The organism is Pontibacter sp. LHS2 (assembly GCF_058932845.1).
The window spans coordinates 461,374-692,059 of record NZ_JBZYWG010000003.1 but is presented as its reverse complement, the minus strand read 5'-3'; the positions used below and the strand labels follow the sequence as shown (position 1 = coordinate 692,059).

Sequence of the window (230,686 nt, the reverse complement as noted above, 5' to 3'; positions counted from 1 at the left end):
AATTGACTTTAAGCGTACTAAGCACGGTGTGCCAGCTACGGTTAAAACAATCGAGTACGACCCAAACAGAACCGCTCGTATCGCATTACTATTTTATGCGGACGGTGAGAAGAGCTATATCATTGCTCCGTCTGGAATACAGGTTGGTACAGAGATAATCTCTGGACCAGGTAATGCTCCAGAAGTAGGCAACTGCCTTCCTTTATCTGATATTCCTCTAGGTACAATTATTCACAACATCGAATTGCAGCCGGGCCAAGGTGCAACACTTGCCAGAAGCGCAGGTTCTTATGCTCAGCTGGTTGCAAGAGAAGGTCGCTATGCAACTATCAAGTTGCCGTCTGGTGAACTTCGCATGGTGCTTGTAAACTGCTATGCAACTGTAGGAACAGTTTCTAACTCTGACCATATGAACGTGAAGATCGGTAAAGCTGGTCGTAACAGATGGTTAGGTAAGCGTCCAAGAGTACGTGGTGTTGCTATGAACCCTGTCGATCACCCTATGGGTGGTGGTGAAGGTAAGTCCTCAGGCGGTCACCCACGTTCACGCAAAGGCTTGCTAGCTAAAGGTCTTAAGACACGCAGCAAGAAAAAGCATTCAGAGAAACTTATAGTTAATAGAGGAAAGAAATAGTAAATGGCTAGATCATTAAAAAAAGGGCCTTATATTGACTATAGGCTCGAGAAGAAAGTAGACGTGATGAACGAGTCTGGTAAAAAGACTGTTATCAAGACTTGGTCACGTAGATCAATGATTTCTCCGGATTTCGTAGGTCACACATTCGCAGTACATAACGGAAATAAATTTATTCCAGTTTATGTAACCGAGAACATGGTAGGTCACAAACTTGGTGAGTTTGCCCCAACCAGAAACTTTAGAGGTCATATTGCTAAAAAAGATAAAGGCAAGCGATAAAATGGAAGCAGTAGCAAGACTTAAAAACGTACCTACTTCTCCTCGCAAAATGCGATTAGTAGCAGGTCTGGTGCGCGGCAAAAGCGTAAATAAAGCACTCGGCTTATTGAAATTCGAAGCTAACTCAGGTGCCGAAAGAATTGAAAAGCTTTTATTATCAGCTCTTTCTAACTGGCAGCAAAAGAATGAAGATGCTCGCATAGAAGATGCCAATCTTTATATCAAAGAGATCTTTGTTGATGAAGGTAAAATGCTGAAGCGTCTGCGTCCTGCTCCACAGGGTCGCGGTTACAGAATCAGAAAAAGATCTAATCATGTAACTCTTGTGATTGACAGCATGACTGAAGAGCAACTAGAGAAACAGCAATCAAAGAAATCTAAAAAAGCCAATAAGTAAGAACATGGGACAGAAAGTAAATCCGATCGGTTTTCGCCTAGGAGTTATCAAAGGTTGGGATTCTAACTGGTATGGTGGCAAAGATTTCGCTGAGAAACTGGTTGAAGACGAGAAAATCAGAAAATATATTTTAGCGCGTATTCCTAAAGGTGGTATTTCTAAAATTATTATTGAAAGAACCCTTAAGCGCATCACTATCACTATCAACACAGCCAGACCTGGTGTAGTAATCGGTAAAGGCGGTCAGGAAGTAGATAAGATCAAGGAAGAGCTTAAGAAGCTTACTAACAAAGATGTTCAGATCAACATTTTTGAGATTAAGCGTCCAGAGCTTGATGCAAAGCTGGTAGGTGAGTCTATCGCGCAGCAGTTGCAGGCCCGTATCTCTTTCCGTCGTGCTATGAAGCAAGCTATTGCTTCTGCGCTACGTGTTGGTGCTGAAGGTATCAAAGTTCAGGTTTCAGGTCGTCTAGGCGGTGCTGAAATGGCAAGAACGGAGCACTACAAAGAAGGCAGAACTCCTCTGCATACTCTTCGTGCTGATATCGATTATGCATTGTCTGAAGCTCAGACTGTATATGGAAAGCTTGGTATCAAAGTATGGATCTTCAAAGGTGAGGTTTACGGTAAAAAAGACCTTACTCCGAATGCAGACATGGATACCAAAGGTGGATCAGGTGCACAGGGTGGCGAAAGAAGAGGTCGCGGTGATCGTAAGAAAACTGACGGTGCTCCTAAGCGTAAGCGTCGCCAATAATTGATTGATAACATTATTAAGTTTTAGAAAATGTTACAGCCGAAAAGGACTAAATATAGAAAAATGCAAAAAGGCCGTGTGAAAGGTCTGGCTCATAGAGGCAGTACTATTTCATTTGGTTCTTTTGCGATCAAATCACTGGAGGCTTCATGGATTACAAGCCGTCAGATTGAAGCAGCTCGTATCGCTATGACTAGAGCGATGAAACGTGAAGGTCAAGTATGGATTCGCATTTTCCCTGACAAACCAGTTACGAAGAAGCCTGCAGAGGTTCGTATGGGTAAGGGTAAAGGTTCTCCTGAATATTGGGTAGCCGTAGTTAAACCAGGTACCATCATGTTCGAATCAGACGGTGTACCAATGGAAGTGGCGAAAGAGTCACTGAGATTAGCTGCCCAGAAGTTGCCAGTTAAAACAAAGTTTGTAGTACGTAGAGATTACGTTGAGAAATAGTATATGAAAAATTCAGAGATTAAAGCTTTGTCTTTAGAAGAGCTGAAAGAGAAGCTTAATACGGAGCAAACAACAATGCAGAACCTTCGTTTTGCACATGCTATTTCTCCGTTGGAAAATCCGATGAAAATCCGTGAGACGAAGAAAGCAATTGCTCGTCTGAATACTGAGATCCGTCGCCGTGAAATTGAAGCTAACTCTTAATACTTAATAGAAATCATGGAAGAGAGAAATCTTAGAAAAGAAAGAAGTGGTAAGGTTGTTAGCAACAAGATGGACAAGTCTATCACTGTGTTAGTGGAAAGCAGAATGAAGCACCCGATGTATGGTAAATTCGTTAGCAAGTCCACCAAATTCATGGCTCATGACGAGAACAACGAATGTAACATCGGTGATACCGTGCGCATTCAGGAGACACGTCCTCTAAGCAAGAATAAAAACTGGCGTTTAGTAGAAATTATAGAAAGGGCGAAATAACATGATACAGCAGGAATCAAGATTGAACGTAGCCGACAACAGTGGAGCTAAAGAAGTTCTTTGCATCCGCGTTCTAGGTGGTACAGGCAAGAAATATGCTTCTATCGGTGATAGAATCGTTGTAACTGTGAAATCAGCCCTTTCTTCTGGAAACGTAAAAAAGGGAACTGTTTCTAAAGCAGTTATTGTAAGAACAAAGAAAGAGATCAGAAGAAAAGACGGTTCTTATATTCGTTTCGACGATAACGCCGCTGTACTTCTGAATGCTAACAACGAGCCACGTGGTACACGTATCTTCGGACCGGTTGCACGTGAGTTGCGTGAAAAGCAATTCATGAAAATTGTTTCGTTGGCACCTGAAGTTCTTTAATCATTAATTCAGACATCAAGATGAATAAGAAAAAACTTCACGTAAAGACTGGCGATACAGTTAAGGTGATTGCCGGTGACGACCGCGGAAAAACAGGCCGCATTACAGCTGTTAATATTGAGAAGCAAAGAGTAACTGTAGAGGGTATTAACATGGTGACTAAGCATTCAAAGCCTAGCGCTAAAAACCCTCAAGGTGGTATCTCTAAAATGGAAGCTCCTATTCATGCTAGCAACGTAGCGATCGTTGATCCTAATTCAGGGGAAACCATCAAAGTTGGTAGAAGAAAAAACAGCGAAGGTAAAACAGAGCGTTATTCTAAAAAATCAGGAGAAGTAATCTAATATGGCAACTGCAAGATTTAAAGAAAAATATCAGAAGGAGGTAATACCTGCCCTGAAAGAGAAGTTCCAGTACAAGAACGTAATGCAGGTGCCTAAGATCACTAAGATCTCTATCAATAAAGGTATCGGTGCAGCTGTTGCAGATAAGAAACTGGTTGATATCGGTGTAGAAGAGCTTACGACTATTTCTGGTCAGAAAGCTGTTGCAACGATTGCTAAGAAGTCAGTTTCTAACTTCAAGCTTCGTGAAGGCATGCCTATTGGTGCTCGTGTTACACTCAGAGGTGAGCGTATGTACGAGTTCATGGACCGTCTTTTAACTATTGCGCTTCCACGTGTACGTGACTTTAGAGGCGTGAACGATAAAGGCTTTGATGGCCGCGGTAACTACACACTAGGTGTGAAAGAGCAGATCATCTTCCCTGAAATCAGCATTGACAAAGTTAAAGCCATTAGTGGTATGGATATTACCTTCGTAACTACTGCTCAAACTGATGAGGAGAGCTACGAATTGCTTAAAGCGTTTGGTATGCCTTTCACTAATATTAAGAAATAAGAAAAATGGCTAAAGAAGCAGTAAAAGCAAGAGAGCTTAAAAGACAGAAGTTAGTAGCAAAGTACGCTGCGAAGCGTGCTGAACTGAAAGCTAAAGGAGATTACGAAGGACTTGATAAGCTTCCTAAGAATTCATCTCCAGTAAGGTTACATAACCGTTGCAAGCTGTCTGGAAGACCACGTGGTTACATGAGAAAATTCGGTATCTCACGTGTAGTATTCAGAGAACTGGCTGTTATGGGTAAAATTCCTGGTGTAACAAAATCGAGCTGGTAATTTTTTCTTAACATATTAAGAAAGACGAAAAGATATTCTTATCTTTGCCGCTCGCTTAGAAAAAGCGTTCAAGATTTAAGTGATTCATAATGAACTCAGATCCAATAGCAGATTATTTAACTAGAGTGCGTAATGCCATCAAGGCGAACCACAGAGTAGTTGAAATACCATCTAGCAATATCAAAAAAGAGATTACAAAAGTACTGTACGAAAAAGGCTATATTCAAAGCTACAAATTTGATGATGCTTCAGTACAAGGTACAATTAAGATCGCTCTGAAATATAACCCAACCACTAAGCAATCTGCTATTGTGAAACTTGAGAGGGTTAGTAAGCCAGGGCTTCGTAAGTATGCCGGAAATGACAACCTACCCCGCGTTTTGAATGGCCTGGGTGTAGCTATACTGTCAACTTCCAAAGGTGTAATGACTGAAAAGGAAGCTAAATCACTGAATGTTGGTGGTGAAGTATTGTGTTACGTTTACTAATAGGAGGATAGACAATGTCACGTATAGGAAAATTGCCAATCACTCTGCCAAATAACGTTGAAATTGCCGTTGCAAAGGATAACGTTGTTACTGTAAAAGGTCCTAAGGGTACGCTAACTACTCCGGTAGATAAAGACATGATTGTAAAGCAGGAGGAAAACCAGATTGTGGTTGAACGTCCTACTGAGCAAAAGCGTCACAAAGCGATGCATGGTCTTTACCGCTCACTGATTAATAACATGGTTATTGGAGTAAGTGAAGGTTATAAGGAGCAGTTAGAACTTGTAGGTGTAGGTTACAAAGCTACTGTGCAGGGTAACATACTTGAGCTAGCTCTTGGATACTCACATAATATATTCATGACCATGCCTGAAGAAGTAACAGCAACAGCTGTTACTGAAAAAGGTAAAGCACCAGTAATCACGCTTGAAAGCAATGACAAGCAATTAATTGGTCAGGTAGCTGCTAAAATCAGATCACTGCGCAAAGTAGAGCCTTACAAAGGTAAAGGTATCCGTTTTGTAGGTGAAGTTGTAAGAAGAAAAGCTGGTAAGACAGCGTCTAAATAATCATCATCATGTCTGTTAATAAAGTATCAAGAAGACTTAGAATTAAAAGAAGTATCAGAAACAAGATTTCTGGTACTTCTGCCAGACCAAGATTATCTGTTTTTAGAAGCAATAAAGCTATCTATGCGCAGTTGATCGATGACACTACAGGAAAAACTTTGGCAGCTGCCTCTTCTGTGAAGCTTGATGGTGTATCAAATGCTAATATTTCAGTGTCTAACCAAGTTGGCAAAGAAATAGGAGCTAAAGCTATCGAGATGGGTATCTCACAGGTTGTGTTTGACCGTTCTGGATACCTTTACCATGGTAACGTAAAATCATTGGCTGAAGGCGCTCGCGAGGCAGGCCTTAAATTCTAAGAATTATGTTGAAAAATAATATTCGTAGTGTAAAGGCTAGCGAGATCGAACTTAAAGAAAAAGTAGTTGCGATCAATCGTGTAGCCAAAGTTGTAAAAGGTGGTAGAAGATTTAGCTTCGCTGCCATCGTCGTAGTAGGTGATGGTAATGGTGTAGTTGGATACGGCCTTGGTAAAGCAAATGAAGTAACTGATGCTATTGCTAAAGGTATCGATGATGCTAAAAAGAACCTGGTGAAGGTTCCACTTTATCATCACACTGTTCCTCATGCAATGGAAGGAAAGTACTCAGGCGGTTTTGTGCTTGTTAAACCTGCAGCTCCTGGTACAGGTGTAATTGCTGGTGGTGCGATGCGTGCAGTGCTTGAAAGTGCTGGCATTAAAGACGTACTTTGTAAGTCTAAAGGTTCTTCTAACCCGCATAACGTGGTTAAAGCAACATTCGACGCACTTTCAAAAATGCGTGATCCTTTGGCCGTAGCACAGCAGCGTGGTGTTAATTTGCAGAAAGTATTTAACGGTTAATTGAGATGGCTAAAGTAACAATCACACAGGTTAAAAGCATTATTGACAGACCGAAAAACCAGAAGCTTACAATTCAAGCTTTAGGTCTTGGTAAGATCAATAAATCAGTAACTGTTGAAAAAACACCTCAGATTGCTGGTATGATTAACAAGGTTCACAATTTAGTAGAAGTAAAGGACATTTAATATGTATTTGAATTCATTAAAACCTGCAGAAGGGTCTACTAAGACTAGAAAGAGAATAGGCAGAGGAACTGGCTCAGGTAGAGGTGGAACTTCTACAAGAGGTCACAAAGGTGCTAAGTCTCGTTCAGGTTACTCTCAGAAGTCTGGTTTCGAAGGTGGCCAGATGCCACTTCAGAGACGTGTTCCTAAGTTTGGTTTCAAAAACTTCAACAGAGTAGAGTATAAAGGAATAAATTTAGATGTTCTGGAGTCATTGGCTGCAGAAACTAATGAAAAAGTGTTTAACTTTGATTTCTTCAAGGCACACGGTTTAGTGTCCAAGAATGACAAAGTTAAGATCTTAGGTAGAGGAGAGATTACTAAAGCTGTAGAAATACATGCTCATGCTTTTTCTCAGACTGCCATTTCATCCATCGAAAAAGCAGGCGGTAAAACAGTAGCCCTTTAATTTTTATGAAGAAGTTTATAACAACAATCAAGAACATTTTTGCTATTGATGATCTAAGGGTACGAATACTCAATACCTTAGGTTTTATAGCTATTTTTAGATTAGGTTCTTATGTTGTTCTTCCTGGTATAGATCCTAACCAGCTCAAGGCCAACACGGATGGAATATTCGGTTTGTTGGATACGTTCTTAGGTGGAGCATTTAGCAATGCATCCATCTTTGCGTTGGGTATCATGCCATATATTTCAGCTTCTATCGTATTACAGCTACTTACAATAGCCGTCCCATATTTCCAGAAAATGCAGAAGGAGGGTGAATCTGGTAGAAAGAAAATCAACCAAATCACCCGAGTTCTTACCATCATTATTACGCTTGCCCAAGCCGTTGGCTTTGTAGCTACAATCAATAGTGAAGCAATTGTAATAAATACTACCCTCTTTACAATCAGTTCAATGATTGTATTGACATCAGGTACCATATTCTGTATGTGGCTTGGTGAAAGAATAACAGATAAAGGTATTGGCAATGGTATATCGATGTTGATTATGATCGGTATTATCTCCCGATTCCCGGGTGCAATTGTTGCAGAGGCTTTATCAAAAGAACTGAACGGTGCTTTACTGTTTATCTTTGAACTAATAGTACTGTTCTTTGTAGTAATGTCTGTTGTAATGCTTACCCAGGCTGTCAGAAGAATCCCAGTGCAGTATGCTAAACAAGTAGGTGGTAGTTCACTCTATAGTGGCCAGCGCCAATTTATACCTCTCAAGGTAAATGCTGCTGGTGTAATGCCAATTATTTTTGCTCAATCACTTATGTTCCTGCCTTCTATGATTGCTTCAATCTGGGCAGATTCTAATGAGACAGCTGGTTACATTGGTGCTACATTTTCTGACTTCACATCCTGGCAGTATAATGTAGTATTCGGATTAATGATCCTGATATTTACTTACTTCTATACGGCTATTACAGTTAACCCGAATCAGATAGCGGATGATCTGAAACGCAGTGGTGGTTTTGTGCCGGGTGTTAAACCTGGACGTTCAACATCAGAATACATTGATAATATTCTGACTAAGATTACTCTACCTGGAGCTATTTATTTGGCACTTGTAGCAATCTTCCCTGCTATTGCTATGTTGTTTGGAGTTACAAGAGAGTTTGCTCAATTCTATGGCGGTACTTCTCTTATCATTATGGTTGGTGTTGTGCTTGATACATTGCAGCAGATAGAAAGTTATTTACTAATGCGTCATTATGATGGCATGATGAAATCTGGTAAGCTGAGAGGCAGAACAGAGAATATTGCCATGGTATCCTAATAAATGGTTTTTTACAAGACTGAAGAAGAGATAGAGCTAATTCGCCAGAGTGCTTTAATATTAAGTAAAGCACATGGCGAAATAGCTCTTCTTATAAATGAAGGGGTATCCACCCTTACCTTAGATAAAAGAGCTGAAGAGTTTATTAAAGATCATGGCGCTGTCCCATCTTTTAAAAACTATAATGGGTTTCCTTTTAGCCTCTGTATCTCGGTAAACTCAACTGTAGTTCACGGGATGCCGAGCAATTACGTTTTGAACGATGGAGACGTGATTTCTGTTGACTGTGGAGTCTATCATAACGGGTTTCATAGTGATTGTGCCTACACCCATGGTGTAGGAAACATATCAGACGAAATTGCCCATTTATTAGAGGTTACTAAAGAGTCCTTGTTTAAGGGTATTCAACATGCGGTTGTTGGGAATAGACTTGGAGATATTAGTCATGCTATTCAGACACATGCAGAAGCCTCTAAGTATGGTGTAGTTCGTGAGCTTGTTGGACATGGAATTGGTCGTAACCTACACGAGGCTCCTGAAGTCCCTAATTACGGTAAACGTGGTCAAGGACTAAAGCTTCAGAACGGCCTTGTATTAGCAATAGAGCCGATGGTTAACCTAGGCACAAGGTACATAATCCAAGAAGAGGACGGCTGGACGATTCGTACAAGAGACAATAAACCATCCGCTCATTTTGAGCATACAGTGGTAATAAGAAAAGATAAAGCAGAAGTATTAACAACTTTTGATTATATAGATAAAGCTAAACAACAATAAATGGCGAAGCAGTCCTCTATCGAGCAAGACGGTACTATCATAGAAGCATTATCAAATGCAATGTTCCGGGTAGAGTTGGAAAATGGTCATCAGGTGATCGCTCATATCTCAGGTAAAATGAGAATGAACTACATTAAGATTCTACCAGGTGACCGAGTTAAATTGGAGATGTCTCCTTATGATTTAACTAAAGGAAGAATTGTTTATCGATATAAATAACTACAATGAAAGTCAAAGCATCAGTAAAAAAGAGAAGTGCTGAATGTAAAGTGATCCGCCGAAAGGGGAAGCTTTATGTGATCAACAAAAAAAATCCAAGATATAAACAAAGACAAGGATAATTATTAATTATGGCAAGAATAGCAGGAGTTGATATTCCGGACAACAAAAGAGGGGAGATCTCTTTGACGTACATTTATGGTATTGGTCGTAATCTCTCTGTACAAATCCTAAACAAAGCCGGGGTGGATCTTGACAAAAAGGTGAAAGACTGGACCGAAGATGAAGCTAATGAGATCAGAAATGTGATCGCAGCTGAGATCAAGACAGAAGGTGTGTTGAGATCAGAAGTGCAATTACATATCAAGCGTCTTCTTGATATTGGCTGCTACCGTGGTTTGAGACACCGTAAGGGTCTACCTGTACGAGGTCAGCGCACGAAGAATAACTCGCGCACAAGAAAAGGTAAGCGTAAGACAGTAGCAAACAAGAAGAAAGCTTCTAAATAATTTTTGATCATGGCTCAGAAAAGAAAAGACAAAGCTAAGAAGCGTGTTGTAGTTGTTGAATCAACAGGCCAGGTACACATCAAAGCTTCTTTCAACAATATCATTATCTCAGTAACCAATAACGCAGGACAAGTTATCTCTTGGGCTTCTGCTGGTAAAATGGGTTTTAAAGGTTCTAAAAAGAACACTCCTTACGCTGCACAAATGGCTGCTGCAGATTGCGCAAAGGTTGCTTATGACCTTGGCATGCGTAAAGCTGAAGTATTTGTAAAAGGCCCTGGTGCAGGTAGAGAGTCCGCCATCCGTACTGTACAGAACACTGGCATCGAAGTAACAACGATTAAAGATGTTACGCCACTTCCTCACAACGGATGTCGTCCTCCTAAACGCAGAAGAGTTTAATTAGTTAATTAGATTAAATACAATGGCAAGATATACTGGTCCTAAAAGTAAAATCTCTAGAAAATTCAACGAGGAGATTTTTGGCCCAAGCAAAGCACTAAAAAAGAAAAGCTATCCTCCAGGACAGCACGGCCGTGGTCGTCGTAAGAAGCAGTCTGAATATGCAGTTCAGCTAGCGGAGAAACAGAAAGCAAAATATATCTATGGTATGCTGGAGAAGCAGTTTGCTAACCTGTTTGAAAAGGCTGCTCGTAAAGGCGGTATCACAGGTGAAAACTTGTTGATCCTTCTTGAGTCTAGACTTGACAACACAGTTTACAGACTTGGTGTAGCTCCAACAAGAAGAGCTGCTCGTCAGTTGGTTCTGCACAAGCATATCACTGTTAACGGCGAAATCGTTAACATTCCATCATATAGCTTAAAAGTTGGTGATACGGTAGCCGTTAGAGAGAAGTCTAAGTCTCTTGAGGCAATTACAACTAGCTTGACTGTACGTAATGCACGTGCTTTCAGCTGGTTAGAGTGGGATGCAGCTGAGATGGTTGGTAAATTTGTGTCTGCGCCACAGCGTGACCAGATCCCTGAGAAAATTCAGGAGCAGCTGATCGTCGAGCTTTACTCTAAGTAAGCCGCTTAATCAATTTTTAACCTTTAACACTGCAAGTATGTCAATATTAGCATTTCAAATGCCAGAGAAAGTTGTAATGGAAAAAGCCGACGACTTTCATGGATTATTTGAATTCAAGCCGCTTGAAAAAGGTTACGGAGTAACCATCGGTAATGCTTTGCGAAGAATTTTGCTTTCTTCTTTGGAAGGTTATGCAATAACTAGCGTTCGCATACCTGGTGTACTGCACGAGTTCTCGTCTGTTGAAGGCGTTGTAGAAGATGTTTCTGATATTATCCTGAACCTTAAAATGGTTCGCTTTAAGAAAATAAGCGAAGTCATTGATGACAAGATCACAGTATCTATCTCAGGTCAGGATAAGTTTGAAGCTGGTGATATCAGCAAATTCTCAACTAGCTTCGAGGTGTTAAACCCTGAGTTAGTGATTTGCAACCTGGATAAGAACATGACTTTGGAAGTTGAGCTTACTGTTCAGAAAGGTCGTGGTTACGTACCTGCTGAAGAGAATAAGCCTGCTGATCAGGTTTTCGGTCTGATTCCAATTGATGCTATCTTCACGCCTATCAAGAATGTTAAGTTCAGTGTAGAAAATACACGTGTTGAGCAGAAGACTGACTATGAAAAGCTAGTGCTTGACATACAGACTGATGGTTCTATTCATCCAGAAGATGCTCTTAAAGGTGCTGCCAATATTTTGATCCAGCACTTCATGCTCTTCTCTGACAACACCATGACTTTCGAAACAGCTAAGCCTGAAGAGGAGGAAGCTGTAGATGAAGAACTGCTGCACATGCGCAAAGTACTGAAGACTTCACTTCAGGATATGGATCTTTCAGTTAGAGCTTACAACTGTCTTAAGGCTGCCGACATCAAAACGCTTGGTGACCTTGTACAGCTTGACATCTCTGACATGATGAAGTTCCGTAACTTCGGTAAGAAGTCTTTGACAGAGCTTGAGAATCTGGTGCAAGAGAAAGGCCTGACTTTTGGCATGGACCTTTCTAAGTATAAATTAGAAGAAGATTAATAATCCTACGGCATAATTCCCGATCCCCGGGTGGGTCGATCGACGGTATGCACGTGCACAATTCAAAATAATGAGACACGGTAAAAAAATCAATCACTTAGGAAGAACCGCTTCGCACCGTAAGGCAATGTTGTCTAACATGGCAGCTTCGCTTATCCTGCACAAGCGTCTTTCTACTACAGTAGCCAAAGCAAAAGCATTACGTAAGTATGTGGAGCCTCTACTGACAAAGTCTAAAAACGACACAACTCACTCTAGAAGAACTGTATTTGCTTACCTGCAAGACAAAGAGTCTGTGAAAGAGTTGTTCGACGAAGTATCTGTTAAGATCGCTAACAGACCGGGTGGTTACACTCGTATCCTTAAAACTGGTTACAGACTAGGTGACAACGCAGAAATGTGTGTGATCGAGCTTGTTGACTACAACGAGGATATGTTGTCTACAACTGGTACTGCCGGTGGTGCTAAGAAAACTCGTCGTCGTTCTTCTTCTAAGAAAAAAGGTGCTGAGTCTACAGAGGCTTCAGCTCCAGCTACTCCAGAAGCAGAGGGCGCTAAAGATGAAACAAAAGATGCTGAATAAGCTTCATTTGTGAAATATTACAAAGGGACATGACGGAAGTCGTGTCCCTTTTTTATTTTTGTATTAAATTATTAAAATGAAGAAACACACAACTTCCGAAGCTATTCTTTTATTACAAGATGGTACCGTTTTCACAGGCAAAAGCCTGGGCCGCATCGGTACAACAGGTGGTGAGCTATGCTTTAATACAGGCATGACTGGCTATCAGGAAATCTTCACGGATCCTTCTTATTATGGTCAGTTAGTTGTCACTACTTTTTCGCATATTGGCAACTATGGTGTACAGTCTGAGGAGGTTGAATCGGATAAAGTGCAGATCAATGGCTTAGTTTGTAAAGAGTTCTCGCACTTCTTTTCCCGTAAGCGTGCTGAGAGTTCTCTGCAGGATTATTTTGAAAAAGCAGGTATCGTTGGTATCTGTGAAATTGATACGCGTGCTCTAGTGCGTCACATTCGTGACAAAGGGGCTATGAACGGTATCATATCATCTGAGACATCTGATGTGATAGAGCTTAAGAAACGTTTAGCCGAAGTTCCTTCTATGGCAGGACTTGAGCTATCGTCGCATGTTAGCACGCCACAGGTATACGACATGAAACCTGAAGTAGTAAAGTATAGAGTTGCTGTACTGGACCTTGGTGTGAAGCGTAACAGCCTTAATAATCTGGTGGCGCGTGGCTGTGAGGTGAAGGTATTCCCTTACGATACGCCATTTGAGGAAATGGAAAAGTGGAATCCAGACGGTTACTTCATTTCAAATGGCCCTGGAGACCCGGCTGCTACAACCATTGCGATCAATAGCGTAAAGCAAATACTGGACAAGAACAGACCAATGTTTGGTATCTGCATGGGACACCAGATGCTGGCACAGGCAAATGGAATTGCTACCTACAAGATGCACAACGGCCATAGAGGACTGAATCACCCAGTTAAGAACCTGCTTACTGGATTGAGCGAGATCACGTCTCAGAACCACGGCTTTGTTGTGGATTCGGAGCAACTGAAGAACCACCCGGACGTAGAAGTGACGCATATCAACCTGAACGATAATACCGTGGAAGGTATACGCATGAAGTCTAAGCCAGCATTCTCGGTACAGTATCACCCGGAGTCCTCACCAGGGCCGCATGATTCTGTTTACCTATTCGATGACTTTATTACGCTGCTAGAGCAAAACAAGTAAAACTATATAAAAAACAAACCGATGAGCTTAATTACAGATATTAAAGCCCGCCAGATCTTTGACTCAAGAGGCAACCCAACAGTAGAAGTAGATGTGTTCACAGAGAGCGGCGTGTTAGGTCGTGCTGCTGTTCCTTCTGGCGCTTCTACAGGTGTGCACGAGGCGGTAGAACTTCGTGACGGTGACAAAGGCAAGTACATGGGCAAAGGTGTGCTGCAGGCCGTTCAAAATGTAAACGAGAAAATAGCTGAAGAGCTTGTCGGATTTCCGGTGTTCGAGCAGAATCTGCTTGACAAGATCATGATCGAGCTGGATGGTTCTGAGAACAAAGCCAATCTGGGAGCCAATGCAATACTTGGCGTATCGCTTGCCATTGCCCGTGCTGCTGCGCAGGAACTAGGTATGCCATTGTATCGCTACGTAGGTGGTGTTAATGCCAATACCCTGCCTGTACCGATGATGAACATCCTGAACGGTGGCAGTCATGCTGACAATGCGATCGATTTCCAGGAGTTCATGATCATGCCGGTTGGTGCTCCTTCTTTCTCTGAGGCGCTTCGTATGGGTTCTGAAGTGTTCCATCACCTGAAGAACGTGCTGAAGAAAAAAGGCCTTTCGACAAACGTAGGTGACGAAGGCGGATTTGCACCGAATATCGCTTCCAATGTAGAGGCAATCGAAGTAGTGCTTCAAGCAATCGAGGCAGCTGGTTACAAGCCAGGCGATGATATGATGATTGCCATGGATGCTGCCAGTTCTGAGTTCTATGATAAGTCTACTGGTCTCTATACCTTCAAGAAGTCTACAGGCGATAAGCTGACTTCTTCTGAAATGGTAAGCTACTGGAAAGAATGGACAGAGAAGTATCCGATCGCTTCTATTGAAGACGGTATGGATGAAGACGACTGGAAAGGCTGGAAAGAGCTGACTGAATCCATCGGCAACAAGGTACAGTTGGTAGGCGACGATTTGTTTGTGACAAACGTAAAGCGTCTGCAGCAAGGTATAGACCAGGGTGTGGCTAACTCTATCCTGATCAAAGTGAACCAGATCGGAACACTGACGGAGACAATCAACGCCATTAACCTGGGCCTGCGCCACGGGTATAAGAGTGTTATGTCACACCGTTCAGGCGAAACAGAAGACAACACGATCGCTGACCTGGCTGTGGCATTGAACACTGGTCAGATCAAGACAGGTTCGGCTTCCCGCTCTGACCGTATGGCCAAGTATAACCAGTTGCTTCGCATTGAGGAAGAGCTTGGTGAAGTGGCTTACTATCCTGGTAAGAAGTTCTAAGTAACCTCTGAAAAATATTTTAGGCATAAGGCTGTGGGTTTATGACTCACAGCCTTATTTTTGTGTAAAGCCCTCAGAATAATATCTATAGTTTTCTATATATGCTCAATCGTATACCTAAGTTTGTTCGCAGTTTCTATTTCATAACAGGTATGCTGTTTTTGGTTTGGATGTTATTTTTTGATTCAAATGACTTTATCACGCAGTACCGCATGAGCAGGGAACTGCGCGATAAAGAACTGGATAAAGAATATTACCTGGAGAAAATGGCGGAGGTACAGCAAGATCGTGAGGAGTTGATGGGGAATCCGGAGCTGCTTGAGAAATTTGCCAGGGAGAAGTATCTGATGAAGCGTCCGGGCGAGGATGTGTTTATCGTTGTGCCGAAGAAAGAGAAATAAGGTATAGGTCCGAAAATGGATGTGCAGAAAGCTGTTTTAACGAACAGCTTTCTGCATTTATAGCCCTCCATGTCATTAGAGTCTGCTGGCTGGTAAGCAAAGACGTTACACAGGACCCATGTCCTGTTTCGTTGGCTATGATAAAGGTGTAAGCCGGGGCTCGTAGGTATAAAGCATGCCCACCCCCACACGGCCCCTTATTTTTTCGTAACTTTGCATAAAGCGCTGCCAAGAGTAGGGCGGCCTCACCAACATATAAAAACATGGCAAAAGTTGCGATAAACCTTTCTACGGGAGCCCTTCAGCAGGAAGAGGTGATCGTAGGTATAGATCTGGGGACTACCAACAGCCTGGTAGCCTACATACATCCTGAAACCAAAAAGCCGGTAGCAATAAACGACCTGGGTCGCGGTACCATTGTGCCTTCTGTGGTTCACTTCACTAAAAACGGTGAAACGATTGTGGGCAACGAGGCGAAAGAGTACCTGACCACTGATCCGGCCAACACCATTTACTCAGTAAAGCGATTGTTAGGCAAGTCTTACAAGGACTTGGGCGAGCACAAAGACTACTTCGGGTACAAGATCATTGACGATGACAGCGAGGGACTGGTGAAAATCAGGGTAGGAGATAGATTCTACTCGCCTATTGAGTTGTCGGCAGAAATACTTAAAGAGCTGCGCGAGCGTGCCGAACATGCTTTAAAAACGCCTGTGAACAGAGCAGTGATCACAGTGCCAGCTTACTTCAACGACTCCCAGCGTCAGGCTACACGTGATGCGGGCAAACTGGCAGGGCTGGAAGTGCTGCGCATCGTGAACGAGCCGACGGCAGCTTCGCTTGCCTACGGTATAGGTATAGATCCTTCAGAAGAAAAAACAATAGCGGTATACGACCTGGGCGGGGGTACTTTCGATATCTCTATTCTGAGTATCCACCAGGGTATATTTGAAGTGCTTTCCACACATGGCGACACCTACCTGGGTGGCGATGACCTGGATCGTGCCATCATCAACTACTGGATTCAGGAAAACCAATTGGTAGCAGATACGCTGAACGAGGACAAAAACCTGCAGCAGGAGCTACGCCTGAAAGCTGAGGAGGCCAAAAAGGCACTGAGCCAGCAGCAGATCTATACCAGCAAGGTAAATGGTACGATAGAGTGCGGCATTACCCGACACAAGTTTGAAGAGTTGATTGCCCCAATCGTGGCCAAGACCATTGATAGCTGCCGACAGGCTATGGCTGATGCCAAGCTAAAGCCGGAGCAAATTGATGCCGTGATCATGGTGGGTGGCTCTACCCGGGTGCCATTAGTGTATGAGGCCGTTTCTGAGTTTTTCGGAAAGCCTGCGAATAACACACTCAATCCGGATGAAGTAGTTGCCTTGGGCGCTGCCATTCAGGCTGATATCCTATCGGGTAACCGCAAAGACATTTTGCTGTTGGACGTTACGCCGCTCACGCTAGGTATAGAGACCATGGGCGGATTGATGGACTCGATCATCCCGCGCAATTCCAAGATCCCGACTAAAGCCGGACGCCAGTACACGACTTCTATCGATGGACAGGTGAACATGAAAATCTCGGTTTACCAGGGGGAACGTGACCTGGTGAAGGAAAACCGCAAGCTGGCTGAGTTCGACCTGAAAGGTATACCGGCCATGCCAGCAGGTTTCCCGAAAGTAGATGTAAACTTTATTCTGAACGCCGATGGCATCCTGAAAGTGGAAGCGATTGAGTTGCGTTCAGGTGTGCGCCAGGAGGTGGAAGTGAAGCCACAGTACGGCCTGACAGATTCTCAGGTAGAGCAGATGCTGATGGACTCTATCACGCATGCACGGGAGGATGTATCGGCGCGTATGGTGATCGAAGCCCGCACCACGGCTGAGCAGATGCTGTATCAGGTGGAGCGCTTCCTGGAGAAGAACAGCCAGCACCTGACTGAAGAAGAAATCAAGCTGACGCAGGAAAACTTGCAAAAGCTGCGCGACGTGCTGCCAAGCGGCGACAAAGATCAGATATTGAAAGCAGTGGATACGCTAGAAGAGCAAACAAGCCCGTTTGCCGAGCGTGTGATGCAAATCTCCATTAAGCAGGCCATGGCAGGCAAAAAAATAGAATAGGCTATACCTGTTACCTATACCTGAAAAAGAGAAGAGCTGACCGTAATGGCCAGCTCTTCTCTTTTTATGATCTGCTAAGCGAAAGCAACGAATCGAGTAAGGTATAGTTCAGGTATAGCAGCGTGATGGCAACGATCGCCCCAACCATGACACTGGCATACGGTTCGTCCTGTTCGCGCACGCCTTTGACGCCCCAGTATATGTAGGCGATCAGGGCAAACAGTCCATATAATAACAGGAGTACAGGTATAGCAATTAGTACTGACTCTGGCACGAGCCGCCAAAAGTAGTTGAATCCGAGCCAGGCTACATTCAGAATCCAGGACAACACCAGCATCAGAATGCTGCGCCGTGTGGAGCCCAAGCCTAATAGTCGAAACAGGGCTATACCTTTGTCCGTCGCCATGGCTTAGAATTTTACGCCGAACTTCTTGCCTACTTCTGCCAGGTCCTTTTCAACAGGAGGGAGGAGCGGTATGCCCTTCTGTAGACGTCTGGCTGTCATGATGCGCTCCGGGTCGCCCGGTATAAGCACGGCTTTCTCGCCACGTTTGACATGGGCATTACGGAAAGCATTGATCCAGTTGTCCATGTGGTACTTAAACTCGTCAGCAGGTCGGAAGGCGTCGATGCGCATGGCGCCGAAGAAGTGTCCTATACCTTGGCCAACCGGGTCGGCAGGAGGAGCCAGGAAACTTACAAAAGGCGGTACCCACGGGCCATAATTGGCACCCGACAGCACACCCGAGAAAATATCGACAATAGAGCCGAGCGCATAGCCTTTGTGACTACCACGGTTTTTGGTACTACCTAATGGTAACAGTGCACCGCCAGCCTGTACTTCAAAAGGGTTGGTAGAGCCCAATCCAGTGGCCGTCTGTACCCAACCGCTTGGCGTTTGTTTTTGCTTGCGCTGCAGGATCTCCAGCTTGCCATTGGCGGCAGTAGTGGTGGCCAGGTCGGCTACAAAAGGAGGCTGCTCGTTGGCTGGCACAGCTACTGCAATCGGGTTGGTGCCCAGCATGCGTTGTGTCGAGTGCGTAGGGGCCACCAGCGGACTGGCGTTTGTCATGGCCATACCTATCATATCGCGCTGCAGGGCCTGCATAGCATGATAGCCCGCTATACCGAAGTGGTTTGAATTGCGCACCGATACCCAACCTGAACCTACATTCTCTGCCTTCTTCATGGCAATTTCCATAGCACGTGGCGCTACCACCAGGCCAAGTCCGGCGTCGCCGTCCACTGTTGCGGTGCTGGGCGTTTCGTGCACAATAGAAATCGCAGGTTTTGGGTTGATGCGGCCGGCTTCCCAAAGGCGGATATAGCCGCTCAGTCGGGCCACGCCGTGGGAGTCTACGCCGCGCAGGTCAGCCTCTAATAATACCTGAGTGGCTAACTGGGCATCTTCGAGGGAGCAGCCTATGTTCAGGAATATCTCGCGCGTGAAGTCAAAGAGGTGTCGGTATGGGTACATAACAAACGGATTAGGGTCGCAAATTAAAAAATAATCGAGCCAATGCCTCGCAATTCCTATAGCGATTGTTCTTCACGGAAATTATACCTCTGTACATCACTTATATACCCTTTTTTCTATACTTTCGGGGTCTATTGGAAAAGTGGAATAGATTTTGACATGGCCAAAGCAGGCTAAAACAATACGACTATGAAAAGAGCTCTACTTCTGATCTGGATAATCACAGCAGCTGCGGCGGTACAGGCGCAAAGCCGGCTTGTGTTTAATGAAACGATACCTGTTTCCTTTCTGATCAAGCAGGAAGTGTCTGGCAACAGCAGCCAGACAAACAGTAATAAGATTATACAACTACTGACTGAAGGCGGTGCAACAGGCAATAAAAGCGGCGGACGACCAAGTCGCAAGCCAGAGTTTGTAGTCCGTCTGGAACAGCAGGCCCGCATTGCCAAAGCCGGTGATCAATTGCAGGTTAAGGTGCAGCTGCAGCAAGTAGGCGTGAGTGGCGATGTGCATTACCGCGGCTTTGATCTGGGCAGTGTGCTTTTGCCGGAGCAAGTCAAGATGACGGTCCGTTTGCTAAACAGCCAACAGAAAGAAGTAAAGCGCTACAGCTTGCCTGCTCTTAGTTTAAAGCCGAATGGCATCGTGGCGCTGGAAACAATGGTACCTGATACTGCCAACAGCCAGGGCTATACCTTAAAAGTAGAAGGTTTGGAGCTTGCGTATACCCAGGCTGATGTCAGCGAGGTAGAGGAAAGAATAAGCCTGATTCAAGACTATTATGCAGCCGATGCCACCCTGAACAAGATGCTGCAGGATGTGGTGCTGATCAAGCACGATGATGTGGACCGGATCAGGCAGCAGGATCAGCGCCTGCGCGATATGGAAGAAATGCTGCAAAAGTTGCAGGGCAAACGCTTCTCTGACAAGTTAAGCCTGAACCAATACGACCCGCAGCGCTATACCGCCAAGTCGAACCAACTGGACCAATTGCTGAAAGAGCGTCGTAAGGCGGTGAACTATACCTTGGCTACGCTCGACCAGCAGTTTTATAACAGAGGTATCAGCCTGATGGCTCGTAATAACCTGGCGGCTGCCAGCACTTACTTTGTCAAGTCGTTGGAGGTGAACCCACGCTTTGCACCTGCACACCTGCAACTGGCTCGTCTGGACTTTATGAGTGGCAACGTGCACGAAGCGGCCGGCCGTACTCGTGACATTCTCACTCAAATGCGTGTGGACCCTGAAACCCAGCAGATGGCTTTGGGTTTAGCGCACGATATCTACAGTTCCTTTATGGCAGAGGGGCATGCTCACAACGGCCGCGGCGACTACCGAAGTGCTGTAGCTGCCTACGCTGATGCACGTGATCTATGCAGTACCCTGGGAGGCTTGCGTTGCAACATGCCTGCCCTGAATGATGGCGAAGGCCGTGCCGTTTATGGCTATTACCGCAGCATGGTAGAAGAGGGTAAGCGCTTTTTGAGCAGAGGCGATCTGGCGCAGGCCGATCAGATGGCGGACGAAGCCTATACCTTCCAGCGCCAGTACGACTACCTGCTGCATGACGCAACGGAGGCCGCCGAATTGCAGGGGCAAGTGAAGTACCAGTATTATGTGCAGCACATCGACAAAGGACGGCAGGCGATGAAGTCAAAAGACCATCGCTTTGCACTGGAACAGTTTGAGTCGGCCTTGGCGCTGGAGCAGAGCTATACCTTCCAGCCTGTGCGTGAACTCAATAATTTGCTGCAGCAGGCGGCCAAGCCAGTATTGTTGAGCCAGCTCTCAGAGGGGTATGCACTGGCGATGAACAACCGATTGGCTGATGCAAGAGCGACAGCCAGCGCGGCTGAGACCATGCGCAGCCGCTATGCCCTGGAGCGTGACAGCGAGGTGCAGTCCAAGTACATTGAACTACGCGACCGTATCTTTACACAGGAGTGTCTGAACGTGCAGGCTGACTATGACCGCCACTACCAGAATGCGAAGGCACTGGTGAGTGAAAAGAAATTCATCGCCGCCGACCAGGCCTACCAGGCTGCTCTAAAGGCAGCAGGTGCGAAAGCAACTTGCACCATCGCTACCTTTACCGCAGAGGACGGGCGTGCCACTATTGCCGGTGCTGTTGCCTACCAGCGCATGCTCGAAGAGGCAAACCGCATGGTAGCAACAGGACGCTATACGGATGCTTTACAGCGATACAATGATGCAGAACAGCACTACCTGAGCAAGTCAATCGCGCGATTTGGGCTGGATCATATTTCGCTGTACAATTTTGCCCGTGAGCAAAGCAAGCTGGCCTTCACCGCAACTGTGGTAGACCATTTTACGAGCATCCGGCAAGAGAAAGCAGCGCTGCAGCTACTCACCAGCTTACTCAATAGCGGCTATGCTAAGGGTAAGACCAAGAAAACACAGCAGCAGCTAGGTATACAGTTAGCTATAAAAGACGTAACCAGCGGCCAAACCGAAACGGCCAAAGTAATGGCAGCCACTTATACCCAAGGTGATAAGAAGCTGAAGCATCTGGGCAAAGCCTACGAAAAGGAGCGCAAGAAACTGGCGAAAGGATAAGTACAGGTATACCTTAAAACAAAACGAGCCTGCTTTGATTAGCAGGCTCGTTTTGTTTTAAGGTATAGGTATGTTTCGACTACATCGATTCGAGTGCCTGTGCCAGGACACCTTCTTTCAATGCATAAGCTGACACCCGTATCTCTTTCAAGCTGTAGGTTTCGAGTACGAAATCGACCAATATACTGGCCAGCACGATCATGTCGACCCGCATTTCCAGCATGCCAGGTATAGCCAGTCGTTCGTCGTGTGTTTTGTGCAGCAGTTCCTGGTGTATTTTGTAGTAGTCCGAGATCTGCAAGGTAGAAGTAGCAGGTTGCGAAAGCTGTCGGGTATTATCACCACGGCTGAGGGCATCAATATCACAAAGGGTGTCAAAGGTACCAGAAGCACCTACCAGTCGAGCGGGTTTATACTTGTTTACGGCGTCTGTAAGCGGTTGCAATCGCTCTGCCAAAAAGCTTTTTTCGGCAGCTACCTGTTCGGTAGGTATAGGGTCGGAGGTGAGGAACCTGTCCATTAGGCGCTGGGCACCCACTTCAAAGCTTTGCTTCCAGAAGATCTCCTGATTGTTGCAGAGGATAAATTCCACGCTACCCCCGCCAATGTCCATGATCAGGGAGGTCTGCTCATCCAACACGCCGGCTGAACGCACACCGTAGTAGATTAATTCTGCTTCACGGGCACCGTCGATTATCTCTACTGCTATGTCTGTCTGTTTGTAAATGTCCTTGATAAAGTCTTCGCCATTACTGGCGTTGCGCACCATACTGGTCGCCATGGCTCGTACCGTTTCCACTCCGTACTCGTCGATCTGCTTCCGGAAATCCTTCAGTGTTTTCAGCGCCCGTTCATAAGCCTCTGGCGCAATAGTCCCCTTGCTGATGCCACCCTGGCCCAACCGTACCGGCAATTTAGTTTTCACAAAATCCGTGCGGTTACCGGTGGCATCTACCTCAGTGATGAGGAGGTGAAACGTGTTGGTGCCCATATCGATGAGTGCGAGGCGTTTAGTCATAGGGGAGGGGTTAATTTCTTATTAAACATTATCAAAAGAAGCGAAAATTGCCCCAATCGAGAACAAGAGAATATAAAAAGCCACTATTGCAGATATAAGAGCAAATAGCATGAAGAACAGGTATACGAAAACTTTCTGTATTGCCGGGTAGTTGATATAACTCAAATTATAAAAGGGAGTTTTAGTAGCATAGATGTGCGACCAAATAAAAACAGCAAATGCACCCACAAAAGCCCCTAGAAGACTGGACAGCATGCCGATTGATAATCCGCCACTTAGTAGAATCATGTTATTTCTTGAATGATAATTGCTGAAGAGGGGGACATCAACCTTTGAGCTTGTAAGATATACCTAGCAGAAGGTTAGTTGATCTTGTTTTGATAGTTCCGCCATTGTTAACGGGTACATCGCTAATATTAATAAGACCCAAGTTGTGGCGCAGCTCCAGTGTCAGCTTTGCTCTTTCAGTAATTGGCATCCCGGCACCAAGACCAGCGGAGATGCCCATGTCAAGTCTCTTAAAGTTCTCAGTATTATCCATGGTTGAGCCACTCTGCAGCTCAGAGCTCTCAATTACATCCTTCTGCTTGAGCAAAAAGCCCAAGTAGGGGCCAGCGTTTACAAAGAAAAAGGGCTTACTTCCTAAAGTGGCTCTGGCCATCAAAGGTAGTATGAGATAATCGTAATTTGAGCGCCCGGGTATTAACTCAGATTGATTACCCGATTCATCCATGTGTTGAACTTGGTACGTTAGTCCCTTTCTCTCAAAAGCAATACCTGACCGCAAGGACAAGAAATCAGTAAAACTGTACACAAGTGAGATACCAGTTGAGAAGTTATCGGCTGGTTTTAAATACCTGCTTTTCTCAACGAAATCATTTCCCCAGAGTTTGCTACGGTTTGGGCCACCTTCTATACCTATAGTTATACTGCCGTCTTGCGCTATGGCTGTTGTGGCACTCAAGGTGAATAAAGCCCAGAATAGGATTGTGATCTTGCTCATGAAGTTCTTTTAGAAGAGAATTCTTCTAATTAAGTTATTTGTAATTTCTCTGTTATGGAAATATAACCTTTACCTACTACCTCTCCGAGCTAAACCTGAAGAAAGTCCCCAATGGCAGCTTCCGCTCTCCACGGTCGTGCAGATATATCTCACCTAGTTCTTCATTCTTTATTTGCTCCCCGAATGTCAAACGCATCAGGTTATCCAGAATCAAAGCTGAGAAGCCCAAGGAGTAGAGGTTGATCACCAGGAAAAAGTCGGTTTTGTCGAGCATCTGGTGGCAGAGTTTGATGAGCTCGTTCAACTCGTTTTCCAGCTGCCACTTCTCACCGTTCGGGCCACGGCCATAAGCGGGCGGGTCCAGAATAATGCCGTTGTAGGTGTTGCCACGCTTCACCTCACGTCGGGCGTACTTCATGGCGTCTTCCACGATCCAGCGCACATTGTCGAGGCCACTGGCCTCCATGTTGTCGCGGGCCCAGAAGTTAACCTGCTTTACTGAGTCAAGGTGCGTTACGTCGGCACCAGCGGCTTTAGCGGCCAGAGTAGCAGCACCGGTATAAGCGAACATGTTGAGCACCTTCGGCGTTTTAGTCTTCAGCGAGCGGGTTTTGTTATAAATGAATTTCCAGTTGCTGTCCTGCTCAGGAAACAGGCCTACGTGCTTAAACGAAGACAAACCCAGACGGAAACGTAGTTTCAGGTCGCTGTACTTATAGTCGATGTACCACTGCTCGGGCATTCCTTTTTGAAGTTTCCACTGGCCTTTCTCCTGGCTGCCTTTGTCGCGGGTGAACACGGCATTGGCCATGCGCTGCCACTCTGATTCGGGTAGATGCTTGTCCCAGATGGCCTGTGGCTCGGGGCGGGCCACGTAGTACTGGCCAAAGCGCTCCAGTTTTTCGAAATTACCCGAGTCAACGAGTTCGTAGTCAGCCCAGTTTTCTGTTGTTAAAAAGGAATACATATATTTGCTGTTTATATCCGGCTTGTGTAATAGCGGCAAATTACGAATTATATGCCGTGCCTGAAAATTGCACGTATCAGCTGATTTAAATGTTTCTAAAGTATGCCACTAAGCTTTTATAAATACCAGGGTACAGGCAACGACTTTGTCATGATCGACAACCGGAAGTTGACCTTCCCGGCAGAGGACGAGCAGATGATCAAACACCTGTGCGACCGCCGGACCGGCATCGGTGCCGATGGCCTGATCCTGTTGCAGGACCACGACGATTACGATTTCGAGATGGTATACTTTAACGCAGACGGCCGCTTGGGCTCCATGTGCGGAAACGGGGCCCGCTGTACAGTGCGTTTCGCCAAACAACTCGGCGTAATCGAAGATGTGGCTTACTTTCTGGCGGCCGATGGTGAGCACCAGGCCAACATCGAACGTGAGGAAATACAGCTGAAGATGAGTGATGTGACCGGCGTGGAAAGAATAGGAGAGGACTTCTACCTCAATACCGGTTCACCACACTATGTACGCTTCGTGGACAATGTGCGGGACCTGGATGTATACGCTGAAGGCCGTGCCGTGCGGTACAATGATCGCTTTGAAGCAGTGGGCACCAATGTGAATTTTGTGGAGCGTCTGTCCGAAGACACGATACATGTGCGTACCTATGAGCGCGGCGTAGAAGACGAAACCCTGTCATGCGGAACCGGTGTGACAGCCTGTGCCTTGGTGGCAGGTATGCGCGGCATGGAAAGTCCGGTACGCGTGAAAACTCCGGGAGGAACACTACAGGTGAGCTTCGAGCAGCAAGGCCTTGGTTTCCGCTACATATACCTGACAGGGCCAGCCAAATTAGTCTTCACAGGTACGGTACCTGTTCCAGAGAAGGTATAGCGCATGTTCCTGAGAGGCGAATATACCTACCTGCGGGCCCTCGAACCCACTGATCTGGACTTTCTGTATACCTTAGAGAATGACACGTCGGTATGGCATGTAGGCAACACGCTCACGCCCTACTCAAAATTTGTGCTGGAGCAATACCTCGAGAACGCCGCTCTCGACATCTATACCATCAAGCAACTCCGACTAGTCATCTGCAATCACGAGCACGAAGCAATAGGCGCTATCGATCTCTTTGACTTCGACCCGCTTCACCGCCGCGCAGGTATAGGCGTCGTCGTATCAGCCCCATACCGCGGCAAAGGCCATGCCGCCGAAGCATTACATCTATTACTCGGCTACTGCCAACATACCTTGCAGCTGCATCAGGTATACTGCAGTGTTACGGCCACCAACCACACCAGTATCAAGCTTTTCAAAAATGCCGGCTTTGAGGAGGTAGGTATACGCCGGGAATGGCTGCGCAAGTCTGATGGCAGTTGGGATGATGTGGTGGAAATGCAGCGGGTGTTTGTCTGAATCAGGGTTTTCAGGATTTAAGGATTGACAGGGTTTTCATGCACGATTGTCATCCCCCTGCCCCCTTCAAAGGGGGACTCTACCTTCTGAACCGGGTCAAACCACCCCTAACCCCTCCTTATCCAAGGCGGGGAACCTGTTTTGCCATTTTACAGGTATAAATCCTATAGTTACTATTACAAACCACTAGCACGCATTGAAGAAGTGACTTGCACATTGGCAATGAAACAAATCACCTCAGCCAAGTGCACCTAAATGACGCTCCACTGTTTGAGCGTTCAGCGAGTTTGGAGCGTCTTGACTTTTTTGCCTACTTTTTTTGTCAAGAAAAAAAGTAGGTGCCCGCCGCACAGGCGAAGCTATAAAACAATACACGTTGCTATACCCGCAACAACTATCGCTTAACTAGCAAAGCATTACTCCACTCCCTGTCACATTGCCACAACCTTTCCCTTTCTGACACAGGAATTTACATGGCCCAGGCTTTGTTGGAAGAGAAAGTAAAGCCTATCGGCAAATATGGCAGATTGTCTATACAGCTGTCATTCTGGTATTGTTTTGGTGTAGAACTTTAGATATATCAGAAAAACAGCTATTTTTGACGATATTGCAAACGCAGGATTTCATTTAAGAACAACAATACAGATGTTTGATTTTTTCGGTAAAACCGTTGCGAAACTATTCGGAACCAAGTCCGACAGAGATATAAAGGAGGTACTACCTTACGTATCCAAAATAAACGAAGAATACGCAAAGCTTTCTGGCCTGACTGATGACCAGCTTCGTCAGAAAACAGTAGAGATAAAAGGCATCATCGATGAGCACCTGAAGCCTACTGACGAAAAGATCGCCGCTCTTCACAAGCGTGTGGCCGACGAGCCGGAGCTGAACATTGTGCAGAAAGAGAATATCTTCTCGGAAATTGACGAGCTGGAAAAGGAGCGCAACAAAGAACTGGAGGTAGTGCTGATGCAAGTGCTCCCGGTTGGTTTTGCCATTGTAAAAGAAACAGCCCGCCGCTGGAAAGAGAACGGTCAGCTGGTAGTGACTGCCAACGACATGGACCGTGAGATTTCCACACGCAAACCAAACGTGCAGATAGACGGTGACAAAGCCATTTGGGCAAACAAGTGGATGGCTGCCGGAAATGAGATCACATGGGAAATGCTGCACTACGATGTGCAGCTGATCGGTGGTATCGTGCTACACCAGGGTAAGATCGCGGAGATGGCCACAGGTGAGGGTAAAACATTGGTAGCGACGCTGCCTGCCTTCCTGAACGCCCTTTCGAAGCGCGGCGTACACGTAGTAACCGTGAACGATTACCTCGCCCGCCGTGACTCGGAGTGGATGGCACCGTTGTTTGAGTTCCATGGCATTACCATCGACTGCATCGACAAGCACCAGCCTAACTCAGAGGCCCGCCGCAACGCCTACCGCGCCGATATTACTTACGGTACTAACAACGAATTCGGCTTCGACTACCTGCGCGACAACATGTCACGTGAGACCAAAGATCTAGTACAGCGCAAGCACCACTACGCCATGGTCGATGAAGTTGACTCCGTGTTGATTGACGACGCCCGTACACCACTGATCATCTCAGGTCCGGTGCCGCGTGGCGACGAGCACGAGTTCTACCAACTGAAGCCACGCATTGCCACGCTGGTAGAAGCACAGCGCAAAGTAGTGATGAACTACCTGACTGAAGCCAAGCGTCTGATCAAAGAAGGAAATACACAGGAAGGCGGTCTATCACTGTTCAGAGCCTATCGTGGTCTGCCAAAGAGCAAGCCATTGATCAAGTTCCTGAGTGAAACAGGTAACCGTGCCATCATGCAGAAGGTGGAGAACTACTACCTGCAGGACAACTCCCGCATGATGCCGGAAGCTGATGAGCCGCTTTACTTCACCATCGACGAGAAGCATAACCAGATCGAGTTGACTGAAAAAGGCCTTGACCTGATCACAGGACAGGGTGAAGATCCGCAACTGTTTATCTTGCCAGATATTGGTACGGAGATTGCCAACATCGAAAATAACAAATCTCTTAGCGAAGAAGAGGTACTGCACGCCAAAGAGCAATTGATCGCTGACTTCCAGGAGAAGACCAAGCGTGTGCATACCATCAACCAGTTGCTTAAGGCCTATACCTTGTTTGAGAAGGACACGGAATATATCGTGACGCCAGACAATAAGGTAAAGATCGTAGATGAGCAGACAGGTCGTGTAATGGAAGGTCGTCGCTATTCTGACGGTTTGCACCAGGCCATCGAGGCGAAAGAGAACGTGAAAGTGGAGGATGCCACGCAGACTTACGCCACCGTTACGCTGCAGAACTACTTCCGTATGTACCACAAGCTGTCAGGTATGACGGGTACAGCCGAAACAGAAGCGGGTGAATTCTGGGACATCTACAAACTGGATGTGGTCGTGATTCCTACGAACCGTCCAATCTCCAGACAGGACGAACACGACAAAGTATACAAGACCACGCGTGAGAAATACAACGCTGTAGCCGATGAGATCGTGCAGCTGACAGAGAAAGGCCGTCCGGTGCTGGTAGGTACTACTTCAGTAGAGATCTCGGAGCTCCTGAGCCGTATGCTCACGCTGCGCAAGATCAAGCACCAGGTACTGAACGCCAAGATGCACCAGAAAGAAGCCGAAATTGTGGCGGAAGCTGGTAAACCAGGTACAGTGACCATCGCTACGAACATGGCCGGTCGTGGTACCGACATTAAGCTGACACCGGAGTCTAAGGCTTCAGGTGGTTTGGCCATCATCGGTACAGAGCGCCACGAGTCCCGTCGCGTTGACCGCCAGTTGCGTGGTCGTGCCGGTCGTCAGGGTGACCCGGGTTCTTCGCAGTTCTTTGTATCGCTTGAGGATAACCTAATGCGTCTGTTCGGCTCGGATCGTATCGCCCGTCTGATGGACCGCATGGGTCTGGAAGAAGGCGAAGTGATTCAGCACTCGATGATCACCAACTCAATTGAGCGTGCGCAGAAGAAAGTAGAGGAAAACAACTTCGGACAGCGTAAGCGCCTACTCGAGTACGATGACGTGATGAACGCCCAGCGTGAAGTAGTGTACAAGCGCCGCCGCAACGCCCTGTACGGTGAGCGTCTGGAGCTCGATATCTGGAACATGATCTATGATATCAGCGAAGACATGGTGGTGAATTATAAGAATACCGGAGACTATGACAACTTCCAGTTGAACATCATCCGTGTATTCGGTATCAACACTTCGATCTCAGAAGATGAGTTCAAGTCAGTGCAGGCGAATCAGCTGGCTGAGCGTCTGTATAACGAAGCGCTGAATCATTACCTGACCAAGAATAAGCAAATTGCGGAGCAGGCATTCCCAATCATCGAGAACATCCACCTGAACCGTGGACCGATGATCGAGAACGTAGCTGTGCCATTCACAGACGGCAAGCGCCAATTGGCCGCCGTGGCGAACCTGACCAAGACGTATGAATCACATGCTATGGAGCTGATCCGTGCCATGGAGAAAATCATCACGCTGGGTACGATCGACCAGGCATGGACTGACCACCTGCGCCAAATGGACGACCTGAAGCAAGTGGTACAGAATGCCGTGTACGAGCAGAAAGACCCGCTCTTGATTTACAAGTTTGAGTCATTTGAACTGTTCAAGCGTATGATTGGCAAGGTGAACGAAGAAACAGTATCCTTCCTGTTCCATGCCTTTATACCGGTACAGGCGCCAGAAGACGTGCAACCACCACGTCCGCCACAAATGCCAAAACCGCCGGTACTGCACGAGCAAAAAGAGGAAGTGCACTCGTCGCTTGAGCATAACAGCAGTCCAATGCATGCGCCGGAGCCAGAAAAGGTGATGCCTGCTCACTCCCAGAAAGTAGCCGGTCGCAATGATCGCGTGAGCGTGCAGTACAACGATGGCCGAGTGCTCAAAGACGTGAAGTTCAAAACGGTAGAGGAGGACTTGCTCCACAACCGCTGCGTACTGATTGAAGATTAGTACAAGATAGCCGCCTTCTGAAAAGTATGGCGGCTATACTATTTATATGATTATCTAAAAGCAAAGGATATAAAAGCGGGTATAAGGCCCAGTCTTTATATCCTTTGTCTTTTGTCAAAAACATCTTTTGCCAAAAAATATGTCAGGAGAAGAACTTGCTACTTATATAGACCACACGATCCTGCGTCCTGATGCAACAGCAGACCAGGTGATGCAATTGTGTGATGAAGCCCGCAATTACGGTTTCGCGGCGGTATGTGTGCCGCCTTGCTATGTACACGCCGCCACCGAGCGACTGGGGCCGGGGGCAAGGGTGAAGGTGGCCACGGTGGTTGGCTTCCCGCTCGGTTACCAGCACCCTAAGGTAAAGTTTCTCGAAACCCACCAGGCAATAGCCGACGGAGCTAATGAGATTGATGTTGTGATGAACGTGTCATTTTTCAAGTCTGGCAGGTATAGCGAGATACAAAACGAGCTGAGCGATCTGGCGAACTTCTGTCACTTGAAAGAAGCGGAACTAAAAGTGATCATTGAGACGGCATTTCTGTCGCCGGATGAAATCACAAAGGCATGCGAGATCTGCGCTGCTGCTGGCGTTGACTTTGTGAAGACATCGACAGGCTTTGCATCGGGAGGCGCCCGGGTAGAGGATGTGCAGCTGATGCGCCGCGTATTGCCAAGTCATATCAAAATAAAAGCATCAGGCGGCATTAAAACATACGCCGATGCCATCGCGTTAATTGAGGCGGGAGCCGACCGGTTGGGTTGCTCTGCCAGTATCCAAATTGTAAAGCATGAACAGAGCGCTTAGTTTTCTTTTTATAATTGCCCTGCTGGTGTCATCGGCCTGCAAACCTTCAGCAGAGGCTCGCACGAGTTCACCTGACAGGACCACCCCCAGTGCCCGTGTAGTAGATGATATCAGCGTGTACCGCCCTACCTATCCGGCAGTAGAGGCAAGTACCACAGTAGCCAGGGTAGAACCGACGAACCATGCAAATGCCAAAGTGGCTGTGCTGATGGACTCTGTGGCCAGCGTCAATAAGAACATACGCTATGCTCAGGGTTACCGCATACTGGCGTATAATGGATCGGAGCGTCAGATCGTAATGGATCTGCGCAAAGCCATCATTGCCCGGGTACCGGATGAAAAAGATTATTTGACTTATCAGCAGCCTAACTTCAGACTTAAGATAGGGGACTATTTTACGCGTATAGAGGCGCAGCAGGTGCTCAACCAGATCAGTGATCTCATACCTAATGCGCATATAGTGCAGGAGCAGATCAATATTCCGAAAAACTAAGGTATAGCGACCCGCTACAGGTATACAGCGTTGCAGTTGCTCAGGCGGCTGCAACGTTTTTCTTTTTATATTTGACAGAAGATAACAGGGCCGACAGTGGCCTATTGCATCCTTGCTTTCATGAACAAATTAGCGCAGAAAATAAAAGAGCTGGCCTCAGCCTATACCCAGGACACAACAGGTATACGTCGGCACATCCACGCCAACCCGGAGCTTTCCTTTGAAGAACACAACACAGCCGCTTATGTGGAGCAAGTGCTGCAGAGCTACGGGCTGGAGACGGTGCGAATGGCCAACACTGGGGTAGTGGCCTTGATCAAGGGACGCAACCCAGAGAGCAAAACCATCGCTTTACGTGCTGACTTGGATGCACTACCGATCACAGAGCAAAATGCTGTAGACTACAAGTCGAAGAACGAAGGTGTGATGCATGCCTGCGGACACGATGTGCACACGGCTTCTTTGTTGGGTGCGGCCCGTATCCTGCAGGAGGTGCGTGAAGAGTTTGAAGGAACGGTAAAACTCGTGTTCCAACCGGGAGAAGAGAAGTTTCCGGGTGGGGCCTCTGTTATGATCAAAGAGGGCGTACTGCAGCAACCGGCACCTACTGGTATAATCGGGCAGCACGTATTCCCGATGCTGCCGGCCGGCAAAGTTGGCTTCCGGTCAGGTATGTACATGGCCAGCGCCGACGAGATCTATATTACGGTAAAAGGCAAAGGGGGGCACGCAGCCCTGCCGGAACTTAATATAGACCCTGTGCTGATCACGTCGCACCTGATTGTAGCACTACAGCAGATTGTGAGCCGGCATGCCAGTCCGAAAGTGCCGACGGTACTATCTTTTGGAAAAGTGGAAGCCTTGGGCGCTACTAATGTGATTCCGAATGAGGTGAAGGTGGAAGGCACTTTCCGGACCATGGATGAGGTATGGCGCAAAGAGGCGCACCGCCGTATACGCAAACTGGCTGAGGGCCTGTGCGAAAGTATGGGCGGCAGCTGCGACATCGACATTAAGTTTGGCTACCCTTTTCTGAAAAATGACCCTGACCTGACAGGCCGTGCCCGTGAGTCGGCTGCGCTATACCTGGGAGCGGAAAACGTAGTGGACCTGGATCTGTGGATGGGCGCCGAGGACTTTGCTTATTACTCCCAGGAAGTAGCTGCTTGCTTTTACCGCTTAGGTACCCGCAACGAGGAACGAGGTATAACCTCAGGTGTTCACACGCCAACGTTTGACATTGACGAAGCAGCACTGGAAACGGGCAGCGGCCTGATGGCCTGGATTGCCGTGCAGGAGTTGAGCGCTGAAATTGTATAAATTAAGAATGATGAAAAAGCTATACCTTCTATTGCTGGTAGCCACGTGGCCAGTGCTTGCCCAGGCGCAAAGCAAAGTGAAAGCCCCTGCCGCCATCTGGCCTGAACTGCAACTAAGCTACGGGCTGGGGGAAAGCGGCCTGCTGTTTCTGCAGAACCAGTATCGCATCAACACCGATGAACGCTACAATGGGGTGGGCAGCTTTGAGCGCATCGAGTTCACGCTAGGCTACGAGCATGCCTTCACTGACTACTGGCGGGCAGGCGCCATGTTCCGCTACGCGAAAGAAGACATGCCCTCCAGTAACTTTACATCAGCTTTTTTACGGCATACTGGCAGCATCAAAGGTTTGTACTTCAACAAACAGCTCATGCTCGATTACGTTAATCAGGAGCGCCGTGACCCTTTCGTGCGATTCAGGCTGATGGCAGAGCTAGGCAAGCGCCTTCCGCTTGGGGAGCGGTTTATCACACCTTCCCTCTCCTACGAGATGTTTGTTATAAAAGAATTCGGTGAAGAAACCAATGAATTGCTGGTACGCACCATCGATCGCACCCGTCTAAGATTGGATGCCACTTACGAGTTCAGTGACCGATTTCGCATAACGCCCTACTTCCTGCGACAGACCGATTACTACTTCGTGGAAGTAAGCCCAAAATATGATGAAGACGGGATACTGGTCGAGCCAGGCTATACCACCAAACGTAACCGCATTTCGCCTGTTTTTGGCCTTGAACTGAAGTATACCTTTAATAGAGCGACTTCCACAGGCAGTTATACCTACTAGATTCCTGAAAAATTGACAGAATTGTCAGGTATAAACTGGATTACGAAATGACATTATTTCATGATCAGATAAAATAATACGACTGGCAAAATTTTAGCTATAGCCTGTATGTAAGTTAAATCAAGAACTTAAAAACAGGAGGTAGTTATGGTACTTAGAAAATACAACGGCATGCAAGATGACATGCCGCAGACTTTCAGTTCAATGCTAGACAGATTCTTCAACGAGTCTGTAAACTCAAGAGGCTTCACCGGTTTTACGCCACATGTAGACGCCTGCGAAACCGAGAGCGGTTACGAAATTGAAGTAGCCCTGCCTGGTATTCGCAAAGAGGACATTGCCATCGATTTCCAGGAGGGCAAGCTGACCATTTCAGGTGAGCGCCGCTTCGAGAAGAAAGAGGAGGGACGTCGTTACCAGATGCTCGAAACACAATACGGTACCTTCTCCCGCTCTTTCTACCTGCCAGACAATGTGAACCCGGACAAGATCTCAGCACAGTTGCAGGACGGTGTGCTAGTGGTGAACGTGCCGAAAGACGAGCACAAAACGATGAAGCGCCAGATCACCATCTCAGGCAGTGACGAAACGAAACAACCCACAAAACAAAAGCGGGTAGCCGCCTCTGAGAATGGCAACGATAAATAACTAGAAAACCCCAAAAAAAGAGGCCATCTAAACTGGCCTCTTTTTTGTTATAGAAATGTTAAAGAACGCTATTTGACTTGACCTTGTATACTGCCGTATAGTATATTAGCGTTATAGCTTTGTTATATATACAATTCTTAATATAAGATATTCACCAATAAGAAGGAGTTCAATACATGAAGACGAAACAGTTTATTGTTGGCCTCACACTTTCGGCGCTAATGGGCGGCGGCGTGGCAGTAGGCAGCTATAAGTTGCTGGAGAATGATAGTCCGCAGGGAGTAGAGACTCAACAGCAGTACCCGACCGTACGTTACACGAGCGACATGCGCAGTACTGATGTGATCGTGCCGGAAGGGCTTAATTTTATTAAAGCAGCTCAGGTATCCACACCGGGTGTAGTGCACGTGATGACGGAGTACAGTGTGCGTTCTGCACAGCGCAGCAACACACCCATGGACCCGTTCCTGCGTGAGTTCTTTGGGGACGGCTTTGGAGAGCGCGTGCCGCGTGGTCCGCAGATGGGCTCTGGCTCTGGCGTGATCATCGCCTCTAATGGTTACATCGTGACCAACAACCACGTGATCGACCGTGCCGACAAAATCGAAGTAACTCTTGACGATAAGCGCAAGTTTGAAGCGACACTGGTAGGCACTGACCCGACTACGGACCTTGCCTTGCTAAAAATCAATGCCGATAAACTACCGACCATCCGTTACGGTAACTCTGATGACCTTCAGGTAGGTGAGTGGGTATTGGCCGTGGGTAATCCCATGAACCTGACCTCCACTGTGACAGCTGGTATTGTGAGTGCCAAAGGTCGTAACATCAACATTCTGCGTACGAGCCAGAGCCGTGACCTGAGCATTGAGTCGTTTATCCAAACGGATGCAGCTGTGAACCCGGGTAACAGCGGTGGTGCCCTGGTAAACCTGAATGGTGACCTGGTAGGTATCAACACAGCGATCGCTTCGCAGACAGGTTCTTTTGCCGGCTATTCATTTGCCGTGCCTTCTGCTATTGTGAGCAAGGTGGTAGACGATTTGCTGAAGTATGGAGAAGTACAGCGTGCCCTTTTGGGTGCCCGTATCCAGGAGATTGATGCAGCGCTGGCTAAAGAGAAAAACCTGAACACGCTGAATGGTGTGTACCTGGCTGAAGTAGAAGAAGGTGGTGCAAAAGAGGCCGGCCTTCGTAACGGCGACGTGATCACAGCGATCAATGACGTGAAAGTGGCACGCTCTTCCCAGTTGCTGGAGCAGGTGGCCCGTTATCGCCCTGGCGATAAAGTGAAAGTAGAATACCTTCGTGATGGCAAGACCCGCAATGCGAATGTTACTCTCAAGAACCTGAATAACAGTACGGAGATATCGAAGCGTAGCAATGCCAACTCCGTGACCTTTGACGGTGCTTCCTTTGAGGCAGTGAGCAAGCAGGAAATGAACAAGCTAGGTATAGACGGCGGTGCTAAGATCTCGAATGTAGCCAAGAGCAAGTTCCGTGACACTGGTATGAAAGATGGTTTTATCATCACCCGTATTGATAAGTATGCGGTAAACGTGCCAGCTGATGTAGAGCGTCACCTGAAAAACTTTGACACCGGCATCGTTTACATAGAAGGTGTATACCCTGACGGATTAAAGGCCTACTACCCAATCGGGAAACGTTAAGGCTTAACGATATAATAGAAAGCTCCTGCCGCACGGCAGGAGCTTTTTTTGTTTTCTTAGCCCAGAAAAAAGGCCTATCTTCATGCTGCAGTGTATCCTGCGCTCAGGTATACTGTCCGAATGATGTTAAAACACCTATAACCCGAAAATACGCAGTAAAATTATGAAACAAGCCATAGATGAAATGCCAATGACAAAAGCCATTGCCGATGTATTGCAACAGCTAGGTATAAAAGAACTGAACCCCGCCTATAGCACAGGACTGAACTGGGGTGGCGAAAACAACAAAACCACTCGCGAGATTTTCTCACCAGCCGATGGCAGTCTGATCGCCAGCGTAAACATGGCCACTGCCGAGGACTACGAGCAAGTAGTGAAGACTGCTCAGGAAGCGTTTAAGGTATGGCGTACCATACCATCACCGAAGCGTGGTGAGGTCGTGCGCCAGATCGGTAATAAGCTGCGTGAGCACAAGGAAGCGCTCGGCAAACTGGTGAGCTACGAAATGGGTAAAATCTTACAGGAAGGCCTTGGCGAAGTGCAGGAAATGATCGACATCTGCGACTTTGCAGTAGGCTTATCACGTCAGCTGCATGGCTATACCATGCACTCAGAGCGTCCGCAGCACCGCATGTACGAGCAGTACCATCCGCTGGGCATTGTGGGCGTTATCTCCGCCTTCAACTTCCCGGTAGCGGTTTGGAGCTGGAACGCCATGCTCGCAGCCGTTTGCGGTGACGTGACCATCTGGAAGCCATCTGAAAAAACACCGCTCACGGCCATCGCCTGTCAGCACATCATCCGCGATGTACTGGCTGATAACGAACTGCCGGAGGGAATCTTCAACGTGATCATCGGTGATGCGGAGATTGGCAGCCTGATGGCGCATGACACCCGCGTGCCGCTTGTGTCGGCTACAGGCTCTACCCGCATGGGTAAGAAAGTAGGTGAAGCAGTTGGTGCTCGACTGGGCAAGTCCCTCTTAGAGCTGGGTGGTAACAATGCTATCATCATGACAGAGAATGCCGATATCGAGATGGCGCTTCGTGCCGTGGTGTTCGGCGCTGTGGGTACCTGCGGACAGCGCTGTACATCTACCCGTCGTTTGATCATCCACGAAAATATATTTGATCAGGTTCGCGACCGCTTGCTCAAGATCTATCCGAACCTGCCGATCGGTCATCCGCTGAGCGATACCACACTGGTAGGTCCGCTGATCGACAAAGACGCGGTGAAGGCTTTCCAGAATGCATTGGAAGAAGTGCAGAAAGAAGGTGGCAAGCTATTGATCGGTGGCGAAGTGCTGGAAGGCGACCAGTACACGACAGGTACTTATGTGACGCCAGCCATTGTAGAGGCCGAGAACCACTACCATATGGTGCAGGAAGAGACCTTTGCCCCGATCCTATACCTGATCCGCTACAGTGGCAGCGTAGAGAATGCCATCGACATCCAGAACGGTGTGAAACAGGGTCTTTCTTCTTCTATTTTCTCGACTAACATGCTGGAGACAGAGGCTTTCCTGAGCCATTGGGGCTCTGATTGCGGTATAGCCAACGTGAACATTGGTACGTCCGGTGCTGAGATCGGTGGCGCCTTTGGTGGTGAGAAAGACACCGGAGGTGGCCGTGAGTCCGGATCAGATGCCTGGAGAATCTACATGCGTCGTCAAACCAACACGATCAACTACAGCCGCGAACTGCCACTGGCGCAAGGTATCAAGTTTGATATAATGGATTAAACCCCTGACCTCACAGCGTCTTTCAGACCTGTGAGCGTCTTGTTAGCTACGAAGCGAAGTATACCGCTACTTTGCAACGAGTATAGGATAAATATAATTTGAATTTCAAGCCTACGAGAGATCGTAATGGTTGAAATCTCCCAAAAAGCTCACAGGTCAGAAAGACACTGTGAGGTCAGTAAATTCAAAAGCCAGCTCCCTCGGGAGCTGGCTTTTTTTGTGGCTATACCTGACAAATAAGTCAAGCCGTGTAATGTGGAGGTGAGCAACGGATAATTTTTAAAAATATTTTGCAACTTGATGCAACCCAACGGATTTACTTGTGTCTTTAGTGCAGATAGAATGAAGGGAGGCAAAGAAACAAGATGAAATAAGAGAATTAATCGACTAATAAGGCAAAAAGAACGATAAACAAGGCGATTTTGGAAAAAGGCACTTTTCAGGATGTTAACGCACAGGTAGTGCAGCGCTGCAGGGAAGGGGATAACCGTGCCCAGTACGAGCTATACAAACTGTACTCCAAGGCCATGTTTAACGTGAGCATGCGCATTACCAATGACTATGCCGAGTCGGAGGACGTGCTTCAGGAAGCCTTCATTAGTGCCTTTAAGAACCTGCATTCTTACAAAGCAGAAGCTTCATTCGGGAGCTGGCTCAAACGGATAGTAATCAATGCATCAGTCAACGCGGTGCGCAAGCGCCGTTCAGAACTGGTGCCGCTCGAAGACCGCATCGCCGGAGACATACCTGACGAGGAGTATCAAGACGATACCGAGTGGCAGGTAGAACAGGTGCGCCGGGCCATTCAGCGTCTGCCAGACGGCTACAGAGTGGTGCTGAGCTTATACCTGTTAGAAGGTTACGACCACAGTGAGATTGGCGAAATATTGGGTGTAAGCGAATCTACATCGAAATCGCAGTACAGCCGGGCCCGCAAGAAGCTGTTGGAGATTATGAAAGACACACATTCCATGGCCTAGCCGTGGGTAATGATAAAGAGGAGAAAGATGAAAAATAGATTAAAGGAATTTGTGAATGAAAACCGGGAGGAATTCGATGTATTCGAACCCAGACCGGAGCTGTGGCAGGAAATCTGTACCGATCTGAACACACAGAAGGCACAGGATAAGAAGACTCGCAAAGAAGCGAAGGTGATCAGTATCAACTTCGGGGAGCGACTCAACTTCAGCGCCGACTTCATGTTCATGCGGGTTGCTGCTACCATTGTGCTCTTGCTCGCCTGTGGCATCACCCTCTGGACGGTGAAGCAGAATACGCCAGCGACCACTAACACTATAGCTGCTACCAGTACAACAGGGGAGCAGCCCTCAGTGTACCAAATGGCGCCAGAACTTGCTGAAGTAGAAGTGTACTACACCAGCCAGATCAACAGCAAACGTGAAGAACTGAGCGAATACGACCTAAAAGTGCTCGGTCTGGATGAGACACGCGAGATTGATCGCGAACTGGCTCGCCTTGACAGCAGCTATACCCGACTCAAGAATCAATTATATACCACGCCGAACACCGACCAGGTGATGGCGGCCATGATCCAGAACCTGCAGATCCGGATCGAAGTGCTGAACCGTCAACTGGAAGTGCTCAAAAAAATAGAAGCGATAAAAGAACAAGATACTACTGAACCACAGAACAATGGAACGACAACTATTTAAATCATTGCGCTACCACCTAGCCACGCTTTTGGTGATACTACCTGCCCTGGCCATGGCACAGCCTTATGCGCCAGAGCCTTGCCCAAGCCAAACGCCACCTGCGCCACCAGCCCTTGCTGCGCAGCAGACACTGCCACCCACTCCTCCTTTGCCTCCACAGCCACCTGTCATAGTAATGCCGCACCAGCAGGATTGGCAGGAAGCAGAAGCGTATACCTACAGCTCAGAGAAGCGAAAAACATTCGATAAGACTTACAAAGTGAGTAAGTCGGATGTGCTGAACATCGACAATAAGTTCGGTAACGTGCACGTGAGCACCTGGAATCGCAATGAGATACAGGTTAAGGTTGACATTATAAGCCGTGCCAACTCAGAGCAAACCGCGCAGGAGATGCTCAACAAAATCAACGTGACAGATACCCGTAGCGGCAGTACAATCGCTGTTAAAACCGAAATGGGGTCTATCAACTCTAAGAGCGGACATCAAAGCTTCGAGATTAATTATACTATCAACATGCCCGAAGATAACCAGCTGGTGGTGAAGAATAGCTTCGGCAATGTATACCTGCCCGACATGAAAGGAAAAGTGGACCTGACTGTACGTTACGGTGCTTTTAAAGTGGGCAATCTGTCGAATACATCTAATTCCATCAAAGCCTCATTTTGCAATAGCTCGCCAAATACGATTGGCTACCTGAACAAAGGAAATGTGGACCTGGCTTATTCCACGGTAAATTTAACCAATACCAACGGTGTGAATGGTTCCTCTAAGTTCAGTGACCTGAAGATAGGAAATCTGTCGGAGGCCTTGAACATGGACCTGAAGTACGGTACATTTAGAGTGGACAAAGTGAATAAAAACTTCAAAACCATTTCAGTGAGTGGAGGTTTTACCCCAATCCAGCTGCATTTTGAAGATGATTCGGCTTTCGACTTTAACGTAAACGTGCAGTTTGCCGAATTTAAAGTAGACCGCAACTTAGTGAAGTTTACTACACTGGAAAAAGGCCATACCTCAGCAGAGTATAAGGGCAAATACGGCAACTCAACTTCCAAAGGCTCAATCAACATCACGTCCAAGTATAACGACGTGAAGTTTACAAAATAACTCCTTGGTTTGAAACATGTTATCCCGGATCGGGTTGAATAATAGAGTTTGTTTAAGGTAAGAGAAGCCGGCCTGTTTACAGGTCGGCTTCTTTATTGTTTAAAGATAGAAGCAAGGGCCTGAAGCGCAATGCTGGCCAGAATGTTTTATATTTGAGTATGACAAACGACAAAGAGCTTCTCAATTCATCGAAAGCCCCGGAGCCGGTGGGATTATACCCGCATGCCCGTCGCGTGGGCAATCTTTTGTTCCTGTCCGGCGTTGGGCCAAGAGAACGTGGCACCAAAAAAATCCCGGGGGTGGAGCTGGACGAGGCAGGTAACATCACCGCTTACGACATTGAGGCGCAGTGTCACTCAGTCTTCCAAAATGTGCGCTACATCCTGGAGGACGCCGGTTCGAGCTGGGCAAACCTCGTGGACGTGACGGTCTTCCTGACAAACATGAAAGACGACTTTGCCACTTACAACCGCATCTACGCCGAGTATTTCAAGGACAACCAGCCTTGCCGCACTACAGTGGAAATAAACAAACTGCCAACGCCCATCGCTATCGAGCTGAAGTGCATCGCCACGATCGACTAAGCTACACCTGCAAACAGAACACTATACGTGAACAACAGAGAAAACGAATTTAAGCAGCGGGCTGCGGCCTATGCTGAGCAAGAACATAGAGCAGCCGGCAAATCACGGTCAGTATCCTGGTTAAGAGTGGTGGTATTTGTGGCAGGCGCTATTGCGGCCTGGCTCTTTTTCAGAGATGGCAATACCAGCGCTGGAGTGCTCAGCATTGTTGGGTTTTACATCCTCTTCATACTGGTGATGCGCTGGCACAGCCGGCTCGATTACAGGTACAAGCAACTGCAATTGCTTCACAAACTCAACTTGCAGGAGATCGACCGGCTGCACGGCAGGCTTCATGACTTTGATGGAGGGATCGCTTTCAAAAACGACCAGCATCCTTATACCTCCGATCTGGATATTTTCGGTCCGGACTCACTCTTCCAACTGATAAACCGCTCTGTAACTACGATTGGAAAACTTCGGCTGGCGCAATGGTTTCGACAGGCGTCACCCGCTGCGGAGGTGTCGCGCAGGCAGGAGGCAGTGGCTGAACTGGCCCAGCCTGAGCAGCAGGAATGGCTGCAGCAGGCTATTGTAAATCCAATGCACTATAAGCACACCGAGTCAAATACTCAGGAGTTCTTTGATTGGCTAAGAGCGCAAGACCTGTATAAGGCGCATCCATGGCTGAAGGCGCTTGTATTCGTGCTGCCAGTACTCACTTTAGCGTCAATTGCAGCTTGGTTCTATGGCTACTCCGGGTACATCGCGGTGGGCTTTCTGGCCATCCAGTATCTGTTGGGGCTTAAGTTCCAGAAGGCACGCGACGATTACTACGATAAGAGCATCGGCATGTACGAGGCAATGCAAAGCTATACCGATCAGCTACGGCACATAGAGCCTCATACTTTTCAGGCTCCGCTTCTGGAAGAGATCAGGACACGGCTTTACAAAGACAATACACCAGCTTCCACCGCCATCGGAAAGGTAGCCACCATCATTGATTACTTCTCGTGGCGACTGAGCACGCTGATGAGCTTTTTCCTGAACACCATTCTGATGTGGGATTTTGTGTGGATCTATCGGATTGAGTCCTGGAAAGCAGATCATCTGGACCAGGTTGAAAATTCACTTGATTTGTTGGCGGAATTTGAAGCCCTGTCCAGTATGGCAGCCTTTCAGTATGCCCAGCCACATTTTGCTATACCTAAGCTGAGCGCTATACCTTTCGAGTTTGATGCCGAGCAGTTAGCGCACCCGCTTATCTTCTCAGTGGAACGCATTTCGAACGACTTCCAGATGCAGGGAGCAGGCAAGACCATTGTGGTAACGGGCTCCAATATGTCGGGGAAAACGACTTTTCTGCGTACGGTAGGCATCAACATGGTGCTCGCCTTTATGGGAGCACCTGTATGTGCACGCCGTCTGACAGTGGCTCCTGCACAGGTATACACCGCCATGCGCACCGCCGATAACCTGGCTGAGAATACTTCTTCATTCTACGCTGAGCTAAAGCGCCTGCGCATCCTGCTGAACATGACAGAAAGGGAGGAGCCGGTTTTCTACCTGCTCGACGAGATACTCAAAGGCACAAATTCCCGCGACCGTCATGCGGGTGCTATGGCCCTGATCCGCCAGCTGCACCGGCGCACTGCCTCCGGCCTGATTTCCACACACGATCTGGAGCTGGGCGCTATGGAACAGGAATTGCCGGGCAGTGTTGAAAACTTCAGTTTCAATAGTACCATTGAAGGTGACAAGATACTGTTCGACTATACCTTGCACCGGGGTATTTGCCGCAGTTTCAATGCCAGTAAGCTCATGCAGCTGATGGGAATTGAGATGGAGCGCACGGATGCGGCGGGGTAGAAGCGTGTACCCAAGGCCTGATTTTACGTTAGCATATCAACACACATTAACCATCAGTAAATAGACCTATGAGAGTAGTAGCCGACATACCTAACCCGCACGTGAAAATCACGCTGCACTCCTACAACGGTAAATATATTCTGAAGCTAGAGAAAGCCAACCTGGAGCAGATTTATAAGATAGAGGAAACCGAAGTAGCAGGAGATGAAGGAGCAAAAGCTTTACTGGATGAGGAGTTCATCGAAGCCGTTGTTAATCGTTTCCAGGACATGCGTGATGCCTTTGTAAGCACAGTGAGGAGGAACGATTAAAGTATAATTAGTTGGAATAGCCTAATTCAGAAGTAAAATGATGAAGCCTACATATAAATTCTAGTGATTTGTAGGTATAGATAAATAAAAAAGGCTCTGATTTCTCAGAGCCTTTTTTATTATAGTTTCTAACGTGGATTAGCCGATAGCTACACGCTTGAACTCCGTTACAGTCAAACCTTTGCTCGTTTTCTCAAGCAGCTGAGAGATTGTAAGCGAAGAGTCTTTCACGAACTCCTGGTTCAACAGTGTGCTCTCTTTGTAGAACTTGTTCAGTTTACCTTGAGCGATTTTCTCCAGCATTTGCTCTGGCTTGCCTTCAGCACGTGCCTGCTCTTTGCCGATCTCGATTTCACGCTCGATCGTAGCAGCATCAACACCGTCTTTGTCAAGAGCGATTGGCTTCATCGCAGCGATTTGCATCGCGATGTCCTTACCAACTTCAGTTACATCAGTACCGCTGGTGTTGTTCATGCCTACCAGTACACCCAGTTTACCGTTAGAGTGGTTGTAGGCGATTACTTTCTCAGCAGTTACAGACTCGTAAGATACCACGTCGATTTTCTCACCGATTTTACCCATCAGGTCAGTGATGTGGTCCTGCAGTGAACGACCGTCAGCCTGAGTTGCTGCCAACAGTTCTTCTTTAGAAGAAGCGTTTGTAGAAACAGCAGTATCCAGGATGGTTTTCGCCAGGTTCTTGAAATCTTCAACTTTAGATACTGGCTCAGTTTCGCAAGCTACAGCTACTACTTTACCATTAGAACCGTCTTCGCTAACCTGCGTCAGTACCAGACCTTCAGAAGTAACGTTGTCAGCACGCTTGCTGGCAATCTTCTGGCCTTGCTTACGCAGAATATCTTTAGCAGCTTCGAAGTCACCGTTGGCTTCTGTAAGTGCTTTTTTGCAATCCATCATACCTGCACCAGTTTCCTGGCGAAGTCTGTTAACGTCTTGTGCTGTAATAGCCATGATTTTATAATTAAGAATTATGAATTAATAATTAAGAATTATCTACTGCGAGGTTTTCCGGAGGAAGAATTAGAGCAGGGTCATTGCGCTCCCAATCTTTAATTCCTTGTCAGAATTTCCTTTTCTCCTTCCTGATTCCCCTAAAACAAACTGAACATTGAAGCTTGAAGGCCCAATGTTCAGTTTGTTTACTATGCTATATGCATTCGAGATTATTGCTCGTCAGCTTCCTGCTTGGCTTTGATGCCTTCTTCTTCAGAACGCTTACGCTCAGTCTCTTCTTTGTCCACTTTACGCTCAGACAGACCTTCTTCGATTGCCTTACCCATGATAGAAACGATCAGGGCAATAGACTTAGAAGCGTCATCGTTTGCAGGGATTGGGAAGTCAACCAGCTCAGGGTTTGAGTTCGTATCGCAAACTGCGAATACTGGAAGGTTCAACTTCTGTGCTTCTTTTACTGCGATGTGCTCACGCTTTACATCCACGATGAACAGAGCAGCTGGAAGTCTAGACAGATCAGCGATACCACCTAGTACACGGTCCAGTTTCTCACGCTCACGAGAAAGCATCAGACGCTCACGCTTTGCGATAGCTGCATAAGCTGTGTTGTCTTTCACCATCTTGTCGATAGTAGACATTTTCTTAAGTGACTTACGCACAGTAGCGAAGTTGGTAAGCATACCACCTAACCAACGGTCAGTCACATAAGGCATTTTAAGACGACGAGCTTCTTCAGCTACGATGTCTTGTGCCTGCTTCTTGGTAGCTACGAAAAGGATTTTGCGACCAGACTTGGCGATGTTCTTGATAGCTGAAGTAGCTTCCTCAAGGGCAACCAAAGTTTTGTTCAGGTCAATGATGTGGATACCGTTCTTCTCCATGAAGATGTACGGAGCCATTTTCGGATCCCACTTGCGGGTAAGGTGACCGAAGTGAACACCTGCCTCAAGTAATTCTTTATAATTAGTACTTGCCATGTTGTTGATACACCTTTAATATTAACGTTTACTGAACTGGAATGAACGACGCGCTTTGCGCTTACCGAACTTCTTACGCTCCACCATACGAGGATCTCTGGTTACGAATCCTTCTTTGCGGAGTGCAGATTTAGTCTCGGCGTTTTCTACTACCAGTGCTTTCGCGATAGCAAGTCTAAGTGCTTCAGCCTGGCCGCTTACACCACCACCTTTTAGATTAGCAGTAACATCGTACTTGCCAATAAGCTCTAAGGTTTGAAACGGCTGATTCACAATAGTTTGCAGTACTTCGTTAGGGAAGTACGCCTTGATATCTTTACCGTTAATAGTGATATTCCCTTGCCCGGCCGTCATGTAGATACGAGCCACCGAGGTTTTTCTTCTACCAGATGTATTGATAACTTCCATTAATAATTAGATGTTGAGGGTTAATTCTTTAGGCTGCTGCGCCGCAAACGGGTGCTCGCTTCCTGTAAAAACATGAAGATTTCTGAAAAGCTCGCGACCTAGTGGGCCTTTAGGCAACATGCCACGAACCGCGCGCTCTACTAGCAGCGTTGATGACTTAGCCTTTAGCTCACGTGGAGAAGTCTTGCGCTGACCGCCTGGGTAACCAGTATGCGACAGGTAATACTTCTGATCCCACTTGCGACCTGTGAAACGAACATTATCAGAGTTGATAACGATCACGTTGTCACCGCAGTCAGCGTTTGGCGTGTACGAAGGCTTGTTCTTGCCTTTCAGGATCTTGGCGATTTCAGACGCCACGCGACCCAAGCTTCCTTGCCCTGCATCAATAATCACCCAGCCTTTGTTGGCTGTCTTCTTATTGACAGTAAGGGTCTTATAACTTAAATGATCCATTTTTGGTGGTTGTAAGCGATTTATTTAACAATTAATTTTTTCTCGAGGGTTCTTGAAAAATGGTCACAAAGATAGGAACTCTTTATTTGATATGCAATACTTGCTTTAGAAATATACTGGAACACAGGGGAATAGTGAAAAATAAAGCAGCGGCACAAAAACGCGCCGCTGCCTGTATGCTAATCTACTATCTATTCTTATTCGATCTATACCTATCCGTTATCGGGGCGCAAGCGTAGTGCCGATTTTAACCTCGCCGGTCTTTTTGTTTCCTTGCACCAGCACAATGTTATCAGCGTCTATCAGGCTCTGCAAAGAGGTGGTGTTGTAAATGGCATTTGCATGTGAACCCTTCCTTTTTGAAGTTAGCTCAATCTTTATGCCGGTTATTTTACCGCCCTGATGCTTTTGATCAAAGCGCAGGTCAAAACCGTTGTCCTTAAATGCCTGTTGTGCTACTTCCAACTCTCGCTTGGTAATCTCTTCCGGCCACAAGGAATACACTATGTAATCCTCATTTTCTACTAAGCGAGCTCCGCCAGCTTTAGGTATAGCAGGGCCTTCATATTTGCCCGGAGGCGGTGGGGGAGGCAGCTGCTCTCCCGTAGGAGCTGGTGGCACAGGTGGTATGGCTTCTTTGCCGGGCGCAGGAGGCGCAGGTGGTGTTCCCGGAGCTGGTGGAACTGGTGGCGCTGGCAGTGCATCAGGGGCAGCTGGTGCAGGCGGCGGTGGAGGTGGTAGTTCTGGTAGCACGTACTTACGCTCTAATTCAGCCAGGCTTGCCGCGTCTGATGCAAAGTATACCTCAGTGCCACCGCCTTTTAATGCGATCACAATGGCATCCCTGCCGTCAATTTTTTTACTCTGCACACTCTTTATCGCACGGTTCTGCTTTAGCTGGTTTATAAGCTTTTCGATGTCATTTTTTGGGGTGCCTTGCTCCGGATTGTCCCTTTTGGCAACGGGCGGTGCACTGGGCACTTCACCATACTTGAGCTCGGCCGAAGCCATACTTTGCTTGTCACCGAAGGTATAAACCTCCTCATCACCGGACTTAAGGGCCACGACAATTCTCCCGTTGGATCTCCAGGAGATTCGGGTTACCACGGGGTTTCGCGCATAAAAGGCAGCATATTCGTCAGTCGGGCCAGCGGGGGACTGCGTTGTTTTTTCCGGAAATATAGTTTCCGTCACAGTGGAAATATCGTCTGTTGAGGCGCTCCGGAAGGCAACCAGCAGCACTGATACAAGGGGCAGCACAACCAGCAGTCTGAGCCGGTTTGCCCTGCTTGTGGGCATTTTATTCATCATGGCAATTCGTCGTTTAAGTGATGGGAAATTAAACTGATTGGCAATCTGAGGTTGTGTGGCGCCTACAACTTTCAGTAAGAGGTATTGGTACTCTTTTTTATCAACTCCAGCACCTACAACATGCTGGTCAGCTATAAACTCTAAGTTTTCTTTCATGGCCTTTTTCATGAGCCACACACCCGGGTTGAACCAGTAAAACACGGTGCTCAACTCGGCCAGCAGCACATCCAGGGTATGCCAGCCGCTTACATGGATCTGCTCATGCCTGAGTATAGACTCCAGCTCAGGCGACTGGTGCTGGGCCGGGTTCAGGTAGATGGTTCTCCAAAAAGAGAAGGCCTCGCTTATACCTGCCACCTTGCGGAAATCCACCCCTTGGAAGGAGGCAGGCACCGAGGCGCGATGTATTCTGTAAAGCGAAGCAAATTGCAGGACTAGCCTGAGCAGCATAAGCCCGCAACCCAGCCAGAACAGCACAACCGGTATAAGCCAGTAGTCGAATGCGGTCTGTTCAGGTATAGCCGTTGATGACCAGGCAGGTATAACGACGGCATAGCTTTGCACCACGGCCAGTTCTTCGTGCCGGCTAAATAGCTCAGAGAGGTCTATCAGCGGGTATACCGCTGAGAACACAATGCCGAACACCAGGAACAACCGGTTGAGGTGGTAGAAGGTAAGCTTGCGCAGCACCAGGTGGTAAGCCAGGTAGAACAGCGCCAGGGCTACGTTCGCTTTCAGCAGGTATAGGAGCAGAGCTGGCATATCATTCTGATTTTTTGTTTTCGATCATATGAATAATCTCCTTCAGCTCCTCCGCGCTGATCTGCTTCTCTTTCGCAAAAAAAGCGACCAGTTCTTTGTAGGAATTTTTGAAGTAGTCACCCACAAAGCCTTTCATAAAGCGCTTCTTGTAGTCTTCTTCTTTGATGCTCGGGGTGTAGCGGTAGGTATTGCCAAACTTTTCGCTTTGTAGAAAGCCTTTCTTCTCCAGATTCTTCACCGTAGATGCCAAGGTGGTGTAAGGTGGTTTCGGCTCTTCCAGCTTTTCCAGAAACTCCTTTATAAAGCCACCATCCAGCGACCAGATGGCCTGCATGGCTTCCTCTTCTTGTTGTGTCAGCTTTTCCATAGTTCTACGATGTTTTCGTATAGTTACGAAAGTTTCGTAGAAAGGTCAAGTGTTTGTTCTATAATTCTTTGGATATTTTTCTGAATGTTCCAGATTCCTGCTAATGCTGCCAGTAGAAGCGGTTTTGGGAATAATACGGAAACATCTAATTTTAAGAGGCGTCTTAATTTGTAGCGGTCTACCTGTTGCAGGTATAGCCATCCACTAATCTAAATTGACTGACATGAAAGCCATACTTGTGAAGCAGCCCGGCGGACCAGAGCAACTGGTGCTGGGAGAATACGAACAGCCACTGCCTAAACCTAACGAACTGCTGGTGCGCGTGCAAGCCACTGCGCTCAACCGTGCCGACACCTTGCAGCGACAGGGTAAGTACCCGCCCCCAAAGGGAGAAAGTCCGTTGCTGGGCCTCGAAATAGCCGGAGAGGTGGTGGAGGCAGGTATAAACTGTACCCGTTTCAAGAAAGGAGATAAAATCATGGGCTTGTTGCCAGGAGGGGGGTATGCTGAATATGCCGTAATACACGAAGAGATGGCCATGGCTATACCTGAAAAGCTGAGCATGGAAGAAGCCGCCGCTATACCTGAGGTTTTCCTCACAGCCTGGCAGGCGATTTCCTGGCTCGGAAAACTGCAGGCAGGTGAGCGTGTGTTGATACACGCAGGAGCCAGTGGGGTAGGTACCGCAGGTATACAGTTGGCCCGCGCCCTCCAGGCTCAGGTGCTGGTGACTGCTTCTGAAAAGAAAATAAAAGCCTGTCTGGACTTAGGCGCTCACAAAGCGATCGATTACAAGGAGGTGCCCTTTGAGGACGAAGTGCTGGCCTATACCAATTCCGAAGGAGTGGACGTGATCGTGGACTTTATTGCCGGCCCCTACTTCAAACAGAACATCGAGTGTCTGCGCCTGGATGGGAGAATGGTCTTACTGGCAAGCCTGGGCGGCGGTAAAGTAGAGGAGTTTGACTTGCGGCAGATTCTGATGAAACGTCTACAGGTAATCGGTTCTACCTTGCGGTCCCGCACGCGTGACTACCAGATCCGTCTCACAAAGGATATGGCAGATTTCGCTATGCCTCTTTTCCAAAATGGCACCATCAAGCCAGTTATTGACTCTGTATTTGACTGGTCTGATGTAGCCGAGGCGCACCGTTACATGGAGGCCAACAAAAACATCGGGAAAATTGTGTTGCGGGTAAGTTAAGGCTATACCTGGGGAAGAAATGAAAAAGGGGACTGATATCACATCAGGCCCCTTTGTTTTATACTCTAGTTGTACTGCCGAAGTTGCTTAATCAGTACAGCCATGTCCTTCGGATACGGCGCCTCTATTTTGATCGGCTCCTCGTTCATCAGTTTAAAGCCAATGGTATGTGAATGCAGCGCAAAACGCTTGATAAGCGGCTGCTCTTCAGTTTGCTGCTTCAGGTTGAATTTGCGCTTCAGGCTGCTCAGGTACAGCGGCTCCCCACCATACAGCTCGTCACTCACGATAGGAGCTCCCAAAAAAGCCAGGTGCACCCGTATCTGGTGCAGGCGACCCGTTACCGGCATGCACTCCAGCAAGGTATGGCGACTGTAACTTTCCAGCGTCGTGAAGTACGTTTCGGCTGGCTTGCCCTGTGGCGTAAGTTTGGCAACGCCTTTAGCGCCAGCCAATATAGAGCGGTTCACTAGTTGGTCTTCGAACTTGTGCACGCCCCAGGCCACGGCATGGTATACCTTGTAAACCTCGCGGTGCTCAAACTGCATGGACATATGGCGGTAAGCCTCCGGGTTTTTGGCAAACACCAGGCAGCCCGATGTGTCTTTGTCGAGACGGTGGCAGGCTTGCAGGTCTGGGTTATGCTGCTTGGCGAGTTTAAGGAGGTTGGTTGTATTGGGTGTGCGGTCTTCGAGCGTAGAAAGATATGGTGGCTTGTTCACCACCAGGAAGTCCTCGTTCTCAAATATGATCAGGTCTTTAAAAACCGGGTATTTCATGCTAAACTGTATCATTAACAAGTGCGGCTATACCTTAGCCACACAGCCTGCAAAGATACGAATTTTTGATGTGGTGATTTTTAATTGTTAAACGGTTGATTGCCATTTGTCAAAAGGCCTGAATGGTAATGGCTGAATAGTTAAACTATTGAGCCTAGGTATCTGGGAACTCTGGGAAATACGACTCTTGAATCAATCACCATAATATTGAGTTAGCTGAAGAGGGTATACCTGATTTACTTCAAAACGATCATTCACCACTAATTTCCTTTCGCCTTAAGCAGCTTGAATCGCAGGGTGGTTCCCTTGCCAAGTTCGCTCTTCACAGCGATAAAGGAACGGTGTGCTTCGATGATGTGCTTGGAGATAGCGAGGCCGAGTCCAGAGCCACCACTGTCTCGGGAACGGCTTTTGTCAATGCGGTAGAAACGCTCGAATATGCGGTTGATGTGCTCCTGGGCTATACCTGTGCCATCGTCTTTTACTGTGATCGTATAGCGTTTGCGACCTTCTGTAAACGAAACCCAAATGTTGCCGCCTGTACGGCCATACTTAATGGCATTGTCCACGAGGTTGATAAACACCTGCCGTATCCTATTCGGGTCGGCGTGAAGCAATACTTTCTGGCCAGGCGCCAGATCCAACAAGTGGAGTTTGATCTGGCGGCTGTCGGCCTTCTGTTCCAACTGCTCAAAGACTTCCTGCACTAATTGTGCTGCGTCAAAGTCCAGCTTTTCCATCTTCACGACACCCTTCTCAAACTGTGAGATACTGATCAGGTCCTGCACCAGGGTGTCGAGGCCGTCAAGGCTGTTCGCAGCTTTCTGCAGAAACTTGTCGCGCACATTGGGGTCGTCCATCGCGCCGTCGAGCAGGGTATGGATAAAGCCCTGTGCGGCGAAAATGGGCGTTTTGAGTTCGTGTGACACATCAGCCAGAAACTCCCGGCGCATAACCTGCAAGTGCTTGAGCTCGTCGATCTCCTGCTGTTTGCGTTCCGCGATCTGGTAGATGTCGTCTTTTATCTTTCTGAGTGGGTCTGCTGTAAAGAGAGAGCGGCCTTCCACTTTGCGATACTCCTGCTTCTTGATTTTTTCAAAGCTAGAGTATACATTCTTGATCTCGCGGAACACAAGAGCTTCGTACGAGAAATATATCAGCAGAAAGCAGCAAACAAATACGATGACAAGTGCCGCTATAAATCCTCTGGAAGAAAAGTAGGTAGCTAAAGCCAAAAAGGCAGTGAGCACAAGGGCCACTGCCAGGGATACTATAAGGGCAAGCGTACGGGAGTTTAAGTTCATGTATTAGTCGGTGTTAAACTTATAGCCTACACCTTTGATTGTTCTGATTTGATCTTCACCTATTTTCTCACGCACTTTACGGATGTGTACGTCCACTGTTCGGGCGATCACATATACATCGTTGCCCCAAACATTGTTGAGCAGTTCTTCGCGGGTAAATACTTTGTTAGGAGTAGCCGCCAGAAAGGCCAGTAGTTCAAATTCTTTCTTGGGTAATGTGATTTTGGTAGTGCCTTTGTACACGGCAAAGCTGGTGCGGTCTATACGCAGTCCACCGATCTCGATCACCTGCTCCTGTTCTTCCTGCTGTGCATCACGACGGGCGTAAGCGGCCAGGCGACTAAGCAATGCCCGTGGCTTAATCGGTTTTGTGATGAAGTCGTCTGCGCCGGCGTCAAATGCGGCTACTTCAGAGAACTCCTCTGAACGGGCAGTCAGAAAGATGATGTGCGTATGGCGGAAGTCCTGCTCTTCGCGTAGTTGACGACAAGCGGCTATACCGTCCAATATTGGCATCATTACGTCCATCAGGATCACATTGGGCTTGAAAGTTTGAGCTACCTCGATTGCTTTCTTGCCGTTCTCGGCCTGGGCTACATCATAGCCTTCACGGGCCAGATTATACTGCAGCAGTTCTACGATATCCGGATCATCGTCAACTACCAGTATTTTGTAATGGGCTTGAGTTGGTGTCTGCACGTCTTTATGATTAGAGTTTCCCGCCTACTAAACAGGCAGGTGTAACTATTGTTAAAAACCATTCGGTGGCTTTCATTTCAAGACAAAGATATTATTTCACAAGGTATAGAAGTGCGGATAATCAAATCATAATATTTTGTTAACATTCGCGTATCATTAAAAGAGAAAGCCAGCCTGTACAGGCTGGCTTTCTCTTTTAATTCTGAGCCACTAGGGCAGGTCTATGCTTCAGGTTCTTATGTTCGTATAGATCTACTTTCACAGCTCCTACAAACATTTCTGCTGATATCAACACGGGTATTTTGTTTCTGTCATCGGAGAGGTACACGGTAATAGCGTCTTCTCCCTTAAACAGTTTGTTTTTAGGCATGCGTGGCACCAGCTTGATGGCTTTAAAAGAGCCCGCTTTGGTGCTCACCGTCTCGCGGCCCTGATAAGTTACGACCATGTCAAACGACTCTTCATCGAAAAATCCTTTAATGGCAAACTTGTCTCCAGGCTTGAAACGATCATAATTGAGGGTGCGCAGGTAGTAAAATCCACTCACAATATCCTGAGCACCGGAAGGTATCTTATGGGTGCTTTGTTTCTTATCCTTGTTCTTTTTCTTCATCTCTACCTGTGCAACATTGGCAAAGTGGTTAAAGTCCACGGTTTCACGCTTACGGTAGCTGCCTTCCTCTATGTTGCGGAAAGAGCGATGCGGCAAAATAGCAGCTGTGTCGATATAAGACTGCCAAGTATCACGTATTCTGATGAAGAGGTCAAAAGAGCTGGTGGTTTTGCCATACACGGTCGCTTTGTACGCTGGTCTGTCATTGATGCGGTGCAGATTGGGCGCAATATCAATCACGGCTTCGGCCGCCGTTATAGGGCCGTAGTGTACTTTGTATTTGAGCAGTTCGCCTGTGCTAAAGCTTTCGTTAGGCACAGTGCGCAATGACTCTTTGGCGGCAAATCCAGAGAGTACCACGAGCAGTAAGATTATAACTGGTAATATCCTTTTCATACGCTATAGGGTAAGGCATGTGTCGTTTTACAGGTTGTATTCAACTATTATACCAAAACAGGCCTTTGCACTAAGGTAACATCTTATATTCACACTACCAACAACATAAAACGCAAAAAGGTGCTATGTAGCATAGCACCTTTTTGATTATTTAGTTACTGGGAACAGTGTTCATTCCGCACCACTCGGATCTTCCAACGCAGCGGCCACTTTCTCAGGCTCGCCTTTCACGATTGCTCTGATCTTAGTCTCGATCTCTTCCTGTAGCTCTGGGTTGTCAAGCAGGATCTGCTTCACGCCATCGCGGCCCTGACCCAGCTTGTCGCCGTTGTAAGAGAACCACGAACCTGACTTCTGCACGACACCAAGCTCAACGCCCAGGTCAAGGATCTCACCTACTTTGGAGATACCTTCGCCATACATGATGTCGAACTCTACTACTTTGAATGGAGGCGCTACTTTATTCTTCACCACCTTCACACGTGTGCGGTTACCAGTAATGTTGTCAGCAGACTCTTTGATCTGGCCAACACGACGGATATCCAGACGCACAGAGGCGTAGAACTTAAGGGCATTACCACCCGTAGTGGTTTCTGGGTTACCGAACATCACACCGATCTTCTCACGAAGCTGGTTGATGAAGATACAGCAGCAACCGGTTTTGTTGATCGTACCGGTTAGCTTACGCAGTGCCTGCGACATCAAACGAGCCTGAAGACCCATTTTGCTGTCACCCATGTCGCCTTCCAGTTCACCTTTCGGTACCAGGGCGGCTACGGAGTCAATTACGATAATATCGATCGCGCCGGAGCGGATCAGGTGATCAGCGATCTCCAAGGCCTGCTCACCGTTGTCAGGCTGAGAGATCAGCAGGTTTTCAGTGTCTATGCCAAGTTTTTCGGCGTATATCTTGTCGAATGCGTGCTCTGCGTCAATAAAGGCAGCCAGACCACCGGCGCGCTGCGCCTCTGCGATAGCATGCATGGTAAGCGTGGTTTTACCAGACGATTCAGGACCGTAGATCTCGATGACACGGCCGCGCGGTAAACCGCCAATTCCTAAAGCAATGTCAAGTCCTAGCGAGCCGGTTGAGATAGCCGGAATGTCTTCCACTTTGTTATCGCTTAGCTTCATTACGGTGCCTTTACCGTAAGTCTTGTCAAGCTTGTCTATCGTCAGCTGCAGGGCTTTTAGTTTTTCGTTGCTTACGCTCATGTGTGTTTAATTAAATAGCTTTATATTGATGTGAAATTACGACGTTCAAAATCAATTTGCAAAAAAAGTAACAGGTATTTTGCTAATTATTTTAGTTGATTATGGCCGTCTTGTTACAACATAAACGGTCAGGCTTTTGTGCCATATTACTCCCTTTTTTATGAGATATTTTAGGCTTTTATTATGTCTGTTTGCTGTGCTTTACAGCCCTTTAGCCTATAGCCAGCTTAACAACGATGCCCTTAAACTGACCATACCTGTAAAACCTGAAAATGCTAACCAGATTAGAATTGGGTTGCATGCTTTTGGCTTTTCTAAAAACAATGAGTACTTCAATAAGATAGCCGATGGCTATACCTTGTTTGGCTACCATCTTATGCCACGGGTGAGTTATTATCCGTCCGCTTCGGTCCGTATTGATGCCGGCGCTTTTCTATGGAAGGACTTTGGCAGCTCCGGTTATCAGGACTTTCAGCCTACCTTCACTGTCAAATGGCAGCAGGAAAACTGGGCCTTTGTGTTCGGTACGTTAGAGGGCAATGTCAGTCACAATTATGTAGAGCCACTCTATGATTTTGAACGTGTGATCAACGACCGGCTGGAAAATGGACTGCAGTTTTTGCTAAATACGCATCGCGTGAAACTGGATGCCTGGGTGGACTGGAGCAAGATGATCTACCGGGCAGATCCGGTGCGGGAAGAAGTGGCTGGGGGTATCAGCTCTGCCGTACGCCTGCTCAACAGACCCGGCAGGGTGGAGGGCGATACGTTGCGACTGGCTATACCTATCCAGTTTACGGCGCAGCACAAAGGCGGACAGATCGACAACTCACCGTTGCCGCTGCTAACCGTCGTGAATGCCGCAGTAGGTGTAGAGTTGGAGCGTCAACTACCGCATCGAATATTTCACCGTGTGTATACCAAAAACTATCTGCTTGGCTTTAATGACTATTCTAACACGTTTCAGTTACCTTTCACCAAAGGCGCTGCCATCTATCTCAACGCAGGTATAGATACAAAGTATCAGGACGTCATGCTTAGCTATTGGCAAGGTGATGGGTATATCACGGAGCTAGGAGGGAAACTGTTTCAGTCGGCTTCCACGACTTACAAAGACCCTGATTATGTGCAGGAAGATCGTCAACTGCTGATACTCCGCTTGATGAAGGATATTGAAGTAATGGAGGATCTATACCTGACGCTCCGACTGGAGCCGGTGCTTGACCTGGACAACCCGAAGCTGGAGTTTTCAAATGCCCTATACCTGACATTCGACACTGATTTTTTTGTGGCTAAGCCCCGTAAGTAGCGCTGATTACATCGCTTCCTGGGAGTCACGCTCCTGCAGTTGCGTGGCCTGCTCGTAATCGTCACGGGTCATGCCGTAGTAGCTGAGGTCCAGCAATTCTTCGGAGTCAGCGCCTCTGAAGTCGCTGCGCAGGACACCTTCCTTCATCATTCCGCAGCTTTCGGCAATCTGTGCGCATACATTATTATACTGTGTACACCGCAGGTATACCTTGTTCAGCTTTATCTCCTCAAAGGCGAAGTGCAGAACGGCCCTGAATGCCTCCTGCCCCAACTCTAGCATATCCGGCCAGTTTGTGAAATATAAAGCGGCCTCTGCCTTCGGCACGGACCTGTCTATGTTCTTAAGGGTGATATCGCCAATGTAGGCCTTACTTTCCCGCAACCATACACCGAAGTCAAACTGTTTGCGATTGTCCCAGTCGGTGCGTAGCTGGGCCAGCTGAATACGGGCGTCCTCCAGGGCACGCACACGGGCTACCCTGCCAGTGAAGGCCGGACTGAGTGCTGCGGTGTCTTCCTGAATGAGGCGCATAAACTCCTGCTCATCGCCTTCGGCATAAGGTCTAAGCACCAGGTGATCTGTCTCTAGTTGTTCATCAAAAGCATCTGGAAGGATATTGTATAAAAAGTTCATAGGTATAGTTTTGTTTTAATGGAATAGATGCGGCATTGGTTCTCCTGCTTTGTCTGTCATACGCTATTCAGCTGAAAATGTGAGTATAATCTTCATTGCGCTGCCGAGTCTTAACCGATCAGTGGTGATGACCGTTACAAGCTTATACAAAGTATGTGCACATAATTAAATCATTATCTATGAAAAACAGATTAGAAGGCAAAGTCGCTATTGTAACAGGCGGCAGTACAGGTATAGGAGAGGCAATTTGCAAGAAATTTGCGCAGGAAGGGGCTCGCATTGTAGTGGCGGGCTTCCCGGAAGATCCCGTGGAAAATGTCGTAAAGGAAATTACAAAGGAGGGCGGAGAAGCAATTGCCTATACAGGCGATATCTCGACCGCAGCCAATGCGAAAGAGTGCGTTGAGCTAGCCAAGAAAGAGTATGGGCAGCTCGACATCCTGGTCAACAATGCAGGTGTGTTTCCGGAGGTGAATCTGCTGCAGGACTACTCTGAGGAAGCACTGGACTACATGATCAAAAATAATATCAAGTCGGCGTTTGCCATGAGCAAGGCCGCTCTGCCAGAACTGCACAAGACGAAAGGTAACATTGTGTCGGCGGGATCAGAGGCCGGTGTGATAGGTATAGCACAGAACACGCCTTACGGTGGCACCAAAGGTTTTATTCATGCCTTTATGAAAGGACTGGCTGTAGAGCAAGCGCAGTTCGGTGTGCGGGTCAACATTGTGGGGCCGGGACCAATCGATACAGCCTGGACCCATAAGAGTACCGGCCCCATGGATGGCAAAATGGTGAAGACCATGAAGGCGGCGACGCCCATGGGACGACGAGGCAGCCCGGAAGAGGTGGCCAACGTTTACTGCTTCCTGGCCTCAGACGAAGCTTCGTATGTAACGGGGGCGCTCTACATGGTGGATGGCGGCATCACGGTTGCAAAAGGGCCAGTAGGAGAGGAGGCGGATTCCAGTATGAAAAAAGAGCCGAAAGGCGAGCTTGACCTGGAACACTCTAAGGAGGGGCATACCTCTATCCGGAATAAATAGACTCTCCCAGGTATAAACAAGAAGCGCCCGCAGGTATAAGACTGCGGGCGCTTCTTGTTTATCAGGTATAGCCGTTGACTATTGATTCAGCAGGAAAGGGTACTTGAAGTGCTTCGGGCTATTGAGTTGCTGCTGGCGCATCATCACCTGCAGGGTATGAGCCGTTTCGTTGAAATACTCCAGTCTGCGGATCAGCATTTCTTTCTGCAGTACCACGCCACCAGCCGTTTTCATGTAAGCTCGCTTCTCTTCCATGACACGCTGCAGGGTGTCCATCACTGCGTTCTCGTTCTGCTCAAACCAACGGGTGAAGTCCTCCAGACGAGCAACACCTGCTGTTTCTGACTTGAATTCGAGGCCATGCAAGTGTAGAATATCAGCCAGCAGGTCTACCTCCAATGGAATAGATACATTATAAGGCATGGAGCGAACCTCCAGTTTGCTGTTCAGGGCTCCAATGATTGTGGCCAGGTTTTCTTTAAAGCGAACGTATAGCGCTGCCGCTTCCATAAGTTTCAGGGTAATGTGTCAAAAATCAGTACAGGCGCAAAATTACACCAATAAGCTTAGATTGCTAAATTGTTTGGTGAATTGTTGATTGCTGGTTGTTAATTGTTAGTTGGATAAGCTGTTCGATAGCTAATTTGTTGAAGCTCCTGTGTGTCTGAAAAATGAACAGGGCATTTCTCTGGTTTTAGCCTCAGCTAGCTGAAGCTATACCTGAGTACTTGTCAACAATAACCAGTTACAACAGCTCCTTGATCAGTTGCTCTACCGTGATGCCCTCAGCCTCTGCCTTGAAGTTGCGCACAATACGGTGACGCAGAATGGGTAGTGCAACAGCTTGAACATCTTCTATATCAGGAGAGTATTTGCCATTGAGCAAGGCGTTGCATTTCGCCCCGATAATCAAGTGCTGTGAGGCTCTCGGTCCTGCACCCCACTCCAGGTATTGGCTGGCCTTTTCAGATCCCATCGCTGTATGAGGGCGGGTTTTGTGTACCAGCTTCACGGCATACTCTACCACATTGTCCACCACTGGTACGCGGCGCACCAACTGTTGGAACGCCATGATGTCATCGGCATGCAGGATCTTGTCGAGTGCTACACGAGCGGCGCCGGTTGTATTCTTCACGATCTGCAGCTCCGACTCGTAGCTCGGGTAACCCAGGGTGATATTGAACATGAAGCGGTCAAGCTGTGCTTCTGGCAGGGGATAGGTACCTTCCTGCTCAATTGGATTTTGGGTGGCCAGCACAAAGAAAGGGCGCGGCAGCTCGTAGCGCTTACCGGCTACGGTCACAGCATACTCCTGCATAGCCTCCAACAAAGCTGCCTGGGTTTTGGGAGGCGTGCGGTTTATCTCGTCGGCCAGAATGATGTTGGCGAAGATAGGTCCCGTTACGAAATTAAAGTTACGGTCTTTGTCCAGCGTCTCGGCTCCTACAATATCACTCGGCATCAGGTCGGGCGTGAACTGCACCCGGCTGAAGGACATGTCGAGCGATGAGGCGATGGTTTGGATGAGAAGTGTTTTGGCTAGGCCGGGAACACCTACTAAGAGGCAGTGCCCCTGACAAAAAACGGCGGTGAGCACCAGGCGCACGACCTCCTCCTGTCCTACAATAACTTTTGATATTTCGGAAGTGAGGTCCTGGTAGGCACGGTACAGCGCGTCGGCTGCTTCTTTGTCAGAGGTATACTGCTTCATGTATAGGGCTATTGCGTTAGTTCAAGCACTTTGCATTGTTCGTAATCCGGATCGATCTCAATGAATACGGTGTCAATGTTTTTTCGGAACCACTCATCCACCGCTTTGTCTCTTTTCTGGGCCAAAGCAGCGGCGGCTATTTTCTGATAGTCATCGCGCAGGTTGGCCATGTGAGGAGACGATTTGTAACGAAGCTGGATGATACGGGCTGCTTCTCTACCGTCAGGAGTGGTAAACGTCACCGGCTTAGAAACGTCACCAACTTTCATAGTGTCGATCACGAAGAATATGCTCGGTTCCACTTCATCCATCGGGATGTAAGAGCTTCCTGTCATACGGCTCATCAGGGTACCACCGTTGTCCTTGGTATTCTTGTCGTCCGAAAAATCTTTGGCAGCCTTTGCAAAACTGATGCTGTCGTTCACGATCAGAGTACGTACGCTGTCCAGGGCGGCAATGGCGTCCTGCACATCTACGCGGGCAGTCGCAGGCTTGATGAGGATGTGACGGGAGTTAAACTCCTGACCCTTGCGCTCGATCAATTGGATCAGGTGAAAACCGAACATCGACTCCACTACATTAGACATCTGGCCTGGCTCCAGGCGCATCGCTGCAGCTTCATACTCTGGTACGAGTTCTTTTTTCTTGAAGAAACCAAGCTCTCCGCCTGCTGCAGCTGAACCCGGGTCTTCAGAGAATTCACGGGCAAGTGTTGCAAAATCTTCACCGGCCACAATACGTGCGCGCAGTGCTTCCAGTTTCTGACGGGCAGCCTGCTTCTGCTGGCGGCTTACCTCTGCATATTTCACGATGTGGCTCAACTGTACTTCGCTGGAGAAGTAAGGCAAGCTGTCTGCAGGAATCTGGTTAAAGTAGCGGCGCACTTCTTTTGGAGTGACAGTCACTTTCTCAGTGATCTCACGCTGCATCTTTTCGGATACCATCTGGTTGCGTACAGAGCGGCGCAGTTCGTCGCGCAGTTGCTTCACGCTCTTGTTGTAGTACTGCTCCAGACGCTCCGTGCCACCTACTTGCGAGGCCAGGTAATCAATTCTGCGGTTCAGTTCACCAGTTACAGCAGCTTCTTCCACTACGACAGAGTCAATCTCAGCACGGGCTAGCAAGAGCTTTTCCTGTACCATAGACTTGAGTATCTCACACTTCAATGGCTCTGTTTGCGCGCTGGGCTGCTGCTTGTTCTGTGCCAGGTACTGCAGGTAGCTGAACTCGAGCTCCGAGCGCAGGATCACGTGGTTGTCTACCTTGGCTATGATGCCGTCCAGTTTCTTCTGGGTAGGTGCTTGTGCCGTCGCTGTGAAGGCCGTGATCAGGCAAAGCAGTAGCAGGGCCAGGGTTTTCGTTTTAGGGATTGTGTTATGCATGTTGGCTTCTATCGGTTCTCTCGTTGCGGACCCGCTTTATTTTCTGATGATTTTATCGACCTCTGTCTGGTTAACGCTAACCGGGTTCTTTTCTTGCAGTTGCTTTACCCACTGTTCGTCGAGGTAGTTCTGGTAGTCGGCTGTTACCTGACCTCTTACCTCAGCGAGTTGCTTTGGCGCAGGGGCCAGCACATCGTGCACGATCACCAGGTACTGGCGGCCGTTCAGCTCGGTGTTGTAAGTGCCTTTTTCCCATGTCACAGCGTCAACGGCTTTGTTCTCTCCTTTCTGGAATCGCTTCTCTGTGATCTGCACGCCCAGCGGATTGCCGGCATTTAGGTTTTCAGCCAGCACGCTCAGCTCAGGAGAGTAAAGTGTGAACGATACGCGTCTGTTACGACGGCGACCGGTTTCAGTATTGTCAGCGGCGGCCTGCTTGGTTTTGCCCAGCGCTTTGATACTAAGCTGATCTGCTGCCACACCACGGGCTGTCAGGTATGCTGCTACTGCCTGAGCACGCTCTGCAGAAAGGTCGCGTTTACCGGTTGCCTCACGAGCATCAGCGTGACCATTCACTTCCAGCTTCAGATTCGGGTTATTGCTCAAGCGGTCTGCCAGTTCATTTAGGCGGGCTATATTTGCCTGGTCCGGCGTAGCACTGTTGGTTTCAAAGGAAACATCGGCTGGTTTGCCATTGCGTACCTCATAGCGGCGTACGCTCAGCTGCTGCTGTGCCTTTGTGAGTAGCTCCGCATTGGCAGCGCTGATCACAGTCGCTTGCGCGCGTTCTTTCCACTGGTACTTATCGCGGTTCTGATCAAAGTAGGCTTTCAAACCAACACTATCCTCCACTGCTTTTGACCAAACCTTCTCGTCCATCAACTGGAACAACAGGATGCCGTCGTGGTACTCGCGCACCAGCATGCGATAGTCCGGGTATTTATTTTCCAGGTTAGCACGCTCATAGGCCAGCAGGCTCTTCTGTACAAAGTTGTCGTACATTGAGCTCATGTGGTGCTGCGGAGTGCCAGCCATACGTGGGCGCTGCTCAGCCTTCACATAGGTATAGAAGTCAGCCACGGTATAAGGCTTGCCCTGTATCGTGAACAGTGTGCTTTTTAAGGTTTTGTCAGCGGCATCATACTCCCACTTGCCTTGCATCAGGGCATCGGTCGCTTTGTTCAGGGCAGTAGCTTTTACAGTAGCGTCTTCCGTGAAGTTGTTTTCCGTCTTGATGCGCTTTAGGAAAGCTGCTTTGTTTAATTCAGAACGGGAGTCTTTGGCGATCTTGTTGCGCAGGTTCTGCTCCATTTCTTCAAACGAAGGAAGCGATTGCTTGCCAATCAGCTTGATGATGTGCCAGCCGTAAGGTGTCAGCACAGGAGAGGCTACTTCGCCTTCTTTCTTCAGACCAAAGGCCACTTCCTCGAAAGAAGGAATCATGCGGCCTGTGCCGAACCATGGCAGCTCGCCACCGTTAGCGGCAGAATTGGCATCCTCTGAAAACTCAGCGGCCAGGCGGTCCCAGTTCTCGTTGCGCTGTACACGCTTGTAAATGGCGTCAATGCGCTGCTTGGCTGCCAGCGAGTCTGCCTTCGGCATGCCCGGCGTGGCACGCACCATGATGTGGGCTACCTTCACTTCGCCCTGTGCAGTGCGCTTGTCGTGTACTTTGATCAGGTGATAACCGAAACGGGAACGAACCGGCATCGAGATCTGGCCAACCGGTGTTTTGTAGGCAGCGTCCTCGAAGCGGTAAACCATCTGCATGGCTGTAAAATAACCCAGGTTGCCGCCGTTTTCGGTAGCTGATGGGTCCTGTGAAAATTCACGGGCCAACTTTTCGAAAGCCTCACCAGCCTCTAGTCGCTTACGCAACTCCAGCGCCTGGTTGTAGGCAGCAAGTGTATCCTGTGGGCTAGGGTCGTTAGGAAGCCCCAGCAGGATGTGCGACGCGTTTACCTCCTGTTTCAGGCGCTCATAAGCCTCCTGCACCAGCTGGTCGGTTACACTTTTTTCAGTGAGGTAAGGTTGGGCTAATTGCTCTTTATAGCCCTCCAACTCACGCTTAAAAGCAGCGGTGGTATCCAGCCCACGGCTTTCACCTTCCATTACTTTAAGCTTGAAACGGGTATAAAGGTCGAGGTATTCGCTTACACTCTGGCGAGTATAGGCGTCTTCATTGCCCCCGTTGTTCTTCTCATACACATACTTAAATTCCGATGTGTAAACAGGTTGGGAGCCAATGGTCGCAATGATAGGTTCCTGCTTGTCATTCTTCTTGGTTGCGGTACAGCCAGCCATTAGCAGGGCCGCTGCCGCAACAAGTAGTTGATTGCTGCGCATAAATAGATGATAAACTAACGCTTGGTTTTGTCCTGACGAGGTCAGATCATGCAATTTTAGTTAATTTTTCTGACAGATTAGTCAAAAAGTACCACTATAATCCTATTGCATGCGATTTCGTTCCGGATAACGGACAAGGGACGCTAAAAGTGTGCAGCTCAGCCCTATTTAATTTTTTTGTAGAGCAAGCAGGTGTTCTGTCTCGCATTCGACTCGAACTCCACACGATCCATGATGCGGTTAACGAGTGCGATGCCGACGCCCCCTTTCTTACCGACACGGATGTGCTCCTCAATATTAGGCTCTTTGTACTCAGAGCGGCGGAAAGCCACCCCATTGTCGATGATCTCGAACTTGAGCATGCCTGCCTTCTCCGCGATGGAGAGGGAAATGTTTTTGGACGGGTCCTCCTGATTGGCATGGATGATGAGGTTGGCGCATATCTCATCCACAGCCAATACGATCTGGTTCATCAGTATATCCGTCAGTTTATAGCCTGCCAGATACTCCGTGACGAAGTCCCGTATTTGCTTAAGATTTTTTTTAGTACAGCTAACTGTAATCTTATTATTCATCAGCAATGGTCATGGCTTCTTCGTAATCCGAAACGATGGTCATGAGCAGGTCAAGGCCCAGAATTTCGAATACGTTGCGCACTTTGTCCTGCATGTTGTAAAATATGAGTTTGATCTGTGCATCTTCAAAACGCTGCAGGTGCGAAATGAATACCCCGAGGCCTGCAGACGAGATATAGTTCAGGTCTTTGCAGTCTACCAGGATCTTGCTGTATGTCATGATCTCGGGGTCTGAAAGCGCTTCATCGAGCATTACTGATGAGCTTGCGTCCAGTTCACCATCCAGGGTGATGATGATTGTCGTGTCTTTGATTTGGTTAGTAATTTTCATCGGCATCCTTTACGTATAACTATTCACTAGGTTGAGTCGGCTTAAACTTGATGACAAGCAAGGTCTGGTCATCGTATAGATTTTCTGTTGGACCGGTAAAATCCTCCAGGTCGTTAATAATAGCGCATTTGATATCCTCGGCCTCCAGATGGTAGGTTTGGGTGAGCATGTAGCGCAACCTGTCCTCTCCGTACTCATCGTTGGTGGGGCTGCGGGCCTCCACTATGCCATCCGTGTAAATAACCATCACGTCAGTAGGGTTGTAGTCGTAGTACATCTCCCGCACATGGTTGTTGTAACTCTTATCACGAATGATGCCAAGTCCCAGTCCATCCGTCTGAAAATAGAAGGTATCATCCATCATGGAGTTGTAATACAGGGTATGGCAGTGTCCCGCTCTGGCAAACATAAAGCCCTTCATGCGATAATCAATGATATATAGCGCAGAAGTAATAAAAGAAGTTTTCTCGAGGCAGCGGCTCAGGGCATTATTTGCCTGTTTCATAAATTCGCTCGGGGGCATATCCTGCTGCATCAAGCCATGGAAAATCCCTTTCATCTGCGCCATATGGAAAGCCGCCGAAATACCTTTGCCTGACACGTCGCCTATAATAATGGCAATACGGGACTCGCTCAGCTGGAGGAAATCATAAAAGTCGCCGCCAACTTCTTTGGCAGCCTTGGAGTGCGTCGCTATTTCAAACCAGCTATCGCTCGGAAAGTTTTTAGGTATGAGGCTTTCCTGTACTACCGAAGCAATCTTGAGCTCCTCTTTATATCGTTCGTTTTGCAACGACTCGCTTACAAGGCGCAGGTTCTCGATGGTGAGGATGGTCTGGTTGGTAAAGGTACGCAGTACGTTTACCGTTTCCCTGTCAAAACCCTGCTCAATGTCCTTCAGCAGGTATAGCACCCCAAAGAGGTGCTTCTTGGACTTGATGGGCAGAATAATCAATGACTTCCAGGGCAGCGTGAGGTCCCGGAAGCCGGGGTTACGGTCTAGGTTGTTGTTAATATAGTCAATGTGCTGGATGTTGTAGGCCAGCAACAAGTGGCGTATCCGCTTGATCTGCTCTTCCTCTATGGTGAGCTGATGGCACAGCTCTACTTCATCTCTCTTTTCACCCTTAAATATCTCGAGCCAGGCGGCGCTGGCATCGGCTGCCTTCACGGTGCTTTCGAAAAGCATATCGTATACCTGCTTCTCACTTTGTCCCTGTTGTATGGACTGGCTCAGGCGCTGAAAGTTGAGCAGGTCTTCACTTTTCTGCTCAAACACGCTGGAGGTGGGCAGGCTGAACAGCGCTACCAGAAAAGCAGCCAAGGTATACAGCGCTACAAAGAACATCGTCAACAGCAGGAAACCTACATCAGAGTAGTCGATCACCAGCAGCGGGCTGTCAGCAAAGTCGTAAAAGAAATCAGCAAAAATATAGCAGGCCAGCAGAATGGCTGCCAGCAAAATAAGAGAGCGGCCTTTTTTGTTGAAAGTCAGGTAGGCGACCCACTTCAGGTTGGTGCTCAGAAACAAGGTATAAAGCCCGATAAGCGCCAGCAAAGGCATGAAGATCAGACTGCTGTAATTAAAGTTGAGTAGCGTGAGTAGCAGTGTGGCAAAGAGCAGGATCTCATACCAGTCCCAGGCGATCTGGATGAACTTGTTCTTATGGTAGAGTATCAGCTGGCGCCACACATAAAAGGCCTTCGCCAGAAACAGCACCAGCAAGCCAAAGTTAACCTGGTAGACCATGTGCAGCAGCAGCGGCGACTGTACGTTAGAATAGTTGGTCACCACACGATATACCATATACAGCGCAATGCTGAGGTAGGCGGCTATACCTCCTTTGGCAAATATGTCCCAAAGGTAGCCAATGAAGTCGATCCCTTTTAGATTTTCAGCGCTCATGCGCTGGTAGCCAAAAACGGATACGATGAATACGACAATCAGAAAGTTGTTGACAAAAGGCAAATCCAGTCCATTGGTATCTGCCTGCCGCATGCTCTCTGCCGCCAACAGCACATTGGCCAGCAGGAGTGACCAGCTGACAAGTGCCGAAGTAATAAATAGAGATTTTGCGTTGGTTCTATAAAGCATAAAACGGAAAACCGTGCTTAGATTTATTGGCGACAGAAAATGGCTTGCCCGAGACTTTATCAGTTTGTAAGGTAAGAAAAATTTTTGCTCTTTGGCCAAGTTGTCTGGGTGAGTTTTTTTAAGAACAACTTGCATAACGTAAAAAAGAAGAAGTAGGTTAGCAAAAGGCCAACCTACTTCTTTCAGAGCAGTAATATGAAATTGTTAGCGGCTATAGTTTGGTGCCTCACGCATAATGTGTACATCGTGCGGATGGCTCTCACGCAGGCCAGCCCCTGTTATTTTTACCATCTTGGCTTCCTGTAGGTCAGGTATAGAAGGTGTGCCGCAGTAGCCCATACCTGCGCGGATGCCGCCTACCAACTGATAGATTACTTCCGATACCATGCCTTTGTAAGCCACACGGCCCACTATACCTTCCGGTACTAGTTTCTTGCTATCTTTTTCGTTGCCCTGGAAGTAGCGATCCTTAGAACCTTCTTCCATCGCCTCGATAGAGCCCATGCCACGGTACGTCTTGAACTTGCGGCCCTCATAGATGATCATCTCACCCGGCGCCTCTTCTGTACCAGCCAGCAGGGAACCAATCATGACTGTGCTTGCACCTCCAGCCAAAGCTTTCACCACGTCACCTGAGAACTTGATACCACCATCGGCAATAACAGGTACGCCAGTGCCTTGCAGGCCGCGAGCCGCTTCCATGACAGCCGTTAGCTGCGGTACACCTATACCTGCGATCACGCGAGTGGTGCAGATACTGCCCGGACCTACGCCTACTTTCACAGCATCGGCACCCGCATCAGCCAGGGCTTTAGCGCCATCAGCAGTAGCTACGTTACCAGCTATTACATCTAGTTTAGGGAAGTTTTCTTTGATCTTGCGTACCACATCAAGCACGCCTTTGGAGTGACCGTGAGCAGTGTCCACGCTTATTACGTCTACACCCGCTTCTACCAGTGCCTTAATGCGATCCATCACGTCTGGTGTCACGCCTACAGCGGCACCTACACGCAGACGGCCGAACTCATCTTTGCAGGCGAACGGGCGGTCTTTTTTCTTAAGGATGTCTTTGTAAGTGATCAGACCCACGAGGTTGCCCTCGTCATCCACGACAGGCAATTTCTCAATCTTATACTGCTGCAGGATGTCTTCGGCTTTTGCCAGGTCAGTTCCTTTGGCAGCCGTAATTAGGTTTTCGGTTGTCATCACGGCTCTCACAGCCTGAGTAAGGTCCTTCTCGAAACGCAGGTCGCGGTTGGTCAGGATACCGGTGAGCTTGCCGTGGCCATTGGTGATCGGTATACCGCCAATTTTATTTTCTGACATGATGCGCACCGCATCGCCTAGCGTAGCATCTTCCTCTAGTGTGATCGGGTCGAGGATCATACCGCTTTCAGAACGTTTCACTTTGCGAACCTGCTCAGCCTGCGCCTTGATCGACATGTTCTTATGGATAATGCCGATGCCTCCTTCCTGTGCCATGGCGATCGCGAGTTCAGCCTCGGTTACGGTGTCCATAGCGGCGGAAAGCAGCGGTATGTTGATGCGAATATTGCGTGTAAGCTGTGTGGAAGTGTCAGTGTTGTGGGGGAGCACCTCGGAGTAGGCCGGGAGCAGAAGCACGTCATCGTAGGTGAGTGCTTCGAAAACTATCTTGGATTGATCGGAGATCATGGCAAATAAATTAAGGGTCCTTATTTGCCGCGTAAAATTACATAAATTAATCCGGATAATATAGCAAGGGGAGTGAGAAAATTATTCTGACCTGTTCGCAGGCAGGCTACCAGGAGGTTCTTATGATAAAGGTAGGCTCAGGATTAAAGGATAAGAAATAATGCATGGAGCGAACTTTTACCAAAGACTGGGCAAGGTGCTGTATACCTAGTATGTCCGCATACTTGGGTCGACCTGCGTTGCCCAGGCATGGATGCCGCCTTTGAGGTTAAGGAGGTTGTCATAGCCAAGGCGCTGCATGAGGTAATGAATGGCCTGTGCGCTTCGGAAGCCATGGTGGCAAACCATAACGACAGGGATATCCCGCCGGATACGGTTCACTTGCTTCGGTAATTCGCCCAAAGGTATAAGCTCGCCTCCGAGGTTGCAGATTTCAAACTCCTCTGGTTCACGCACATCTACGATCTGTAGGTCGGCGCTGCGTCCAAGTCTCTCTTTCAGTTCCTGCGCTGTGATCTCATCCATCATAATAGAGCTGCTGTCTGTGCTATACCTTAAGCTTTGGCGTTTTGATTTCGTTTTACAAACTTAGCAACAAATTAGCCTAAAGCATGGGCTTGCACAGGTATAGATGACAGATTTTTACACTAACATAATAGAGGCTTTGCAGGCCATGAGCCTGGTTGAAGTAATAGGCGTGATCACAGGTATAGCCGGGGTATGGCTGGCGGCCCGTCAGCATATCTGGACCTGGCCTATCAGCGTTGTCAGCGTGACGGCTTACGTATTTGTGTTTTACGATGCCCGCCTCTATGCCGATATGGGACTGAACGCCTTTTATATCATCACGAGTTTCTACGGTTGGTATGAATGGCTCTATGGTGGCAAGGGGCATACTGAGCGAAAAGTTACCAACGTAGGGCAGCGGGAATTATGGGTGCTGATTGCGCTGGTGGTGGCCTTTACAGGGGGGCTGGGTTATTTCCTGGACAATTACACTGATGCGGATCTTTCCTATACCGACTCGGCCACCACAGCTGTGAGTTTGATGGCCTACTGGATGATGGCTAAAAAGCGCCTCGAAAACTGGCTGGTATGGCTGGCAGTGGACATAGTGTATGTGGGAGTCTATACCTATAAGGAGCTATACCTGACAGCTTTCCTGTATTTTGTCTTCCTGATTCTGGCCACTATAGGGTATCTGGACTGGAAGCGCGACATGGAAAAGAAGACTATAGCCCATGTTACAAAATGATTATTAGAAATGTCCTGTTTTATGTTTCTATCTTATGCAGTCATGGCATGGTATGTGCCGTACATGAGTGTAACTGAGGCAATCGTTGAATTTTAGTGCGCCAAAGTATGCGAGTACCTATGTTCCACGCTACAATGACACTATGTATGAAGAACCACAAGATTGAATTGCCGGATGAGCTTAAATACGAGAACCGTATGAAGTGGGGGTATGAGTCTCCTGACGAAAGCCCCAAGCGCCTGCTGCTCTGTCAGCATGGTGATAGGCACCCAAAAGAAGTGGAGGTCTATAATTTTTATGATTATAGCTTCACTGAGAATTAGAGAAAATTTTCTTGACAAAAGTATTAAAAAGGGGCTGCATTTTAAATAATGCAGCCCCTTTTGTTGTTTCTTTCAGTCTATTTTAATGATTCATTCATTAAGATTCAGGAACATTCTTAATGCTGATTTTACATACTACCTGTTTCACTTTTCCAAAGTGGGTAGCTGTGGCTGCCCAGAGTTAATGATGACACTTAAATGTGAGTATATATCTCTATAAATTGATAATAACTATATAGTATACACTAAATATTTATATGGCGTATTGTTACGTTTTTTTCTATGCTTTATTACTCACACATCAATTATATCTGTTTACCCATCGCTAAGCTTCTTAAACTTTAAATTAGAAAAATCCATCTATTTTTTTAAGTATTCATAGTATATTAGTTTAAAGTTAAAGTTTATAACGGATATATTCAATGTATGTATATGCTATATAATAGACTGTCTCCCAGCTTCTTTGCTTGTTCGTAAGCCATTGGTGATCGCACCCATCTCACCAAAATCTGATTCCAGAGTTAAGATCATGCGTCATTAAAACTATCCAACTATGCAAAACGCATACTTTCAATTGCCTTGTCTCTCACGGCCTGGCCCTTAGTAATCTATTTATTTTTCTAAGTAGCCACTCTGCTACATAAGCCTCTGCTGTATTCAGAGGCTTTTTCCCGATGAGCGCACAATCACCGGATAGGCACTGCTTTGCCATTTCTTAAGCTTTCAATTACAAGTCAAAATACATTCTAACAACCAAAAATTTTACACTTATGGAAAATTTCAACAATTACACGGGTAGAGCAACGGATGTTCGCTCGAAGAACAAGCTACTAGGGCTATGGCGGTATGTTATGGTGCTCGTTACAATGTTCTTGTCAGTAAGTATTTACTCTTATGCTAATGGAAGTACCGAGCCAGAATGTAAAGCTCCTTGCGAAGGCTTAAGAACCCAAACAATGGGTGGTTGGGGAGCAACTCCAAAGGGAAATAATCCAGCGCAGGATCTTAAAACTTATTTTAGCGAAATAGGCTCTATAGTTGTAGGCTGTGGTAACAAAACAATAACATTAAACTCAGCAGAAGCTGTAAATAGATTTCTTCCTTCAGGCAGCACACCTATAGTATTAGATAAAAGCTATACTAATCCTACCAACGCAAGTGAGAAAAAAAATGGGTGTCTTGTATATGAAAACGTTTTAGCAGGGCAGGCTGTGGCATTAACGATATCTATTGCAATGGAAGATGCAATGTATGAGACAGCTAACCTCGCTAATGCTTATGTTAATGTGAGTTTGTTTGGCGATAACTTGTTAACAGTTGCAGAGGTACTCGCTATAGCAAATGATGTGCTAGGAGGTTGTTCAACAGACTATACACCATCTGAAATTAATGAAGTTCTCTCGCGAATTAATGAAAGCTATGTAGATGGGAATCGTAAAGGTGATATATTGCTGTGTCCATCTGATAATGTACCAATAGTTAGTTTAGATGCAGATCCGGAGTGCGATCAGGACACCAAAATTACTGCTTCAGTGACCGAAGGGGGGAGCGCTCCATTTAGCTATACCTGGTATGATGTTAATGGTAATGTGATAGATGTGCCCACTGACCAAGATTACATCGAAGTATCAGTGGCAGGCACTTATAAAGTGGTTGTGACGGATAAATATGGCTGCAAAGGGGAGAACGAAATTACCGTTGAAGTATGGGAAAACCCTACCGTCAGTTTAGAAGCAGATCCAGAGTGCGATGGCCCTACTACATTAACTGCTACTCCATCAGGCGGTAGTGGAGCGTATAGCTATACCTGGTATGATCCTGCAAACAATGTGATAACCGACGAAAATGATGATCCTTTAAACTCTGACAATATCGAAGTAACGATAGCGGGGACCTATAGAGTGGTGGTAAGGGATGTAAATGGCTGTGAGGGCGAGGAAGAAATTGAGGTTAAAATCTTTGTTAGTCCAGTCCTAGTGGTTGATGATCCTGGAGCTGCTTGTGGTCCTAATGTTTCGATAGATCTTAGAGATGCGATTATCAGTCCAGAAGATCGCACAGGTTTAATTGTTACTTTCTGGGCTTCTGCACCTGGAGTAGGAGATGGAAACGAAGAAGGAGAAGGGATAAATCCTCTCGTTATGATAAGTGGGACATATTGGATTAAAATTTATGATCCTGAAACTAAATGCTATGATGTAGAATCGGTTATGGTTTCAATCGCTCCAACTTGTGGTGTTGCTCAAGGTTGTACCCTTGGCTACTGGAAAAATCATACGGATAGATGGTGTAGTGAATATACTACACAAACTCTATTTAGAGATGTATTTGATGTGCCTGAAGATTCCGAATTGCCTGATAACCTAACTCTGTTACAAGCACTGAATCTTGGAGGTGGAGGAGAGTTTAACCTTGCCCGCCAAGGAGTAGCTGCTCTATTGAATGCATGCAGTTCAGCTGTAAATTACCAAGATGAAAATGATGATGTTTTAACTGATGATGATGTTATTGCACGGGTAAATGCAGCTTTTACCAATGCCACTGAAGGAGAAGAAGCTGATAGGTTAGATGACCTGAACAACGCAGGCTGTCCACTCGGAGGCTCACGGGCGACAAACCTTGAAACAATAACAACCAATACCCTCCAAGGCCTCGATCTTGCAGAGCGTAACCAACTCCGCGCTTACCCAACTCCGTTCTTTGACAAAGCGGTGATCGAGTTCACAGTGGCCCGCGACGAGAACTTCAGCATGCGACTCTATGACATGCGCGGTGCGCTGGTAAGAGAGCTCAAGTCTGGTGAGGCGAAAGCTGGTATGGTGAACACCGTGGTAGTGGATGGTAGCGGACTGCCAGAAGGTCTGTACATCGCCCGTATGGTGAGTGACTCTGGTTCAAAAACGGTTAAACTACTTAAGAAAGAATAACAGTAGGAGGCTGTTAAATAAGGCTGCCGCCGGTGGGATCAATCCTGCTGGCGGCAGTTTTTTTATGGCAGGCCCTGTGATGGCGACTTTCAGCATAATTGCCCTACCTTTGCGGTATGCTGAAAGTCGCCATCACAGGGCCTGAGTCTACGGGTAAATCTACGCTGTCGCAGCAGTTGGCCGCGCATTATAACACCGTGTGGGTGCCAGAGTATGCGCGCACTTACATCGAAGACCTGGACAGACCTTATACCTTGCAAGACCTCGAGGAAATTGCAAAAGGCCAGTTGGCTTTGGAGGCGCAGGTGCAGGCACAAGCCAATTGCATCCTCTTCGCAGATACCGACCTATTGGTGATCAAAATATGGAGCGAGCATGCCTTTGGGCAGTGCCCTAATTGGGTGCTGCAAAAACTAAGGGAGCAGGATTATAACCTTTACCTCCTGATGGGCGTTGATTTGCCGTGGGAGCCTGATCCGCAGCGGGAGCATCCGCACTTGCGCCAATATTTTTATGAGTGGTACAAACGGGAACTGGAAGCGCTGCAGGTACCCTTTCTGGAGATAAGCGGACAGCACGAAGACCGCTTCGAGAAGGCGATCGAGTACATCGATGCCGTGCTCCGGTAACATACCTAAAACAATACCTTGCCATGCTATACTATTTGCAGAATTATAATTTTAAAGTGGGTGTCGAAAGCAAAGGCGCCGAGTTGCAGCATTTCATCAAGTTGGATGAGCAGCTGGAACTTATCTGGCAGGCCGATCCGGCGATCTGGGGCAGTCATGCTCCCAACTTATTCCCAATTGTGGGAGAGCTGCCTGAAGGTACCTATACCTACGAAGACGAGATTTTCGCACTGAAGCGCCATGGTTTTGCACGGCACAAAGAGTTCAAACTGATAGAGCAGGAGGAAGATAAGTTGGTTTTTGAACTTGATGACGACGAAGAGACTTATCAGGTATACCCCTGCAAGTTCAGGCTCCTGATCGCTTATAAGCTAGAGAATAACAAGTTGTCGGTAACCTACCAGGTGCTCAACCGTGACAGCAAAGGCATGTATTTTTCCATTGGCGGTCATCCGGGTTTCAATGTGCCGCTTTATGGTGGAGAACGCTACGAAGACTACTTTATAGAATTTGAGAAAGAGGAAACGTTGCATCGTTACCTGCTGACAGATGATGGCCTGCAGAGTGGCGACACAGAAAAAGTACTGGAGCATGATCGGGTACTGCCTCTGAAGCACAGCTATTTTGACAAAGATGCCCTGGTGTTCAAGAACCTGAATTCTGATAAGCTTTCATTGGGAAGCCGCACCAACCAGCGGCGTATCGAGATGACGTTCGAAGGTTTTCCATACCTGGGCATTTGGGCAAAGCCAGGGCCATCGCCGTATGTGTGCATCGAGCCCTGGTGCGGTATAGCGGGACGAGATGGGGAATCTGGTGAAATCGAAAAAAAGGAGGGCATCAATCTGCTTAGTCCCAAGCATGTGTTTGAGCGCACCTTTACTCTGGAAGTCTTATAATCAAATTGAAAGAGCTTCAATCAAAAAGTCCCTTGCCAAATTAGTTGAGCAGGGGACTTTTTGTTTTCATTGCAGGGAAGGTTCCGGAAACTTGGGAACCTTGATGCGTCTCAGGTCATATTGCGGTTCATAATCATTGATGGGCAATGATATGCCGGGTGGCAGGTCCAGATCTGGCAGATCGTCGCCTAGTGGCTCGCCTCCATCGTCATCATTATCAGTAGAGGAAGACCCTCTGAATTTTTTGCGTGGAGCGAAAGCGTAATATGCCAGTATCGTTAGCAGTGCTAAAGTATACAGTAAGCTGATCATCATCACATTTCTTCTTAAACTCTAAAATTGGTTCAGCCGGCCTATTTTCCTGGCAATTCCTACTTGGTATGAGCGGGTGCTTGAAAATGTGCCTTGTATTGTTTTCAACGTAGTTTACCCGCATGTGGTTATCGGCTTTTGTTAAAATAAAATTGTACTTAACTACTTGATACAGTGGGTTAGCCATAAATTGCCCTGGTCCGTTTTGTTTTCACAGAAAATCAGCCATACCTTTACAGCAGTTTAGGGGTGCCTTATAACAACGGGCTGAGATCATACCCATTGAACCTGATCCGGGTAATGCCGGCGAAGGGAAAAACGCGGGGAAACAATGTAGCAGGCTGCCGGCCCCAGGCAGGTCTGTATGTTTCAACTTATTCTTTTTTTACACACTAATGAAAAAATTACTGATTGTGATGGCAGTTGTACTGTTGCCATTGCAGCTGCTTGCTCAGTTCCAACTGAGTGGCTACGTAACTGATGCTGCCAAAAACGAGGCGCTGGCGGGAGCCACCGTCGTACTGGCTGGCAGCAACCAAGTCACCGTATCTGGCCAGGATGGCCGTTTCCAATTCCAAAATCTGCCGGAAGGCGAGTATACCCTGCAGGTTTCTTATCTGGGCTACAACAAAGCCAGCAGACAAATCAGGCTGATTGTTGACACAAGCGTGAACATGGCGCTACAACCAGCCAGTGTGAGCACAGGCGAGGTGCTTGTGTCGTCCACCCGGGCCAATGAGCGTACCGGCACCACTTTTACCAACGTGACGCGCGAAGAGATAGCCGAGCGCAACTTCGGGCAGGACCTCCCATACCTGCTGGAGCAAACGCCCTCTGTGGTCGTGAACTCTGATGCAGGCGCAGGTGTAGGCTATACCGGCATCCGCATCCGTGGCTCCGATATCACGCGCATCAACGTGACTGTGAACGGTATACCTATCAACGACTCTGAAAGCCACGGTACCTTCTTTGTGAACATGCCCGATTTTGCCTCCTCAGTGGAAGACATGCAGGTGCAGCGCGGTGTGGGCACGTCCACTAACGGCGCGGGCGCCTTTGGAGCGAGCATCAACATCCAGACCCAGAAAGTGCGTCGCGAGGCCTACGCCGAAACTGACAACAGCTACGGCTCCTTTAATACCTGGAAGAACAATGTGCGCTTCGGAACAGGCCTGATCAACGGTAAATTCGCCTTCGACGGTCGACTTTCGCGCATCAAGTCGGACGGCTACATCGACCGTGCCTTTTCTGATCTGAAATCCATGTACTTCTCAGGTGGCTACTATGGCGATAAGACGACAGTGAAGTTTGTGACCTTCTCGGGTCAGGAGCAGACCTACCAGGCCTGGTATGGCACACCAGAGGCGCTGGTGTATGGCAATGCAGCCGACCTGCAGGCCTATATCGACCGCAATGGCATCACGGGCAGCGATCTGGAAAACCTGCGCACTGCTGGCCGCCGGTATAACTACTATACCTACGACAACGAAACCGACAACTACCAGCAGGACCACTACCAACTGCACCTGTCGCATGACTTCTCGCCGGAGTTGACTTTTTCCGGAGCCCTGCACTATACCTATGGACGTGGCTATTACGAGCAATTCCGAAACAACGACCGACTTTCCAATTATGGCTTGCCCAATGTACAGATCGGTGATCAGACCATTAGCCGTACTGACCTGATTCGCCGTCGCTGGCTCGACAACCACTTCTTTGGTGCCACTTATGCGTTCCAGTATGATCCGTCCTCCAGGTTGAGCGCTACACTAGGCGGTGCCATCAACAGATACGATGGCGACCACTTTGGGGAAGTGATCTGGGCTCGTTTTGCCTCGACATCCAACATCCGTGACCGCTACTACGACAACAATGCCGTTAAGGATGATTTCAACATCTTCGGAAAACTCACTTATAGCCTAACGGATCAGCTGAGTCTGTTTGGTGACATGCAGGTGCGCACCATCCGATATACCTTCGAGGGCATCGATAATAATTTTGAGAACCTTGAGCAGGAGGTGGATTATACCTTTTACAACCCGAAAGCAGGTATAAGCTATGAACTAAAGCCCGGACATCAGCTGTATGCTTCTTATGCCATCGGCAACCGGGAGCCGGTTCGCAAAGACTTCACGGAGTCTACCGCCGACAGCCGTCCGAAGCACGAGACATTGCGCAACCTGGAAGCAGGCTACCGTGGTCAGCTTGGCTTGGGCGAACTGGCAGGGCGTACACTCAGCGCCAATGTGGAGGCAAACTACTTCTTGATGGATTATAAAAACCAGCTGGTGCTTACCGGTGAGATCAACGATGTGGGAGCCTATACCCGTACGAACATTGACCGCAGCTACCGCCAAGGTATAGAGTTGGCCGGAGCATTACGTTTGAGTGGTTTTGCAAGCCTGAGCAGCAACCTGAGCTACAGCCAGAACAAGCTGCGCGACTTTGAAGAGTATATTGATGATTATGATGATGGTGGCCAGGTGATGAACACTTATCGTGATGCCACTATTGCCTTCTCTCCGGATTTTGTATCGGCTACGCAGCTGGAAGTGGAAGTGCTAAAAGGATTGAAAACTGCCTTCATCTACAAAACAGTAAGCAAGCAGTATCTGGACAACACCCAGAATGAAGATCGTATTATACCTGCCTACCAGGTAGGTGACCTGCGCCTGCGTTACACGACTGGTTTTACAGGTGTGCTGAAAGGCCTGGAGCTTGGTCTGCTGGTGAACAACATCTTCAACGAACGCTATGCCGCCAATGGCTATACCTACAGCTACAAAGCAGGAGGGGAGCTGACAACCGAGAACTTCTACTACCCGCAGGCCACTCGAAACTTCCTGGCTTCTGTTGGCTTAAGATTTTAACATAGATTGAGATTTTTTTGGAAAGGCCCCGCCAATTGGTGGGGCTTTTTTTATGATGAGGGCATGCATCAACCCATTTAACCATCTAACTATTCAGCCAGTTAGCAATTTAACCATTCAGCAAACCCTGATTCAGAAAACTTGTTATATTTGCGTATTACCCTTTCCTTAAAACAACGAAATAAGCTATGGCCTACGAATCATCAGGAGCCCCTGACTACTATAACATTGACGATTTACTGACCGAGGAGCATCTCCTCATCCGCCAAACCCTGCGCGACTTTGTGAAGAAAGAAATTTCTCCGAACATCGAACAGTGGGCGCAGGACGCGCACTTCCCATCTAAGATCGTGAAGAAGTTTGGTGACGTGGGTGCTTTTGGCCCGACTATACCTACGGAGTACGGCGGCGGTGGACTGGATTACATCAGCTACGGTATCATCATGCAGGAGATCGAGCGTGGCGACTCCGGTATGCGCTCTACCGCTTCGGTGCAGGGTTCGCTGGTAATGTACCCGATCTATGCCTATGGCTCGGAAGAGCAGCGCAAAAAGTACCTGCCTAAACTGGCAAGTGGCGAATGGCTGGGCTGCTTCGGCCTGACCGAGCCTGACCACGGTTCCAACCCAGGCGGTATGACCACCAACATCAAAGACATGGGCGACCATTACCTGCTGAACGGTGCCAAGATGTGGATATCCAACTCACCGGAGAGCCAGGTAGCAGTGGTTTGGGCAAAAAACGAAGAAGGCCGCATTAAGGGCCTGATCGTGGAGCGCGGTATGGAAGGCTTCTCTACACCAGAGATTCACAACAAGTGGAGCCTGCGTGCCAGCTGCACCGGCGAACTGGTGTTTGACAACGTGAAAGTGCCGAAAGAGAACCTCTTGCCAAATGTGGAAGGCCTGCGTGGTCCGTTGGGCTGCCTGGATTCTGCCCGTTACGGCATCGCTTGGGGTGCGATTGGTGTGGCGATCGACTGTTATGAGTCAGCCCGCAAGTATGCCATGGAGCGTATCCAGTTCGACAAACCAATCGGTGCTTTCCAGCTTATACAGAAGAAACTAGCCGAGATGCTGACGGAAATCACGAAGGCGCAGCTACTGGCCTGGAGACTCGGTACTTTGAAGAACGAAGGAAAAGCGACCACACAGCAGATATCTATGGCGAAGCGCAACAACGTGGACATGGCCTTGCACATCGCCCGCGAGGCGCGCCAGATCCACGGTGGTATGGGCATTACGGGCGAGTACCCGATCATGCGCCACATGATGAACCTGGAGTCGGTAATCACTTATGAAGGTACGCATGACATTCACTTGCTTATCACTGGGGCCGATATTACGGGTATACCGGCATTTAAGTAAGCCTGTTCTTCGTCTTCAAAACGAAGAAGATTACTAGCAAAAGTAAAGGCAGCTGCGAAAGTGGCTGCCTTTACTTTTGCTAATATGGTTAGATATTTGATGATATACTATAAAATAATTAGCAAAAATCATTAAATTCGTAGGCAGAAATGGAGCGAAAGCACTGCTTAAACTGTTACCTTTAGGTATAGCAAAAAGCGCTAAATTAGATAGCATTTTTTATGAGAGAAGATTACCTGACCGGGGAAAGCGACTACATGTCACCGGTTGAAAAAGACATAGACAAGGCACTTCGTCCGCTGAGCTTTGCTGACTTTACAGGGCAGGCCAAGGTGGTGGAGAACCTCAAAATATTTGTGCTGGCGGCCAAGCGCCGTGGCGAGGCTTTGGACCATGTACTTTTGCACGGACCTCCCGGCCTGGGTAAAACTACCCTTTCGCACATCATCGCCTCTGAACTGGATGCAGGTATAAAAATGACCTCCGGCCCGGTACTGGATAAGCCGAGCGATCTGGCTGGTTTGCTGACCAACCTCGATGCCAACGATGTATTGTTTATCGACGAGATACACCGCCTTAACCCGATTGTGGAGGAGTATCTGTACTCAGCGATGGAGGACTACAAGATCGACATCATGCTCGACTCTGGTCCGAACGCCCGCTCTGTACAAATCAGTCTGAACCCTTTTACGCTGATAGGCGCCACGACCCGTTCCGGTTTGCTTACTTCACCGCTACGAGCACGTTTTAGTATCAACTCCCGCCTGGAGTATTATGATGCGGAACTGCTGACCTCCATTGTGAAGCGTTCTTCAGCACTGCTTGGAGCGCCTATTCATGAAGATGCGGCTTTTGAAATTGCTCGTCGTAGCCGTGGTACACCACGTATCGCCAACAACCTGTTGCGCCGTACCCGCGACTTCGCCCAGGTGAAAGGCGATGGTACGATCACGGTAGAGATAGCGAAGTTTGCCTTGAATGCCCTCGACGTGGACCACAACGGTCTGGATGATATGGACAAACGTATTTTAACGACCATCATCGAGAAGTTCAAAGGAGGTCCGGTAGGACTGTCGACCATCGCGACGGCTTGCGGCGAGGAGTCCGAAACGATTGAAGAGGTTTACGAGCCGTTCCTGATCCAGGAGGGCTACATCAAGCGTACTTCACGTGGTCGCGAGGCTACAGAAGCCGCATACCGCCACTTAGGCAAAGTACCGCCAACTCAGGTAGTAGCTGGTGGCCTGTTTGATCAATCTGAATAAAAACTGTTTGTGATATATGGAAAAGAGCAGGCCTTAGGCCTGCTCTTTTGTTTTCACTACACCTTGCCTTATTCAGTTTTCTTGATTTCTGCTATCAATGCTACCTCCAGCACAGACTCTGGGTCAAAAAGCCTGGTAATCTCTACCATAGTAGAAGCAGGGGTATGGGTACCGTAAAATTTCTTTCGAATGTCTCGATTCTTGATAACGGCATCAATGTCTTTCGTGTAAACGTTCTCTTTCACTACATGTGTGAAGTCTAAATCGTACTTCTTCAGTGTAAGCTGTAGTACTTTATACACATGTTCCATTGCTTTGTCCATGTTGCCGTTGCCTACCGTGCCAGAGATAAAGAGGAGGTTTCCGCTCCGGTATGCTTGGGCGTAGTTCCATGCCTGCTCACCCTCTGGGTTCATGTGCAGGATTTTCCCGTTTTCCCGAAACTGCCCCTGCGTTTGCGCATGACAAATAGCGCCGAAGCACAATGCTAAGATTAGTAGATTAAGCTTTTTCATAATTTTATGATAGTGGGTTAATTGATGATTAGGTGTCCAAGCCTTTAAAGTTGCAGGTACACGTTCATCTGTATGTCCAACGGCATGCCAGGTTTAATAAAAGGCCTATGGAAGGATTTGGAAGGTTTTTATAAGAGGGGTAGGTGTAAAACCGTATGAAAATGGACAGTGGGATGTCCAGGAGTGCACAGCAGGAGAGGGTCTGGGGAACGATTTATAGTAATGTCACAGGCATTCTTCGCTATCAATCGGATTTATTTCTCCTTAAATTTGTTCTCCTCCAGGTATAGCTATACCTGAGCGACAAGCATATTTTGAATAAAGCACAATACACATACCTTATCAAGCAAAAAGCGCAGGAACTGGGCTTCATGTACTGCGGTGTTTCCAAAGCCGATTTTCTGGAAGAGGAGGCCCCTCGGCTAGAGAACTGGCTGAAACGGAACATGCACGGGCAGATGCACTACATGGAGAACCACTTCGATAAGCGACTGGACCCGCGCTTGTTGGTAGAGGGAGCCAAATCAGTGGTGTCGCTGCTGCTCAACTACTATCCCGAGCAAGAGAACCAGCAATCAGGGGAGGACACCTATAAGGTGTCGAAGTATGCTTATGGCACGGATTACCACTTTGTGATCAAAGACAAGCTGAAGACGCTGCTTAATTACATTAACGAGGAAGTAGGAGAGGTAGGCGGTCGCTGCTTCGTGGACTCGGCTCCGGTGCTCGACAAGGCCTGGGCAAAGAAAAGCGGACTGGGTTGGGTAGGCAAAAACTCAAACCTGATCACACCGCAGGTGGGTAGTTTCTATTTCATTGCCGAGCTGATCATCGATCTGGAGCTTGAATATGACGGGCCCATCAAAGACTACTGCGGCTCTTGCACCCGCTGTTTGGACGCCTGTCCGACCGATGCGATCGTAGCGCCTTATGTGGTAGACGGCAGCAAATGCATCTCTTACTTTACCATTGAGCTGAAAGACCAGTTGCCGCAGGAGATGAACGGAAAGTTTGGAAACTGGATATTCGGATGCGACATCTGCCAGGATGTGTGTCCCTGGAACCGGTTTAGCAAGCCGCACAAAGAGCCTGCCTTTGAGCCGCACCCGCAGCTCAAGGAGATGAAAAAGCCGGACTGGGAGGAAATTACGCAGGAGGTCTTTGCGCAGCTGTTCAAGAAATCAGCTGTGAAACGAACAGGTTACAATGGCCTATTGCGCAACATCCGCTTCGCTGAGCAAAGCCCCGATTCTCAAACCTGAGCTCTGGAGAATACCTTATTCAAAACAAAAAGGTATATCTCTGAGAATTTTTCATAGCACCATTGTTTCAGCTGCTTAAGTTCTTCGGGAATCAGCACTTTAAATGCTTTTCTCAATTCTTTCTCAAACAGCTTTCTGTCAAAGCTTACCTTCAACAAGATCGTTTTAACGTACTCCAGCATTTTTGTTTATGGTATTTCGGTATTCTAATCTGATATACGAAACTAGTCTAAAAAGTTGATTCAGTTTTGATTAATTTGTAGAATTTTTAGTTAATTGACTGAAACTGAATGATAATGCAAAGTCTGTTTCTATTGCTTTGCTAGTAGTAGAACGCTCGCAAAGGGCTCGTATTTCACAGAAATGGGGAATCAGGGAAAGGTGCAAAATTTAGAGGGCTACTAAGAATTGGATAATAATATTCCAGTGTATAGCGACAAGAATTTGTAAATTTGCTATTATACCTGAATCATGCGCCTGACTTTCCTACTTGTGCTGTTATACCTGTCGGTATTAGTTCCCGCTTTTGCGCAGCAGGCCCGTATTGAGTTGGGTAAAAGCCCGCTACCGATCAATACTTACTTCACGGTTTCCATCAGACTGCAGGATCAGCAACTGAAAGACTACTCCCCTTTCCCAGAGATAGAAGGCTTTAAAAAAAGTACTCGCTTCTCGTCCACCAAAACGGTTATAGCCGGTGGCAAAACGACCACTGTGCTAACCATTACCCAGAACTATGCTGCTTTGGCCGAGGGAGAGTACGAGCTCAAGCCTTTCAGCATGACGGTGAACGGACAGCCCCTGCAGTCATCGGGGATGAAGATTAAAGTAGGGCCTATGGCTGCTGTAAGTCCTCAGGCGCCTGATCTTGTTATCCCACAGCAGCCGGAACAGGGTGAAGAGCAGCCTCAGGAGTACATGGACCAGGATGACAATGCCTTTCTCACCCTTTATACCGATAAGAAAGAGGTATACGTAGGCGAGGGACTGAACATTGTGCTCTACTTCTACCTGGCCGAAGAAGATCAACGATTGCTGGACTTTCATGATTTTGGCAACCAGATAACAGGTATACTGCGGCAGTTGAAACAACCCAATGCATGGGAGGAAGTGTTTGAAATAGATGAAGTGACTCCTGAACAGGTGCTGGTGCAAGGCAAGCCATACCTGCGTTTCAGGCTATACGAAGCTGTACTATACCCGCTTACAACGGAGCCGTTACACTTTCCGAAGCTTTCGTTGCGCATGCTCAAGTACAAAATGGCCGTGAACCCGACCTTGCTGGAAGACAGACTGGAAGGCTACAAAACTTTTTTTGCCCGTGAGCGCATCATTCCTGTCAAAGAGCTGCCGCCACACCCACTGCGTGATGTAGTGCCGGTAGGTGAGTATACCTTGCGAGAGGGATTGTCGAGCAAATCTGTGCCACTGAACAAAAGCTTTCGGTACATGTTTGAGTTGGAAGGCGAGGGTAATCTCGCTGCCATCATGCCACCAAGCCCGAGTACGACCGGTACACTCGACTTTTACCCACCGGATCTGCAGCAGGATATCACCTTGCGTGCCGGCCATGTACGGGGGATGAAGCGCTTTAACTATTCTGTGCTGGGCCGTGTACCTGGTACCTATAACCTGGGCGATGATTTCCAGTGGGTTTACTTCAATCCGGTGACTGCCACTTATGACACACTGCGTTCATCACTGAGCATCACGGTAACAGGTATAGCCGATGCAGGGACCATGGTATTGGCCCGCGATCTGGGTCCTTTTTACAAGATCATCGAAAACGAAGACCATACCTTGGTGAGCATGTACCAAGAAAAAGCCATAAAGCGCTATACCAATATTATTTTGCTGGTACTGTTGGCTGTCTCAGGGTTTATCTTCCTAAAATATCGAAACATCAAATGAGCAACACATACGGAAAACTATTCCGGATAACCACTTTTGGCGAGTCGCACGGCGCTGCTGTAGGCGTGATCATAGACGGCTGTCCGGCCGGGTTGGAAATTACAGCAGAGGAAATTCAAACGGCACTTGACCGCCGCCGTCCGGGTCAGTCAGACATCACAACACCCCGCAAAGAAGAGGACAAGGTAACGATACTCTCCGGTGTATCCGAGGGTAAGACTACCGGCACACCTATCGCGCTGGTGGTCGGTAATAAGGACCAGGCAAGTCATGACTACTCACATGTGGCACAGGCTTTCCGCCCGTCGCATGCCGACTATACCTATACGGCCAAGTACGGCTTGCGCGACCACCGTGGCGGAGGCCGCAGTTCGGCCCGTGAAACAGTAGCCCGTGTCGCGTCTGGTGCATTGGCTGCCAAGCTGTTGCAGCACTATGGCATTTCGGTGCAGTCTTATGTGTCGCAAGTGGGAAGTATCAAAGTGCGCAAGCATTACTCCAAGCTCGATCTGTCACAGATAGACTCAAACAAAGTGCGCTGCCCTGATGGCAAAACAGCGGCCCGCATGATCGGCCTGATCGAAGATGCCCGCGATAGTCTGGACACGATTGGTGGTGTGGTCAGCTGTGTGGTGCAGGGCGTGCCTGCTGGCTTGGGAGAGCCTGTGTTCGACAAGTTGCATGCGGAACTGGGCAAGGCTATGCTGAGTATCAATGCCGTGAAAGGCTTTGAGTATGGCAGTGGTTTTGAAGGAGTGAAGCTGCGCGGCTCCGAGCACAACGACCAGTTCTACACAGACGAGCAGGGGAATGTACGCACCCGCACCAACCACTCCGGCGGTATACAGGGTGGCATCAGCAACGGGCAGGACATCTACTTCAATGTTGCCTTTAAGCCGGTGGCAACTATCCTGCAACCACAGCAAACCATCAACGATGCCGGTGAGGAGATCACGCTACAAGGCAAGGGACGCCACGACCCCTGCGTATTGCCACGGGCTGTACCCATCGTAGACGCGATGGCTGCATTGGTGCTGGCTGATTTCCTGCTGAGGCAGCGGGCGAATAAGTTGTAGGTATAGTTTAGCACTAAAAGATGGATGCATTCTCAAAGATCATTCAGCTCACGTCAAGTAAGGTTGAAAAACTGAATAAAGCCATTGATGTACTCGAAGAAGAGCTACATTATAAAACTGTTACTGAATTAAAAGTCTATATAGAGAATCGCAAGGGAGGATCCGTTTATGCTTGGCTTAGCCGCCTAAAAGCTCCTAAAGTTTTCACTCCTGTCTGGCACCAAGATCAATCCAGAATCAATCTTAGTGCTATTTTAGCAGCAGATCATATTGACACGAATCAACTAGCCGCTAACCTTAATATCTATGTACTAAATGTGGCAATCAGCTTGGTAAGGCTCAAAGCAGACAAAAGTCTGGCATTGGAGGCAGAAAATCTAAGGAAATTGTCAGAGCAGTTGCGAAGTGTTAGTATCAGCGGTAAGCCCTAGAGGTGATTTATATTCATAGTAAATGAAAAGAGCCGCTCCTTTCATAAAGGAGCGGCTCTTTTGTTATAGACTATACCTAAAAGGTTTAGAACAATCTCAGATGCACTACCAGGAACCAAACCAGCAGGAAGATTGGCAGCAGGAATGGAATTGAATAACGCAGGATGTAAGCAAAGAAAGAAGGCATTTTGACACCGGCACTTTCCGCGATCGCTTTTACCATGAAGTTTGGTCCGTTACCAATGTAAGTGAAGGCACCGAAAAGTACGGCTGCCAGCGAAATTGCCTCCAACTGAATGAGAGTCTCCATACCGGCAGCTGAAGTACCGGCAGCGAACTGTCTAACCTCTTCCACATTGTTCTGGGCAAGGTCAAACTTGGCCATTGCCAATGATAGGAAGTTGGCGTAAGTCGGGGCGTTATCCAGGAAGCCTGAGAGTGAGCCAGTAGCCCAGTACAGGAAGTTTGGTGTAATATAGTTAGCGTAAGCAGGCGAAGAGGCGATCTCAGCGGAAAGTTGCAGGGCTGGCATCATGGTGAAGAAGATTCCGAAGAACAGGAATACCACTTCCAGAATAGGGTGGAAGTTGAACTGGTTACCTGCCAGGGCTTCTTTGCTTGAGAAGCGGAAGCACATGAAAGCAGCTGTCAACTGAATGATCTCACGGATGTAAGAGAACTTATTGCCATCATAATAGATGTGTGGCAGGGTTTCGATCACGTTCGGGTCAAGGAATACAGCGCCGATGATGATAGCTAGCCAGAACAGGTTACGACGACCGGTGAAGCTGAACTCCGTCTTGCCAGTACTTGGTTCGGCTGTATCGAGGTGAGCTACGATTTCATCGCCCTTGTTGCGGCTATCCACAAAGAAGAACAGGGCGCAAAGCAGGATAATAGAGATTACCCAAGGAATGAATAGGTGCTGAAGCGTCCAGAAGAACGGCACGCCTTTGATGAAGCCAATGAACAACGGCGGATCACCAAGCGGCGTCAGCAAACCGCCTGCATTACTTACAATAAAGATAAAGAATACGATCTGGTATGGCTTGAGTCGGTGTGCATTGAGGCGCATAAACGGACGAATCAAAAGCAGGGAAGCACCCGTCGTACCGATAAAGTTGGCCAACACTGCCCCTACGGCTACCAGCGCCACATTGATGAGTGGTGTGGCTTTTGCGTTCACATTCAGGTATATACCGCCAGCCGCAATGTAGAGGGAGCTTAGCAGTACAGCGAATGTAAAGTACTCGGCCAGGGTATGGGCAGGCATGTGCACATCACCTAGCACAAACAGGTAATAAGCCAACACGGTCAGACCGAGCGTAACAGCTATTTTTTTATAGTTGTGTTCCCAAAAGTGTCCGAAAAAGATAGGACCGCTTGCAATAAGTCCGATCAGAAGCAGGAAAGGAATAATGAGAAAACCAGGAACGGCATGCTGCGCTTGCGCCAGCAGGATGTAGTTATAAAGCATGTTAAACGTGCTGTAAGTTTAGTCGGAACAAAAATTTAACTGCGTCACAAAGTTACATTTTCTGGGCTAAATAGCTAACCAAATTGTTGTATACACATCACTAATGCGGCACGATCCCTGCTCTAATGAGATCAAATGTGCAAGTGTGATGTTCTATTGTGAGATAAGCCTATAACCGGGATACTATCACTTGTCAGAATAATTGAGTAATTTTGGAAACTTTAAGGCGGAGGCCTAAGTTTTAATTTAAAACGCTGATATCCATGTTAGATAATAAAGAAAAAACGGTTTCGGTATACGCCGAAGCCAACCCGAACCCCGAGTCCATGAAGTTTGTGATGAACGTAGGCCTTCTGCCAGATGGTCAAAGCGTTGATTACCCGAACTTAGAGAGCGCTGCTGATTCACCATTGGCACAAGAGCTTTTCAACTTCGATTACGTGTCACGTGTGTTCATCGCCAGCAACTTTGTGACGGTAACCAAAGGTACCGACATCGAGTGGGTAAAACTTATACCGGAGCTGCGCACGTTCCTGAAGTCTTATGTTGAAGCGAATGGCCCAATCTTCGTAGAAGGTTTCCAAGCGAATAAGGCATCTGCCAGTGATGCAGTCCAAGGCGAAGCTTCAGATGAGGACGTAGCTATTGGTAAAAAAGTAAGTGATCTGCTTGAGAACTATGTGCGCCCTGCTGTAGAGCAGGATGGCGGTAACATCACATTCAAGTCTTACAAAGACGGTGTGGTTACGGTGCACCTGCAAGGCTCTTGCAGCGGCTGCCCATCGGCCACCGTGACACTAAAAGCTGGTATCGAGAACCTGCTTAAGCGCATGGTTCCTGAAGTACAAGAAGTAGTGGCTGACGGTGTAACGATCTAAGCACATCTATTGCTACAAGGTATAAAGGCCGGTTCTCTGCAAAGGGAACCGGCCTTATTGTTTTAGGGCCCAACTTAATGGCTGATGCACATGGTAAGGTATAACTGAGTTCGGTTTCAGTATAGCCTTTTGTTTTCAGGTATAGCAGCGGTCCCTCTCTTGGTCTTGTTGCTCTCCATTGACAAGCAGGTATAGTAGAGGCCAGGCTGACACAGTTTTAGGTCTATCTATACCTGCAGGCATAAAAAAACTCCCGCCTCTGCTAAGAGGCGGGAGTTTTAAATTATAAGCTAAGCTTAACTTAAGCTACTTTAGCAGATACAGCTGGCGTTACTTTCTCTTTTACAGTATCCACCACGATTGGCGTCGCGATGAACAGGGAAGAGTAAGTACCGGCCAGTACACCGATGATCATGGCGAACGAGAAACCTCTCAGTACTTCACCACCGAAGATGAACAGGATCACCACCACTACAAACAGGGTGAGTGATGTGATGATCGTACGGCTGAATGTGCTGATCAGGGCTGGGTTCACGATGTCACGCAGCGGCTTGCTCGGATTGTCCTGCATGTACTCACGCACACGGTCAAAGATTACCACGGTATCGTTGATGGAGAAACCGATGATCGTCAGTACCGCTGCAATGAACACCTGGTCCATTTCGTAAGAGATGCCAAACAAATCGAAGATAGAGAACACAGCGATGATCATCAGGGCGTCGTGCAGCAAGGCAACCACACCACCAAGTGAGAACTGCCACTTGCTGAAGCGAACCATTACGTAGATAAAGATACCTACCAATGCCAGTAATACGGCCACCAGAGCTGTTTTCTGAATGTCGTCAGCCATGGTAGCACCAACTTTAGAAGAGCTCAAGATTTCCGGATTCTGGTTGCTATACTGCTCCAGACCCTGCATCAGAGCTGCTTTTACTTTTTCGTCAGCCTGAATGCTCTCGTCATCAGCCAACCAGCTGGTAGTGATCTTCACACGGTTTGAAGCACCGAATGTCTTTACTTCTGTACCAGCAGACTCAAAGTCGTCCAACAGTGCTGAACGAACGTCCGGAGCTGCAATAGCCTGATCGAAGTTTACTACATAAGAGCGACCACCTTTAAAGTCAACACCCAGGTTAGGGCCACCGTTGATGTACATGGCCACAAAACCAAATACGATCACAGCAAGGGAGAAAGCGTAAGCCGGCTTTCTGAATTTCATCACGTCAAACTTGATGTTGCGGAACATGTTAGCTGAAAGTGCAGTACCGAATGACAGTTTGCCGCTCTTCTTGAACACACGCTCTACCAGAATTCTTGAAATGAATACAGAAGTAAAGAATGAAGTCACGATACCGATCATCAGGGTAATCGCAAAGCCCTTCACAGGACCTGAACCGAAGAAGTACAGGATGAAGCCTACGATGAAGGTTGTTACGTTCGCATCCAAGATAGTCGAGAAAGCTTTGTCGTAACCTTTGTTGATCACTTCACGCATACTGAGTCCTTTGAGAGACTCTTCACGCATACGCTCAAATATCAGTACGTTCGCATCCACGGCCATACCCAGTGTCAATACGATACCGGCGATACCAGGCAATGTAAGTGCTGCACCAAACTGAGCAAGTACGCCCAGGATGAAGAACACGTTGAACAACAGGGCAAGGTCAGCAATGAAACCGCCACGGCTGTAGTAAGCGATCATGAAGATAACCACCATGATCAGACCAGCGATCGTAGAGATCAGACCCTGGTTGATGGCTTCCTGACCCAATGATGGACCTACGATGGCTTCTTCTACGATACGGGTAGGGGCTGGCATCTTACCTGCCTTCAGAATGTTGGCAAGGTCTTTTGCTTCTTCAATAGTAAAGTTACCTGTGATAGAAGAGTTACCACCTGTAATCTCGCCCTGCACCACTGGAGCAGAGTATACATAGTTATCAAGTACGATCGCTACCTGACGGCCAACGTTGTCGCCTGTCAGTTTAGCCCAACGCTTGCCACCTGCTGGTGTCATCGTCATGTTGATCTCCGGACGACCGTTCTGGTCAAAGTCCTGACGGGCATCGTTTACGGCGTCACCAGTCATTGGCGCTTTTCCGTCACGGCCTTTCTTTACAGCGTAGAACTCCACAAACTCCTGACGGTTGTCGCCTACAAGTGGCTTCACACCCCACAGGAACTTCATGTTTGGAGGGAAGATAGAGCGAACACCAGGTCTGCTAAAGATTTCGTTGATTCTGGCAGTGTCACGGGTGTTAGCACCGATGCCACCTGGCATCATCGTGAACAAACGGCTCATAACACCCATTTGCTCTTCCTGAAGCGACTTAAGCGCATCAGCAGAGTCAGTTTGTGCGGCAGAAGCAAGAGCTGTTGTATCGGTAGCAGCTCCAGTAGTTGTGTCGTTAGAAGTAGCGGCAGCTTGTGCCAGTACATCGTCAGCAGCGGCATCCTGTACAGTAGCAGGAGTAGTAGCGTTGGCAGCAGTAGACTGCGTTGCAATACGGCCAAGGTTCAGGCGACCCGCTTTCTCTTCTGCGTTCAGGTATTCGCTCAACTGAGTGAAGTAAGGAGATACTTCTTCAGGTGTCCACACTTCCCAGAACTCCAGGTTAGCCATACCCTGCAGGAGCTTACGCACACGGTCAGGGTTGTCGATACCTGGCAATTCGATCTGGATACGACCGCTGTTGCCAAGGCGCTGGATGTTAGGCTGGTTTACACCGAATTTGTCAACACGTGTACGCAGGATGTTAAATGAACGCTCAATCGCGTCTTCCACTTCCACGTCGATTGCATTGATTACCTCAGCGTTGCTAGACTCGTAGCTGATCTTGCCACGGTTGGCTGTATTAGAGAAAATGCGGCTCAAACGACCGTTTGGCTCCACTTCTCTAAAGGCTTCAGCAAACAGGGAAGTGAACTTCTCCTGGCTGTTGCGCTGCATTTCCTGCGCACGGGCAAGGGCTTTGAGGAAGTTAGGGTCTTTGCTGTTGCCAGACATCGACTTGATGATCTCGATAGGAGATACTTCCAAAACCACGTGCATACCGCCACGAAGGTCAAGGCCAAGGCCCAATTCGTTTTCTTTTACTTCCTGGTAGGTATACTCAGCACCAAGGAAGTTGTAAACTGGCTCTCTCCACACTGAGTCAAGGTACGACTGCTGCTTGGCGTGGTCTACGTTGCCTTGTGCGTCTGTGGCATAGGCCTCAGCGTCTTTCTGCACACTGCGGGCAACGAACGAGAATGACAGGTAGTACAGGCAAAGCGCCGATACTATCAAAGTCATAACGATAATAAAATTCTTATTCCGCATGGGTTGGTTGATAAATAAAGTATAGTTGAAATAATGATAATGCTTTGGTAATCACAGCGATGCTATCTTCTATAAACCAAGAAATACTGTGAAGCTGTTCCGCTATACCTGATAAAAAGGTATGCGCAACGGGTCAGGACCATGAGAGGACCTGTGGGGAAAGGGTTCGCTTAGGGAGCGTTGGGTTGAATGGAAATAGGGAAGAAGCGGGCAACGAAGCCAACTCCGGGCGCTCTGGCCGCATAGGCAGGCAGCGCTTCGTCAGTAGGTATAGCAAAGCCAGGTATAGGCGTAGGCTCCAGCGCGTCCTGCTCCAGGTTGAGCACCACGAAGGAGGTCGTAGCCTCCAGCATGACCTTTTGCTTGATTACTGTTTTTTCCTGCGGGGCCGTGGCCAGCTTGGAGGCTGACTTCACAGGAGTGCCTTGCGCTGTGTAGGTATACGCCACCACTTCCTGTCCATTGAGCATAAGCGCCCAAAGCAGGGTTACAGTCATCAAAAGATGACGGAAGTGAGGAAGTATAGCGTTTGTGTTTGGCATATAGAAAGCAAATGTAAAAGCTTTCGCTGAAAAATAAAACCTGTTAGCGGTTTATATCAATAAATCGTTTGATATCGTGTTTTTTCCCGATAAGAATCAGAATGTCAGAAGGATAGATGATGGTGTCGGCCTTTGGAACACCAATGATGTGCTCCACTTGCGTTGGTTTGCCATCCTGGATCTCCTCAAAGAAGCGTTTAATCGTGATCATGTTGAGGTTGTACTTCTCACGCAGCGATATCTTTGCCAGGCTCTTGTTCGCAATGCCACGTGGGGTATTGATCTCCACGATCTCGTAGTTGTCGGGCAGCGGCAGGAAGGTGCGGATGTTTGGCTGCAACAGTCGCTCGGCTACTGTTTTGCCAACTTCCCCCTCCGGCGACAGGATTTCCTGCACACCCATTTTCTCCAGAATACGACGCTGCTGCTTGTTGGAAGCACGTGTGATCACACGCTTGATGTTGAGCTCCTGCAAGTTGGCCGTAGTGATCAGCAGGGCCTCAAAGTCCTCGCCGATGGCCACGATAGCCGCGTCCATGTCCTGCACGTTCTGTGCTTCAAGGGCGCGGATGTCGGTGGCATCAAGGGCAACGGCATAGGCCACTTCGTCCTTGATGGCTTCCACGTGGTCTTCGTCGTTGTCGATGGCGAGCACCTCAGCGCCTCGTTCAGCAAGTGTGCGGGCAATGGAGTTTCCAAAGATACCGAGGCCGATTACTACGAACTTGTGTCGCATTATTTTATCCTGGAGTTAAGGTATGTGGTCAGTACATCCAATCCACGGTCGAAATTCTCGTTGTTCGGGATGATGATATCTGCGTCGTTTTTGTAAGGCTTAATGTACTTCTCGTAAGTAGGTGCCACATGATGCGTGTAGCGGTACAGCACATCGTCCAGGTCGTAGCCACGTTCCACTTTGTCGCGCACGATGCGGCGCTGGAGCTTGATGTACTCTTTTGCATCGATGTATACCTTCAGGTCGAGCAATTTGGCAATCTCCTCGAAGTAGAAAACGAAAATACCCTCTACCACTACGATAGGGGCTGGCTTAAATTCCAGCTGCTTTGGTACTACGTTCGGGTTATTGAAGGTATACTCTTTGCGGTAAACGGTCTCCCCCTGGCTCAGCTTCAGGATATCCTGTGCATAAGCGTCGTCGTCGATGCAGGAAGGGAGGTCAAAATTGACAACCCCGTTGAGGTCGCGTGTCTGGTGCTCGCGGTCTTTGTAATAGTTATCCTGAGAGATCAGGCAAATGTTCTCAGGTGAGAAGGACGCAAGTAGTCTATTCAAAAAAGTGGTTTTCCCTGAAGCACTACCTCCTGTAATTCCGACGATAAATGGCTTTTGCATTGGAGATTATAGTTTCAGGCTACAAAATTAGTCTTTTACGGCCAATGTGGCTACAGCCTGCGCTAATTATTTTACCTCCCCAACGCTAAGCTGACTTCAAAAATTCCACAAGCTTCCTGATGGCCTCGCCGCGATGACTGATGGCGTTTTTTTCCTCCGGCGTCATCTCGGCAAAAGTGCGGTCATAGCCCTCCGGTATGAACACCGGGTCATAGCCGAAGCCTTTGTCGCCTTTCCATTCGGAGGTAATCTGCCCGTTTACAGTGCCTTCGAACTGGTGCTCCTGCCCATCCAGGTATAGCGTGATCGAAGTGCGGAAGCGGGCGCGGCGTACTTCATGGCCTTCCAGATTCTTGAGCAAGTGGCGGATGTTGTCGGCGTCGTTGCGCTGCGGTCCGGCATAACGGGCTGAGTAAACACCTGGTTCGCCGCAGATGGCGTCTACTTCTAATCCGGTGTCGTCGGCAAAGCAGTTGACTTTGTACTTCTCCCACACGTATTGCGCCTTCTGGCGGGAATTGCCTTCCAGCGTGTCCTGGTCCTCGGCCAGTTCTTCGTGGCAGCCAATGTCCTCTAGCGTGAGCAGTTTGTACTTGCCTTCTAGCATGCGGCTTACCTCGGCTACTTTGTTTTTGTTGTTGGTGGCGAAGCAGAGTTCTTTCATAGAGCAGATTTAGTATAAGGTGCCTTCCTAAAGAATTTACAGATAGGCAGGGGCCTGTTTTAATGAGCTAAGTACGGTACAGGGTTGTTTTAGGATTAATTGGCGGCCCCCATTAGTCGTTTGCGGGCGTTGCGACGGCTTGCGAACGCCTTTCGAGTGTCTTTAGCTGATTGTATCGTTTGGTGTTGAAATTCCAATGGTAAGCGTGTATGCCTACACCGATCGCGCTGTAAATGAACAATCGGACCAAGAAGTCTGAGGAGGTGAAGCTGTCAGCAAGTGCAGCGGTATCCCAGGCTTTCAGTTCATCCCATGACTGGAAGAGATTAGAGAAGAAACTTACCAACAGCCCCCATAGCAGGCCACGAGTTAAAATGTAACGCCATTGGCCGGCTTCTTTTGTTCTGGCCCATTTACCCAGGAAGTTCGTTTCTTCCTTGTTTAGTTGCATCATTGCCTCTATATAATCTGGTTACTCCTTTTTAGGAAGTTGCGCCTGCGGGTCGTAGGTTGCACCAATACGTGCGGCATTTTCCTCTACTGTAAGCGGCATACCTACTGCTGACCTGCGTTTGTTTACATGTTCCGGCTCTTCAATAGGCCAGATAGTCATAGTGCCGTCTCCGCTGGACATATTGCTGGCCTGCGTGCCATAGATTTGCTTTTTGCCCTGCCACATCAACATGCGGTCTTCCATCATGGCGGCGTGTACTTTGCTGGCCTCACCTTCCTGGGCTCTTTGCTGCAAAAGCGGGAAATACTTTTCCATCGCGCTCAGGCTACTGTGCTGTACCACATAGAAAATACTGGAGGCAGCGTCTTCACCTACTTTGCTCTGAGGAAGCCAGCCATACTTGTCAATCAGGTTGAAAACGATAATCTGGTTGATGGAATCGATGCGCTGCATTTCGGGCATCAGCGCCATTTGCTCTTCCTGCGACGTGGATTCCGATAGTTTTTCACGGATACCCTGATCTGTTTCCAATACCTCTTTTAATACTAACTGAAGGGAGTCGTAAAGTATGGCAGGTGAGGTTGCAACCTGAGCGGTAGCTGTTTCCTGCTGACCTGATTGGCAACTGGCAAATGCGAGCAGTGCTAAGAAGGGAAGGTAGAGATATTTCATAGCTGGGGTTTAAGTCTTAGTGCAGATAAGCCGCTACTTCATTTTCCTGAAGCACCACATCCACCCGCTCCCGGAGGGTAGTGGCCAGGGAATAGCCCGTATAGGTGGCAGCTACCGGAAACAAGGTATGGTGGCGGTTGACCAGCGTGGCAATCTCAACTTTCTTTGGGTTTTGCGGCAGCAGAGCATTTAAGGTATAGGCTAGCGTTTTGCCTGTGTTCAGCACATCATCCACTATAATGACCACGGCATTTTCGAGGGCGGCATTTTCGGGTGTGATAGCGACCGGCGATTGCAGTGGGGCGGTTTTGTCCAAAGTAACTTGCAGAAGCGTCACTTTAATAGGCGAAATAGCCTCCAGTTCGGCGGCCAGCATGCCGGCCAGGGTATAGCCATTGCGGTGTATACCTGCCAGCACAAGTGACTGTTCCTCAAAGTTCTGCTCGTATACCTCATAGGCCATGCGGGTAATCTTTTGCTGTATCTGGCCCTGGTCGAGTATCTGGTTTTGCTGTGGGTGTGTCATGAAGGTATGGGTGTAAGGTATAGCGCTGTGCCTGAGACAAATTTAAATAATTATCGATAGTTACAGCATACTACCATGAATGATAAAATAATTTGGTTAGTAGCGTTTTAAATTCGAAAATACTTATTAAATTTGCAGTCCGATTCAGAAATTAAGGTTAATAAACGTTTATAATAATGAAAAAAGGCATTCACCCAGAATACAGAGATGTGGTATTTCAGGATATGACGAGTGATTTCAAATTCATCACACGTTCTACGATGAACTCTGACGAGAAAATCACCATGGAGGACGGCAAAGAATATCCAGTGATCAAAGTGGAAGTTTCTTCTGCATCACACCCTTTCTACACTGGTAAAAACATCTTTGTGGATACTGCGGGTCGTGTGGAGCGTTTCAACTCACGTTACAAGAAAAAATAAGCAGGCATATCCCCTGGTTAAAACGTTTCGAAAAAGTCTTCCTGAGAAATCGGGAAGACTTTTTTATTTTTAGCTCGCGACGAGCCAACTGGCCCGGTTTCTGTTATAGCAAAAAGCATATATAAACGCTTACTATATTTCTGAACTATGAAATTAAGAGCCATTTACCTGCCTTTTGCCTTCCTGTCATTTTTTGCCTTCACATCCTGCGACAAATCCGAAGAAGTTATGCCTGAGTCGGAGCCCGTTGATAAAACAGTGGTATTCCAGGTGTTTGGAAACCAGGATTTTTCTTACAGTCGGTATGGCGAGGAAGAGATAAATATTAAGCTCTTGATTACCCGAACGAATAAAGATGTAGCAGATGCGATTGAAACGGTGGTTTTTGACAGCACCTTTACCATGGCTCTGAAAGATATACCTGTGCGGGCAAATAGAATGTACATCCGGAAAACAGTGCCCGCTGTGCTGGATGCTAAAGAAAGCGTGTTTATCGGAGCGGGTTATACCTACAGGCAGAACTCTTTTGGCAAGAACCAGACCTTTCCGGCCGAGCAGCAGGAAAAGACGGTAGAGCTGACAGTCTATTAGTGAAAAGATTATACCTAATTAACCAAGTCTTCCTGAACTATTTCAGGAAGACTTTTCTATTTTTGTAGCTATGAATATCATTCTCTTCGATGATCCTGTTATCCGGCAGTCGCTGTTGCCGTTGACTTTTACAAGGCCAGTGGCCGAGATTCGCGTTGGCATCATGACCATCGCCGAGAAATGGCAGACCTATGCGGGCGCTACTATCTCATACCTGACGCAGCCATACCTGCAACACAAGTTTCCGGCGATTTACGAAACGCATAATGTTTTTGTGAACGGTGCTGTGTGCCCGGATGAAGAACTGGTCGAGCAGGTGAAAAGCCTGAAGGTAGGAGAGGGGCTGTACTGCGAAGGCCTGTTGGTTGCGCTCAACGCCGATAACCTGGATCTGCACGATGCGGCAGACCTGGTTATGCATTCTTCTTCTAAAAAGATAGAGTGTTTGCCTAAGAACATCATTCGGGAGGTATGGGAGATATTTGTGCAGAACGGCAACCAGATCCGGAGTGATTTTAAAATCCTGACAGCAGGACGCGAGAGCCAACCCATCGGTGATAAATACACGATGGTATATGGCGAAGAGAATATCTTCATTGAAGAGGGCGCCAAGATACGGGCAGCCATCCTGAATGCTGAAAACGGTCCGATTTACATCGGAAAGGACGCCCAGATACACGAAGGTGCTGTGGTGAAAGGTCCGTTTGCTATTTGTGAAGGCAGTAACGTGAACGTGGGCGGTAAAATGCGCGGCGACGTGACTATTGGTCCTTTCTCCAAAGTGGGTGGTGAAGTAGCGGCTTCGGTTATCTTTGGCTATACCAACAAAGGCCATGAAGGCTACCTCGGCAACTCGGTGCTGGGCGAATGGTGCAACCTGGGAGCTGATACCAACACCTCGAACCTGAAGAACAACTACGCCGAGGTGAAGATCTGGAGCTATGCCAAAGGCGGCTTCAAGAACACCGGGCAGCAGTTTTGCGGCCTGATCATGGGTGACCACAGTAAGTGTGGCATCAACACCATGTTCAATACAGGCACGGTGGTAGGCGTGAGTGCCAACATATTTGGGTCAGGCTATCCACGCAACTTCATCCCTTCCTTTGCCTGGGGAGGTGCGGCTGGCTTCGAGACCTTCCAACTCCGCAAAGCCAATGAAGTAGCCGAAAAAGTAATGGAACGCCGCAACCTGGCCTACGACAAAATAGAGCAGGATATCATGGCGGACATATTCGAACAAACCCGCGAATATCGGGTGTGGGATAGGAAGGCCTAATGGCTGAATCTTTATATAGCTCTCTTGCCCCATGGGTTCTGAGGATTAAGAAAGATTTTCAGGACTGATAATGTTGAAGGAGTATGGTAGAAAAGTTGATTGTTAATTACTGATTGTTGTCATTGCACAATGACTAATTTCTGATTGAGAAGGTATAGCCGATGCACGATTGGACAGGTTACGACCTTTCCCTGCGGATAATACCTCCAAACTTCCCAACTTTTTTAACTCAAGTAACTCCTAAACGCTCAAACACTATAACTCCCAAACTCAAGTGCATTTCTCTCAAATAAAAGGACATCAGGAAACGAAAACCTTACTGGTTAACTCGGTGCGACAGAACCATGTGGCGCATGCGCAGCTGTTTCTGGGGCAGGAGGGGAGTGCCAATCTGGCGTTGGCGCTTGCTTATGCCACCTATATCAATTGCGAGGACCGGCAACCCGATGATTCATGTGGAACGTGCAACAGTTGCGTGAAAATGAACAAACTGGTGCATCCGGATTTTAACTTTGTGATGCCGGTGACGAGCACCAAGTCTATTACGAAAGATGTGCTGAGCCAGAAGTTCCTGACGGAGTGGCGCGAGTTTGTGCTGGCCAATCCGTATCAGGGGCTGAACGAGTGGATGCAGCACATCGGTGCCGAGAACAAGCAGGGCAACATCTCCAAAGAGGAAAGCCGCCAGTTGGTGAAATTGGTGTCGCTGAAAGCCTTTGAAGGCGATTACAAGATCGTGCTGATCTGGTTGCCGGAATTGATGCACCCTTTCGCTGCCAATGCCCTGCTCAAACTATTGGAGGAACCACCCGCCAAAACACTTTTCCTGCTGGTGTCGCAATCAGCTGAGAAACTGCTGGCAACCATTACTTCACGTACCCAGATCGTGCAGGTACGGGCGTTCACCGAAGCCGAAGTAGTGAGCTACTTACAGGAAAAGCATGGCGTTGACGATACAGCCGCTTACCAAATCGCACAACTCTCGGAGGGGAACCTGAATGCCGCGACCAAACTCACCAGCGAGGTCAGCAGCGACTACTTTTCATTCTTTACCGACTGGATGCGCAATTGCTACAGCTACAAATTCGACAAGGTAGTAGACAGCAGCGAGGAGTTTCAGAAGCTGGGACGGGAGAACCAGAAGAACTTCTTGCTGTACGCCCTCAATTTATTCCGCAAGGTCATGCTCTACGGTGTTGACGAGTCGCTGATTGCCTACTTGCCCCCAAACGAGCTCGATTTCGTACAGAAATTCTCGAAGCTGATCACAGAAAACAATGCCGATAAACTAGCGCAGGAACTGAACGAGGCACACTATCACATAGAGCGCAACGCCAACCCCAAAATGGTGTTCGTGGACAGCTCTATCCAGATTGCCCAGTACCTGCGCAATGCTAATTAAGAAGATATCATGGAAAATAATACAGCAGTCAAAACCATTAACATCGGAACACGCGGCAGCAAGCTGGCTCTTTGGCAGGCCCACGCCGTGGCTGATAAGCTACAGGCCGCCGGCCTTGATACCGAGATTGTGATCATCAGCACAAAAGGCGACCAGATACTTGACCGTTCCCTCGACAAGATAGGTTCAAAGGGCGTGTTTACCGAAGAGCTGGAGGTAGGCCTACGCGACGGCAGCATCGATATTGCGGTGCACAGCGCCAAAGACGTGCAGTCGTCTATACCTGACGATTTGGAGTTGGTAGCTTTTATGGAGCGCGAGCAGGTGAACGATGTGATTCTGTCCTTCAACCCCGACTTTAAACTGGAGCGCGACAGCAAGGTGATGATCGGTACTTCGTCGACACGCCGCAGGGCTTTGCTCAGGAAGTACTATCCGAACGTGACCACCGCTGAGTCACGCGGCAACCTGCAGACCCGCCTGCAGAAACTCAAGGACGGACAGTTTGATGCGCTCATGCTGGCCTATGCCGGTGTGTTCCGGATGGGATACGACGACCTGATCGTGCATACCTTCCCGGAAGATGAGTTTATACCTGCTGCTGGTCAGGGAAGTGTTGCCGTAGAGTGTGCCCGTAACTTAGAGCCGGAACTGAAGCAGCAACTGAAAGATGCGCTTGATCACGCCGATACGCATGTATGTCTACTGGCAGAACGTGCTTTTCTGCGCACCATGGAGGGCGGTTGCAGTATACCTTCGTTTGCGCTGGCCACCTTGACTGCCGACGGGAACGTGAGTATTCAGGGCGGACTCGTAAGTCTGGATGGGCAACAGCATCTGTACGAAAAGTTTGAGGGCAGCCAAGAAGAGGCCGAGTCATTGGGTGTGAAACTGGCAGAAGTTATACTTTCCCAAGGTGGAGTTGACATCCTGAGAAGCATTCGCGAAAACAGGGATAACGCTTAAAAAAGCAAGTTTTTTAAAATTCTAATACTGAAGCCCTTTAGCGTTAAGCTTGAAGGGCTTCTCTGTTTTTAGGCATAACACAGTAATCAAGGGTGATTTTATAAGGAAAACTGTTTTGAGATGACCAAGAGGTATGCTTTGTACTTTAGCTGGTTGTTGTGTTGTTTTTGATCAATTAAGGGTATTTTAATATAAGGTTAATCAGGGCTTAATTTCTGTGCCTGACTTTTGTAGCGAAGTTGTATATACGTTAAAACAAAAGATAGATAACCTGTGAAGAGAGTGTTGATACCGACCAACTTGGAAATTACTTCCTTGAACCTGATTAAGTATGGTCTGCAAGTTTTTAAGGAAGAGGCCTGTGAAATTTTCCTCCTGAATATAATCCCCCTGCCAAACTCCATTCCGGAGTTGCTTTTACTGCCCCGTGACGAGGGACGCCTTGAAAATACGTCGACTGCCTTCAACAAAGCTGTAGAGCGCATGAAAAAAGCCTACCCTGTCGAGATCAGCTCACTCTCGGTCTTACACTGGTATGGCGACAGCAGCGCCAAATTCAACAGCTTTATCAAAGACAATAACATGGACTTGGTGTTGTGTCCGGTAGCCTTGCAGCCAGTGAGCAAAAAAACAGAGACACCCACGTTCCAGCAACTGGCTCAAAACGCCGCATGTCCCGTTCTTTACGTGCCCGACACCTCGGAGCAAAGCCGCCTGCGCAAAATCGCCTACGTAGTAGATTTGGACGAGAAGCGCTCACTACTCATGCACGACATGCTTCTGAAGCTAGCCAGCGCCAACGATTTTCAACTCACATTTCTAATCGTGTTTAAACCAGGTGCCGATCTAGATAAGCTGCGTTTTGTGCTCCAGCACATCTATGGCAACGAGAAACTTAAAAACTTGAACTGTTCAGTGCACTTTGTGCAGGAAAGCGATCCTTACGACGGTATTTCTAATTTCGTGGACGCGTACCAGGCCGATATGCTCGTGTATGGCAAGAAGAAGTCATTTTTCGGAAATCTGTTCACCAATGCCTGCATCGCACCAGATACGGCCAAAACCAAAAAGATACCTTTTCTCGCCATTTCCTAACAAGTGAATTGCTGCAGAAACGTGATGGTTTGTCAGTGAGGTACACCTTTTCTTTTAGAAACTATGCTATTAAAAAATAGAATCCCGCTGAAGTATGTCTTCGGGAAGATCAAGTATGAATTGATATTTGTAACCATGTACGCCACTTTTATCGGTGTTTGGGACAAGTATTACCATATGATTGACATTGCGATTCCGTTGAGCCTGCCTATGGTAATGGGAACGGTTATCTCGCTTCTGCTGGCTTTTAAGTCAAACCAGGCCTACGACCGTTGGTGGGAGGCGCGCATTGTATGGGGAGCCATCGTGAACGATTCTCGTTCACTTATTCGTCAGATGCTGTGCTTTATAAGCGACCCTTACGATTCGGAACACGTCAAGGCTTTTCAGGACAGGTTTACAAATCGGCAGATTGCCTGGTGCTACAGCCTGGGGCTCACGCTGCGCAACCAGAAGCCCTTTGATGCTATTAAGAAATACCTGACGGAAGAGGAGTTTGACTTTGTGCGCAAACACAACAATGTGAACAATGCCCTTTTACAGCTGCATGCACGTGATTTGCGCTACGCCATGGAGGAAGGGCTGATCAACCGGTATCAGCAGATCGAAATAGATGAAACGATCACCAAGCTTTGCGACTCCATGGGGAAATGCGAGCGGATTAAAAACACGGTTTTCCCAACAACCTACAGCCTCTACATCCATTTCTCACTTTTCTTTTTTATCCTGCTGCTTCCTTTCGGCTTGTTAGAAATACTGGGCGTGCTGCAGATTCCAATGGTCATAGCCATTGCCGCAGTCTTCTTTTTGATTGAGAAAATGGCTATTCACTTGCAAGACCCTTTTGAGAACAAGCCGACTGATACCCCTGTTACTACAATTGCCAAAACCATCGAGGTGAATCTGAAACAGATGCTCAATGAAACCATACCTTCGGACCGCGTACGGCAAGATGACTTTTATGTATTATAGGATGGGGTAAACAAGTAGGATACCTGGGGTATTTAACATGAACGGGCCGCCTGCGCAAAGCAAGCGGCCCGTTCATGTTAAAGGTATAAGTTATACCCACTGTCTATCCCTATGCTTCAGCCTTTAGATGCGCTGCTTCCACCGCCTCCGGCGTGAATGGTTGTTTCTGGTTGGAGCGGGCATAGGCCAGGAAAGCCTTCATCTCGTTTTTCACGACAGGAGCCAGTATGAACAGACCTACCAGGTTCGGGATGCTCATGGCAAACAGCATCGCATCAGAGAAGGCCACCACACTGTTGAGCTGGATCGGTGCACCCAGCACCACAAAGGCACAGAACAGCACCTTGAATGAGATATCAGCTGACCTGGTGTGGCCAAACAAGTAGGTCCAAGACTTCAGGCCATAGTAGGACCAGGTGATCATGGTAGAAAAAGCGAAAAGGATAACGGCAGCTGCCAGAATAAGCGGGAACCACTCAATAACAGTGGCGAAAGCCGAAGAGGTGAGCGCTATACCGTCGCCTGTGTCCTGGGTATAGGCACCGGTTACCACAATGACGAGGGCTGTCATGGTGCAGACAACTACTGTGTCAATGAAAGGCTCCAGTGAAGCAACAAAGCCTTCAGTTACCGGCATATTGGTTTTCACAGCGGAGTGGGCGATGGAGGCTGAGCCTATACCTGCCTCGTTCGAGAAAATACCACGACGCAAGCCCTGAATCATGACACCTACCACACCACCGCCTATGGCTGTCGTGGTGAAGGCGCCTTCAAAAATGGCTACAAAAGCCGCCGGGATTTGGGTGATGTTAACCACCAACACAATAATGGCGGCCAGGATGTAAATGCCGCACATAAGGGGCACTACTTTTTCCGTAACCTGGGCGATGCTCTTCATGCCGCCCAGAATAACGAGGCCTACCAATACTGCCATGATCAGTCCGAACATCCAGGCATTGCCACCTCCAAAGAAAGAAGCTTCGGCACCGCCCGTTACCGATATAAACTGTTGCGTCGCCTGATTGATCTGGAACATGTTACCCGCTCCCAAAGCTCCACCTATACACATAACTGCAAAGAAAGCCGCCAGAAATTTGCCCAGGCCTGTCATACCGCGTTCCTGCAGGCCTTTCTTCAGGTAATGCATCGGTCCGCCCGATACAGTGCCGTCAGCGTGCACATCGCGGTATTTCACTCCGAGCGTACACGACACAAACTTGGTGGACATACCAAAAATACCGGCCATGATCATCCAGAAAGTTGCGCCTGGCCCTCCAAGTGAGATAGCAATGGCTACACCTGCAATATTACCCAAACCTACTGTGCCCGATACGGCAGCTGTCAGTGCCTGGAAGTGGGAAACCTCCCCGGGGGCATCGGGCTGGTTGTACTTTCCGCGCACAATGTCCAGCGCATACTTAAAGCCTCTGATGTTGACAAAGCCCAGGTATACAGTAAAGAACAGAGCGCCTGCCAGCAGCCACACCAGTATAAGGGGGATACCTGTGCCAGCCACCTGTACTTCATAAAAGATGATATCAGATATAAGCTCTGCGGTAGGAGCTACGGCCGCTTCAATTTTTTCGTCGATGGTGGTAGGGGGCGCCTGTGCCAGTACACTGCCTGAACCAGCTAGGCCAAGAGAGGTGGGAAGTAGGATTCTTTTCATTAAATAAGGATAGGTAAGTTTAGTCAGCATGCATGAATATAACTTTATTTGACGGAAGTATAAAATTTGCCTTTAAATTGCTTCAGCGGGTACAGCATAAAGTTCTTATAATGCAAGCATTGTCCTGCGAGCGGAAGGCACTTCTTTGCATGGTGCTATACCTCTGGACTTTGTTTTGAAATAGAAGTATTCGGGTATGCAGGCAGAAAAAGAGCTCGAAGCGTGAAAAGGTGCTAAAAAGGCTTAAATTTGAAATCCAGACATCCATTTTAGACTATCAAACCTATACTTTAAACATGAATCTGCTTCGTAAGATTGCTGCATTTGTTGTAGTGCTGGCCTTATTGCCGATGGCCGTATTAGCTCAGAAAGCCCCGAAAGGCAAAGACCAACTGATAACGATCTCTACCCCGCATGGTGAGATGAAACTGTTGCTTTACAGTGACACACCGCTTCACAAAGAAAACTTCCTTAAGTTGGCCCGAGAGGGTTACTACGATGGCACCACGTTTCATCGTGTGATTGACGGTTTTATGATTCAGGGTGGTGACCCTAACACCAAAGACGATGATCCGCGCAACGACGGCATGGGCAATCCGGGCTATACAGTTCCTGCCGAGATCAAGCCGAAATACAAGCATGTGCGCGGTGCTCTCGCCGCTGCCCGTATGGGTGATCAGGTGAACCCCAGAAAAGAGTCGAGTGGTTCACAGTTTTACATCGTGGAAAACCACCAGGGCACACCACAGCTGGATGAAGCTTATACTGTGTTTGGGCAGGTAATCGACGGTCTGGATGTAATTGATAAGATAGCCGAACAACCGGTTGACGGCCGTAATCGCCCGCTTTCGGATGTGAAGATGACAATGAAAGTAGAGGACGTGAAAAAGAAGAAGATCGCCCGCAAGTACAACTATACCTACCCACAGGTAGACTAACTGCCTACAAACCCAAGAATATGAAAAAAATACTGATTACAGGATCTAACGGCCTGCTGGGCCAGAAACTGGCTGCTTTACTATTGCCCCGTACGGATGTAGAACTGCTGGCAACCAGCCGCGGTGAGAACAAACTGGCTGAGATCTTCCCGACTTTGGCCTTTGCTTCGATGGATGTGACCAACCCGCTAGAAGTGGAGCGGGTAGTAGCTGACTTTAAACCGACACACCTGATTCACACCGCTGCCATGACGAACGTGGACCAGTGCGAGTCTGACCGCGAAGGTGCTCTCAGGCTCAACCGTGACGCCGTGGCCTTTATCGTAGAAGCCTGCGAAAAGCACAACGTACACCTGGTCCACCTTTCCACCGACTTCATTTTCGATGGCGAGGACGGCCCTTATGATGAGGAAGCAGAGGGCAACCCGATCAGTTTTTATGGCGAAACGAAGCTGATGGCCGAAGAGATTGTGAAGAAGGCAACTTGCAAATGGGCGATACTCCGCACCGTGCTGGTGTATGGTGTGGTGCACGACTACGGCCGCACGAACATTGTGCTGTGGGTGCGTGACAGTCTCCGGTCCGGCAAAGTGATCAAAGTGGTGACTGACCAATTCCGTACGCCTACGCTGGCCGAGGATCTGGCGATGGGCTGCTGGTTAGCTGTAGAGCGCAACGCTGAAGGTATTTACAACATCTCAGGCAAGGAAATGTACACACCTTACGACATGGCCTTGCTCGTGGCTGACTACTTTGAGCTAGACAAATCACTGATCGATAAAGCAGATGGCAGCACCTTTTCTCAACCCGCCAAGCGTCCGCCACGCACTGGTTTTATCATCACAAAAGCAGAGCGAGAACTAGGGTACAAGCCGCACACATTTGAAGAGGGTATAGCCATGGTGGCAGAGCAAGCTGATATGTATTAAAAATATTGAATTTAATATGGTGCAATCAGAACCATTGTTTAAATTGTAAGCTTTAATTCCTGATTATTCTTGCCTTTACACTAAACAACTAATCTAAACTAACCAACTTTTACCCTTTTTATGAGTGCTAACAAAGAATCATGGGGCTCCCGGGTGGGTCTCATTCTGGCCATGGCCGGCAACGCGGTGGGTCTGGGAAACTTCCTCCGTTTCCCAGTGCAGGCGGTGCAGAACGGCGGTGGAGCTTTCATTATACCCTACCTGATCTGCTTTCTGGTAATGGGTATTCCGCTCCTCTGGATTGAATGGTCAATGGGCCGTTTCGGCGGTAAGTTCGGTCACCACTCCACACCGTTTATTGTGGACACCATGCACCGCAACCGCCTCTGGAAGTACATCGGGGTATTTGGCATCTGGACGAACATCGCGGTAGCCTCATACTACTGCTACCTGGAGTCCTGGACGCTCTCTTACGTGTTCCACTCCATCGGCGGTACCTTCGCAGGACTAGACCAGAATGGAGTATCTGCTTTCTTCAACGAGTATGTGAGCCTGGGAGAGTCTACTTTCGGTATACCTTACGAGCCGATCGTTTTCTTTGTGATCTGCTTGCTGCTTAACACCTGGATCCTTTCTCAAGGCCTTGCCAAAGGTGTGGAGCGTGTTGCCAAGATCGGTATGCCCTTGCTGATTCTATTTGGTGTTTTCCTGGCTTACAAAGGCTTCACCATCACGGCAGGTGAGAATGGCGCAATCAACGATAGCTCTGTAGGACTTAACTTCTTATGGACGCCGAACTTTGATGAACTGTGGTCGCCAAGCGTGTGGTTGGCAGCTGCCGGTCAGATCTTCTTTACCTTGTCGGTAGGTATGGGTACCATCCATTGCTATGCTTCTTATGTGCGCTCCAAAGACGACATCGCCCTTAACGCAATGTCAGCCGGTTGGATGAACGAGTTTGTGGAGGTAGTGCTGGGTGCTGCTATCCTGATTCCGATCTCAATCGGTTATCTGGGTGTTGACGGTGTTACAGAGTTGGTGAACAGCCAGGGTGGTCTTGGGCTTGGTTTCAGAACGCTGCCATACCTGTTCTACCAGTGGGGCGATGTGCTGGGCGCAGTAGCTGGTGTCATGTGGTTCGGCCTTCTGTTCTTTGCTGGTATTACTTCCTCGCTTGCCATGGGTACACCTTGGATCGGTTTCCTGCAGGATGAGTTTAACTGGAGACGCAAGCCTGCGGCCTGGTCGTTTGGCCTGATCGTGTTGCTGCTGGGTATGCCAACGGTGCTGTTCTTTAAATATGGCGTATTCGACGAATACGACTATTGGGCAGGCACTGTATCGCTGGTAGTATTCGCTTTGTTTGAATCTATTCTGTTTGCGTGGGTGTTTGGTATGAACAAGGGCTGGCGGGAGATTACCTCCGGTGCCGACATTCAAGTGCCGAACTTCTATAAATACATCATTAAGTTTGTAACGCCTCTGTTGCTGCTTTGGGTGTTTATCGGGTCGCTTATTACGCCAAAAGGTGGTGACTGGGCCGGGGCCTTAGCTAATGGCTGGGAACTGGACGATAGTTCGATCATCAATAAGATCAAGAACACCAGCCTGAAGCGTCAATTGGCCGAGGCAACTGATCCGGAAGTGATTCAACAATTGCAGGATACACTGTTCTTTGTAAATGCGTCACGTACGCTGCTAGTGGCTGTATTCCTGAGCATCGCGCTGTTGGTTTACATTGCTTACAAAAAAAGAGTTAGAGAAGGAAGAATTTAGGAAACTATGAATACATCTGCACTTGTTGTCATGCTCAGTACCATATTGCTGGTAACTGGCTTAACGTTATACTTCTTTTACCGGGTGTTGAGTGCACCCCCAAAACCGGAACCGGATTCTTATCTCGACAACGATGACGAGATAGAGCGGCAGGCTCCGCGGGCATAAATTAGGAATGAGAAAAATAAAGTACTGGATTCGACGCAACTTTGGCTTTTCGCAAGGTGAGGTAAACGGGTTTCTGGTACTGATAGGGGCAATGGTGCTGCTAACGGCAGCACCATTGCTATTTAAGTGGGTTACAAAGCCCGAAACCAGCACTTCTGAAAGTAGCCTATCCGACACACAGATGCTTGACAGTCTGGTAGCGCAACTCGAGTACAAGCAACCGGCAATGAAGGGTGGGAGGGAAATCTACCAAGTGCCAGTGGCGCTGCAGCCTTTTAATCCCAATCACTTAAATGAGGAGCAGTGGCAGGAGCTGGGTATGCCGAAGTACATGGCGAAACGCATCCTCAACTTCCGCAACAAAGTAGGCGACTTCACTTACAAGGCACAGCTCGGTACCATTTACGGCCTGCCCGATTCGGTTTTCCAAAAGCTATACCCTTACATTCAACTTCCCGAAACCAAGCCTGATAGGTATAGCCTCAATCAAGGTATGGCCGGCAGTCCACGGACGGCGCCAAATCCAAATTGGGCCAGCAACCCAAGTCCTCGCGAGGGGTTTATCCTGGCGCCTTTCAACATCAATACCGCTGATACCACAGCTTTGAAGCAGATCAGAGGAATTGGCAGCAAACTATCAGCAAGGATCGTGAAGTATAGAGATGGCTTGGGAGGTTTCCACAGCATGGCGCAGGTACAGGAGGTATACGGACTGCCTCCAACAGCAGTAGACAGTCTACAGAAATACACCTTTGTGCCGAAGGCCAACACCCTGCAGCAGTTGTCGCTCAATCAGGTTAGTGCGGACCAACTGAAAGCACATCCTTATATCAGCTCCAACGTGGCCCGGGCAATTGTGGCTTACCGGGAACAGCACGGTGCATTCAGGCAAGTGGAAGATATTAGGCAGATCAAGATCGTGACGCAGGAACTGTTTGAAAAAGTAAGTCCATACCTGGTGCTGTAGGTATAGCGTAGGTCAGTCTTTAAAATTCTCCAACATCCGCTCCGCCTTTTCCAGCGCCTGTCTTTCGCTCTTGAAAGACAACAGTTCTTTGGCTGCCTGCAGGTCTACCCAGCGGGCTTCGTTCACTTCCCAGTCGTGTTGACCGATGTTGCCTGACTGGTAAACGAGCAGGAAGAAGTGCACAAACTTGTGAAATCGAACCCGCTGCCCAGCTTTGTTTCCCACATACCAGTACTCAATCGTATCGATTTTCTCAACCAGGGTAGCTATTACGTCCGTTTCCTCCTGCACCTCACGCACAGCAGTTGCCTCGGGTGTTTCGCCGGGGTCTACGATGCCTTTGGGTAACTGCCAGCGGGCGGGCTTTCCGACAGAGATCAGTGCCACCTCTATACCTGAAGCGCCGTGCTGAAAGACAACACCGCCCGAAGAAACCTGCTCCAAAGTAGGTATTGCGGGTTTAGCAGATGTGTCTTTCCTGGGCGTTTCAGACATATTGGCAAGCTATCAGGATGATGGTTTCTGACCGGCTACAGGCTCTTCAGCAGGAGCGGGCATCTTCTTTTGTTGCTCATTCAGCCAGAGCAGGCCGGGGTTGTAGGCCATGTCGTGCACACCCACAAACAGCATCAGCCGAACATTAGCTGATTCCCGCACAAACACAATATTCGGATCTTTGGCGCCAAAGTATTTGTCACGGTTTGTCGCGCCTTTCATCCCTTCCGGAAGCTCCTGCTTTTCGAGTATGTAGTCGATCTCTTTCTGTGAAATGGTGTCCTCTGGGTTAGCCAGTATGTTGAATGCTCTGATAGAATGATCAGGTGGTACCAGAACATCTACCGTGCCATGCGCCAGAAAAATCGGGACGTCTTTGGCATTATGGATGTAGGTGCTTGGGCTTCGGCGCAGGCATTCTTCGGCAGCTGGCGTGCCAGGTATAGGTGGTCCGCCGCAAGCTATTTCCACATGTCGATTGTAGTCGCGGTGCGGGTAGTTCTGGCTAAAGGCATACCAGTCCACGAGGTCGAACACGGGTACCCAGGCCACAACACCTGCCCAGATCTCAGGGTGTCGGCCGGCTGCCACCAAAGCTGTCATGGCGCCGCCCGATGAACCCAGGATATAAATGCGCGACTCGTCTATTTCAGCGTTTGCTTTGGCGTAGTTAACTGCATCTACCAGGTCCTGAATGGCCAGGTCGGAGGCCATCGCTTCCGGTTTGTTGAACTTGCCACGGTAGTTAGGGTGGATAAAAGCCCAGTCGTACTCTTTGGACCAAAGTGCAAAGGGAATGCTGACTTCCTGCAGGTACTCGCTGCTCCAGCTGTGCAGCATCACCAGCAATGGTCGCGGCCCGGTCGTGTTGGAGGAATAAAACAGAGCAGGCTGTTCATTGCCATCAAGCGTAGACTTGATTTTGACTTCCTTTATTTCGGGCACCTGTTCTTTCCATTTTTGAATGCTCTCATCCGCAAACTTCGAAGGGTATTGCTTAGATGTCGTATACTCATCCATGCGAGTTACTGCCTTCTCCTGGCGCTCTTTGCGGCAGGCGGACAGTAGTGAGATGGCCAGCCCAAGAAAGAAGAGCAGATGAATTGATTTTTTCATAGTAATTGTCGGTGCAAATCGGCTGCAAGCTACAGCATGTGCGTGATACTACAACTGCTGTGCGGCTCAAATGTTGTTAAGAAAACGGCTCACAAAATAGCTTAGCAGGAAATTTTTATTCCATACGGTTAAATAAGCCCCAGAGGTTAGATGGCTGATTTGACTGATGAAATTAATAGAACATCGAGTCCAGCCAACTTATCTCTGTAATTGAGCTTTAGCATTGAAAGGCATCAGGAAAGCGTAAAAAATGAAGCTGACAAGTGCAAATTCCTGAATTTCCCACTTTTTGCCATCGCCAATCAGCAGTAAGCTGAGAAAAACTAAGGTATACAGCAGCGATTGCAGCGGAGTTGGCAGCGGAAATCTGAACTTGTCTATCAGCAGCCTGAACCAACGTTTGCGCAGGTATAGCAGCGGGAATGCCAGAAAGTAAACGAACACACCTACGTACATCAGCTTTCCGAAGACAAGCTTGTTCAGATTCACACCAAAAAGGTGGATGTTGTGGAGAGTAGCCTCGCCCTGCGGATTTATTTTCTCCAGCTTATCGGGCACTTCAAACCCCAAGAGCCGCTGTCCCCAGGAGATCTCCTCCCCAAAGCCAAAGAAAAACACCACGGCTGCCACATAATAAAAAGCCATCGACCACCTGTCATCCAGTTTGGGTGCTTTATAGAAGCAGTAAAGCGAGGTGGCCAGCAAAAAGAAAGAGGTAAAATACTCGATATAGCCGTCCTCGGTGGTATAGCTGTAAAAGAGGCTCCTGTCCTGAAAATAGAACACGATTCCGATCAAAGCATGAAACAGGGCAAGGGTATAGAGAAGACTGCTCAACAGGGTGGTCTTAGGAAAGGCAACAGGTCTTAAGCTTACTTCAGAGGAAGGAAGAAACAGGTGGAGCGATCTGAATTTTCTGATCGGATTCATCAGTAAAGGTGTGCACAGCGGCATAAGCCCGTCTGATGCTGCACGTTATTAAGAAACAGTGTCTTATGATTATTTTTACGACATCCCGACCAGAATGATGGTCAACTTCCCGTTTCCAAGTACACTAAATTCATGCTAACTTGCCGTAATGCTGCCGACTTGCCGTATAGCTACAGACTATTCTGCAATTCCATCCGTTTTCGGAGCAATACACTGTATGAAATCCATCCTCAAAAGCTATCGCCATCGTCTGCTCAACCTGAGCGCCGGGAACAGGGCCCTGTTGCTGCTGCGGCTTTCGCGTGAGCTACATCTGGATGTAAACGAGCTGGATTTCATCAACAACAAGCCTGCTTTCAATATTCTGGAGAAGGTGATTAGTGGAAAAGCTGCCTTTCTGGCGCCTTTTGCTGATAGTCGGTATGCTCCAGTGACGCCAGTGAGCCAGCGACTGCGCTACATCCACCGCAAGGCTGACCTGATCGAAGAGGAGCGAGGAAGCCGGGAGCTATACCTGGGCTGGCCTTTTGTGCACGGCAAGTTTGCCGATGGCCCCACCGTGCGCTGTCCGCTGCTGTTTTTTCCGGTGCAGTTGCAGTTAAACAGCAAGCAGGAATGGGAGCTTATACCTGACCCCTCGCAACCGGCGCAGTTCAACCAGAGTTTTGTGCTGGCTTATGCGCACTATATGGGCACTCCGCTGGCCGAGCCCTTGCTGGAGCTTGACCTGGGTACACTGCCCACACACCCCCTGGAGTTTCGCACGCAGGTATACGAGCTATTGAAAGAGAACCAGCTGACCGTGCACGCAGGCCGTGAATTCTTCACCGATAAGCTTAAGCCATACCATGATTTCCGGAAGGCCGACTACGAAGCTGATCTGAAACCCGGTCAGCTATACCTGGAGCAGGAAGCAGTGCTGGGCCTATATCCGCAGGCGGCTTCTTATCTGCTAAGCGACTACGATGAGCTGCTGCAGCGCAATGGATTGCAGGAGATGGAAGACCTGTTTGCGACACCTGATACAGGTATAAACCAGGCAGTCACACAGGCACAGCATACCTTTACAGCCTTCGCCATGGACGCTTCGCAGGAAGCAGCTTTGCAACAGGTTAAAAAGGGCCATTCGCTGGTAGTGCAGGGCCCTCCGGGAACGGGCAAGTCACAGCTCATCTGTAACCTGGTGTCGGACTTCACGGCTCGGGGAAAACGGGTGCTGGTAGTCAGCCAGAAACGCGCTGCCCTGGATGTGGTGCACCAACGATTATCGTCCGCCGGTCTGGGGCCATTTGCTGCTTTAGTGCATGATATTAACGCCGATCGCAAAAGTATCTACCAGCAATTGCTCCTGCAGATAGACCTGCTGGAAGAATACAAAAAGCAAAATCACGCCCTCAACAGCATTTACACGGACCGTACTTTCCTGGAAGTAAGCCGTGGCATCAACCAATGTCTGCAAAAACTGGAGAGTTTCAGAGCCGCTTTGTTTGACAGCAGTCGTTGTGGCTGGTCACCCAAAGAGCTATACCTGCGCAGCAGCCTGCAACAGCCGCACGTGCGACTATCGGAGGTATTCAAGCAGTTCACAGCGGATAGGGTAAATGATTTTTTGCCTCGGTTGCGGGCTTGTTTGCAGCAAGGAATTGTGCTGGAGCAAAACGATTTTGCCTGGAAAGAACGCCATAGCATGCAGGGTTTCGGATGGCCGCAACAGCAGGAACTGGAGCGTACCATCGAAGCCATACCTGAGCAGTATGGTTCACTACGGCAAGGTATAAGCCAGTTGAGCGGTTCTGACTTTGAGCTGAGCAGTCTGGAGCGCTACCGCACCGCTTACGATGAGTTGGAGGAGCTACAGCACATGCTCGAGCGGGAAGGAGTGGCTGAGCTGCTACAACCCTTGCTGCGAAAAGAGGCCAAAGCATCAGAACTGAAGAACATGGTGCGGCAGCTCAAAGGGCTATACCTGGTGTGCCCTGCGCCGGATGCGGCTATACCTGTCGAGCAACTAACGTTAGTGAAATCTGCTATCATGGCTTTTGAGGCGCAGCAAAAAGATTTCCTGAAAGGTATAAGCTGGTTTTTCTCACAGGACAAGAAAGTCCTGCAACAGGCGCTGGCCAAGTATAAACTCGAACTGACCCCGAAGGGAGTAGGCGAATTGCAACGGCGCATCGAGTTGCGGGAGCAGGCACAGGGCCTGATCAAAGCCATCAATAAGAGCATACGCTATACCTTGCGCCTGGAAGACAACCCGACACCGATGCTACAGAAGCTGGAGGTTGTGGAGCAGGCTTTGGAAACGTATAAGCTTCTGAAGCAACTCCACCGGGAGCGAATACTGCACGACAGGATGTGGCAGGAAACCAATCTTTCTGGTCACTTACAAGCCTTGGCACAGGCCCTGCAGGTGTTTGAGCAGCGCTATGGCGAGTGGGAGCAATGGCTCCCTAAAGCACAGATCGTAAAACTAGCGGAAGAGAGCGGCTACAGCACGAGAATGCTCGAAAGCCTGCGGCAGTATTTTGAGCAGATGGTGGCTTATGACGAATTGCGCAGCACACTTACGATTGCCGAGCAGGAAGTCTGTCGCCAGGTACTGCAGGAAGGTATAGCCACTGCCCAGGCAGGAGAGGCACTGTTTCTGAATAGCCTATACCTGTCCTGGCTGTACGAGCTCGAATCCCTTTGGCCTGAACTGCGCATGCCCGACAGTGGCGAACTTGACCGTATAGAAAGCGAACTGCAAACTCTACTGCAGCAAAAGCAGGAACTGAGCCAGGAAATTGTGCTGTCCCGACTGCGCGAGCAGACCTATCAGCACATGGAGTATAACCGCCTGGGTAATGCCGTGACGTACCGCCGCTTGCACGCGCAGGTCAGCAAGAAGCGTAGCTTATATCCCATCCGGAAGCTCTTCAGCCTTTTCAGCGAAGAAATCCTGAATCTGGCACCTTGCTGGTTGGCATCCCCGGAAACAGTGTCGGCGGTGTTCCCGCTGGAGCGTTGTTTTGATCTGGTGATCTTTGATGAGGCTAGCCAATGTTTCGCCGAAACAGGTATACCGGCTATGCTGCGCGGTCAGCAGGTCGTGGTGGCTGGTGATGAGCAGCAGTTACGACCTTCGGATCTATACCGCGCACGCTGGAGCGGAAACGGTGATGAAGAGCCAGAGGAGTTGTCGGCTGAATCGCTGCTACAACTCTGTGGGCTATACCTGCCGCAGACCATGCTCACGCAGCACTACCGCAGCCGCTTCCCAGAGCTGATCGACTTCTCAAACCGCCGCTTCTACCGTAACCGCCTTGAGCTTATACCTGAATTGCAGGACGTGAATGCCCGTCAGCCTGCCATTCAATTTGTAAAAGTGCAAGGCCTGTGGCAGCAAAACAGTAACCAGCCCGAAGCCGAGAAAGTAGTGGAGCAGGTACTGCAACTTTTGCAAAGCGGGGTAGAAGACGTAGGTGTGATCACGTTCAATTACAACCAGCAAATGCTGGTTCAGGACCTGCTGGAAGAAAAAGCCCAACTGCAAGGTATAGCGTTGCCGGCAACCGTAACGGTCAAGAACATCGAGAACATGCAGGGAGACGAAAAGGAGGTGGTGATCTTATCGGTAGGCTATGCTCCGGATGCGAAAGGCAGAATGGTGATGCAGTTCGGCAGTCTGAATCAGGCAGGTGGTGAAAACCGCTTGAATGTCGCGATCACTCGTGCCAGGCAGCTAGTCATGGTCGTAAGTAGTATTCGCAGTGAACAGTTACTGGTGGATAATGCGCAGCATACAGGCCCTAAACTGCTGCGCGATTACCTGCATTACGCTCAGCAGGTAAGCCGACGTTATTTCAAGTACGAGCCTCACACACGGCCTATGCCATTGCAGGTACCTATGCTGAAAGAGCAGCTGGCCCAAGCGGTGCCTGCCTTGCAACCTGCTGTGCCTTTTGCAGATCTGACTGTAGTGGAAGAAGGCAACTACAGCAGCGTCGTGCTTACGGACGATGATCTGTATTTCAACAACTTATCCGTGCGACATGCCCACGCCGACATTCCTCAGCTGCTCCACCAACGGCACTGGCCCTTTCAGCGGGTATACAGCCGGCAGCTCTGGGCCAACCGCGAAGCTCTGCTAAATAAGTTGAAGAGTTTGGGAGCTAGAAAAGTTAGGAGGTTAGAAAGTTGAGAAGTCAGAAAGACAGTGAAGCATTGAATTTGAATCGATAGTAAGATTAGCACTTTGTTCAATGCTACCAACTTAAAAATAATAGATATCTCTGTCATCTCGACAGAATGAAGAGATCTGAGTTATTTGGGGGTGTCTGTCATGTTTCAGGTTTCTCCCTTTGAGGAGAGTACCTATACCAGTTGAATTGACAAAACATACTTAAGTAAAAGTAATCGGATCCTGAACTGACCGAATCATAGCCAGGTCAGGAAGCTATTTACAATAATCCATTAAATTGTTGACAAGTCTAACCATTCAGTAAGCCCTTAAAGCGAGACACAATACCAAGCTCCAGACAAAGCAAATGCTGATCAAACTCTTCACCCTGTATGTATACCTGCAAGCAACTTTGTGTGGCTGCGGACCTGACAGGCGCAACAGCGACTTTGAACGGCTGCGAAAAGACTATAAGGTGAAGGTGCAACGCATAGCGTATCTGGAAGATCGTATCAGGGAAAGTTCTGGATTAGCGCGTGCCTCTGAAAGCACCTTTTGGACCCATCCTGACAGCAGCTTTCCGGCAGAGCTATACCTGTTTAACTTGAAAGGGGAACTGCTGCGCACAGTACCCCTACCGTTACCCAACCGTGACTGGGAGGATCTGGCGCAGGATGATAAAGGCAACCTTTACATTGGTGACTTTGGAAACAACGCCAATACCCGACGCGACTTACGGGTGTTCAAAGTGCAGGAAGAAAGCATGAATGTGCAGGATACCCTGTACTTCAACTTTGCAGATCAGCAGGAATTTCCACCCTCTTTAGCTAACAGGCATTTTGATCTGGAGGCCTTTTTATACCGGGCTGATAGCCTTCACCTGTTTACAAAGAGCCGTGCCCGCAAAAGCATAACCCGCCGTTATGCCTTACCTACCGTGGCCGGCACTTATACCTTGGAGCCACAGGAAGAGCTGCGCCTCAGCTCAGCAATCACCGCCGCTGATAGCGCACCCAATGGAATAGATTTTGCCTTGCTCGGATATGGAAGGCTATACCTGTTTGAACCTGAAAACGAGCAAGTGCAGTTTACCGGTAAGCGCTACTGCCTTAGAGTCGGCCGCACTGGTCAGGCTGAAGGCGTGCTGTACCTGTCTCCCACAGAACTGCTTATCAGCAATGAAAGAGGTAAGTTATACCTGGTTAGCTTTGAGCCAAAACGATAACGCTTCAGGTATTACTTAACCAATTACGGACCTTATCAGTTTATAAGTATAGCTGCGTAGTGCCACGTAGAATGGCCTGTGCACGTATAGCTAACATACTTCATAAGCGATAAAACTATGCGACAAACGATATTGGTAACGGGCGCTACAGGTACAGTAGGCCGGGAGATTATAAAACAGCTTGCCATGCAGGATGTCAATGTGCGGGCGGGTGTGCATTCTGTCATCAAAGGTGAGAACCTGAAGCGGCTGCCGGGTGTGGAAATTGTGGAGATTGACTTCAGAAACCCCGAATCCCTGCATGCCGCATTTACCCACACCGACCGACTGATGCTGATCACGCCGCTTTCGGAAGACCAGCTGGAGATGGCGCGCAACTTACTAGAAGAGGCGAAGAAACAAGGAGTAAAGTACATTGTAAAACTCTCCGCTTTGGGAGCAGGAGCGGAGCCAGGTATACAGCTCGGGCGTTGGCATCGCGAAATGGAAAAGTATGTGGAAGCAAGTGGCATCCCTTACACCATTCTTCGGCCGGCTGGCTTCATGCAGAACCTGGTAAGCTACAGCTCAGATTCTATCAAGCACGATGGTAAGTTTTATATGCCGGTAGGCGATGGGAAGGTCAGCTACATCGATGCCCGTGATATAGCAGCGGTTGCAGTAGAAGTGCTGCTGTCTGATACGCATGAAGGAAAGGTCTACGACCTGACTGGACCGGAGGCGCTTTCCCACCACGAAATAGCGACTATGCTAGGGGAGGCTACAGGCAAGAAAGTAGACTTTGTGGACGTGCCTGAAGCAGCAGCCCGGGAAGCCATGCTAGCGCATCATACACCTGCTCCTATTGCAGATGCACTACTGGAATTATATGCATCCTACAAAGCGGAGAAGTCTGCCAAAGTCACAAACTCAGTGCAGGAATTGACAGGTCGCGCGCCTCATAGCTTTCGGCAATTTGCGCAGGATTATCAGGAGTGTTTTTAGAGCACCAGGTATAAAGAAAGCAAAATCAAGCTACAAAAAAGAGGGCCTTTCCTGATTCAGGAAAGGCCCTCTTGCTTTAAATTAATTCAGATTAGTCCAGGTCACGGTAACGGTCGCTTCTTCTTGTCTCGAAGCCGCTGCTGTCATCGTCGAAGCTGGAACGTCCGCGCTGCGAAGAACTCTGGTCACCCATGCCGCTGCGATAGTTTTCGCGGGAAGATGAACCTTGGTTGTCGCTGTAGTACGACGTGCCGCTGTCCATAGAACCGTAACGGCTCTGGTCGCCGCCTCGTCCGCCTTGGCCATAGCCACCTTCACGGTAACCGCTCTGGCCATAGCCGCTCATGCCGCCGCCTCTTGACGAACCGCCCATAGAACCATAGCCACTTCCGCTGGAAGAGCTACCGTATCCACCGCTTCTTTCAGAACCGCCGTATCCACCGCTCATACCTGAGCCTGAGCCGTAACCGCCTTGCGATGAAGAACCGTAACCGCCCTGGCCACCGCGGCTGCTCATTGAGCCGTAGTCACCTTGCGAAGATGAACCGTAGCCGCCTTGTGAACCTTGACGGGAAGATCCGCCATAGCTGCTTTGTGAGCCATAGTTATCATCATAAGAACGTCCGCCACGGTTGCGGTCCTGAGACGAACGGTACTCATCATTGTAAGAACCGCCACGTGAACCGTATCCGCCTTGCGAACCATAGCCACCCTGCATGGAGCTTTGAGAGTCATAGCCTCTCTGTGAGCCGTAGTCATCCTGGTCATACTCGCTCATGCCTCTGGATGAACCATAACCCATGGAACCGTAACGGTCGCGATCACCATGACCGCTGCCGCTCATACCGCCGCCTCTGGAAGAGCTACCGCTCATACCACTGCCGGACGAGCTGCCATAACCGCCGCCACTCATGCCGCTTCTTTCAGAGCCGCCGTAGCCACCGCTCATACCTGAGCCTGAGCCGTAACCGCCTTGCGATGAAGAACCGTAACCGCCCTGGCCACCGCGGCTGCTCATTGAGCCGTAGTCACCTTGCGAAGATGAGCTATAGCCACTGCTGTCGCCATAGCCACGCTGCATGCCACTACCTTGTGACCCGCGCTGGCCATAATCGCCCTGACCGTAACCTTGCTGGTAACTGCCCTGACTGCCATAGCCACCATGCATGTTAGTTCTGGATGATCCGGAACCTGTCATGCTGGAACCATAACCTTGCTGGCCGCTGTTGCCGCTGCCAAAGTTACCCTGCGAACCATAGTTGCCCTGCGAAGAGCCACCATAGCTGCTGCCCTGGTTACTGCTGCGATAACCACCGCCTTGCTCATAGCCACCACGACCGCTGTCATAGCTGCCGTAGCCACCTTGGTTAGAGCCGCTGCCCTGCATACCAAATGAGCCCTGTGAGCCGCCAAAGCTCTGGCCGCCTATATTATCACCTTCTCTGTCTTGCATACCACCCTGCATGCCACCACGAGAGGCACCGTAGTCCTGATCCTGGTAGCGGGTGCGATTGCCTTCCATGCCGCCCTGGTTGCCATAGTTAAAGCCACCTTGCGAGCCCTGATTAGACTGCGAAGAGCCGCCGTAATTACCTTGGCCTTGTGAGCTGTAACCGCTGCTGTCGCCGTAGCCACGCTGCATGCCACCGCCCTGCTGTGAAGAGCCGTAATCGCCTTGATAACCATAGCCGCTCTGGCCGCCGTAGTTGCTGTTCTGTGAACCATAGCCATAGCCACCTTGCGAGCCATAGCCCTGCTGACTTTCGCCATAGTTCTGGTTGCCCTGCTGTGAGCCGCTCATGCTGCCATAGTTCTGGTCACTGCTACCCATTAGTGAGCTGCCACTCTTAGATGAACTGCTGCCACCCATCGAGCTGCTGCCTGAGTCGCTGCTTTTGCCGCTCTTGGAAGATGAAGATTTTGCTGATTTTGAATCGGAAGACTTGGCAGTTGTTTTAGAGCCTGATTTGGCTTTTGTGCCTGATGAAGTCTTGCTTTCAGAAGAAGCTGACTTGCCGCTGCTCTTCGATGAAGGGCTAGAGCTGGACGATGAAGGGCTAGAGCTGGATGATGATGCGCTAGAGCCGATGCTTCCCTGATTTGATGACCCCATAGATGAGTCTCCCTGGTTTGAGCTACCAGATGACTGGCCGCTCGACATGCTCCCAGACTGGCTGGATGACTGATTTTTTTCGTTTTCTTTCATAGTTCTGATCTCCTCAGTTTATAGTTATAGATTAATTTGGAATAGTAAAGGCACGATAAAATGGCAAATCGCCACTGCCAGCACAAAGCGCCTGAACAGAAGCAATGCCATGTTCAATACACTTCAAAAGATGGTAATTAGACCTATTTTATTAGTGTAACTGAACGTTTTAGCTATACGGACCTTACGTAGGAGGGTTATTGACTTGGCACCGTGAAAAAGCTGCATTTCAGAAGCTTAAAGGACTGGCATGACTGGGTTGAGAGAGGATGAGAAACAGAGGCTATGTTTCTGATTCAGATAGGCTTATTATATTTTTATGAATTTGGTTATTTATAAGAACTAATTTTTTACCTTTGCTTCCATTATTAACAATTATTTATCATGCAAACAGGTAAAGTAAAATTCTACAACGTATCTAAGGGCTTCGGCTTCATCGTAGCTGACGATACAAACCAAGACATCTTCGTTCACCAGACAGGTCTTGTTCACGAAATCCGTGAAAACGATCGCGTTTCTTTCGAAGTGAAAGATGGCAAAAAAGGATTGAATGCAATTAACGTAGAGCGTATCTAAGTTAAAGATCATATAGCCCTTTAGGCAGGGCATTCATCTATTTTGACCCGCTCAGCTTGCTGAGCGGGTTTTTTATTTAACACCGTTTTCGGCCTCTTTTTCTTCGTTTCTTTCCTCGCCTTTTTCCAGTCCTTCCTGTATCAGTTCATTTGCCTCTTCATGGTCTTCAGCATCGGCTTTAGGAGGCTGCTGTTCTTCTTCAGTTATTGGCTCATAGTTCAACGTGATCAGGAAGGGGAAGTGATCAGACCCAAACTTGGGCAGTCGACGCATGTGCACCAACCGAAAAAGCGGATCATAGAACACATGATCCAGGGGGTAGCGGAAGAGCGGCACAAAGGCGTTGTACGTGTTGTAAAAACCGCGGCCAACCCGTGGGTCCAGCATGCCACTTATTTGCTTAAATAATTTTGTTGTGTTTGACCAGGCCACATCATTGAGGTCTCCGGCTACAATCGAAGGATGAGGTGATTCTTTTACATGTTTGGCAGCAATTAAAAGCTCAGCTTCACGGGGCTCCGTATTTTGCATAAGCCGGGGTGGCTGTGGGTGTACCGTGTAGAGGTCAAACAGCAAACCACTCGGTAATTCCACTACAGTGTAGAACGACGGAATATCGTCTTCCACCATAAAGCGGATCTCACTGTCAAGCAGCTTAAGCTTGCTGTAAAGCAGCATGCCATATGTATTCTCGAGCGGCTTTTTAATAGCATAAGGATAGCGCTTATCCAGTTCGGGTTGTAAGTGCTCATGCCATGCCTGGTTAGGCTCGTTGATCAGCACAATGTCCGGGTCAGTATTCAGGATAAGTTGCAGGAACTTCTCATACTTTTTGTTGGTCATCCGCACATTAGAGATCATCAGGCTGAAGGCATTGGCCGGTTTTTTTACTTCTGTGCGGAGCGCCTCTTTCGGAGCAATCGGGGTGAAAAAATACACGAAGCGCATTTCATTGATAATTGCCAAAGCCCACACTACAAGCATGACTATTTCACCGGTGCCCGTTGGCAGACCATACAGGGCCAGGTATGCGACTAACACACCCGTTAGCAGTAAGGCCACATGGAAGCGTGGAAAGTCAAGCACTCTGATCCACCATTGCGGGGATTTGATGAGCGGGAGGAAAGAAAATAGCGATAGAACGAATCCGGCTATTTGGAGGGTGAGCTTCATATGAGTGCAAGCAACTAGATATAGAACAGTAAGATATACTGCATACTTTCAACAGGAATTTTTTGTTGTAAGAGTCAGCTGTTTCTTGCCAGGGTGTAAAGCGTTCGCTATAAAGTATAGAGGGCAAACAGGTATAAAGCAAAAAGGGCCGAAGCTGAGGTATAGCTTCGGCCCTTTTTAAGGTCTGTTATTTACGCTATTGTGGTGACGCCTCTTCCACACGCACACCTACTGCCAGTATATTGGGAAGTGGGTCGCGGCGCATGTACTGCGTGAGCTGCAGGCGATAAGTGCCAACCTGTGGGAAGGCCACTTCTTTCAAAGCGAGCGACTGCAGATCATAAATATCGCTGGAGCCTTTACCTGCAGGTTTGCCTGTCTTGGCATCCATTAAATGCAGCTCGTGCAGAGACGATGATACCTGGCTGCTATCCGGCGCCGTGATGCGGTGCTGCAGGTACAGGTTATAATAGTCATAGGCCAGGGAGTAGCGCACATTGTAGTACACATTATACAGCTTCGTGGTATCCTCGATGGCAAACTCAAATACCGGCGCATTATCTACAGTCCAGTTTTTCTCGGGCAGCTCTATGTTCTGCTCATATACCCGCGATGGGTCGCAAGCTGTCAGAAGCAGGGTGGCTGCCACTGATAGCATCAGCATCATGTTACGCATCTGACGAAGGTGTTTTAGGTTGGTTCGGTTTTGGGCCACGGTTTGGTCTGCGTGACTTCTGTCGCCTCGGCTGCTGCGGTGCGCCATCTCCCTGCGGTTGCTGGGTGTCAGGTTTACCTTCACCACGCGGCTGTCGGGGCGCTCCACCTTCTCGTGCGGGCCTTGGCTCACGTGGCTGCCTGTCTTCTCCTCTTGGCTGTTTGTCCTCCCTGTTTTCACGTCCTTCCCGGTTGCCACGGTTGCGCGGTGGGCGCTGCTTTTTAGGGCGCTGACCCTGCTCAGATGGTGGCGTATCCGTGCCGGTTGCAGGTGCTACTGCTTTGGCCTGGTTTTGCTGATCAGCATCCTTCGTTTCACGTGGACCTCTGTCACGGCCTCGGTTCTCACGCGGACCTCTGCCGTCACGAGGTCCTTTGTCCTCACGTGGTGGGCGGTTTTCTCTGGTTTCGCGTGCTTCCCCTTGATTACGTACCTGCTGACCTTGCTTGACCTCTGCACCCTCAGTAGCAGACTTCTTCTTCTTTTTCTTCTTTTTCTTGTTCTTGAACTTATCGTCAAGGCGTTCCAGGCTGCCTTCTACCTGCGCTACAAATTCATTCTGCTTCGGCTCGTTTACCGGCTCCTCTACCAGCATTTCAGGTACAACACCCTGGCTATTCATTTTGAGGATTTCATGCACACGCTCTACCGGCACCGGGTACCAGTTGTTGTCACCTCTGTAGCCGAACCACATCATCTTTTTGAAGATGTCTGTCTTTTGCAGCATGGCATCGCCCTGCTTGGTTTGCAGTGGACGCGATACGGTAGGTATATCCTTGAGCGCCTCCATGTAGGTTTCCAGCTCGTAATTGAGGCAGCACTTCAGGCGACCGCACTGGCCGGACAGCTTGCTTGGATTAAGCGACAGGTTTTGGTAACGCGCGGCTGTAGTGGACACACTCTTAAAATCAGTGAGCCAGGTAGAGCAACACAGTTCGCGTCCGCAGGAACCGATGCCGCCCAAGCGGCCGGCCTCATGGCGCAGACTGATCTGGCGCATCTCGATGCGGACCTTAAACTCCTCGGCCAGCTTCTTGATCAGATCACGGAAGTCAACGCGATCGTCGGCAGAGTAGTAGAACGTGGCTTTAGAGCGGTCTGCCTGAAACTCCACATCCGAGAGTTTCATTTTAAGGCCAGTCTGCTGGATGATCTCGCGTGAGCGGTACATCGTGGTCGCTTCCTGCTCCTGCACCTCGTGCAGTTTCTCCATGTCGCGCTCATTGGCAATACGGTAGATGGTACGGATCTCTTCGTTGTTGTCTACCTTCTTTTTGAGCATCTGCAAGCGCACGAGTTCGCCCTTAAGCGAAACGAAGCCAATGTGATGCCCATTGGGCACGTCTACTACTACCGGGTCGCCGGTCGTCAGGTCAAGTCTGTTTATGTTGCGGAAGAAATCTTTGCGTCCTCCCTTGAATCTTACTTCTACGATGTCGAACTCCTCAAACGCGGTTGGAATCTCCATATCGCTGAGCCAGTCGAACACGTTTAAACGGTTGCAGCCTCCTGTGCTACATCCGCCGTTGCTTTTGCAGCCACCAGGTTTCTCACTGGTGCCACATCCGCCACTAGAACATGAACTACATCCCACTATTTATATCTCCTATATAGCCGTGAGGCTTCTTGTTTTCTTGTTGTCTGAATTAACAAATATACTAATTTTTTGAGCTTATGCTCAACTTGCCGGCTTTTGTGCCTGCGCACAGTAACAGCACTGCACCTAAATTAGTGCTTTTACGAGAACTTTAGTTAAGCGTGTGCTGCTATTTCTGAAAATGGCGGGGAGCGAGTGCGGCTGTATAATGATTATACCCTAATTTTAGAGGATGCTTCGGAAACTCCTGTCAAATGCTGCTATCTACGGCTTGTCTGCCCAGATCCCCCGCCTGGCGGGTGTGCTGGCCCTGCCGCTGATCACACAGTACCTGACCCCAACCGACTATGGAGTAGCGGGGGTGGTGACGGCCTACTACAGCGCGCTTATCATGCTGCAGTCACTGGGGTTTACGGTCGTGATGGACAGTAGCTATGCGCGGCATCCCAGCCGTTTTCAATGGATTTGGCGCCAGCTCTACGGCTTTCTGACAAGCTGGTCATTGCTTTTTGGTTTGGTCGCTATCGGTCTATTGTACTGGGTAGTGCCTGCAGACGCGCAGGAGAACCGGTTAAACATCGCCTTGCTTGTGGGCACGCCAATGCTCTTTTTTGTTGTCACCGATTTGTTTGGCGGTATGTACTGCCTGCACGCGCAGCGGCCGCTTCCCATTGCGTTGCGCTCATTCCTTATGGGCGGGGTGAATGTTGTTCTGACCATTTACTTCATCTCAGTCCTGAGAATGGGGTATATGGGGTGGTTCTACGCCAGTCTTATATCTTCTGTCGTCGGCTTTATGGTGAGCTTTTACATTATAGCGAAGGAGAGACTCTGGCCTATTTTCAATTTTAAATGGTATAGGATCAAACACAGTCTCAGGATTTCACTGCCAGCTGTGCCGCATAGTTTCTCCTTTTTCATGCTCGACACATCTGACCGTCTGGTGCTGGATATAGTAGGTATACCTGTCGGGCGGATCGGTCTTTACAACGTGGCATCGAATTTTGGCATTTATTTCGCATCCGCCAGTCATGCGGTCGTGAATGCGGCAACGCCCTTGTATATGAAGCTTTATGCGCAGACCAAGAGCATGGAGGCCGCACTACAGGCCCGTCGCATGACCTATACCTTGCAGCTCCTCTTTTTTGCCGCAACCTTTCTCGGGAGTCTCTGGATGAAAGAAATTTTCGGCTTTCTGATTCGCAACGAAGACCTACAACAGGCTTATCCATTGGCTATCGTGATCGTGATGGGATACAACTTCAGGCCAATGTATATGGGGGCTATTAGTCTGCTCACGTTCCATGAAAAAACTAATAAGCTCTGGCGCATTTCCACCGTCGCAGGTATAGGCAATATCTTGCTGAACCTGATTCTGGTGCCGCTCTATGGTTTTCAGATGGCAGCCTATACGACATTTGCCGCGCTGATGTACATGGGCTACTCCGGTTACTTTCTGAAGGCATACAGAGAGCTGACGTTGGTGAAGTTTTACCCGTTCTGGTGGCTTATGGCTACCATCCTGCTGTTGGTTTTGGCTTATCAGTTGCGTGAAGCAGACTTCATCATAAAGGTAACAATGTCTACTATCATACTAGTGGCAGGTATAGCAGCTGCTTTCAGGTATAAAAAGCTAGCACAGGTATAGCTTATACTGTAAACAAAAACAGGAAGCCGGTTCTATACCAACTTCCTGTTATTTTTGTTCTTGTTCCGGTTATGGCTTCAACACTACCTTTACACAGTTGTCTTCTTTTTTGTTGAAGATGTCGTACATGCGAGATGCTTCGGCCAGCGGTACAGTGTGCGTAATGATATCGTCCAACTTCACTTTGCCTTCCTGCACCAGCGAGATAAGGTTATCGATATAGCGGTGTACCCAGGCCTGACCTCCACGGAGCGTAAGGCCTTTGTCGAACCACTTGTAAAGCGGGAAGTTGTTGTAAGGAGAACCGTAAACACCGACTACTGTCACAGTACCGGCTCTTCGGACAGAATCCATGCATTTCTCCAGCACCTTCATCGATCCCTTTTCCATCTGCACCACGTTCATGGCTTTTTCAAGCACAGTACGGTCAGCTTCCATACCTACGGCATCGACGCATACATCTGCACCATAGCCACCGGTCATATCACGAATCACCTGTACAGCATCTACTTCAGAGGCATTGATCACCTCTGCATTAGCCGACTTGCGGGCCATCTCCAGGCGGTAAGGTTGTATGTCAATGCCAATCACACGTTTGGCACCCTGCAGCCAGGCCGATTTCATGGCCATAATGCCTACTGGCCCGCAACCCCATACGGCCACAGTCTCGCCGCCTTTCAGTTGTGCCCAGTCTATGGCGGCCCAGCCGGTCGGGAAAATATCGGTGAGGAAGAGCGCCTGCTCATCCGTTAGGTTGTCATCTATTTTGCGTGGGCCGTAGTCGGCGTAAGGTACCCGCACGTACTCGGCTTGCCCGCCGTTATAGCCACCGTAGATGTCGGTATACCCGAATATACCCGCACCGGCACCTTTGGCCATCACGATCTCGCCCTCTGGTCCATAGTGGTCAGGGTTGGAGTTTTCGCAGTGGGTAGGCAACTGCATGTTGCAGAAGTGGCAGGTACCGCACGATATCGGGAATGGCACTACGACCCGGTCGCCTTTTTTGAGGTTCTTCACACCAGAGCCTACTTCCTCTACAATGCCCATAAACTCGTGGCCCATGACCATGTCTCGGACCTGTGGGATCATGCCGTTGTAGATGTGCAGGTCAGAACCGCAAATAGCGGTGGAGGTAACACGAAGGATACAGTCACGAGCATCTTCTAATCTGGGATCATCGATGGTCTCAACCTGAATGTCCTTCATTTTGTGGAATACTGCTGCTTTCATAGTTTATTTTTTAGTTTTGGTATCAGCTTCGAAAAGCTTTTGTATTTTTCAGTACTTCAGTTTAACGGCAAGCATAGAAGGTGGGTTATTCAGGAGGGCTTGTTGTTGATGCCCGTGCTAGTCGTTTTAGTGGTTATGTTTCAAATACTTACCTGATGCAAGCTCCTTATACTTTCTCCTTTCTGCGAGAACGCGATGTGCCAATCCTGTACGATACCTTTGTGGCTGCTTTTGCGGACTACCTAGTACCTATCAAAATAACGCTAAAGGAGTTCGCCATGAAGTTTAAGCGGGAAGGTATAGAACCGACTTTCTGTGTAGGGGCTTTTCAGGGTCCTCAATTAGTGGGCTTTATTCTGACAGGCCTGGGAGAGTGGCAGGGGAAGCCTACTGCTTACAATGCGGGTACAGGCGTAATACCTGCACATCGTGGGCATCAACTCACAAAACGGCTTTATGAATTTCTACTTCCCAAGTTAAGGGAGAGTGGAATAGAGCAATGTCTGCTGGAGGTGATCGATAGAAATGACACTGCGCTAAAGGTATACCGCTCCGTTGGCTTTGAGATTACCCGCAAACTGGATTGTTACAGAAGCCCTGTTGGGGAATTATTGCTTTCGAGCGAAGAACCCGGACTGGCAGTAACAGTCAGGCCAACTGTTAGACCAAATTGGCAAGTTTATTCATCTTTCTGTGATATCATGCCGAGCTGGCAAAATACGAAAGAGGCTTTCCGCAAAAGCCCGGATCATAAACTGGTACTGGAGGCATATGCTGAAGACCAGGTCGTTGGTTACGTTGCTTTCTTTCCGAGGACGGGGGCTATAGCGCAACTGGCTGTGCGGCACCAATACCGCGACCAAGGTATAGCCCGGACCTTACTCAAGGAAGTGACAAAAGTAAATGAAGCTTCAGCTCTGTTGCTGCTTAATGTGGACCAACACTGCTCTTCTCTGGACGAATTTCTGAAACGTGTTCATTTCAAGTGTTTCCTGACGCAGTATGAAATGCTAATGCGCTTACAATAGCTATGGCTGTCCCCTTTAAACTGCCTAAATTTGCGGCTGATTCTTTTGCAAACCGGGGCTTATGAGCCCTCCAAAACTTGGTCTTATGAATACAGCGTGGTTTTACCTGATACTGGCAGGCATATGTGAAATTGGATGGGCGTTCGGCTTGAAGTACAGTGAGGGCTTTACAAAACCGATGGTAAGTGTCGTGACTGTTATCGTTATGATTTTAAGCTTTGTGCTCCTGGCCCAGGCTATGAAGACATTGCCGCTTGGCACAGCCTATGCTATCTGGACAGGTATAGGTGCTGCCGGGACAGCCATCCTAGGTATGTTTTTCCTGGACGAGCCGAAAGACCTGATGCGGATACTTTGTCTGCTGATGATCGTGGCAGGGGTGGTCGGCTTGAAATTCTTTGCTGAAAGCAATTAGCGATCCATGCGATATACATCTGCCTGCTCTTTGGTAAACAGGTAGAGTATGTTTTTGCTGATCAGGGCAGAGAGGTAGTTTTTGTCAGATGGAAGGGGTAGGGTACGCTCCTGCATTTTGTACAGATCGAAAAAATGCAGGGCATTGTCTTTCACAAAGTATAACTCATTTCCCTTGAAAGCAATGTAAGACACACCTGTAAAAGGTAACTTCTTCTTGTAGTTACCCAGGTTGTCAAATACATAAACTCCACCGTTGTAGTCGAGGAGGTACACCATGTTCTGGTACTCACGGATGAAACGCACATCAAAACGTGCCTTGTCGAGAATCAGATCGAGAGAAGTTTCAACGATGGGCTTCTGATAGCGTAAATCCAGTTTACTGAGCGTAAAGTCCGACTCGTTAAAAAGCCAGAAGCTATCATCTGAGGTAAGGGTGGCCGCCTGCACGTTGCCCATATAACCCAGGTCCGTGAGGCGGGTGCTGGCAATGGGACGTAGAAAGCGGTCGAGTAGCATCAGCTCCTGACGGTCTTCGTAAAAGAGGAAGATCTTCATCGGGTTCCAGGCCTCTACAGCTGTAATCCGGCCACGGGTCGGTGGTGAGAAAGTGTTGACAGGTTTACCAGTTGTGTCAAGCACGAACAGGCTGCGTCCCGCGTCCATCAGGTATACGCTGCCATTACGGTCAGTTGAAACTGTCGCAGGAGAGGAAATAGGAAAACTGTGGCTAAAGGAGAGCACAACTGACGAGTCAGGCTGTTGCGAAAATGCAGGTATAGCCATCACTGCTAACAGCAGGTATAGCATAGCGCTCAGGTATAGCCTATTTTTCAAAATACTCCAGTTTAAGGTCCTTGCCGTCATATACGCCGTAAGAGCAAAAATTGACCCATTCTCCCAGGTTCACATAGCGACTGTCGCTGTTGATAGGCATGTCGAGAGGCAGGTGACGGTGACCGAACACGTAAAAGTCGTGATGCTGCTCGCTTTCCACTTCTTTACAGTACTGCACCAGCCATTCTTCTTCGCCAAAAAACTTCTCGTCGTCCTTGGTGTTGCTGATGCGGCTGCGTCGCGACCACATGTTGGCAAGGCCTATACCTGCGTTGGGGTGCAGGCGGGCAAACATCCATTGACAGGCCTTGTTATTGAACACCTTCTTGAGCACCTTATAGGTATGGTCACCGGGGCCTAAGCCGTCGCCGTGTCCGATATAAAATCTGTGGCCTCCGAGCTTAGTGGAAATAGGCTCCCGGATGATCGGGATATTGAGCTCTTCCGGGAAGTAGTCGAACATCCACATGTCATGGTTTCCCGTGAAAAAAAGCACCGGTATACCTGCATCAGTCAGTTCGGCAAGTTTGCCTTGTAGCCTGATAAAACCTTTCGGTATAGCGTGTCGGTATTCAAACCAGAAGTCAAAGATATCGCCTAGCAGTAGAATGGCTGCAGCGTCGTGCTTCACGGAGTCGAGCCAACGCACGATCTTTTTTTCGCGGGCACGGCTTCGCTCGGCGTCAGGCACACCCAGGTGAAAATCAGAGGCGAAGTATACTTTCTGGCCGGGAGCCAGTTCGTCAATGCGGAAGGTCATCTATCAGGAAAAGTACTAACTGTTTCGGGCCGTGGGCACCCATTACTAATGTTTTTTCGATATCGGCCGTGCGGCTCGGGCCACTCACCAGCGATACCATAGAAGGGAAATTCTCTTTATACTTGTCACGCACACGTTGCAGGCCGTCTTTGATGTCAGGCACCAGTTGGCTGGCCTTGGCCACCACCATGTGTGTTTCCGGGTAGATGCTTAGGCGTCTGCCACCGGCGTTGCCAGAGCTCACCAGGATGCTGCCGGTGCGTGTTACCAATGCCTCGCAAGTGGTCAGGCTGGCCTGTGCTTTTTGAATAAAATCATCCTCAGCAGAAGTGAAATCTATACCTGCCTGGTATAGAATATTCTGAAGGATAGGTTCCCACACATGCATGTACTCGATCTGCTGTTCTCTTTTCAAATTGAAAAGCTGATCGAAAAAATCCTCTTCATCTTCGCAGTACACAAAAAGGCCGCTGTTAGCAATAAAAGCCTGTGCAAACGCAATAGACTGGTCCTCAGATAGAGGCTGATGCAGCGGAGAGCTGAAGTCAGGGGTGGGAGGCAGAAAAGGCGCTGACTTAGCCAGCGCCTCTCTTACTCTTCTTAATACAATTTCTTTCGATTTTGCTTCGTACATGCCTGGGTTTATCAAGCTGTTCTGGAGTTAATAGTATCGTTCGAATCAGCAGAAGTATCTTTCTGGATCGGGGTGCCAGGTACGCCGCCCTGACCATTTTGCTCAGGGTGTTCTGTCTGGCCAACCTCGATCGGATGCTGCTCCTGGTTTACTTCGCTCTTCGTTTTGCTGCGGTCCGTACCGGCAGTGTGTGCCTGGTAAGTGGTCAGCGCATCAAAAGGACGTTTGCCCACCAGACGCTCCAAATCGCTTTGGAACAGGATCTCTTTCTGCAACAGCTCCTGCGCTACTATTTCCAACTCTCTCGCTTTGTCCGTCAGCAGTTGCTTGGTACGGATGTAAGCCGTCTCGATGATGTTGCGTACTTCGTTGTCAATGGTCTCGGCAGTAGCTTCAGAGTATGGTTTGTTAAAGGCCATATCTGTCTGCTTTGAATCGTAGAACGATACATTGCCGATCTTTGAGTTCATGCCATACATTGTCACGATGCTGTAAGCCATTTTGGTGATTCGCTCCAGGTCACTTAAAGCGCCTGTTGAGATCTTGCCAAACACCAGCTCTTCAGCGGCACGACCACCAAGGGCCATGCACATCTCGTCGATCAACTGCTCAGTCGTGTACAGGAACTGCTCTTTTGGTAGGTACTGTGCATATCCCAGCGCGGCAACACCACGTGGAACAATACTTACTTTTACCAACGGATCAGCGTGCTCCAGGAACCAGCCTGCAATCGCGTGACCGGCTTCGTGGTAGGCAACAATCTTCTTCTCTTCTGGAGAGATGATCTTGTTCTTCTTTTCCAAACCACCTATCACACGGTCAATGGCATCGTTGAAGTCCTGCTGGTCTACTGCCTTCTTGTTGCGACGGGCTGCAATCAGAGCGGCTTCGTTACATACGTTGGCGATCTCAGCGCCGGCAAAACCAGGTGTCTGCGCAGCCAGTTTGCGGGCATCCACATCAGCTGCTAATGTCAGCGGCTTCAAATGCACGTCGAAAATCTCGGTACGACCGTTGATGTCTGGCTTGTCAATGCTGATCTGACGGTCAAAACGACCTGGACGAAGCAGGGCTGAATCCAAGGTGTCAGGGCGGTTAGTCGCTGCCAGGATGATCACACCCGAATCAGTTGCAAAACCGTCCATTTCCACTAACAGGGAGTTCAGTGTGTTTTCGCGTTCATCGTTACCGCCTGGCGTAGAGCCACGGCTACGGTGACGACCAATGGCGTCAATTTCGTCAATGAAGATGATACAAGGTGCTTTCGCTTTAGCCTGCTTGAACAAGTCACGCACACGGGCTGCACCCACACCTACGAACATCTCCACAAAGTCAGAACCTGACAGCGAGAAGAAAGGTACATCGGCTTCACCGGCAACAGCTTTCGCAAGCAAGGTCTTACCTGTACCTGGAGGGCCTACGAGTAGGGCACCTTTCGGGATTTTACCACCCAGGATCGTGAACTTGTTAGGGTTCTTGAGGAACTCTACAATCTCCTGGATTTCTTCTTTTGCTTCTTCCAGGCCGGCCACGTCCTTAAACGTGATCTTTACCTTGTTCTCTGCATCAAACAGGGCAGCTTTTGACTTGCCAATGTTGAAGATCTGACCACCTGCGCCACCTGATGTTACGCGGCGCATCAGGAACCAGAAACCAAACAGCAACAGGATCAGGAAGCCCCATTGGAAGAAGAAATCAGCGAAACCAGTGCGTGTCTCAATGGTATAAGGCACACGGTTCTCACGCGGGATGTTAGCCTGCAGCTTTTCGTAATCTTCTTTAAAAGACTCAGCCGTGATGATCGTGAAGTGATAATGCGGACCCTGGTCCATGCCACCTAACGTACCCCGACTCGAAAGCTCACGGGTATACTTCTCGTTCTGCAAGGCATCATCTTTCAGGTATACCTCTACCACTTTCCCGTTCACGATGGTCAGTTTTTTCACATCGTTGCTGAGCAGCATCTCCTCAAAGTTCTGCTGGGTGGTTTCTACAGAGGCATTGCTCTTGTTGAGCCAGGTGAGTCCGAAAATCAGCAGAATAAGCACCGCCAGCATCCACAGCTGCATCGTAGGCCGCGGAGGCGTAGCCGGTATCATCGGCTTCTTCTTTTTGTTATTATTTCCTTTATTATTCTTTTCTGCCATGAATATGTTGTTTCAGAATACATGAAATACAGAGAGTAGCCCTGTTTTGTTCAGGGAGTCTCTGCTAAGCTTAGGCATCTTCAATACGGCGGATGCCTGCGTCGCCCCACAGCTCTTCTAAAGCGTAGAACTCACGCTTGTCTTTCAAGAATACATGCGCTACAACATCCACGTAGTCAAGCAGGACCCACTCTTTGTTCATGCGGCCCTCACTTTGCCACGGGTTCTGGTGTGTGGCTTTGTAGATTTCTTCTTCGATAGACGACGCGATCGCGTCAAGCTGTGTGTCAGATGATGCAGATGCGATTACAAAGTAATCAGAGACGGCATTTTTAAGGGATTTTAGGTTAAGAACGACGATATTGCTGGCTTTCCTTTCCTGCATGCCTTTTACTACAAGCTCTGCCAATATGTCTGAATTGGCCTCAGCCTTGGTTTCTTTCATCGGTACTGTTTAAATTTGATTTACAAAAGTACTAAATTCTGTTAAATGTATGCTGCCTAATACGCTGTTTATGGGCCAGCAGCTGTTTTTTCTGCCGGTATGTGAATCCACTAACTCAGAGGCTCAGCAGCTACTCATCAAAAATAAAGCCACAGAAGGTTGTGTGGTGCTCACTGACGAACAAACCCACGGCCGGGGCCAGCGGGGCAATACCTGGGAAGCAGCACCTGGTAAAAATATCACACTTTCTGTAATTCTGTCACCAACTTTTTTGGCTGTCAGGCACCAGTTCTACCTCAACATGGCGGTATCGCTGGCTGTGCATGACCTACTGCGCGAGCAGGGGCTGGAGCAGGCCCGTGTCAAGTGGCCTAATGACCTTTACTTCGAGGACAGAAAGCTGGGCGGGATTCTGATAGAGAACACAGTAACTAGTCAATCCATACAACACAGTATTGTCGGGATTGGTTTAAACGTAAATCAGCTTCATTTCGGAATCAGCACAGCCACTTCGCTGGCAGCCGAGGTAGGTACGCAACTCGACGTGAAAAGATTGGTGAACAGGCTGCTTGAATTTCTCGAAAAACGCTACCTGGAGCTGCGAAGCGGTAAAATAGACAAGTTGAAGTACGAGTACCTTCAGGCGCTATACCGCTATCAGGAGGAGCATGATTTTCAGATCGGGGCTGAACAGGTGCGGGGACGCATCATGGGAGTGGATGAAGATGGGAGGCTGGCCCTGCAGATCGAGAACGAACTGCGGTATTTTGCATTCAAAGAAGTAGCTTATATTATTTGATGCTAAGCTTCTTGGCCGCTGCGATTTGCTGCTGATCCGGATTAGTAGGAGAGAGGGGCATCTTAACGGAGACATTCATGGTGCTCGCACCGTAACCAGAGCTTAGCTTAGGTGCCTGGATGTGGTGATCAGCCAGTTTAACCGGAAAGTCAGTCAACAACTGCCAGGCATTCCCCTGTCGTGTCAGTGTTCCTGTAATCGTTCGCTTTTTAGCCACACCGTGTATGGTCAGGGTACCGGTAGCGGTTACTTTGGCTTCCCCCTTATCTGATACCGGGCCTTTCTCGGTGATCTTGCCTACAAATGTGGCTTTCTGAAACCGGCTGCTTTGCATGTACTTGTCATTGAAGCGCTCATACATGAGGGAGTTAAGAAATTGGAACGAGGTGATAGGGACGTCAAACCTGAATTTTCCTGTCTCAAGGTCAATTAGGCCATTAGCAGCCTCGGAGGTGCCTTTGATAAGACTCAGTGGTGCACCGGCCTCAAACACAATCGTGCCCATTCCCTTAAAGGTTCCTGTTTGGGCCTGTGCGGGTGGGAGTAGCCAATATAGGCTGCATACAAATAGGAGTAGCTTCTTCATACATGCCTCGTCTTCTCTTCAGTTGAGCTTCCTTATATTTATTTAACTAATCTGGGTAGAGATAGTTGAGCTTGTTCACTAAATATTGCAGTTCGCTGAGTAATTTTATCGGTGTTTAGCCTTTCCTGTGCTCAATCGATTTTTGCTCTAGTATTAATCTCTCCATTTACAGGAAATAACCTCCTTGGATGCATAGTTCTTTTTGGCTTAGCCTGAATTTTAAATAAAAATATTTGGCTACTGATCGCCATGCTTTCAAGGAGGATTAATCCAATGAATCGCTTGTTTGTAATGTAACGCGGTGCTTTTTGAGGAGTTGCACATTTTCTATATATAGCCATATAGTTCAATTAGATTCTTTTAATCCTTATAAATCTGTTTTTCGCTGATTTTAGTTTTGTGCGGTACGTTTATCCCAAATTCTAATCAGAGTTATGATTTTAAATTAAGATATTGGATATAGTATAATGTGTATACAACTGTGTTGCGCTTTTATTGCAGGTAGACAGCTTGAGTTCAATTCTGATGATCGTAACACAAGGCTTATTTTGGTGAAAGTGGCGAGATGTCGTGCAACCCATTGTGTAGGTATGGGGTCATTGATTTGCAAATGGCATTGAAAGGCATGGTTCTTGATATTGCTTGTGAGTAGCAAAAACAGAGAAATTTAAGTCAAGGTGATTTCTGTGGTAAGCGGTATTTTTAATTAGATTTTTTCTATTTACTATATTTTGGTCTATCTTTGACATCCTGCCAGCAAGTGGCAAGGACCTTTAGAAAAGCGAGGTGTGATATATGAGAACTTTTACAAAAATGATAATAATGGCTGTTTTTGCGGTAACGCATTTAGCAGCTTACAGTGTAATGGCCGATGGCCGCTTGAAAGATGACGGCGTGCTTCCAGTGAATACAGGTGGCTCTTCTGCCTGGAAAGTCGCTGGTGACAAAAAAGCAGAGGCGAATGTGCGTGCCGAGAATGCCAAAACGGCTTCCTGGGTTAAGAACTACACGACATCCAAAAACAGAAGCTTATACCTGACAGAAACGGCTTATGCTGGTTCGTCTAAGTTTGTGATCAACTCTTACATGGCTTTTATGCCATCTCCGGAGCGTCAGACGCCATCGATCAATGCTTATCCGAACCCTTCACGTGGTATCACCCGTGTGTCGCTGTCACAGGTAGGGATGGCTGAGAACTACAAGTTGAAGATATCGAACACGATCGGTAAGGTGATGGAAACGCATGAACTACCAGTGACGCACTCAAATGTTTTTATACTGGATATGACAGGTTACCCAGCGGGTGTTTATTTTTACAGCCTGCTCGTGAACGATAAGACAGTGGAAACGAAGCGTTTGATCCTTCAGAAATAAAAGGGAGCTATACCCGTTACAATAGCGAAAGCCAGTTGAGAGACTGGCTTTTTTTTATTGCCAAATCACCAAAGGTGCGCAGGCACCAATTTATTTAGTATTTTCGACGCTGAATATTTGAAATTGCTATGACGGATTATCGAAAGATAAACAACCTCGTAGGCTGGCTCGTGTTTTTGATCGCGACCGCCGTGTATGTATTGACACTGGAACCTACTGCCAGTTTTTGGGATGCGGGCGAATTCATCGCCTGTTCTTATAAGCTCTTAGTACCGCACCCTCCCGGGGCGCCATTCTACCTGCTGGTAGGCCGCATCTTCTCCATGTTTGCCAGCGATCCGACCCAGGTGGCCTGGTGGGTTAACTTACTGTCAGCCCTCTGCAGCTCATTTACGGTTCTGTTCCTGTTCTGGTCAATTACCATCCTGTCGCGCAGACTGCTGGTGAAGCAGGAGGGAATAGCCCCAGCCAAAGGGCAGACAATCCTGATCATGGGTGCTGGTGCCGTTGGCGCCTTGGCTTATACCTTTACTGACTCAGCCTGGTTCTCAGCAGTAGAGGCGGAGGTATACGCGATGTCTTCTTTCTTCACAGCCATAGTGTTTTGGGCCATGCTGCGTTGGGAGTCTAAGGTAGGAGAGTCGCTGTCAGACAAATGGTTGATCCTGATCGCCTACCTGGTAGGCCTATCGATAGGTGCTCACTTGCTGAACCTGGTAGCTATACCTGCACTGGCTTTCATCTATTATTTCCGACTATACAAACCAACCTGGAAAGGTGGCGTGATCGCGTTCCTGATCAGTGCCGTGATCGTGATCGCCATTCTGTGGGGTATCATACCCGGCCTGCCATCTTTGGCGGGTAACGTGGAGGTGTTCTTCGTAAATTCACTGGGCTTGCCTTTCGGCTCGGGTATCATCTTCTTTGTGATTCTTTTGGTGGCAGCCATTATCTATGGTATACGCTACTCTATCAAGCAAAATATACGGGTACTGAATACGGCCATCCTGTGCTTCATCTTCATCCTGATCGGGTATTCTTCTTACATGATCATTCCGATCCGCTCTTCTTACAACCCAACCATTGACGAAAACGATCCGCAGGATATCCTGAGCTTTGTGTCATACCTGAAGCGCGAGCAGTACGGTGACCGTCCACTGCTTTACGGGCCTCAGTACAATGCGCAGCCTACCGCTCAGGAAGAAGGTGCGCCGCGTTACGTGAAAGGCAAGGATAAATATGTGGTGACAGGCCGCAAGCTGGAAACGGTATACGACAGTAAAGACAAAACCATCCTGCCGCGTGTTTACAGCGACAATCCGCAGCACCTGCAGGAGTATAAGAAGTGGATAGACCTGAATGAGGGACAGGCGCCAACGTTCGGGCAAAACCTAAGCTTCCTGCTGCGCTACCAACTGGGGCACATGTACTGGCGCTATTTCCTATGGAACTTCGTAGGACGTGAAAGCGATGTACAGCAGGCTGGCGTACTATGGTTCGGCAAGCCAACTGATGGCGTGCCTGACCGTGTAGCCAACAGCAAGGCGCGCAACACCTTCTATTTGCTTCCACTTATTTTCGGTATTATCGGTCTGATCTTCCAGATACGCAAGAATGAGCGCGATGCCTTTATCGTAGGCCTGCTCTTCTTCTTTACAGGTATAGCCATTGCCTTATACCTGAACCAGCCGCCAATAGAGCCGCGTGAGCGTGACTATACCTTTGCAGGTTCATTCTACGCCTTCTCAATCTGGATCGGTTTGGGTGTGCTAGGTATAGCTGAGCTGCTCAACCGTGGCCTGCGCAACGTGACGACCAGTGGCGCTATTGCCACTGTTATTGGCTTGGCGGTGCCAGGCATACTGGCCGCTGAAGGTTGGGACGACCACGACCGCTCTAACCGTTACCACTCAGTAGACTCCGCTAAAAACCTGTTGGACTCTGTGGCACCGAATGGTATTCTGTTCACCAACGGTGATAACGATACCTTCCCGCTGTGGTATGCGCAGGAAGTAGAAGGATACCGTACCGATGTGCGCGTAGCCGTGTTGAGCTACCTGAACACGGATTGGTACATTGACCAGATGAAGCGCCAGGCTTACAAGTCGGAACCATGGCCGCTGACACTTGAGAACGAAAACTACCGCCAAGGTACAAATGACTACCTGCCTTACGTAGAGCGACAGCAGGTGGCGGCAGGTATAGACCTGAAGCAGTTCGTGAGTCTGATCCGTCAGAATCACCCGGCGCTGCAAGTGCAGGCTGGCAGTGGCAGCACGCTGATGAGTTTCCCTACCAAGAACTTCTTCCTGGACATTAACCAGTCCAAGGTAGCGCAGTCCGGTATTGTAGCTGATGACTACCAGGACCAGATCACGGATCGTATGCAGTGGACTATCAATAAGTCATTGCTCGAGAAGAAGCATATGATCATTCTTGATCTGTTGGCCACGAACGAATGGGACCGGCCTATTTATTTCTCTACCACTGTGAACAGCGCCGATTTCATGGGCTTGTCAGAGTACTTCCAACTGGAGGGACTGGCTTATCGCGTAGTGCCAGTAAGAGTTAGTAGTGAAGAGGCGCCGGGCTTCCTGAACAAGGAGCTGATGTATGAGAACATGATGAAGAAGTTCCAGTTCCGCAACTTCAACGATCCGAGCATCTTCTACGACGAAAATTACTTCCGTTTCGCTGCCAATGCCCGTGATAAGTTCGGTAAACTGGCCGCTGCCTATCTGATGAGCGGCGACAACGCACGTGCCAAGGAAATCGTGGACTACACCTTTGAGCAGCTGCCGCCGAGCACCATCCCTTATGACTACTATACGCCGCAGTTTATTTCTATTATGGCTGATCTGGGCGAAGAGGAGCGAGCAAAAACCCTTTGGGAGGACATGGCCAGAAATTCACGTGAGGCTGTTGATTATTACCTGGAGAAAGGCGCCCTGTTTGATATGGAGATACAAACCAACCTGTTTATCATGCAGCAGCTCATAGGCGAAGCGCAGGCCATCGGTGAAGAGCAGAAGGCAAAAGAACTGCAGGATGTGTTTGTGCAATATCTGCAGCGCATGCGCCGTTAAACAAAATAGAGAGTTAAACAGTACAAAAGCCGAACCCGTTTGTGTTCGGCTTTTGCTATTTTCGGGTGCCTGCTATATCTTCAAGCTAATGAAACAGATAAGCCTTCTTACCTGCCTGTCAGTATTGCTACTTCTATCGTCGTGCGGCAGCTCAGACATTGCCTATGCGCCGATGTATCGTGACACGGCGCCAGTTGCCTCCAAACCAGAGCAACCACAAGTTGTGCTGCAGCATGGCTATTACAGTACGCCTGACAGTCTGCATATGATTCTCCGATTCGAAGAGTTGCGCCAGTTGGTAGATCTGACGCAGGCCGCTGATCGCGTGGATTTCACCATCCGGTCAGGCAGTACTGATCGGGATATGCTCCTGCTGCGTGATACCGTGCAGGTATTACCTCAGTATAGGATCGCCTCAAGCGGCATATTGGAGGTGCCTGTAACAGTACCCGCAAAATATGTGGCGGCGGGCAATACCATGCAGGTACGACTCTGGATGAAGCTGGCCGGACAGGAGCGCCTTGGCGTGTCTCACCGATTGGCCTTGTCCCCCAGCATGTTGAAGAAAGACTTTATGCTGCTGCATGTACGCAGCAACGCTCCGGTACTGCGCGGCTTTGCTGCTACCACAGACAGCCTATACCTGTGGCAGCATAGCGATACCAGCGGTACAGCCGCTTTTACGGTGCAGCAAACGAATTATACCTTGCAGCCTGCCTTGCCACCCATGTCCACGCGTCAGGAAAGTTTACCTGAAGTACCCCAATCGAAAGAAAACACCCAACAGCTAGTCGGTTTGGATACTTTGCAGCTAAAGGAGGAAGGCTTATACCTGCTACGTGCTGCATCTGGCGCCACGCAGGGCCTGGTTGTACAGGGAGGCGCCTATCCGCTTGTCACACGAGTACAGGACATGATCACCCCCTTGATCTATCTGACTACCTCAGCTGAACGGGAGGCACTTTATAACACCAGCGATCAAAAGGCTGCCGTCGACAGCTTCTGGTTGAAAATTGCCAAAGACAAGAAACTGGCGCGTGAGCTGATCCGGGCCTACTATACCCGTGTAGAGACGGCGAACAAGCTCTATACCTCGTTTAAGCCAGGCTGGGCGACTGACCGCGGCATGATTTACATCATCTATGGCAAGCCCCACAATGTGAGCGTCAGCCCTGAAGCAGAGACCTGGATCTACCGCGAATCAGAGGCAACGCCCTATGTCAAGTTCGTATTTACGAAAAAAGAGAATAACTTTACCGAAAATCACTTTGAGCTGGTACGGAATCGTGAATACGAGGAGAACTGGTACAGCACTGTAGCAAGATGGAGAGCAGGAATAACAAATTTGTAGGTGGCAACCGCTATAGCGGCCCCAGAACTCCGAAGGAGGATAAAATGGAAATGATCTTTGGTCTCAGACCGATCATAGAGGCCATGTTGGCCGGAAAGGTGCTGGAGAAGATCTTTGTACAAAAGGGCGCCCGCAACACCAACGTGGATGAACTGCTTGACCTGGCCAAAAAGCACGACATACCTGTTGCCAGCGTACCGATCGAGAAACTCAATAACCTGACCCGCAAAAATCATCAGGGAGCGGTTGCCTTGATTTCCGCAATCACCTACATGCCGCTGGATGAGATTGTGACGTCGCTGTTTGAAAAAGGAAAGAGCCCGCTGCTGCTGATACTTGATCGTATCACGGACGTACGTAACTTCGGATCGATTGCCCGTAACGCAGAGTGTATGGGCGTGGATGCGATCGTTATACCTAGCAGAGGAGGAGCACAGATCAACGCTGATGCGATCAAAACTTCAGCAGGAGCATTGCATCTGGTACCTGTTTGCCGTGAGCAGAATTTAAAACACACGATTGATTACCTGAAAGACTACGGTGTGCAGATCGTTGCCTGTACCGAAAAGACAGAGCACAACCTGACTGATAATACGGTGGACTTTGTAGGACCAACCGCCATTATCATGGGTAGTGAGGAAGACGGTATTTCACCGGAGTACCTCAAGCGTGCCGATGCCAAGCTGCGCATTCCGCTGATAGGTCAGATCGGTTCGCTCAACGTATCCGTTGCCACGGGTATCATCCTGTACGAAGCCATGAGTCACCGTCTGCGCGAGAGCGGTTATTCCAGCCTGAATACTTTCGAGCCAAGATAAGGTATAGCTCATCAGGAGCTAAAGAAAAGGGGAATGCTGCTGTCAGCATTCCCCTTTTTTGTTTTTCTCTCTATACCTCGACAGGTATAGGGGTAGGTATGTTAGATATACTCAGCGCCTTTTTTTGACTTGGCGTCCGACATAAATTCTTTTACTTTCTGCTCTTCGTCCAGGCGGCAGATCATCAGCACATTGTCGTGCTCAGCCACAATGTAGCCTTCGAGTCCCTGCAGCACTACCAGTCGTTTTTTAGGTGTTTTGATGATACAGTTCTTCGTGTCGTACAGCATCACATCACCGTCTACCACGTTGCCTGCCTCGTCTTTCTGGTTAATGGTGTAAAGCGAGTTCCAGGTGCCCAGATCTGACCAGCCGATATCAGCCAGTACGACATACACATTGTCTACCTTCTCCATAATGCCGTAGTCGATCGAGATGTTGCGGCAATGGGAGTAGGCTTTCACGATGAAGTTATTTTCTTCCGGCGTATGCATGCAGGCAGCGCCCTCTTCAAACACCTCGCTAATTTCAGGGAGGTACTGTTTGAAAGCTTTCATGATGCTCTGTACATTCCAGATGAAAATGCCTGAGTTCCACACGAAGTCGCCGCTGTTGAGGAACATTTGAGCCAGTTCCAGGTTCGGCTTCTCTGTAAAGGTTTTTACCTTCTTGGTGGTCTGCGATTCGTCGTCGATGTACTGGATGTAGCCATACCCTGTGTCAGGGCGGCTTGGGGTGATGCCGAGCGTGATGAGCACATCCTGACTGTCGGCGGCCTCCACTGCTTTTTTAATGACTTGGGTAAAGGCGTCCTGCTTTAGCACCACGTGGTCCGAAGGCGTCACGATCAGGTTTGCATTCGGGTTGATCTGCGCTATCTTATAGGAAGCATAAGCGATGCAGGGAGCTGTGTTGCGCCCGATCGGCTCAAGCAGAATCTGGTTGTCGCTCAATTGAGGCAACTGCTCTTTTACCAGGTTTTCGTAGTCGCGGTTGGTGACAACGTACACGTTCTCGGGTGGGCAGATGTCTTTAAAACGATTCATGGTCATCTGGAGCATGCTTTCGCCTACGCCCAGTACATCATGAAACTGCTTCGGGAAATCGGTACGGCTAAATGGCCAGAAGCGGCTTCCGATACCGCCTGCCATGATTACCACATAAGTGTTTTTGTTCATGTCTATATGAGTCCTTCTTTCAGCAGGTCGTGGAGGTGCACGAAGCCCTCAAACCTGCCCGATTTAGTGACAATGAGTTGCGTGATGTTTTTTTGCTGCATGATAGCCAGCGCTTCAGCAGCATAGGTTTCGGGCTCTATGGAGAGGGGAGATGCCGTCATGATATCTGAAGCGCGTATGCCGTCTATTGAGTCATATTTGTTCAGCATACGGCGTAAATCGCCATCAGTTATAATTCCGACTAATTCTTCTGTTCCTTCTTTTACCACGGCGGTCGCGCCCAGCCTTTTGGAGGAGATTTCGATAATAATATCCTTGAGGGCTGCGTTTTCTGAAACCTGCGGTGCCATGTTCTGACGGAAGATATCATCTACCTTCAGGTATAGGCGCTTGCCCAGCGAGCCACCCGGATGCAGCGTGGCAAAGTCGGAGCTGCTGAAGCCGCGGGCTTCCAGGAGACTAACAGCCAGGGCATCGCCCAGCGCAAGTGCAGCCGTGGTACTGGTAGTAGGAGCCAGGTTGTGCGGACAGGCTTCGCGCTCTACGGAGGCATTCAGCACAAAATCAGCACTTTGAGCCAGGTATGAGTCGATGCTCGACACGAGCGCCGCCAGTTGTGAACCTTTGCGTTTAAGCAAAGGAACAAGTACCTTTATCTCAGGCGTGTTTCCACTCTTGGAGATGCAGATCACAAAATCGTCGGGCTGGATCATGCCCAGGTCACCGTGAATGGCATCGGCAGCGTGCATAAAGAGAGCAGGCGTACCCGTTGAATTGAGGGTAGCGACGATCTTGCCAGCAATGTTGGCACTCTTGCCTATACCTGTCACCACAACACGGCCTTTGATGTTCAGGATGGCTTTGACGCAATTTTCAAAGCCTTCGTCGATAAAATCTGCCAGTCTGGCGATAGCATCGGCCTCATCGGTCAATACTTTTTTTGCTGTAAGAGCTATATTATTAAGAAGATTCAATTTAAATTTGTGTTAAAGGTATTCCCAAGGGGATACGTTGCTGTACAGTTAAATTTCTGATTTATTACATGTCTACCAAACAGGAGATCAATCTCAAAAACAAATTAAAGGAAGTTTTCGGGTATAATCAATTTAGGGGGAATCAGGAGTTGATAATAAACAATATTATCAACGGAAAGAACACCTTTGTGATTATGCCTACCGGAGCTGGCAAGTCGTTGTGCTACCAACTACCTGCCCTGTCGCTGCCGGGAACTGCCATCGTTATTTCGCCGCTTATTGCCCTGATGAAAAATCAGGTCGACCAACTGAACGCTTTCGGGGTGAACGCCCATTTCCTGAACTCCACGCTTTCTAAGTCGGAGATCAACAAGGTAAAGAAGGAAACACTGGCTGGAGAAGTGAAGTTGCTGTATGTGGCGCCGGAATCGCTGACCAAAGAAGAAACGGTCGAGTTTATGCGCGCTTCCAACATTTCGTTTGTGGCCATCGACGAAGCGCACTGTATCTCGGAGTGGGGACATGACTTCCGTCCGGAGTACCGTCGTATCCGTGGCATCATTGATCAGATCGGCAACCTGCCTATCATCGCCCTTACGGCAACCGCTACGCCTAAGGTACAGCTCGACATCCAGCGCAACCTGCAGATGGACGAGGCTTCTGTGTTTAAGTCGTCATTTAACCGTACGAACCTGTACTACGAGGTGCGCCCCAAGCACAACACCAAGAAGCAGGTCATCCAATATGTAAAGAAGCACAAAGGCAAGAGCGGTGTGATTTACTGCCTGAGCCGCAAGAAAGTAGAGGAAGTAGCCGAACTGCTGCGTGTGAATGACGTGAAAGCGCTTCCATACCATGCCGGTCTGGATTCCAGCGTACGCATGGCGAACCAGGATGCCTTCCTGAATGAAGATGCGGATGTGATTGTGGCCACCATTGCCTTTGGCATGGGCATTGACAAGCCGGATGTACGCTTCGTGATTCACTACGATACACCTAAGTCGATTGAGGGCTATTACCAAGAGACGGGTCGCGCAGGTCGTGATGGTCTCGAAGGAAACTGCATCATGTTCTACAGCTACGATGACATCATCAAGCTGGAGAAATTTAATAAAGACAAGCCGGTAACAGAGCGCGATAACTCCAAGCTCTTGCTACAGGAAATGGCCTCTTACGCGGACTCAGCAGTGTGTCGCCGTAAGCAGCTACTGCATTACTTTGGCGAAGCCTACGAGAAAGACTGTGGCTTCTGCGACAACTGTCTGCACCCTAAAGAGCGCTTTGAGGCACAGGATGAAGTACAGCTGGCTTTAAAAACAGTACAGCAAACAGGTCAGCGCTTCAGCATCGATCATAATACAGCCGTACTCACGGGATTGCGCAACCAACATGTAACTAGTTACGAGCACGATCAACTAGAAGTGTTTGGCGCCGGTAAAGAGCACGACTCGCAGTTCTGGAGTTCTGTGCTGCGTCAGGTTTTACTGTCGGAGTATCTGGAGAAGGACATTGAAAATTTTGGTATCGTGAAGCTGACGCAGAAAGGGCTTGACTTCATCCAGAACCCGCATCCGATCCAGCTGAGCAAGGACCACGATTATGAGCAAGAGGTAAAGGCGGACGAGGAGAAGGAAGAAACGCAGGCATCAGCCGGGCATGACGAGGTGTTGTTCGACATGCTGAAGAACCTGCGCAAGAAGCTGGCAAAAGAGAAAGGTCTGCCTCCTTACGTGCTGTTCCAGGACCCATCCATCAAAGAGATGGCGACCGTGTACCCAACCACCAAAGAAGACCTGGCGCACATTGCCGGAGTGGGTATGGGCAAGGTGCAGAAATTCGGTAAGCCGTTCCTGGACATGATCACCAAGTATGTAGAGGATAACGACATTGTAACGGCTGCTGACGTGGTGGTGAAAACCACTGTGAACAAGTCCAAGATCAAGATCTACATCATCCAGCAGATAGACAAGAAGGTGGATCTGGAGGAGATCGCCTCTTCCAAAGACCTGACGATGCAGGAACTGATCGAAGAGATTGAGCACATTTGCTACTCAGGTACAAAGCTCAACCTGAATTACTACATCGACAATATTCTGGATGATGAGCGCCAGGATGAGATATACGACTACTTCATGAGTGCCAGCACCGACAATATTGCGGTGGCGCTTAAGGAGCTTGGCACAGACGATTACAGCGAAGAGGATGTACGCCTGATGCGCATCAAGTTCCTGTCAGAGTACGCTAACTAAATGTTGATCGTTTGATCATAAATAAGAGCAAGAATAAAGGTGAAGAGACCGTTGTAAAAGTGCAGCGGTCTCTTCCTGTTTTAGAGCAAATCATCGTATCAAAAAGTAAAAACCATGATTTGTGCTGCACTGAGCATTATAAATTTATAACTTCGCAACAACGCTTTTGGTAAGGCTGAGAGCAGCATTTAATAATCAGCAACAAGCAATTAGACTATGAACGTATTGATAATAGGATCTGGAGCTAGAGAGCATGCACTGGCATGGAAACTGAGTCAGAGCCCATACGCCGAGCAGATATTTGTAGCACCAGGAAACGCAGGCACAGATGAATTCCACACCAGTTGCGCCATCGATATCCACAACTTCGATGAGGTTGCCAAGTTCGTAACCGACTTCAATATCATGATGGTAGTGGTTGGTCCGGAAAACACTTTGGTGGAAGGTATACATGACTACTTCCAGGAGAAGGATTTTCTGCGTGATGTGCTGGTCGTAGGTCCTAAGAAGCTGGGTGCTATGCTGGAGGGCAGCAAGGATTTCTGCAAGGCCTTCTTACAAAAGAATAATATCCCGACGGCACGTTACGAGACGTTCACTGAAAGCAACTACCGCGAAGCCGTGGAGTATCTGCGGACGCACAGCTACCCTGTAGTACTGAAAGCCGACGGATTGGCAGCAGGCAAGGGCGTGATCATTGCACAGACCTTTGAAGAAGCCATTGACAGCTTGGAGGCGATGCTGCGCAGGCATAAGTTTGGCAAGGCCGGCAGCAAAGTAGTGATCGAGGAGTACCTGCAAGGTATAGAAGTATCAGTGTTCATATTAACAGATGGCAAAGAGTATGTGCTGCTTCCTGAAGCGAAGGACTACAAGCGCATTGGCGAAGGTGACGCTGGTCTGAACACAGGCGGTATGGGCGCTGTTTCGCCAGTTCCGTTTGCCGACGAAGCCTTCATGCAGAAGGTACGCGAGCGTGTCATAGACCCAACCATACGCGGCATGCAGGCCGACAACCTGGACTATACCGGTTTCCTGTTCATCGGCCTGATGAATGTGAACGGTGACCCTTACGTGATTGAGTATAACGTACGTCTGGGTGATCCGGAAACAGAAGCTATCCTGCCACGCATCAAGTCCGATCTGTTTGAGCTATTCCTGGCACTGCACGATCACAAGCTCGGCGATTTCAAACTAGAGATAGACCCTCGCACAGCTGCAACCGTGTTCCTGGTATCTGGTGGTTATCCAGAGGGATTCGATAAAGGAAAAGAGATAAGTGGACTGGAGCAGGTGAATGCCGATACCCTGGTGTTCCATGCAGGCACGAAGCGTGTTGATGACAAGATTGTGAACAACGGTGGCCGCGTGATTGCAGTAACCGGCTTAGGCAATACGATGGAGGAAGCACTGGCGAAAGCGAACAAGGCGGCAGAAGCCATTAACTGGACAGACCGCTATTTCCGTCGCGACATAGGCTTTGATTTAGCGAAACAGCCTATGCATTAGGCAGGCTATACCTGATAAAAACAAAGGCCGGTGTTTCGAGAAACACCGGCCTTTGTTTTTATAGTGGGCTATTGCTTAGCAATACGCTTCGAAAGCACCTTGCAGGTTGTCTACAATACGGTTCAGTTCGTTGCCCTCGATGTGGTAACGCTCGATCATATGCACCAGTTCGCCGTCTTTGAACAGGGCGATAGAAGGAGACGACGGAGGGTATGGCAGCATGAACTCACGCGCCTTGGCCACAGCGTCCTGCTCCATACCTGCAAATACAGTGATCATTTTAGTTGGGCGCTTCTCAGAAGAGGCAACAGCCATTTTAAGGGCAGGGCGAGCCTTAGAGGCAGCACATCCGCACACTGAGTTCACCGCAACCAGCACAGTACCTTCTTTTGAAGAAAGCGCCTGCTCTACTTCTTCAGCAGTCATTAGTTGTTCGAAGCCTGCAGATGTCAGGTCTTCACGGATCGGAGCGACCATATATTCAGGATACATTCCCATGATTATCAGCTTTAAATTGAAAGATATTTAATACTGCAAAATTAATCATAATTCTGCAGAAAGGCTATAGACCAATACCATACTCATTAATAGGGAACTTAAGATATAACTTTTTGTATAGTTTTGAGAATATGCGATTTAGCTAAACTGAAGCATAGGAAGTAGGGTATACACTGTTATTCCAGTGTGCTATGTTATTAGCCTAGTTCTGTGTGCATGGCTTGCTGGGATTATGCGCGACCCCTGAACAAAACCTGCCTATGCAATCATACCCTTACCCGCATCCTTTTGGCTTTAAAAAACTTCATCAGGTAGCCTACTTTTACATGCCCGCCAACGACGAGCGACCAGCTGAGCTCATTCAAATCCTGAATTGTGACCGCACTTATATTCACGTGCCCATGCGTGAGGAAGACGTAACGCTGGATGCTTTTTTTGTGCGCGATATGACGGAGTCCGAAATACAGAATTTCAGTGGAAACCAGGTATGGCAAATATTCGTGCATTGGGACGAGCTCCATGAAGACCACGTACGTTATAATGTAAGTCGTAAAGTAATGGGCGAGCTAGAGGAGTTTAAGCAGCAGTTTCCGTTACCTGAGAGTATGGCGGCTTAGAGGGTTATCCAATAAATAAGCTTACGAACAGTAAATAATCATCCTATACCTGTCAAGGTAAAGTATAAAAGAAAAAGGCCTCTCAGATTTCTCTGAGAGGCCTTTTCGGTGGTCGCGAAGGGAGTCGAAACCTTATAGGTCATTAAAAGATAATGTATCAGATTATTGCTTTAAAACCGCCTTGCTACAGTTGTAACGGTGTCTTGTAGCTATTGAAGAATAATAATATCTAATAATCTATAAGAAATTTGTTCGTAATATGTTCGTGTTCGTATCTTGTGTCTAAATTCGAGACAAGATGAACCTAAGCTATTACCTTGAAACCCGCAGCGACAGAGAAAGCAAGAAGCCTACGCCGATTACCTTGTTTGTAAGGTTCAGAATAAATGCAGGAGGCGGGACAAAGACCCAAACTGTAAAACTCTCCACCGGTCAGAAAGTACTAGCTAAATACTGGGATTCAGAGAAGCAGCGAGTAAAGGGCAGCTATACCGGGGCGTCTGAACTTAATTCCTGGCTTACGAGCAAGCATGCTGCAGCTTCCAAAGCCTTACTCAATGCCTCATCACACCAGGAAGCGCTGACCACTGAAAAAGTAAAGGAATTAATACGTCCTTTGTTTGTGGAGCAGCCCATCTTAGTCGAGGAAACATTGTCATTATGGGAAGTCTATGCGAACTTCATTAAGATTCGAAGTACCCAAAAGAGCGAAAGTACCCTGAAGAAATACCAGACAACGCTTAACCACCTGCAAGACTTTGCCAATGCTTATAAGTTTCGGGTAAGCTTCGAGAGCTTGGACCATAGATTTTTGGAGCAGTTTATCACTTACCTGATAAAAGAAAAGAAACATACCAACAACACGATTGAAAAGAATATCCGGATATTAAAAACTTTCCTAAACTGGGCGACGGAGCAGGAGCACAACAGTAAACTTACCTTTAAAAAGTTCGGGTACTCAAAAGAGAAAGTAGACATCGTGTACTTAACTGAGGAGGAATTACACCGATTGTATTTCCTTGATCTGGCAGGCAAAGAGGCTTTGCAAAAAGTAAGGGATGTATTCTGCTTTGGTTGCTATACCGGCCAGAGGTTCTCTGATATACTGAAGATATCCCATGATCAGATACGGGGGAATACCTGGTACATCGTGACGCAGAAGACAAAAGATGTACTTGAGGTTCCTCTTAATAACTATGCATTAGAAATACTGTCAAAATATAAAGATAATGCCAGACCGCTGCCAGTAATTTCAAATCAAAAGACGAATGCACACCTTAAAGATTTATGCGAACTGGCAGAGATTGACGACCCAGTGACATTCACGAAGTATAGAGGCGCCGAGAAGATTCAGGAACATAAAAAGAAGTATGAGGTTATTGGGACCCATACGGCAAGACGCACCTTCGTGACGCTCTGGCTTGAGAAGGGGGGAAGGCCGGAGACATGTATGGAGATTACAGGGCATAAAGATTATAAGACCTTTAAGAAGTATATTAAAATCACTTCTAAGGTGAAGCGTGTAGAGATGGACAGCATCTTTAAATATGAGCCTAAACTGAAGATTGCCTAGTTGATTCCATGCTAATTGAAGAGAAGGGCGCAAAGCACATAGCGGCTGAAAGATATGCTGTATTCATCAAGGGTATACAAGATAGCAGTAATGCAATAGATGGGCAGGTAACACTCCTGGAAAACAAGATTGCTGAGTGTAGAGCATATATAAAGAAACTGAAGAAGGTTGATGCTGGCTTTACCAGACCAGAACTTGAAATTGATGCTACCAAGCTTTTGGTTAAAGAGCTGTTGAAGAAAAGAAAGGCTCTAAATGCAAAGCTAAAATATGCTGATCAAAAAGTTTTCCCAAGGATCGATACATTAGAGGAGCTATTTCCGGATCCTCTACTTATAGGCCGGGTTACCGAAACTATGAAAGTGCATGATACATGGTGGAATGGTGGCTACGCCTCTGGATCATTTTGGAATACGCCTGGTGCCGGACACCACTTGAATATTCTGATTACTATACTCATTGAGCGCAGCTTATTGAAAACCAAGAACAGAAGCCACATAGGAAGGCTTTTCAATATGTTTTACAAGCTGAAATTTGAGGAAAGAGTGTACAGGGATGGCTACTCTAAAAATTATAGATACAGAAATAAAGTGAGGGCTAACATCTTAAGTATACTCGATCAATAACAATTGGTCAGAAAAAACGGAAATGCTTCTCATTTTTAAAAACCCCCTTTGAATACCTTTGGAATATCAACTAACAGGTATTCTACATGACCCAAATTCTTTTTACGTCTTTAGACAAAGACTCTCTGAAGGCAATAATCGCCGAGGCAATAGCAGAACATTACAGCCACGCCCCAGCCCCTTCTCTAACAGCACCACAAGCGGGCAAAGACGCTGATGTCATCTTAGAAACCAGTGAGGTAATTGAAAAGCTGAAAATTTCACCAGCGACCCTTTACAACTGGAGAAATCAGGGGAAAATACCTTTCTATCGTATTGGGAGAAGAGTATATTACAAGGAAGCCCAGATCATGGCAGCACTGGAGGATCCCAGACTCAGGCTACAAAACCTTCGACCTTCTAATGAGAGGAGGGGGTAAGAATGAGTAAACAAGCCAAGCTTCAATTTGGTGCTGTTGAAGTCAGAACCGACCGAGAAGGGAAAATCAGTCTGACCGACCTTTGGAGAGCTGCTGGTTCTCCTAACAAGAAAGACCCTTCAACATGGCAAAATAGGGAGTCCACCACAAGCTTTATCGAAGCCCTCCGAGATCTAATTACCCCATTAATGGGGGATTTAAAACTCGTGCAATCTAAAGCAGGCAGATATGGAGGTACATTTGCACACAAGCAGATTGCATTGGCTTATGCTAAATATCTCTCTCCCAAACTACACGTCGCAGTAAATGAAGTATTCTTCCAACGGCTGGAGGAGACGAAAAATCCTGATCTGGCTGTAGATAGAGCTGTTCGGGACTGGGAAAAGCAGGGGAAAGACGAGAGTTGGATCAGTACACGGCTGAAGAGTAAAGCACAAAGGATTGAATTTACATCTATTCTCAAGCAGCATGGGGTTACAAACGGAGGAGGCAATAACAACGGATATAGGGTATGCACCAATGCTATCTATGACCCTTTATTCGGCGGTGATACAGCAACTATAAGGCAAAAGAAGCAGCTCCCTAAAAAAGCTAAAATACGAGACAGTTTTGGCTCTGTAGAATTGGCGGCCGTAATCTTGTCAGAGGCGATGGCAGCTGAGAACATCAAGCTTAAGAGCCTATATGGCAACTACGAGTGCATGCAGGAATGCAAATCTGTTTCGGCGCATGTTGCCAAGGCTATCACAAATAGCCGTAAACCTGAGCAGCGAAGCTCTAGGTTGAAATAAAAGAAAAAGCCGTGCAATCTCCACAAAGCACGGCTTAAGTTTCAGTGTGTTTTACTGTCGTTTACCAAGTAAAGATACAATTATTATTGTTATCGGGATACGGCATTTCAATGTTTTTTAAGCATCAGGATGTCAAAAGATACTTTTTACTTCAAACATGATTACAACTCCAGGAATGATCACAAGATAAGTGCTCTCATGTCCGATCATGGGCCGGCAGGCTATGGAATTTATTGGTGCCTAGTTGAATTGTTGCATGAAGAAGAGGAACACAGGCTTCCAATGAAAGATAGGTTTTTTAAAGGGGCTGCCAAGCAAATGTCTGCAGATACTGAGCAGCTCAAGAAGGTCGTCCACGACTGCTGTACAGAATATGAACTCCTAGTGTCTGACGGTGAATTCTTCTACTCTGAACGAGTATTGAGGAATATAGAAGATCGCAAAAAAGTAGCAGAAAGCAGAAGCAAGGCAGGGAAAGCTTCCGCAGAAAAAAGGGCTAGAGTGAGTAAAGATGATCCGGCAGATCAAAATGATGCCGCAGACCCTGTTGGTTCAGATAGTCACTTGCAAGATTCAACAAATGTTGAACAAGTGTTAACAGGTGCTGAACACAACTCAACAAAGGAAAGAAGAGAAGAGGAAAGTAAAGTAAAAGAAACTCTTTCTGTACTTAGCGAGCCTTCCGGCTCTGAAAGAGAACCTAATGAAGTTGAAACTAATGGATCAGACAAGAATGATGGCAAACCCAGGGGGAAAGCTAAGAAAGGGAAACCGGAATTAACAGTTGAGGAAGAATTAGCTGCCCTGCCGCCTGAATTTGCCAGCACATGGCAGGCCTTCCGCGACTGGTTTGAACAGCAAAAATTCGAGATGGTTCTGAAAATCAGTAAGCAACTTATGCCTACGCAGCTGCATACGCTCATGCAAGTCTTTAAGCCGCAGGATATAAAAGATGTATTACTAAGGCTTGAGAACTATAAAGACTGCAAAAAGTATAATTCTGTTTATCTGACAATCAACACATGGCTCAGCAAAGATAGAAATACCCAACACAGTTCATTTACATCTACTAGCACAACCTCTAGCGGGATCAGAGGCAACTTCAACCTCAAGAAAATGATCGAAGAGCAAGCTACAAGAGTCTACAAATGAGAAACAACAACTACACAAGAGGCTGGCAGAAGCAGCCGAATAACGAATTATCAACAGAGTTCTTAGCTGGTTACGTGCCTCCATTCGATGAAGAGTTGGAACAGGCCGTATTAGGGGCTGTTATTTTGGAAACGAGCGCCGTGCGTGTGGCACTTGGGATTATCAAGAGTGAGGAGTTCTTCTACAAAAAAGCTCACCAGATTATCTACCAAGCTATCGAGGCGCTTTTCAAGACAGGTACTCCCATCGACATGCTGACTGTCATCGCAGAGTTGCGCAACCAGAATCAGCTGGACCAGGCGGGAGGCGCACATGGAGTTGCCCTACTAACCTCGAAAATCAACTCGTCGGCCAATCTGGAGACGCACATCCACTACCTGCTGCAACTATACACGAAACGGAATCTACTTGTAATGGCAGAGACATTGCGCTCCGGTGCGCTGGACAGCACACAGGATTCCTTTGATCTGCTCAACGACCTGAACCGAGGGCTGAATTCCACGCTCGACAACCTGATTACAAAAAAACCGGTGACGGCATCGCAGGCATTCGCTGAAACGATTGCTCAGATACAAGCAGGTATAGGCAGGTCTGGTTTAGTAGGAGTACCGACTGGTATCGCCAACATTGACCGACTGACAGGCGGCTGGAGGCCTGGTGACCTGATCATCATCGCTGCCCGTCCAGCCATGGGCAAAACGGCGGTCGCTATTCAGTATGCGAAGAGCGCCGTATTGAAGTTCGGAAAGAAAGTCGCCCTCTTCTCGCTGGAGATGAGCTATATGCAGTTGATGTACCGCCTGATCGCCTCCGAGTCGGAGTTTACCAACAACGAGCTGAGCAAGTCGCAGCTGACGCTTGACGACCTGGAAGAGGTGATCCTGATGAGCAGGATACTGCAGAACAACAACCTAATCATGGACGATACGCCGGGGCTCTCCGTCATGGAGCTGCGCACCAAAGCCCTGAAGCTAAAGGCGGACGAAGACATTGACATGATCATCGTGGACTACCTACAGCTGATGCGCGGTGATCAGAAAGGCAATCGGGAGCAGGAGATTGGCTCCATTTCACGCGGACTCAAGCTGATCGCCAAGGAACTGGGTATACCGGTGATTGCCCTATCGCAGCTGAGCCGATCCGTAGAGTCGCGTGGAGGGGATAAGAAGCCGCAGTTGTCTGACCTTCGTGAATCGGGCTCCATTGAGCAGGACGCTGACACGGTATGCTTCCTATACCGGCCAGAGTACTACGGTATCATGGAGGATGAGCTAGGCAATCCCACAACAGGCACCCTGCAGCATATTTTCGCGAAGCATAGAAATGGGCCGCTGGATACCATCACGACTAAGTGCGACCTGGGGCATAACAGGATTTCAGATGTGGACGAAGTATATACAGCTGCTCCTGTTTTTGGAGCGCTGCCCGAGAGTGAGTTTAGTGTCAGAAGCTAGACTTTAAATTTTGACAACAGACATAATAAAGAGATCGGATTGACAACGCATTTTAAGGCGATCTAACGTGTCATTTCCTCCAGATATGCTCTTATATGGCTGGAGCGAGATAGTGCAATGCGATATTTTTTCTGTGCGTATTAGCAGGGTTTTGCGGCGGCTGTTATAATAAAGTCCGGCTCTCAGCGATTCTCAAACAGACTAGTTATACAAACCTCTGTATTTGTGTATAAACCACGACTTATTTAGATTTAGGTAAATAAATTATTAACCATATAACAGCTACAAGAATGAAACTACATCACATTACCCCGCAGGGCACATACCAAATCAGCGGGGCCGATTTATTGGGGATCATCAACTTTGCCGTCGAGCTAGCTTGGAATAAGCGGCAGTCTAAGGAAGCGCCCCCAGTTCCTGACAAATGGGCAGGCAAACATAAACTCACTACGGATGAGGCAGCGGAATATTTGAGAGTCACCAAAGCTACCCTGTACAGTTTTCACAGCAAGTACAAAATGGAGTACGAGAAGTCGAGACCAAGTATGTATACCATTGAAGAATTACAGCGTGTTGAAAGGGAGCGCCGGATTCGCCCTCATTAACACTTTACGCCACCCCGCGCTTCTAATCTTACACTAAGCACTTTTGCAAGTACCACAGGTCTATACCGGGTGCCTGCTTGGCCAAGCCTTCTAAAATCATTGTAACGAAATGGAAGAGGCCGCACAGTTGCAACCCCTCCCCATCTCTTCTACTTTTCCTTGAGCACCCGCACAAAGGCAGTCATCGCAAGGATTCCTAGGATTAACATTCCCATTTCAGCTTCCATATTATTCATGGTTTAAATTGATAATTGATTTTGCTCAAAAGCGAAACCAGGTAAATTCCTGTTTCCAGCACTTTGCTCTGCAAATCTGGGTGCTAAATCTGTCTGATAAAAAGACAGTAAAAAGTTACGAATTATCTATTTAGAGATCGCTTTGAAGGTTTTTGAATAAGAAGGGAATTACAAGTGGCTGGTATTTAGCATATTGGAAAGTGACAATTACGGCGGAATTTCTGAAATTATTTTCTTAGAGACACTTGTGTACATGAAGCAACCCCATACCACAACTAGCTAACAGTCAAGGGTAATGCAATCTAAAATCTTTGTAAAACTGCGTTGTTACTGATTTAGCATTCTACAGGAATAAGGGGGAATATGCTGGATGTAAACGCAAGTATTTTTCGGGATGGTTCACGCAAGATGTTGTGATATAGTCTTTTACCTGCACTAATGAAATCAATATTACATTCCCATCTAATAATTTGATGCTCTGCTGTTGTTTCAGCGGTGACTAAGCGGCAAAAACTCTGAAAAATTTGAATACATCTGTTTTATAGTTTTACAGCATGAACAATGTATGTAAAAAAGATGGACGTTAGATCAATCAAATTAAGGGAGGACCGTCACATACTGGACGACCTAGCAGTAAAGGCCCGGACGGACCGGGACGTGAAACGGCAGTATGGGCTCTCTCAACTGGAACTGGATATCCTGCTCATCATCGGCACCTGCTCTTCCTACCATCGTGTAGAGCTTATCTCCGTTCCCTATTTGGTTTTCTTCCTGGGATATAGCGAGAGTAACAGTGGAAGAGTGTATGACTGTGTAAAGAGGCTGGCAGGTAATGAGATGAATATGCTGGAAAAGCACGAGGGGTCACCGATATGCTATAGCATGATGTACCATGGGCTAAAGGTAGTAAGACGGTATCTGGAATTAGCGAATATACACAAGGAGGATGTGAGGATACAGATGCACTTTATACGCGAATTACCTGAGTAATAAATATGCCTTAGGTTGGGGTATTCGATTAGAATGTGTTTTCTCTTTGTTATTCCTTGTATATCAATGCATTGGCGATTATAAATTGTGGTAAGAATTGATCGATTAGAATTGTAAATTTATTGTTGAGAAGCGAGGGTATCCCTGTGATAAAAATACAGAGCTGGCCTCGTTCCTGCTATTTACCTCCACACGTTTTTTACCCACCCACTTAAGGTTCATGAACGAAGAACTCCTCAAACTCATCCAAGGGTTAAATCCGGACAAGTTTAAAGACACAGAGAAGACTAAGCAATATTTTTCCAACCCTGAAAAATATGATATTGCCATAGACATGCTGCGTCAAAAGTATAAACCCGATGCAGATCCTATCAAGTTTAGAACTTATATAGATGGCAAATATGGCAGCAATATTCAGCAGAATCAAAGTGAGCAGTCATCGCACGAGGGGTTGATTAAATACATCGCCGACAAGCACTACGGCGGCAAGCACCACGACAAGATCGCCTCAAAGCTGCTGGCTGACGAGAAGATGTTCGGCACTGCGCTGGACGAATTCCGGCAGGAGTACTTTAAGGATGTAAAGCCGGAGGACTTCACCGGCAAGTACTACAACAAGTACGGCAACCCCTTTGCGCAGCAGGCACCGGCACAGAAGCCCAAGCCGGAGTCTTCCGCAACGGGCGCAGAAAGCGACCAGGTTGATCCTGCCATAGCCGACGCTGCCCGTCAGAAGGCTGAGCAAAACATGGCAGATCCCTACAGTCAGATTAAGCCGGAGGGAGGCTTCGTGGAAGGACTGGGCTATGTGCCTGCTACCACGGTGATTCGACCTGAGCAGCCGCAGAATCCGTTGGAGATGGAGAATCCCTACGATCAGATAAAGCCGAGCCCTGAAAGGCTGGCGGAGCTGGAAGCTTCCATGGCACCGGACAGAAGCGGTTTTGTGGGTGCAGTGCAGGATGTGGGCGCCAGAGGATACAACGCGCTTATACCTGGGCTGGTGAATACTGGCGCCTCGGTGCTGGAGTTTGCTGGTGATACCCATGAAATGATGGGAGGCGGTAATGCGACCGACAGCAAATGGTCTGATGAGTGGGCCGATAAAATGCGCGGCACTGCCAAGGACATGTCCGCCTATGTGTCGCCGGAGGGCATGAAGTCCATTGTGGATGATCCTTACTCACCGCGTGCATGGTTTGGTACGCTGGCGGAGGCTGGTGCGACGCTCTCGCAGATAGTTGTGGCAGGCGCTGCAACAGGTGGCACAGGCGCACTGGTTGCCGGTGGGGCTCTCGGGCTTAATTCCGTGTACGAGGCAGCCGATGAAGCTGGCGTGTCGGATAACGACAAGGTAGCACTCGGTATCGTGCTAGCACCTGCCATGGCCGTACTGGAACGCATGGGCCTTGAGAAAGTAGTGGCGTCTCCTGGCGTGATGAAGGTAATCTCACGCGAGGTGATCAAGCGTACTGGGGGCAAACTCACTACGGAGTCTGTCGCTAAAGCAACATCTGAAATAATTCCTGAGCTGGTGAAGCGCAACGCTCCTCAGATTGCCAAAGGAGCTGCGGTGGAAGGCTTAACCGAAGCCGCTCAGACCGGGCTGCAGGAGAGTGCGGAAGTAGCCTATGACCGTACCCTCGGCGAAGGCAAGGAGAAAGGGCAAGGCAACTACGGTACGCCGGAAGACCTTGGTGAGGCCATGGGGGAAGTGGGCAAGCAATCCCTTGCGGCTGGTGTCGTCGGCGGCATCGTCGGCGGTGGCATGGGTGCAGCAATCGGCAAAGGCAAAGTATCAACACCAGAGCAGCGCATCATCGCCCTGGAAGAGGAACTGCAAAACCCGGAATTGAAACCAGAGATCCGCGAAGTACTGGAAGAAAAGCTGCTGGACATCACCTCAGAGTCGCCACGCTATGGCAATCAGGTATACAACGCCCCTAAAACCAGGCAGGTGAAGCGCATGGTGAAGGACGCTTACGGAGATTATCACAAACGCACCTATACTGTAACAGATGAAGAGCCAGGCATTGACCAATCAAAAACCAAAGCCGCTGACCCTGAGCCAGTGAGCAGAGCAGGAGAAGTGGCAGCGGTTAGAAATGGGGCCGATAGCAAACCTGCAACCCAGGCAGCGCAACCAGAAGCTACTGGAGTTAAATCAGAAGTGCCTAGTACTAAGTTAAATGATTCAGCAGATAGAGAAGATGTAACTTATGTCAGCCCTTATGTAGACGGCATGATGGAGGCGCCGCAGACTGAATCTGAAAAGATGTTTATAGTCAATGAAGCAACAGGAGCTTTCAAAGTGAATCCGGAGAAAGTGGACCTGTTCCTGAGTAGCGTGGACACTAACGACTATGTGGGGGCGAACATCACCGGCGCCGACGCCAAACAGGCGGTGCTGCAGATGTCCGGTAGGCTGGAGAAAAACGGTAAGGGGTGGAAAGTGGTGGAGAAGCTCAGCAAGCCTGAAGTTACAGAGGTTATTCCTGTTGACGCGACAGAGGCAATTGCAGCCTCAGAAAGCAAACCCGAGGCAACAAGTATCAGTCAGGTTGTATCTTCTGTTCAACCTGAACTAGTCCAGAAGAGCCAAGGAGTACGTAATAATAGTGATGTTCGAGAGTCAATTGAGTTCACAGAGAATGAACAGATGCCTAAAAATGAACAGTCTGCAACTGTCAAAGAATCCTTCACTGTTGGTAACACTTCCTATACTGTAGAGATACAGGATGAAGATTATAAAGTTACCAATGCTATTACTGGTAAAGTATTGTCGAACCCCAATGCCGTCAATTATCTGGCAGCGGTTAAAGCGTTTGAAGCAAAGCATCAGGATGTCGTACCAGCCACAACCGAGGCGAAAGCACCACTGACAGACAAAGTATTATCAACTGATTCACCACTAGTAGATCAGGCAGGCGATAAGTCTCCATCGAACACTCCAGCACTGATCGATGGGGCTAATATGAAGAAGTCGGACAGGTTGGTTAACAGAGCGGGAAGCGAGCAAGCTGCTGCACTGCAAACTAGCCGTTCAATCGCACCAATCGGCGCCCCCCTACCCGATCCTTCAGTGCCTGGAGCAATAGCGCCAGATCCTATCTATGGCGGTAAGCCAAAGCAATTAAACCAGATCATGCTCGACATGGGCAAGGTTGTAAAAGGCAAGCTGCATTATACGAGGAGGCCAGGAAGAGTAAATGCACTCGGGTCATACAATCCACGCAATGCAGCTGTAGCGATTAAGTATAGGAATGATCTGAGTACAACAGCCCACGAATTAGGTCACTCCCTGGATGATCAGTACGGCATCTTACAGGGTATACCTGATGGGCTCCGTTCAGGTGTTGAAGAGGAGCTTATGCAATTGGCGCCTTACGGCTCTAAACCTCCCAAAGGACATCCTGAACCACGGCAGTACGAGCTGGGAGAGGGTGTGGCGGAATGGGTGCGGTCCTACCTGATCAACCCTGAGGCGGCCCGAATGCGCGCACCTGGTTTCTCTGAGTGGTTTGAGCAGGTGGTGCCGGCTAAAACACTGCAGCAGATTGGGGGATTTTCAAATGATATACGCACTTTCATGGGTGCCTCAGCGCACGATGCCATCATGTCTAATGTACAGATGGAGCCTCAAAAGGCGGAAGGCGTCATGGCATCGCTGTTCAATAAGCAGGACGGAAGTTTCAGGCTAAACTGGTGGGACAAACTCTCTACAGCATGGTTTGACTCGCTTCATCCATTTAATAGAGCTGTAGAGTATGCCAAAGACGTAAACTCAAGCAAGGAATTAAGCCCAAGTAAAGATCCAATAATTCTTGCAAAGCTGTTAGCAGGCAGAAACGATAAGGTTAGCAACATCCTTGAGAACGGGCTTATAGATGGATCGATGAACCGTGTAGTAGACGATGCCACGGGCGAGCACATGAGCCTGCGCTGGCTGTTGTCACCTCTTGACGCTACTGATGCAGCTACTGTTAAGCAGGAGCAGCAGGAGGTCATCTCCTACATGATTGCGGAGCGTTCGCTGGAACTGGTTGACAAGCGCATTCAGACAGAGATTGAAGAAGCGCTGTCTGAAGGCAAGTACGTGGATGTGAGTATAATAAACTCAACCCCACGCTTTCAGCGGTTTGCTCAGCAAAATGCTGAAAATAAAGAGAGACTTTCAAGCAAAGTTCAGCAGTTGTTGGATATGCGCAACGACAAAAAACGTGCTGTCACGCAGTCCTATGACGATCAAATCGCTAACTGGAAAAGCTTTTTGGAAGAGAAGGTTTTGGCAATACAGCAGGCCAAGGCAGGTAGGCAGGTTATGCTTGCCAATGAAGCGGCTTTGCGTTCGCTCGACTCCTACGAAGCCGCAAAAGGCCTGTCTACTGAGAGCAAGCGCGTCATCAATAAGGTGAGGGCGCTACTCCTGGCAGCAAACGAGGGTTCTTCTAAGGCTGAAAAGAAAGCAAACAGGGCACTTGCAGCTTCAGAAGTAAAACGCATTACTGATACCATTGACGAGCGCATAACTGGCTTGGAGCGGGTGAAGAATGTAAAGCTACGCAACCTGGACAAAGAGTTTGAGTTGAAGGTGGCACCGTTGCAGTCCAGTAGGTATATCGCTAAAATCAATCTGTCAGATGACGATATCGTCACAGGTATTGGTGGCGGACTCTTTAAAGATACGGATCAGGCCAGAAGAAGACTTGATGAGATGGAAGCTCTGAAAGGGGCTGATATTACCAAATACGACCGAATCAAAGAAGCGGTAAGGAGATATCAGGCTTTTTCAGATCAGGTGCTGCAGTATATGGTCAGCAAAGGTCGCATGTCACAGGAACAGTATGAAGCTGTGAAGGCAAACAACACCCAGTACGTAGCGTTGAACAGAGCCCTGGAAGCTGCACCTGGTGATGAAATTATTGTTCACAGAGGCAAAGGCAGCACACTGGCCAGTGCCGGAGCGGTGATGCATAACGTGAAAGGTTCGTCTGCGACAATCAAGAACCCCTACGCCTCTCTCCTCGACTTTACCAACAAGGCTATACACGAGTCTGACAAAAACGAGTTTAAGCTGGCAATGCGGGAGCTATTCACAGGGACACGCAGCATGTACCATGGGGATGTAGAGTCTTTATCAGAAGTAGCAAGGCCTGCCGTCGAAGGAGACAAGAACACGATCCGGATTTTCGTGGATGGCAAAGCGGAGCATTGGCAACTGCAGGATGATGTATACAAGGCGCTGATGAACCTGGAGAGTGCCAATGTTGGGGATTCAGGTTTGGTGAAAGCACTTACAATACTGCCTAAGCTAACACGATGGACCGTTACCAATTCACCGGTATTTGCTGCCAGAAACAAAGTGAGGGACATTCAGAACTGGCTGGTGGTGTCAAAGAGCGGGCCGCAGCGCGGATTCACTTTTAATAAGGAAACCCGCAAGAAGATGCGTGAGAATTACGAGCTGTTCGGTGGCGGTCAGGCAGGGCACTACCTAAAGGACGAGGCCTTCTATTACACCCAGATGGAGATGATCATGGAAGATCTGGCGAAAGACAAGCGCTTCATTCTCACTGATCCAAAGAAGCTTGCAGCCCGTGCTGGCAACTGGTACAAACACATACTCACTGAGTCTGAAACCTCAACCAGGCTAAACGAATTTACGGCCGCCTACAGGAAAGCTAAAGCCGAGGGGATGGATGAGTACAGCGCCAATATTAAAGCCGCTTACGAAGCCCGAGATTTGATGGATTTCGCGGTTGCAGGCAACTATGCTAGGGAGGTCACAAAGTTTATTCCCTTCTTTAACGCCGCTATTCAAGGGCTCCGGAAGACGGTGCGCACAGCCAAAGAGGATCCTATGGGCTTCATGGCTCGATGGTTTCTGTTTGTAGCTCTTCCGTCACTGGCAAACCGTATGCTCATTGGCTCAATGGGGGAAGAGAAAGAAAAAGAATACCAGCAGCTGCCAGCTTTCCAACGTGATTTATTTTACAACATCCCTATCGGTACAGACAAATGGTTGGCTATTCCCAAGCCGTTCGAAAATGGAGTGTTGGGTTCAGGCCTAGAACGCCTGTTGGACATGGCTTTCTACGGCAATGACAAAGCGTTCGAGGGATATGCTGGCTCTGTGGCTAGAACCATGCTGCCTGTTGACGAGGCTGCTTTGGCTGGCCCTGCGCGTTCATTGGTTGAGATCGGGGCGAATTACGACTTCTTCCGTCAAAGGGCGATTGCTTATGATAACGAACTGACGCTGGAGAAACGCAATACGGACAAAGCATCACAGCTCGGACAATGGGTGCAAAAGGCAGTGGGGATAGACGCCCGCTACATTGATCACGCAATAGGCTCTAACGCTACTTACTTTGGTAACTGGGCTATGAAGCTCAGCGATGAGATCGCTTCAGATGACCCTTCCATAGGCTTCAATGCCTCTGATACTGGTTTTGTGAAAAGCGACCCGGTATATAATGCCCTGGATGTCCAGTGGGTTATCGATCAGGCGAAAGAGTTAGGGCTGAAGAGTGGGAAAGACTACAAAGAACTGAGTCGCTTATTGCAAGATTACTATAACGCTTCTAACGCGGACGATAGAGCCCAAAGAGGTGCAGTAGCAAGGGAATACGCTACCCGCCTAAGAGCTTATTGGGAAAGCATTAACGTTGCAGGTCTAGTGAAAGAGGATAAGAAAGTTAAGAAGATGCCAAAGAAGCGTTAGCACGGGTTAGAAAGCTGATGGGGACCCTATCGGCTTCCCTAACCAATTGTTCTTAAAGAGAGCTCAGATATACTTTCATCAGCTTTTCATTATCTTTCATTGATACTGTAGTTCCCATTTGAGCAAATTATTTTTATTCTTAGCGCTCAATAAGTTGTTACTTGAGTAGTTGTGGAAGTAGTAATGAGTATCCCTCTGCCTTAGTAATATTCCGCTTACATCTTTCATAAAGTTCTCAGGAGAATAAAAAAGCGCATCTTCAAGAGAATGATAATCAGAGCCAGTTATTAGGTCTTCAACACTTGACCCATATAGCATCCTGTAAATATCGCTTTCATCAATCCAAGTTTCGAAATCGACATAAATGCAGATAATATATGGCAGTCTATACTCTGAGATTAACCCTGAATACTTGTTTGCCTTTTTCAATAGTGAACTAGATTTTGAGCTGACCCTCCTGAAATCTGGGACCGCAGCATTAAATCCAGACATCGAAAGAGCATGCTCATATTTTTCAGAATAGGATTCAAAACCGATTGTTAACATGTTGTCGAAAGTGATTGTATCTATTTTCGATCTCTCAGATTGTAGCCATTCTTTTATAGTTCTAGCGCAATTATTGATATCAAGCTTATTTACATCTAGCTCCTCCTCGTCGATAGAAATATGAAGTAAACACCCAACAGGTATCTGCTCAATTTCATTAACTAATGAATTTAAGAATTTAGTTATGATAGTTCGTTGTTGTATTGGGTTTAATCTTAATACTTCGACCATTATTTTTTGTCCATTTAGTATAATAGTCCAGTCAGGCCTTTTTGTATCGTATTTCTCTTCAAAGAACAAAGAAGCTCCTATAGAGTCAAAGAATAAACCAAAATTGATCTCTGTAATTGTTGACAAAAAATTACTCTCGTTATGCTCTTTTCTGATTTTGTCTAACAATCTTATTTTATGCTTTAGCTCGAGTTCTTCAATACTTCTTAAAAGTGCTGGTTTGGAAGAGAAGAAAGAATTAAATGGGGAACACATAATGGGAAACTGATTCTAAAGTCTTTATTGTGGTTTTTATGCAAATGATGGTGAATATATTTAATTTATTATCAGCTGCCTACAGCTACAAAATATTTTGTGAAGATGCTTGAATATAAGAGATAACTGCATAGAAGGAGGGGGAGGGGTGCTGCAAATGGAAACGCCTTTTCCTGACCGGGTGGGGTGCGATTTCCGGGCTGGCGTTTCATTTTTTTATATGGTATACCTAAACGTTTTGATAGTGGCAGCCATCAGCACCAGATGCCATTCATTTGGACAGCCTAGCGTGTCGATGCACGATGACTAAGACAGTGACGTTATTATGGTGGTGGGAAAATGTAATGACCTGATTGGTTAGTGATTATGGAGTTATACCTGCTTTAGCTACTAGGGAAAATTACGCTAAAAAGTAAGCTAACAAGCAGTAACTTTATAGTAGAATAATAGCTAGCCTTTAATCTAAACCAAGCAACCATGGCATTTCCATTCTTAGCAGCAGCGGCCGCACTCCCTGCCATTTATCAGGGCATCACTGGCATCAAACAAGCCAGACAGGCTAATAAAATGAATCCTGTTCGCCCTACCTATACTATACCAGGCGCAGTGGGTGAAATGACGGAAATAGCCCGCATGGGCGCCAATGGCATGATGCCTGGTTTCGGCACGGCGCAGAACAACATTCAAGGCGCAACCTCTAACGCGGTCAGATCCGCGCAGCAAGCTGGCTCCGGTAATAATGTACTAGCTACTATTGCAGCGGCTCAGGGTAATGAAGCAAACGCTCTGAACAACCTGGCAACGAGTAACTCTAACTATCTCTTTGGACAGCGACAAAACCTGCAGAACGTGTTGCTTAATCAGGCAGGTTTTCAGGACAAGGCCTGGGACTACAACCAGCGCCAGAAGTATGACGAAGAGGCGGCAGCTAAGGCAGCGCTTAAAGAGTCAGGTATGCAGAATCAAAACAACGCTTTAGGAGGCCTTGCAAGTGTTGGCATGATGGCAATGCAGATGAAGAAACCGACTATACCAGGTCTTGGGAAGCATTATATCCCGGGTATGGACCTTCAGCGCGGAGCGATACCAACTCCTAATCCCTACGGCACTTACAACGGCTTTCCGCTGAGTTAGCAAAATTTATGAAGGGGTAACGCTACACTACACCCCGTTGAGTGCTCTAAGATAAACTGAGTATACAATGCCCCAGCTATGCACCCTAATTAGCTGGGGCCTTTTTTGTTGATAAATGTTGGATATGCAAAACATATCATTTATGTTTGCGTAGAGCTACCTACTATGGCAAAGTCACAACACTCACGATTCGTTACCCCTTATAAGTATGCGCAGCTTTGCGGAGTGTCTGATTCTGCTATTTATGGCCGTATTGAAAGAGGAGCATTAGAAGTGATTGAGGAGAAAGCAATTGATGGCACTGTTAAGCGTTATATTGATACAGATTTATTCCCTCCTGTAAAGCTGAATGCATATCCAATAGAATTTAAGGGACGCAAAAAGAAGGTCGAATAATTTTTTAGCAAAAATGTTGGGTATATAAAACATTTATTTACCTTTGGCGTACAATCACTCAAGGGGCGCAGCAGGTGCCTTTTTTAAAATCATAAATGTTGGGTATATACAACATTGTAATTCGTAAATAAATCAGACAACAAATAAATCTAGAACCATGGAAACTTTAAACCAACAAGACGCAAAATCAATTACCGGCATCACTTACATACAGTATGTAAAGGAGCTGGAACAGAATAATCTCGAACTACTTACAAATTGTGTGATCGAAGAGATGGGAGAAAGGTACTGGGGGACAGCTTACAGCCGTAAACATGTTTCACCGGCTATGGTGCATTTCGCGCTGATGGAAGCAGACCCTGAGCTGTGCCCTATAAGTAATTACTATGCATACGCGCAGTATGAATATGGCAGAATCTCTTTCCCTGTAGAAACAAAACTAACAGTATCTGAGACTGGCTATAGCGCTGTTAGCAGGATCATTAACGGCCTGCTACATGAAAATCCTGTGTATATGGCTAAGCTCAGAGCATGGGCTAAGCAGAAAGGTAAACCAAAACCAAAAGCCAGGCCCGGCGGCCGGGGCGAAAGCACTAGGCATTCTGTGACTAAACAAATTGCAAGCGCCTTACTAGTAACTACTTCATTGAACTGCCTGCCAAGCACATCCCTTAACCTTTGCTGTAAAGCTATTACAGGAGGCTGGGCACCTCTTCTGAGGCAAGGGATAAGAAGCAATTGATCGACCAGTTAAGCCCGTCTATGGTGATCATTACGAGGCTGTATTGCAGGAATTGTTTTAAGGAATAGCGGCACAACCAGGTAAGTTGTGCCGCTCTCTGTGTTTAGGAGTTATTACAGGGCCTGCAGCGGGCTAATAGCAGGCCGAGAACGCCTTATAAACTGCCGGTCTATACTCTTGTTCAATAACTGCTTTTATCTCTTCAGCGTGCCCTAAATGGTCGTGCCACTTCCACTCATGCTCGCCGATGCGAACAGATGGAAACCTGCTCCGGTTTGACTCCTGTAATCTCTCTCCTGTTATGGGATTGATTTCGTGCACATAGGTCATATGTGCTACCGCCTTAGGGTCAAGATAAGCCATTCCCCTAAGGTTACCTTCTATTTCTTCAGGAGTGCACCCGGATTCCTCTGGAGAATGCCTGAGCTGGAAGGTTTTCACACTCATGTCTCGATGCAACACATGCATCTCAATCTGTACTACTTTTTTCTCGAGAAAAGGCTTTTCATTTTGCGGCTCTTCAATCCCAAAATAGCTGCCTATCCAAGGGAGGCGCCGAGCTGCTGAGTTAATGAATTTATTAGGCTGTGATACAGAGGGGAGTCCTCCTGTAGTGGGAGTAGGTTTTACCATCATGATGTAATACTTTTAGGATTTTTGTAAAATGTGAAAACCTGCTATACGTAGTTGTCCTACCGCGTATTACGGCGGCCTGGCCCTTTCGGGAGCCCAGCAACATATATAGCAGGCGCTTATAGTTTAATTCAAACTTCAAATTCACGGTGTAATACTTTTAGGAGCACACAAGAAAAGAAGAAGTTTGTATATAAGCAATTGCTATAGCAGTATTCTTTATGCAGGCAAAATTTTTATTCTAGCCCTATTACATTCAATGTATTGTTTCTAATACTAAGCTATAAAAATACTGGGAATGTATGAATAAGAAAACTCACGCCGCTAGGATCAGTACCAGAGTTACTTTTATCTTAACAGCATCAATTAGTTCATAGGTAACGAGCCGACTGAGTGCCAGCTGTGGAGAATGTAGAGGGTCCTGATAGGGAACCTACTAGATAACCTACTAGATAACCAGCTAATGGAATTATCGTACCTCATACTAGTGTTTACTGGATGTATACTTCATGCATAGCTAATGCATACTTATTTTATACCCATTGCATACCCAATATAATACTTTATATTTGTGGATGTTAATGGAATGGATCTTGTAGATGTTTATGAAGGTCTGACATTAATTTTACATAGAAATGGGCAAAGACGCTAAATACAGAACAGACTTTCTGTTCGCCACTACTGGCTTCCTGATGGGGGCGGGCAGTGTAATAAACATGGCAGGTAATTACTTTGACTATAACACATCGCCAAATGGAGAAGTCGCAGATATGCGCGCACTAGAGAGTGATTGGGGGATGGTAGGAGAGGACCTGAATTCTGCCTTTGAGGAATATAATTCTAAAAACTCCGATAAGAATCAAGAGAAGCATGTCGGCTAAACCGCACGGACAACCGCAAAAGAGGGGGCAGGCTAGTAATGGCGCTGCCCCTATTCGTTTAGAGCAGCTCCCGCCCGATGTAAGGAGTATTGTTCAGGCGTTACCCGCTGATAAGCGCACTGAGGCGATGCAGGTGTTCACACGCATCTCCATAACCTCTTCGCATAGTGGCCCTATACCTCACCCTGAAACTCTAGAAAGGTACGAAGGAATATTGCCAGGGGCTGCGGACAGAATACTATCAATGGCCGAGAAACAACAGGATCATCGAATTGACTTGGAAAAGACTGCTATAAGGAGGCAGTTAAACCAAAGCAGCACGGGGCAGTGGATGGCAGGCTTTTTGTCATTAGTGCTTGTGATCAGCGGCAGCTTCCTTGTATACGAAGGGCATGACTGGGCTGGAGGAACGATTATTACCTCGACTTTAGTAGGCTTGGCTTATGTTTTTATAACTGGAAAACAAGCTCAAAAGGAAAGTCTAGACCAAAAGAAGTAAGCAAACAAAAAAGCCACCTATTAAAGTGGCTTTTTTGTTTGCTTACTTATAGGCTTTTATCGCATCAATATATCCTTTGATTGAGTCAGTATACTTAGTTTTAAGTAGTGTCATCTTCTCTCTGGCCTCATCATCAGTAATCCAAGAATCAGACGTGTTTGACATTTTATGAAGAGCTATGTGAAATACAAGTTTCAATTGGTCCATGTACTGATCTAGCAGGCGTTCTAGATCATGTTGTAAATTTTCCTTGGAGAATGTTAAGCGCATGGTTTCGGGATAAGCTTCAAACTCGCTAGGCTTGGGAGTTTTCATAGGATACCCGTCATAATGTTTGATGCAGTTGTTTATCCAGTTCAGACGATTGATAATTCTGGAGTTCTTCCAATCCTTAATACGATAGTTAAATACAGTCTCGGAATATTTAGCTAAGGACATAGGAGCCATGTCTTCCTCTTCATCGTCTGAGATAAGCAGCTCGGCATGTCTGATTAAGTCATCGACGTAATTTTCGAACTTATGGAACATGCCAACATATCCTAAACGAACGGTCTCGTAGTAGTTTTCTTTTAGCTCTTCTCGAGATAGGTGGAGCAGGTGTTTGTATTTTGATTTGTTTATTTCATTTACTCCATCCACTGCTGATTTAGATGCGGCAGGTATATAATAATTCAAAAACAGGGCTTTGTAAGTATGCAGCTCCGAGTATCGCCTGACCACGAAATGAAATATCTTTCTACCTTTTTCATCTTCTTGACCTAAGTGAAAATTAGGAATCTTCGAGAATTCAACAGTTAATTTTTCTATTAATGCGTCGTATTGATTTACCTTCTTCATACAATAGTATAGGATAAATGTCCTAAATAGTGGATAATGTGAATATGACACTTTTCCTTTATCCCTTGCACCCTATATTCCATTCTTCGTATACTTACTCCATGAAACGGCTTGCCTAGCCGGGAAATCTAGTCGACCCATGTAAAGGGATTATGAAGATCAAGTAACTAGGATACAGAAAAGGGCGCCTTTAGAATAAGAAGTGCCTGTGAGGAGGAGGAAGGCTCCTCCCATATGTTAAGCCTTGTGGCGTTCACCTACATTAACCGTTCAGGCTGGAAAGAGTCTTTAAAGAAGAAGGTGGATGGAGTCAGCTGCTCGGCAGGCTTAGCTGCCATCAAGCCAGTCAACAGTAACAGGATGAGTAAAGGTAGCCTCATGTGTAATTAATAATTAGTATTTGCTTATCGATCCTTAAATCTTGCTAACAGCCCGTTTTCGATCACGAACACATCGCCGCTGCTCTTATTGCCATATATGAGTATCTCCTTGGTTTTGGTCTTTAGGACCTCAATTTCAATTTTATCGGGATCTCTTCCTTTAGAATCAATGACCTGTTCACGAGTCATGCCTATCCAAAAGTCCTCGTTGTAGATCTTATCTGTCAAGTCCCCATATTTGTCATTGAGGTAGTTAATGCGTGCGTAGAACTGGCGTGCCTTTTCCATTTCCGCGTCAATGTGCTCCAATGACCAAGAACGGGCACTGATGTGCTGAATAAGCAGCTCCTGGTTTTCATCGCTCAGCAATCTCTGAGAGTAGCGCTCTTTTACTAGCTCCAGTCGCATTTCATACTGAAGCCTTGTGGCTTCCTCAGCTTTAGCGAGCTGTTCTGATACAACTCTATTGTGCTTTGAGGTCTTTCGTACAGCACGGACGATCAATAAGGCGACAAGGGCTAGGCTAGCCAGGAACCATACTGCGTTATGCTCACTGTCAAAATTGGTTAAAGATGATATAGCTACAATGATGGCCAACAGAATGAGTACTACAGTCCAGAAACTAAAGCCAGGGGTAGCAATTGGAGGATTTGGGTCGGCCGTTGGTGCCATGTTACGGGGAGCGGCGGAGGAGTGCTTATTACTGCTGTAACTGGAGTAAGAAATCCCTGTTCCTTGTATACCGACTGTCGTGCGGGTGCCACGCTTGCTCATGTTAACAGTTGCGCCACGGCCTCCAATAGAGGTACTCATACCAGATTTGCTAATGTTAATTCGCACGCCTGGAGCAATCTTAACACTCCTTCTAAACCTGAATCCCATTAGCACTTACAGTTCACTCGATCCACGTAAGACTTATTGCCATTACTATTCATGTAGTAGCAGCCGCCATTAGGGCCTTTGTAAAGGGTCTTCCCATTGTAGCTTCCGCAAGTAGGGTCTGTTCCTCCATCGCCACAAGAAAATAACAACCCGCAGCTGAATACAGCAGCAAGGATGATTCTGTAAAGTTGTTTCATAATGTTGTGGGTATTGTTATTTTCGTTTTATATAGGTTTTGTTCCCCTTGCTATTGATGTAGTATTGGCCTCCCCTTGGTCCAGTGTGAATGGTTTTTGAGGCTGATGACTTGGTAGATGATGAAGTTGAAGGCTTATAGCTGCTACTTGAAGATTTGTAGCCTGTACTTGTTGCCTGATTATCCTTCTGAGTAGTGATGGCTTTAAAGGCTTTTGACTGCTCGTTATGCTTGATAAAAAGGTCATTTATATATCCAATGTGCTCCCCCGCTTTTACTAACCAGTAATCGTTGCTGTAGTCCAGAAGGATTATGGCATCTCCAGGCGAAACTGAAGCTAAGGTTGCTGCAGTTGGCGATGGTTCCTCTCTAATGCTACCTTTCAGGCTTATAGTTGCCGGCATTGCCGTTCTCCCTTCACTATCTTGTAAGGAGGTCATAAAGGCCTCTCCTTCCATTTTTCTGATCAATGTGTTAACAGCCGAAAGAGAGTCCGTCTTAGCCCTTATTTCGGCTTCTAGGCGAGCTTTTGATGCTTTGGCACTCTGTAGTTCTTGGCTTTCAATAGAGGTCTGTGAATAAGCAGTGCTAGTCATAGACAGTAAGGCGAGGATCACAATATAGAGCTGTTTCATTAGGGATTTATATTAACTTAATATTTTATAGTAGCAATATATAAATAATTGTAATATTGTAAAAATATATTGTTTTTTGCTGATGTAGTGTGTTGTCGCCATATGTGTGCTACAACGTCAGCTCCCTAAACTTATAAGTATGAAAGGTCTATTTTACCAATTGATGTTTTTAATGCTGCTCATTAGTTCATGTACTGGAGGGCAAGAAGATCAAGAAAATGCCTTACCGACCTTCACTGTTGAAAACCAAGAGTTCAACACCAACCTTAAAAAAGCCTCATTCGAGATTAGGCTGGATAAGCGGGCGTCCGAACAGGAAATTGAACGAATTGCCAGGCACATTAAAGAGAACGACCCAGGCTTTGAGCGGTATTATATCATGTACTACCTACCCGATATGACCAGAGGAGCCGGGGCTTGGGCCACTAGTCATTACGACCCTGAACTGAATGTGAGAATATTAGGTGCCTCTGACGAAGAAGAAAATCTAATGCAAAATGCTGCCCTACCGGAAGGTAAGGTGATTGGGAAATGGTTTGACAATCGTCCATTCGCAGAAAGCACTATGATCATCTATGAACACAACGGAGCGCTTAAGCTCAGGCAGACTTTCAAAGACGGATCCTTCGGTGACGAGGACGTTAAGAAGAAGGGCGACAAATATATTTATGAGAATGACTTTGGTGAGTATTTAAAGGTTGAAACTGACGGTAGCCTGGGCTTGTATAGCAGTAATGGAAAGTTCGCAACTGCCAAGAGAGTAGAGTAGTGTAGTTACTACTGTAATAATATTGCAAAGCAATCCTTAAAGACCCTTATTTAGAAATGTCACTAGTAGAGAACTATTTCAACAGGTTTTCTACAACCATAAATGTAAGTGAAACAGAGATAAATTAATCATAATGAAAAGAAAGACCATTATTCTACTTTTATGTTTCGTTGTGGAGCAACTGGCGCTATCTGGTTGCTCATCGGAAGCTGCAACGGAAGTAGCCTTGATAATCAGCATCCAGGAGATTGCAGGTAAAACGCTGGCGGAAGTGGAACAAGTTTTAGGTAAATCAGAAGCGCAGGAAAAAGTAACTGGCTACCCTTGCAAAAATACTGACTGCACCCGGGAGTACTTCCAGAATGGCAAGTACGAGATAATCTTTAGAGAGGGCGCTGCCAATCGGATTACAATCAACAACACGCCGAATCTATCCGATTCGGAAAATGCCATTACTTCATTAGGCCTTCCAAGTTCGAAGGCTACCTTCGCGAATCCCAATACAGTCATGCGCTGGAATAATGTGGCAAGCTTAAATGAAGTAGCGTTTTACACTGACTATGTACTGGTGCAAGTGACAAAGGCAGAATAATTTAATACTTCCCCTGCCACTTGTGTCCGTAGATCGTGCCATTGCTGTTGACATAAAACATGCGTACAGGAGTGTAGCCCGAATATTTCGGTCCGGCATAGTGAGTGACACCATTGGAAGCGATGGCAATTTGCCCTGCCAGTTGCCCATGGCTCACTTTGTCTCTATAAATAAGAATGCTTCCGCCGTTAACGTCTTCAGTAATTTGAGTGGGATATCCCCAAGCCTGATACAGGCTAGATTGGTGTTTGCCTATCCAAGCGTCCATGCCCTTATTGATCTGTTGGGTGGTGGGAGTGGAGCACATGGCTGCAGTCACAATGGTGGCTAACAGACCATATATGAAAATTAGATCCTTCATAAGATTTGCTCTGTTTAATGTTTTATTTACATATTTATATAAAATATTGGCCTTATGAAAATAACTGAAAAACTTTTATGTATTGCAGGTGTGGCTATTATTATGTCAACAGCTACAGGATTTGCTGTAAGTGAGGAAAAGTATTTTCTGCACCACCCGAAAGCCAGTAGGCAAGAGATAACGGAGGCGATGTATATAAACTATTTGAAGGGGAGCAATCGAGATCGGGTAAATATAGATAATGCTTTTAACCTGCAAGCAGCTCTGATTGCTACTGCCTTGAGCTTTGGGGTAGGCTTTATAATTGTTGGGGCTGGGAAGAGCTCCCTCATCAAAAGGGAAAACAGGAGGTGAAAAGGAAAGTGGCCATGTTATCGGAATGAGCTGTTATGCCTAATAAACAGGTATTCTTTAATTTTTTATATCATCAAAATTATTGCTAGTAAAGCAGATCGTAATAGGCCTAGCGGATTTTTGAATTCGAATATTTGAATATTTAAATTTATTCTTGTTTGTCTGGTATACAGTATAATCGTTACTTTATAGTTCAATAAATAAAACAATCTAAATAATGGGTGAACACTTAGAAGGGTTTTTAAATCACAGAAACCAAGAGTTAAAAAGAAAGCAAGAAGAATACGAAAAGAAATTACAGGAAGCAGCTGATAAGGACTTGAGGTTCAATGCTATATTTGATGATAAATATGGGAAGGTTATAAAGCCATATTTAGAGGAGGCTAAAATCTCTATAGAATCGAACGGGTTCAATGTAGGATACTCTGATTCCAAGATGGGAAATGGGACCGATGTGCGATTTAATATAGCAACATCATCAGGACCAAAGAAAGAACTGAGGTTACATATTTACCCCAATGTCCGTGATGAGAAAATTCATGTTGCTTACATCTCATCTAAGGGGAGTAACAGCAGCAGTAAATCCAAAAATTTTACTCCAGAAGAAGTTACTCCACAAGTGCTAGAAGAGTTTTTGGTACATGGGATGAGAGAGACATTTTAGGGAATAGCTATTATAATAATCCCCTGTGTATTAACGGGGGATTATCAGGTATATAATGCTTTGGCGATAGGAGTTAATGCTTCTAACAAACGAGAATTATAGAATCATATATAATCTTTAAAAGTTGAGAATGGCTCCGTTGATATCTACATAGATCCCTACAGCTTGCATTTCTTTCAAAAGTTTGATCTTCCAGGCACCTGCATCATCAAATTTTTCGTATAGTATGCCCTGTAAATCACTTGGGATTTCGATAGTACCTCTTGTCAGCATGCGAACTCTTTCTTTACCGATTTTACCCAAGAAGTAGCCTAACTCTAGAATAACATTTTGTCGGGCTCTACTATCCCCTCTCTCAGTTAAATCATCTGGTGTAAGTAAAGCTATTGCATAACCGGCGCTTTGAGTTTCTTCTAAAAGCTTGTCAATGATAGTTCTGCCTCTATCTGGCTGCTCATGCAACACTATGCAATTAACACCTGCTCTATTTAACAGGAGTTGTACTTCCCGCTTGAGCTCATTATCGTGGCCGTGAACAATGAAAACTAAGTCTCCTTTGATCTTTTTAGGCGATTCAATATCTACTTCTGGATTTGCATTAATGATTTCCTCTAATGCCTCACCCAAATATCCTAAGAAGGTTTGGTTGAAAGAAGCAACATTGTCAGTCAAACTCCTTTGCATAAAAAGAGATATGCAAATGTTGTCCCCCGACTCTTGAACAGTTCGATATAAGTCAAAAGCAAGAGACTGAGCATCTTCTAAACTCGTAGGAAGGGTCCAGTTGCGACCAAAGCTACTTTCGCTTTCTCCATTAGGCCAATTCGTCCATCTTTCTCTACTCTGTTGATATTTATCAAATACAGGGTTGTCCTTTACTTCTTCATCTAAGTAGTTGAAAAGTTGAGAAACAACACTAGTGAATGTACGATAATTAGAACCAGCAATATTCTGGAATAGAAACTTTATTCTTTCAGGGTTAAGCGCCATAAGAGGTTCTAGGTTAGGGGTTTGATTAGAGGTAGTAGGTGCGCAACTCACGCTCTGATGAAGATAAGAACAAAATGTCTCAATCGTACTAAAGAGATCTAAATTTGTTCGTAATATGTTCGTTAAAATGAAAAAAGGCCCTCAGTATCGTACTGAGAGCCTTTTCGGTGGTCGCGAAGGGAGTCGAACCCCTAACCTTCTGATTCGTAGTCATGACGATAGCCTTTATTGCTAGTATTATATATTAGTAAAAACCGTCTTTTTAGCCAAATTAAGCAATTTTTGTTTCTCCTTGTTTAGTAATATTACTTGACTTTTTGACGGTTTGTGTGCAAATTGTGTGTACAGGAAATAATTTGCACACACATGATACCCGTACTTACTTCCGTCATGCTGGATACCAGAAGGGCTCTGAAAGATGGCTCATTCCCGGTAAGGTTGAGGCTCACCTTCCAAAGACAGCGCAAATACTATAATACGAGCTACTCTTTGAGCGAGGCAGAATTCTTTAAGGTTCAAGCGGAAAAGCCGAAAGGAAAGTACAAAGAGCTTCAGATAGCTTTTCAGGCAATAGAGCAGAAGGCTATAGGCATCATCCGTAACCTTGAAACCTTCACTTTTGAGCAGTTCGAGAAGAAGTACCTGAACACTGCAGTTAAGAACGATGTCTTTACAGCATTTGAGCAGCAAGTCACAAGACTGGTTGAGGAAGGCAGGGTAGGCACGGCCAGCAGCTACGAGAGCGCCAGCCTCTCCTTGCTATCCTTTATTCAGAAAGAACCCCTTACCAGAAATAAGGGCTTATCTAGAGCTAAAGCAACCGAGAAGAGGGAAAACCTGCTGAAGAAACGCAAGCCTCTGGCTTATGCCGCTATAACTGTTGATTTCCTGATGGGGTACGAGAAATGGATGCTTCAGCACGGCCACTCGATCACCACCATAGGCATCTACCTGCGGGCGCTTCGCGCCATCTACAACAACGCCATCGCGGCAGGGGAGGTGAACGCCGACCTCTACCCGTTCGGCAAGAGAAAGTACCAGATACCCTCCGGCCGGAATGTGAAGAAAGCCCTGACGCTGGCAGACATTGAAAAGATATTCTCCTATAAGCCTGCCACCGAGAACGAAGGGCGTGCGCGGGACCTGTGGATCTTCTCCTACCTGTGCAACGGGATAAACGTGAAGGACATCGCCCGTCTGAAGTACAAGCAGCTTGACCAGGAGAGGATCACCTTTGTCAGGGCCAAGACGGAGCGGACCAGCCGCCAGAATATCAAGGTCATTACGGCCATGCGGACGCAGGAAATTGATGAGATCATCGAGAGATGGGGTAATAAACCCGCTTACAGTGAAGATTATGTGTTCCCCTTGCTTGAACCAGGGTTGTCTGCGGAAAGAGAACGGGCAAAGATTCAGCATGCCACCAAGACTATAAACAAGTACATCAAGCGTGTTGCCTCCGCGGTTGGCATTGAAAAGAATATAAGCACGTACACGGCCCGGCATTCCTTCTCTACAGTCCTCAAGCGAGCAGGGGCACCGATAGAGCTTATATCTGAATCCCTTGGGCACTCTAACCTGAAGACGACCGAAAGCTACTTGGATAGCTTTGAAAACGACGTGAAGAAGCAGTACGCTGCACGGTTAACAGCATTTAATATGATTAGCGAGTGAGGTTTAATTAATAGTTAATACGATTCTGCTGTGGAAATAAACAAGGGACCATAATACACTATGCGCCTATAATAATAGATAGCGATGAATATTGGAGGGAAGGTTGTCATGTATTTGACTGGCCTTGACAATAAGCTGACTACTATTGTAGAGTACAGGGCAAAGGCGGTTCAAATACTCTAAATTTAGGTACATTAAGTCTCATAATGAGTAGGAGTCTAGTTCAATTTCAGGTAATCTAGCTTTAGGATCAGCTTCTTTTGAGTAAGGTCGTCAGGTGACTTTTTTTATTTCCTTACATTTTTATGTAAGGAAGAGATCATCTTCATGGTAGCAGCCCAATTTACATACAGCGTAATTGAGATTGGCCTTTAATCCTCTATTATCGTCACGAGGTGTTTATGCCTTTAACTTGTAGTGTAGGTCCATAGTCCTGGAAAATTTTCTATGATTGTCGCGACAACTGAATATACCGGAGAGGCATGTGAGGTATATACCCATATTGGCAAGGCCAATATTTTGCGCATTCTAACTTAAGAGCCCCGCATTAAAAGTTTTTGTGAAGCAGTTCCAGTAATGGAGTAGAAGCCTTGAGCATTAGACTCTTCCTAACAATGGCGCCCTGCAGCCCAAGCATTAGTATATTCCTGCAAATATACCCTATAAATATAATTATTAAAACACTGTATTGCTCAGGCAACCAACAAGGGGTATTCATAATTATATAAAAATCAGCTGGGAATGTATAAAACTATCACGGTAAGGGATGGGTATAACTAAGGACTTATAACCAAACAAAACAAACTATGAACATAACGATGAATAGAGAACTAGTTTCAGTGTTGGCAGAATGTGCCGCAGCCTGTAACTACTGTGCTGTCTCCTGTCTGCAGGAAGACGATGTGAAAATGATGGAGCGCTGTATCCGCCTCGATCTGGACTGTGCCGCTATCTGTAAAATGGCGCTGGATTATGTATCCCGTGATTCGACTATGAAGCGAGACGTGCTGGACCTGTGCGCCAGAGTGTGTCGCGAGTGCGGTGCGGAATGTGAAAAGCATTCGCACATGGAGCACTGCCGTATGTGCGCTGAGGCTTGCCGTCGTTGCGAGCAGGCTTGCCAGCAGGCGTAGTTGTTATTACAAGTTGGTCAAATGCAAGACCTAAGAAACACCCTGATTGTTCTATACCTGCTAGAGCGGTCAGGGTGTTTTTTGGCGTGGACGTGAATTACAGTGCACCGATAGAAGTCCCCATAAAATTAAGAGGCTTAGTAAGTGAATTTTGGTCACATTTTTTAACCACATAATCTATGAAAAAAATTTTATCAGTATCAGAAGCTTTGCTCTTATGCTAATTGCCGTCTTTGTGTTCAGCAGCTGCGAAAATGACCAAGATGTTGTTAGCCCGTTAAGTACCAGCGCAGAGAAAGCGACGAAAGGTCCTTACTGGGGGGCGACAAAGCATTTGACAAGGAAATGCAGCAGATCATCAACTCCATGATGAAGATGATGAACCAGATGGAGATGACCTGCGACCCCGACATTGATTTTGCCAACATGATGATCATGCACCACGAAATGGGTATTAAAATGGCCGACCTGGAACTCCAGTATGGGCATGAGCCCGAGGCACTGGAACTGGCCGAGAAAACGAAGATAGGCAACATGGAAAGTAAAGTACGTCTTGAAGCATTGCTGGCATCGCATCCAGGGGCGGAACCACTCTCGAAGGAGGAGTGCAAGATGTTTATGATGGAGATGCGAGAGGACATGATGGCTATGATGCACTGCATGCGTTCTGTAATGGACACACCTGATCCGGATGTTGATTTTGCCCAGCTGATGATCTGTCATCACGAAGGAGCCCTTGCCATGTCAAACACAGAATTGAAGTGGGGGGATGATGAAATGGCCTTGGAGGAGGCTGAAATGATCATTGAAGAGCAAGCGCAGGAAATAATGGAGCTAGCCGCATTCTTAAATGAGCACGGTATACCGACCAAGCACCATAACATGTAGTAAGTCAGCATGATCTGACTTAAGATTTACAAGCCCGGCTACTGGAAACGTCAGCCGGGCTCTTTAGTTAAATGCCGTTTCATCCGGAGTATAAAATTTGTAGTTTTAGCCTTCATTTACATCAAACAATAGGTATTGCTTACCTTGTCAAAGCCGGTTTAATACCCATACTACAACCCTTACACCATGAACCCCAAAATTACAAACAGCTTTTTTGCTCTTATATTTTGCGCCTCCCTGTCCTATTGCAATCAAACCGCTAAAGAACTGGAAGTACCAGCAGAAGAAACACAGCACGCCAATCATACCCCTAAAATGAGCGAAGGCGCTGTCATTATACAGGATCAACCGGAACCTGATACATTAAGAGGCAGTCTGAAAGCAGAAGCCCATGGTATGGTAGGCAATGCGCACCTGACCATCAATTACCATTCACCAGCCGTGCGCGGACGCAACATCTGGGGCGGCCTGGTAGCTTACGACCAGGTATGGGTGACAGGAGCGCACTCAGCCACCAGCCTGACAACGGATAAAGATATCACCATAGAAGAAAAGCTACTGCCAGCAGGCAAGTATGCCTTGTTCACCATTCCTGGAAAGGAGGAGTGGACTATCATCATCAACAAAAACTGGGAGCAGCACCTGACCGACGATTACACGGAGAAGGAAGACGTATTGCGCGTTACCGTAAAACCTGAAGCAGCAGCGCAGCCACAGGAGCGACTTCGTTACCAGATCGTGTCAGAGGCTGATAGCAAAGGAGCCATTAACATAAGCTGGGACAAGTTGAAAGTAACAGTACCCGTTGCTATTTAGGTGTAGCCAAGAAGCATATTTTTATTCATAAAGCCACTCCGACAGCTGTTGGAGTGGCTTTATGAATTTATAGATGAACCTGAGTATAGCCATATGGATATACCTGAACAAGAAGCAACGTTGCTTACTTGAAAAGACTTATAGGCAAACAATTATACTTTAACAGTTAAAAAAAATGGAAAAGGGAAATTATATGAAGTTTTTGTTGATGCTAGCCGTATCGTTTGTGATCATGTACGGGGTGATGTATTTGAATGCCGATAAGTTTGATCATGTGTACCTGAACCTGAACAGGCTGTACATGGCCCTATTGATGGTGGCGCCTATGGCGCTTGTTATGTTAGGGTTTATGTCGGGAATGTATACAAATAAGAAGCTGAAGTATCATTGTAGCTGTTGGTGTAGTAGCTTTTGCCGGCTCACTGTTCATGCTAAGGAAACAGGCCTTAGTGGATGATAAACAGTTTCTAAAATCCATGATTCCGCATCACTCTTCAGCCATTCTGGTAAGCCAGGAAGCAAACATAAAAGATCCCGAAGTGAAGAGGCTAACGGAGCAGATCATAGAATCTCAGGAAAAAGAAATAGCAGAAATGAAGGCAATCCTAACCAGAATGAGGTAAATCTTATACTGTATCCATGGCCGGATCTTATTCTTGGTGATGCATGTATAAAAACGAAGCCGCCTCTTTACCGAGGGGCGGCTTCGTTTGATAATAAGGTGGACTATTTTACAACCAAAGAATAGTTTAGACCTGTTAAGTTTTTACTGTTATATTTTCCTGAAATGGATCTTGTTTTCATCTTCCCAGACACAAAGCGTTTTTTTATCCGGCATTTCAGCAGTTTCAATATAGCTGCCTTTCCCTACCACAGTTTCCGTATCTGCATTCAGGAATTTTAGTTTTAGATCTGAACCATCTTTCCAGGCAATAACCGGATTTGTTTTTCCGCTGATGCGGCAGTTCCGGCCTCTGCCAATTTGCACTTCCTGTTGGCCAGGCTTTGCATAGAAGATATTCCCTTCCCGTTGCCAGGAAGTGTGAATCGTATTCTTACTATCCAGTAGAATGCCCCCGCCGTCCATGGGACATCCTTCCAGTTCCCAGGTGCCATTCCCTAGTTTCTGTGGCTGAGAAAAGTGTTGTCCGTTGTCAGTTGATTTGGTCAGGTAAAAATCTCTGGAGCCATCTACCCAGTTTCTGAACATCAGGATTACCTGTTTGCCTTCCACATCTATACTTGGCTTACAGCATTCGCACACGGTGCTGTCTGGCGATACGTATACTATCTTGTTTTCTGACCATGCGGCGGCGTTTCCTGTAGTGGAGGCAAACACGATCTTGTTTTGTTTGGTGTTTCTTACATCCAGCCACACAGCATAGAAGGTGTCTTGTTCATCGGAGGCGATACTCATCAGGCCTTCTGGCACTGAGCCCGGTATGTCATTCACACCAGCTGCCTTTATCCACTTATTTGTATCATGGTCCAGACTGTAGGTATGGATATTACCCTGCTTATCTATGGCGGTTACCACCGAGTAATTCATGGAGCTGGCAATCTGAGGCCCCATGGACATGCCCAGGTACAAGCCCTTCAGCTGCCCCACCAGTAGAGGTTCTGAGAAGGTTTGTCCGTTATCTTTGGACGTGACGCAATAAATTCTGTCTTCCAAGCCATACACTACCCTGGTATTCCCTTTTGTATCTACTGCGATCTGTGGCTGACGACCTGCCAGGAGCAGGGTGTTTGTCGTTTCTTGTTCTGTTTTGCTACAGGAGGTATTTAAAATCAGAAACAAGACAAACGTTAGAAGCTGTAATGGTGCCCTCATTCTTTACAAGTTTAAGACAAAGTATACTGTAAGATAAGAGAATTTTTGGAAAGATTCCGCTTGAAGGCAGGTAAGCGAACATGCCTGATGAATACATACAGGCCGTAAAGCGTAGCCGTTGCACAACCTGGTGTAAACTGTCGCGTTCATTTTAAGCAAAAACACATGTTGCTATGGAAGTAATCAAGTTCAAAACCAATGTGGAGAATGAGGAAGCTATATCCAGGGTAGCGCCTTACCCGGACAAAGAAGAAAGTATCAGCAGGTGGAAGCTGGAAACTGGAAGCACAGAAAATATTTTAAGTGTCTCCGGTACAGATCTTGATCCCCAAAGGATTGAAAATGTGGAGCAGGAAGCAGGATTCAAAGCTGAAATCATCCGGGTTATAGGCATCGGTGGCAAGGACTTGTAAAGCCGATAGCAGAAACTGTTAGGAGTGCTTACCATTTAAAACCAGGCATACACTAAAATGATTTTAGTAAAACCCCAGCTGATAGAAAGAGATACTAGTGTTAAATTAATCCGGGAACCTAAATTCAGCCAAGCAGAGATAAATAATAGTGCACCTCCATCTAAAATCTAAAATCTTACACAAGGTTGTGAAAGTGCTCGACTTACGATTGATACACTTCCTTCCAGGGCCAGCCGTCCATTTCCAAAAGGGAAGATAGCAGTCTCCGGCGGTCCTTCAGGGTCTGTTTGAAAGTTAGTTCAACTTCTTCCCTCTTTTTAAGCGGAACTCCTTTCTCCTCCAGTTGCCAAAGATCAGGTGTAGGGGCATCTTCCTGGGGTGAAGTGTTCTTGAGGAAACCTTCTTTTACCATTTCCAGATAAGAATCCAGAGCCGTTTGGAGCATCACCATTTTCACTTCACTCCTTTTAACATCCTGCGAAACGGCTTGCTCCAGGAGCTGATATGCCTCATCCAGCAGCACAACGGCGGGCGCAACAGACAACTGTGCTTGGCTGTTATGAAAGTAATGAATTACAGGAAAGGAGTGGTGGTTCACCGTATGCTGCATTAGCATCTGGCATATGTCTGACACATTATCGAAAAAGGAGGAAAAGTCTTTCCCATTCCAACTGTTTGCCAGTATCTGCTGTGGCGTTTTACCCATGCTGTTAATGTAAAGACTGAGCTTGCTCTGCAAGCCTACGGCAGATAACACCTGTACAAAATAGGTGAGGGAAGCAGTTATGAAAGCTAAGCCAGAGAAAGCTGTGACACTCGTAATGATCCGCCACACATCATTTGATGCCTTATAATCTCCTACTCCCAAAGTGGAAAGTGTAAAACCGGCATAGTAGAGCTTCTCTAAGGGGCTGGCACTGGATAAAGTAGTGCTGTTTACAACAGAGTCTGGATCAGAAAGTAACAGCAGGAACAGACCTGCCCAAAGACCAAGAACCCAAGTCATAAGCGTGCAGGTAAGTATAGACGGCCCCGCATACTCAAGTAATTTGGATTTCCCATTCTTACCCGAAACTAAGAAGAAAATCTTCCATACCGCTCTGGATACCAATTCCGTAATCCGGCCGCCTCCGCTTGAAGAAAAGGTGGTCTTGATGATGTCCAGTGCGATTAAAGTATAAAAAAGAGCTCCCAGGAAGGGATACAGAATGTTCATAAAGTACATAGAATTGTTAGCACGTTCTTCTAAACGCAATAACAAATAGGGAGTTAAAAACATAGGGGTGGCAGATTCATGAAGCCCGGTAAGTTTAGGCTTGGAATCACTGTCAGGGCAGATGTTGCCTGTTTTAGAAGTCCTTGAGCTTTTGATAAAAGCCACATTATGTAAAAACAACTCATGAATATATAAAACAGATGGGTTTACGGAAAGGTATAACCAAGCACGCTTTCATAAGACTTATGGAAGCATTAAGTATGGACACAGTGCCTTGATAAAGGCTTAAGCAGTATGTGCAGCAGCTTGTAACTAGTAGGCTGCATCAAGCCGGCCTGCACACGGTATATCCTTCCATATTGGAGAGGTATGTGGTCACTTATGTAGCGTATAGCTCTGAGGCTGTAGTGGATCTATGAATTCCTCTAGGGCACAAGGCATAACAATTAAATAACTTAATTGATGTTTGACGTTTTAATAAGCTCTCAGCCTTCCGCTATAAGCGCACAGGAAAAGGTTAAACTACTTCTCACACCTGTTAACCAGGAGGCCGCCGGTGTTCCCCTTGTACTGGAAGAAGTACATACCAAAGACATTCACCTCATCATAGTATCAGAAGACCTTTCTTTCTTTGCCCACGAGCACCCGGAAAAGGCAGGCAAGGAATACTCTGTTGACTTCATATTTCCCTTTGGGGGCAAATTCCTGCTTTACTGCGATGTAAAGCCCCTGAATACGGCACCGGCTGTTATCCGAAAATCGGTGGAGGTTGCCGGTGACAGCAGGAACGTGCAGCGCTACCAGCAGGATGTGCTCAGTAAAACGGTTGACAATGTGAGCGTTCAACTGGATGTGCGGGAGCTAAATGCCATACGCGTTACTATGAAACAGGGGGAGGCTGCCATAGCAGCCTCTTCATTAGGTGATTTTCTGGGTGCTAAGGCACATGTGGTCATGATCAATGTGGATACAAAAGAATACCTGCATGTCCATCCCATGGTGCACGAGGATGTGCTGGTGCTGCACTCCGCTTTTACAGCCAGTGGGCTATACCGGGTGTGGATTCAATTCCTGCTGAACGGGCTACTATATACCCTGGACTATGTCGTGCAAGTAGCTGAGCTTCCGAGCCAAGGACATCATGGGCACCATCACTAAAAGCAGCACACCGCAATATTACCAATGGAAGTTAATAAAGAGCGTGTAGATATACCAATTGCTGTCACTCTTCGTGATAAAATGAAGATTGTCCTGCTCCTTGCTTTTCCAGCAGTAGTAGAGAACTTCTTTCAGACATTTATTGGCTTTGTGGATGTCTATTTTGTCTCAAAGATAGGCTTAGCCGAAGTTTCTGCCATAGGGGCCACCAACGCCATACTGGCTATCTATTTTGCCGTCTTTATGGCTATCGGGGTGGCAGCAAACGTAAGGGTGGCAAATGCCCTGGGAGCGAAACAGGTAGAAAGGGCTCGGCATATAGCGCAGCAGGCCATCATACTCTCCATCCTTTTCGGCATTCTGACAGGTATCGTAACATTGTTTTTTGCACGCCCCCTGCTCACGCTCATGGGGCTGGAAGAGCAGGTGCTGGATATTGGAGAGAACTATTTCCGGGTTGTGGGTATTCCTTCCGTGTTCATGTCGCTCATGTTTGCGCTTAGTGCCAATTTACGGGGCTCGGGTAACACACGGGCACCCATGAAAGTCAGCATTCTCATCAACATCTTCCATGCGCTCTTGGGGTATGCTCTTATTTTTGGTTTCTGGATTTTTCCTGAAATGGGAGTGACAGGTGCTGCTTTGGCTACAGTTGCTTCCCGTGTACTTGGGACCTTACTGCTGGTCTACTACATCCAGCGGTCGGAGGTGCTGGCCTTCCGGAAGGACTTCTGGTCGGTAGACTGGGGCCATCAGAAGGAGCTTGCTACATTAGGCAGCCCTGCGGCCGGGGAGGTGCTCATCATGCGGGCAGGGCAGATCGTCTACTTCGGGTTCATCGTTTCGCTGGGAACCAACGTCTTCGCCGCCCATCAGATTGCCGGTAATGTGGAGGTAATCTCCTATATGGCAGGTTATGGCTTTGCCACAGCAGTTACTATACTGGCAGGACAGCAGATAGGTGCAGGAAGAATAGAGGAGGCGATTTCCTTCACAAAAATAGGGGCCTGGATGGCTGTAGGCATCATGGGTGTGCTGGGCTTACTGCTCTTTTTCCTGGGAGAGTGGGCTGGCAGTCTGTTCTCCGAAGACCCGGAGGTAATCTCTAAGATAGGGGACGCCCTGAAGGTTTCGGGTGCGTTTCAGCCTTTCCTGGCAGCCCTTTTAACGCTTACAGGCGCGTACCAAGCCGCTAATAATACGAAGTTCCCCATGTACCTGACGGCGGCTGGTATGTGGGCCATCCGCACCGTTCTGGTCTACTATCTTGGAATCACCCTGGGCTGGGGCCTTATTGGTGTCTGGATCGCCATTGGTATTGACATTGTGACCCGTGCAGGGGTCTTGGCCTATAAGTTTGCTAAGGGTACATGGATGAATCTGGAAAAGGAAGCAGAGGTGGAGTCACAATGTCACCCGCAGTCCATTAAAGAGACCATGTCTGACTGCGTTAACAATTACTAAATATGTACTAAATGACAATGCCACCGGGATATGTTAGCAAGAAGAAACTCAGCTAAATCTGTTGGTCAGCCACCACCAATTATCCAGGTACTAAAAGAGGCTAATCCAACCTATGAAGCTGTTTCATGTAAACAGAGATATAAATTAGCAGCACTAGCTTAGAAGTGGATAAAAGACCTTTAAGCATTGCGTGTCGCAGGTATAGTATAGAACGCTTTAATTACCTTACCAGCTTAAAATGTATAAACTTTTGATACTAGTATTATTGCTCGGGACTGGGCAGTATACTTTCGCACAGCACGAACAGCATAAGCCAACCCAGCAACAGCAGACTGAGATCTACACCTGCCCGATGCACCCCGAAGTGCAAACCTCAAAACCCGGTACATGCCCCAAGTGCGGTATGACGCTGGTAAAGAAAAAGCCACAAGCCCCTGCAAAACAACAGCAGCAACAGGCTCCACAAAAAAAAGCTGTTAAAGCCAAGCCTGCTGCCCCAGCAAAGCAACGTGTACAGCAGAAACAAGCACAGCCTGCTCAGAAACAAGCTCAACCTGCTCATCAACATGCACAGCCGACACAGCAAAAGCCAGTCACACCTGTACAGAACCCGGAGGAAAAAGAGAAGCCCATCCACAAAGCAGGACACAAGCCAGAAAGCCCGGGACAGACCTATACTCCTCGCACCGTTCGGTATGACCTGTATGTACGGGATACCTTGGTCAACTTCACAGGAAAAACCAGAAGAGCCGTGGCTATAAACGGGAGCATTCCGGCACCTGCCTTAACCTTTACCCAGGGTGATACAGCCGAGATCTATGTGCATAATGAGATGGATGTGGAAACTTCTATCCATTGGCACGGCGTGTTTTTGCCCAACCGGTTCGATGGTGTTCCCTGGCTTACCCAGCAGCCGATCAAGCCCCATTCCACTTACCTCTACAAATTCCCGATCATCCAGAGTGGTACTTACTGGTATCACAGCCACAGCGCCTTTCAGGAACAAAGCGGCATGTACGGTGCCCTGATCTTTAACAAGGTGAATGAACCGGATATGCCGGCTATACCGATCGTGCTTAGCGACTGGACCGATATGAACCCCAAAGAGGTATACCGTTCCTTGCGGAGCGCCAACGACTGGTTTGCGATCCGGAAAGGTGCTACCCAAGGCTATGCAGAGGCTATAAAGAAAGGCTACTTTGGCACCAAACTTAAAAATGAGTGGAAGCGGATGACGGCAATGGATGTGAGCGATGTGGCCTATGAGAAGTTTTTAACCAATGGGCAGGATATTGCAGAGCAAACCCATTTCACGGCAGGGGATGTAGTCAAACTCAGAGTAGTGAATGGCGGTGCTTCCACCTACTTCTGGCTGACCTACTCTGGTAGTAAGATTACGGTGGTGGGCAACGATGGCAACGATGTGGAGCCAGTGGAGGTGGATCGCCTGATCATTGCGCCTGCCGAAACCTACGATTTGCTGGTCACCATACCCGAGAGCATGCAGTACGAATTCCTGGCTACTGCCGAAGACCGCTCCAATACCACTTCGCTGTGGCTGGGCAGGGGCATGAAAATGAAGGCACAGCGTCTAGGCAAGCTGAACTACTTTGAAGGCATGAAGATGATGAACGACATGATGAAGATGAACGGGGACATGGAGCCGATGGGCATGGAAATGAGCAACCAGCAGATGGATATGAACCGCGTGATGTACCCGGAATCAGCAGCCCAGGACCACAGCATGCACGGAGAAGGGGCGACAAAACCTGCTGCTGATACAAGCATGCAGATGAAGCAGCAGGTTGACACCACCGCACACCAGGGCCATGATATGAAAGGATACGATATGCAGAACATGAACATGAGTGGCAGCAAGGACGAGATGGTCACCCTGAACTATGGCATGTTGCGCGCTCCTGAAGAAACAACCCTGAAGCCCGGCCCGGAGAAAGTATTGCGCTTTGAGCTTACCGGCAACATGAACCGCTATGTATGGACGATGGACAACAAGACGGTGTCAGAGTCGGACAGGATCCTGATCAAAAAAGGGGAGAATGTGAAGATCATCATGTTCAACAACTCCATGATGCGCCACCCCATGCACCTGCACGGGCACGATTTCCGGGTACTGAACAAACACGGAAAACATGCACCTCTAAAAAATGTACTGGACATACTTCCGATGGAGACAGACACGATTGAGTTTGCAGCTTCGGAGAGTGGTGACTGGTTTTTCCACTGCCACATACTCTACCACATGATTGCCGGCATGGGCCGTGTATTCACCTACCAAAACTCACCACCCAATCCTGAGATTCCGGATCCTGAGCGGGCCCAAAAGATGTTTAACCGCGAAGACAAGATTTTTCTGCCTTCAGCGATGGTAGGGCTGGAGAGCAATGGCAGCGACGGAGAGTTTGTACTTGGTAGCTCCCGGTACCAGATCTCCACTGAATGGAGGATTGGTTTTAAGAAGGAGTATGGTATTGAAAGCGAGACCTACTTTGGCCGTTATTTTGGAAAAATGCAATGGCTCTTTCCCTTCGTCGGCTTTGACTATCACTACAATAGTATAGAGAATGAGCCCGAGGAAAACATGTTCGGGCAGCTAAGCAACCAAGATAACCGGAAGGTGGCCGTGGCCGGGGTGCAGTATACCTTGCCTATGCTGATCGTGTCAGAAGCGAGGATAGACTCCAAGGGTAAGCTGCGGTTCCAGTTGCGGCGCGAAGATGTCCCACTAACAAGCCGCCTGCGCCTGAACCTGATGGGGAACACCGATAAAGAATACATGGCCGGCCTGCGATACATTGTAACCAAGTATATATCCCTATCAACGCATTACGACAGCGACATGAAGTATGGCGCTGGGCTTACATTTATTTATTAGGCTGTGTTAGCACAGGAAACAAATGTGCGTTTCTATTCTGGTTCGACATCTAAGGTATAATTAAAACGCTCTGTGGACCACTGCTCCTGGATCTTAATCATTTCAACAGTACTAACCTTTGTACTATCACAGCCAGGCTTTTTTACCTGAATGCTAGTATCATCAGGTGCATAAAATTTGTAGCTTTAAAGATTCATTCAGAACAAGAATTAAAATCGCTCTATACCTTAAAGCCACCTATACCGCTAAACAGCATGAACAGAAATCTTACAAAAACCCTTTATGCCCTTATACTTTGTGGCGCACTTACTTACTGCAACCAGCCAGCGCAGGAGCAGGAAGCTCCTGCCGAGCAGGAACAGGAGGCAGTACATGCCGAACATACGCCGAAAGTGAGCGAGGGAGCAGTCGTGATACAGGACCAGCCAGCGGCGGACACGCTGAAAGGCAGCCTGAAAGCAGAGGTGCACGGGCAGATCGGGAACGCACACATTATGATCAACTACCATTCTCCTGCTGTGCGCGGACGTACTATCTGGGGTGGTCTGGTAGCGTATGATCAGGTATGGGTGACAGGTGCGCACTCTGCCACCAGCCTGACCACGGATAAAGACATTACCATAGGAGGGAAGACATTACCGGCAGGAAAGTATGCCCTGTTCACCATTCCGGGTAAGGACGAGTGGACGGTGATCATCAACAAAAACTGGGAACAGCACTTGGCCGATGACTATTCCGAAGCAGAGGATGTGCTGCGGATCAAAGTAAAGCCGGAAGCAACAGCACAGCCACAGGAGCGTCTGCGCTACCAGATTGTATCGGAGACTGACGAAGAAGGGGCCATCGTCATCACCTGGGATAAGCTAAAAGTAAGCATTCCGGTTGCTGTATAAACAAAAAAGAAAGTCATCTCAAAAAGCCGCTCTGACGACTGTCAGAGCGGCTTTTTGACTTTTAATAATAACCAAAATACATAAATACCTGTATTTCTATACTACTAAAAGCCGCCCTTTCAGCGAGCATTAGCTTCGAGTACTAAACTAAAAACCAATAAAATGGAAAAAGGAAATTATAAGAAATTCTTCCTCATGCTGGGTGTCTCATTTGTCATCATGTACGGGGTAATGTTTCTGAATGCAGACAAGTTCGACCATGTATACCTGAACCTGAACCGCCTTTATATGGCCTTGCTCATGATAGCTCCCATGGCGCTTGTCATGCTGGGGTTTATGTCCTCTATGTACAAAGATAAAAAGCTGAATGGCATCATAGTAGGGGTAAGCCTGGCCGTAATGGCAGGAACCTTTCTACTGCTCAGAAGTCAATCGCTGGTAGGTGACAAGCAGTTCCTGAAGTCTATGATCCCGCATCATTCCTCTGCCATTCTGGTCAGTCAGGAATCCAATATAAAAGACCCGGAAGTGAAGAAACTAACGGAGCAAATCATCGAGTCGCAGGAAAAGGAAATTGCTGAAATGAAGGCGATCCTGAAGAGAATGGAGTAGGTACTTTGCTCACTTTTTCTGCTGGTTTTGTGAGCCATCTCTTTCATTTTCTTGTCTACGCTATTGGCTAGTTATTCATCGGCCATCCGGACTGCTCCTTGAAAGGGGTGGGCTCACATACTGCATGTGCTGATGCAGAAGGCCTATCAGTTCTATCTTATTCTTATCCTACAAAATAATCAGTATTTTAATTGCCGGCGCAGCAACTGCGCATTGATCGCCACGATTACCGTACTCAGGCTCATCAGGGCGGCGCCCACGGCAGGCGATATCATGATGCCTTGGTTATAAAGTACACCAGCCGCCAGGGGTAGTGCGATGACGTTATAACCTGTGGCCCAGATCAGGTTCTGGATCATTTTGCGGTAAGTGGCTTTGCCAAACAGGATAAGCGAGGCGATGTCCTGCGGGTTGCTGTTGACCAGAATAATGTCGGCTGTTTCGGCGGCTACGTCAGTGCCGGAGCCCACGGCTATACCTACATCGGCCTGGGCCAGCGCAGGGGCGTCGTTCACACCGTCGCCGGTCATGGCCACAAACTCGCCCTGGTTTTGCAGTTCTTTCACTTTCTCCTGTTTCTGGTGCGGCAGCACATTGGCCAGGTAACCATCCATTTGCAGTTTGTCGCTCACGCTTTTGGCTACCCGTTCGTTATCACCGGTGAGCAGCAGGTTCCTGATGCCGTTCGCTTTTAGCACGCGGATGGCCTCTGCCGATTCCTCCCGTATCTGGTCGCGCATGGTGATGTACCCGACAGGCCGCTCGTCTATTAACACATACACCACCGTTTCCACACCTTCTTCGGCCTCGCTGGCCGGTACCTGTATGTTGAATTCCTTCAGGTAGTTGGGGCCCACCACCTTCACATCCCGGCCCTCCACCATACCTTCCAGCCCTTTGCCGGGCAGGTAGTTGAAAGACTGGGAGGGAGGCACGGCTATACCTTCTTCTTTCACTCTTCGGAGGATGCCCTGCGCAATAAAGTGCTCGGAGTTCTGCTCCACACCGGCTGCCAGACGCAGCATTTCCCGCTCGTCCACGGACTTGTCAAAGGTCACGACAGCGGCGATTTCGTGTGAGCCCTGGGTGAGGGTGCCGGTCTTGTCGAAGATGACAGTGGTGATGAGGCGGGAGTTTTCGAAAGCGGTGCGGTTGCGGATAAGCAGGCCGTTATTGGCGGAAACAGCGGTGGAGATCGCCACCACCAGCGGCACGGCCAGTCCCAATGCGTGCGGGCAGGAAATCACCATAACCGTCACCATGCGCTCTAGGGCAAAGGCAAATTCCTGCCCCAGTAGGAGCCAGACGGCAAGCGTGCCAAAGCCGGCGAAAAGGGCAATGTAGGTGAGCCACTTGGCGGCACGGTCGGCCAGGCGCTGCGTATCCGATTTCGTCTTCTGGGCATCCTGCACCAGCTTGATCACCTTGTTCAGGTAACTCTCTTTGCCGGTAAACTCCACCCGCACCCGCAGGGCCCCGTTTCCGTTGATAGAGCCTCCGATCACTTTGTCATCTATCGTCTTTTTAACCGGTTTGCTCTCGCCGGTGAGCATGCTTTCGTTCAGGTGACTCTCACCCTCTTCCACCACGCCATCGGCGGGCACTTTCTCGCCAGGCTTCACCAGAATTAAGTCGCCCTTCTGCAGGTCCTCGATTCGCACGCGCACCGTTTCCCCATCCTTGATCAGCATCGCCTCGGCGGGCATCATGCTTACTAGCAGTTCCAATGCCTTGGAAGCGCCCAGCACCGACTTCATTTCGATCCAGTGCCCGAGCAGCATGATCACAATCAGGGTGGCCAGCTCCCAGAAAAAGTCCATTCCTTCTAGCCCGAACACGATGGCAGTGCTGTAGAGGTAGGCTACGGTGATGGCCACCCCGATCAACGTCATCATACCCGGTGCGCCTTTCTTCACTTCCTCAACCAGACCCGTCAGGAAAGGCCAGCCACCATAAAAGTAGATGATGGAGGAAAGCACAAAAGCAATGTACATGCCGTAGGGCACATCCAGCGTAAAGCCCAGAATGTGCTGCACCATGGGGCTCAGGATGATGACAGGTACAGACAGCGCGAGCGAAAACCAGAAGCGCTTTTTGAAGTCCACGATCATCATGCGGTGATGGTCGTGGCCGTGCTCGCCGTGGCCGCTGTGGTCATGCCCGTCGTGCGGCGGGTGGCCGCCGGTGTCTTCGTGCATGGCGTGCTCGTGGCCGTGCAGCATTTTTTTCCCCAAGTGTTCTTTGGCTGCTTCTACGTGATTTTCAGCTTGTTTTTTGGGCCCATGGTGATGATGGTGATGCTCAGGATTGTTCTTCATAACTATCTGATCTGATGTTTAGTACTCTCGCCTTAATTTGCGGGCCAAATCAGGCGTAACAGCATCAGCATATACGCCATATGCATCCACCAAAACTCCCTTCACTCCTTTATCAGAGGAAACAGCATACACGACAGAATTATCATCCGGATTGCTGGCACCTTCAAACCGGTAAACTTCATCAATCTCAAATTCTTCAGGTTTTAACTCCAGGTGTAGCTGCGGGCATTCCAGACAGGTGGGCTGCAAATTAAAGTCTACTGCGTAGCCGCGCTCCCGTAAGTTGTTCAGCGTCTCGACCATCGTATCATACTTGTACTGTTTCATCTATTTAGCTTTAGTAAATATAATGATTTTGTTTGATTCTTTCTTGAAAATTAGTAAATGGAAAAGGCGCAGCTAGGGTGACTGCGCCTTCGGACTTAATGGTGGTGACCAGTCTCCAGGTATTTGCCTTGTGGGCCGACACCCTCTATATGTACGAGCTGAGCGCCATAATGTCCGGCCATGGCCACACAGTAGGCAGCACTGGTAAGAACAAGGGCAACAACCAGCACGCTCCAACGCTTCCCTTTAAACAAGAACTGATTTAACAATTGGGCTATCAGGCCTATTCCTCCTAGGTAGATGGTCCAGTCAGCGTAGAAGTCATGCTGTTCAAGCACCAGCTTGGCATGCGCTGTAAGGCCAGTTGTATGCGGGTGGTCGATTTCAGTTACATAGTAGGCCGTACTAAAGCTGATCAGAGTGGCTACGGTGGTGATCCAATCGAGCTCCTTGCGCAGAAACAGGATGTTGCACAGCTGGACGGCAGCAGCCACTAAAAGCAGCACGATGGGGAAATGCACGATCAAAGGGTGCTTATTTGGAAAATCATCCGGCCTGGCGTGGGCGGAAGCGGGGTCCTGCACGTGGGCTGCGTGCTCTTCGGGTGCTATCTGCTGCGGCGTGAGGGTATCTGGCACCTGCGAAATAGCCTCTGTCCGGGCGGTGCTGCCATGTTTCTCGCCTCCATGTGCGTAAAGCGGGGCTGTATGCATCAGACACAAAAGCAGGATGAATAGCATTGATAAAAGGGTATTTTTCATGATTTGTAAAAATTTAGCATTTATTGGGGTGTGATTAAACAGGATGTAAACTCTGGAAAGTACCTGTCCATGAGAGCTGGCAACACACCAGCTCGTAATATGCTAGCAAAGCGCTGCTGTCAGCCAGGCATTAGAAGCAAGGCAGCACATTAGGCTACACTTCCAGTACTATGCCGGCCCTCGGGCAGCTTTTTAATTTATAAAGCTGTAATCTCTTTGTCCATGGGTACGCATATGTCAATACAGGTTATCAATGGGTTGACGATCCGCTCCGCCCTGCTTCTTGTATATACTGGGGCTTATGCCGGTTACCTCTTTGAACTGCCCAGACAGGTGTTGCAGGCTTCTATAGCCTAACTTGGCCGCAATGGTACCAAGAGGGAGCTCTCCATAGGTTAGCAGTTCTTTAATGCGTTCCACCTTCTGCAGTATGATGTATCTGTTCAGGGCAATTCCCTCAGATGCTTTAAAGGCCGTACTGATTGTAGCGTAATCCTTCCCAAGCTCCATGGCCAGGTGCGTGGACAGATTTGTAGATAGGGTGGCAAGCCTGTCTGCAGAGATCAGGTCAATAACAATTACCTTGATGCTTTCCACAAGCTTTTCTCGCTTGCTGTGAAGCAGTTCAAACCCTTTGCTAACCAGTGCCGCTTCTATAGCGGTTTCATCCAACCGGTCACTCTGCTCGATTAGGGCCGTGCCAAGCTTTACTTCCAGTACATGCAGGCCGAGGTTTTCAAGTTCCTGGCGCACTACCATGATGCAGCGGGGACACACCATGTTTTTAATGTGTAGCACCTTGAGGTGCCGACTCTCTTCACTCATTTTCACGAATTGAATATGAAGCGAAATCCTTGCTTCACTTGTTGGACAAACTAATTTAACACGACGCTGAAAGCCTTTCTGCATACCAGGAATTTGGTATAGGGCAGGGGACAGAAGGTCGTCTGCATCGGTGCTTGAAAGCATAGGCTTTCAAGCACCGATGCAGAACAAGTACAGTTTGTGCATCAAATAATAAGAGAGTGCAGGAATACCCTGATATCGGGTATTTTAGGTACAGGGGCATCGGGGGGAGTATACGTTACATCTGTAATATGGCTCTTGTACAGGAAACCCAGCACTGCCTGATAGAAGGTGTCCATGAAGGCAATAGGTGCTTTTACAAGCTGGGAAAGCTCCACGGATGGGGAGGCTTTGAGAAAAGGAGCGTACTCTTGTTCTACGCAACAGCCAGTGTCTTCCGTTGACGAAGCAGGATGCTCACCGCTTTGGTGTGCACTCCTGTCACCGTGATGCGCGGATGTAGGGGTTCCATGTCCAGGAGAGTGACTGTGTTCTCCATGCCCCGTGCTATGGTGGTGTGCTGTAGAAGCGACAGGTTGAAGCCGCTGTACCAGGTGCGGCAGGTTGCAAGCCAGCTGAACAAGGTACAAGTGTACGAAGACCGTTAGGAGAAACAGTCCCGTAAAACTTATATTCTTGTTATGCCTGGTTCTTTTCATGAAGCAAAGCTGCAATCGGACAGGGTACTGCCCGATGCGCATGATAAATATAAAGAAAAAGTATTACCTAAACCTACTCTTAGGCAGGGCACGACTGGCTACTTGCTGCATCGCCTCCGTTCGGACTCACTCGCCAAATACTTCGTACCGACCTTGGCAGGCGCACAGGTATAATAAGTTAAGTCATGCGTGAGCCACAGTTTGACCCACGCATGAATGGTTTTAGTTGAACACTTCCTCGATGCTACCGCATTCTAGCATGCTCTCGCCAAAGTATGGGTTACGGATTTCCCCATCAGCGCTCAGCCAGTAGGCGCCTTGGTTGTTGTTGGCCATGGGGCAGTGCTGGTAGAATAAAGTAGCGGTGGAAGCACCAAAGGCTTTGGTCAGGGCAAAACTAGCTTCAGAAAGCAACTCTAACTGGCCACGCTGCACCGCCAGATCAGCTGCCTCTGCCATTTTGGAAGCGCTTTGTTTGACCTCTGCTATTCTTTCTTCCACAAAGGCTTTTTGTTCTCCTGCCAGTCCTGCCGCATCTACTTTTTCAGCTGCAGCCAGCAGCGTTTTGGCTTCATCCTGCGCTTGCTGAGCATCAGAAGCAACCAGGTTGTCTTTCAGCTTCAGGAAGCTGTCCAACACTGCAGCAATTTGCTCTTTTACAGGTGCTGCTACAGCTGTGTAGTCCGGAGCCTCTACTACTAGTGAGTTACTGGCAGGCATTTCATCACCATGTGCCATGCCTTCATGGTGTTCGTGGCTTTCTGTTTCGGTTGCAGAGGTTTCTTGTTTAGCCTCTGAACAGGAGGTAAACAGAAATGCTGCCAGGGCGGCGGCGATTAGGGGTTGTTTCATCGTTGGTTTGGTTAATTGTTTATGTAAGGATTTAATTTAAATTCAACTGGACTTAAAGAAAGCAGTGAGACAAACAGTGAGCAGAACGTTACAACCTGTTCCGGTATTCTCCTTTTACTTCCATGTTACTGCATGTACTTCCGGTAATTTTCTTCAGAGGCAAAGTAGAGCACATCGCCGTTGGCACCGCCGGGTTTCAGGGCGATGAAGGCCAGCGACTTGTCCACCTCCTCCCCGGTTACCGGATCAACGGCATGGCGTACTTTCCGCTGCTGCTGGATGGTGTTTACGCACATTTCGCAACAGCCGTAGTACATTTTGTTTTCGAATGGTACAGGGAACTGCTTTTTACCCATATAGGCGTTGTTGACCATACAAACCAGGTCTTTAGGCAGGCCCTCCCTGGTCATCAGGTCTTCCGCGGAAGGATCAGCCTGTGTTTGGGGAGTGGCAATCGCCATGTGGTTTGCGTGGGGGACGGGTGCCGCTGCAGTTGTTTGGGCCGCGGCGGCAGCCTGGGTCTCGGCGGTCTTTTCTGAAGTGCACGATGCCAGTAGGATTGCTGACAAGGCTGCGGTATACAGCAGGTTCTTTTTCATGGACAAGGAAATAAATTAAGTTGTAAACTGTTCAAATAACACCAGCCCGAGGGCCAGCAGTAGAGCCAGGTAGAGCAGCCGCTTCGGCCAGCTGTTCTTTTTTTCAGGCGCTTGCTCATCGCCGGTTCTGCAACATTCCTTCATCGTATACTTAGTGCTGATGGCCGGCCATCGGGTCAGCCCCTTGCTTCAAAACAAACTCGCTGTACAGAAGGTAGGCCCCGCTCACCACGACCCTGTCGTTTTCCTTTAAGCCGGAAAGAATGGCCACGCTGTCGGCGCTCGCTGCTCCCAGTTTTACCATTTGAGCTTTGAAGGTATCCTTGCCCGACTGCACCCACACATGGCTGCCTTTGCTGTCCCGGAGCACCGCATCGGTTGGCAGGGTAAGGGACTTGCCGTTCGGGTTGCGCAGGATAACGCTTGCCTGCATGCCCGGCAGGTATTGCTGGTTGGGGTTAGGGAGTTCGGCGCGAAGGGTGGCCACCTGGCTACCTGCCTTGAACTCCGGACTGATGAAGGTCACTGTTGCGGAGACGGGCGTTTGACTGAAGCCTTCGACCGCGACTTTCAATGCATCGCCTTCATTTACACGGGCAAGCTCCTGGGGATACACTTCGGCTTCTACCCAGATTTTGTCGAGCCTGCCCAGGCGGTACAGAATCCCTCCCTCAGCCACGTACTGGCCTTCGGCTGCTGCGACTTCGGTCACCACACCGCTAACGGGGGCGACAAACGTGATACGCGGGCTCACCTGCCCGGAACTAGCCAGACGTTGAATTTGCGCCTCTGTCAGTCCGTATAGCAGGAGCTTCTTTTTGGCAGCTTCCAGAAAGGAAGTGAAACGCGGGTTTTCTTGCCCCAGCTCCTGGTTTTGCCGGAGCGCCAGCAGGTATTCGCGTTGCAGCGTCAGCAGCTCTTCCGAGTACAGCTCGTAAAGCGGCTGTCCTTTTTTTATAGGCTGGCCGCTTTCTTTCAGGTATAGCTTCTCGATGCGGCCGGCGGCGCGGCTGCTCACCACATCGGTCTGCGTTTCGTCGAGCACCAGTTTGCCGGTAAGGATCGCGTTGCTCCCCACGGAGCCAAACTTGATGCGTTTGGTTTTGATGTTGCCCAGGGCAATCTGGCTTTGGCTCAGCATCAGTTCCCCGTTTTCCTTACCCGTCTGTGACACCGGCACCAGGTCCATGAAGCAGATAGGGCAGGTACCGGGCTCGTTCTGAACGATCTGCGGGTGCATCGGGCAGGTATAGGTTGCTGATTCGCCATCAGCATGCGTTTTTTCCTCCACCGAACAGGCAGCTACAAGTATAGCTGTCAGCAGGAAGAGTATGTTCAAATATCGTCTCATGGGTCTCTTTAATTATTAACCTTGATAAAGCTTTCACTGTCGACCAGGAACTGGGCGTTGGTGGCGATCACATCGGTTTGCTCCAAGCCAGCCGTGATCTGGATCTCATGGCCTGCGCGAGCGCCGGTGGTCACTGTAACCGGTTCGAAGACACCGTTCATTTTCCGGAAGGCCACCGTTTTGGTGCCGATGTCCAGCACCGCCGCCTGAGGTACCCAGAGAGCAGGGGCCGTGTCGACACGGGCTGTTGCGGTCACCAGTTGCCCTGCCATTGCCAGTTTTGCATTACCGGGCAGGTATACCCGCACTTTGGCAAAGCTTTCCCCCTCGTCGAAGAACGGCTGAAAGAAATCCACCTTGCCATCAAGCTGCTCACCTGGGATTTGTGGGAAAGAGATCTTCACCGGCGTACCTTTTGACAGGGCTTGTAGCTCGCCGGCAGGCACATTAAACTCGGCCCACAGTTGCTCGGCATTCACCACCTGCACCAGCGGCTGCCCTACGCTCACATACATACCTTCGCGCAACTGGATAGCCTGTCCGGCTGGATTAGTTGAAGCCCCGGAAGGAGGTGTTGGGGTTGCAGCGCCGCCTCCGCCCATGGCGTCCATGCCGCCACCGGAGCCGGCTGCAGGAGTAGCTGCGGCCATACCGGTAGAAGCGGCCGGAGAAGCGGTATTGAGATCAATTACGTAACCGTCATAGGGGCTGTAGAGCGTGAAGGTATAGCTCTCTTCGCCGTTGCGGATAAGGCGGTTTATCTGCTCGTCGGTGGCCCCGAGGTACTGCAGTTTTTGCCGGGCGGATGAAATCAACTGCTGATCTTCAGGTGAAGCCTTCACCAGGTAGAGCAGTTCGCGCTGCGCCGTGATCAGGTCCGGGCTGTACACCTCCATCAGCTTCTGCCCCTTGCGGATCGGCTGGAAATTGTATTTGACAAACAGCTTTTCGATGCGGCCGGCCACGCGGGCAGGGACTGTGTAAACGCGCCGCGGATCATAGGTGATGATGCCGTCCAGCTGCACGGTGGTCTGTGTCGCCTTTTGCGCGGGCTTTGTCGTGGTGATACTGGCTACCACCGTGCCAGTCGTCGGTTTCAGCAGAAACGCCAGGTCTTCGGTAATTTCAACGCCTTCGCCATGTACGGTTTTGGGGACTAAATCCATACCGCAGACAGGGCAGGTGCCGGGCTTGTTCTGCACAATCTGCGGGTGCATCGGGCAGGTATACTCCGTTTCGCCCTGTGCATGTGTTTTTTCCTCCACCGAGCAGGCAGCTACCAGCAGCGCTGTCAACAGGAAGAGTATGTTCAAATATCGTCTCATGTTTGATTTTGAGTGAGTGATCGAGTGGCTGTGTGTCAAGGTTTGAATCAAATCCTTTGCCCAGTCACTCGACCGCAATTTATTTCTCTATTTCTTTTTCATAGCTTACCGACATCTGGTAGAGCGACTGCAGCAGCTTGAGAGACTCCATCTGCGCCATGTTGAGGGCTTCCCAGGCATCGATCACCAAGGGCAGCTCCTCACTGTTCTGCTCATAGGCCAGCAGGGTCACATCGTAGTTCTTCTTCAGCGCCGGGAGGATCCTGCTGTTGTAATTTTCAACCTGCTCCCGCATCGTATTCAGCTCCAGGGCCATGGTTCGCGCCATCCCTTGCGCCTCGTTGAGCATGGCTTCCCGCTCACGCTGCATGGCCTGTATTTCCAGGTTCATGGCCTTGGTGTTGGCCTTGTACATCTTCGACGACCAGGGGGCGATCGGGATCGAGACCATGCCCATGGCCGTGTACTGCTGCGGCATCATGTTGTCGCGCGGGTACATGTGGTCGAAGCGCAGGCTGAAATCCGGCAGGCGTTCTTTCTTTTCCATCTCCACGTTCAGTTGCATCGACTGGATGGTTCGGTCGAGCTGGCGGATGTCGCTGCGGGCGCCGCTCAGGTAGCTCGTATCAATGGCGGGGACAGCCGGTGCAGGTACGGCTACGGTGGTATCGATTTTATACTTCTGGTCTTTGGGCAAGTTCATCAGGATGTTGAGCTGCACGTTCTGCTGCTCGATCTGCGAAGCCGTCATTACCTGCATGTTCTTTACCTCGTGCAGCCTGGCTTCGGCTTTGTAAACACCACCCAGCTTGCCCTGGCTGTAGGGGTAGCGGATACGGGCCAGCTTCAGCATGTATTCCATGATCCGCTCGTTGTCTTTGAGAACATCCAGCTGTTTTTCCAGCACCACCCAGTTGTAGTAAGCCGTTTTGGCCTGCGCCCGGAGCTCGTTGAAGGTCACATCCTTCGCCGCCTGCTCGACGCCTGCTCTTGACTTCATGTATTTCTCCTTGGCGCGAAGCTTTACCGGGTTGGGTATGTCCTGCTCTGCCGATATCATCCAGGCGCCTTTATCACGCTCATCCATGATCTCGGCCCCTGGGTAGGGGGCCATGAACACACCACCGCCTACCATGGGCGCCATCCAGCTCTTTGCGCCTTCAGCGTAGGCATCCATCGCTTTTGCCTTATAGTTGTACTGTTGCAGCATCGGATTATTGTTGCTGATGCGCTGCAGTACGCTGTCTAAGTTGATGGTGTGTTGCTGCTGGGCCAGCACCGGGGTGCCAGCCAGCAACACAAACACAAACAACCAATTTATTTTATTAATGCTTAACATCGTATATCTCTAATTTGCCGTGTTTCTTTAACTCATACTCTTTCGTCATTTCAAACACCACCGGGGTTACCAGCAGGATGTGGATAGAAGAGGTAAGAACCCCTCCGATCAGCGGCAGCACGATCGGGAGCATGACGTCAGTGCCCACACCAGTTGCCCAAAGTACCGGTATCAGGCCAAACAGTGATACCGACACGGTCATGATCTTGGGACGAAGGCGCTTTACCGCTCCTTTGAACACGTAGTCCCGGATGTCCTGCTTGGTAATCGTCTCGCTGCTGTTGCCTTTCAGTGCCACCAGCTCATGCATCGCCTCGTTCAGGTACACCACCATCAGCATACCCGTTTCAATGGCCATACCAAACAAGGCGATAAAGCCTACTGCCACTGCTACCGATAAGTTCACACCGTAGAAGTAGACAATGAATACCCCGCCGATCAGGGCAAACGGGATGGTGATCAGGCTGAAAAAGGCTTCTTTCAAGGAGTTGAAAGAGAAGTATAAAATAAAGAAGATGATAAGAACCACCAGCGGAAGTATGATTTGCAGGGTCTGGTTGGCGCGCACCTGGTTTTCCCACTGCCCGCTCCACTCCAGGTAATAGCCGTTGGGCAGACCGGTCACTTCTGTATTTAACTTCTCAATGGCTTCCTTCACAGTGCTGCCCAGGTCGCGGTCGCGCACGTTGAAGAGCACGGCCCCGCGCAGCTGCGCATTCTCGGAATTGATCATAGGAGGCCCTTCGGTGAAACGCACCGTGGCAACCGAAGAAAGCGGAATGGAACCTGCCGAAGCCGTCTGGATGGGGATGCGCTCAATCCGCTCCACGCTGTTGCGGTACTCCTGTGCCAGGCGCACGTTAATGGAGAAGCGCTTGCGCCCTTCAATGGTATTATCTATTGGTGCGCCACCCAAGGCAGACTCCACGATCATGTTCACATCGTCTACGGTCAGGCCATAGCGGCTGAGGGCTTCCCGATTGATGTCTATTTCCAGGTATTTGCCGCCTGTGATCGGCTCTACGAACAGGTCACTTACGCCTTCGACATCACGCAAGGCAGCCCGCACTTTTTCCGAAACCGAAGCGATGGAGTCCAGGTTCTGGCCATACACTTTCACGCCCACGTCGGTACGGATGCCGGTAGCCAGCATGTTGATGCGGTTAATAATGGGCATGGTCCACCCATTCACCACACCCGGGATCTGTAGCTTGCTGTCGAGTTCCCGTATGATATCCTGTTTGGTGATGCCTTCGCGCCATTCCGACCGTGGTTTGAGCATAATGATCGTTTCAATCATGCTGATCGGGGAGTTGTCGGTGGCCGTACTGGCGCGGCCCGCTTTGCCCAACACACTCTCCACTTCAGGCACCGATTTGATGATCTTGTCCTGCACCTGCAGGATGCGCTTGGCCTCAGCGTTGGAAATGTCAGGCAGTGTTACCGGCATGAACAGGATAGAGCCTTCGTCCAGCGGCGGCATAAACTCGGTGCCCAGGCTCATGAGCATGGGGATGGAAACCAACAAGGCCAGGATGTTGACCCCGATGGTGGTTTTACGCCACTTCAGGCACCACTTCAGCACCGGTCCGTACACCCATTCCAACGCCCTGTTGATCGGGTTGGCGCTTTCTTCTTTAAACTTCCCTTTCAGGAAAAAGGAGATGAGCACTGGTGTCAGCGTGATGGCTATGATGGCGTCCACGATGAGGATAAATGTTTTTGTCCAGGCCAGCGGGCCGAACAGCTTGCCTTCCTGGCCGGTGAGCAGGAATACCGGCAGGAAAGAGGTGATGACGATTACGGTACTCCAGAACACGCTGGGCCCCACCTGCTTGGCAGCCTTCTCGATGATCCGGATTCTATCTTCTTTTGATAATTTCATGTTGAGTTTCTTCTTGAAAGACTACAGTTAATCCTCCCATGGTTTGCCCTTGCTCGCGTCAGCCAGATGGCGGTAGGAGTTTTCTACCATCACAATCGCATCGTCCACGATCACACCGATGGAAAGGGCAATGCCGGTAAGCGACATGATATTGGAAGAGATACCGAAGGCGTTGAGCAGTATAAAGCCAATGGCGACTGACAGGGGCAGCTGAATCATGATGACCAGTGCACTGCGCCAGTGGAAGAGGAACAGAAACACAATCACGGAGGCTACCAGCATCTCTTCGATCAGGGTCTTTTTGATAGAGTCCACCGATTCGTTGATCAGGCCGCTGCGGTCGTAAACGATGTTGAACTTCACGCCCTCGGGGAGGCCTTTGGCGACCTCTTCCATCTTCACTTTCACGAGGTCGATCACTTCTTCGGCATTTTCGCCGTAGCGCATCACCACAATGCCGCCCACCGCTTCGCCCTCGCCGTTCACGTCGAAAATGCCCAGGCGGCTTTCCCCCGTCATCTGCACCGAGGCCACATCACGCACCCGCACCGGTATAGAGTTGTTGGTGGCGATGGCAAGGTTCTGGATCTCTTCTGTAGATTGTAAATAGCCTGTGGTTTTGATGATATAGCCGATGTCGGATAGTTCGAACTTACGGCCACCGGCTTCGTTATTATTGGCGCGGATGGCCTGGATAACCTGCGGCACCGAGAGTTTATAGTAGGTAAGTTTATTAGGATCCAGCGTGATCTGGTATTGCCTCTGGAAACCACCAAAGGAGGCCACCTCGCTGACGCCTTTCACATTCTGCAGCGCAAACTTCACATACCAATCCTGTACGGCGCGTTGCTCCCCCAGGTCCATGCCCGGGGCGTCCAGGGTGTACCACAGGATATGGCCCACGCCGGTACCGTCCGGGCCCAGAGTAGGGGTGACGTCTTCCGGCAGCATGTTGCCAACAGAGTTAAGGCGTTCCAGCACGCGGGTCCTTGCCCAGTACACATCTGTTTCGTCTTCAAAGATGACGTAAATAAAGCTCATGCCGAACATGGAGCTGCCCCGTACATACTTTACCTGGGGCAAACCCTGCAGGTTGGTAACAAGCGGGTAGGTGATCTGGTCTTCGATGATCTGTGGGCTACGGCCCATCCATTCGGTAAAAACGATCACCTGGTTTTCAGACAAATCGGGGATGGCATCCACCTTGTTTGTCTGCACGGAATACAAGCCCCATCCGAATAGTACCGCTGAAATGAGCAGGACGATATAGCGGTTACGGAGCGAAAGAGATATTAATTTCGCAATCATGTAAGTAGAAAATAAACCTTAACAGGAATTTGAGCAGCCACCGGGTTGTGGCAAGTAGGAGGTGAGGCCAAAGCACATAGGAAGACCAGTCCGGTCCTTCATGAGAAGACACGGCTGCGCCAGCCAAAGCGTGGCATCACAGGAGCCTGAAAGGTTATAGCAGGAAAGATTGCACCAGCACCGGGATGTCGCGGGCAATCGGGGGGGATTTATACAGCGCGTAGGTAGACGCTTGTTCTGCTTCAGGAGCAAATAGCTGAAGTATAACCACTTTAAAAGCGGCTACAAATTTCAGGTCTAAGGCTTTGGTAAGCAGCTGTGCGTTGGAATCTGAGGCGGCATCAGCTTGCTCCAGGTGGAGCGTGTGGTCATCGCAGCAGGCGGATGCAGAATCGTCTGAGCCAGGCACGTTATGGCAGGATGGCAGTTTTTGTTGCTGCTGTTCCATCGGGCAATCTGCCTTGGCTCCGAAAAAGGAAAGATCCTCTAACTCACCCTCACACAAATGCATGCCCACCGAGATGCCGGTCGAAGAGACAAGCACCACGAAGGTCAGGACAAGTAGGATCAGGTGACGGATCAGCTTCATAGTGTGACTTAAACTTTTGCAAAGATAAAGCATATGTAACAGAGTTTGTTACATAAATAGCGGAATGTTTTATAAATTCTTTGCGAAACAACCCATCAGGCGTATGATGGTGCCAACGGATCACAATTTAAATAAGAACCAGTGTGAGGTTTCAAAAAACAGAAAAATGCTTAGCTTCTCCCTTTTGTTTAATACTGCTTGAAGATTATGTACTCTACTGTGTGTTGTATCTCTATGATACGTTGGTAGATGGAATCCTTCTGGCTTATTGTGGGAAAACTCATTCCGACTGAAACCAAACCTTTAACAACCATCCTGTAAAACTTGCAGCACTCAGCTTAAATTGCATAACAGCCTGGGAAGGACGAAGATACAATTTCCCGGAGTGCAGAATCTTTCTTGGAGGCATACAGTGCGGATGATCAGGCAGAACCTGTTCCGGGCCTTCATCCACAATCTAATAGGCATTTCCATCAGGGCTGGGGTACTCACCCGCTACAAGGCTTCCTGCTAAATCCGATGGTAGTAGGAGTAGCCATGATATTGAGGTCTGCGTCAGTGATGACCAACAGTTTGCAGCTAAAGGCGCAGAAAATATAGAGGTGCAAGATAAATATGTTAAAAATAAGAAGGATTGTGTAACAGACCACCCTCAGGCAGGTGCTGTTTTTGTAGTGATAAAAATAAAGTAAGAAAGCTAGCTATACAAAAGGATGAAGCAGCTACAGTTTAAATCCAATATCAATTGCGGAGGCTGTGTTTCAAAAATAACCCCTGTGCTCAAAGACAACGAGTGGAGCGTGGATAATAAAGTGTTAACCGTGAAAACGGATTCTCTCTGCCAGTCAAATCATTGTTACGGTAGAGGAGGCCGGTTTTAAGGCACAAGCTCTTTAGTGTTGTAGTCCAGAAGTGGACCAAAGAAAAACAATGCCAGCGATCGTAAGTATTAGAGACAACTCTTGTAATGAACATGAGATTGTAAGTAACGCTAACATTCAAGAAGAAGCTACTTATGCAGTAGCTTCTTCTTGAATGTTATAAAGACAACACTACGGTTTAAGTTTTAAAGCTCACCGGTAAAGACTACAACACAAACAGTAAACTACACCATGGTGGCTGCAGGTATATGCCTTATCTTTGTCCCAAGAATGGGCAATGCCAGGCTCAGCCTGGAGATTTATGACAGTTGTGAACGGTTGATTGGAGTCTATTGTCGAGTTCTTTCCCTATAAATTGTGAATAGCTTTTTAACCATATTGTTTAGTATCCTCTACGTCACGGCTTCCAGCGGGGCGGCCTTCCAATTGCAGTTCTGCAAGGGGCAAGTGGTAGATGTCAACGTATGGTCGGAGAAAGAAAGCTGTGCCACAGAGTGCCCTACTGGCAAGCCTGAGAAAGAATGCTGTAAGTATTCCCAGCAGCAGCTGAAGGCCGACAGCCAGCACGACGACTTAGTTACAAGTATTTCAAAGCCTGTTTATCTGGCTGCTATTCTCTCGTATCCAACACAGGATGTTCCCTCTTCCGTATCATCGATAGTAGTAGAGTACCCCAAAAGCAACGGACCACCTCTGGCAGGTAAGGTTGCACTCTACATCAAAAACTGCGTTTTCAGAATTTAGATCATTCCCCTTCTTAAACCAAAGCCTCGATTCTGCAGGCTTAGCCATTACCGATACACTTTGAAAGCTACCATAGCTTAAAAACCTGTGCCCATACTTGCTCTAGTTTGTGCACTAGGACTATCGTTAATGGCCATTAACCGGCTGCTCTTCTCATGCCCATGTGTGCCAGGGTGAAGCAGTAAATCCAACCTTATTTTTTTAACCAATGCGAGTAGAACGTATGACGCTCTTACTCTGCCTCCTGCTGTCCGTTCCGGCGTTTTCCCAGACGCTGACGCTGCAGGATGCAGTCGATAGGGCATTGAATAACTATGGCTCGATAAAAGCCAAAGAAAAATACCAGCAAGCATCAGAGGCAACCGTCCAGGAGCGGAAAAAGGATTACCTGCCCGATGTCAGGCTCTCGGGCCAGCAAAGCTACGGAACAATAAATGGCCAGCATGGTCCCTTATATGGGTTTGGTGGACTAGGCGTTGCTTCCACCGCGCTGCCGCTCCCCGAGCAGGATTGGAACGCCGCCTTCGGCGCGCTATACCTGGCAAACGTCAACTGGGATTTCTTCAGTTTCGGGCGGGTAAAAAGCTCAATCAAAGTAGCGCAGTCTGAAGCGGCTGTAAGCCAGCAGGCGTTGGAACAGGAGCAGTTTGAGCATCAAGTGAAAGTAGCTGCTGCTTACCTCAACCTGCTCACGGCCCAAAGGATAGCCTATACCAAAGCGGAGAACCTCAAGCGGGCGCAGGTATTTAAATCCACTGCGGCTGTATTAGCCAGGAGCGGATTGATCGCAGGCGTCGATTCTTCCCTGGCCAACGCGGAAGTCTCCAATGCCCGGATTGAGCAGCTGAAAGCACGGGATATGGAACTGGAAAAGTCCAAAACCCTGGCTGTGCTGATGGGCGTGCCTTATGCCGAGTTTACGCTGGATTCGACGTTCGTTACTAGCATTCCTGTCGCACTACTCACAGAACCTTCTCCAGTTGAGGAAACGCATCCGGCGCTACAGTTCCAGTTAAGCCGCATCGCCAGGAGCGATGCCGAAGCAAAGCTGTACCGCAAAATGGCCTACCCGACCTTTTCCTTGTTCGGTATTGTGCAGGGCAGAGGCACCGGGTTCCAATCCATTTATCCGCAAGATCAGTCCGCCTTCTCAAGCAACTATTTCGACGGAGTTGGCATTGGTCGTGGCAATTACCTGGCCGGTGTCGGTTTGCACTGGAACCTGACCTCCATCTCCCGCCTCAACTCCAGAATCAAGTCACAGGAGCTGCGGTCCCAGGCCCTGAAGGACGAATATGAGGTGGCTTACCAGGAACTGGAGGCACAGGCCAGGCTGGCTGATGCCAAGATAGCCAATGCCCTGGAAAGTTACCGGGAGGCACCGGTGCAGGTAAAAGCCGCTTCTGACGCTTACCGACAGCACACTGCCCTCTATAAGAATGGCCTGACAACTATTGTAGACGTGACACAATCCCTCTACACGCTTAGCCGGGCAGAGGCAGAAAACGAGATTGCCTATGCCAATGTCTGGCAGTCTCTTTTGCTGAAAGCTGCCGCTACCGGTGATTTTAATCTTTTCATGGACGAAGTTAAAGCTGAATAAGAAATGAATTTAATACGAAGCGCCTTACGTAAACCCATCTCCGTGCTGGTGATGGTGGTGGGCCTGCTTTTCTTCGGGGTACAGGCTACCCGCGATGTGAAAGTGGACCTGCTGCCGGAAATGAAGATGCCTGTGGTTTACATCGCCCATTCCTTTTATGGGTATACGCCCAAACAGATGGAGTCCTACTTCACAAAAATGTACGTGAACATGCTCCTGTTCACCAACGGCATCAAGGACATCCAATCAAAGAACTCGCAGGGCCTGACCCTGATGAAGGTTACCTTTCATGAGAATACGAACATGGCCTCTGCCGTTGCCGAGATAAATGCCCTCTCCAACAGGTCGCAGGTGTTCCTGCCGCCGGGTGCGCCGCCGCCCTTCATCATCCGTTTCGATGCCTCTTCGCAGCCGGTGGGGCAGCTGGTCTTCACCAGTCCGGTCAAGAACAACAACCAGTTGCAGGATGTGGCCAACTTTGCGGCCCGGCCATTTCTAATTTCTATCCCGGGTATCCAAACGGCACCGCCATTCGGAGGAAGCCCGCGCACGATAGAGATCAACATCGACCCGGAGCTGATCCGCGCCCATAACCTGACGCCTGACCAGATTGTGGAGGCGATCAGCAACAACAACATCACGGCTCCTTCAGGCAACGCCACCATCGGCGACATCAACTACCTGACCCCGACTAACAATGTCATCAAGACACTGGAGGAGTTTGGCGAGATCCCGTTGTTTAAGGGCAGCGTGGAGAACCTATACTTGCGGGATGTGGCTACCATCAAGGACGGCGCCGATATCACGACGAGCTACGCCCTTATCAATGGGGAGCGGTCCGTGTACATCAACATCGCCAAATCCGGGGATGCCTCCACCTGGGAGGTGGTGAAGAACCTAAAGCAAAAGCTTCCTGAGATTCAGAGGAACCTGCCCGAGGATGTAAAGATATCCTATGAGTTTGACCAGTCGGTTTATGTGATCAACGCCGTGAAGAGCCTGATAACGGAAGGGGTGCTGGGAGCCGTACTCACGGGCCTGATGGTGCTGCTGTTCCTGGGAGACCGTCGGGCAGCCCTTATCGTAGTCCTGACCATTCCGATTTCCATTATCTCAGGGGTGCTGTTTCTGAAGCTCTTCGGGCAGACCATCAACATCATGTCGTTGAGCGGATTGGCGCTGGCTGTTGGTATTCTGGTGGACGAGAGTACGGTAACGATTGAAAACATTCACCGGCACCTGGCCATGCGCAAAACCAAGGCCCAGGCCATCTGGGAAGCCTGTAAGGAGATCGCTTTCCCGAAGCTGATGATTCTATTGGTTATATTGGCTGTGTTCGCGCCTGCGTTCATGATGGCCGGTATACCGGGTGCGCTGTTTAAGCCTTTGGCCCTGGCAATTGGTTTCTCCATGATCATCTCGTTCCTGCTCTCCCAGACCTTTGTGCCTGTCATGGCTAACTGGCTGATGAAAGGACATAACCATGATGCAGAAGCTAAAAAAGAAGGCAGGTTTGAGAGGTTCCGCGATGGCTTTACGAACTTCCTGAACCGAATCCTGCCGCACCGCAAACCTATCGTCGCAGCTTACCTGGTAATTGCCTCCGGCTTGGTCGTGCTGTTTTTCGCCAATATAGGGAGCGATGTACTGCCAGCCGTTAATTCGAGCCAGTTCCAGATCCGGCTTCGCGCTCCGGATGGCACGCGCATTGACCGGACAGAAGACAGGGTAAAAACAGTGTTAAGTGAGATTGAGGGAATCGTAGGAAAAGAGAAGGTTGCCATATCGTCCGTGTTCATCGGGCAGCACCCCTCTACCTTTGCCGTGAGCCCGATTTACCTCTATAACTCCGGCCCGCACGAAGCCCTGATGCAAGTGGCGTTGAATGACTTTAATGGCAACATAGCAGATGTGAAGGATCAGATACGCGGCCGTATCAAGGAGGTGATGCCGGATGTAAGACTCTCCTTTGAACCCATTGAGCTGATTGACAAAGTGCTGAGCCAGGGATCGCCCACACCGATAGAGGTTCGCTTTTCGGGGATGAATAAGATGCAGAACGCCATGTATGCGAAGAAGCTGCTCGCTAAGCTCAACGAAATCGATTACCTGCGTGACCAGCAAATCGCACAGTCTCAAAAGTACCCGACGCTCAATATTGAGATTGACCGCCAGCGGGCAGCGCAGCTTGGCGTGGATGTGCGTGATATTTCCAGGTCGCTCATCGCCTCAACGGCATCGTCGCGGTATACCAGCAAAAACATGTGGATCGATAACGGCATGATGGGTATCGCCTATGACGTGCAGGTACAGACGCCGCTCAACAAGATGAACAGCAAGGAGGACCTGGAGAACATTCCGGTGCTGAAAAATTCCTCGCGACCTGTTCTGAGTGATGTGGCTACCATTACGCCTGACACAACCTATGGCGAAAGCGCCAACCTGGGCACGATGGGTTTTATTACGGTGACGGCCAACCTGCACAAAATGGACCTGGGCACGGCTACCAAAGACGTGCAGGCGGCCATCGCAGCGCTGGGAGAACTGCCGAGGGGTCTGACGGTAAGCCTGATCGGGACATCCAACGTCCTGACGGAAACGACCAACAGCCTGCAGAACGGCTTGCTCGTCGCGATTGTGGTCGTGTTCCTGCTACTGGCGGCCAACTTCCAGTCCCTCAAAGTGCCTTTGGTTATCCTGACGAGTGTGCCTACCGTGCTATTCGGGGCGCTGGGGCTTCTGCTGCTGACAGGCTCTACGCTTAACCTGCAGTCCTACATGGGGATCATCATGTCCATTGGGGTTTCCCTGGCGAATGCCCTGCTGCTGGTGAGTAATGCGGAAGAGCTTCGCAAGTCTAACGGCGGAGATGCCCTGGCAGCAGCGAAAGAAGCCGCTTTCCTACGCTTAAGGCCCATCATCATGACCAGCCTGGCCATGGTGGCCGGTATGCTGCCGATAGCCATCGGGTATGGAGAAGGCGGTGACCTGATAGCTCCACTGGGCAGAGCAGTTATCGGAGGGCTTGTCGCTTCCACTTTTGCGGTGCTGATTTTCCTTCCATTGGTTTTTGCCTGGGTACAGGGGAACTCTTCAACAGATTCCGTGTCGCTGGATCCGGAGGATGAAGAGAGCAAGCAGTATGTGCTTCAAACGGTTTAGTTTCTAACTCACAGATTTTAAGAAAATGAAAAATATTCGGTTTATTTCATCCCTTGCGTTCTACAGCACTTCCTTGGTGCTGTTGATCAGCAGCTGTACGCCCACAGAGGTAGCAGAGAAAAAGTCAGAGGAGCCCATGATGGCTCCCAAGATGGAAACCTTCGCGGTGACAAAAGATAAATTGACAACTACCCTGTCGGTGCCGGGAGAACTTGTTGCCAACCAGGAGGTAGATATCTATGCGAAGGTGAACAGTTTTGTAAAAGTTTTGAAGGTAGACATAGGCTCTGAAGTGAAAGCGGGAGAAGTACTGATGATACTGGAAGCACCCGAGATCAGCTCCCAGCTAGCCGCTGCCAGATCCAAAATAAAATCTTTAGAGGCCAACTATATTGCCACCAGGGCAAGCTATGACCGGATAGTGGAGGCAAGTAAAACAGAAGGCGCCGTTGCCCAGGACGCACTCGACCAGATCACGGCCCGGAAAAATTCGGACCTGGCACAGCTGGAAGCTGCCAAAGCTTCGCTGGAGGAGGTGAAGGTGATGGCGGGATATTTGGAACTGCGTGCGCCGTTCAGTGGCGTCATCACTGCCCGCCATGTGGATGTGGGCGCTTATGTGGGGCCATCCGGCAAGGGGTCAGCACTGCCCTTGGTTACGCTGCAGGAGCAAAAAAAACTACGCCTGATCGTATCAGTTCCCGAAGCCCATCTGCCATACCTAAATACTACAAATCCGGTAAGCTTTACTGTTAGGTCGCAACCACAAGCCTCCTATAGCGGCGTAATCAAACGGCAGGCGGGAGCCCTAGATGCCAAGCTGCGCTCAGAGCGTATAGAGTTGGATATCCCAAACCCTGACAGAACGCTGTTGCCGAGAATGGTAGCCGATGTAAAGATTCTACTTTCACTCAAGGATAGCACATTTGTTGTTCCTGAAATGGCACTCGTTGACTCTGATGAAGGCATTTACGTGCTGAAGGTGGTGTCAAACAAAGTGACAAGATTGCCTGTGCGAAGAGGCCGGAAATTCGATGGGAAAGTTGAAGTATTCGGCGAATTGAAAACTGGAGACAGTCTGATCAGCAAAGCAACCCCGCAAATAGAGGAAGGTGCTGTTGTGATGAATTGAGAAGTCAAGGTATAGCGTCTGACTATCTTGTTTTTGCTGTGCCCTGGCGCTTCAAAAAATTGGTTAATGTTTAGTTTGTGTTGATATGGGGCTCCTTTTGGGAGCCCTATATTTTTGATCCTCGAGTACGGACAATTTCTTAAAGCTCTTGTGTAACCTATTAAGGTACTCAATCAAGCCAGAGGATGGTAATGGTAGTTGTTACTGATTCCGGGTTTGCATGACACTGGTTTTATCCTATCCTCGTTTTCTCATTCAAAGAAGATTATCAGGCTATAGTGTCAAGTGGGCAATGCCTGTGATTTTTTCCTTTGTCAGGTGTTACCATCTCTCGGATGGTAGAATTTGTGGTCGAAGAGCACAGAAGTCCAGTCAATTGGACTTTTTGTGCCGTAAGGTAGGTAGAACGTGTTCGTATCTTTGTAGAGCGATATAATTAATGAAACAGCGATCATGGGTCAGCGAAATTCCCTCCTGTATAGCATTTTAACTGTGAAATGCCCCAGGTGCCGGGAAGACAGTGTGTTTCCGAAGGGAACCTTGTACACTACTAAGTTTGCAGAGATGCACAAAACATGCCCTTGTTGCGGACAGGTTTTTGAACCGGAAGTAGGCTATTACTACGGGACGATGTATGTAAGCTTTGCCTTCAACGTAGCAATATTTTTAGTATCCTTGTTTTTGCTCTATCAGTTTGTAGAAGAGGTGACCATGGCGATGATGATCGGGATTGTGCTGGTGACGGTGGTGGCATTACTGCCAGTTATTTTCCGTCTGTCCCGGGTGGTGTGGATCAATATATTTATCAGGTATGAGGGCCCTTGCAGCGAGATCTCTAGGAAGACATACTCATAGGATTTGCTTATTCAAATATTCACGATTTTAAACTATAATGGACCTTGTTCATAGTGAGTGAACAAGGTCCATAACAGGGGGTGTAGTCTCTTCCCACGGTAACACCCAACACGAATTACATGATCAAGTTATGCATGGAAACTCTGTCCACCTAACCCTCTGTGATATACTTACTACGCGTCTTTCTTATGTCTACATCCATACCGGTATATGATATTTGCTCACTCTCTTCGAATAAACCAGAGCAGCATGATATTTTGGTAAGCAGGCTAAGCCATTACCTTGTAACCCATCCAAATTTAAAATTTCCTCATCGCCATTCCTTCTATCACCTGGTGCTCTTTACCAAGGGAGAGGGAACCTACGAGATAGACTTTGTAAAATGCACAGTTTCGCCCTCGCAAATGTATTTTATGGTGCCGGGGCAGGTGCATTCCTGGGACCTTACGGGAGATACTGATGGCTATATCATAAACTTCTCCAGTAGTTTTTTCCACTCTTTTTTACTCTCGCCGGAGTACCTCAAACAGTTTTCTTTCCTATCAGGTATAGTGGATGGGTCCATTATTACTCTGCCTGAAAATCTCCGGCAGGAAATCACCGCTGTGTTTGAGTCAATTATAGAGGAAGCACAGCTAAAGCACCGTGTCAACAGGGACATGATACGGGTTCTGCTGCTGCAGATTTTCCTTACTATAAACAAGCATCTGGGCAGTAGGCCAGAACAGAAGGTGACCGGCTCCAAAGTAATCCTTATTCGGAATTTTCAGAACCTGGTGGAGCAACATTTTCACCGCCTCAGGCTTCCCAGAGACTATGCGACTTTGCTTTACATTACTCCTAACCACTTGAACGCCTTAAGTAAAGACATTCTGGGTAAACCCGCAGGTGAAGTGATAAGGGAGAGGGTGCTGCTGGAGGCAAAGCGGCGGCTGATCGATTTTGATCTTACCATCTCTGAGGTAGCCTTCCAACTCGGGTTTAATGACAATTCATACTTTACGAAGTTCTTTAAAAAGTATGGAGGGATTACGCCTGAGGAGTTCAGGGAAAAGCACAGCTAAACAGCACTTGAGCGAGATTTATTACTTGTGGTCTTTTACTAAAAAGTTTCCCTCAGCAACTTTAAAGGCTTTATGTAGACCAGGTAACCAGCATTTTTTGTAAGGAAGACTGACAATCCTGTGAAATCACACAGGACGTACCCATTTTTTCATTTGATTTGGTCGGCAATGGTAATATAGCCTGCGTACTGGGCGTCAACGGCTGTCAGCACGATCGTTTCCACGATACCCTCCAGGCTTTGGTCATAGGCGATGTTGAACTTCCGGAGCAGCTTGCTGTTGCCTGCCTGCCAAAACCGTCTCACCTTTCATTTTGGGGCCAAAAGCCTAAATACTAACTCTTTTGTAATTACTGTTTAAAACAGATAATTTGTGCTGACTTCAAAAAGGACAGTGTAGAATAATCCTTTGTTTGTGTACCCCCCTCTAAGCCTGTTAACTTGCTCAGGTGAGTAAACAAGGCAATGATAGTCGAAATCTGGTCTTGCAGCCCTGCCAGTAGAGCCTGTTATTGTACAATTGAAAAGTTGTGAAGAAAGTCAGTTAATAGATGCCGCCAAGTATCAAATCGTGTTACAGTGCCGTCAGGGCGAGCCGGGTTTGCTTTGATGGGCACATGAGCGAACCGGTTATGAAAATGTGCCCCAGGCTGTGTTTGGACACTATTGTCATGGCCAAAGCCTGCACGTGTACCGTAATTACGAGGCGGTGGCTGCTTTAGATGTATACCAATAATAGGGATACACAGTAGATGCTGAAGGTTTGGCACATGCTTGCAGGTTGTTTGCATTGACAAGTATGGATAGCTGAGTCTCTATATTAAGACGCGCTGCTTCTGTATGCGATACGTACTTCAATTTAAGAATATGCAGAGATTGCTCACCAAGTGGGGTAATAATGGTAATGGCGTAGTGAAGATTTGATCCTCAGAATAAAGAACGTAATGATACCTAAAGATTTGACCAGAGATATTAAGAACAGATTGAAGGGCTTGAGTGGCCACATTGATGGAATTGTTAGGATGATGGATGAGGATAGATCACCCAAAGACATACTCCTGCAGATGAAGTCGGTGGAGAGTGGACTACAGAAGGCGCACCATTTGTTGCTGGATGAGGTATACCGGAAGACATTGGCGATCCAAATCGTGAATGCACGGAATTCCTGCCCGGGCGATTGCGGCAATGAAGAGAAGATTGAGGCACTCCGGAAGGAGTTCCCGGGGCTTGAACTGGAGGAGCTGGTAAGTAAGATAGAGGAAATAGAAAAGCTCACCCAATGGCTCCAGGAATACCTCAAGGCAGGCAACAAAGGTTAACTAATTGGGCGCAGGGAAGGTGGCTTTTGTTCTTTATTCTTGTTGCCTAAACCTAAATCTGCTCTGTGAAAACCTCCGCGCATTATTGAAGGTGAAATTTAGTCAGAGCATGCAAAGCTCCATACGCTTGCTTTGCGCCCTCGCCGATGGCCTGATCACGCTGTTCATCTATAATGCTGACAACCTGCAACTATGCCAGCAGGACCTGCGAGAAGATTGAGCTGGCGGAGGATGCTTCTTGCCCTTTCGATAAGTGCCTAACTACAATAGTCCCGGTATAGCTCCTCTATACTTGAGCTGGTGGGGCTACAGCCATCTATATGCCTGTTTTTCCCAGAGTTCAAAACTGGCCTTGCCCCGTTTCTGTAGGTAAGTCTGTTTCCCCTGGTTGCTTTCCTATAAATTTCTCTCTTCCAGAACAGGTAAAGAAAGTGAAGCCCGTCTGCGTACTCTAGTTGCTTCTACAAAGTAGGTTTGGTTTCTCCTTTCTTTTTATTCTTCTTCCTTCCCAAGAAAATTTTAAAATTCTTTTTGTCTACCCCCCTCTCCACGGTTGTACCTTTCCTACACTAGAGAAAGCAAGAATTATATTTTATCGATTTAACCATGAGGGCGACTATAAGAAATGGAGGGTTCCTCTTCCTGATATGTTGGAGCATCCTGTTTCTGAAAACTGAGGCAAACGCGCAATCACATGAAAAGAAAAAAACAGACAAAATGGAGAAGACAGAGGAAAATATGACAAGCCTTCACCTGAGAGTGGAGGGAATGAGCTGCCAGGCAGGATGCGCCGATGGCATTGACAGGATGCTAAAGCAGCAGGAGGGAATCGTGAAAAGTAAGACCACCTTCAATGTGAGCACTTCTGACATCGTGTTTGATAAAAGGAAAATCTCAGCAGAACAGATCGTCCGTCTCATTGAGGCAAGGGGCTTCAGCACGAAGAAAGACTAAGCGTAGAGCCCATCATGGGAACAGGGAACCTGGCAAACAAAATGCTTCACACAGTGCTGCAATGACCTGCCTTCTTTAAGGCAAAGGATCTTAATGGACATTACTTTAGACGTTTAAATCAAAGAATATGGCAACGGAAACAGTTCAGATGAAAGTCTCCGGACTTATGTGCTCGTTCTGCACCATGAGTGTAGAGACAGCCTTGAAGCGTTATCCAGGCATAAAGAGCGTGATGGTGAACCTAGTGCATGGCATCGTGCTGGTGGAAGCCGATACAGCACAAATGAACCGAGAGCAGCTGGCAGAAGCCGTGGAGAAACTTGGTTATAGTGTTTCTGCCACAGAGGTACAGCAGTATAAGGCCGACGAGGACCTGTTTCAGGTGATCAAACAACGGGGAAGCATCGGAATGGCGCTTTCCATCGTGGATCTGCTGGTAGACCCGATCAATTTATTTAATCTGCCTGCCCAATACAGGGCCTGGTTCAGTTTTGGAGTAGCAGTTGTTGTGCTACTGTGGGTAGGTTATCCTATCCTGCGCAAGACACTCATGGCTATCAGCCAGCGGGTAATCAATGCCAATGTGCTACTGAGCGCCGGGGCATGGGGTTCCTTTATCATCGGTACGCTATCCCTGTTTAGTCCCAACTGGCCTAACTTCCTGCCAGTGGCAGCATGGCTCATGTCCCTGCATTTGTTCTTTGCCTACTTTAAGCTGAACACCCGCAAAAAAGCATCCGAGGCAGTCCGAAAGCTGTTGTCGCTGCAGCCTCCAAAGGCAAGGGTGCTGCGCGGAAACCAGTTTGTGGAAGTACTCACCAAAGATGTCACCGTTGATGAAGTGGTAGAAGTGCGTCCCGGCGAGCGAATACCTTTGGACGGAGAAATAGTCTCAGGTACTGCCAGCGTAGATGAGTCCAGCTTCACCGGGGAGTCTGTTCCTGTAACTAAAGAAAAAGGAAGCACGGTAATCGGGGGTACGCTGAATCTAGACGGTGCCCTACAGATAAGGGTGGTTAAAACTGGGGAAGATAGCTTCCTGAGTCAGATTGTCAGGCTGATGAGCACGATAGCGGAGCGCAAACCTCCTATCGAGCTGCTTGCGGATCGCCTGATGAACTATTACGGCCCTGTTGTTTTCATTGTGGCTGGCCTTGCTTTCGCGGCATGGGCTGTTTTTACAGGCGACTTCACGCAGGCAACGCTGGCGCTGATCACGACCATTATCATGGGCTACCCTTGTGCCTTAGGTGTTACAACACCAATGCTTGCCGCCATCGCAGGTGGCAAGGGTATCTCTATAGGCCTGCTGGTAAAAGCTAGTGAGGTGTTCCATGGACTCTCCATTGTAGATACGGTCGTCTTTGACAAAACAGGCACATTAACCTATGGCAAGCCCACTGTGACCGATGTGGAGACATTCGGTATTGAGCGAGGGGAGGTACTTTCTTTACTGGCAGCTGTAGAAAGCAAATCTGAGCACCCCATAGGGCAGGCCATTACTTTCTTCGCCCAGCGGGAAGGAGCTGCACTGCGGGACGTAGAAAACTTCAGATCTATAGCCGGTAAAGGAGTCAAAGCGACTTACCAGGGAGATGAAGTGCTGGCAGGGAAGCCCTCGTTTCTCCAGGAGAGTGGAGCAAAACTTACGGACCTCGCCATGGGCCGTATCGTCAGCCTGAGTGCCGAAGGTAAAACTGTGATAGGTATCACCCTTGGGGGGAGCGTAGCCGGCATTGTGGCGCTTCAGGACACGCCGCGGCAAGGGGCTGCTCAGGCAGTTGCCAAGCTAAACCAGAAAGGCATCCACACGGTCATGCTTACAGGAGATGGGCTCCCTGTGGCTCATGCTATAGCCCAGGGAATAGGAATACAGGAGGTGAAAGCAGAGCTGCTGCCGACCGATAAAGTAACCGCTATTGAGAACCTCCAGCAGAGAGGCAAAAAGGTAGCGATGGTGGGGGATGGCATCAACGATGCCCCTGCCTTGGCGCAGGCTGACGTAGGCATTGCCATTGCGGCTGGAACAGACGTGGCCATTGAATCTGCCGGGGTTATTTTGATCGGAGATAAGCTGATGGACGTGGTAAATGCTTTGATTTTAGGTAAGGCCAGTTACCGCACCATGACAGGGAACGTGGTGGTGGCCGTGCTCTTTAATGTGGCGGGCATGCTATTGGCAGCCCTTGGGTTCATCACACCACTCCTGGCCATCACGGTGATGATTGTCAGTATTTTCGCAATCCTGCTCAACACGCTTCGCATTCGCAGCATAAAGCTGGAGAGGACAGAAGAGATAACGACAGGCTCATTGGCAGAAGTTGAATTTAAAGTACCAGACATGGTCTGTGAAGGATGCGCCGGTGCCATCACGGCTACCCTGAAAGGGGTGCCTGGCGTACAGGAGGTAAAGCCGAAGGTCGCCCGGAAGCAGGTGCATGTCAGCTATGAGCCAGCAAAGGTGCAGCAGCAGCAACTCAAAGAAGCGATAGGCAATTCGGGGTTCACTGCCATAGAAGTTTAACAAATGAAGCAAATATGGAATGGCAGCCGCAGCATTGAGAAAAGCAGACGAGAGTACTTGTTGTGGGTGCTCTCAGCCGCTACCTTCATTATTTTTTTTCAGGCTTATATGGTTGCCCAGCTGATTCCTAAATTAGCGCTTCTCTTTAACGCTCCCCAGCAGCGAATAGGGTTGATAGTGCCCGCTTACCTGATTCCCTATGGTATTGCTACCCTTTTCTATGGTCTGTTATCCGACCGCATCGGTCCAATGCGGATTATTTTCCTTTCCCTGTTGGCCTTTGCTGTGCTAACCGGCCTGACAGCGGGCGCAAGCTCCGTCTCCGGACTAATCGTGTGGCGTTTATTGACCGGGCTGGTGGCTAGCGGGGTAATACCCATCGCCCTGGCTTTGACAGGACAGCTCTTTAGCTATGAAGAAAGAGGCCGGCCCTGGGGCTGGCTGTTCGGTGCCATGGCCGGAGGCAGTGCCTTTGGCTCAATCTTAGGTGTAACGTTGGAGCCAATTATGGGCTGGAAGGTCTTGTTTTTAGTAATAACCACCGTTGGATTTGTTTTATCGGGTCCTCTCTGGCTCGCATTTCAGCGAACCACTTTACCGGGAAAGGGCGGCTCTATTTCATTACCAATGGTATTAAGGGGTTACTATGGCCTTCTTTCGCAAGTCTGGGGACTTCGCACCTATGGCTTCCTATTTGGGAATGCGCTTTTTCAGGCAGCCCTGACTATCGCCTCTCTCAATCTCTTTAAATACGAGAAGAGAGTCTTAAAAATTGAGTTAGTAATAGAAGTTTAAAAAATATTCGGAGTAATTATCATGGAAACAACCCTCTATTTGTTGGTCGCAAAGATTATGAAAAAATCATTGATCCTATTTTCTGGAGCATTCATCTGCTTGGCTACGCAATCGTGTGGACAAGAGGCTGTCGATCATACTGCTCAAAAAGCAGTTAATAATTTATCTGTGAAGACAGTAACGATGCCAGTGGAGGGAATGTCCTGTGGCTCCTGTGTGTCAACCGTGAAAAAAACGGTGAGAGCACTCGACGGTGTACAAGGAGTAGAGGTAAGCCTCGAGAAGCGGGAGGCCACCATTACCTACAGTGATGATAAGATCACTCCGCAGCAGATTGGTAAAGCCATTTCGGACAAAGGGTATAAAACAGGAGAAGCAGTAGAAGTAAAGACACCACAATGACGCTCGAAGGTTTTTTTCAAAGTTTTGGCTCTAGCCTGTCAGAAGGTTCTATTCTGGCCATGGGAGTAGCTCTAATAGCGGGGATAGTAGCTAGCGCAGTCTGTCCCTGCACCCTTCCCGTTGGGTTAGGAATGGCTGGTTTGGTCAGCAGTAATTCACAAAATCAAGAAGGGCGTAGCGGACTGTGGATTGCGACTGCCTTTTTTGCTGGCATCGTCATTAATTTGACTTTATTGGGAGCATTAGCCGGTAGACTAGGCGCTATTCTTACAGAATCTTTTGGTCGTTACTGGGCGCTGGGGATGGCTGTCGTTTCTTTGATAGCTGCCATTTTGGCTTTTTATGGGCCGAGGCTACAGGTAACCCAATTAGCAGCCCTTCGGAAACCTGGTATCAGCGGCTCCTTTGTATACGGGTTTATATTTAGCCTGGGCACATCCGCTGCTCCTCTGTTGCTGTTGCTGTCCGTCGCTGCAGCCCAAGCTAGTCCTCTTTATGGGTTGCTGCTGGCTTTAGCCTTTGGGCTGGGCAGAGGGCTCCCTTTTTTAGTGGTTGGGGTTTTTGCTGGAGCCGTTTCCCGCCTGGCCCGGTTGACCTGGCTCCGGCGTAGCATTCAAGTTGTCAGCGGTTGCGCACTTCTTATTGTTAGTATATACTACACCAGGGTTTTTATAGACCTGCTGCCATAAAGCCAACTGATGATTTCAGGAGTGCAGGTCATCAGTTTGGTTTATCTTGTGCACCACCCGCGCACACTTCTGAGATACATTTTACAAGACGGAAAGTATTTCAAAAGCCATACTATAAAACTGCTAAAATATGAATCGTAAAATAGAGATTTTCACCGCCGGTTGGCCTTTGTGCGACCCAGTAGTAAAGATGGTTCAGGGGCTGACCTGTGACAGCTGCGAAGTCACCCTTTATGATATGATAAAGCTTTGTGATGATAATACCTGCTTAAACAAAGCCTAAGCATATGGAGTGGTACGCATTCCGGCAGTAGTTGTAAATGGGAAACTATTAAACCGTTGTGAAAGTGGTATTACCAGAGAAAATCTAATGGAAGCTGGTATAGGACAGGGACAGAAGGCGTAAAGTGTGAATCTTTAGGTGCCATAAACTCTGCCATCCTTGGGCAGGAGTTTTTATTAGGCTAGAGTGCCTTCTCCTTTTCTTGATGTATCTGAGGAGATCTTAAAATTAACATGCTTGCAGCCTGCTAAAAGCGACCACATGTACATAAGACGGCTGTCAGCTTCATCCGGGTTTACAATCCTCATATTTCTGTCAGTATTGGACGGGTAAGGAAGTAGGCAAGTCTTATTTAAATGCTTTTGTTCGATTCATCTGCCTTTCTTTATTACCTAAAAAGAAGACATAATTAAAGCATAGCATAAACTATTTGTATCTTCTTTATGTTAATCGTAATATTGCAATCAAACGATTAGAAATTATGGGATTGACGAAAACTGAAAACTACACGGAGGCGCAGAACAAGACTGCCCTCCTGCTCAAGGCGTTGGGGCATCCAGCGAGAGTCGCCATCATCGAACACCTGCTCAAAGCCAAAGCCTGCGTGTGCGGTGACATCGTGAGCGAACTACCCCTGGCGCAGGCAACGGTCTCGCAGCACCTGAAAGAGCTGAGGAACGCTGGCATCATCAAAGGCACGGTGGAGGGCAACGCTATCTGCTACTGCCTGGACGAAAACGCTTTCGCATACCTGAACGGCTACTTCGCTGCCCTGCTGGATGGCGTCAGAAGTCAGAACACTGCCTGTTGTTGAACGAGAGTAATAGTTAAGCTTACAATAGCATGAAACTGTCAGAAGTAAAGCACATCCTGCAAACAGCCGAAGCGGTGGACTTCGAGTTGGAAAACGGCACGAAAGTCCCAGCGCATTTCCACGTAACCGAGGTGGGCATGGTGACCACGCATTTCATTGATTGCGGTGGAACGGTGCGCACCGAGAAGGTGGCGAACTTCCAGCTATGGGATGCCAACGACTTTGACCACCGATTGAAGCCACAGAAACTGCTCAACATCATCGCCCTCTCGGAGAAAGCCTTGGGCATGGAGGACCTGGACATCGAAGTGGAATACCAAGGGGAAACTATTGGCAAGTACGACCTTGGCTATAACGGGAATAACTTCGTGCTGCTTTCCAAGACGACCAACTGTCTTGCCCCAGACAAGTGCGGCATCCCGAAAGAGAAACTCAGAATCAACCTCAGAGAGATGCAGTCTGGCAACGCCTGCACCCCAGGAGGTGGCTGCTGCTAAGTAGTCACCACGCCCTTATACCATCTACCCAAACCACTATAGACAATGAGTAAGATAGCACTCTTCAGTGACATCCACGCCAACCTGCCTGCCTTGGAGGCGTTCTTTGCAGATGTAGACAGCAGGAAGCCCGACTTCATCTACTGCCTCGGGGATTTGGTGGGCTACAACATCTGGGCAAACGAGGTGGTGGACGAAATCCGCAGGCGCAATATCCCGACCATTGCAGGCAACTACGACTTCGGCATCGGCAGGATGAGCAACGACTGCGGCTGCGCCTACAAAACGGACGAGGAAAAAACCAATGGCTCCGTTTCCATCTCCTTTACAAACGACATCATCAAGCCCGAGCAACGCCAGTACCTGCGGACGCTTCCTGCACATCTGAAAGTGGAGTACCAGTTGAACAACGACAAACTGAACCTATTGCTGGTGCATGGCAGCCCCAGGAAGATAAACGAGTACCTCTTCGAAGACCGAGACGAAAAGAGCCTGCTGCGCATCATGAAGGACGCTGATGCCGACATCCTGTGCTTCGGGCATACCCATAAGCCGTATCATCGCATACTGAACTCAGATGAGGATGGCAACAACCATTACCGACACGCCATCAACATCGGCTCTGTGGGCAAGCCCAAGGATGGCGACAACCGTGGGGGCTACGTGATGCTCACCATTGACGAAAACTCTTCCCTGCTGGATAAGGACAGTATCGAGGTGGAGTTCATCCGCTTCAAATATGACTACGAGAAGGCAGCCCGGGCTATTGAGGACTGCATCCTGCCCAATGCCTATGCTGAGAACCTGAGAAAAGGCTGCTAAAAGTAAAAGTTATGAGTGCTAACAACTGTACACCTGCCCACAATCGAAAGAAACTGAGTTTTCTTGACCGCTACCTGACCCTGTGGATATTCCTTGCCATGTTTCTGGGTGTGGGCATCGGCTACTTCCTGCCCGAGTCCTCCGGGTTCATTAATTCCTTTTCAAGCGGGACGACCAATGTGCCGCTGGCCATCGGCCTTATCCTGATGATGTACCCCCCGCTGGCGAAGGTGCGCTACGAGAAGATGGGGGAGGTGTTCCGTAACGTGAGGATTCTGAGCATCTCGCTGCTGCTCAACTGGGTCATCGGGCCGCTGCTGATGTTCTTTCTGGCGATACTCTTCTTTCATGACCAACCCGAGTACATGATAGGGCTGATACTGATAGGCATTGCCCGCTGTATTGCGATGGTGATGGTCTGGAACGAGCTGGCGGAGGGCAATAGGGAGTATGCCGCAGGGCTGGTGGCGCTTAACAGCGTCTTCCAGATTTTCTTCTACAGCGTGTATGCCTACCTGTTCATCTCGGTGCTGCCGCCTTATTTTGGCGTGGCCAGTTCCGAGATTAACATCACCATCGGCCAGATAGCCGAGAGCGTGCTGCTATACCTGGGCATCCCGTTCTTTGCTGGTGTAGTGAGCCGCTACGGGCTGATAAGGTGGAAAGGACTGGACTGGTTCAACAACAGGTATATCCCTTTCATCTCGCCCATCACGCTCATTGCGCTGCTGTTCACCATCGTGCTGATGTTTAGCCTGAAAGGGGAGCTAATCGTGCAAATACCGTTTGACGTGGTGAAAATCGCTATTCCGCTGGTGCTCTACTTCACCATCATGTTCGTGGTCAGCTTCATCCTCGGCAAGGTGATGGGCGCTGACTACTCCAAGAACACGGCCATCTCCTTCACCGCCACGGGCAATAACTTTGAATTAGCCATCGCTGTTGCCATCGGTGTGTTCGGCATCAATTCAGGTCAGGCGTTTGCTGGCGTGATTGGACCGCTGGTGGAAGTGCCTGCGCTGATACTGCTGGTGAACGTTGCCTTCTGGTTCAAACGGAGATGGTACAGCAAGGAGAAGGAACCTGTCACTTCATAGATACTGCATGAAATCGTTTATACAGGGGCTGTTCAGGTGTTTGAGCAGCCCCTGTTGTTTTGTTGAGGTATTTTCTCTCACATCTGAATCACGCCTCGAAATACAATTACTCTAAATTCAAATATGGGCATCATTCGCGTATAGGTTGAAGCGTCATGATAGTTGAGACTTTCACGGTGCACAGATACAGCTTCTGAATTTCAGTTTTAACGTTTTACGCCTTCTCTGTGTTGACATCCTAATAATGGAGGCATAAGGTTATGGAGTGAACAAACCTCAAAAGCTGATTCCATCAATCAGTGAAGTAGACAAATAAGGAGGGTTAGCCTCATAGGCATGCACTTGGTAGTCAAGACCAGAAGTGTCTAACGGTTGCTACGCAAGACGTTGTTAAATTAGTGGAATATAACTAGTATGCGATCGGTAAGAGTATTCAACATGCGCCTTATGAGAAAAGGTGCCTACCATTTACTACCGCTGTCAATGTTTTAATCCTTCAGATATGATATAAAAAGTAGCTTACCAAGTATACAGGAGGCATAGGTAGTACTTACCTAGAGTTAAGTCCGAATTTTTATAGCGATGATTTGGAAGATAAAGTGTATCATGAGAAGCCACCTAAGAATGGACTTTGCACTGACAGCCTTTCATGTAATTCGCTTAGAAGGATAAGCTATACCTAGGCAGGTGTTATCACTGCAATCATATTAAAGCCTCATAATGTAGACCGCACTACTTCCAGCTTATTGCCTAACCCCAAGTTAGGCATGAACGTTGATATATACTGAGAGAAGTGTTAAACTACACTTTAAACTTGTATCTTTAAGTTATGAAAAGCAGATTAAAAGCAGATAAAAGAAGTGCAGCCGGGAAGGAAACAGCCTACGTTACGAAACGTGTTTTGGTGCGGGCTGCCAGTCCTGCAGTGAAGAAAGCGTCCAGAAAGGCTATGGAAGTTGCAGGCTACGTGGTGAAAGCAGAAAACGGGTGGGTAGTGCGCGTAGACCAGGATGGTACTAAAAAAAGAATCAGCAAGATCAGAAATATAACACGCCCTAAACAAATTGTCCTCGACTAACTCAAAACTTAGGTTGAGAGTCTTTGCCGGCCCTAACGGCTCTGGCAAAAGCACGATCATTAACGCTGTAAGAGCCTATAAAGTCAGCCAGATTCCGGTTGACTTTGGCATTTATATAAATGCCGATGACATTGCCAAAGCACTACAGGAGGACCGCTTCTCTTTTGACCCATACCGCATCGAGGTCGCTGATGAGGAGTTCTCCCAGATAGCGGTATCATCTGGCCTTATTCACGAGCTGTTCGATCAATCCCAATTTGCAGCCTGTTACAGGCTTACTGATAATAGAATTGAGCTTGTTGCACCCGAAACCAACGAGCAGCTGGCACAGATCATCGCTGATTTCCTGAGGAAAAAGCTGTTGCTGGAGAGGAAAAAGTTCTCCTTCGAAACCGTGTTCTCTCACCCTTCCAAGCTTGACATTATGCGAGAGGCGGCGGCGGCAGGCTACAAGGTTTATCTGTACTTTGTATCCACCGAATCACCCGAAATTAATAAATTTAGGGTGCATGTGAGAACCCAGCAGGGAGGGCATGATGTTCCTGAAGATAAGATAGAGCAAAGATATTACCGCTCGCTTGGCCTTTTGTTCGAGGCTGCCCAGTTAGCCTACCAGGTTTATTTTTTCGATAACTCCAGGGACGGAGAGGGCTTTCAGCTCTTTGCGCACTTTAAGAAGAATGCAAAGGGAGAAAAGGACTGGGACGAACTCAATCCTGATACAGTTCCAAACTGGTTCCTGGAATACTACTCAAACAAGGTCTCAGAAAGCAGATAATCGAAATTAAAAGGTCTCTCTGAAGTCATCCATAGCACTTTTTAGCCGTGTCACCTCCGCCTGTAAAATGGCTATCTCAACGTCTGACCCTTCGCTAATCCTTCTATTCTCTGATTTTTCAAGTTCAAAATTAGCTATCTCCGCTTCAAGTATTTGCCTTGCTCTCTCTTGTAACTGAGCTTTAAGGTTCAGGATTTTGTGATTGACCAGCAAAATGCTCTTTTGGCTAGCTTCTACCTGATCAGTATAGGTCAGTACATCCTGATTTTGCTCTACCAAGAGATATAAGCTACTCCTGGTAAAGACTTCCAGCAGGTTTGTTTCAGAAAGCACAAGCCGAAGCTCAGCGCCCTCGAAAAGAGTTCCTACAGCTGATTTTGGAATGTGCCTGACTTTAGCATAATGGGGCCTTATCAGCTGAAAGTATTCATCTGCACCAGGGAGAATATGGTAATTTACTCCAGCAATTGTTGTCAATTCCAGTGCAGGAAGGTCAGCTTGCTTCTTGAGCCAGTAACTTTTCTCAATGCCTGCCCGCGCAAAGCTTGCCTCTAACTCTTTGCTATCCTCCAGAAACTCTGCACGCAGTGTGTGCACCATTTCATAATGGCCGTATTCAAAGTTCCCGTGGAAAGGATTTGTGCGGCTTTTACCAGCTATGAAGTCATAGGCTTTATCGGCAAAAGCCACAAGATCCTCTAGGATCTGCATCCTGTTCTCTATGCTTTCCTGTAAACGTTGTCCTTTCCTCTCCGCACTATCTTTGTCCTGTTGTAGCCCATAGAGCTTATGGGTTAATTCTGACAGGTTTTCTTTTAACTCGGTAAAAGCCGCTAATTTTCTTTTCTCTTCAGCCTTTCTTTGCTCCAGGATCCTGGCCTCTGCAGCCCGGCGTTTTTCGGCTTCAATCTTGTGCTCCCTTTCAAGGAGATCTCTTCTGTTTCTTTCCTGTGCAACGGCCTGCTCCACCTCCCTCTTTTGCTTCTTCGCATCGTGGAAGTATACTTTATAGCGATCGACATCAAAGGTTAAATCAGAAAGGGTAACATAGGCCATTTCCCAGGTATCCTTTATCTCAAGCTCCTGCCGGTAATACTTCTTGTAGTAGCACTTCAGCACCAGATCGTTCTCAAGATCTGATTTCCAGCTGCATTCCTCGTCGAAAACATATGCATTATGATGGTTGGTAAAGATTACATCATTATAGGTTAGCTTTCTGATATCATCATCGAGGCTGAACTTATGAAACACCCAGAGAATATAGCTGCCCTCTTCCTGATAGAAATGCTGCCTGCCGGTAATCACACTCAGCCAGGTGGTGGAAAGCTGCAACTCAATAGCCACACGCTTGTCCCTGAAAGAGGCATTGATGTCAGGCTTACGCCACTCCTTTTCAATGAGCTTACTTTTAACAACCTTTTCTATCTCAACAGAGGATACCCCCTTATTAGAGAGTCTATTTTTGTTCAGGTAGGCAGCGATCTGTTCCTTGAGGTGAATGTGCAGCGCGCTCTCCTTAGCACCATTGTATTTGATGCGGTCAACCTCCTCCCGTGTGTATGCATTGTTGGTTTTTATATGGCAGGCTGCGCTGTCTTTCAGGTGGGCGAAGTGAAAGCTATCCTTTTTGCGTTTTCCGCTATTGAAATTGCCGCCTCTGATCCTGATCAGCTGCTTGCAGTAATAGCAGACAAACATCGGTTCCCGGTAACCTTGAATGGCTTTCTGTAACTCTGAGCGGTACTCTGTGATTTCATCTAAAGGCTTTTTGAAAAACGTGTAAGCGTTCACTTGCTCTCCTGTTTCATAATTCAGGACATCTTCAATGGTCAGTTTTCCTACTTGTTTCATAAGCCTCAGTTGATGAGGGAATATAACATAAAATTTATGAAGTTGTGTTAAATCCTCTAGTGCTGAAAATAGTGGCAATACTGTTACCATCTGCGGTTGTACCATTGAGTAACATTTGCAAGTATTTAAGTACTTGCTTAAATACTTATCATTTATTAAATTTGCTTGACAGAAATTGCTATGGAAGAAGAGAAGTTATGTATTCGGGTTTACACCAATAAAGAAAGACTGCAACTATGCTCTGATCGGCTGGAGACTGCAGCCGGTATGATACAGACCCTGAGCCAGGTCTTTAGCCTGGCAGGGAGTGAGACAAGGCTTAAGCTTCTATACCTGTTGGAGCAGGAGGAATCGCTGTGCGTCTGTGATCTAAGCGACGTGCTGCAAATGACCATGCCCGCTGTCTCGCAGCACCTGCGCAAGCTTAAGGATGCTAACATCATCCAAAGTAAGAAGGTAGGGCAGACCGTGTTCTATTCCCTAAAGCAGGAGCACCAGGAAGTAATAAAGCCCCTGTTGGAGCTTATCAGTAGGGAAATAGAAATAAAAACAAACTAAGTGATATGAGAAATACTTCATCTAAGCTTGCGGGTAGCAGCATAGTGGCTGCATTTACGGCCTCTCTTTGCTGCATCACACCGCTGCTGGCCGTAATGGTAGGTGCCACAGGGGTTGCTTCTTCTTTTGACTGGGTTGAACCACTCAGGCCGTATCTGATAGGCATTACCATCGCAGTCCTGGGCTTGGCGTGGTATCAACGTCTGAAACCGGGCAGGTCAGCCTCTAGCTGCGACTGTGAGCAAAATGATAAGTTCTCATTCTGGAAGTCGAACAGGGTGTTGCTATTGGTTAGTTGCCTTGCGTTGCTTCTGCTTACCTTTCCAAATTATGCAGGTGTTTTCTATGGGAAAACAATTCCGATAGCTAATAGTGCCGAAGGCGACAATAAGCAGACAATAGAACTGAAAGTGGAGGGAATGACCTGCGCGGGCTGTGAGGCGCTTGTGAGCCAGGTGATAGGCGAGGTGCCGGGAGTCTTTCATGTGAGTACTTCCTACAAGGCTGGAAGCACCACCATCTCCTACGACAGCACAAGGGTGAAGCCCTTGGATATCCTACAGGCGGCTAAAAAGACGGGCTATACAGTGGAGGTAGCTAAGAAGAAGTAAGCATGGGAGAGACTAGTCTAAGCTCAGTTATTACCTGTCCGGAGTGCGGGCATCGAAAGGAAGAGCAGATGCCCACAGATGCCTGCCAGTACTTTTATGCGTGTGAAAAGTGCAAGAGGCTTCTGAAACCGAGGCCAGGGGACTGTTGCGTGTACTGCTCCTACGGCACAGTCCCTTGCCCGCCTATTCAGCAAAGCAGAAGCTGCTGTTAAAGCAAAGAAAACAGTAAATGCTAAGCAGTAGCAGCGTAATATAAAAAGGCAAGCTGAAAATCCACCACGGTGTATTTCTGTAGTTAAGTGGTATCCGTGCAAACCTGTAAGAAATCGTAAACAACGCAGGCAAGTATCTACCCGTAAAATAGTTTTTATACCTTTGCACAAATGAAGTACCTGTCTGTCATATGGGGAATGGTTATCTTTCTGCTGGCGTGCCTGCCGTGCGCGGACAGCGGGACGGCCTTTGCCCAGGATGACACAACAGTAGTGCAGGCTGATTACGGCCATGCTGACGCGGGGCAGGAGAATGATCTCTGCTCCCCCCTCTGCGAGTGCAACTGCTGCGGGGGCATTTCTCTAACTATCAGTTTTCCGCAAACACAGGAGCCACCTCATAATCCGTCAGGTTCTACTCTGAACACCTACCTTCCTGGTGGTGCCGTTTCCCCCTCTTTCGCTTTCTGGCACCCGCCCAAAGCTTAACCTATCTCTGTTTTAGGTAATTAAACACGCGTTGCCGCACCCCTGTGCGGCCTCAAAATGCGTGCGCATACTTTTGTATGTGGTTTTTGGGAATAAAGAATTTTAAGGTGTTAGATAAAATCATTCATTTTTCTATCCATAACAAGCTCATCATTGGCATTTTCACCCTGGCGCTTGTTATCTGGGGCGGCTATTCCGCCACGCAGCTGCCCATCGATGCCGTGCCTGACATCACGAACAATCAGGTACAGGTCATTACCACCAGCCCCTCGCTTGCCGCGCAGGAAGTGGAGCGGCTCATCAGCTTCCCGGTGGAGCAGACCATGTCTACCATCGCAGATATTGAGGAAGTGCGTTCCATCTCCCGCTTCGGCCTCTCTGTGGTGACCATTGTCTTTAAAGAGAACGTGGACATTTACTGGGCGCGGCAGCAGGTCAGTGAGCGGCTCGTGGAGGCCACAGGTAAGATTCCACCGGGGTTAGGTAGCCCGGAGATGTCCCCTATCTCCACCGGCCTTGGGGAGATATACCAATATGTGGTACACGCCAAGCCAGGGTATGAGGAGCAGTACTCAGCCATGGACCTGCGCACCATTCAGGATTGGATTGTGCGGCGGCAGCTGCTCGGCACACCCGGTGTGGCCGAAGTCAACAGCTTCGGTGGCTTCCTGAAACAGTACGAGGTTGCTGTTGACCCCGGCAGGCTGAAGGCCCACAACCTGAGCATCAGCGATGTGCTGGAGGCGCTGGAACGCAACAACGGTAACACCGGAGGAGCCTACATTGACAAAAAGCCAAATGCCTACTTTGTACGCAGCGAGGGGCTCATTGAGAGTCTGGACGAGGTTAAGAAGGTCGTGGTCAGCAATACCACCAATGGCACCCCCTTGCTTATCGCTGATATTGCACAGGTACAGTTCGGCAGCGCCAACCGCTACGGTGCCCTGACAGATGCCAACGGAGAGGCGGTGGGGGGCATTGTGATGCTCCTCAAGGGGGAGAACACCAACCAGGTGGTGGGGCGCGTGAAAGAGCGCATGGAGCAGATTGCAAAGTCCCTTCCGGAAGGCGTCGCGGTAGAGGCCTTTCTGGACCGGAGCGAGTTGATTGGCCGGGCCATGGGCACCGTGAAGCGGAACCTGATTGAGGGCGCTCTGGTTGTGATTTTCGTGCTGGTGCTCTTCCTGGGCAATCTGCGGGCGGGCTTAGTAGTGGCCTCTGTCATTCCGCTGGCCATGTTGTTTGCCATCATCATGATGAACCTTTTCGGTGTGTCGGGTAACCTGATGAGCCTCGGGGCCATCGACTTTGGCCTCATCGTGGACGGGGCCGTTATCATCGTGGAGGCGACCATGCACCACCTGGGCCTGCGCAAAGAGGGAAGGCTGACGCAGGCACAGATGGACGAGGAGGTGTATGAATCCGCCCGGAAAATCCGCACCGCCGCTGCCTTCGGTGAAATCATTATCCTGATTGTATACCTGCCGATTCTGGTGCTGGTGGGCATTGAGGGGAAGATGTTCCGCCCCATGGCGCTCACCGTCTCCTTTGCCATATTTGGTGCCTTCCTCCTCTCGCTCACCTACGTGCCCATGATGTCGGCGCTGCTGCTGAGCAAGAACACCACCCACAAGCGCAACATTTCAGACAGGATGATCGACTTTTTCCAGCGCATGTACAACCCTGTAATTAGGGGTGCCCTTAGGTTCAAGGCACTGGTGCTTATTGCTGCGTTCGCCTTGTTTGCCCTGAGCCTGGTGCTCTTTAACCGCATGGGCAGTGAGTTCATTCCTACCCTGGAGGAGGGCGACTTCGCCTTGGAGACAAGGCTATTGACCGGCAGTTCACTTTCCGAAACGATTGAAAAGGTGTCGCTGGCCTCCCGGATTCTAAAGGAGCGATTCCCGGAAGTGAAGGAGGTAATCAGCAAAATCGGCGCCGCTGAGATTCCGACAGACCCGATGCCCATGGAATCCGCTGACGTCACCATCATCCTCAAGGACAAGGACGAGTGGACCAGCGCCAGCACCCGAGAGGAACTGGCCAGCCAGATGACGGAGGCACTGGAGGACATTCCCGGCGTTACGTTCGGCGTCTCTCAGCCTATCCAGCTGCGCTCCAACGAACTGATTTCAGGAGTGCGCCAGGATGTGGGCATCAAAATCTTCGGGGAGGATTTGCAGGAACTGACCAGGCTCTCCCAAGAGGTCGGCCGGGTGGTTTCTACCGTGGAAGGGGCTGAGGACCTGTACCTGGAGCAAGTTTCCGGACTGCGACAGATTGTGGTGGACATCAACCGGAGTCAGATAGCCAAGTTCGGTCTTGACGTCGAGGCGGTCAACCAGGTTATTAACGCTGCCTTCGCCGGGCAGAGTGCCGGGATGGTGTACGAAGGGGACCGCCGCTTTGACCTGGTCGTCCGGCTCAAACAGGATGACAGACAGGATATCGCCGATGTGCGCCGACTCTACGTCACCACACCGGGCGGGCTGCAGGTGCCACTGGAGCAGGTGGCCGATGTGCAGTACCGGCAGGGGCCGAACCAGATACAGCGCGAGGATGCCAAGCGCCGCATCATCGTGGGTTTCAACGTGCGTGGGCGGGACATCGCCAGCGTGGTGGAGGAAGTGCAGCAGAAGATAGACCGGCAGGTAACTCTACCCACCGGTTACTTTGTGACCTA

Annotated in this window: 222 protein-coding genes, 1 pseudogene and 1 riboswitch (2 of these 224 running past the window's edge); of the genes and pseudogenes, 143 read left to right on the top strand and 80 right to left on the bottom strand. The window is 48.3% G+C overall.

What is annotated here, in order from left to right:
• The 30 genes from rplB to hscA all read left to right on the top strand — a co-directional run.
• Positions 1 to 634, top strand: partial view of a 50S ribosomal protein L2 gene (gene rplB, locus AC5FX6_RS16360; protein ID WP_493598044.1) — the 3' portion only. Its footprint begins 191 nt before the window's first position; the window shows 634 of its 825 coding nt (coding positions 192-825); the start codon falls outside the window, past its left edge; the stop codon is at positions 632 to 634.
• A gap of 3 nt (positions 635 to 637) precedes the next feature.
• Positions 638 to 916: a 30S ribosomal protein S19 gene (gene rpsS, locus AC5FX6_RS16355; protein ID WP_076420878.1), complete on the top strand. Its 279-nt coding sequence runs from the start codon at positions 638 to 640 to the stop codon at positions 914 to 916.
• A 1-nt stretch (position 917) separates the two neighbouring features.
• Positions 918 to 1,313, top strand: a complete 396-nt coding sequence (gene rplV, locus AC5FX6_RS16350) for a 50S ribosomal protein L22 (RefSeq protein ID WP_493598043.1) — start codon at positions 918 to 920, stop codon at positions 1,311 to 1,313.
• Positions 1,314 to 1,317: 4 nt separating this feature from the next.
• Complete coding sequence (gene rpsC, locus AC5FX6_RS16345) at positions 1,318 to 2,070, top strand: 30S ribosomal protein S3 (RefSeq protein ID WP_493598042.1); 753 nt, start codon at positions 1,318 to 1,320, stop codon at positions 2,068 to 2,070.
• Between the two features lie 30 nt (positions 2,071 to 2,100).
• Entirely contained in the window at positions 2,101 to 2,523 is a 423-nt protein-coding gene (gene rplP / locus AC5FX6_RS16340) for a 50S ribosomal protein L16 (protein WP_007654290.1), read from the top strand.
• 3 nt (positions 2,524 to 2,526) lie between these two features.
• A complete protein-coding gene (gene rpmC, locus AC5FX6_RS16335) occupies positions 2,527 to 2,727 on the top strand; it encodes a 50S ribosomal protein L29 (protein ID WP_007654289.1) in 201 nt (66 codons plus the stop codon).
• A gap of 15 nt (positions 2,728 to 2,742) precedes the next feature.
• On the top strand, positions 2,743 to 3,000 hold the full coding sequence (gene rpsQ / locus AC5FX6_RS16330) for a 30S ribosomal protein S17 (protein ID WP_493598041.1): 258 nt from the start codon (positions 2,743 to 2,745) through the stop codon (positions 2,998 to 3,000).
• A gap of 1 nt (position 3,001) precedes the next feature.
• A complete protein-coding gene (rplN, locus tag AC5FX6_RS16325; RefSeq protein ID WP_076420876.1) occupies positions 3,002 to 3,370 on the top strand; it encodes a 50S ribosomal protein L14 in 369 nt (122 codons plus the stop codon).
• A 20-nt stretch (positions 3,371 to 3,390) separates the two neighbouring features.
• Complete coding sequence (gene rplX / locus AC5FX6_RS16320; protein WP_493598040.1) at positions 3,391 to 3,714, top strand: 50S ribosomal protein L24; 324 nt, start codon at positions 3,391 to 3,393, stop codon at positions 3,712 to 3,714.
• A gap of 1 nt (position 3,715) precedes the next feature.
• The gene (gene rplE / locus AC5FX6_RS16315) at positions 3,716 to 4,270 is read left to right on the top strand and encodes a 50S ribosomal protein L5 (protein ID WP_493598039.1); all 555 of its coding nucleotides are present in this window, start codon (positions 3,716 to 3,718) and stop codon (positions 4,268 to 4,270) included.
• Positions 4,271 to 4,275: 5 nt separating this feature from the next.
• Positions 4,276 to 4,545 carry a 30S ribosomal protein S14 gene (gene rpsN / locus AC5FX6_RS16310; protein ID WP_007654283.1) on the top strand — a complete coding sequence of 90 codons (270 nt, stop codon included), beginning with the start codon at positions 4,276 to 4,278 and terminating at the stop codon, positions 4,543 to 4,545.
• Between the two features lie 89 nt (positions 4,546 to 4,634).
• Entirely contained in the window at positions 4,635 to 5,033 is a 399-nt protein-coding gene (gene rpsH / locus AC5FX6_RS16305) for a 30S ribosomal protein S8 (RefSeq protein ID WP_493598038.1), read from the top strand.
• Between the two features lie 14 nt (positions 5,034 to 5,047).
• Positions 5,048 to 5,602 carry a 50S ribosomal protein L6 gene (gene rplF / locus AC5FX6_RS16300; protein ID WP_493598037.1) on the top strand — a complete coding sequence of 185 codons (555 nt, stop codon included), beginning with the start codon at positions 5,048 to 5,050 and terminating at the stop codon, positions 5,600 to 5,602.
• An 8-nt stretch (positions 5,603 to 5,610) separates the two neighbouring features.
• Complete coding sequence (gene rplR / locus AC5FX6_RS16295; RefSeq protein WP_493598036.1) at positions 5,611 to 5,961, top strand: 50S ribosomal protein L18; 351 nt, start codon at positions 5,611 to 5,613, stop codon at positions 5,959 to 5,961.
• Between the two features lie 5 nt (positions 5,962 to 5,966).
• Positions 5,967 to 6,485, top strand: coding sequence for a 30S ribosomal protein S5 (rpsE, locus tag AC5FX6_RS16290; protein WP_040573757.1), 519 nt, complete (start codon positions 5,967 to 5,969; stop codon positions 6,483 to 6,485).
• A gap of 5 nt (positions 6,486 to 6,490) precedes the next feature.
• Positions 6,491 to 6,670, top strand: coding sequence for a 50S ribosomal protein L30 (gene rpmD / locus AC5FX6_RS16285; protein WP_007654273.1), 180 nt, complete (start codon positions 6,491 to 6,493; stop codon positions 6,668 to 6,670).
• A gap of 1 nt (position 6,671) precedes the next feature.
• On the top strand, positions 6,672 to 7,118 hold the full coding sequence (gene rplO, locus AC5FX6_RS16280) for a 50S ribosomal protein L15 (protein ID WP_299705002.1): 447 nt from the start codon (positions 6,672 to 6,674) through the stop codon (positions 7,116 to 7,118).
• A 5-nt stretch (positions 7,119 to 7,123) separates the two neighbouring features.
• The gene (secY, locus tag AC5FX6_RS16275; RefSeq protein ID WP_493598035.1) at positions 7,124 to 8,440 is read left to right on the top strand and encodes a preprotein translocase subunit SecY; all 1,317 of its coding nucleotides are present in this window, start codon (positions 7,124 to 7,126) and stop codon (positions 8,438 to 8,440) included.
• Positions 8,441 to 8,443: 3 nt separating this feature from the next.
• Positions 8,444 to 9,217 carry a type I methionyl aminopeptidase gene (gene map, locus AC5FX6_RS16270; RefSeq protein ID WP_493598034.1) on the top strand — a complete coding sequence of 258 codons (774 nt, stop codon included), beginning with the start codon at positions 8,444 to 8,446 and terminating at the stop codon, positions 9,215 to 9,217.
• Positions 9,218 to 9,436, top strand: a complete 219-nt coding sequence (infA, locus tag AC5FX6_RS16265; protein ID WP_007654265.1) for a translation initiation factor IF-1 — start codon at positions 9,218 to 9,220, stop codon at positions 9,434 to 9,436.
• Positions 9,437 to 9,441: 5 nt separating this feature from the next.
• Complete coding sequence (gene rpmJ / locus AC5FX6_RS16260) at positions 9,442 to 9,558, top strand: 50S ribosomal protein L36 (protein ID WP_007654264.1); 117 nt, start codon at positions 9,442 to 9,444, stop codon at positions 9,556 to 9,558.
• 9 nt (positions 9,559 to 9,567) lie between these two features.
• Positions 9,568 to 9,945, top strand: a complete 378-nt coding sequence (gene rpsM / locus AC5FX6_RS16255) for a 30S ribosomal protein S13 (protein ID WP_007654263.1) — start codon at positions 9,568 to 9,570, stop codon at positions 9,943 to 9,945.
• Positions 9,946 to 9,954: 9 nt separating this feature from the next.
• Positions 9,955 to 10,347, top strand: coding sequence for a 30S ribosomal protein S11 (gene rpsK, locus AC5FX6_RS16250; protein WP_007654262.1), 393 nt, complete (start codon positions 9,955 to 9,957; stop codon positions 10,345 to 10,347).
• A 22-nt stretch (positions 10,348 to 10,369) separates the two neighbouring features.
• On the top strand, positions 10,370 to 10,975 hold the full coding sequence (gene rpsD, locus AC5FX6_RS16245; RefSeq protein WP_493598033.1) for a 30S ribosomal protein S4: 606 nt from the start codon (positions 10,370 to 10,372) through the stop codon (positions 10,973 to 10,975).
• A gap of 37 nt (positions 10,976 to 11,012) precedes the next feature.
• Positions 11,013 to 12,002, top strand: a complete 990-nt coding sequence (locus AC5FX6_RS16240; protein ID WP_493598032.1) for a DNA-directed RNA polymerase subunit alpha — start codon at positions 11,013 to 11,015, stop codon at positions 12,000 to 12,002.
• Between the two features lie 70 nt (positions 12,003 to 12,072).
• Positions 12,073 to 12,585, top strand: a complete 513-nt coding sequence (rplQ, locus tag AC5FX6_RS16235) for a 50S ribosomal protein L17 (RefSeq protein ID WP_493598031.1) — start codon at positions 12,073 to 12,075, stop codon at positions 12,583 to 12,585.
• Between the two features lie 76 nt (positions 12,586 to 12,661).
• The gene (carA, locus tag AC5FX6_RS16230; RefSeq protein WP_493598030.1) at positions 12,662 to 13,768 is read left to right on the top strand and encodes a glutamine-hydrolyzing carbamoyl-phosphate synthase small subunit; all 1,107 of its coding nucleotides are present in this window, start codon (positions 12,662 to 12,664) and stop codon (positions 13,766 to 13,768) included.
• Positions 13,769 to 13,789: 21 nt separating this feature from the next.
• Positions 13,790 to 15,067, top strand: a complete 1,278-nt coding sequence (eno, locus tag AC5FX6_RS16225) for a phosphopyruvate hydratase (RefSeq protein WP_493598029.1) — start codon at positions 13,790 to 13,792, stop codon at positions 15,065 to 15,067.
• Between the two features lie 101 nt (positions 15,068 to 15,168).
• Positions 15,169 to 15,468 (top strand): FtsB family cell division protein, encoded by a 300-nt coding sequence (locus AC5FX6_RS16220; protein WP_493598028.1) that lies wholly within the window; start codon positions 15,169 to 15,171, stop codon positions 15,466 to 15,468.
• A gap of 263 nt (positions 15,469 to 15,731) precedes the next feature.
• Positions 15,732 to 17,594, top strand: a complete 1,863-nt coding sequence (hscA, locus tag AC5FX6_RS16215) for a Fe-S protein assembly chaperone HscA (RefSeq protein ID WP_493598027.1) — start codon at positions 15,732 to 15,734, stop codon at positions 17,592 to 17,594.
• Between the two features lie 64 nt (positions 17,595 to 17,658).
• On the opposite strand, the gene AC5FX6_RS16210 is transcribed toward hscA, so the two are convergent.
• On the bottom strand, positions 17,659 to 18,000 hold the full coding sequence (locus AC5FX6_RS16210; RefSeq protein WP_493598026.1) for a hypothetical protein: 342 nt from the start codon (positions 17,998 to 18,000) through the stop codon (positions 17,659 to 17,661).
• Between the two features lie 3 nt (positions 18,001 to 18,003).
• Positions 18,004 to 19,071: an Ldh family oxidoreductase gene (locus AC5FX6_RS16205; RefSeq protein WP_493598025.1), complete on the bottom strand. Its 1,068-nt coding sequence runs from the start codon at positions 19,069 to 19,071 to the stop codon at positions 18,004 to 18,006.
• Between the two features lie 189 nt (positions 19,072 to 19,260).
• Between AC5FX6_RS16205 and AC5FX6_RS16200 the strand changes: the two genes are divergently transcribed.
• Entirely contained in the window at positions 19,261 to 21,648 is a 2,388-nt protein-coding gene (locus tag AC5FX6_RS16200; RefSeq protein ID WP_493598024.1) for a hypothetical protein, read from the top strand.
• A 79-nt stretch (positions 21,649 to 21,727) separates the two neighbouring features.
• Here the strand turns inward: AC5FX6_RS16200 and AC5FX6_RS16195 are convergent, their stop codons facing one another.
• The 3 genes from AC5FX6_RS16195 to AC5FX6_RS16185 all read right to left on the bottom strand — a co-directional run bounded on the left by AC5FX6_RS16195 (position 21,728) and on the right by AC5FX6_RS16185 (position 24,636).
• A complete protein-coding gene (locus tag AC5FX6_RS16195; protein WP_493598023.1) occupies positions 21,728 to 22,666 on the bottom strand; it encodes a Ppx/GppA phosphatase family protein in 939 nt (312 codons plus the stop codon).
• A 325-nt stretch (positions 22,667 to 22,991) separates the two neighbouring features.
• Positions 22,992 to 23,669: a porin family protein gene (locus AC5FX6_RS16190; protein ID WP_493598022.1), complete on the bottom strand. Its 678-nt coding sequence runs from the start codon at positions 23,667 to 23,669 to the stop codon at positions 22,992 to 22,994.
• A 76-nt stretch (positions 23,670 to 23,745) separates the two neighbouring features.
• Positions 23,746 to 24,636, bottom strand: a complete 891-nt coding sequence (locus AC5FX6_RS16185; RefSeq protein WP_493598021.1) for a class I SAM-dependent methyltransferase — start codon at positions 24,634 to 24,636, stop codon at positions 23,746 to 23,748.
• 102 nt (positions 24,637 to 24,738) lie between these two features.
• On the opposite strand from AC5FX6_RS16185, the gene dapF reads away from it, so the two are divergent.
• The 16 genes from dapF (at position 24,739) to AC5FX6_RS16105 (ending at position 43,054) form a co-directional block, all read left to right on the top strand.
• Positions 24,739 to 25,524 (top strand): diaminopimelate epimerase, encoded by a 786-nt coding sequence (dapF, locus tag AC5FX6_RS16180; RefSeq protein ID WP_493598020.1) that lies wholly within the window; start codon positions 24,739 to 24,741, stop codon positions 25,522 to 25,524.
• Between the two features lie 3 nt (positions 25,525 to 25,527).
• The gene (locus AC5FX6_RS16175) at positions 25,528 to 26,049 is read left to right on the top strand and encodes a GNAT family N-acetyltransferase (protein WP_493598019.1); all 522 of its coding nucleotides are present in this window, start codon (positions 25,528 to 25,530) and stop codon (positions 26,047 to 26,049) included.
• A 645-nt stretch (positions 26,050 to 26,694) separates the two neighbouring features.
• Positions 26,695 to 30,060, top strand: coding sequence for a preprotein translocase subunit SecA (secA, locus tag AC5FX6_RS16170; RefSeq protein WP_493598018.1), 3,366 nt, complete (start codon positions 26,695 to 26,697; stop codon positions 30,058 to 30,060).
• 139 nt (positions 30,061 to 30,199) lie between these two features.
• Positions 30,200 to 30,871, top strand: coding sequence for a deoxyribose-phosphate aldolase (deoC, locus tag AC5FX6_RS16165; protein ID WP_493598017.1), 672 nt, complete (start codon positions 30,200 to 30,202; stop codon positions 30,869 to 30,871).
• A complete protein-coding gene (locus AC5FX6_RS16160; RefSeq protein ID WP_493598016.1) occupies positions 30,855 to 31,364 on the top strand; it encodes a sporulation protein in 510 nt (169 codons plus the stop codon). Before deoC ends, AC5FX6_RS16160 begins: the two co-directional genes overlap by 17 nt.
• A 120-nt stretch (positions 31,365 to 31,484) precedes the next feature.
• Entirely contained in the window at positions 31,485 to 32,684 is a 1,200-nt protein-coding gene (locus AC5FX6_RS16155; RefSeq protein ID WP_493598015.1) for a M20 metallopeptidase family protein, read from the top strand.
• A 10-nt stretch (positions 32,685 to 32,694) separates the two neighbouring features.
• Positions 32,695 to 33,471 (top strand): DUF2490 domain-containing protein, encoded by a 777-nt coding sequence (locus AC5FX6_RS16150; RefSeq protein ID WP_493598014.1) that lies wholly within the window; start codon positions 32,695 to 32,697, stop codon positions 33,469 to 33,471.
• A 147-nt stretch (positions 33,472 to 33,618) separates the two neighbouring features.
• Positions 33,619 to 34,119 (top strand): Hsp20/alpha crystallin family protein, encoded by a 501-nt coding sequence (locus AC5FX6_RS16145; protein WP_493598013.1) that lies wholly within the window; start codon positions 33,619 to 33,621, stop codon positions 34,117 to 34,119.
• Between the two features lie 176 nt (positions 34,120 to 34,295).
• Complete coding sequence (locus AC5FX6_RS16140; protein ID WP_493598012.1) at positions 34,296 to 35,789, top strand: Do family serine endopeptidase; 1,494 nt, start codon at positions 34,296 to 34,298, stop codon at positions 35,787 to 35,789.
• Between the two features lie 163 nt (positions 35,790 to 35,952).
• Entirely contained in the window at positions 35,953 to 37,530 is a 1,578-nt protein-coding gene (amaB, locus tag AC5FX6_RS16135) for an L-piperidine-6-carboxylate dehydrogenase (RefSeq protein ID WP_493598011.1), read from the top strand.
• Positions 37,531 to 37,952: 422 nt separating this feature from the next.
• The gene (locus AC5FX6_RS16130) at positions 37,953 to 38,510 is read left to right on the top strand and encodes an RNA polymerase sigma factor (protein ID WP_493598010.1); all 558 of its coding nucleotides are present in this window, start codon (positions 37,953 to 37,955) and stop codon (positions 38,508 to 38,510) included.
• 27 nt (positions 38,511 to 38,537) lie between these two features.
• Positions 38,538 to 39,203: a hypothetical protein gene (locus AC5FX6_RS16125; protein ID WP_493598009.1), complete on the top strand. Its 666-nt coding sequence runs from the start codon at positions 38,538 to 38,540 to the stop codon at positions 39,201 to 39,203.
• Complete coding sequence (locus AC5FX6_RS16120) at positions 39,184 to 40,311, top strand: DUF4097 family beta strand repeat-containing protein (RefSeq protein ID WP_493598008.1); 1,128 nt, start codon at positions 39,184 to 39,186, stop codon at positions 40,309 to 40,311. Before AC5FX6_RS16125 ends, AC5FX6_RS16120 begins: the two co-directional genes overlap by 20 nt.
• Before the next feature lie 158 nt (positions 40,312 to 40,469).
• Positions 40,470 to 40,895, top strand: a complete 426-nt coding sequence (locus AC5FX6_RS16115; RefSeq protein ID WP_493598007.1) for a RidA family protein — start codon at positions 40,470 to 40,472, stop codon at positions 40,893 to 40,895.
• Positions 40,896 to 40,922: 27 nt separating this feature from the next.
• Positions 40,923 to 42,743 carry a MutS-related protein gene (locus tag AC5FX6_RS16110; protein ID WP_493598006.1) on the top strand — a complete coding sequence of 607 codons (1,821 nt, stop codon included), beginning with the start codon at positions 40,923 to 40,925 and terminating at the stop codon, positions 42,741 to 42,743.
• A gap of 68 nt (positions 42,744 to 42,811) precedes the next feature.
• On the top strand, positions 42,812 to 43,054 hold the full coding sequence (locus tag AC5FX6_RS16105) for a hypothetical protein (protein ID WP_493598005.1): 243 nt from the start codon (positions 42,812 to 42,814) through the stop codon (positions 43,052 to 43,054).
• Between the two features lie 138 nt (positions 43,055 to 43,192).
• On the opposite strand, the gene tsf is transcribed toward AC5FX6_RS16105, so the two are convergent.
• The 6 genes from tsf to AC5FX6_RS16075 all read right to left on the bottom strand — a co-directional run bounded on the left by tsf (position 43,193) and on the right by AC5FX6_RS16075 (position 48,310).
• Complete coding sequence (gene tsf / locus AC5FX6_RS16100; RefSeq protein ID WP_493598004.1) at positions 43,193 to 44,026, bottom strand: translation elongation factor Ts; 834 nt, start codon at positions 44,024 to 44,026, stop codon at positions 43,193 to 43,195.
• 212 nt (positions 44,027 to 44,238) lie between these two features.
• Positions 44,239 to 45,006 (bottom strand): 30S ribosomal protein S2, encoded by a 768-nt coding sequence (gene rpsB / locus AC5FX6_RS16095; protein ID WP_493598003.1) that lies wholly within the window; start codon positions 45,004 to 45,006, stop codon positions 44,239 to 44,241.
• Between the two features lie 21 nt (positions 45,007 to 45,027).
• Positions 45,028 to 45,414: a 30S ribosomal protein S9 gene (gene rpsI, locus AC5FX6_RS16090; protein WP_493598002.1), complete on the bottom strand. Its 387-nt coding sequence runs from the start codon at positions 45,412 to 45,414 to the stop codon at positions 45,028 to 45,030.
• A 6-nt stretch (positions 45,415 to 45,420) separates the two neighbouring features.
• Positions 45,421 to 45,870 (bottom strand): 50S ribosomal protein L13, encoded by a 450-nt coding sequence (gene rplM / locus AC5FX6_RS16085; RefSeq protein ID WP_493598001.1) that lies wholly within the window; start codon positions 45,868 to 45,870, stop codon positions 45,421 to 45,423.
• Positions 45,871 to 46,089: 219 nt separating this feature from the next.
• Positions 46,090 to 47,943 carry a M56 family metallopeptidase gene (locus AC5FX6_RS16080; protein WP_493598000.1) on the bottom strand — a complete coding sequence of 618 codons (1,854 nt, stop codon included), beginning with the start codon at positions 47,941 to 47,943 and terminating at the stop codon, positions 46,090 to 46,092.
• Position 47,944: 1 nt separating this feature from the next.
• Positions 47,945 to 48,310, bottom strand: coding sequence for a BlaI/MecI/CopY family transcriptional regulator (locus AC5FX6_RS16075; protein WP_493597999.1), 366 nt, complete (start codon positions 48,308 to 48,310; stop codon positions 47,945 to 47,947).
• Positions 48,311 to 48,533: 223 nt separating this feature from the next.
• On the opposite strand from AC5FX6_RS16075, the gene AC5FX6_RS16070 reads away from it, so the two are divergent.
• Complete coding sequence (locus tag AC5FX6_RS16070) at positions 48,534 to 49,514, top strand: NAD(P)H-quinone oxidoreductase (protein ID WP_493597998.1); 981 nt, start codon at positions 48,534 to 48,536, stop codon at positions 49,512 to 49,514.
• A gap of 65 nt (positions 49,515 to 49,579) precedes the next feature.
• Here AC5FX6_RS16070 and AC5FX6_RS16065 read toward each other — a convergent pair whose 3' ends face one another.
• The 5 genes from AC5FX6_RS16065 to recA all read right to left on the bottom strand — a co-directional run bounded on the left by AC5FX6_RS16065 (position 49,580) and on the right by recA (position 54,520).
• Entirely contained in the window at positions 49,580 to 50,293 is a 714-nt protein-coding gene (locus tag AC5FX6_RS16065) for an RluA family pseudouridine synthase (protein ID WP_493598331.1), read from the bottom strand.
• 260 nt (positions 50,294 to 50,553) lie between these two features.
• Positions 50,554 to 51,597: a sensor histidine kinase gene (locus tag AC5FX6_RS16060; protein ID WP_493597997.1), complete on the bottom strand. Its 1,044-nt coding sequence runs from the start codon at positions 51,595 to 51,597 to the stop codon at positions 50,554 to 50,556.
• 3 nt (positions 51,598 to 51,600) lie between these two features.
• Positions 51,601 to 52,296 carry a response regulator transcription factor gene (locus AC5FX6_RS16055; protein ID WP_493597996.1) on the bottom strand — a complete coding sequence of 232 codons (696 nt, stop codon included), beginning with the start codon at positions 52,294 to 52,296 and terminating at the stop codon, positions 51,601 to 51,603.
• Positions 52,297 to 52,492: 196 nt separating this feature from the next.
• Positions 52,493 to 53,305, bottom strand: coding sequence for a DUF3108 domain-containing protein (locus AC5FX6_RS16050; RefSeq protein WP_493597995.1), 813 nt, complete (start codon positions 53,303 to 53,305; stop codon positions 52,493 to 52,495).
• Between the two features lie 171 nt (positions 53,306 to 53,476).
• Positions 53,477 to 54,520 carry a recombinase RecA gene (gene recA / locus AC5FX6_RS16045; protein ID WP_493597994.1) on the bottom strand — a complete coding sequence of 348 codons (1,044 nt, stop codon included), beginning with the start codon at positions 54,518 to 54,520 and terminating at the stop codon, positions 53,477 to 53,479.
• Positions 54,521 to 54,680: 160 nt separating this feature from the next.
• Here recA and AC5FX6_RS16040 point away from each other — a divergent pair, with 160 nt between their 5' ends.
• Positions 54,681 to 55,829: a lipid A deacylase gene (locus AC5FX6_RS16040; RefSeq protein WP_493597993.1), complete on the top strand. Its 1,149-nt coding sequence runs from the start codon at positions 54,681 to 54,683 to the stop codon at positions 55,827 to 55,829.
• 6 nt (positions 55,830 to 55,835) lie between these two features.
• Here AC5FX6_RS16040 and AC5FX6_RS16035 read toward each other — a convergent pair whose 3' ends face one another.
• Positions 55,836 to 56,465 (bottom strand): GNAT family N-acetyltransferase, encoded by a 630-nt coding sequence (locus AC5FX6_RS16035; RefSeq protein WP_493597992.1) that lies wholly within the window; start codon positions 56,463 to 56,465, stop codon positions 55,836 to 55,838.
• Positions 56,466 to 56,644: 179 nt separating this feature from the next.
• Here AC5FX6_RS16035 and AC5FX6_RS16030 point away from each other — a divergent pair, with 179 nt between their 5' ends.
• Positions 56,645 to 57,511 (top strand): SDR family NAD(P)-dependent oxidoreductase, encoded by an 867-nt coding sequence (locus AC5FX6_RS16030; RefSeq protein ID WP_493597991.1) that lies wholly within the window; start codon positions 56,645 to 56,647, stop codon positions 57,509 to 57,511.
• A gap of 78 nt (positions 57,512 to 57,589) precedes the next feature.
• Here AC5FX6_RS16030 and AC5FX6_RS16025 read toward each other — a convergent pair whose 3' ends face one another.
• The 9 genes from AC5FX6_RS16025 to AC5FX6_RS15985 form a co-directional block, all read right to left on the bottom strand.
• Positions 57,590 to 58,021 carry a hypothetical protein gene (locus AC5FX6_RS16025; protein WP_493597990.1) on the bottom strand — a complete coding sequence of 144 codons (432 nt, stop codon included), beginning with the start codon at positions 58,019 to 58,021 and terminating at the stop codon, positions 57,590 to 57,592.
• Between the two features lie 235 nt (positions 58,022 to 58,256).
• The gene (locus tag AC5FX6_RS16020; RefSeq protein ID WP_493597989.1) at positions 58,257 to 59,222 is read right to left on the bottom strand and encodes an AAA family ATPase; all 966 of its coding nucleotides are present in this window, start codon (positions 59,220 to 59,222) and stop codon (positions 58,257 to 58,259) included.
• Positions 59,223 to 59,230: 8 nt separating this feature from the next.
• Complete coding sequence (locus AC5FX6_RS16015) at positions 59,231 to 60,604, bottom strand: peptidylprolyl isomerase (RefSeq protein ID WP_493597988.1); 1,374 nt, start codon at positions 60,602 to 60,604, stop codon at positions 59,231 to 59,233.
• Positions 60,605 to 60,640: 36 nt separating this feature from the next.
• Complete coding sequence (locus AC5FX6_RS16010) at positions 60,641 to 62,950, bottom strand: peptidylprolyl isomerase (RefSeq protein ID WP_493597987.1); 2,310 nt, start codon at positions 62,948 to 62,950, stop codon at positions 60,641 to 60,643.
• 164 nt (positions 62,951 to 63,114) lie between these two features.
• The gene (locus AC5FX6_RS16005; protein ID WP_493597986.1) at positions 63,115 to 63,525 is read right to left on the bottom strand and encodes an ATP-binding protein; all 411 of its coding nucleotides are present in this window, start codon (positions 63,523 to 63,525) and stop codon (positions 63,115 to 63,117) included.
• Positions 63,518 to 63,856: an STAS domain-containing protein gene (locus AC5FX6_RS16000; protein WP_040574303.1), complete on the bottom strand. Its 339-nt coding sequence runs from the start codon at positions 63,854 to 63,856 to the stop codon at positions 63,518 to 63,520. Before AC5FX6_RS16000 ends, AC5FX6_RS16005 begins: the two co-directional genes overlap by 8 nt.
• Positions 63,857 to 63,875: 19 nt before the next feature.
• Entirely contained in the window at positions 63,876 to 65,951 is a 2,076-nt protein-coding gene (locus AC5FX6_RS15995; RefSeq protein ID WP_493597985.1) for a GAF domain-containing SpoIIE family protein phosphatase, read from the bottom strand.
• Positions 65,952 to 66,155: 204 nt separating this feature from the next.
• Positions 66,156 to 67,625 carry an IMP dehydrogenase gene (gene guaB / locus AC5FX6_RS15990; protein WP_493597984.1) on the bottom strand — a complete coding sequence of 490 codons (1,470 nt, stop codon included), beginning with the start codon at positions 67,623 to 67,625 and terminating at the stop codon, positions 66,156 to 66,158.
• A gap of 207 nt (positions 67,626 to 67,832) precedes the next feature.
• Positions 67,833 to 68,153, bottom strand: a complete 321-nt coding sequence (locus AC5FX6_RS15985; protein WP_493597983.1) for a rhodanese-like domain-containing protein — start codon at positions 68,151 to 68,153, stop codon at positions 67,833 to 67,835.
• A 103-nt stretch (positions 68,154 to 68,256) separates the two neighbouring features.
• On the opposite strand from AC5FX6_RS15985, the gene pnuC reads away from it, so the two are divergent.
• From pnuC to AC5FX6_RS15960, 5 genes are all read left to right on the top strand, one after another.
• On the top strand, positions 68,257 to 68,880 hold the full coding sequence (gene pnuC / locus AC5FX6_RS15980; protein WP_493597982.1) for a nicotinamide riboside transporter PnuC: 624 nt from the start codon (positions 68,257 to 68,259) through the stop codon (positions 68,878 to 68,880).
• A gap of 146 nt (positions 68,881 to 69,026) precedes the next feature.
• Positions 69,027 to 69,203, top strand: coding sequence for a hypothetical protein (locus AC5FX6_RS15975; protein WP_196114218.1), 177 nt, complete (start codon positions 69,027 to 69,029; stop codon positions 69,201 to 69,203).
• A 770-nt stretch (positions 69,204 to 69,973) separates the two neighbouring features.
• Positions 69,974 to 72,130, top strand: coding sequence for a T9SS type A sorting domain-containing protein (locus tag AC5FX6_RS15970; RefSeq protein ID WP_493597981.1), 2,157 nt, complete (start codon positions 69,974 to 69,976; stop codon positions 72,128 to 72,130).
• Positions 72,131 to 72,246: 116 nt separating this feature from the next.
• Positions 72,247 to 72,759, top strand: coding sequence for an AAA family ATPase (locus AC5FX6_RS15965; RefSeq protein WP_493597980.1), 513 nt, complete (start codon positions 72,247 to 72,249; stop codon positions 72,757 to 72,759).
• A gap of 23 nt (positions 72,760 to 72,782) precedes the next feature.
• Positions 72,783 to 73,658: an aldose 1-epimerase family protein gene (locus AC5FX6_RS15960; protein WP_493597979.1), complete on the top strand. Its 876-nt coding sequence runs from the start codon at positions 72,783 to 72,785 to the stop codon at positions 73,656 to 73,658.
• Positions 73,659 to 73,724: 66 nt separating this feature from the next.
• On the opposite strand, the gene AC5FX6_RS15955 is transcribed toward AC5FX6_RS15960, so the two are convergent.
• Positions 73,725 to 73,973, bottom strand: a complete 249-nt coding sequence (locus AC5FX6_RS15955; protein WP_007654857.1) for a hypothetical protein — start codon at positions 73,971 to 73,973, stop codon at positions 73,725 to 73,727.
• 232 nt (positions 73,974 to 74,205) lie between these two features.
• Positions 74,206 to 74,303: riboswitch (TPP riboswitch) on the top strand.
• Between the two features lie 62 nt (positions 74,304 to 74,365).
• On the opposite strand from AC5FX6_RS15955, the gene AC5FX6_RS15950 reads away from it, so the two are divergent.
• From AC5FX6_RS15950 to ruvB, 3 genes are all read left to right on the top strand, one after another.
• Positions 74,366 to 76,840 carry a TonB-dependent receptor gene (locus AC5FX6_RS15950; RefSeq protein ID WP_493597978.1) on the top strand — a complete coding sequence of 825 codons (2,475 nt, stop codon included), beginning with the start codon at positions 74,366 to 74,368 and terminating at the stop codon, positions 76,838 to 76,840.
• Positions 76,841 to 77,028: 188 nt separating this feature from the next.
• Complete coding sequence (locus AC5FX6_RS15945) at positions 77,029 to 78,207, top strand: acyl-CoA dehydrogenase family protein (RefSeq protein ID WP_493597977.1); 1,179 nt, start codon at positions 77,029 to 77,031, stop codon at positions 78,205 to 78,207.
• A gap of 221 nt (positions 78,208 to 78,428) precedes the next feature.
• Positions 78,429 to 79,472, top strand: coding sequence for a Holliday junction branch migration DNA helicase RuvB (gene ruvB / locus AC5FX6_RS15940; RefSeq protein ID WP_493597976.1), 1,044 nt, complete (start codon positions 78,429 to 78,431; stop codon positions 79,470 to 79,472).
• Between the two features lie 68 nt (positions 79,473 to 79,540).
• On the opposite strand, the gene AC5FX6_RS15935 is transcribed toward ruvB, so the two are convergent.
• On the bottom strand, positions 79,541 to 79,987 hold the full coding sequence (locus AC5FX6_RS15935) for a RidA family protein (protein WP_493597975.1): 447 nt from the start codon (positions 79,985 to 79,987) through the stop codon (positions 79,541 to 79,543).
• Between the two features lie 314 nt (positions 79,988 to 80,301).
• Between AC5FX6_RS15935 and queG the strand changes: the two genes are divergently transcribed.
• Positions 80,302 to 81,249: a tRNA epoxyqueuosine(34) reductase QueG gene (gene queG / locus AC5FX6_RS15930; protein WP_493597974.1), complete on the top strand. Its 948-nt coding sequence runs from the start codon at positions 80,302 to 80,304 to the stop codon at positions 81,247 to 81,249.
• On the opposite strand, the gene AC5FX6_RS15925 is transcribed toward queG, so the two are convergent.
• The gene (locus tag AC5FX6_RS15925) at positions 81,240 to 81,431 is read right to left on the bottom strand and encodes a hypothetical protein (RefSeq protein WP_493597973.1); all 192 of its coding nucleotides are present in this window, start codon (positions 81,429 to 81,431) and stop codon (positions 81,240 to 81,242) included. The genes queG and AC5FX6_RS15925 overlap by 10 nt on opposite strands.
• Positions 81,432 to 81,720: 289 nt before the next feature.
• Between AC5FX6_RS15925 and AC5FX6_RS15920 the strand changes: the two genes are divergently transcribed.
• From AC5FX6_RS15920 to AC5FX6_RS15910, 3 genes are read left to right on the top strand one after another with little or no spacing between them, the layout of a single operon-like run.
• Entirely contained in the window at positions 81,721 to 83,160 is a 1,440-nt protein-coding gene (locus AC5FX6_RS15920; RefSeq protein WP_493597972.1) for a BatD family protein, read from the top strand.
• Positions 83,157 to 84,236: a chorismate synthase gene (aroC, locus tag AC5FX6_RS15915; RefSeq protein WP_493597971.1), complete on the top strand. Its 1,080-nt coding sequence runs from the start codon at positions 83,157 to 83,159 to the stop codon at positions 84,234 to 84,236. Before AC5FX6_RS15920 ends, aroC begins: the two co-directional genes overlap by 4 nt.
• Positions 84,237 to 84,256: 20 nt before the next feature.
• Entirely contained in the window at positions 84,257 to 84,667 is a 411-nt protein-coding gene (locus AC5FX6_RS15910; protein WP_493597970.1) for a hypothetical protein, read from the top strand.
• Between the two features lie 85 nt (positions 84,668 to 84,752).
• Here AC5FX6_RS15910 and AC5FX6_RS15905 read toward each other — a convergent pair whose 3' ends face one another.
• Positions 84,753 to 86,144, bottom strand: coding sequence for a sodium:proton antiporter (locus AC5FX6_RS15905; RefSeq protein WP_493597969.1), 1,392 nt, complete (start codon positions 86,142 to 86,144; stop codon positions 84,753 to 84,755).
• Positions 86,145 to 86,407: 263 nt separating this feature from the next.
• Here AC5FX6_RS15905 and AC5FX6_RS15900 point away from each other — a divergent pair, with 263 nt between their 5' ends.
• Positions 86,408 to 87,022, top strand: a complete 615-nt coding sequence (locus AC5FX6_RS15900; RefSeq protein ID WP_493597968.1) for a NifU family protein — start codon at positions 86,408 to 86,410, stop codon at positions 87,020 to 87,022.
• Positions 87,023 to 87,323: 301 nt separating this feature from the next.
• On the opposite strand, the gene secDF is transcribed toward AC5FX6_RS15900, so the two are convergent.
• The 8 genes from secDF to AC5FX6_RS15860 form a co-directional block, all read right to left on the bottom strand.
• Positions 87,324 to 90,344 (bottom strand): protein translocase subunit SecDF, encoded by a 3,021-nt coding sequence (gene secDF / locus AC5FX6_RS15895; protein ID WP_493597967.1) that lies wholly within the window; start codon positions 90,342 to 90,344, stop codon positions 87,324 to 87,326.
• 170 nt (positions 90,345 to 90,514) lie between these two features.
• Positions 90,515 to 90,886, bottom strand: a complete 372-nt coding sequence (locus AC5FX6_RS15890; protein WP_493597966.1) for an RNA methyltransferase — start codon at positions 90,884 to 90,886, stop codon at positions 90,515 to 90,517.
• A 43-nt stretch (positions 90,887 to 90,929) separates the two neighbouring features.
• Positions 90,930 to 91,622 (bottom strand): potassium channel family protein, encoded by a 693-nt coding sequence (locus tag AC5FX6_RS15885; protein WP_007652125.1) that lies wholly within the window; start codon positions 91,620 to 91,622, stop codon positions 90,930 to 90,932.
• The gene (gene udk, locus AC5FX6_RS15880; protein WP_493597965.1) at positions 91,622 to 92,239 is read right to left on the bottom strand and encodes a uridine kinase; all 618 of its coding nucleotides are present in this window, start codon (positions 92,237 to 92,239) and stop codon (positions 91,622 to 91,624) included. Before udk ends, AC5FX6_RS15885 begins: the two co-directional genes overlap by 1 nt.
• A gap of 85 nt (positions 92,240 to 92,324) precedes the next feature.
• Positions 92,325 to 92,903: a non-canonical purine NTP diphosphatase gene (locus AC5FX6_RS15875; protein WP_493597964.1), complete on the bottom strand. Its 579-nt coding sequence runs from the start codon at positions 92,901 to 92,903 to the stop codon at positions 92,325 to 92,327.
• A 112-nt stretch (positions 92,904 to 93,015) separates the two neighbouring features.
• Positions 93,016 to 93,357 carry a hypothetical protein gene (locus tag AC5FX6_RS15870; protein WP_493597963.1) on the bottom strand — a complete coding sequence of 114 codons (342 nt, stop codon included), beginning with the start codon at positions 93,355 to 93,357 and terminating at the stop codon, positions 93,016 to 93,018.
• An 18-nt stretch (positions 93,358 to 93,375) separates the two neighbouring features.
• A complete protein-coding gene (locus tag AC5FX6_RS15865; RefSeq protein WP_493597962.1) occupies positions 93,376 to 94,029 on the bottom strand; it encodes a DUF6624 domain-containing protein in 654 nt (217 codons plus the stop codon).
• 16 nt (positions 94,030 to 94,045) lie between these two features.
• Entirely contained in the window at positions 94,046 to 94,555 is a 510-nt protein-coding gene (locus AC5FX6_RS15860; protein WP_493597961.1) for a phosphoribosyltransferase family protein, read from the bottom strand.
• A 176-nt stretch (positions 94,556 to 94,731) separates the two neighbouring features.
• Here AC5FX6_RS15860 and AC5FX6_RS15855 point away from each other — a divergent pair, with 176 nt between their 5' ends.
• From AC5FX6_RS15855 to AC5FX6_RS15825, 7 genes are all read left to right on the top strand, one after another.
• Positions 94,732 to 94,977: a type B 50S ribosomal protein L31 gene (locus tag AC5FX6_RS15855; protein WP_493597960.1), complete on the top strand. Its 246-nt coding sequence runs from the start codon at positions 94,732 to 94,734 to the stop codon at positions 94,975 to 94,977.
• A gap of 147 nt (positions 94,978 to 95,124) precedes the next feature.
• The gene (locus AC5FX6_RS15850) at positions 95,125 to 95,568 is read left to right on the top strand and encodes a hypothetical protein (protein WP_493597959.1); all 444 of its coding nucleotides are present in this window, start codon (positions 95,125 to 95,127) and stop codon (positions 95,566 to 95,568) included.
• A gap of 70 nt (positions 95,569 to 95,638) precedes the next feature.
• Positions 95,639 to 96,844 (top strand): GlmU family protein, encoded by a 1,206-nt coding sequence (locus tag AC5FX6_RS15845; protein ID WP_493597958.1) that lies wholly within the window; start codon positions 95,639 to 95,641, stop codon positions 96,842 to 96,844.
• 274 nt (positions 96,845 to 97,118) lie between these two features.
• Positions 97,119 to 98,246, top strand: coding sequence for a DNA polymerase III subunit (locus AC5FX6_RS15840; protein ID WP_493597957.1), 1,128 nt, complete (start codon positions 97,119 to 97,121; stop codon positions 98,244 to 98,246).
• A gap of 9 nt (positions 98,247 to 98,255) precedes the next feature.
• On the top strand, positions 98,256 to 99,212 hold the full coding sequence (gene hemC, locus AC5FX6_RS15835) for a hydroxymethylbilane synthase (RefSeq protein ID WP_493597956.1): 957 nt from the start codon (positions 98,256 to 98,258) through the stop codon (positions 99,210 to 99,212).
• A gap of 273 nt (positions 99,213 to 99,485) precedes the next feature.
• The gene (locus tag AC5FX6_RS15830) at positions 99,486 to 100,307 is read left to right on the top strand and encodes a universal stress protein (RefSeq protein ID WP_493597955.1); all 822 of its coding nucleotides are present in this window, start codon (positions 99,486 to 99,488) and stop codon (positions 100,305 to 100,307) included.
• A gap of 63 nt (positions 100,308 to 100,370) precedes the next feature.
• On the top strand, positions 100,371 to 101,279 hold the full coding sequence (locus AC5FX6_RS15825; protein WP_493597954.1) for a bestrophin family protein: 909 nt from the start codon (positions 100,371 to 100,373) through the stop codon (positions 101,277 to 101,279).
• A 109-nt stretch (positions 101,280 to 101,388) separates the two neighbouring features.
• Here AC5FX6_RS15825 and AC5FX6_RS15820 read toward each other — a convergent pair whose 3' ends face one another.
• Positions 101,389 to 102,948: an alanine/glycine:cation symporter family protein gene (locus AC5FX6_RS15820; RefSeq protein WP_493597953.1), complete on the bottom strand. Its 1,560-nt coding sequence runs from the start codon at positions 102,946 to 102,948 to the stop codon at positions 101,389 to 101,391.
• 296 nt (positions 102,949 to 103,244) lie between these two features.
• Between AC5FX6_RS15820 and AC5FX6_RS15815 the strand changes: the two genes are divergently transcribed.
• The 5 genes from AC5FX6_RS15815 to AC5FX6_RS15795 all read left to right on the top strand — a co-directional run bounded on the left by AC5FX6_RS15815 (position 103,245) and on the right by AC5FX6_RS15795 (position 107,726).
• Positions 103,245 to 103,886: a peptidylprolyl isomerase gene (locus AC5FX6_RS15815; RefSeq protein ID WP_493597952.1), complete on the top strand. Its 642-nt coding sequence runs from the start codon at positions 103,245 to 103,247 to the stop codon at positions 103,884 to 103,886.
• A 20-nt stretch (positions 103,887 to 103,906) separates the two neighbouring features.
• A complete protein-coding gene (locus tag AC5FX6_RS15810) occupies positions 103,907 to 104,815 on the top strand; it encodes an SDR family oxidoreductase (RefSeq protein ID WP_493597951.1) in 909 nt (302 codons plus the stop codon).
• A 120-nt stretch (positions 104,816 to 104,935) separates the two neighbouring features.
• On the top strand, positions 104,936 to 106,591 hold the full coding sequence (locus AC5FX6_RS15805) for a sodium-dependent transporter (protein WP_493597950.1): 1,656 nt from the start codon (positions 104,936 to 104,938) through the stop codon (positions 106,589 to 106,591).
• A gap of 6 nt (positions 106,592 to 106,597) precedes the next feature.
• Positions 106,598 to 106,759, top strand: coding sequence for a hypothetical protein (locus tag AC5FX6_RS15800; RefSeq protein ID WP_493597949.1), 162 nt, complete (start codon positions 106,598 to 106,600; stop codon positions 106,757 to 106,759).
• A 7-nt stretch (positions 106,760 to 106,766) separates the two neighbouring features.
• A complete protein-coding gene (locus AC5FX6_RS15795; RefSeq protein ID WP_493597948.1) occupies positions 106,767 to 107,726 on the top strand; it encodes a ComEA family DNA-binding protein in 960 nt (319 codons plus the stop codon).
• 12 nt (positions 107,727 to 107,738) lie between these two features.
• Here the strand turns inward: AC5FX6_RS15795 and AC5FX6_RS15790 are convergent, their stop codons facing one another.
• The 3 genes from AC5FX6_RS15790 to AC5FX6_RS15780 all read right to left on the bottom strand — a co-directional run bounded on the left by AC5FX6_RS15790 (position 107,739) and on the right by AC5FX6_RS15780 (position 110,267).
• Entirely contained in the window at positions 107,739 to 108,221 is a 483-nt protein-coding gene (locus tag AC5FX6_RS15790) for an NUDIX hydrolase (protein ID WP_493597947.1), read from the bottom strand.
• A 12-nt stretch (positions 108,222 to 108,233) separates the two neighbouring features.
• Complete coding sequence (locus AC5FX6_RS15785) at positions 108,234 to 109,337, bottom strand: prolyl oligopeptidase family serine peptidase (protein WP_493597946.1); 1,104 nt, start codon at positions 109,335 to 109,337, stop codon at positions 108,234 to 108,236.
• Positions 109,338 to 109,535: 198 nt separating this feature from the next.
• Complete coding sequence (locus AC5FX6_RS15780; protein ID WP_493597945.1) at positions 109,536 to 110,267, bottom strand: hypothetical protein; 732 nt, start codon at positions 110,265 to 110,267, stop codon at positions 109,536 to 109,538.
• Positions 110,268 to 110,484: 217 nt separating this feature from the next.
• On the opposite strand from AC5FX6_RS15780, the gene AC5FX6_RS15775 reads away from it, so the two are divergent.
• The 3 genes from AC5FX6_RS15775 to AC5FX6_RS15765 all read left to right on the top strand — a co-directional run bounded on the left by AC5FX6_RS15775 (position 110,485) and on the right by AC5FX6_RS15765 (position 116,638).
• Positions 110,485 to 114,450, top strand: coding sequence for a DEAD/DEAH box helicase (locus AC5FX6_RS15775; protein WP_493597944.1), 3,966 nt, complete (start codon positions 110,485 to 110,487; stop codon positions 114,448 to 114,450).
• 346 nt (positions 114,451 to 114,796) lie between these two features.
• A complete protein-coding gene (locus AC5FX6_RS15770) occupies positions 114,797 to 115,654 on the top strand; it encodes a hypothetical protein (protein WP_493597943.1) in 858 nt (285 codons plus the stop codon).
• A gap of 117 nt (positions 115,655 to 115,771) precedes the next feature.
• The gene (locus AC5FX6_RS15765; RefSeq protein ID WP_493597942.1) at positions 115,772 to 116,638 is read left to right on the top strand and encodes an SDR family oxidoreductase; all 867 of its coding nucleotides are present in this window, start codon (positions 115,772 to 115,774) and stop codon (positions 116,636 to 116,638) included.
• Between the two features lie 91 nt (positions 116,639 to 116,729).
• Here the strand turns inward: AC5FX6_RS15765 and AC5FX6_RS15760 are convergent, their stop codons facing one another.
• Complete coding sequence (locus AC5FX6_RS15760; protein ID WP_493597941.1) at positions 116,730 to 118,844, bottom strand: hypothetical protein; 2,115 nt, start codon at positions 118,842 to 118,844, stop codon at positions 116,730 to 116,732.
• 384 nt (positions 118,845 to 119,228) lie between these two features.
• On the opposite strand from AC5FX6_RS15760, the gene AC5FX6_RS15755 reads away from it, so the two are divergent.
• Complete coding sequence (locus tag AC5FX6_RS15755) at positions 119,229 to 119,420, top strand: cold-shock protein (protein WP_116541469.1); 192 nt, start codon at positions 119,229 to 119,231, stop codon at positions 119,418 to 119,420.
• Positions 119,421 to 119,492: 72 nt separating this feature from the next.
• Here AC5FX6_RS15755 and AC5FX6_RS15750 read toward each other — a convergent pair whose 3' ends face one another.
• The 3 genes from AC5FX6_RS15750 to AC5FX6_RS15740 all read right to left on the bottom strand — a co-directional run bounded on the left by AC5FX6_RS15750 (position 119,493) and on the right by AC5FX6_RS15740 (position 122,797).
• Positions 119,493 to 120,593 (bottom strand): endonuclease/exonuclease/phosphatase family protein, encoded by a 1,101-nt coding sequence (locus tag AC5FX6_RS15750; RefSeq protein ID WP_493597940.1) that lies wholly within the window; start codon positions 120,591 to 120,593, stop codon positions 119,493 to 119,495.
• A 196-nt stretch (positions 120,594 to 120,789) separates the two neighbouring features.
• Complete coding sequence (locus tag AC5FX6_RS15745; protein WP_493597939.1) at positions 120,790 to 121,269, bottom strand: gliding motility lipoprotein GldH; 480 nt, start codon at positions 121,267 to 121,269, stop codon at positions 120,790 to 120,792.
• A complete protein-coding gene (locus AC5FX6_RS15740) occupies positions 121,262 to 122,797 on the bottom strand; it encodes a PSP1 domain-containing protein (protein ID WP_493597938.1) in 1,536 nt (511 codons plus the stop codon). Before AC5FX6_RS15740 ends, AC5FX6_RS15745 begins: the two co-directional genes overlap by 8 nt.
• A gap of 340 nt (positions 122,798 to 123,137) precedes the next feature.
• Here AC5FX6_RS15740 and AC5FX6_RS15735 point away from each other — a divergent pair, with 340 nt between their 5' ends.
• Entirely contained in the window at positions 123,138 to 124,553 is a 1,416-nt protein-coding gene (locus AC5FX6_RS15735; RefSeq protein ID WP_493597937.1) for a lipopolysaccharide biosynthesis protein, read from the top strand.
• Positions 124,554 to 124,622: 69 nt separating this feature from the next.
• Here AC5FX6_RS15735 and AC5FX6_RS15730 read toward each other — a convergent pair whose 3' ends face one another.
• The gene (locus AC5FX6_RS15730; protein WP_493597936.1) at positions 124,623 to 125,786 is read right to left on the bottom strand and encodes a zinc-dependent alcohol dehydrogenase; all 1,164 of its coding nucleotides are present in this window, start codon (positions 125,784 to 125,786) and stop codon (positions 124,623 to 124,625) included.
• A 155-nt stretch (positions 125,787 to 125,941) separates the two neighbouring features.
• Here AC5FX6_RS15730 and AC5FX6_RS15725 point away from each other — a divergent pair, with 155 nt between their 5' ends.
• Positions 125,942 to 126,814 (top strand): GNAT family N-acetyltransferase, encoded by an 873-nt coding sequence (locus AC5FX6_RS15725; protein ID WP_493597935.1) that lies wholly within the window; start codon positions 125,942 to 125,944, stop codon positions 126,812 to 126,814.
• Between the two features lie 85 nt (positions 126,815 to 126,899).
• Complete coding sequence (locus AC5FX6_RS15720) at positions 126,900 to 127,229, top strand: DMT family transporter (protein ID WP_493597934.1); 330 nt, start codon at positions 126,900 to 126,902, stop codon at positions 127,227 to 127,229.
• Here AC5FX6_RS15720 and AC5FX6_RS15715 read toward each other — a convergent pair.
• From AC5FX6_RS15715 to rsfS, 5 genes are all read right to left on the bottom strand, one after another.
• Positions 127,226 to 128,065, bottom strand: a complete 840-nt coding sequence (locus AC5FX6_RS15715; RefSeq protein ID WP_493597933.1) for a hypothetical protein — start codon at positions 128,063 to 128,065, stop codon at positions 127,226 to 127,228. The genes AC5FX6_RS15720 and AC5FX6_RS15715 overlap by 4 nt on opposite strands.
• Complete coding sequence (locus AC5FX6_RS15710; protein WP_493597932.1) at positions 128,055 to 128,825, bottom strand: UDP-2,3-diacylglucosamine diphosphatase; 771 nt, start codon at positions 128,823 to 128,825, stop codon at positions 128,055 to 128,057. The genes AC5FX6_RS15715 and AC5FX6_RS15710 overlap by 11 nt, the downstream gene beginning before the upstream one ends.
• Positions 128,809 to 129,459: a LutC/YkgG family protein gene (locus AC5FX6_RS15705; protein WP_493597931.1), complete on the bottom strand. Its 651-nt coding sequence runs from the start codon at positions 129,457 to 129,459 to the stop codon at positions 128,809 to 128,811. Before AC5FX6_RS15705 ends, AC5FX6_RS15710 begins: the two co-directional genes overlap by 17 nt.
• An 11-nt stretch (positions 129,460 to 129,470) precedes the next feature.
• On the bottom strand, positions 129,471 to 131,606 hold the full coding sequence (gene ftsH, locus AC5FX6_RS15700) for an ATP-dependent zinc metalloprotease FtsH (protein ID WP_493597930.1): 2,136 nt from the start codon (positions 131,604 to 131,606) through the stop codon (positions 129,471 to 129,473).
• Between the two features lie 70 nt (positions 131,607 to 131,676).
• Positions 131,677 to 132,051: a ribosome silencing factor gene (gene rsfS / locus AC5FX6_RS15695; RefSeq protein ID WP_493597929.1), complete on the bottom strand. Its 375-nt coding sequence runs from the start codon at positions 132,049 to 132,051 to the stop codon at positions 131,677 to 131,679.
• A gap of 49 nt (positions 132,052 to 132,100) precedes the next feature.
• Between rsfS and AC5FX6_RS15690 the strand changes: the two genes are divergently transcribed.
• A complete protein-coding gene (locus tag AC5FX6_RS15690; protein ID WP_493597928.1) occupies positions 132,101 to 132,850 on the top strand; it encodes a biotin--[acetyl-CoA-carboxylase] ligase in 750 nt (249 codons plus the stop codon).
• Here the strand turns inward: AC5FX6_RS15690 and AC5FX6_RS15685 are convergent.
• Positions 132,843 to 133,436, bottom strand: a complete 594-nt coding sequence (locus AC5FX6_RS15685; protein ID WP_493597927.1) for a YceI family protein — start codon at positions 133,434 to 133,436, stop codon at positions 132,843 to 132,845. The two genes, AC5FX6_RS15690 and AC5FX6_RS15685, sit on opposite strands and share 8 nt — an antisense overlap.
• Before the next feature lie 822 nt (positions 133,437 to 134,258).
• Between AC5FX6_RS15685 and AC5FX6_RS15680 the strand changes: the two genes are divergently transcribed.
• From AC5FX6_RS15680 to rlmB, 4 genes are all read left to right on the top strand, one after another.
• On the top strand, positions 134,259 to 134,810 hold the full coding sequence (locus AC5FX6_RS15680; RefSeq protein ID WP_493597926.1) for a T9SS type A sorting domain-containing protein: 552 nt from the start codon (positions 134,259 to 134,261) through the stop codon (positions 134,808 to 134,810).
• Positions 134,811 to 134,938: 128 nt separating this feature from the next.
• On the top strand, positions 134,939 to 137,896 hold the full coding sequence (locus tag AC5FX6_RS15675; protein WP_493597925.1) for a glycosyltransferase family 117 protein: 2,958 nt from the start codon (positions 134,939 to 134,941) through the stop codon (positions 137,894 to 137,896).
• 88 nt (positions 137,897 to 137,984) lie between these two features.
• Positions 137,985 to 139,247 carry a GWxTD domain-containing protein gene (locus tag AC5FX6_RS15670; RefSeq protein ID WP_493597924.1) on the top strand — a complete coding sequence of 421 codons (1,263 nt, stop codon included), beginning with the start codon at positions 137,985 to 137,987 and terminating at the stop codon, positions 139,245 to 139,247.
• Positions 139,220 to 140,065, top strand: a complete 846-nt coding sequence (rlmB, locus tag AC5FX6_RS15665; RefSeq protein WP_493597923.1) for a 23S rRNA (guanosine(2251)-2'-O)-methyltransferase RlmB — start codon at positions 139,220 to 139,222, stop codon at positions 140,063 to 140,065. Before AC5FX6_RS15670 ends, rlmB begins: the two co-directional genes overlap by 28 nt.
• 101 nt (positions 140,066 to 140,166) lie before the next feature.
• Here the strand turns inward: rlmB and AC5FX6_RS15660 are convergent, their stop codons facing one another.
• Together AC5FX6_RS15660 and AC5FX6_RS15655 are read right to left on the bottom strand one after the other, a co-directional pair.
• The gene (locus AC5FX6_RS15660; protein ID WP_493597922.1) at positions 140,167 to 141,243 is read right to left on the bottom strand and encodes a mannose-1-phosphate guanylyltransferase; all 1,077 of its coding nucleotides are present in this window, start codon (positions 141,241 to 141,243) and stop codon (positions 140,167 to 140,169) included.
• A 2-nt stretch (positions 141,244 to 141,245) separates the two neighbouring features.
• Entirely contained in the window at positions 141,246 to 142,217 is a 972-nt protein-coding gene (locus AC5FX6_RS15655; protein ID WP_493597921.1) for a KpsF/GutQ family sugar-phosphate isomerase, read from the bottom strand.
• Between the two features lie 68 nt (positions 142,218 to 142,285).
• Between AC5FX6_RS15655 and recQ the strand changes: the two genes are divergently transcribed.
• Both recQ and purD read left to right on the top strand, forming a co-directional pair.
• Positions 142,286 to 144,466 (top strand): DNA helicase RecQ, encoded by a 2,181-nt coding sequence (gene recQ / locus AC5FX6_RS15650; protein ID WP_493597920.1) that lies wholly within the window; start codon positions 142,286 to 142,288, stop codon positions 144,464 to 144,466.
• A gap of 216 nt (positions 144,467 to 144,682) precedes the next feature.
• Positions 144,683 to 145,975: a phosphoribosylamine--glycine ligase gene (purD, locus tag AC5FX6_RS15645; RefSeq protein WP_493597919.1), complete on the top strand. Its 1,293-nt coding sequence runs from the start codon at positions 144,683 to 144,685 to the stop codon at positions 145,973 to 145,975.
• Positions 145,976 to 146,050: 75 nt separating this feature from the next.
• On the opposite strand, the gene AC5FX6_RS15640 is transcribed toward purD, so the two are convergent.
• Positions 146,051 to 146,467: a BrxA/BrxB family bacilliredoxin gene (locus tag AC5FX6_RS15640; protein WP_493598330.1), complete on the bottom strand. Its 417-nt coding sequence runs from the start codon at positions 146,465 to 146,467 to the stop codon at positions 146,051 to 146,053.
• Between the two features lie 266 nt (positions 146,468 to 146,733).
• Between AC5FX6_RS15640 and AC5FX6_RS15635 the strand changes: the two genes are divergently transcribed.
• The 10 genes from AC5FX6_RS15635 to AC5FX6_RS15590 all read left to right on the top strand — a co-directional run bounded on the left by AC5FX6_RS15635 (position 146,734) and on the right by AC5FX6_RS15590 (position 161,660).
• Positions 146,734 to 147,090 (top strand): hypothetical protein, encoded by a 357-nt coding sequence (locus AC5FX6_RS15635; RefSeq protein ID WP_493597918.1) that lies wholly within the window; start codon positions 146,734 to 146,736, stop codon positions 147,088 to 147,090.
• Between the two features lie 298 nt (positions 147,091 to 147,388).
• The gene (locus AC5FX6_RS15630; protein ID WP_493597917.1) at positions 147,389 to 148,663 is read left to right on the top strand and encodes a tyrosine-type recombinase/integrase; all 1,275 of its coding nucleotides are present in this window, start codon (positions 147,389 to 147,391) and stop codon (positions 148,661 to 148,663) included.
• A gap of 8 nt (positions 148,664 to 148,671) precedes the next feature.
• Positions 148,672 to 149,289, top strand: a complete 618-nt coding sequence (locus AC5FX6_RS15625; protein ID WP_493597916.1) for a hypothetical protein — start codon at positions 148,672 to 148,674, stop codon at positions 149,287 to 149,289.
• A gap of 86 nt (positions 149,290 to 149,375) precedes the next feature.
• A complete protein-coding gene (locus tag AC5FX6_RS15620) occupies positions 149,376 to 149,708 on the top strand; it encodes a helix-turn-helix domain-containing protein (protein ID WP_493597915.1) in 333 nt (110 codons plus the stop codon).
• 2 nt (positions 149,709 to 149,710) lie between these two features.
• Entirely contained in the window at positions 149,711 to 150,499 is a 789-nt protein-coding gene (locus tag AC5FX6_RS15615; protein WP_493597914.1) for a KilA-N domain-containing protein, read from the top strand.
• Positions 150,500 to 150,628: 129 nt separating this feature from the next.
• The gene (locus tag AC5FX6_RS15610; RefSeq protein WP_493597913.1) at positions 150,629 to 151,651 is read left to right on the top strand and encodes a Lin1244/Lin1753 domain-containing protein; all 1,023 of its coding nucleotides are present in this window, start codon (positions 150,629 to 150,631) and stop codon (positions 151,649 to 151,651) included.
• A complete protein-coding gene (gene dnaB / locus AC5FX6_RS15605; protein WP_493597912.1) occupies positions 151,648 to 153,105 on the top strand; it encodes a replicative DNA helicase in 1,458 nt (485 codons plus the stop codon). The genes AC5FX6_RS15610 and dnaB overlap by 4 nt, the downstream gene beginning before the upstream one ends.
• Positions 153,106 to 153,395: 290 nt before the next feature.
• A complete protein-coding gene (locus AC5FX6_RS15600; protein WP_493597911.1) occupies positions 153,396 to 153,710 on the top strand; it encodes a hypothetical protein in 315 nt (104 codons plus the stop codon).
• A gap of 812 nt (positions 153,711 to 154,522) precedes the next feature.
• Complete coding sequence (locus tag AC5FX6_RS15595; protein ID WP_493597910.1) at positions 154,523 to 154,936, top strand: hypothetical protein; 414 nt, start codon at positions 154,523 to 154,525, stop codon at positions 154,934 to 154,936.
• A gap of 220 nt (positions 154,937 to 155,156) precedes the next feature.
• Positions 155,157 to 161,660, top strand: coding sequence for an LPD38 domain-containing protein (locus AC5FX6_RS15590; protein ID WP_493597909.1), 6,504 nt, complete (start codon positions 155,157 to 155,159; stop codon positions 161,658 to 161,660).
• A gap of 96 nt (positions 161,661 to 161,756) precedes the next feature.
• Here the strand turns inward: AC5FX6_RS15590 and AC5FX6_RS15585 are convergent, their stop codons facing one another.
• Complete coding sequence (locus AC5FX6_RS15585; protein ID WP_493597908.1) at positions 161,757 to 162,563, bottom strand: hypothetical protein; 807 nt, start codon at positions 162,561 to 162,563, stop codon at positions 161,757 to 161,759.
• Between the two features lie 606 nt (positions 162,564 to 163,169).
• Between AC5FX6_RS15585 and AC5FX6_RS15580 the strand changes: the two genes are divergently transcribed.
• The 3 genes from AC5FX6_RS15580 to AC5FX6_RS15570 all read left to right on the top strand — a co-directional run bounded on the left by AC5FX6_RS15580 (position 163,170) and on the right by AC5FX6_RS15570 (position 164,964).
• A complete protein-coding gene (locus AC5FX6_RS15580) occupies positions 163,170 to 163,826 on the top strand; it encodes a hypothetical protein (protein ID WP_493597907.1) in 657 nt (218 codons plus the stop codon).
• A 165-nt stretch (positions 163,827 to 163,991) separates the two neighbouring features.
• A complete protein-coding gene (locus tag AC5FX6_RS15575; RefSeq protein WP_493597906.1) occupies positions 163,992 to 164,222 on the top strand; it encodes a hypothetical protein in 231 nt (76 codons plus the stop codon).
• A 157-nt stretch (positions 164,223 to 164,379) separates the two neighbouring features.
• Entirely contained in the window at positions 164,380 to 164,964 is a 585-nt protein-coding gene (locus tag AC5FX6_RS15570) for a hypothetical protein (RefSeq protein WP_493597905.1), read from the top strand.
• A 132-nt stretch (positions 164,965 to 165,096) separates the two neighbouring features.
• Here AC5FX6_RS15570 and AC5FX6_RS15565 read toward each other — a convergent pair whose 3' ends face one another.
• Positions 165,097 to 165,600, bottom strand: coding sequence for a hypothetical protein (locus tag AC5FX6_RS15565; protein ID WP_493597904.1), 504 nt, complete (start codon positions 165,598 to 165,600; stop codon positions 165,097 to 165,099).
• A gap of 632 nt (positions 165,601 to 166,232) precedes the next feature.
• Here AC5FX6_RS15565 and AC5FX6_RS15560 point away from each other — a divergent pair.
• Positions 166,233 to 166,478: a hypothetical protein gene (locus AC5FX6_RS15560; RefSeq protein ID WP_493597903.1), complete on the top strand. Its 246-nt coding sequence runs from the start codon at positions 166,233 to 166,235 to the stop codon at positions 166,476 to 166,478.
• Complete coding sequence (locus tag AC5FX6_RS15555) at positions 166,468 to 166,977, top strand: DUF2335 domain-containing protein (RefSeq protein ID WP_493597902.1); 510 nt, start codon at positions 166,468 to 166,470, stop codon at positions 166,975 to 166,977. Before AC5FX6_RS15560 ends, AC5FX6_RS15555 begins: the two co-directional genes overlap by 11 nt.
• A gap of 42 nt (positions 166,978 to 167,019) precedes the next feature.
• On the opposite strand, the gene AC5FX6_RS15550 is transcribed toward AC5FX6_RS15555, so the two are convergent.
• The 4 genes from AC5FX6_RS15550 to AC5FX6_RS15535 all read right to left on the bottom strand — a co-directional run bounded on the left by AC5FX6_RS15550 (position 167,020) and on the right by AC5FX6_RS15535 (position 169,907).
• Entirely contained in the window at positions 167,020 to 167,814 is a 795-nt protein-coding gene (locus AC5FX6_RS15550) for a hypothetical protein (RefSeq protein ID WP_493597901.1), read from the bottom strand.
• Between the two features lie 257 nt (positions 167,815 to 168,071).
• A complete protein-coding gene (locus tag AC5FX6_RS15545; protein WP_493597900.1) occupies positions 168,072 to 168,194 on the bottom strand; it encodes a hypothetical protein in 123 nt (40 codons plus the stop codon).
• Between the two features lie 24 nt (positions 168,195 to 168,218).
• On the bottom strand, positions 168,219 to 169,076 hold the full coding sequence (locus tag AC5FX6_RS15540; RefSeq protein WP_493597899.1) for a DUF4236 domain-containing protein: 858 nt from the start codon (positions 169,074 to 169,076) through the stop codon (positions 168,219 to 168,221).
• 213 nt (positions 169,077 to 169,289) lie between these two features.
• The gene (locus tag AC5FX6_RS15535) at positions 169,290 to 169,907 is read right to left on the bottom strand and encodes a hypothetical protein (RefSeq protein WP_493597898.1); all 618 of its coding nucleotides are present in this window, start codon (positions 169,905 to 169,907) and stop codon (positions 169,290 to 169,292) included.
• Between the two features lie 139 nt (positions 169,908 to 170,046).
• On the opposite strand from AC5FX6_RS15535, the gene AC5FX6_RS15530 reads away from it, so the two are divergent.
• Both AC5FX6_RS15530 and AC5FX6_RS15525 read left to right on the top strand, forming a co-directional pair.
• On the top strand, positions 170,047 to 170,676 hold the full coding sequence (locus AC5FX6_RS15530; RefSeq protein WP_493597897.1) for a hypothetical protein: 630 nt from the start codon (positions 170,047 to 170,049) through the stop codon (positions 170,674 to 170,676).
• Positions 170,677 to 170,809: 133 nt separating this feature from the next.
• Positions 170,810 to 171,268, top strand: a complete 459-nt coding sequence (locus AC5FX6_RS15525; RefSeq protein ID WP_493597896.1) for a hypothetical protein — start codon at positions 170,810 to 170,812, stop codon at positions 171,266 to 171,268.
• A 1-nt stretch (position 171,269) separates the two neighbouring features.
• Here AC5FX6_RS15525 and AC5FX6_RS15520 read toward each other — a convergent pair whose 3' ends face one another.
• The gene (locus AC5FX6_RS15520) at positions 171,270 to 171,629 is read right to left on the bottom strand and encodes a hypothetical protein (RefSeq protein WP_493597895.1); all 360 of its coding nucleotides are present in this window, start codon (positions 171,627 to 171,629) and stop codon (positions 171,270 to 171,272) included.
• A gap of 54 nt (positions 171,630 to 171,683) precedes the next feature.
• Between AC5FX6_RS15520 and AC5FX6_RS15515 the strand changes: the two genes are divergently transcribed.
• Together AC5FX6_RS15515 and AC5FX6_RS15510 are read left to right on the top strand one after the other, a co-directional pair.
• Complete coding sequence (locus AC5FX6_RS15515) at positions 171,684 to 171,983, top strand: hypothetical protein (RefSeq protein ID WP_493597894.1); 300 nt, start codon at positions 171,684 to 171,686, stop codon at positions 171,981 to 171,983.
• Between the two features lie 217 nt (positions 171,984 to 172,200).
• Complete coding sequence (locus tag AC5FX6_RS15510; protein WP_493597893.1) at positions 172,201 to 172,647, top strand: hypothetical protein; 447 nt, start codon at positions 172,201 to 172,203, stop codon at positions 172,645 to 172,647.
• A gap of 117 nt (positions 172,648 to 172,764) precedes the next feature.
• Here AC5FX6_RS15510 and AC5FX6_RS15505 read toward each other — a convergent pair whose 3' ends face one another.
• Positions 172,765 to 173,637 (bottom strand): TIR domain-containing protein, encoded by an 873-nt coding sequence (locus AC5FX6_RS15505; protein WP_493597892.1) that lies wholly within the window; start codon positions 173,635 to 173,637, stop codon positions 172,765 to 172,767.
• 366 nt (positions 173,638 to 174,003) lie between these two features.
• Here AC5FX6_RS15505 and AC5FX6_RS15500 point away from each other — a divergent pair, with 366 nt between their 5' ends.
• The 5 genes from AC5FX6_RS15500 (at position 174,004) to AC5FX6_RS15480 (ending at position 178,771) form a co-directional block, all read left to right on the top strand.
• Positions 174,004 to 175,311 carry a site-specific integrase gene (locus AC5FX6_RS15500; protein ID WP_116541397.1) on the top strand — a complete coding sequence of 436 codons (1,308 nt, stop codon included), beginning with the start codon at positions 174,004 to 174,006 and terminating at the stop codon, positions 175,309 to 175,311.
• 818 nt (positions 175,312 to 176,129) lie between these two features.
• Entirely contained in the window at positions 176,130 to 176,444 is a 315-nt protein-coding gene (locus AC5FX6_RS15495; RefSeq protein WP_229733913.1) for a four-helix bundle copper-binding protein, read from the top strand.
• 345 nt (positions 176,445 to 176,789) lie between these two features.
• Positions 176,790 to 177,332, top strand: coding sequence for a DUF305 domain-containing protein (locus tag AC5FX6_RS15490; RefSeq protein WP_116541395.1), 543 nt, complete (start codon positions 176,790 to 176,792; stop codon positions 177,330 to 177,332).
• 186 nt (positions 177,333 to 177,518) lie between these two features.
• Positions 177,519 to 178,148 carry a DUF2911 domain-containing protein gene (locus AC5FX6_RS15485; RefSeq protein ID WP_116541394.1) on the top strand — a complete coding sequence of 210 codons (630 nt, stop codon included), beginning with the start codon at positions 177,519 to 177,521 and terminating at the stop codon, positions 178,146 to 178,148.
• 428 nt (positions 178,149 to 178,576) lie between these two features.
• Positions 178,577 to 178,771, top strand: coding sequence for a DUF305 domain-containing protein (locus tag AC5FX6_RS15480; RefSeq protein ID WP_317046886.1), 195 nt, complete (start codon positions 178,577 to 178,579; stop codon positions 178,769 to 178,771).
• A 149-nt stretch (positions 178,772 to 178,920) separates the two neighbouring features.
• Here AC5FX6_RS15480 and AC5FX6_RS15475 read toward each other — a convergent pair whose 3' ends face one another.
• Complete coding sequence (locus tag AC5FX6_RS15475) at positions 178,921 to 179,949, bottom strand: hypothetical protein (RefSeq protein WP_230391907.1); 1,029 nt, start codon at positions 179,947 to 179,949, stop codon at positions 178,921 to 178,923.
• A 206-nt stretch (positions 179,950 to 180,155) separates the two neighbouring features.
• On the opposite strand from AC5FX6_RS15475, the gene AC5FX6_RS15470 reads away from it, so the two are divergent.
• Entirely contained in the window at positions 180,156 to 180,395 is a 240-nt protein-coding gene (locus tag AC5FX6_RS15470) for a copper chaperone (protein ID WP_116541393.1), read from the top strand.
• A 202-nt stretch (positions 180,396 to 180,597) separates the two neighbouring features.
• Here AC5FX6_RS15470 and AC5FX6_RS15465 read toward each other — a convergent pair whose 3' ends face one another.
• On the bottom strand, positions 180,598 to 181,776 hold the full coding sequence (locus AC5FX6_RS15465) for a potassium channel family protein (RefSeq protein WP_299984931.1): 1,179 nt from the start codon (positions 181,774 to 181,776) through the stop codon (positions 180,598 to 180,600).
• Positions 181,777 to 182,073: 297 nt separating this feature from the next.
• Between AC5FX6_RS15465 and AC5FX6_RS15460 the strand changes: the two genes are divergently transcribed.
• From AC5FX6_RS15460 to AC5FX6_RS15440, 5 genes are all read left to right on the top strand, one after another.
• Positions 182,074 to 182,769, top strand: a complete 696-nt coding sequence (locus AC5FX6_RS15460) for a DUF8832 domain-containing protein (RefSeq protein WP_137761703.1) — start codon at positions 182,074 to 182,076, stop codon at positions 182,767 to 182,769.
• 24 nt (positions 182,770 to 182,793) lie between these two features.
• On the top strand, positions 182,794 to 184,233 hold the full coding sequence (locus tag AC5FX6_RS15455; RefSeq protein ID WP_188501695.1) for an MATE family efflux transporter: 1,440 nt from the start codon (positions 182,794 to 182,796) through the stop codon (positions 184,231 to 184,233).
• A gap of 250 nt (positions 184,234 to 184,483) precedes the next feature.
• On the top strand, positions 184,484 to 187,126 hold the full coding sequence (locus AC5FX6_RS15450) for a multicopper oxidase domain-containing protein (RefSeq protein ID WP_230391908.1): 2,643 nt from the start codon (positions 184,484 to 184,486) through the stop codon (positions 187,124 to 187,126).
• Positions 187,127 to 187,380: 254 nt separating this feature from the next.
• Positions 187,381 to 188,019, top strand: a complete 639-nt coding sequence (locus AC5FX6_RS15445; protein ID WP_188501696.1) for a DUF2911 domain-containing protein — start codon at positions 187,381 to 187,383, stop codon at positions 188,017 to 188,019.
• Positions 188,020 to 188,181: 162 nt separating this feature from the next.
• Complete coding sequence (locus tag AC5FX6_RS15440) at positions 188,182 to 188,631, top strand: DUF305 domain-containing protein (protein WP_188501697.1); 450 nt, start codon at positions 188,182 to 188,184, stop codon at positions 188,629 to 188,631.
• A gap of 179 nt (positions 188,632 to 188,810) precedes the next feature.
• On the opposite strand, the gene AC5FX6_RS15435 is transcribed toward AC5FX6_RS15440, so the two are convergent.
• The 5 genes from AC5FX6_RS15435 to AC5FX6_RS15415 form a co-directional block, all read right to left on the bottom strand.
• Positions 188,811 to 190,949, bottom strand: a complete 2,139-nt coding sequence (locus tag AC5FX6_RS15435) for a copper-translocating P-type ATPase (RefSeq protein WP_196114266.1) — start codon at positions 190,947 to 190,949, stop codon at positions 188,811 to 188,813.
• Positions 190,950 to 190,967: 18 nt separating this feature from the next.
• Positions 190,968 to 191,276, bottom strand: coding sequence for a phosphoribosylpyrophosphate synthetase (locus AC5FX6_RS15430; protein ID WP_168194102.1), 309 nt, complete (start codon positions 191,274 to 191,276; stop codon positions 190,968 to 190,970).
• A gap of 95 nt (positions 191,277 to 191,371) precedes the next feature.
• Positions 191,372 to 192,037: a DUF2231 domain-containing protein gene (locus tag AC5FX6_RS15425; RefSeq protein ID WP_137761623.1), complete on the bottom strand. Its 666-nt coding sequence runs from the start codon at positions 192,035 to 192,037 to the stop codon at positions 191,372 to 191,374.
• A gap of 237 nt (positions 192,038 to 192,274) precedes the next feature.
• A complete protein-coding gene (locus AC5FX6_RS15420) occupies positions 192,275 to 192,946 on the bottom strand; it encodes a helix-turn-helix domain-containing protein (protein ID WP_493597891.1) in 672 nt (223 codons plus the stop codon).
• Between the two features lie 313 nt (positions 192,947 to 193,259).
• The gene (locus tag AC5FX6_RS15415; RefSeq protein ID WP_196114267.1) at positions 193,260 to 193,466 is read right to left on the bottom strand and encodes a hypothetical protein; all 207 of its coding nucleotides are present in this window, start codon (positions 193,464 to 193,466) and stop codon (positions 193,260 to 193,262) included.
• A 58-nt stretch (positions 193,467 to 193,524) separates the two neighbouring features.
• Here AC5FX6_RS15415 and AC5FX6_RS15410 point away from each other — a divergent pair, with 58 nt between their 5' ends.
• Entirely contained in the window at positions 193,525 to 193,716 is a 192-nt protein-coding gene (locus AC5FX6_RS15410) for a hypothetical protein (protein ID WP_196114268.1), read from the top strand.
• A 48-nt stretch (positions 193,717 to 193,764) separates the two neighbouring features.
• On the opposite strand, the gene AC5FX6_RS15405 is transcribed toward AC5FX6_RS15410, so the two are convergent.
• From AC5FX6_RS15405 to AC5FX6_RS15375, 7 genes and pseudogenes are all read right to left on the bottom strand, one after another.
• Entirely contained in the window at positions 193,765 to 194,394 is a 630-nt protein-coding gene (locus tag AC5FX6_RS15405; protein ID WP_188501701.1) for a DUF3347 domain-containing protein, read from the bottom strand.
• 125 nt (positions 194,395 to 194,519) lie between these two features.
• Positions 194,520 to 194,993, bottom strand: a complete 474-nt coding sequence (locus AC5FX6_RS15400) for a hypothetical protein (RefSeq protein WP_196114269.1) — start codon at positions 194,991 to 194,993, stop codon at positions 194,520 to 194,522.
• Positions 194,994 to 195,144: 151 nt separating this feature from the next.
• Positions 195,145 to 196,344 carry an efflux RND transporter periplasmic adaptor subunit gene (locus AC5FX6_RS15395; RefSeq protein ID WP_196114270.1) on the bottom strand — a complete coding sequence of 400 codons (1,200 nt, stop codon included), beginning with the start codon at positions 196,342 to 196,344 and terminating at the stop codon, positions 195,145 to 195,147.
• Positions 196,345 to 196,352: 8 nt separating this feature from the next.
• Positions 196,353 to 197,669: a heavy metal-binding domain-containing protein gene (locus AC5FX6_RS15390; protein WP_196114271.1), complete on the bottom strand. Its 1,317-nt coding sequence runs from the start codon at positions 197,667 to 197,669 to the stop codon at positions 196,353 to 196,355.
• Between the two features lie 79 nt (positions 197,670 to 197,748).
• Positions 197,749 to 199,008 carry a TolC family protein gene (locus tag AC5FX6_RS15385; protein ID WP_196114272.1) on the bottom strand — a complete coding sequence of 420 codons (1,260 nt, stop codon included), beginning with the start codon at positions 199,006 to 199,008 and terminating at the stop codon, positions 197,749 to 197,751.
• Positions 198,995 to 202,201, bottom strand: a pseudogene (locus AC5FX6_RS15380) (efflux RND transporter permease subunit). Before AC5FX6_RS15380 ends, AC5FX6_RS15385 begins: the two are co-directional and overlap by 14 nt.
• Positions 202,202 to 202,355: 154 nt before the next feature.
• Positions 202,356 to 202,790 (bottom strand): HYC_CC_PP family protein, encoded by a 435-nt coding sequence (locus AC5FX6_RS15375; RefSeq protein WP_196114274.1) that lies wholly within the window; start codon positions 202,788 to 202,790, stop codon positions 202,356 to 202,358.
• Between the two features lie 1,238 nt (positions 202,791 to 204,028).
• Here AC5FX6_RS15375 and AC5FX6_RS15370 point away from each other — a divergent pair.
• The 6 genes from AC5FX6_RS15370 (at position 204,029) to AC5FX6_RS15345 (ending at position 212,231) form a co-directional block, all read left to right on the top strand.
• Positions 204,029 to 204,415, top strand: coding sequence for an HYC_CC_PP family protein (locus AC5FX6_RS15370; protein ID WP_493597890.1), 387 nt, complete (start codon positions 204,029 to 204,031; stop codon positions 204,413 to 204,415).
• A 208-nt stretch (positions 204,416 to 204,623) separates the two neighbouring features.
• On the top strand, positions 204,624 to 206,018 hold the full coding sequence (locus tag AC5FX6_RS15365) for a TolC family protein (RefSeq protein WP_196114276.1): 1,395 nt from the start codon (positions 204,624 to 204,626) through the stop codon (positions 206,016 to 206,018).
• Positions 206,019 to 206,021: 3 nt separating this feature from the next.
• Positions 206,022 to 209,180 carry an efflux RND transporter permease subunit gene (locus AC5FX6_RS15360; protein WP_196114277.1) on the top strand — a complete coding sequence of 1,053 codons (3,159 nt, stop codon included), beginning with the start codon at positions 206,022 to 206,024 and terminating at the stop codon, positions 209,178 to 209,180.
• A gap of 25 nt (positions 209,181 to 209,205) precedes the next feature.
• Positions 209,206 to 210,312: an efflux RND transporter periplasmic adaptor subunit gene (locus AC5FX6_RS15355; protein ID WP_196114278.1), complete on the top strand. Its 1,107-nt coding sequence runs from the start codon at positions 209,206 to 209,208 to the stop codon at positions 210,310 to 210,312.
• Between the two features lie 564 nt (positions 210,313 to 210,876).
• On the top strand, positions 210,877 to 211,167 hold the full coding sequence (locus tag AC5FX6_RS15350; protein ID WP_230391910.1) for a DUF983 domain-containing protein: 291 nt from the start codon (positions 210,877 to 210,879) through the stop codon (positions 211,165 to 211,167).
• Positions 211,168 to 211,355: 188 nt separating this feature from the next.
• Complete coding sequence (locus tag AC5FX6_RS15345; RefSeq protein WP_196114280.1) at positions 211,356 to 212,231, top strand: AraC family transcriptional regulator; 876 nt, start codon at positions 211,356 to 211,358, stop codon at positions 212,229 to 212,231.
• A 149-nt stretch (positions 212,232 to 212,380) separates the two neighbouring features.
• Here the strand turns inward: AC5FX6_RS15345 and AC5FX6_RS15340 are convergent, their stop codons facing one another.
• Positions 212,381 to 212,536 (bottom strand): hypothetical protein, encoded by a 156-nt coding sequence (locus AC5FX6_RS15340; protein ID WP_196114281.1) that lies wholly within the window; start codon positions 212,534 to 212,536, stop codon positions 212,381 to 212,383.
• Between the two features lie 653 nt (positions 212,537 to 213,189).
• On the opposite strand from AC5FX6_RS15340, the gene AC5FX6_RS15335 reads away from it, so the two are divergent.
• The 12 genes from AC5FX6_RS15335 (at position 213,190) to AC5FX6_RS15280 (ending at position 224,282) form a co-directional block, all read left to right on the top strand.
• On the top strand, positions 213,190 to 213,549 hold the full coding sequence (locus AC5FX6_RS15335) for a metal-sensitive transcriptional regulator (RefSeq protein WP_230391911.1): 360 nt from the start codon (positions 213,190 to 213,192) through the stop codon (positions 213,547 to 213,549).
• Between the two features lie 717 nt (positions 213,550 to 214,266).
• Positions 214,267 to 214,503 carry a heavy-metal-associated domain-containing protein gene (locus AC5FX6_RS15330; RefSeq protein WP_196114283.1) on the top strand — a complete coding sequence of 79 codons (237 nt, stop codon included), beginning with the start codon at positions 214,267 to 214,269 and terminating at the stop codon, positions 214,501 to 214,503.
• Between the two features lie 127 nt (positions 214,504 to 214,630).
• Positions 214,631 to 217,027, top strand: coding sequence for a heavy metal translocating P-type ATPase (locus AC5FX6_RS15325; RefSeq protein ID WP_196114284.1), 2,397 nt, complete (start codon positions 214,631 to 214,633; stop codon positions 217,025 to 217,027).
• 3 nt (positions 217,028 to 217,030) lie between these two features.
• Positions 217,031 to 217,822 carry an MFS transporter gene (locus tag AC5FX6_RS15320; protein WP_196114285.1) on the top strand — a complete coding sequence of 264 codons (792 nt, stop codon included), beginning with the start codon at positions 217,031 to 217,033 and terminating at the stop codon, positions 217,820 to 217,822.
• Between the two features lie 168 nt (positions 217,823 to 217,990).
• Entirely contained in the window at positions 217,991 to 218,224 is a 234-nt protein-coding gene (locus tag AC5FX6_RS15315; protein ID WP_196114286.1) for a heavy-metal-associated domain-containing protein, read from the top strand.
• Positions 218,221 to 218,913, top strand: a complete 693-nt coding sequence (locus AC5FX6_RS15310; protein WP_196114287.1) for a cytochrome c biogenesis protein CcdA — start codon at positions 218,221 to 218,223, stop codon at positions 218,911 to 218,913. Before AC5FX6_RS15315 ends, AC5FX6_RS15310 begins: the two co-directional genes overlap by 4 nt.
• A 764-nt stretch (positions 218,914 to 219,677) precedes the next feature.
• Positions 219,678 to 220,010, top strand: a complete 333-nt coding sequence (locus tag AC5FX6_RS15305) for an ArsR/SmtB family transcription factor (RefSeq protein ID WP_196114288.1) — start codon at positions 219,678 to 219,680, stop codon at positions 220,008 to 220,010.
• Between the two features lie 29 nt (positions 220,011 to 220,039).
• Positions 220,040 to 220,507, top strand: a complete 468-nt coding sequence (locus tag AC5FX6_RS15300; protein ID WP_196114289.1) for a DUF6428 family protein — start codon at positions 220,040 to 220,042, stop codon at positions 220,505 to 220,507.
• Between the two features lie 45 nt (positions 220,508 to 220,552).
• Positions 220,553 to 221,329 (top strand): metallophosphoesterase family protein, encoded by a 777-nt coding sequence (locus tag AC5FX6_RS15295; protein WP_196114290.1) that lies wholly within the window; start codon positions 220,553 to 220,555, stop codon positions 221,327 to 221,329.
• 11 nt (positions 221,330 to 221,340) lie between these two features.
• On the top strand, positions 221,341 to 222,426 hold the full coding sequence (gene arsB / locus AC5FX6_RS15290; protein ID WP_493597889.1) for an ACR3 family arsenite efflux transporter: 1,086 nt from the start codon (positions 221,341 to 221,343) through the stop codon (positions 222,424 to 222,426).
• 829 nt (positions 222,427 to 223,255) lie between these two features.
• The gene (locus AC5FX6_RS15285; protein ID WP_188501719.1) at positions 223,256 to 223,504 is read left to right on the top strand and encodes a hypothetical protein; all 249 of its coding nucleotides are present in this window, start codon (positions 223,256 to 223,258) and stop codon (positions 223,502 to 223,504) included.
• Positions 223,505 to 223,517: 13 nt separating this feature from the next.
• Entirely contained in the window at positions 223,518 to 224,282 is a 765-nt protein-coding gene (locus AC5FX6_RS15280) for an ATPase (protein WP_196114292.1), read from the top strand.
• 6 nt (positions 224,283 to 224,288) lie between these two features.
• Here AC5FX6_RS15280 and AC5FX6_RS15275 read toward each other — a convergent pair whose 3' ends face one another.
• Positions 224,289 to 226,238: a DUF6035 family protein gene (locus AC5FX6_RS15275; RefSeq protein ID WP_493597888.1), complete on the bottom strand. Its 1,950-nt coding sequence runs from the start codon at positions 226,236 to 226,238 to the stop codon at positions 224,289 to 224,291.
• Between the two features lie 75 nt (positions 226,239 to 226,313).
• Between AC5FX6_RS15275 and AC5FX6_RS15270 the strand changes: the two genes are divergently transcribed.
• From AC5FX6_RS15270 to AC5FX6_RS15250, 5 genes are all read left to right on the top strand, one after another.
• Complete coding sequence (locus AC5FX6_RS15270; RefSeq protein WP_188501722.1) at positions 226,314 to 226,691, top strand: ArsR/SmtB family transcription factor; 378 nt, start codon at positions 226,314 to 226,316, stop codon at positions 226,689 to 226,691.
• A gap of 5 nt (positions 226,692 to 226,696) precedes the next feature.
• On the top strand, positions 226,697 to 227,302 hold the full coding sequence (gene merTP / locus AC5FX6_RS15265) for a mercuric transport protein MerTP (protein WP_188501723.1): 606 nt from the start codon (positions 226,697 to 226,699) through the stop codon (positions 227,300 to 227,302).
• A gap of 2 nt (positions 227,303 to 227,304) precedes the next feature.
• On the top strand, positions 227,305 to 227,514 hold the full coding sequence (locus tag AC5FX6_RS15260; protein ID WP_229733918.1) for a GDCCVxC domain-containing (seleno)protein: 210 nt from the start codon (positions 227,305 to 227,307) through the stop codon (positions 227,512 to 227,514).
• Between the two features lie 171 nt (positions 227,515 to 227,685).
• The gene (locus AC5FX6_RS15255; RefSeq protein ID WP_366915782.1) at positions 227,686 to 228,003 is read left to right on the top strand and encodes a DUF6660 family protein; all 318 of its coding nucleotides are present in this window, start codon (positions 227,686 to 227,688) and stop codon (positions 228,001 to 228,003) included.
• 107 nt (positions 228,004 to 228,110) lie between these two features.
• A protein-coding gene (locus AC5FX6_RS15250) for a CusA/CzcA family heavy metal efflux RND transporter (protein ID WP_188501724.1) crosses the window boundary here: on the top strand, positions 228,111 to 230,686 show its 5' portion. Its footprint extends 1,813 nt past the window's final position; 2,576 of the gene's 4,389 nt are visible here — the first part of the coding sequence; it begins with the start codon at positions 228,111 to 228,113; its stop codon lies beyond the right edge, outside the window.

Coding starts and splice junctions, on each gene's coding strand:
- rpsS (WP_076420878.1), top strand. CDS start 638: ATGGCTAGATCATTAAAAAAAGGGCCTTATATTGACTATAGGCTCGAG.
- rplV (WP_493598043.1), top strand. CDS start 918: ATGGAAGCAGTAGCAAGACTTAAAAACGTACCTACTTCTCCTCGCAAA.
- rpsC (WP_493598042.1), top strand. CDS start 1,318: ATGGGACAGAAAGTAAATCCGATCGGTTTTCGCCTAGGAGTTATCAAA.
- rplP (WP_007654290.1), top strand. CDS start 2,101: ATGTTACAGCCGAAAAGGACTAAATATAGAAAAATGCAAAAAGGCCGT.
- rpmC (WP_007654289.1), top strand. CDS start 2,527: ATGAAAAATTCAGAGATTAAAGCTTTGTCTTTAGAAGAGCTGAAAGAG.
- rpsQ (WP_493598041.1), top strand. CDS start 2,743: ATGGAAGAGAGAAATCTTAGAAAAGAAAGAAGTGGTAAGGTTGTTAGC.
- rplN (WP_076420876.1), top strand. CDS start 3,002: ATGATACAGCAGGAATCAAGATTGAACGTAGCCGACAACAGTGGAGCT.
- rplX (WP_493598040.1), top strand. CDS start 3,391: ATGAATAAGAAAAAACTTCACGTAAAGACTGGCGATACAGTTAAGGTG.
- rplE (WP_493598039.1), top strand. CDS start 3,716: ATGGCAACTGCAAGATTTAAAGAAAAATATCAGAAGGAGGTAATACCT.
- rpsN (WP_007654283.1), top strand. CDS start 4,276: ATGGCTAAAGAAGCAGTAAAAGCAAGAGAGCTTAAAAGACAGAAGTTA.
- rpsH (WP_493598038.1), top strand. CDS start 4,635: ATGAACTCAGATCCAATAGCAGATTATTTAACTAGAGTGCGTAATGCC.
- rplF (WP_493598037.1), top strand. CDS start 5,048: ATGTCACGTATAGGAAAATTGCCAATCACTCTGCCAAATAACGTTGAA.
- rplR (WP_493598036.1), top strand. CDS start 5,611: ATGTCTGTTAATAAAGTATCAAGAAGACTTAGAATTAAAAGAAGTATC.
- rpsE (WP_040573757.1), top strand. CDS start 5,967: ATGTTGAAAAATAATATTCGTAGTGTAAAGGCTAGCGAGATCGAACTT.
- rpmD (WP_007654273.1), top strand. CDS start 6,491: ATGGCTAAAGTAACAATCACACAGGTTAAAAGCATTATTGACAGACCG.
- rplO (WP_299705002.1), top strand. CDS start 6,672: ATGTATTTGAATTCATTAAAACCTGCAGAAGGGTCTACTAAGACTAGA.
- secY (WP_493598035.1), top strand. CDS start 7,124: ATGAAGAAGTTTATAACAACAATCAAGAACATTTTTGCTATTGATGAT.
- map (WP_493598034.1), top strand. CDS start 8,444: ATGGTTTTTTACAAGACTGAAGAAGAGATAGAGCTAATTCGCCAGAGT.
- infA (WP_007654265.1), top strand. CDS start 9,218: ATGGCGAAGCAGTCCTCTATCGAGCAAGACGGTACTATCATAGAAGCA.
- rpmJ (WP_007654264.1), top strand. CDS start 9,442: ATGAAAGTCAAAGCATCAGTAAAAAAGAGAAGTGCTGAATGTAAAGTG.
- rpsM (WP_007654263.1), top strand. CDS start 9,568: ATGGCAAGAATAGCAGGAGTTGATATTCCGGACAACAAAAGAGGGGAG.
- rpsK (WP_007654262.1), top strand. CDS start 9,955: ATGGCTCAGAAAAGAAAAGACAAAGCTAAGAAGCGTGTTGTAGTTGTT.
- rpsD (WP_493598033.1), top strand. CDS start 10,370: ATGGCAAGATATACTGGTCCTAAAAGTAAAATCTCTAGAAAATTCAAC.
- AC5FX6_RS16240 (WP_493598032.1), top strand. CDS start 11,013: ATGTCAATATTAGCATTTCAAATGCCAGAGAAAGTTGTAATGGAAAAA.
- rplQ (WP_493598031.1), top strand. CDS start 12,073: ATGAGACACGGTAAAAAAATCAATCACTTAGGAAGAACCGCTTCGCAC.
- carA (WP_493598030.1), top strand. CDS start 12,662: ATGAAGAAACACACAACTTCCGAAGCTATTCTTTTATTACAAGATGGT.
- eno (WP_493598029.1), top strand. CDS start 13,790: ATGAGCTTAATTACAGATATTAAAGCCCGCCAGATCTTTGACTCAAGA.
- AC5FX6_RS16220 (WP_493598028.1), top strand. CDS start 15,169: ATGCTCAATCGTATACCTAAGTTTGTTCGCAGTTTCTATTTCATAACA.
- hscA (WP_493598027.1), top strand. CDS start 15,732: ATGGCAAAAGTTGCGATAAACCTTTCTACGGGAGCCCTTCAGCAGGAA.
- AC5FX6_RS16210 (WP_493598026.1), bottom strand. CDS start 18,000: ATGGCGACGGACAAAGGTATAGCCCTGTTTCGACTATTAGGCTTGGGC.
- AC5FX6_RS16205 (WP_493598025.1), bottom strand. CDS start 19,071: ATGTACCCATACCGACACCTCTTTGACTTCACGCGCGAGATATTCCTG.
- AC5FX6_RS16200 (WP_493598024.1), top strand. CDS start 19,261: ATGAAAAGAGCTCTACTTCTGATCTGGATAATCACAGCAGCTGCGGCG.
- AC5FX6_RS16195 (WP_493598023.1), bottom strand. CDS start 22,666: ATGACTAAACGCCTCGCACTCATCGATATGGGCACCAACACGTTTCAC.
- AC5FX6_RS16190 (WP_493598022.1), bottom strand. CDS start 23,669: ATGAGCAAGATCACAATCCTATTCTGGGCTTTATTCACCTTGAGTGCC.
- AC5FX6_RS16185 (WP_493598021.1), bottom strand. CDS start 24,636: ATGTATTCCTTTTTAACAACAGAAAACTGGGCTGACTACGAACTCGTT.
- dapF (WP_493598020.1), top strand. CDS start 24,739: ATGCCACTAAGCTTTTATAAATACCAGGGTACAGGCAACGACTTTGTC.
- AC5FX6_RS16175 (WP_493598019.1), top strand. CDS start 25,528: ATGTTCCTGAGAGGCGAATATACCTACCTGCGGGCCCTCGAACCCACT.
- secA (WP_493598018.1), top strand. CDS start 26,695: ATGTTTGATTTTTTCGGTAAAACCGTTGCGAAACTATTCGGAACCAAG.
- deoC (WP_493598017.1), top strand. CDS start 30,200: ATGTCAGGAGAAGAACTTGCTACTTATATAGACCACACGATCCTGCGT.
- AC5FX6_RS16160 (WP_493598016.1), top strand. CDS start 30,855: ATGAACAGAGCGCTTAGTTTTCTTTTTATAATTGCCCTGCTGGTGTCA.
- AC5FX6_RS16155 (WP_493598015.1), top strand. CDS start 31,485: ATGAACAAATTAGCGCAGAAAATAAAAGAGCTGGCCTCAGCCTATACC.
- AC5FX6_RS16150 (WP_493598014.1), top strand. CDS start 32,695: ATGAAAAAGCTATACCTTCTATTGCTGGTAGCCACGTGGCCAGTGCTT.
- AC5FX6_RS16145 (WP_493598013.1), top strand. CDS start 33,619: ATGGTACTTAGAAAATACAACGGCATGCAAGATGACATGCCGCAGACT.
- AC5FX6_RS16140 (WP_493598012.1), top strand. CDS start 34,296: ATGAAGACGAAACAGTTTATTGTTGGCCTCACACTTTCGGCGCTAATG.
- amaB (WP_493598011.1), top strand. CDS start 35,953: ATGAAACAAGCCATAGATGAAATGCCAATGACAAAAGCCATTGCCGAT.
- AC5FX6_RS16125 (WP_493598009.1), top strand. CDS start 38,538: ATGAAAAATAGATTAAAGGAATTTGTGAATGAAAACCGGGAGGAATTC.
- AC5FX6_RS16120 (WP_493598008.1), top strand. CDS start 39,184: ATGGAACGACAACTATTTAAATCATTGCGCTACCACCTAGCCACGCTT.
- AC5FX6_RS16115 (WP_493598007.1), top strand. CDS start 40,470: ATGACAAACGACAAAGAGCTTCTCAATTCATCGAAAGCCCCGGAGCCG.
- AC5FX6_RS16105 (WP_493598005.1), top strand. CDS start 42,812: ATGAGAGTAGTAGCCGACATACCTAACCCGCACGTGAAAATCACGCTG.
- tsf (WP_493598004.1), bottom strand. CDS start 44,026: ATGGCTATTACAGCACAAGACGTTAACAGACTTCGCCAGGAAACTGGT.
- rpsB (WP_493598003.1), bottom strand. CDS start 45,006: ATGGCAAGTACTAATTATAAAGAATTACTTGAGGCAGGTGTTCACTTC.
- rpsI (WP_493598002.1), bottom strand. CDS start 45,414: ATGGAAGTTATCAATACATCTGGTAGAAGAAAAACCTCGGTGGCTCGT.
- rplM (WP_493598001.1), bottom strand. CDS start 45,870: ATGGATCATTTAAGTTATAAGACCCTTACTGTCAATAAGAAGACAGCC.
- AC5FX6_RS16080 (WP_493598000.1), bottom strand. CDS start 47,943: ATGCCAGCTCTGCTCCTATACCTGCTGAAAGCGAACGTAGCCCTGGCG.
- AC5FX6_RS16075 (WP_493597999.1), bottom strand. CDS start 48,310: ATGGAAAAGCTGACACAACAAGAAGAGGAAGCCATGCAGGCCATCTGG.
- AC5FX6_RS16070 (WP_493597998.1), top strand. CDS start 48,534: ATGAAAGCCATACTTGTGAAGCAGCCCGGCGGACCAGAGCAACTGGTG.
- AC5FX6_RS16065 (WP_493598331.1), bottom strand. CDS start 50,293: ATGAAATACCCGGTTTTTAAAGACCTGATCATATTTGAGAACGAGGAC.
- AC5FX6_RS16060 (WP_493597997.1), bottom strand. CDS start 51,597: ATGAACTTAAACTCCCGTACGCTTGCCCTTATAGTATCCCTGGCAGTG.
- AC5FX6_RS16050 (WP_493597995.1), bottom strand. CDS start 53,305: ATGAAAAGGATATTACCAGTTATAATCTTACTGCTCGTGGTACTCTCT.
- recA (WP_493597994.1), bottom strand. CDS start 54,520: ATGAGCGTAAGCAACGAAAAACTAAAAGCCCTGCAGCTGACGATAGAC.
- AC5FX6_RS16040 (WP_493597993.1), top strand. CDS start 54,681: ATGAGATATTTTAGGCTTTTATTATGTCTGTTTGCTGTGCTTTACAGC.
- AC5FX6_RS16035 (WP_493597992.1), bottom strand. CDS start 56,465: ATGAACTTTTTATACAATATCCTTCCAGATGCTTTTGATGAACAACTA.
- AC5FX6_RS16030 (WP_493597991.1), top strand. CDS start 56,645: ATGAAAAACAGATTAGAAGGCAAAGTCGCTATTGTAACAGGCGGCAGT.
- AC5FX6_RS16025 (WP_493597990.1), bottom strand. CDS start 58,021: ATGGAAGCGGCAGCGCTATACGTTCGCTTTAAAGAAAACCTGGCCACA.
- AC5FX6_RS16020 (WP_493597989.1), bottom strand. CDS start 59,222: ATGAAGCAGTATACCTCTGACAAAGAAGCAGCCGACGCGCTGTACCGT.
- AC5FX6_RS16015 (WP_493597988.1), bottom strand. CDS start 60,604: ATGCATAACACAATCCCTAAAACGAAAACCCTGGCCCTGCTACTGCTT.
- AC5FX6_RS16010 (WP_493597987.1), bottom strand. CDS start 62,950: ATGCGCAGCAATCAACTACTTGTTGCGGCAGCGGCCCTGCTAATGGCT.
- AC5FX6_RS16005 (WP_493597986.1), bottom strand. CDS start 63,525: ATGAATAATAAGATTACAGTTAGCTGTACTAAAAAAAATCTTAAGCAA.
- AC5FX6_RS16000 (WP_040574303.1), bottom strand. CDS start 63,856: ATGAAAATTACTAACCAAATCAAAGACACGACAATCATCATCACCCTG.
- AC5FX6_RS15995 (WP_493597985.1), bottom strand. CDS start 65,951: ATGCTTTATAGAACCAACGCAAAATCTCTATTTATTACTTCGGCACTT.
- guaB (WP_493597984.1), bottom strand. CDS start 67,625: ATGATCTCCGATCAATCCAAGATAGTTTTCGAAGCACTCACCTACGAT.
- AC5FX6_RS15985 (WP_493597983.1), bottom strand. CDS start 68,153: ATGATGGATGAGATCACAGCGCAGGAACTGAAAGAGAGACTTGGACGC.
- pnuC (WP_493597982.1), top strand. CDS start 68,257: ATGACAGATTTTTACACTAACATAATAGAGGCTTTGCAGGCCATGAGC.
- AC5FX6_RS15975 (WP_196114218.1), top strand. CDS start 69,027: ATGAAGAACCACAAGATTGAATTGCCGGATGAGCTTAAATACGAGAAC.
- AC5FX6_RS15970 (WP_493597981.1), top strand. CDS start 69,974: ATGGAAAATTTCAACAATTACACGGGTAGAGCAACGGATGTTCGCTCG.
- AC5FX6_RS15965 (WP_493597980.1), top strand. CDS start 72,247: ATGCTGAAAGTCGCCATCACAGGGCCTGAGTCTACGGGTAAATCTACG.
- AC5FX6_RS15960 (WP_493597979.1), top strand. CDS start 72,783: ATGCTATACTATTTGCAGAATTATAATTTTAAAGTGGGTGTCGAAAGC.
- AC5FX6_RS15955 (WP_007654857.1), bottom strand. CDS start 73,973: ATGATGATCAGCTTACTGTATACTTTAGCACTGCTAACGATACTGGCA.
- AC5FX6_RS15950 (WP_493597978.1), top strand. CDS start 74,366: ATGAAAAAATTACTGATTGTGATGGCAGTTGTACTGTTGCCATTGCAG.
- AC5FX6_RS15945 (WP_493597977.1), top strand. CDS start 77,029: ATGGCCTACGAATCATCAGGAGCCCCTGACTACTATAACATTGACGAT.
- ruvB (WP_493597976.1), top strand. CDS start 78,429: ATGAGAGAAGATTACCTGACCGGGGAAAGCGACTACATGTCACCGGTT.
- AC5FX6_RS15935 (WP_493597975.1), bottom strand. CDS start 79,987: ATGAAAAAGCTTAATCTACTAATCTTAGCATTGTGCTTCGGCGCTATT.
- AC5FX6_RS15925 (WP_493597973.1), bottom strand. CDS start 81,431: ATGCTGGAGTACGTTAAAACGATCTTGTTGAAGGTAAGCTTTGACAGA.
- AC5FX6_RS15920 (WP_493597972.1), top strand. CDS start 81,721: ATGCGCCTGACTTTCCTACTTGTGCTGTTATACCTGTCGGTATTAGTT.
- aroC (WP_493597971.1), top strand. CDS start 83,157: ATGAGCAACACATACGGAAAACTATTCCGGATAACCACTTTTGGCGAG.
- AC5FX6_RS15910 (WP_493597970.1), top strand. CDS start 84,257: ATGGATGCATTCTCAAAGATCATTCAGCTCACGTCAAGTAAGGTTGAA.
- AC5FX6_RS15905 (WP_493597969.1), bottom strand. CDS start 86,144: ATGCTTTATAACTACATCCTGCTGGCGCAAGCGCAGCATGCCGTTCCT.
- AC5FX6_RS15900 (WP_493597968.1), top strand. CDS start 86,408: ATGTTAGATAATAAAGAAAAAACGGTTTCGGTATACGCCGAAGCCAAC.
- secDF (WP_493597967.1), bottom strand. CDS start 90,344: ATGCGGAATAAGAATTTTATTATCGTTATGACTTTGATAGTATCGGCG.
- AC5FX6_RS15890 (WP_493597966.1), bottom strand. CDS start 90,886: ATGCCAAACACAAACGCTATACTTCCTCACTTCCGTCATCTTTTGATG.
- AC5FX6_RS15885 (WP_007652125.1), bottom strand. CDS start 91,622: ATGCGACACAAGTTCGTAGTAATCGGCCTCGGTATCTTTGGAAACTCC.
- udk (WP_493597965.1), bottom strand. CDS start 92,239: ATGCAAAAGCCATTTATCGTCGGAATTACAGGAGGTAGTGCTTCAGGG.
- AC5FX6_RS15875 (WP_493597964.1), bottom strand. CDS start 92,903: ATGAAAGAACTCTGCTTCGCCACCAACAACAAAAACAAAGTAGCCGAG.
- AC5FX6_RS15870 (WP_493597963.1), bottom strand. CDS start 93,357: ATGATGCAACTAAACAAGGAAGAAACGAACTTCCTGGGTAAATGGGCC.
- AC5FX6_RS15865 (WP_493597962.1), bottom strand. CDS start 94,029: ATGAAATATCTCTACCTTCCCTTCTTAGCACTGCTCGCATTTGCCAGT.
- AC5FX6_RS15860 (WP_493597961.1), bottom strand. CDS start 94,555: ATGACACACCCACAGCAAAACCAGATACTCGACCAGGGCCAGATACAG.
- AC5FX6_RS15855 (WP_493597960.1), top strand. CDS start 94,732: ATGAAAAAAGGCATTCACCCAGAATACAGAGATGTGGTATTTCAGGAT.
- AC5FX6_RS15850 (WP_493597959.1), top strand. CDS start 95,125: ATGAAATTAAGAGCCATTTACCTGCCTTTTGCCTTCCTGTCATTTTTT.
- AC5FX6_RS15845 (WP_493597958.1), top strand. CDS start 95,639: ATGAATATCATTCTCTTCGATGATCCTGTTATCCGGCAGTCGCTGTTG.
- hemC (WP_493597956.1), top strand. CDS start 98,256: ATGGAAAATAATACAGCAGTCAAAACCATTAACATCGGAACACGCGGC.
- AC5FX6_RS15825 (WP_493597954.1), top strand. CDS start 100,371: ATGCTATTAAAAAATAGAATCCCGCTGAAGTATGTCTTCGGGAAGATC.
- AC5FX6_RS15820 (WP_493597953.1), bottom strand. CDS start 102,948: ATGAAAAGAATCCTACTTCCCACCTCTCTTGGCCTAGCTGGTTCAGGC.
- AC5FX6_RS15815 (WP_493597952.1), top strand. CDS start 103,245: ATGAATCTGCTTCGTAAGATTGCTGCATTTGTTGTAGTGCTGGCCTTA.
- AC5FX6_RS15810 (WP_493597951.1), top strand. CDS start 103,907: ATGAAAAAAATACTGATTACAGGATCTAACGGCCTGCTGGGCCAGAAA.
- AC5FX6_RS15805 (WP_493597950.1), top strand. CDS start 104,936: ATGAGTGCTAACAAAGAATCATGGGGCTCCCGGGTGGGTCTCATTCTG.
- AC5FX6_RS15800 (WP_493597949.1), top strand. CDS start 106,598: ATGAATACATCTGCACTTGTTGTCATGCTCAGTACCATATTGCTGGTA.
- AC5FX6_RS15795 (WP_493597948.1), top strand. CDS start 106,767: ATGAGAAAAATAAAGTACTGGATTCGACGCAACTTTGGCTTTTCGCAA.
- AC5FX6_RS15790 (WP_493597947.1), bottom strand. CDS start 108,221: ATGTCTGAAACGCCCAGGAAAGACACATCTGCTAAACCCGCAATACCT.
- AC5FX6_RS15785 (WP_493597946.1), bottom strand. CDS start 109,337: ATGAAAAAATCAATTCATCTGCTCTTCTTTCTTGGGCTGGCCATCTCA.
- AC5FX6_RS15780 (WP_493597945.1), bottom strand. CDS start 110,267: ATGAATCCGATCAGAAAATTCAGATCGCTCCACCTGTTTCTTCCTTCC.
- AC5FX6_RS15775 (WP_493597944.1), top strand. CDS start 110,485: ATGAAATCCATCCTCAAAAGCTATCGCCATCGTCTGCTCAACCTGAGC.
- AC5FX6_RS15770 (WP_493597943.1), top strand. CDS start 114,797: ATGCTGATCAAACTCTTCACCCTGTATGTATACCTGCAAGCAACTTTG.
- AC5FX6_RS15765 (WP_493597942.1), top strand. CDS start 115,772: ATGCGACAAACGATATTGGTAACGGGCGCTACAGGTACAGTAGGCCGG.
- AC5FX6_RS15760 (WP_493597941.1), bottom strand. CDS start 118,844: ATGAAAGAAAACGAAAAAAATCAGTCATCCAGCCAGTCTGGGAGCATG.
- AC5FX6_RS15755 (WP_116541469.1), top strand. CDS start 119,229: ATGCAAACAGGTAAAGTAAAATTCTACAACGTATCTAAGGGCTTCGGC.
- AC5FX6_RS15750 (WP_493597940.1), bottom strand. CDS start 120,593: ATGAAGCTCACCCTCCAAATAGCCGGATTCGTTCTATCGCTATTTTCT.
- AC5FX6_RS15745 (WP_493597939.1), bottom strand. CDS start 121,269: ATGCGTAACATGATGCTGATGCTATCAGTGGCAGCCACCCTGCTTCTG.
- AC5FX6_RS15735 (WP_493597937.1), top strand. CDS start 123,138: ATGCTTCGGAAACTCCTGTCAAATGCTGCTATCTACGGCTTGTCTGCC.
- AC5FX6_RS15730 (WP_493597936.1), bottom strand. CDS start 125,786: ATGAAAGCAGCAGTATTCCACAAAATGAAGGACATTCAGGTTGAGACC.
- AC5FX6_RS15725 (WP_493597935.1), top strand. CDS start 125,942: ATGCAAGCTCCTTATACTTTCTCCTTTCTGCGAGAACGCGATGTGCCA.
- AC5FX6_RS15720 (WP_493597934.1), top strand. CDS start 126,900: ATGAATACAGCGTGGTTTTACCTGATACTGGCAGGCATATGTGAAATT.
- AC5FX6_RS15710 (WP_493597932.1), bottom strand. CDS start 128,825: ATGACCTTCCGCATTGACGAACTGGCTCCCGGCCAGAAAGTATACTTC.
- AC5FX6_RS15705 (WP_493597931.1), bottom strand. CDS start 129,459: ATGTACGAAGCAAAATCGAAAGAAATTGTATTAAGAAGAGTAAGAGAG.
- ftsH (WP_493597930.1), bottom strand. CDS start 131,606: ATGGCAGAAAAGAATAATAAAGGAAATAATAACAAAAAGAAGAAGCCG.
- rsfS (WP_493597929.1), bottom strand. CDS start 132,051: ATGAAAGAAACCAAGGCTGAGGCCAATTCAGACATATTGGCAGAGCTT.
- AC5FX6_RS15690 (WP_493597928.1), top strand. CDS start 132,101: ATGCTGCCTAATACGCTGTTTATGGGCCAGCAGCTGTTTTTTCTGCCG.
- AC5FX6_RS15685 (WP_493597927.1), bottom strand. CDS start 133,436: ATGAAGAAGCTACTCCTATTTGTATGCAGCCTATATTGGCTACTCCCA.
- AC5FX6_RS15680 (WP_493597926.1), top strand. CDS start 134,259: ATGGCTGTTTTTGCGGTAACGCATTTAGCAGCTTACAGTGTAATGGCC.
- AC5FX6_RS15675 (WP_493597925.1), top strand. CDS start 134,939: ATGACGGATTATCGAAAGATAAACAACCTCGTAGGCTGGCTCGTGTTT.
- AC5FX6_RS15670 (WP_493597924.1), top strand. CDS start 137,985: ATGAAACAGATAAGCCTTCTTACCTGCCTGTCAGTATTGCTACTTCTA.
- rlmB (WP_493597923.1), top strand. CDS start 139,220: ATGGAGAGCAGGAATAACAAATTTGTAGGTGGCAACCGCTATAGCGGC.
- AC5FX6_RS15660 (WP_493597922.1), bottom strand. CDS start 141,243: ATGAACAAAAACACTTATGTGGTAATCATGGCAGGCGGTATCGGAAGC.
- recQ (WP_493597920.1), top strand. CDS start 142,286: ATGTCTACCAAACAGGAGATCAATCTCAAAAACAAATTAAAGGAAGTT.
- purD (WP_493597919.1), top strand. CDS start 144,683: ATGAACGTATTGATAATAGGATCTGGAGCTAGAGAGCATGCACTGGCA.
- AC5FX6_RS15640 (WP_493598330.1), bottom strand. CDS start 146,467: ATGTATCCTGAATATATGGTCGCTCCGATCCGTGAAGACCTGACATCT.
- AC5FX6_RS15635 (WP_493597918.1), top strand. CDS start 146,734: ATGCAATCATACCCTTACCCGCATCCTTTTGGCTTTAAAAAACTTCAT.
- AC5FX6_RS15630 (WP_493597917.1), top strand. CDS start 147,389: ATGAACCTAAGCTATTACCTTGAAACCCGCAGCGACAGAGAAAGCAAG.
- AC5FX6_RS15625 (WP_493597916.1), top strand. CDS start 148,672: ATGCTAATTGAAGAGAAGGGCGCAAAGCACATAGCGGCTGAAAGATAT.
- AC5FX6_RS15620 (WP_493597915.1), top strand. CDS start 149,376: ATGACCCAAATTCTTTTTACGTCTTTAGACAAAGACTCTCTGAAGGCA.
- AC5FX6_RS15615 (WP_493597914.1), top strand. CDS start 149,711: ATGAGTAAACAAGCCAAGCTTCAATTTGGTGCTGTTGAAGTCAGAACC.
- AC5FX6_RS15610 (WP_493597913.1), top strand. CDS start 150,629: ATGTCAAAAGATACTTTTTACTTCAAACATGATTACAACTCCAGGAAT.
- dnaB (WP_493597912.1), top strand. CDS start 151,648: ATGAGAAACAACAACTACACAAGAGGCTGGCAGAAGCAGCCGAATAAC.
- AC5FX6_RS15600 (WP_493597911.1), top strand. CDS start 153,396: ATGAAACTACATCACATTACCCCGCAGGGCACATACCAAATCAGCGGG.
- AC5FX6_RS15595 (WP_493597910.1), top strand. CDS start 154,523: ATGGACGTTAGATCAATCAAATTAAGGGAGGACCGTCACATACTGGAC.
- AC5FX6_RS15590 (WP_493597909.1), top strand. CDS start 155,157: ATGAACGAAGAACTCCTCAAACTCATCCAAGGGTTAAATCCGGACAAG.
- AC5FX6_RS15580 (WP_493597907.1), top strand. CDS start 163,170: ATGGCATTTCCATTCTTAGCAGCAGCGGCCGCACTCCCTGCCATTTAT.
- AC5FX6_RS15575 (WP_493597906.1), top strand. CDS start 163,992: ATGGCAAAGTCACAACACTCACGATTCGTTACCCCTTATAAGTATGCG.
- AC5FX6_RS15570 (WP_493597905.1), top strand. CDS start 164,380: ATGGAAACTTTAAACCAACAAGACGCAAAATCAATTACCGGCATCACT.
- AC5FX6_RS15565 (WP_493597904.1), bottom strand. CDS start 165,600: ATGATGGTAAAACCTACTCCCACTACAGGAGGACTCCCCTCTGTATCA.
- AC5FX6_RS15560 (WP_493597903.1), top strand. CDS start 166,233: ATGGGCAAAGACGCTAAATACAGAACAGACTTTCTGTTCGCCACTACT.
- AC5FX6_RS15555 (WP_493597902.1), top strand. CDS start 166,468: ATGTCGGCTAAACCGCACGGACAACCGCAAAAGAGGGGGCAGGCTAGT.
- AC5FX6_RS15550 (WP_493597901.1), bottom strand. CDS start 167,814: ATGAAGAAGGTAAATCAATACGACGCATTAATAGAAAAATTAACTGTT.
- AC5FX6_RS15545 (WP_493597900.1), bottom strand. CDS start 168,194: ATGAGGCTACCTTTACTCATCCTGTTACTGTTGACTGGCTTGATGGCA.
- AC5FX6_RS15540 (WP_493597899.1), bottom strand. CDS start 169,076: ATGGGATTCAGGTTTAGAAGGAGTGTTAAGATTGCTCCAGGCGTGCGA.
- AC5FX6_RS15535 (WP_493597898.1), bottom strand. CDS start 169,907: ATGAAACAGCTCTATATTGTGATCCTCGCCTTACTGTCTATGACTAGC.
- AC5FX6_RS15530 (WP_493597897.1), top strand. CDS start 170,047: ATGAAAGGTCTATTTTACCAATTGATGTTTTTAATGCTGCTCATTAGT.
- AC5FX6_RS15525 (WP_493597896.1), top strand. CDS start 170,810: ATGAAAAGAAAGACCATTATTCTACTTTTATGTTTCGTTGTGGAGCAA.
- AC5FX6_RS15520 (WP_493597895.1), bottom strand. CDS start 171,629: ATGAAGGATCTAATTTTCATATATGGTCTGTTAGCCACCATTGTGACT.
- AC5FX6_RS15515 (WP_493597894.1), top strand. CDS start 171,684: ATGAAAATAACTGAAAAACTTTTATGTATTGCAGGTGTGGCTATTATT.
- AC5FX6_RS15510 (WP_493597893.1), top strand. CDS start 172,201: ATGGGTGAACACTTAGAAGGGTTTTTAAATCACAGAAACCAAGAGTTA.
- AC5FX6_RS15505 (WP_493597892.1), bottom strand. CDS start 173,637: ATGGCGCTTAACCCTGAAAGAATAAAGTTTCTATTCCAGAATATTGCT.
- AC5FX6_RS15500 (WP_116541397.1), top strand. CDS start 174,004: ATGATACCCGTACTTACTTCCGTCATGCTGGATACCAGAAGGGCTCTG.
- AC5FX6_RS15495 (WP_229733913.1), top strand. CDS start 176,130: ATGAATAGAGAACTAGTTTCAGTGTTGGCAGAATGTGCCGCAGCCTGT.
- AC5FX6_RS15490 (WP_116541395.1), top strand. CDS start 176,790: ATGCAGCAGATCATCAACTCCATGATGAAGATGATGAACCAGATGGAG.
- AC5FX6_RS15485 (WP_116541394.1), top strand. CDS start 177,519: ATGAACCCCAAAATTACAAACAGCTTTTTTGCTCTTATATTTTGCGCC.
- AC5FX6_RS15480 (WP_317046886.1), top strand. CDS start 178,577: ATGCTAAGGAAACAGGCCTTAGTGGATGATAAACAGTTTCTAAAATCC.
- AC5FX6_RS15470 (WP_116541393.1), top strand. CDS start 180,156: ATGGAAGTAATCAAGTTCAAAACCAATGTGGAGAATGAGGAAGCTATA.
- AC5FX6_RS15460 (WP_137761703.1), top strand. CDS start 182,074: ATGTTTGACGTTTTAATAAGCTCTCAGCCTTCCGCTATAAGCGCACAG.
- AC5FX6_RS15455 (WP_188501695.1), top strand. CDS start 182,794: ATGGAAGTTAATAAAGAGCGTGTAGATATACCAATTGCTGTCACTCTT.
- AC5FX6_RS15445 (WP_188501696.1), top strand. CDS start 187,381: ATGAACAGAAATCTTACAAAAACCCTTTATGCCCTTATACTTTGTGGC.
- AC5FX6_RS15440 (WP_188501697.1), top strand. CDS start 188,182: ATGGAAAAAGGAAATTATAAGAAATTCTTCCTCATGCTGGGTGTCTCA.
- AC5FX6_RS15435 (WP_196114266.1), bottom strand. CDS start 190,949: ATGAAGAACAATCCTGAGCATCACCATCATCACCATGGGCCCAAAAAA.
- AC5FX6_RS15430 (WP_168194102.1), bottom strand. CDS start 191,276: ATGAAACAGTACAAGTATGATACGATGGTCGAGACGCTGAACAACTTA.
- AC5FX6_RS15425 (WP_137761623.1), bottom strand. CDS start 192,037: ATGAAAAATACCCTTTTATCAATGCTATTCATCCTGCTTTTGTGTCTG.
- AC5FX6_RS15420 (WP_493597891.1), bottom strand. CDS start 192,946: ATGCAGAAAGGCTTTCAGCGTCGTGTTAAATTAGTTTGTCCAACAAGT.
- AC5FX6_RS15410 (WP_196114268.1), top strand. CDS start 193,525: ATGCCTGGTTCTTTTCATGAAGCAAAGCTGCAATCGGACAGGGTACTG.
- AC5FX6_RS15405 (WP_188501701.1), bottom strand. CDS start 194,394: ATGAAACAACCCCTAATCGCCGCCGCCCTGGCAGCATTTCTGTTTACC.
- AC5FX6_RS15400 (WP_196114269.1), bottom strand. CDS start 194,993: ATGAAAAAGAACCTGCTGTATACCGCAGCCTTGTCAGCAATCCTACTG.
- AC5FX6_RS15395 (WP_196114270.1), bottom strand. CDS start 196,344: ATGAGACGATATTTGAACATACTCTTCCTGCTGACAGCTATACTTGTA.
- AC5FX6_RS15390 (WP_196114271.1), bottom strand. CDS start 197,669: ATGAGACGATATTTGAACATACTCTTCCTGTTGACAGCGCTGCTGGTA.
- AC5FX6_RS15385 (WP_196114272.1), bottom strand. CDS start 199,008: ATGTTAAGCATTAATAAAATAAATTGGTTGTTTGTGTTTGTGTTGCTG.
- AC5FX6_RS15375 (WP_196114274.1), bottom strand. CDS start 202,790: ATGAAGCTGATCCGTCACCTGATCCTACTTGTCCTGACCTTCGTGGTG.
- AC5FX6_RS15365 (WP_196114276.1), top strand. CDS start 204,624: ATGCGAGTAGAACGTATGACGCTCTTACTCTGCCTCCTGCTGTCCGTT.
- AC5FX6_RS15360 (WP_196114277.1), top strand. CDS start 206,022: ATGAATTTAATACGAAGCGCCTTACGTAAACCCATCTCCGTGCTGGTG.
- AC5FX6_RS15355 (WP_196114278.1), top strand. CDS start 209,206: ATGAAAAATATTCGGTTTATTTCATCCCTTGCGTTCTACAGCACTTCC.
- AC5FX6_RS15350 (WP_230391910.1), top strand. CDS start 210,877: ATGCACAAAACATGCCCTTGTTGCGGACAGGTTTTTGAACCGGAAGTA.
- AC5FX6_RS15345 (WP_196114280.1), top strand. CDS start 211,356: ATGTCTACATCCATACCGGTATATGATATTTGCTCACTCTCTTCGAAT.
- AC5FX6_RS15330 (WP_196114283.1), top strand. CDS start 214,267: ATGGAGAAGACAGAGGAAAATATGACAAGCCTTCACCTGAGAGTGGAG.
- AC5FX6_RS15325 (WP_196114284.1), top strand. CDS start 214,631: ATGGCAACGGAAACAGTTCAGATGAAAGTCTCCGGACTTATGTGCTCG.
- AC5FX6_RS15320 (WP_196114285.1), top strand. CDS start 217,031: ATGAAGCAAATATGGAATGGCAGCCGCAGCATTGAGAAAAGCAGACGA.
- AC5FX6_RS15310 (WP_196114287.1), top strand. CDS start 218,221: ATGACGCTCGAAGGTTTTTTTCAAAGTTTTGGCTCTAGCCTGTCAGAA.
- AC5FX6_RS15305 (WP_196114288.1), top strand. CDS start 219,678: ATGGGATTGACGAAAACTGAAAACTACACGGAGGCGCAGAACAAGACT.
- AC5FX6_RS15300 (WP_196114289.1), top strand. CDS start 220,040: ATGAAACTGTCAGAAGTAAAGCACATCCTGCAAACAGCCGAAGCGGTG.
- AC5FX6_RS15295 (WP_196114290.1), top strand. CDS start 220,553: ATGAGTAAGATAGCACTCTTCAGTGACATCCACGCCAACCTGCCTGCC.
- arsB (WP_493597889.1), top strand. CDS start 221,341: ATGAGTGCTAACAACTGTACACCTGCCCACAATCGAAAGAAACTGAGT.
- AC5FX6_RS15285 (WP_188501719.1), top strand. CDS start 223,256: ATGAAAAGCAGATTAAAAGCAGATAAAAGAAGTGCAGCCGGGAAGGAA.
- AC5FX6_RS15275 (WP_493597888.1), bottom strand. CDS start 226,238: ATGGTACAACCGCAGATGGTAACAGTATTGCCACTATTTTCAGCACTA.
- AC5FX6_RS15270 (WP_188501722.1), top strand. CDS start 226,314: ATGGAAGAAGAGAAGTTATGTATTCGGGTTTACACCAATAAAGAAAGA.
- merTP (WP_188501723.1), top strand. CDS start 226,697: ATGAGAAATACTTCATCTAAGCTTGCGGGTAGCAGCATAGTGGCTGCA.
- AC5FX6_RS15260 (WP_229733918.1), top strand. CDS start 227,305: ATGGGAGAGACTAGTCTAAGCTCAGTTATTACCTGTCCGGAGTGCGGG.
- AC5FX6_RS15255 (WP_366915782.1), top strand. CDS start 227,686: ATGAAGTACCTGTCTGTCATATGGGGAATGGTTATCTTTCTGCTGGCG.